General features: G+C 56.2%; 206 protein-coding genes, 1 tRNA gene and 1 pseudogene (1 of these 208 cut by a window edge). 91 read left to right on the top strand and 117 right to left on the bottom strand.

The features are described from left to right. The 4 genes in view from ACXKZG_RS01040 to ACXKZG_RS01025 are tightly spaced (at most 2 nt apart) and all read left to right on the top strand, a layout consistent with a single transcriptional unit that may run on beyond the window. A protein-coding gene (locus ACXKZG_RS01040; protein ID WP_013204352.1) for an ABC transporter permease crosses the window boundary here: on the top strand, positions 1–663 show its 3' portion. Its footprint begins 237 nt before the window's first position; 663 of the gene's 900 nt are visible here — the last part of the coding sequence; its start codon lies off the left edge, out of view; it ends in the stop codon at positions 661–663. Further along, positions 664–1,494, top strand: a complete 831-nt coding sequence (locus ACXKZG_RS01035) for an ABC transporter ATP-binding protein (RefSeq protein WP_013204353.1) — start codon at positions 664–666, stop codon at positions 1,492–1,494. Positions 1,495–1,496: 2 nt separating this feature from the next. Next, positions 1,497–2,237 carry an ABC transporter ATP-binding protein gene (locus tag ACXKZG_RS01030; protein ID WP_053141361.1) on the top strand — a complete coding sequence of 247 codons (741 nt, stop codon included), beginning with the start codon at positions 1,497–1,499 and terminating at the stop codon, positions 2,235–2,237. After that, positions 2,234–3,733 carry a serine hydrolase domain-containing protein gene (locus ACXKZG_RS01025; RefSeq protein ID WP_488875580.1) on the top strand — a complete coding sequence of 500 codons (1,500 nt, stop codon included), beginning with the start codon at positions 2,234–2,236 and terminating at the stop codon, positions 3,731–3,733. Before ACXKZG_RS01030 ends, ACXKZG_RS01025 begins: the two co-directional genes overlap by 4 nt. A gap of 249 nt (positions 3,734–3,982) precedes the next feature. Here the strand turns inward: ACXKZG_RS01025 and ACXKZG_RS01020 are convergent, their stop codons facing one another. The 8 genes from ACXKZG_RS01020 to dgcN form a co-directional block, all read right to left on the bottom strand. Beyond that, positions 3,983–4,804, bottom strand: a complete 822-nt coding sequence (locus tag ACXKZG_RS01020; RefSeq protein WP_488875579.1) for a M55 family metallopeptidase — start codon at positions 4,802–4,804, stop codon at positions 3,983–3,985. Positions 4,805–4,871: 67 nt separating this feature from the next. Then, positions 4,872–5,927 (bottom strand): DmpA family aminopeptidase, encoded by a 1,056-nt coding sequence (locus ACXKZG_RS01015; protein WP_488875578.1) that lies wholly within the window; start codon positions 5,925–5,927, stop codon positions 4,872–4,874. A gap of 4 nt (positions 5,928–5,931) precedes the next feature. Continuing rightward, positions 5,932–6,831: an ABC transporter permease subunit gene (locus ACXKZG_RS01010; protein ID WP_013204358.1), complete on the bottom strand. Its 900-nt coding sequence runs from the start codon at positions 6,829–6,831 to the stop codon at positions 5,932–5,934. Beyond that, a complete protein-coding gene (locus ACXKZG_RS01005) occupies positions 6,828–7,760 on the bottom strand; it encodes an ABC transporter permease (protein WP_488875577.1) in 933 nt (310 codons plus the stop codon). The genes ACXKZG_RS01010 and ACXKZG_RS01005 overlap by 4 nt, the downstream gene beginning before the upstream one ends. A 69-nt stretch (positions 7,761–7,829) precedes the next feature. Next, positions 7,830–9,371 carry a glutathione ABC transporter substrate-binding protein gene (locus ACXKZG_RS01000; protein WP_134822988.1) on the bottom strand — a complete coding sequence of 514 codons (1,542 nt, stop codon included), beginning with the start codon at positions 9,369–9,371 and terminating at the stop codon, positions 7,830–7,832. Between the two features lie 33 nt (positions 9,372–9,404). Then, complete coding sequence (locus tag ACXKZG_RS00995; protein WP_151036317.1) at positions 9,405–11,276, bottom strand: ABC transporter ATP-binding protein; 1,872 nt, start codon at positions 11,274–11,276, stop codon at positions 9,405–9,407. Positions 11,277–11,298: 22 nt separating this feature from the next. Continuing rightward, positions 11,299–12,264 (bottom strand): N-acetyl-D-Glu racemase DgcA, encoded by a 966-nt coding sequence (gene dgcA, locus ACXKZG_RS00990; protein WP_134822990.1) that lies wholly within the window; start codon positions 12,262–12,264, stop codon positions 11,299–11,301. 2 nt (positions 12,265–12,266) lie between these two features. Continuing rightward, positions 12,267–13,274, bottom strand: a complete 1,008-nt coding sequence (gene dgcN / locus ACXKZG_RS00985; protein ID WP_488875576.1) for an N-acetyltransferase DgcN — start codon at positions 13,272–13,274, stop codon at positions 12,267–12,269. 222 nt (positions 13,275–13,496) lie between these two features. Here dgcN and ACXKZG_RS00980 point away from each other — a divergent pair, with 222 nt between their 5' ends. Further along, positions 13,497–13,628: a hypothetical protein gene (locus ACXKZG_RS00980; RefSeq protein ID WP_488876306.1), complete on the top strand. Its 132-nt coding sequence runs from the start codon at positions 13,497–13,499 to the stop codon at positions 13,626–13,628. A gap of 16 nt (positions 13,629–13,644) precedes the next feature. Then, positions 13,645–14,661, top strand: coding sequence for an ABC transporter substrate-binding protein (locus ACXKZG_RS00975; protein ID WP_488876301.1), 1,017 nt, complete (start codon positions 13,645–13,647; stop codon positions 14,659–14,661). Between the two features lie 41 nt (positions 14,662–14,702). On the opposite strand, the gene ACXKZG_RS00970 is transcribed toward ACXKZG_RS00975, so the two are convergent. Then, the gene (locus tag ACXKZG_RS00970) at positions 14,703–15,326 is read right to left on the bottom strand and encodes a pyridoxamine 5'-phosphate oxidase family protein (protein ID WP_338572769.1); all 624 of its coding nucleotides are present in this window, start codon (positions 15,324–15,326) and stop codon (positions 14,703–14,705) included. Positions 15,327–15,541: 215 nt separating this feature from the next. Here ACXKZG_RS00970 and ACXKZG_RS00965 point away from each other — a divergent pair, with 215 nt between their 5' ends. Continuing rightward, positions 15,542–15,793 carry a hypothetical protein gene (locus ACXKZG_RS00965; RefSeq protein WP_041692455.1) on the top strand — a complete coding sequence of 84 codons (252 nt, stop codon included), beginning with the start codon at positions 15,542–15,544 and terminating at the stop codon, positions 15,791–15,793. On the opposite strand, the gene ACXKZG_RS00960 is transcribed toward ACXKZG_RS00965, so the two are convergent. Further along, on the bottom strand, positions 15,790–16,800 hold the full coding sequence (locus ACXKZG_RS00960; protein ID WP_488875575.1) for an alpha/beta fold hydrolase: 1,011 nt from the start codon (positions 16,798–16,800) through the stop codon (positions 15,790–15,792). The two genes, ACXKZG_RS00965 and ACXKZG_RS00960, sit on opposite strands and share 4 nt — an antisense overlap. 334 nt (positions 16,801–17,134) lie before the next feature. On the opposite strand from ACXKZG_RS00960, the gene ACXKZG_RS00955 reads away from it, so the two are divergent. The 6 genes from ACXKZG_RS00955 (at position 17,135) to ACXKZG_RS00930 (ending at position 22,819) form a co-directional block, all read left to right on the top strand. Further along, positions 17,135–18,724, top strand: a complete 1,590-nt coding sequence (locus ACXKZG_RS00955; RefSeq protein WP_488875574.1) for an MFS transporter — start codon at positions 17,135–17,137, stop codon at positions 18,722–18,724. 20 nt (positions 18,725–18,744) lie between these two features. Beyond that, a complete protein-coding gene (gene bglB / locus ACXKZG_RS00950) occupies positions 18,745–19,884 on the top strand; it encodes a beta-galactosidase BglB (RefSeq protein ID WP_105760438.1) in 1,140 nt (379 codons plus the stop codon). A 15-nt stretch (positions 19,885–19,899) separates the two neighbouring features. Continuing rightward, complete coding sequence (kduD, locus tag ACXKZG_RS00945; protein WP_151036311.1) at positions 19,900–20,661, top strand: 2-dehydro-3-deoxy-D-gluconate 5-dehydrogenase KduD; 762 nt, start codon at positions 19,900–19,902, stop codon at positions 20,659–20,661. A gap of 46 nt (positions 20,662–20,707) precedes the next feature. Further along, the gene (locus tag ACXKZG_RS00940; protein ID WP_053141328.1) at positions 20,708–21,349 is read left to right on the top strand and encodes an RpiB/LacA/LacB family sugar-phosphate isomerase; all 642 of its coding nucleotides are present in this window, start codon (positions 20,708–20,710) and stop codon (positions 21,347–21,349) included. Positions 21,350–21,648: 299 nt separating this feature from the next. Continuing rightward, on the top strand, positions 21,649–22,110 hold the full coding sequence (locus ACXKZG_RS00935; protein WP_013204373.1) for an SgcJ/EcaC family oxidoreductase: 462 nt from the start codon (positions 21,649–21,651) through the stop codon (positions 22,108–22,110). A 364-nt stretch (positions 22,111–22,474) separates the two neighbouring features. Continuing rightward, the gene (locus ACXKZG_RS00930) at positions 22,475–22,819 is read left to right on the top strand and encodes a hypothetical protein (RefSeq protein WP_041692155.1); all 345 of its coding nucleotides are present in this window, start codon (positions 22,475–22,477) and stop codon (positions 22,817–22,819) included. A 52-nt stretch (positions 22,820–22,871) separates the two neighbouring features. Here the strand turns inward: ACXKZG_RS00930 and ACXKZG_RS00925 are convergent, their stop codons facing one another. Both ACXKZG_RS00925 and cbpA read right to left on the bottom strand, forming a co-directional pair. Next, complete coding sequence (locus ACXKZG_RS00925; RefSeq protein WP_013204375.1) at positions 22,872–23,171, bottom strand: chaperone modulator CbpM; 300 nt, start codon at positions 23,169–23,171, stop codon at positions 22,872–22,874. Continuing rightward, a complete protein-coding gene (gene cbpA, locus ACXKZG_RS00920) occupies positions 23,168–24,115 on the bottom strand; it encodes a curved DNA-binding protein (RefSeq protein ID WP_346596108.1) in 948 nt (315 codons plus the stop codon). The genes ACXKZG_RS00925 and cbpA overlap by 4 nt, the downstream gene beginning before the upstream one ends. 124 nt (positions 24,116–24,239) lie before the next feature. Here cbpA and ACXKZG_RS00915 point away from each other — a divergent pair, with 124 nt between their 5' ends. Then, positions 24,240–24,608, top strand: coding sequence for a hypothetical protein (locus tag ACXKZG_RS00915; RefSeq protein ID WP_241199790.1), 369 nt, complete (start codon positions 24,240–24,242; stop codon positions 24,606–24,608). A 110-nt stretch (positions 24,609–24,718) separates the two neighbouring features. On the opposite strand, the gene mntP is transcribed toward ACXKZG_RS00915, so the two are convergent. After that, positions 24,719–25,288, bottom strand: a complete 570-nt coding sequence (gene mntP / locus ACXKZG_RS00910; RefSeq protein WP_013204378.1) for a manganese efflux pump MntP — start codon at positions 25,286–25,288, stop codon at positions 24,719–24,721. 591 nt (positions 25,289–25,879) lie between these two features. Here mntP and ACXKZG_RS00905 point away from each other — a divergent pair. After that, the gene (locus tag ACXKZG_RS00905; protein ID WP_013204380.1) at positions 25,880–26,131 is read left to right on the top strand and encodes a DUF1158 family protein; all 252 of its coding nucleotides are present in this window, start codon (positions 25,880–25,882) and stop codon (positions 26,129–26,131) included. A gap of 140 nt (positions 26,132–26,271) precedes the next feature. Here ACXKZG_RS00905 and mgtA read toward each other — a convergent pair whose 3' ends face one another. Continuing rightward, positions 26,272–28,956, bottom strand: a complete 2,685-nt coding sequence (gene mgtA / locus ACXKZG_RS00900) for a magnesium-translocating P-type ATPase (protein ID WP_488875573.1) — start codon at positions 28,954–28,956, stop codon at positions 26,272–26,274. Positions 28,957–29,639: 683 nt separating this feature from the next. Here mgtA and ACXKZG_RS00895 point away from each other — a divergent pair. Further along, positions 29,640–31,088, top strand: coding sequence for an alpha/beta hydrolase (locus ACXKZG_RS00895; protein ID WP_488875572.1), 1,449 nt, complete (start codon positions 29,640–29,642; stop codon positions 31,086–31,088). Between the two features lie 337 nt (positions 31,089–31,425). Further along, a complete protein-coding gene (locus tag ACXKZG_RS00890) occupies positions 31,426–32,754 on the top strand; it encodes an MFS transporter (protein ID WP_206404266.1) in 1,329 nt (442 codons plus the stop codon). Between the two features lie 94 nt (positions 32,755–32,848). Here the strand turns inward: ACXKZG_RS00890 and ACXKZG_RS00885 are convergent, their stop codons facing one another. Together ACXKZG_RS00885 and pdeH are read right to left on the bottom strand one after the other, a co-directional pair. Continuing rightward, a complete protein-coding gene (locus ACXKZG_RS00885) occupies positions 32,849–34,915 on the bottom strand; it encodes an AsmA family protein (RefSeq protein ID WP_488875571.1) in 2,067 nt (688 codons plus the stop codon). Positions 34,916–34,976: 61 nt separating this feature from the next. Beyond that, a complete protein-coding gene (pdeH, locus tag ACXKZG_RS00880; RefSeq protein ID WP_488875570.1) occupies positions 34,977–35,750 on the bottom strand; it encodes a cyclic-guanylate-specific phosphodiesterase in 774 nt (257 codons plus the stop codon). Between the two features lie 277 nt (positions 35,751–36,027). On the opposite strand from pdeH, the gene kdgK reads away from it, so the two are divergent. Together kdgK and ACXKZG_RS00870 are read left to right on the top strand one after the other, a co-directional pair. Beyond that, positions 36,028–36,960, top strand: a complete 933-nt coding sequence (kdgK, locus tag ACXKZG_RS00875) for a 2-dehydro-3-deoxygluconokinase (RefSeq protein WP_134823001.1) — start codon at positions 36,028–36,030, stop codon at positions 36,958–36,960. Between the two features lie 456 nt (positions 36,961–37,416). After that, positions 37,417–38,292, top strand: coding sequence for an alpha/beta hydrolase (locus tag ACXKZG_RS00870; protein ID WP_013204388.1), 876 nt, complete (start codon positions 37,417–37,419; stop codon positions 38,290–38,292). Between the two features lie 51 nt (positions 38,293–38,343). On the opposite strand, the gene ACXKZG_RS00865 is transcribed toward ACXKZG_RS00870, so the two are convergent. The 8 genes from ACXKZG_RS00865 to bcsR form a co-directional block, all read right to left on the bottom strand. Continuing rightward, the gene (locus ACXKZG_RS00865) at positions 38,344–39,837 is read right to left on the bottom strand and encodes a M16 family metallopeptidase (RefSeq protein ID WP_013204389.1); all 1,494 of its coding nucleotides are present in this window, start codon (positions 39,835–39,837) and stop codon (positions 38,344–38,346) included. A 247-nt stretch (positions 39,838–40,084) separates the two neighbouring features. Then, positions 40,085–41,371 (bottom strand): dicarboxylate/amino acid:cation symporter, encoded by a 1,287-nt coding sequence (locus tag ACXKZG_RS00860; protein WP_013204390.1) that lies wholly within the window; start codon positions 41,369–41,371, stop codon positions 40,085–40,087. 223 nt (positions 41,372–41,594) lie between these two features. Beyond that, positions 41,595–43,598 (bottom strand): biofilm formation regulator HmsP, encoded by a 2,004-nt coding sequence (hmsP, locus tag ACXKZG_RS00855; protein ID WP_488875569.1) that lies wholly within the window; start codon positions 43,596–43,598, stop codon positions 41,595–41,597. Positions 43,599–43,764: 166 nt separating this feature from the next. After that, entirely contained in the window at positions 43,765–47,073 is a 3,309-nt protein-coding gene (gene bcsC, locus ACXKZG_RS00850) for a cellulose synthase complex outer membrane protein BcsC (RefSeq protein ID WP_488875568.1), read from the bottom strand. Then, entirely contained in the window at positions 47,070–49,370 is a 2,301-nt protein-coding gene (gene bcsB / locus ACXKZG_RS00845) for a cellulose biosynthesis cyclic di-GMP-binding regulatory protein BcsB (RefSeq protein WP_488875567.1), read from the bottom strand. Before bcsB (ACXKZG_RS00845) ends, bcsC begins: the two co-directional genes overlap by 4 nt. Before the next feature lie 20 nt (positions 49,371–49,390). Then, positions 49,391–51,985 (bottom strand): UDP-forming cellulose synthase catalytic subunit, encoded by a 2,595-nt coding sequence (gene bcsA, locus ACXKZG_RS00840; protein WP_488875566.1) that lies wholly within the window; start codon positions 51,983–51,985, stop codon positions 49,391–49,393. A gap of 46 nt (positions 51,986–52,031) precedes the next feature. Continuing rightward, positions 52,032–52,763 (bottom strand): cellulose biosynthesis protein BcsQ, encoded by a 732-nt coding sequence (gene bcsQ, locus ACXKZG_RS00835; protein ID WP_488875565.1) that lies wholly within the window; start codon positions 52,761–52,763, stop codon positions 52,032–52,034. After that, positions 52,763–52,957, bottom strand: a complete 195-nt coding sequence (gene bcsR / locus ACXKZG_RS00830; RefSeq protein ID WP_488875564.1) for a cellulose biosynthesis protein BcsR — start codon at positions 52,955–52,957, stop codon at positions 52,763–52,765. Before bcsR ends, bcsQ (ACXKZG_RS00835) begins: the two co-directional genes overlap by 1 nt. A 187-nt stretch (positions 52,958–53,144) precedes the next feature. Here bcsR and bcsE point away from each other — a divergent pair, with 187 nt between their 5' ends. Genes bcsE through bcsG form a run of 3 tightly spaced genes read left to right on the top strand, consistent with a single transcriptional unit; the run spans position 53,145 to position 56,511 of the window. Further along, the gene (gene bcsE, locus ACXKZG_RS00825; protein WP_134823007.1) at positions 53,145–54,692 is read left to right on the top strand and encodes a cellulose biosynthesis protein BcsE; all 1,548 of its coding nucleotides are present in this window, start codon (positions 53,145–53,147) and stop codon (positions 54,690–54,692) included. Beyond that, positions 54,689–54,877, top strand: a complete 189-nt coding sequence (gene bcsF, locus ACXKZG_RS00820; protein WP_013204398.1) for a cellulose biosynthesis protein BcsF — start codon at positions 54,689–54,691, stop codon at positions 54,875–54,877. Before bcsE ends, bcsF begins: the two co-directional genes overlap by 4 nt. Then, entirely contained in the window at positions 54,874–56,511 is a 1,638-nt protein-coding gene (gene bcsG / locus ACXKZG_RS00815) for a cellulose biosynthesis protein BcsG (RefSeq protein ID WP_013204399.1), read from the top strand. Before bcsF ends, bcsG begins: the two co-directional genes overlap by 4 nt. A 66-nt stretch (positions 56,512–56,577) precedes the next feature. Here bcsG and ACXKZG_RS00810 read toward each other — a convergent pair whose 3' ends face one another. From ACXKZG_RS00810 to ACXKZG_RS00725, 18 genes are all read right to left on the bottom strand, one after another. Continuing rightward, positions 56,578–57,579: a glycosyl hydrolase family 8 gene (locus ACXKZG_RS00810; protein ID WP_428980708.1), complete on the bottom strand. Its 1,002-nt coding sequence runs from the start codon at positions 57,577–57,579 to the stop codon at positions 56,578–56,580. A gap of 8 nt (positions 57,580–57,587) precedes the next feature. Continuing rightward, positions 57,588–58,055, bottom strand: a complete 468-nt coding sequence (gene bcsD / locus ACXKZG_RS00805; RefSeq protein WP_346600250.1) for a cellulose biosynthesis protein BcsD — start codon at positions 58,053–58,055, stop codon at positions 57,588–57,590. Between the two features lie 2 nt (positions 58,056–58,057). Next, positions 58,058–61,867: a cellulose biosynthesis protein BcsC gene (locus ACXKZG_RS00800; protein WP_488876300.1), complete on the bottom strand. Its 3,810-nt coding sequence runs from the start codon at positions 61,865–61,867 to the stop codon at positions 58,058–58,060. A gap of 8 nt (positions 61,868–61,875) precedes the next feature. Further along, positions 61,876–64,578 carry a cellulose biosynthesis cyclic di-GMP-binding regulatory protein BcsB gene (gene bcsB, locus ACXKZG_RS00795; protein ID WP_488875563.1) on the bottom strand — a complete coding sequence of 901 codons (2,703 nt, stop codon included), beginning with the start codon at positions 64,576–64,578 and terminating at the stop codon, positions 61,876–61,878. Continuing rightward, on the bottom strand, positions 64,575–66,674 hold the full coding sequence (gene bcsA, locus ACXKZG_RS00790) for a UDP-forming cellulose synthase catalytic subunit (RefSeq protein ID WP_346568207.1): 2,100 nt from the start codon (positions 66,672–66,674) through the stop codon (positions 64,575–64,577). Before bcsA (ACXKZG_RS00790) ends, bcsB (ACXKZG_RS00795) begins: the two co-directional genes overlap by 4 nt. A 92-nt stretch (positions 66,675–66,766) precedes the next feature. Further along, on the bottom strand, positions 66,767–67,564 hold the full coding sequence (gene bcsQ, locus ACXKZG_RS00785; RefSeq protein ID WP_013204405.1) for a cellulose biosynthesis protein BcsQ: 798 nt from the start codon (positions 67,562–67,564) through the stop codon (positions 66,767–66,769). Then, positions 67,555–68,292, bottom strand: a complete 738-nt coding sequence (gene bcsO, locus ACXKZG_RS00780; RefSeq protein ID WP_488875562.1) for a cellulose biosynthesis protein BcsO — start codon at positions 68,290–68,292, stop codon at positions 67,555–67,557. Before bcsO ends, bcsQ (ACXKZG_RS00785) begins: the two co-directional genes overlap by 10 nt. A gap of 520 nt (positions 68,293–68,812) precedes the next feature. Next, a complete protein-coding gene (dppF, locus tag ACXKZG_RS00775) occupies positions 68,813–69,817 on the bottom strand; it encodes a dipeptide ABC transporter ATP-binding subunit DppF (RefSeq protein ID WP_013204407.1) in 1,005 nt (334 codons plus the stop codon). Then, positions 69,807–70,793, bottom strand: coding sequence for a dipeptide ABC transporter ATP-binding protein (gene dppD / locus ACXKZG_RS00770; RefSeq protein ID WP_013204408.1), 987 nt, complete (start codon positions 70,791–70,793; stop codon positions 69,807–69,809). The genes dppF and dppD overlap by 11 nt, the downstream gene beginning before the upstream one ends. Before the next feature lie 9 nt (positions 70,794–70,802). Continuing rightward, a complete protein-coding gene (dppC, locus tag ACXKZG_RS00765; RefSeq protein ID WP_013204409.1) occupies positions 70,803–71,705 on the bottom strand; it encodes a dipeptide ABC transporter permease DppC in 903 nt (300 codons plus the stop codon). 12 nt (positions 71,706–71,717) lie between these two features. Beyond that, complete coding sequence (gene dppB / locus ACXKZG_RS00760) at positions 71,718–72,737, bottom strand: dipeptide ABC transporter permease DppB (RefSeq protein WP_013204410.1); 1,020 nt, start codon at positions 72,735–72,737, stop codon at positions 71,718–71,720. Positions 72,738–73,013: 276 nt separating this feature from the next. Further along, positions 73,014–74,618: a dipeptide ABC transporter periplasmic-binding protein DppA gene (gene dppA / locus ACXKZG_RS00755; protein ID WP_053141283.1), complete on the bottom strand. Its 1,605-nt coding sequence runs from the start codon at positions 74,616–74,618 to the stop codon at positions 73,014–73,016. Positions 74,619–75,287: 669 nt separating this feature from the next. Beyond that, on the bottom strand, positions 75,288–76,988 hold the full coding sequence (eptB, locus tag ACXKZG_RS00750; RefSeq protein WP_346600260.1) for a kdo(2)-lipid A phosphoethanolamine 7''-transferase: 1,701 nt from the start codon (positions 76,986–76,988) through the stop codon (positions 75,288–75,290). Between the two features lie 373 nt (positions 76,989–77,361). Then, positions 77,362–78,117: a molybdopterin-dependent oxidoreductase gene (locus ACXKZG_RS00745; protein ID WP_013204414.1), complete on the bottom strand. Its 756-nt coding sequence runs from the start codon at positions 78,115–78,117 to the stop codon at positions 77,362–77,364. Beyond that, the gene (locus tag ACXKZG_RS00740; protein WP_013204415.1) at positions 78,110–78,730 is read right to left on the bottom strand and encodes a cytochrome b/b6 domain-containing protein; all 621 of its coding nucleotides are present in this window, start codon (positions 78,728–78,730) and stop codon (positions 78,110–78,112) included. The genes ACXKZG_RS00745 and ACXKZG_RS00740 overlap by 8 nt, the downstream gene beginning before the upstream one ends. A 12-nt stretch (positions 78,731–78,742) precedes the next feature. Beyond that, positions 78,743–79,354, bottom strand: coding sequence for a hypothetical protein (locus tag ACXKZG_RS00735; RefSeq protein WP_053141274.1), 612 nt, complete (start codon positions 79,352–79,354; stop codon positions 78,743–78,745). Positions 79,355–79,522: 168 nt separating this feature from the next. Beyond that, on the bottom strand, positions 79,523–79,951 hold the full coding sequence (locus tag ACXKZG_RS00730) for an organic hydroperoxide resistance protein (protein ID WP_013204417.1): 429 nt from the start codon (positions 79,949–79,951) through the stop codon (positions 79,523–79,525). A gap of 92 nt (positions 79,952–80,043) precedes the next feature. Beyond that, positions 80,044–80,502 (bottom strand): MarR family winged helix-turn-helix transcriptional regulator, encoded by a 459-nt coding sequence (locus ACXKZG_RS00725; protein WP_013204418.1) that lies wholly within the window; start codon positions 80,500–80,502, stop codon positions 80,044–80,046. 64 nt (positions 80,503–80,566) lie between these two features. On the opposite strand from ACXKZG_RS00725, the gene ACXKZG_RS00720 reads away from it, so the two are divergent. The 3 genes from ACXKZG_RS00720 (at position 80,567) to ACXKZG_RS00710 (ending at position 82,118) form a co-directional block, all read left to right on the top strand. Next, positions 80,567–81,169 carry an HD domain-containing protein gene (locus ACXKZG_RS00720; protein ID WP_346568217.1) on the top strand — a complete coding sequence of 201 codons (603 nt, stop codon included), beginning with the start codon at positions 80,567–80,569 and terminating at the stop codon, positions 81,167–81,169. Beyond that, complete coding sequence (locus ACXKZG_RS00715) at positions 81,166–81,546, top strand: DUF4440 domain-containing protein (RefSeq protein ID WP_488875561.1); 381 nt, start codon at positions 81,166–81,168, stop codon at positions 81,544–81,546. Before ACXKZG_RS00720 ends, ACXKZG_RS00715 begins: the two co-directional genes overlap by 4 nt. A 95-nt stretch (positions 81,547–81,641) precedes the next feature. Then, entirely contained in the window at positions 81,642–82,118 is a 477-nt protein-coding gene (locus ACXKZG_RS00710) for a nucleoside deaminase (RefSeq protein ID WP_225309796.1), read from the top strand. A gap of 93 nt (positions 82,119–82,211) precedes the next feature. Here the strand turns inward: ACXKZG_RS00710 and ACXKZG_RS00705 are convergent, their stop codons facing one another. The 5 genes from ACXKZG_RS00705 to ACXKZG_RS00685 all read right to left on the bottom strand — a co-directional run bounded on the left by ACXKZG_RS00705 (position 82,212) and on the right by ACXKZG_RS00685 (position 85,436). Continuing rightward, positions 82,212–82,733 (bottom strand): RcnB family protein, encoded by a 522-nt coding sequence (locus ACXKZG_RS00705; RefSeq protein ID WP_013204422.1) that lies wholly within the window; start codon positions 82,731–82,733, stop codon positions 82,212–82,214. A gap of 248 nt (positions 82,734–82,981) precedes the next feature. After that, the gene (locus ACXKZG_RS00700; protein WP_151036279.1) at positions 82,982–83,512 is read right to left on the bottom strand and encodes a hypothetical protein; all 531 of its coding nucleotides are present in this window, start codon (positions 83,510–83,512) and stop codon (positions 82,982–82,984) included. A gap of 297 nt (positions 83,513–83,809) precedes the next feature. Beyond that, complete coding sequence (locus ACXKZG_RS00695; RefSeq protein WP_488875560.1) at positions 83,810–84,217, bottom strand: YdcA family protein; 408 nt, start codon at positions 84,215–84,217, stop codon at positions 83,810–83,812. 92 nt (positions 84,218–84,309) lie between these two features. Continuing rightward, positions 84,310–84,606, bottom strand: coding sequence for a contact-dependent growth inhibition system immunity protein (locus tag ACXKZG_RS00690; RefSeq protein WP_013204426.1), 297 nt, complete (start codon positions 84,604–84,606; stop codon positions 84,310–84,312). An 8-nt stretch (positions 84,607–84,614) separates the two neighbouring features. Next, positions 84,615–85,436 carry an RNase A-like domain-containing protein gene (locus ACXKZG_RS00685; protein ID WP_488875559.1) on the bottom strand — a complete coding sequence of 274 codons (822 nt, stop codon included), beginning with the start codon at positions 85,434–85,436 and terminating at the stop codon, positions 84,615–84,617. A gap of 671 nt (positions 85,437–86,107) precedes the next feature. Here ACXKZG_RS00685 and ACXKZG_RS00680 point away from each other — a divergent pair. Further along, the gene (locus ACXKZG_RS00680; RefSeq protein WP_134824824.1) at positions 86,108–87,187 is read left to right on the top strand and encodes a type I restriction endonuclease; all 1,080 of its coding nucleotides are present in this window, start codon (positions 86,108–86,110) and stop codon (positions 87,185–87,187) included. A gap of 103 nt (positions 87,188–87,290) precedes the next feature. Here ACXKZG_RS00680 and ACXKZG_RS00675 read toward each other — a convergent pair whose 3' ends face one another. Then, the gene (locus tag ACXKZG_RS00675; RefSeq protein ID WP_134823022.1) at positions 87,291–87,686 is read right to left on the bottom strand and encodes a VOC family protein; all 396 of its coding nucleotides are present in this window, start codon (positions 87,684–87,686) and stop codon (positions 87,291–87,293) included. A 476-nt stretch (positions 87,687–88,162) separates the two neighbouring features. Between ACXKZG_RS00675 and ACXKZG_RS00670 the strand changes: the two genes are divergently transcribed. From ACXKZG_RS00670 to ACXKZG_RS00655, 4 genes are all read left to right on the top strand, one after another. Continuing rightward, on the top strand, positions 88,163–88,357 hold the full coding sequence (locus ACXKZG_RS00670) for a YgdI/YgdR family lipoprotein (protein WP_134824825.1): 195 nt from the start codon (positions 88,163–88,165) through the stop codon (positions 88,355–88,357). Further along, positions 88,358–88,663, top strand: a complete 306-nt coding sequence (locus ACXKZG_RS00665; RefSeq protein WP_134823023.1) for a hypothetical protein — start codon at positions 88,358–88,360, stop codon at positions 88,661–88,663. It begins immediately after the preceding gene. A gap of 331 nt (positions 88,664–88,994) precedes the next feature. After that, a complete protein-coding gene (locus tag ACXKZG_RS00660; RefSeq protein WP_488875558.1) occupies positions 88,995–89,603 on the top strand; it encodes a TetR/AcrR family transcriptional regulator in 609 nt (202 codons plus the stop codon). After that, entirely contained in the window at positions 89,600–89,782 is a 183-nt protein-coding gene (locus tag ACXKZG_RS00655) for a hypothetical protein (protein ID WP_071822133.1), read from the top strand. The genes ACXKZG_RS00660 and ACXKZG_RS00655 overlap by 4 nt, the downstream gene beginning before the upstream one ends. 83 nt (positions 89,783–89,865) lie before the next feature. Here ACXKZG_RS00655 and ACXKZG_RS00650 read toward each other — a convergent pair whose 3' ends face one another. Next, positions 89,866–90,243: a RidA family protein gene (locus ACXKZG_RS00650; RefSeq protein ID WP_346568225.1), complete on the bottom strand. Its 378-nt coding sequence runs from the start codon at positions 90,241–90,243 to the stop codon at positions 89,866–89,868. A gap of 90 nt (positions 90,244–90,333) precedes the next feature. Then, positions 90,334–90,972, bottom strand: a complete 639-nt coding sequence (locus tag ACXKZG_RS00645) for a glutathione S-transferase family protein (RefSeq protein WP_488875557.1) — start codon at positions 90,970–90,972, stop codon at positions 90,334–90,336. Between the two features lie 247 nt (positions 90,973–91,219). Here ACXKZG_RS00645 and ACXKZG_RS00640 point away from each other — a divergent pair, with 247 nt between their 5' ends. Together ACXKZG_RS00640 and ACXKZG_RS00635 are read left to right on the top strand one after the other, a co-directional pair. Next, the gene (locus ACXKZG_RS00640; protein WP_488875556.1) at positions 91,220–91,708 is read left to right on the top strand and encodes a DinB family protein; all 489 of its coding nucleotides are present in this window, start codon (positions 91,220–91,222) and stop codon (positions 91,706–91,708) included. A 13-nt stretch (positions 91,709–91,721) separates the two neighbouring features. Beyond that, positions 91,722–92,033, top strand: a complete 312-nt coding sequence (locus ACXKZG_RS00635) for a hypothetical protein (protein WP_488875555.1) — start codon at positions 91,722–91,724, stop codon at positions 92,031–92,033. A 65-nt stretch (positions 92,034–92,098) separates the two neighbouring features. Here the strand turns inward: ACXKZG_RS00635 and ACXKZG_RS00630 are convergent, their stop codons facing one another. The 3 genes and pseudogenes from ACXKZG_RS00630 to ACXKZG_RS00620 form a co-directional block, all read right to left on the bottom strand. After that, positions 92,099–92,311: a hypothetical protein gene (locus ACXKZG_RS00630; protein WP_488875554.1), complete on the bottom strand. Its 213-nt coding sequence runs from the start codon at positions 92,309–92,311 to the stop codon at positions 92,099–92,101. Between the two features lie 62 nt (positions 92,312–92,373). Continuing rightward, positions 92,374–92,478, bottom strand: a pseudogene (locus ACXKZG_RS00625) (VOC family protein); the annotation flags it as partial. Positions 92,479–92,608: 130 nt separating this feature from the next. Next, positions 92,609–93,628, bottom strand: coding sequence for a LacI family DNA-binding transcriptional regulator (locus tag ACXKZG_RS00620; protein WP_206404523.1), 1,020 nt, complete (start codon positions 93,626–93,628; stop codon positions 92,609–92,611). Between the two features lie 387 nt (positions 93,629–94,015). Between ACXKZG_RS00620 and ACXKZG_RS00615 the strand changes: the two genes are divergently transcribed. The 3 genes from ACXKZG_RS00615 to ACXKZG_RS00605 are packed head-to-tail and all read left to right on the top strand — an operon-like array spanning position 94,016 to position 97,854. Continuing rightward, positions 94,016–94,732 (top strand): gluconate 2-dehydrogenase subunit 3 family protein, encoded by a 717-nt coding sequence (locus ACXKZG_RS00615; protein ID WP_488875553.1) that lies wholly within the window; start codon positions 94,016–94,018, stop codon positions 94,730–94,732. Positions 94,733–94,769: 37 nt separating this feature from the next. Then, complete coding sequence (locus ACXKZG_RS00610; RefSeq protein ID WP_013204439.1) at positions 94,770–96,542, top strand: GMC family oxidoreductase; 1,773 nt, start codon at positions 94,770–94,772, stop codon at positions 96,540–96,542. A gap of 1 nt (position 96,543) precedes the next feature. Next, positions 96,544–97,854 (top strand): c-type cytochrome, encoded by a 1,311-nt coding sequence (locus ACXKZG_RS00605; protein ID WP_346568794.1) that lies wholly within the window; start codon positions 96,544–96,546, stop codon positions 97,852–97,854. Between the two features lie 84 nt (positions 97,855–97,938). On the opposite strand, the gene ACXKZG_RS00600 is transcribed toward ACXKZG_RS00605, so the two are convergent. Then, positions 97,939–99,711, bottom strand: a complete 1,773-nt coding sequence (locus tag ACXKZG_RS00600; RefSeq protein ID WP_488875552.1) for a methyl-accepting chemotaxis protein — start codon at positions 99,709–99,711, stop codon at positions 97,939–97,941. 255 nt (positions 99,712–99,966) lie between these two features. Here ACXKZG_RS00600 and ACXKZG_RS00595 point away from each other — a divergent pair, with 255 nt between their 5' ends. Beyond that, the gene (locus ACXKZG_RS00595; protein WP_488875551.1) at positions 99,967–100,314 is read left to right on the top strand and encodes a hypothetical protein; all 348 of its coding nucleotides are present in this window, start codon (positions 99,967–99,969) and stop codon (positions 100,312–100,314) included. A gap of 263 nt (positions 100,315–100,577) precedes the next feature. Here the strand turns inward: ACXKZG_RS00595 and ACXKZG_RS00590 are convergent, their stop codons facing one another. The 3 genes from ACXKZG_RS00590 to ACXKZG_RS00580 all read right to left on the bottom strand — a co-directional run bounded on the left by ACXKZG_RS00590 (position 100,578) and on the right by ACXKZG_RS00580 (position 102,908). Next, complete coding sequence (locus tag ACXKZG_RS00590; RefSeq protein ID WP_265909145.1) at positions 100,578–101,069, bottom strand: Hsp20 family protein; 492 nt, start codon at positions 101,067–101,069, stop codon at positions 100,578–100,580. Positions 101,070–101,350: 281 nt separating this feature from the next. Further along, on the bottom strand, positions 101,351–101,563 hold the full coding sequence (cspE, locus tag ACXKZG_RS00585; RefSeq protein WP_013204444.1) for a transcription antiterminator/RNA stability regulator CspE: 213 nt from the start codon (positions 101,561–101,563) through the stop codon (positions 101,351–101,353). Between the two features lie 370 nt (positions 101,564–101,933). After that, entirely contained in the window at positions 101,934–102,908 is a 975-nt protein-coding gene (locus ACXKZG_RS00580) for a quinone oxidoreductase family protein (protein WP_488875550.1), read from the bottom strand. A gap of 107 nt (positions 102,909–103,015) precedes the next feature. Here ACXKZG_RS00580 and ACXKZG_RS00575 point away from each other — a divergent pair, with 107 nt between their 5' ends. Next, positions 103,016–103,906, top strand: coding sequence for a LysR family transcriptional regulator (locus ACXKZG_RS00575; protein ID WP_488875549.1), 891 nt, complete (start codon positions 103,016–103,018; stop codon positions 103,904–103,906). 1,388 nt (positions 103,907–105,294) lie between these two features. Next, the gene (locus ACXKZG_RS00570; protein WP_488875548.1) at positions 105,295–105,987 is read left to right on the top strand and encodes a DUF421 domain-containing protein; all 693 of its coding nucleotides are present in this window, start codon (positions 105,295–105,297) and stop codon (positions 105,985–105,987) included. 186 nt (positions 105,988–106,173) lie between these two features. Here ACXKZG_RS00570 and ACXKZG_RS00565 read toward each other — a convergent pair whose 3' ends face one another. Then, on the bottom strand, positions 106,174–107,121 hold the full coding sequence (locus tag ACXKZG_RS00565) for an apurinic/apyrimidinic endonuclease family protein (protein ID WP_488875547.1): 948 nt from the start codon (positions 107,119–107,121) through the stop codon (positions 106,174–106,176). A 940-nt stretch (positions 107,122–108,061) separates the two neighbouring features. Here ACXKZG_RS00565 and ACXKZG_RS00560 point away from each other — a divergent pair. Then, positions 108,062–108,739: a hypothetical protein gene (locus ACXKZG_RS00560; protein WP_488875546.1), complete on the top strand. Its 678-nt coding sequence runs from the start codon at positions 108,062–108,064 to the stop codon at positions 108,737–108,739. Further along, positions 108,736–109,503, top strand: a complete 768-nt coding sequence (locus ACXKZG_RS00555; protein ID WP_488875545.1) for a class I SAM-dependent methyltransferase — start codon at positions 108,736–108,738, stop codon at positions 109,501–109,503. The genes ACXKZG_RS00560 and ACXKZG_RS00555 overlap by 4 nt, the downstream gene beginning before the upstream one ends. A gap of 124 nt (positions 109,504–109,627) precedes the next feature. On the opposite strand, the gene ACXKZG_RS00550 is transcribed toward ACXKZG_RS00555, so the two are convergent. Genes ACXKZG_RS00550 through ACXKZG_RS00525 form a run of 6 tightly spaced genes read right to left on the bottom strand, consistent with a single transcriptional unit; the run spans position 109,628 to position 113,557 of the window. Continuing rightward, positions 109,628–111,946 carry a primase-helicase zinc-binding domain-containing protein gene (locus ACXKZG_RS00550; RefSeq protein ID WP_488875544.1) on the bottom strand — a complete coding sequence of 773 codons (2,319 nt, stop codon included), beginning with the start codon at positions 111,944–111,946 and terminating at the stop codon, positions 109,628–109,630. Between the two features lie 9 nt (positions 111,947–111,955). After that, positions 111,956–112,291, bottom strand: coding sequence for a DUF5375 family protein (locus tag ACXKZG_RS00545; protein ID WP_488875543.1), 336 nt, complete (start codon positions 112,289–112,291; stop codon positions 111,956–111,958). Beyond that, a complete protein-coding gene (locus tag ACXKZG_RS00540) occupies positions 112,281–112,550 on the bottom strand; it encodes a hypothetical protein (protein WP_151036755.1) in 270 nt (89 codons plus the stop codon). The genes ACXKZG_RS00545 and ACXKZG_RS00540 overlap by 11 nt, the downstream gene beginning before the upstream one ends. Next, positions 112,547–113,074 (bottom strand): host cell division inhibitor Icd-like protein, encoded by a 528-nt coding sequence (locus tag ACXKZG_RS00535; RefSeq protein WP_488875542.1) that lies wholly within the window; start codon positions 113,072–113,074, stop codon positions 112,547–112,549. The genes ACXKZG_RS00540 and ACXKZG_RS00535 overlap by 4 nt, the downstream gene beginning before the upstream one ends. Before the next feature lie 13 nt (positions 113,075–113,087). After that, on the bottom strand, positions 113,088–113,336 hold the full coding sequence (locus ACXKZG_RS00530) for a hypothetical protein (RefSeq protein WP_488875541.1): 249 nt from the start codon (positions 113,334–113,336) through the stop codon (positions 113,088–113,090). Continuing rightward, a complete protein-coding gene (locus ACXKZG_RS00525; protein WP_488875540.1) occupies positions 113,333–113,557 on the bottom strand; it encodes a helix-turn-helix transcriptional regulator in 225 nt (74 codons plus the stop codon). Before ACXKZG_RS00525 ends, ACXKZG_RS00530 begins: the two co-directional genes overlap by 4 nt. Positions 113,558–114,127: 570 nt before the next feature. Here ACXKZG_RS00525 and ACXKZG_RS00520 point away from each other — a divergent pair. Further along, positions 114,128–114,838 (top strand): hypothetical protein, encoded by a 711-nt coding sequence (locus ACXKZG_RS00520; protein WP_488875539.1) that lies wholly within the window; start codon positions 114,128–114,130, stop codon positions 114,836–114,838. Continuing rightward, positions 114,835–115,086, top strand: a complete 252-nt coding sequence (locus tag ACXKZG_RS00515; protein ID WP_488875538.1) for an ogr/Delta-like zinc finger family protein — start codon at positions 114,835–114,837, stop codon at positions 115,084–115,086. The genes ACXKZG_RS00520 and ACXKZG_RS00515 overlap by 4 nt, the downstream gene beginning before the upstream one ends. Positions 115,087–115,526: 440 nt before the next feature. On the opposite strand, the gene ACXKZG_RS00510 is transcribed toward ACXKZG_RS00515, so the two are convergent. From ACXKZG_RS00510 to ACXKZG_RS00495, 4 genes are all read right to left on the bottom strand, one after another. Continuing rightward, a complete protein-coding gene (locus ACXKZG_RS00510; RefSeq protein WP_488875537.1) occupies positions 115,527–115,949 on the bottom strand; it encodes a hypothetical protein in 423 nt (140 codons plus the stop codon). Next, complete coding sequence (locus ACXKZG_RS00505; RefSeq protein ID WP_488875536.1) at positions 115,946–117,805, bottom strand: DEAD/DEAH box helicase; 1,860 nt, start codon at positions 117,803–117,805, stop codon at positions 115,946–115,948. Before ACXKZG_RS00505 ends, ACXKZG_RS00510 begins: the two co-directional genes overlap by 4 nt. Before the next feature lie 19 nt (positions 117,806–117,824). Further along, positions 117,825–119,003: a tyrosine-type recombinase/integrase gene (locus tag ACXKZG_RS00500; protein ID WP_488875535.1), complete on the bottom strand. Its 1,179-nt coding sequence runs from the start codon at positions 119,001–119,003 to the stop codon at positions 117,825–117,827. A gap of 162 nt (positions 119,004–119,165) precedes the next feature. Then, positions 119,166–119,260: transfer RNA gene (locus ACXKZG_RS00495), tRNA-Sec, on the bottom strand. 283 nt (positions 119,261–119,543) lie between these two features. Here ACXKZG_RS00495 and ACXKZG_RS00490 point away from each other — a divergent pair. Both ACXKZG_RS00490 and ACXKZG_RS00485 read left to right on the top strand, forming a co-directional pair. After that, positions 119,544–120,086, top strand: a complete 543-nt coding sequence (locus ACXKZG_RS00490; protein ID WP_053141212.1) for an isochorismatase family protein — start codon at positions 119,544–119,546, stop codon at positions 120,084–120,086. Position 120,087: 1 nt separating this feature from the next. Then, positions 120,088–121,008 carry a GlxA family transcriptional regulator gene (locus ACXKZG_RS00485; RefSeq protein ID WP_346596047.1) on the top strand — a complete coding sequence of 307 codons (921 nt, stop codon included), beginning with the start codon at positions 120,088–120,090 and terminating at the stop codon, positions 121,006–121,008. Between the two features lie 3 nt (positions 121,009–121,011). Here the strand turns inward: ACXKZG_RS00485 and ACXKZG_RS00480 are convergent, their stop codons facing one another. The 4 genes from ACXKZG_RS00480 to malK all read right to left on the bottom strand — a co-directional run bounded on the left by ACXKZG_RS00480 (position 121,012) and on the right by malK (position 125,954). Further along, complete coding sequence (locus ACXKZG_RS00480; RefSeq protein ID WP_488875534.1) at positions 121,012–122,172, bottom strand: epoxide hydrolase family protein; 1,161 nt, start codon at positions 122,170–122,172, stop codon at positions 121,012–121,014. A 146-nt stretch (positions 122,173–122,318) separates the two neighbouring features. Continuing rightward, complete coding sequence (malM, locus tag ACXKZG_RS00475) at positions 122,319–123,218, bottom strand: maltose operon protein MalM (RefSeq protein WP_338575493.1); 900 nt, start codon at positions 123,216–123,218, stop codon at positions 122,319–122,321. Positions 123,219–123,519: 301 nt separating this feature from the next. After that, entirely contained in the window at positions 123,520–124,818 is a 1,299-nt protein-coding gene (locus tag ACXKZG_RS00470; protein WP_173363020.1) for a maltoporin, read from the bottom strand. Positions 124,819–124,844: 26 nt separating this feature from the next. Then, positions 124,845–125,954 carry a maltose/maltodextrin ABC transporter ATP-binding protein MalK gene (gene malK, locus ACXKZG_RS00465; protein ID WP_013204468.1) on the bottom strand — a complete coding sequence of 370 codons (1,110 nt, stop codon included), beginning with the start codon at positions 125,952–125,954 and terminating at the stop codon, positions 124,845–124,847. Positions 125,955–126,309: 355 nt separating this feature from the next. Between malK and malE the strand changes: the two genes are divergently transcribed. The 3 genes from malE to malG are packed head-to-tail and all read left to right on the top strand — an operon-like array spanning position 126,310 to position 130,035. After that, positions 126,310–127,509 (top strand): maltose/maltodextrin ABC transporter substrate-binding protein MalE, encoded by a 1,200-nt coding sequence (gene malE, locus ACXKZG_RS00460; protein WP_013204469.1) that lies wholly within the window; start codon positions 126,310–126,312, stop codon positions 127,507–127,509. Positions 127,510–127,569: 60 nt separating this feature from the next. Continuing rightward, a complete protein-coding gene (gene malF, locus ACXKZG_RS00455; RefSeq protein ID WP_167738387.1) occupies positions 127,570–129,135 on the top strand; it encodes a maltose ABC transporter permease MalF in 1,566 nt (521 codons plus the stop codon). Positions 129,136–129,144: 9 nt separating this feature from the next. Continuing rightward, entirely contained in the window at positions 129,145–130,035 is an 891-nt protein-coding gene (gene malG, locus ACXKZG_RS00450) for a maltose ABC transporter permease MalG (RefSeq protein ID WP_013204471.1), read from the top strand. An 86-nt stretch (positions 130,036–130,121) separates the two neighbouring features. Here the strand turns inward: malG and malQ are convergent, their stop codons facing one another. Continuing rightward, the gene (gene malQ, locus ACXKZG_RS00445) at positions 130,122–132,203 is read right to left on the bottom strand and encodes a 4-alpha-glucanotransferase (RefSeq protein ID WP_488875533.1); all 2,082 of its coding nucleotides are present in this window, start codon (positions 132,201–132,203) and stop codon (positions 130,122–130,124) included. Positions 132,204–132,212: 9 nt separating this feature from the next. Continuing rightward, positions 132,213–134,615, bottom strand: a complete 2,403-nt coding sequence (gene malP / locus ACXKZG_RS00440; RefSeq protein WP_488876299.1) for a maltodextrin phosphorylase — start codon at positions 134,613–134,615, stop codon at positions 132,213–132,215. A gap of 363 nt (positions 134,616–134,978) precedes the next feature. Here malP and malT point away from each other — a divergent pair, with 363 nt between their 5' ends. Continuing rightward, the gene (gene malT, locus ACXKZG_RS00435) at positions 134,979–137,702 is read left to right on the top strand and encodes an HTH-type transcriptional regulator MalT (RefSeq protein ID WP_488875532.1); all 2,724 of its coding nucleotides are present in this window, start codon (positions 134,979–134,981) and stop codon (positions 137,700–137,702) included. On the opposite strand, the gene ACXKZG_RS00430 is transcribed toward malT, so the two are convergent. After that, on the bottom strand, positions 137,699–138,694 hold the full coding sequence (locus ACXKZG_RS00430) for an acyltransferase (RefSeq protein WP_041692463.1): 996 nt from the start codon (positions 138,692–138,694) through the stop codon (positions 137,699–137,701). The two genes, malT and ACXKZG_RS00430, sit on opposite strands and share 4 nt — an antisense overlap. Positions 138,695–138,988: 294 nt before the next feature. Further along, positions 138,989–139,837 carry a hypothetical protein gene (locus tag ACXKZG_RS00425; RefSeq protein ID WP_471720804.1) on the bottom strand — a complete coding sequence of 283 codons (849 nt, stop codon included), beginning with the start codon at positions 139,835–139,837 and terminating at the stop codon, positions 138,989–138,991. A gap of 498 nt (positions 139,838–140,335) precedes the next feature. On the opposite strand from ACXKZG_RS00425, the gene ACXKZG_RS00420 reads away from it, so the two are divergent. The 4 genes from ACXKZG_RS00420 (at position 140,336) to ACXKZG_RS00405 (ending at position 145,796) form a co-directional block, all read left to right on the top strand. Beyond that, entirely contained in the window at positions 140,336–141,133 is a 798-nt protein-coding gene (locus ACXKZG_RS00420) for a fimbrial protein (RefSeq protein ID WP_488875531.1), read from the top strand. Positions 141,134–141,310: 177 nt separating this feature from the next. Continuing rightward, positions 141,311–141,814: a CS1 type fimbrial major subunit gene (locus ACXKZG_RS00415; protein WP_013204479.1), complete on the top strand. Its 504-nt coding sequence runs from the start codon at positions 141,311–141,313 to the stop codon at positions 141,812–141,814. Positions 141,815–141,890: 76 nt separating this feature from the next. Next, positions 141,891–144,626 (top strand): TcfC E-set like domain-containing protein, encoded by a 2,736-nt coding sequence (locus ACXKZG_RS00410; protein ID WP_488875530.1) that lies wholly within the window; start codon positions 141,891–141,893, stop codon positions 144,624–144,626. A 12-nt stretch (positions 144,627–144,638) separates the two neighbouring features. Next, entirely contained in the window at positions 144,639–145,796 is a 1,158-nt protein-coding gene (locus ACXKZG_RS00405; RefSeq protein ID WP_488875529.1) for a CblD like pilus biogenesis initiator family protein, read from the top strand. Positions 145,797–145,837: 41 nt separating this feature from the next. On the opposite strand, the gene ACXKZG_RS00400 is transcribed toward ACXKZG_RS00405, so the two are convergent. Both ACXKZG_RS00400 and ACXKZG_RS00395 read right to left on the bottom strand, forming a co-directional pair. After that, positions 145,838–146,428: a LuxR family transcriptional regulator gene (locus ACXKZG_RS00400; RefSeq protein ID WP_488875528.1), complete on the bottom strand. Its 591-nt coding sequence runs from the start codon at positions 146,426–146,428 to the stop codon at positions 145,838–145,840. A gap of 167 nt (positions 146,429–146,595) precedes the next feature. Next, positions 146,596–147,036 (bottom strand): GNAT family N-acetyltransferase, encoded by a 441-nt coding sequence (locus ACXKZG_RS00395; protein WP_167738389.1) that lies wholly within the window; start codon positions 147,034–147,036, stop codon positions 146,596–146,598. A 245-nt stretch (positions 147,037–147,281) separates the two neighbouring features. On the opposite strand from ACXKZG_RS00395, the gene ACXKZG_RS00390 reads away from it, so the two are divergent. Next, positions 147,282–147,638 carry a nuclear transport factor 2 family protein gene (locus ACXKZG_RS00390; RefSeq protein WP_488875527.1) on the top strand — a complete coding sequence of 119 codons (357 nt, stop codon included), beginning with the start codon at positions 147,282–147,284 and terminating at the stop codon, positions 147,636–147,638. Positions 147,639–148,044: 406 nt separating this feature from the next. Here ACXKZG_RS00390 and ACXKZG_RS00385 read toward each other — a convergent pair whose 3' ends face one another. The 15 genes from ACXKZG_RS00385 to ACXKZG_RS00315 all read right to left on the bottom strand — a co-directional run bounded on the left by ACXKZG_RS00385 (position 148,045) and on the right by ACXKZG_RS00315 (position 160,724). Beyond that, positions 148,045–148,254 carry a hypothetical protein gene (locus ACXKZG_RS00385; RefSeq protein ID WP_488875526.1) on the bottom strand — a complete coding sequence of 70 codons (210 nt, stop codon included), beginning with the start codon at positions 148,252–148,254 and terminating at the stop codon, positions 148,045–148,047. A gap of 392 nt (positions 148,255–148,646) precedes the next feature. Then, positions 148,647–149,102, bottom strand: a complete 456-nt coding sequence (locus tag ACXKZG_RS00380; protein WP_488875525.1) for an Hcp family type VI secretion system effector — start codon at positions 149,100–149,102, stop codon at positions 148,647–148,649. Between the two features lie 20 nt (positions 149,103–149,122). Beyond that, positions 149,123–149,575: a DUF943 family protein gene (locus ACXKZG_RS00375; RefSeq protein WP_242600520.1), complete on the bottom strand. Its 453-nt coding sequence runs from the start codon at positions 149,573–149,575 to the stop codon at positions 149,123–149,125. After that, positions 149,572–149,673: a hypothetical protein gene (locus ACXKZG_RS00370; RefSeq protein WP_488876298.1), complete on the bottom strand. Its 102-nt coding sequence runs from the start codon at positions 149,671–149,673 to the stop codon at positions 149,572–149,574. Before ACXKZG_RS00370 ends, ACXKZG_RS00375 begins: the two co-directional genes overlap by 4 nt. Before the next feature lie 42 nt (positions 149,674–149,715). Then, a complete protein-coding gene (locus ACXKZG_RS00365; RefSeq protein WP_488875524.1) occupies positions 149,716–150,168 on the bottom strand; it encodes a DUF943 family protein in 453 nt (150 codons plus the stop codon). After that, positions 150,168–151,010 carry a DUF3289 family protein gene (locus ACXKZG_RS00360; protein ID WP_488875523.1) on the bottom strand — a complete coding sequence of 281 codons (843 nt, stop codon included), beginning with the start codon at positions 151,008–151,010 and terminating at the stop codon, positions 150,168–150,170. Before ACXKZG_RS00360 ends, ACXKZG_RS00365 begins: the two co-directional genes overlap by 1 nt. Before the next feature lie 408 nt (positions 151,011–151,418). Continuing rightward, the gene (locus ACXKZG_RS00355; protein ID WP_488875522.1) at positions 151,419–152,534 is read right to left on the bottom strand and encodes a mandelate racemase/muconate lactonizing enzyme family protein; all 1,116 of its coding nucleotides are present in this window, start codon (positions 152,532–152,534) and stop codon (positions 151,419–151,421) included. A gap of 43 nt (positions 152,535–152,577) precedes the next feature. Then, complete coding sequence (locus ACXKZG_RS00350) at positions 152,578–153,351, bottom strand: GntR family transcriptional regulator (protein ID WP_206404556.1); 774 nt, start codon at positions 153,349–153,351, stop codon at positions 152,578–152,580. A gap of 14 nt (positions 153,352–153,365) precedes the next feature. Beyond that, the gene (locus ACXKZG_RS00345; RefSeq protein WP_488875521.1) at positions 153,366–154,742 is read right to left on the bottom strand and encodes a dihydroorotase; all 1,377 of its coding nucleotides are present in this window, start codon (positions 154,740–154,742) and stop codon (positions 153,366–153,368) included. Between the two features lie 13 nt (positions 154,743–154,755). Further along, a complete protein-coding gene (locus ACXKZG_RS00340; protein ID WP_488875520.1) occupies positions 154,756–155,694 on the bottom strand; it encodes an ABC transporter substrate-binding protein in 939 nt (312 codons plus the stop codon). Next, positions 155,694–156,758 carry an alpha-hydroxy acid oxidase gene (locus ACXKZG_RS00335; RefSeq protein ID WP_488875519.1) on the bottom strand — a complete coding sequence of 355 codons (1,065 nt, stop codon included), beginning with the start codon at positions 156,756–156,758 and terminating at the stop codon, positions 155,694–155,696. Before ACXKZG_RS00335 ends, ACXKZG_RS00340 begins: the two co-directional genes overlap by 1 nt. Beyond that, on the bottom strand, positions 156,751–158,274 hold the full coding sequence (locus ACXKZG_RS00330; RefSeq protein ID WP_488875518.1) for an amino acid ABC transporter permease/ATP-binding protein: 1,524 nt from the start codon (positions 158,272–158,274) through the stop codon (positions 156,751–156,753). Before ACXKZG_RS00330 ends, ACXKZG_RS00335 begins: the two co-directional genes overlap by 8 nt. A gap of 87 nt (positions 158,275–158,361) precedes the next feature. Next, positions 158,362–159,246, bottom strand: a complete 885-nt coding sequence (locus ACXKZG_RS00325) for a transporter substrate-binding domain-containing protein (RefSeq protein ID WP_488875517.1) — start codon at positions 159,244–159,246, stop codon at positions 158,362–158,364. Positions 159,247–159,337: 91 nt separating this feature from the next. Further along, positions 159,338–160,315, bottom strand: a complete 978-nt coding sequence (locus ACXKZG_RS00320; RefSeq protein WP_013204504.1) for an NAD(P)-dependent oxidoreductase — start codon at positions 160,313–160,315, stop codon at positions 159,338–159,340. Positions 160,316–160,331: 16 nt separating this feature from the next. After that, positions 160,332–160,724 (bottom strand): Rid family detoxifying hydrolase, encoded by a 393-nt coding sequence (locus ACXKZG_RS00315; RefSeq protein WP_346568328.1) that lies wholly within the window; start codon positions 160,722–160,724, stop codon positions 160,332–160,334. Positions 160,725–161,117: 393 nt separating this feature from the next. Between ACXKZG_RS00315 and glyQ the strand changes: the two genes are divergently transcribed. Both glyQ and glyS read left to right on the top strand, forming a co-directional pair. Next, a complete protein-coding gene (gene glyQ, locus ACXKZG_RS00310; protein ID WP_013204507.1) occupies positions 161,118–162,032 on the top strand; it encodes a glycine--tRNA ligase subunit alpha in 915 nt (304 codons plus the stop codon). Between the two features lie 9 nt (positions 162,033–162,041). Continuing rightward, positions 162,042–164,111 (top strand): glycine--tRNA ligase subunit beta, encoded by a 2,070-nt coding sequence (gene glyS, locus ACXKZG_RS00305; RefSeq protein WP_013204508.1) that lies wholly within the window; start codon positions 162,042–162,044, stop codon positions 164,109–164,111. Positions 164,112–164,213: 102 nt separating this feature from the next. On the opposite strand, the gene ACXKZG_RS00300 is transcribed toward glyS, so the two are convergent. Further along, positions 164,214–165,266 (bottom strand): NAD(P)-dependent alcohol dehydrogenase, encoded by a 1,053-nt coding sequence (locus tag ACXKZG_RS00300; RefSeq protein ID WP_134823082.1) that lies wholly within the window; start codon positions 165,264–165,266, stop codon positions 164,214–164,216. A gap of 266 nt (positions 165,267–165,532) precedes the next feature. Between ACXKZG_RS00300 and ACXKZG_RS00295 the strand changes: the two genes are divergently transcribed. Both ACXKZG_RS00295 and ACXKZG_RS00290 read left to right on the top strand, forming a co-directional pair. Next, a complete protein-coding gene (locus ACXKZG_RS00295) occupies positions 165,533–165,715 on the top strand; it encodes a helix-turn-helix domain-containing protein (RefSeq protein WP_488875516.1) in 183 nt (60 codons plus the stop codon). Further along, entirely contained in the window at positions 165,715–167,022 is a 1,308-nt protein-coding gene (locus ACXKZG_RS00290; RefSeq protein ID WP_488875515.1) for a type II toxin-antitoxin system HipA family toxin, read from the top strand. Before ACXKZG_RS00295 ends, ACXKZG_RS00290 begins: the two co-directional genes overlap by 1 nt. A 55-nt stretch (positions 167,023–167,077) precedes the next feature. Here the strand turns inward: ACXKZG_RS00290 and ACXKZG_RS00285 are convergent, their stop codons facing one another. Beyond that, entirely contained in the window at positions 167,078–167,371 is a 294-nt protein-coding gene (locus ACXKZG_RS00285; protein ID WP_013204512.1) for an HTH-type transcriptional regulator, read from the bottom strand. 512 nt (positions 167,372–167,883) lie between these two features. Between ACXKZG_RS00285 and ACXKZG_RS00280 the strand changes: the two genes are divergently transcribed. The 15 genes from ACXKZG_RS00280 (at position 167,884) to ACXKZG_RS00210 (ending at position 182,717) form a co-directional block, all read left to right on the top strand. After that, a complete protein-coding gene (locus ACXKZG_RS00280) occupies positions 167,884–168,603 on the top strand; it encodes a FadR/GntR family transcriptional regulator (protein ID WP_013204513.1) in 720 nt (239 codons plus the stop codon). Next, positions 168,600–169,604: an ABC transporter ATP-binding protein gene (locus ACXKZG_RS00275; RefSeq protein WP_013204514.1), complete on the top strand. Its 1,005-nt coding sequence runs from the start codon at positions 168,600–168,602 to the stop codon at positions 169,602–169,604. The genes ACXKZG_RS00280 and ACXKZG_RS00275 overlap by 4 nt, the downstream gene beginning before the upstream one ends. Next, entirely contained in the window at positions 169,601–170,689 is a 1,089-nt protein-coding gene (locus tag ACXKZG_RS00270; RefSeq protein WP_013204515.1) for an ABC transporter ATP-binding protein, read from the top strand. The genes ACXKZG_RS00275 and ACXKZG_RS00270 overlap by 4 nt, the downstream gene beginning before the upstream one ends. Beyond that, complete coding sequence (locus ACXKZG_RS00265) at positions 170,686–172,200, top strand: ABC transporter substrate-binding protein (protein WP_471720788.1); 1,515 nt, start codon at positions 170,686–170,688, stop codon at positions 172,198–172,200. The genes ACXKZG_RS00270 and ACXKZG_RS00265 overlap by 4 nt, the downstream gene beginning before the upstream one ends. A 14-nt stretch (positions 172,201–172,214) precedes the next feature. Further along, positions 172,215–173,156 (top strand): ABC transporter permease, encoded by a 942-nt coding sequence (locus ACXKZG_RS00260; RefSeq protein ID WP_013204517.1) that lies wholly within the window; start codon positions 172,215–172,217, stop codon positions 173,154–173,156. A gap of 2 nt (positions 173,157–173,158) precedes the next feature. Continuing rightward, on the top strand, positions 173,159–174,034 hold the full coding sequence (locus ACXKZG_RS00255; protein ID WP_134823091.1) for an ABC transporter permease: 876 nt from the start codon (positions 173,159–173,161) through the stop codon (positions 174,032–174,034). 16 nt (positions 174,035–174,050) lie between these two features. Continuing rightward, a complete protein-coding gene (locus ACXKZG_RS00250; RefSeq protein ID WP_488875514.1) occupies positions 174,051–175,652 on the top strand; it encodes a gamma-glutamyltransferase family protein in 1,602 nt (533 codons plus the stop codon). Between the two features lie 140 nt (positions 175,653–175,792). Continuing rightward, on the top strand, positions 175,793–176,509 hold the full coding sequence (locus tag ACXKZG_RS00245; RefSeq protein ID WP_013204520.1) for a DUF3053 domain-containing protein: 717 nt from the start codon (positions 175,793–175,795) through the stop codon (positions 176,507–176,509). Between the two features lie 242 nt (positions 176,510–176,751). After that, positions 176,752–177,237 carry an Hcp family type VI secretion system effector gene (locus tag ACXKZG_RS00240; protein ID WP_488875513.1) on the top strand — a complete coding sequence of 162 codons (486 nt, stop codon included), beginning with the start codon at positions 176,752–176,754 and terminating at the stop codon, positions 177,235–177,237. Between the two features lies 1 nt (position 177,238). After that, a complete protein-coding gene (locus ACXKZG_RS00235) occupies positions 177,239–177,655 on the top strand; it encodes a polymorphic toxin type 44 domain-containing protein (protein WP_346596007.1) in 417 nt (138 codons plus the stop codon). Between the two features lie 16 nt (positions 177,656–177,671). Beyond that, a complete protein-coding gene (locus ACXKZG_RS00230; RefSeq protein WP_488875512.1) occupies positions 177,672–178,058 on the top strand; it encodes a hypothetical protein in 387 nt (128 codons plus the stop codon). Between the two features lie 432 nt (positions 178,059–178,490). Continuing rightward, complete coding sequence (locus ACXKZG_RS00225; RefSeq protein WP_134823094.1) at positions 178,491–180,422, top strand: PTS mannitol transporter subunit IICBA; 1,932 nt, start codon at positions 178,491–178,493, stop codon at positions 180,420–180,422. Between the two features lie 101 nt (positions 180,423–180,523). Continuing rightward, a complete protein-coding gene (gene mtlD / locus ACXKZG_RS00220; RefSeq protein ID WP_013204523.1) occupies positions 180,524–181,672 on the top strand; it encodes a mannitol-1-phosphate 5-dehydrogenase in 1,149 nt (382 codons plus the stop codon). A 65-nt stretch (positions 181,673–181,737) separates the two neighbouring features. Then, positions 181,738–182,283, top strand: coding sequence for a mannitol operon repressor MtlR (gene mtlR, locus ACXKZG_RS00215; protein WP_041692167.1), 546 nt, complete (start codon positions 181,738–181,740; stop codon positions 182,281–182,283). A gap of 71 nt (positions 182,284–182,354) precedes the next feature. After that, positions 182,355–182,717 carry a YibL family ribosome-associated protein gene (locus ACXKZG_RS00210; protein ID WP_053141129.1) on the top strand — a complete coding sequence of 121 codons (363 nt, stop codon included), beginning with the start codon at positions 182,355–182,357 and terminating at the stop codon, positions 182,715–182,717. A gap of 60 nt (positions 182,718–182,777) precedes the next feature. Here ACXKZG_RS00210 and ACXKZG_RS00205 read toward each other — a convergent pair whose 3' ends face one another. From ACXKZG_RS00205 to ACXKZG_RS00180, 6 genes are all read right to left on the bottom strand, one after another. Then, complete coding sequence (locus ACXKZG_RS00205) at positions 182,778–183,845, bottom strand: sugar ABC transporter substrate-binding protein (RefSeq protein ID WP_013204526.1); 1,068 nt, start codon at positions 183,843–183,845, stop codon at positions 182,778–182,780. A gap of 33 nt (positions 183,846–183,878) precedes the next feature. Further along, on the bottom strand, positions 183,879–184,877 hold the full coding sequence (locus ACXKZG_RS00200) for an ABC transporter permease (protein WP_471720785.1): 999 nt from the start codon (positions 184,875–184,877) through the stop codon (positions 183,879–183,881). Then, the gene (locus ACXKZG_RS00195) at positions 184,874–186,379 is read right to left on the bottom strand and encodes a sugar ABC transporter ATP-binding protein (protein WP_013204528.1); all 1,506 of its coding nucleotides are present in this window, start codon (positions 186,377–186,379) and stop codon (positions 184,874–184,876) included. The genes ACXKZG_RS00200 and ACXKZG_RS00195 overlap by 4 nt, the downstream gene beginning before the upstream one ends. A 312-nt stretch (positions 186,380–186,691) precedes the next feature. After that, positions 186,692–188,650 (bottom strand): methyl-accepting chemotaxis protein, encoded by a 1,959-nt coding sequence (locus ACXKZG_RS00190; protein ID WP_346568306.1) that lies wholly within the window; start codon positions 188,648–188,650, stop codon positions 186,692–186,694. Positions 188,651–188,916: 266 nt separating this feature from the next. After that, positions 188,917–189,534 carry a superoxide dismutase [Mn] gene (gene sodA, locus ACXKZG_RS00185; protein ID WP_041692466.1) on the bottom strand — a complete coding sequence of 206 codons (618 nt, stop codon included), beginning with the start codon at positions 189,532–189,534 and terminating at the stop codon, positions 188,917–188,919. Positions 189,535–189,730: 196 nt separating this feature from the next. Beyond that, entirely contained in the window at positions 189,731–191,071 is a 1,341-nt protein-coding gene (locus ACXKZG_RS00180) for an aspartate aminotransferase family protein (RefSeq protein WP_013204531.1), read from the bottom strand. Between the two features lie 173 nt (positions 191,072–191,244). Here ACXKZG_RS00180 and ACXKZG_RS00175 point away from each other — a divergent pair, with 173 nt between their 5' ends. Further along, positions 191,245–192,021, top strand: a complete 777-nt coding sequence (locus ACXKZG_RS00175) for a DeoR/GlpR family DNA-binding transcription regulator (protein WP_013204532.1) — start codon at positions 191,245–191,247, stop codon at positions 192,019–192,021. Positions 192,022–192,029: 8 nt separating this feature from the next. Here the strand turns inward: ACXKZG_RS00175 and fdhD are convergent, their stop codons facing one another. After that, positions 192,030–192,848, bottom strand: coding sequence for a formate dehydrogenase accessory sulfurtransferase FdhD (fdhD, locus tag ACXKZG_RS00170; protein WP_488875511.1), 819 nt, complete (start codon positions 192,846–192,848; stop codon positions 192,030–192,032). A 151-nt stretch (positions 192,849–192,999) separates the two neighbouring features. Between fdhD and fdnG the strand changes: the two genes are divergently transcribed. From fdnG to ACXKZG_RS00130, 8 genes are all read left to right on the top strand, one after another. After that, positions 193,000–196,047: a formate dehydrogenase-N subunit alpha gene (gene fdnG / locus ACXKZG_RS00165; protein WP_488875510.1), complete on the top strand. Its 3,048-nt coding sequence runs from the start codon at positions 193,000–193,002 to the stop codon at positions 196,045–196,047. Between the two features lie 28 nt (positions 196,048–196,075). After that, positions 196,076–196,972 carry a formate dehydrogenase subunit beta gene (gene fdxH, locus ACXKZG_RS00160; protein ID WP_488875509.1) on the top strand — a complete coding sequence of 299 codons (897 nt, stop codon included), beginning with the start codon at positions 196,076–196,078 and terminating at the stop codon, positions 196,970–196,972. Further along, on the top strand, positions 196,969–197,592 hold the full coding sequence (gene fdoI, locus ACXKZG_RS00155; RefSeq protein ID WP_488875508.1) for a formate dehydrogenase cytochrome b556 subunit: 624 nt from the start codon (positions 196,969–196,971) through the stop codon (positions 197,590–197,592). Before fdxH ends, fdoI begins: the two co-directional genes overlap by 4 nt. Before the next feature lie 165 nt (positions 197,593–197,757). Then, the gene (gene fdhE, locus ACXKZG_RS00150; RefSeq protein WP_488875507.1) at positions 197,758–198,681 is read left to right on the top strand and encodes a formate dehydrogenase accessory protein FdhE; all 924 of its coding nucleotides are present in this window, start codon (positions 197,758–197,760) and stop codon (positions 198,679–198,681) included. A gap of 84 nt (positions 198,682–198,765) precedes the next feature. Beyond that, positions 198,766–199,377, top strand: a complete 612-nt coding sequence (locus ACXKZG_RS00145; RefSeq protein WP_013204539.1) for a glutathione S-transferase — start codon at positions 198,766–198,768, stop codon at positions 199,375–199,377. Between the two features lie 17 nt (positions 199,378–199,394). After that, a complete protein-coding gene (gene selA / locus ACXKZG_RS00140) occupies positions 199,395–200,774 on the top strand; it encodes an L-seryl-tRNA(Sec) selenium transferase (protein ID WP_488875506.1) in 1,380 nt (459 codons plus the stop codon). After that, a complete protein-coding gene (selB, locus tag ACXKZG_RS00135; RefSeq protein WP_488875505.1) occupies positions 200,771–202,606 on the top strand; it encodes a selenocysteine-specific translation elongation factor in 1,836 nt (611 codons plus the stop codon). Before selA ends, selB begins: the two co-directional genes overlap by 4 nt. Continuing rightward, on the top strand, positions 202,606–203,271 hold the full coding sequence (locus tag ACXKZG_RS00130) for a DUF1345 domain-containing protein (protein WP_488875504.1): 666 nt from the start codon (positions 202,606–202,608) through the stop codon (positions 203,269–203,271). Before selB ends, ACXKZG_RS00130 begins: the two co-directional genes overlap by 1 nt. A gap of 10 nt (positions 203,272–203,281) precedes the next feature. On the opposite strand, the gene ACXKZG_RS00125 is transcribed toward ACXKZG_RS00130, so the two are convergent. Beyond that, entirely contained in the window at positions 203,282–205,225 is a 1,944-nt protein-coding gene (locus ACXKZG_RS00125; protein ID WP_231853726.1) for an autotransporter outer membrane beta-barrel domain-containing protein, read from the bottom strand. 204 nt (positions 205,226–205,429) lie between these two features. Between ACXKZG_RS00125 and ACXKZG_RS00120 the strand changes: the two genes are divergently transcribed. The 7 genes from ACXKZG_RS00120 to ghrB all read left to right on the top strand — a co-directional run bounded on the left by ACXKZG_RS00120 (position 205,430) and on the right by ghrB (position 212,291). Then, positions 205,430–205,993, top strand: a complete 564-nt coding sequence (locus ACXKZG_RS00120; RefSeq protein WP_488875503.1) for a DNA-3-methyladenine glycosylase I — start codon at positions 205,430–205,432, stop codon at positions 205,991–205,993. A 110-nt stretch (positions 205,994–206,103) separates the two neighbouring features. Then, a complete protein-coding gene (locus ACXKZG_RS00115) occupies positions 206,104–206,766 on the top strand; it encodes an OmpA family lipoprotein (RefSeq protein ID WP_013204545.1) in 663 nt (220 codons plus the stop codon). A gap of 230 nt (positions 206,767–206,996) precedes the next feature. After that, positions 206,997–208,031, top strand: coding sequence for a LacI family DNA-binding transcriptional regulator (locus tag ACXKZG_RS00110; protein WP_013204546.1), 1,035 nt, complete (start codon positions 206,997–206,999; stop codon positions 208,029–208,031). Positions 208,032–208,179: 148 nt separating this feature from the next. Continuing rightward, positions 208,180–208,929 carry a sugar phosphate isomerase/epimerase family protein gene (locus ACXKZG_RS00105; RefSeq protein ID WP_488875502.1) on the top strand — a complete coding sequence of 250 codons (750 nt, stop codon included), beginning with the start codon at positions 208,180–208,182 and terminating at the stop codon, positions 208,927–208,929. Positions 208,930–208,932: 3 nt separating this feature from the next. Next, a complete protein-coding gene (locus ACXKZG_RS00100; RefSeq protein ID WP_488875501.1) occupies positions 208,933–209,886 on the top strand; it encodes a sugar kinase in 954 nt (317 codons plus the stop codon). Between the two features lie 92 nt (positions 209,887–209,978). After that, entirely contained in the window at positions 209,979–211,265 is a 1,287-nt protein-coding gene (locus tag ACXKZG_RS00095; RefSeq protein WP_053141095.1) for an MFS transporter, read from the top strand. A gap of 51 nt (positions 211,266–211,316) precedes the next feature. Then, on the top strand, positions 211,317–212,291 hold the full coding sequence (gene ghrB / locus ACXKZG_RS00090; RefSeq protein WP_151036178.1) for a glyoxylate/hydroxypyruvate reductase GhrB: 975 nt from the start codon (positions 211,317–211,319) through the stop codon (positions 212,289–212,291). A gap of 64 nt (positions 212,292–212,355) precedes the next feature. Here ghrB and kduD (ACXKZG_RS00085) read toward each other — a convergent pair whose 3' ends face one another. Both kduD (ACXKZG_RS00085) and ACXKZG_RS00080 read right to left on the bottom strand, forming a co-directional pair. Further along, positions 212,356–213,117, bottom strand: a complete 762-nt coding sequence (gene kduD / locus ACXKZG_RS00085) for a 2-dehydro-3-deoxy-D-gluconate 5-dehydrogenase KduD (protein ID WP_346600372.1) — start codon at positions 213,115–213,117, stop codon at positions 212,356–212,358. Between the two features lie 303 nt (positions 213,118–213,420). Then, entirely contained in the window at positions 213,421–213,618 is a 198-nt protein-coding gene (locus ACXKZG_RS00080; protein WP_162096470.1) for a hypothetical protein, read from the bottom strand. On the opposite strand from ACXKZG_RS00080, the gene ACXKZG_RS00075 reads away from it, so the two are divergent. Both ACXKZG_RS00075 and ACXKZG_RS00070 read left to right on the top strand, forming a co-directional pair. Beyond that, positions 213,580–214,830, top strand: coding sequence for a valine--pyruvate transaminase (locus ACXKZG_RS00075; protein WP_105760536.1), 1,251 nt, complete (start codon positions 213,580–213,582; stop codon positions 214,828–214,830). The genes ACXKZG_RS00080 and ACXKZG_RS00075 overlap by 39 nt on opposite strands. A gap of 253 nt (positions 214,831–215,083) precedes the next feature. Next, positions 215,084–215,452 carry a YceK/YidQ family lipoprotein gene (locus ACXKZG_RS00070; RefSeq protein ID WP_488876297.1) on the top strand — a complete coding sequence of 123 codons (369 nt, stop codon included), beginning with the start codon at positions 215,084–215,086 and terminating at the stop codon, positions 215,450–215,452. Between the two features lie 14 nt (positions 215,453–215,466). Here ACXKZG_RS00070 and ACXKZG_RS00065 read toward each other — a convergent pair whose 3' ends face one another. The 8 genes from ACXKZG_RS00065 to yidA form a co-directional block, all read right to left on the bottom strand. Then, on the bottom strand, positions 215,467–216,735 hold the full coding sequence (locus ACXKZG_RS00065) for a YidR family protein (protein WP_134824835.1): 1,269 nt from the start codon (positions 216,733–216,735) through the stop codon (positions 215,467–215,469). Positions 216,736–216,777: 42 nt separating this feature from the next. Then, entirely contained in the window at positions 216,778–217,719 is a 942-nt protein-coding gene (locus ACXKZG_RS00060) for a 2-hydroxyacid dehydrogenase (RefSeq protein WP_346568287.1), read from the bottom strand. A gap of 1 nt (position 217,720) precedes the next feature. Then, positions 217,721–219,034: an MFS transporter gene (locus ACXKZG_RS00055; RefSeq protein WP_013204556.1), complete on the bottom strand. Its 1,314-nt coding sequence runs from the start codon at positions 219,032–219,034 to the stop codon at positions 217,721–217,723. A 294-nt stretch (positions 219,035–219,328) separates the two neighbouring features. Continuing rightward, the gene (gene dgoD / locus ACXKZG_RS00050; RefSeq protein ID WP_013204557.1) at positions 219,329–220,477 is read right to left on the bottom strand and encodes a galactonate dehydratase; all 1,149 of its coding nucleotides are present in this window, start codon (positions 220,475–220,477) and stop codon (positions 219,329–219,331) included. Then, entirely contained in the window at positions 220,474–221,091 is a 618-nt protein-coding gene (locus ACXKZG_RS00045; protein ID WP_471720775.1) for a 2-dehydro-3-deoxy-6-phosphogalactonate aldolase, read from the bottom strand. The genes dgoD and ACXKZG_RS00045 overlap by 4 nt, the downstream gene beginning before the upstream one ends. Then, the gene (locus ACXKZG_RS00040) at positions 221,075–221,956 is read right to left on the bottom strand and encodes a 2-dehydro-3-deoxygalactonokinase (protein WP_488875500.1); all 882 of its coding nucleotides are present in this window, start codon (positions 221,954–221,956) and stop codon (positions 221,075–221,077) included. The genes ACXKZG_RS00045 and ACXKZG_RS00040 overlap by 17 nt, the downstream gene beginning before the upstream one ends. After that, positions 221,953–222,648, bottom strand: a complete 696-nt coding sequence (locus ACXKZG_RS00035) for a FadR/GntR family transcriptional regulator (protein ID WP_053141078.1) — start codon at positions 222,646–222,648, stop codon at positions 221,953–221,955. The genes ACXKZG_RS00040 and ACXKZG_RS00035 overlap by 4 nt, the downstream gene beginning before the upstream one ends. 177 nt (positions 222,649–222,825) lie before the next feature. After that, positions 222,826–223,635, bottom strand: coding sequence for a sugar-phosphatase (gene yidA / locus ACXKZG_RS00030; RefSeq protein ID WP_013204561.1), 810 nt, complete (start codon positions 223,633–223,635; stop codon positions 222,826–222,828). A 184-nt stretch (positions 223,636–223,819) separates the two neighbouring features. Here yidA and ACXKZG_RS00025 point away from each other — a divergent pair, with 184 nt between their 5' ends. After that, positions 223,820–224,428: a helix-turn-helix domain-containing protein gene (locus ACXKZG_RS00025; RefSeq protein WP_488875499.1), complete on the top strand. Its 609-nt coding sequence runs from the start codon at positions 223,820–223,822 to the stop codon at positions 224,426–224,428. 61 nt (positions 224,429–224,489) lie between these two features. On the opposite strand, the gene gyrB is transcribed toward ACXKZG_RS00025, so the two are convergent. The 4 genes from gyrB to dnaA all read right to left on the bottom strand — a co-directional run bounded on the left by gyrB (position 224,490) and on the right by dnaA (position 230,686). Further along, a complete protein-coding gene (gene gyrB, locus ACXKZG_RS00020) occupies positions 224,490–226,898 on the bottom strand; it encodes a DNA topoisomerase (ATP-hydrolyzing) subunit B (RefSeq protein WP_013204563.1) in 2,409 nt (802 codons plus the stop codon). Positions 226,899–226,915: 17 nt separating this feature from the next. Continuing rightward, complete coding sequence (gene recF, locus ACXKZG_RS00015; RefSeq protein ID WP_013204564.1) at positions 226,916–228,001, bottom strand: DNA replication/repair protein RecF; 1,086 nt, start codon at positions 227,999–228,001, stop codon at positions 226,916–226,918. A gap of 188 nt (positions 228,002–228,189) precedes the next feature. After that, positions 228,190–229,290: a DNA polymerase III subunit beta gene (gene dnaN / locus ACXKZG_RS00010; RefSeq protein ID WP_013204565.1), complete on the bottom strand. Its 1,101-nt coding sequence runs from the start codon at positions 229,288–229,290 to the stop codon at positions 228,190–228,192. Between the two features lie 4 nt (positions 229,291–229,294). Continuing rightward, positions 229,295–230,686: a chromosomal replication initiator protein DnaA gene (dnaA, locus tag ACXKZG_RS00005; protein WP_013204566.1), complete on the bottom strand. Its 1,392-nt coding sequence runs from the start codon at positions 230,684–230,686 to the stop codon at positions 229,295–229,297.

Genomic DNA, 230,686 nt, shown 5'->3' with positions numbered 1-230,686 from the left:
TGGCTGGGTACCGATGAGCTGGGACGCGACATTTTCACCCGCATCCTGTTTGGCGGCAGAACCACCTTAGGCATGGTGATTGCGGTGGTGTTGATCACCGCGCCCATCGGCCTGTTTATCGGCTGTATCGCCGGTTATGCCGGTGGCCTGCTGGATAAAACGCTGATGCGCATCACCGATATCTTTCTGGCCTTTCCCCGGCTGATTCTGGCGCTGGCGTTTGTCGCTGCCTTAACGCCTGGCGTCGAGAGCGCCATTCTGGCGATTGCCCTCACCGCCTGGCCGCCTTACGCACGCCTTGCCCGCGCCGAAACGCTGCAGTTCCGTCACAGTGATTTTATCGCTGCCAGCCGGATTAGCGGCGCGTCGCCGCTGCGCATCGTGTTGCGCCATATCATGCCGCTGTGCGTGCCCAGCCTGATTGTGCGGGTGACGCTGGATATGAGCTCAATCATTATCACCGCGGCCAGCCTTGGCTTTCTCGGCATGGGCGCGCAGCCGCCGTCGCCTGAATGGGGAACGATGATCGCCACCGCGCGCCGCTTCCTGTTCAGCGAATGGTGGGTGCCGCTGATGCCCTGCATCGCCATCTTTTTAACCTCGCTGGCCTTCAACTTCCTCGGCGATGGCCTGCGCGACGTGCTGGATCCTAAGGAGCAGTAAATGCTGGTTGAAATTGAAAACTTACGAATTGGCTTCACCAGCGGCACGGAGACCTTTGAAGCGGTGCGCGGCGTCTCATTCAGCGTCGGCAAAGAGAAGTTTGCCATCGTCGGTGAGAGTGGCTCAGGCAAGTCGCTGACCGCGCGTTGCCTGATGCAGCTGCTGCCCGGCAACGCGAAGGTCACGGCGGATAAGCTGAGCTTCGACGGTATCGATCTGCGTGGCGCCAGTGAAAAAGTCATGCGTCAGGTGCGCGGCAAACGCGTGGGCTTTATTTTGCAGGACCCGAAATACTCGCTGAATCCGGTAATGACCATTGGTCAGCAGATTGCCGAGGCCTGGCGTGAGCATAAAGGCGGCAGCAAGCGCGACGCGCTGAAGGCCGCCGTCGATCTGCTTTCGCAGGTGAAAATCCGCGACCCGGAATTAGTGGCGAAACGCTATCCGCATGAGGTTTCGGGCGGCATGGGCCAGCGGGTGATGATTGCGATGATGCTGGCACCGGATCCTGAACTGCTGATCGCCGATGAACCGACCAGCGCGCTGGATGCCACCGTGCAGGCGGAGATCTTACGGCTGATTGACGATCTGGTTTCGCAGCGCGGCATGGGATTGATCCTGATCAGTCACGATCTGCCGCTGGTTTCGCATTTTTGCGATCGCGTGGCGGTGATGTACAGCGGACGCATTGTCGAGATGCTGGCGGCGGGCGATTTGCAGCAGGCCCAGCATCCCTACACCAAAGGTCTGCTGGCGTGCCTGCCTTCGCTGCGCCATCCACGCGCCCGTCTGCCCGTGATGCAGCGTGAAGCCGCGTGGCGGGAGGAGTAACCATGATTGAAATTAAAGACTTACGCATTGCTTTTGGTTCGCTTGACGTCGTAAAGGGCGTGTCATTCAACGTCGCCAACGGTGCCAGCTTCGGTATCGTCGGTGAAAGCGGCTCAGGCAAATCGACCATCCTGCGCGCGCTGGCCGGGCTGAACAATGACTGGCGCGGCGAAATGACCTTCGGCGGCATGGCGCTGTCTGCCAACCGTGGACGCAACTTTTTCCGCCAGGTGCAGATGGTATTTCAGGATCCGTACGGATCGCTGCATCCGCGCCAGACAATCGATCGCATTCTGCATGAGCCGCTGCTGATCCACCGGATCGATCGCGCTGAGCAACGTATCGCTCAGGTATTGTCAGACGTTGGCCTGCCAGCCAGCGTGCGCTTCCGTTTTCCGCATCAGCTGTCTGGTGGTCAACGCCAGCGCGTGGCGATTGCCCGTGCCCTGATAGCCGAGCCGGAAGTGCTGCTGCTGGATGAACCGACCTCGGCACTGGACGTGTCGGTGCAGGCGGAAATTCTGAATCTGCTCAGTGATTTGCGGGAAGAACGCAAACTCACCTACATTATGGTGACGCACAATCTGGCGGTGGTGACCCACCTGTGTGCGCATATTGGGGTGATGCAACAGGGTGAAATGGTTGAGATGTTAAGCGCCGACGACCTGCGCGCGCGACGCATTCAACACCCGCATACCCTGCAACTGTTTGATTTAAGTATGACGCTGGAGGAACCGGCATGACCCTTAACTGGCAGCAGGCGAAACAGGTTGCGGATGAGATTACCGCCGGCTGGGGACAACCCGGCGCACCGGGCGGTGCTATCGCGCTGTTCGACAGTGAGAAAATGCACAGCATCAGCGCCGGTGGCCTGGCGGATCTGGCGCAGGGCCGCGCGTTCGATGGTGATACCGTGGTGCGCTATGCCTCGGTGACCAAGCATATTTTCGCGTCGTTAGTGACCGGCGCCGCCAGCCAGCATCTGGGTCTGGACGACCAGCTGGTGCAGCATCTGCCGCAGCTGACCGGGGAAAATGGACAGGTGACCGTCGGTCGCGCGCTGGATATGACCTCCGGCCTGCCGGACGTGCGCGAAACCCTCTCGCTGCTGGGCCTGTCGGTTTACAACGCCACCAGCGCCGCGGCCTTACTGGCTTTGCTGGCCGAGATGGGTGACCTGAGTTATCCGCCGGGCAGCGAAGTGTCCTATTCCAATACCGGTTATCGCCTGGTGGAGGAAGCGCTGAAGGCCAAAGGCGTGCTGTTCTCTGAGCTTATCGCCGGGCAGATTAACCGGCCGCTGGGCATCCAGTTTAGCGCACCGGAAACCTGGTTCGATGTCGTGCCGGGCCTGGTGCCAGGTTACTGGCAGCACAACCAGCAATGGCTGCTCGCCAGCGCCGGACTGCACCTTTCGGCGTCCGGCTGTATTACCGGCAGCGTGACCGACCTTAGCCGCTGGCTTCAGCACCTGTTGCGTGAGGAGCAGACGCTGAACAGGCTGGCTGCCCCGCGTCAGCTGGCTGATGGCCGGGTGACCGGCTACGGTCTGGGGATCGCCCACTCGTCGGCAGGCAAGGTGAAACTGCTCGGTCATGGCGGTTCGCATGCCGGTTATAAAAGCTATTTCCTGCTCGATCCGCAGCAAAAAGTGGGTCTGGCATTGGTCGCCAACCGCGAAGATGTCGCCAGCTTCGATTCGGCGCTGGCGATCATGGCGGCGCTGCAAGGGGAATCACTGCCACAACGGGGTCACAGCCTGACGCCCGGTCTGTATGTGGCGGAGGAAGGCAGTGACTGGCTGGAAGTGAATGCCGACAGCATCAACTGGCTGGGCAATGCCGAGAATCTCTATCACAGCGACGTGCCGGGTGAAGCAGTGTCGCTGTCCAGCACCTTCCCGGTCCGTTTGCGCCAGCAGGGCATCACCATCAGCGGTGAGATTGGTCTCGCCGCGCGTCAGTTTGTGCCGGTGGAAGCAGACAGCAGCACCCTGTCGGCGGTGCAGGGACGCTGGCACATTCCGGCCGTGCGCAGTGAACTGGTCATCAACGGTGACAAGATGGTGATGGGCATCGGCCCGGCGGCCATTCACGCCACGCTGGTGCCGCTCGGCAAAGGCCGCCTGCTGGCCACCGCGCAGGATGGTCTGTGGCAGAAGCGCTTTGCCGTGCAGGTCGATGGCGACGGCCTGACGCTGGTGCTTAATCGCAGCCGGATGGTGAAGTACCGGCGTTAACCACAGGCGGTGATAGCGATATAACGGGCGCAGTGTTTGATGATGTTGCCATCATTGGTGATCAGATTCATCTTGCGCATAGATCCCCCGCAAACAGGTCAGCACAAGCCACAAAGTTGACCTGTTTGACCTATTTGACCTGTTTGACCTGTTTGACCTGTTTGACCTGACTACTCGCACAATTTTGGTCGGTCAATAATTAACCGCAACGACAATGCGCTGCTGGAAACACGTTTGCACAGGTCAGGTTCAGTTCTGCGTCGAGGCCAGATAGGAGAACGCGCTCAGCAGGCTGACGAGGGTCGCCATATTTTGGGCGCTGTATCCGACGGTGACCGCATCCAGCCGCGTGACGCCGGGGACCAGGCAGAACAGATCGCCGAGCACCGGTTTAGTGACCATCAGTTCCAGCTGGTAAGGCGCGTTAACGCGGGTGGTGCTGACTTTTCTGCCGCGCCTGACGGCTTTTTCAGCGGCCTGACGAATGGCGGTGCGGGCGGCGTCCGGGCTGAGTGATTCGGCGCAGGTGTGTGAAATCGCCCGTTTTACGCAGACGTAATCGGCCGACGGATAGTAATCCGCCATCCACTGTTGCAGCCTGTCGTCTCCGGTCACCAGCCACAATGGCGCATTCTGCTCCGCGCCGGCGGCGGCATAGATATCGCTTTCGCCCATCACTTCGCCGTTGATTTTGACCCGGTAAAACGCCCGACCGTTGATGGTATGCGCCAGCACGCCAAACTCGCCTGCGGCGCTGTGAAAACCGACGAACATCATGCCGTCGTAAGGCTGATGCTCCAGCCCTTCCACCATCGATAATCCGCGCGGTTTGCCCTGCACCAGACGCGCGCGCGGGTCGATATTTTCCGCCCGCAGATTGGTCATCTGCGCATGACTGTCGGCGACCACCACTTCCGTCGCGCCACCGGCAAAGGCGCCGTCGATGGCAGCATTCACTTCCTGCTCCATTAGACCACGTGCCAGCTGATACTCGGCGTGACCCGGACTGCACTGTTCCGGGCGCATCACGCCTGCGATGCCTTCAATATCGGCGGAGATAAAAATTTTCATCGGGGAAGACCTTCAGCAGAAACCAGCGAGTTGCAGCGCGGCCAGCTTGCGCCGCGCCAGGGATACGTCAGGCGTCAGGGCCTGCAGCCAGTCGATCTAATAGTTCGCTTAATGCCGGGCGATGATGCCCACGGAATCCGGTGACCGCTTCGGCGCTCAGCAGCGCATCCAGCACCGCATGCTCCGTGGCATCGGCCGCGGCAGATAACAGCGGTTCCAGCGCCGACTCCTCCGGCGGCTGCGGCACCGGGTGGGTGGAGAAGGCCACCGCGATATCGCCGGAGCCGTGGCCCCAGTAGCTGCCAAGCCTGCCCAGACCGGCACCGGCGCGCTTCGCAATCCGCTTTAACTGCCGGGCATCCAGCGGCGCATCGGTGGCCATAATGATGATAATCGAACCCGCATCGCGCTGCGGCGTCAGCTCGGGCAGCAGCGGTTCTATCGCCTCACCCACTCTGACCCCGTCCAGCGTCAGCGCGGTTAAGGCGCCAAAGTTGGCCAGCACCAGCACACCCAGCGTGGCATTCAGTGTCGGGAGGTTGCGTGAGGCGGTGCCAATTCCCCCCTTCATGCTAAAGCAGCTCATGCCGCGCCCGGCTCCGACGCTGCCTCGGGAAAACGCAGCGGAGGCAGACTGCAGCGCCTGCTGCGCCATCTGCTCGGTCACCGCCAGCGCCTGAATGTCATTCAGCCAGCCATCGTTGCACTCCAGCGCCAGCGGATTCACCGTCGGCAGCGAGCGGCCCAGCTCCGGATTATGGCTAACCGCCTCGCGCACCAGGGTGGTAAACAGCGTGCCGACCGCCAGCGTGTTGCTCAGCAGGATCGGCGTTTGCAGCACGCCCAACTCTTCAATCTGCACCAGCCCGACCGGCTTGGCGAAGCCGTTTAACACCGCCGCACCGCAGGGTAACGGCTGGGTAAACAGGTTGTCGCCCGGCGGCACAATCGCCGTCACTCCGGTCTGGCGTTCGCCCTCGTCCAGCGTGGCGTGCCCGACCCGAACGCCCGGCACATCGCTCAGGCTGTTGGTGGCACCACAAATGCCGCGAGGATTGCCTAACCGGCGCGTCTCTCGCCAGCGCTGCAATAACAGGTCGAGCGCGGCCTGACGATAGTCCATCTGCTTACCCTTTCAATTTCGGATCTAAGGTGTCGCGCAGCGCATCACCCAACAGGTTAAACGCCAGCACGGTAATAAAAATCGCCAGCCCGGGGAACACGCTGACGTGCCACTCTCCGGCCATCATCATATTGCGGCTCATCGCCAGAATATTGCCCCACTCCGGCACATCCGGCTCCGGGCCAAGACCGATAAAGCTCAGGCCGGCTGCGGTCAGAATACTGGTGCCGATACGCATGGTGAAATAGACAATCACGTTCGACAGCGTGCCCGGCAGAATATGGCGGATCAAAATCACCCGATCCGGCGCACCGGCACAGCGCACCGCTTCAACGTAGGCCGCCTGCTTTAACGACAGCGTCGAGGCACGCACGATGCGGGCGAATACCGGCACGCTGAACACCGCGACGGCGATAATGACGTTATTTAAGCCTGGACCTAAAATCGCCACCACCGCAATCGCCAGCAGCATGCCTGGGAAGGCAAACAGCACGTCAGAGCCGCGCATAATCAGCATATCCACCCAGCGGCCGTAATAGCCCGCCAGCAGTCCCAGCACGATGCCGACCATCATCCCAAGGGTGACCGACAGCACGCCGACATACAGCGAGATGCGCGCGCCGTAGATAATGCGGCTGAGCACATCGCGACCCAGATCGTCGGTGCCCATCCAGTGCGCGGCAGAAGGTGGTGCCGACAGCGCCATCCAGTCGGGAGCCATTGGATCCCAGGGCGCTATCCACGGCGCAAACACCGCCACAATCACCAGCAGCAGGATAAAGCCACCGGACACCAGCGCCAGCGGGTTGCGTATCAGGTTCTGAATAAAATCGTGCCACGGCGAGCGCAGCGTACTGTTCTCGAGCACGGTTTGCGCGATGGCCGCTTCGGTTGTTGGCTTCATGCAGGCTCCTGACGCAGACGGATGGCCGGATTCACCACTGCGTAAAGCAGGTCCACCAGCAGGTTGATGACAATAAATTCAAAGACAAACAGCATCACCAGCGCCTGAATCACCGGCTGATCCTGGGTTTTGATCGACTCGATCAGCAGCCAGCCCAGACCCGGCCAGCTGAAGACGCTTTCCACCACGATCGATCCGCCGAGCAGAAAACCAAACTGTAAGCCGAGCATGGTGATCACCGGGATCAGCGCATTGCGCATGATATGTTTCCAGGTCACCAGCCGGTTACGCAGCCCTTTCGCCCTGGCGGTGCGGACGTAATCTTCCTGCGCCACTTCCAGAAAGGCCGAACGGGTGAAGCGCGCCATCACCGCCGCCACCGAGGATCCCAGCGTAATGGCCGGCAGGATAATGTCGCAGGGTTGGTTGAAGCCGCTGACGGAAAACAGGCCAAACGGCATCGCCACAAACTGGATCAGCAGCAGCCCCAGCCAGAACGGCGGCATCGATATGCCGCCCACCGCCAGACTCATCAGCGTCCAGTCCTGCCATTTCCCGCGTTTCAGCGCCGAGATCACGCCGATAATCAGCCCCAACAATACCGACCAGGCAAATCCGGCCAGCGCCAGCCACATCGTCGGCATAAAGCCCTGGGCAATCACCTCGGTGACCGGCTGTTGCGTGCGGTAGGTGACGCCAAGGTCACCTTTCACCAGCCCGCCCAGCCAGTGCAGATACTGCTGTGGCAGCGGATCGTTGAGGCCTAAATGCTGTCGTGCCGCCTCGACCGCCTCAATTGGCGCATCGGGACCGGCATAAATTCGTGCCGGATCGCCCGGCAGCAGTTTAATAAAAGCAAATACCAACAGGGAGACCACCAGCAACACCGGGATCATTTCCAGTAAACGTCGGACAAGATAGGCAAACATAGGCGATTTCCTGGTTAATTCGGGTGTACCAGCAGCAAAGGCGGGATCGCTCCCGCCACAGACTCAGGATTAATGGAACTCCGCCTGATCGAACAGGAATGAGCCGTCGGCCAGCATCGACACGCCGGTCAGGTTCTTTTTCTTGCCAACCAGGTTATCTGGCGAGCCGAGGAAGGCGATGGGCGCATCTTTCCAGATGATGGTCTGTGCCTGGGCATAAGCCGCCGCACGCTTCGCCGGATCGGCCGTTTGCAGCGCTGCCGCAATGGCTTTGTCCGCTTCCGGGTTGCTGTAGTAAGAGACGTTATACGACACCGGCACCCAGGATTCGGTGGCGAACAGCGGACGTAAGGCCCAGTCCGCATCACCGGTGGAGGTCGACCAGCCGCCGTAATAGAGGTCGAATTCGGCCTGTTTCGGATCCTTCACGCCCCACAGTTTCGCGTTACGCGCGCCGGAATCCATTGGCGTCACCGAGACGCGAATGCCGACCGCGCCCAGCTGCTGCTTAAGGAACTGCGCAGCACGCACGCTGGCGGTGGCGTTGGTCACCCACAGCTTGAGGTCCAGACCGTTGGCGAAGCCGGCCTCTTTCAGCAAGGCTTTGGCTTTTTCCGGGTTGTAGCGGTAATCCGGATCGCTCTGTTTGGCGTAGAACTGCACCGCCGGCGGGATCGCCGAGGTGGCCGGTTTGCCCATGCCCGCATAGGCCACTTTCAGCCAGATATCGCGGTTGATGGCGTAGTTGATGGCCTGACGCACGCGCACATCGGCCAGCGATTTATGCTGGGTGTTCATCGCCATGTAGTAGAGGTAGATACTTTCATCGCGCTGAACCGCCAGCTTGCTGTCGCTCTGCACGGTGTTGATCAGGTCGGAAGGCAGTGGATAGATCGCATCCACCTGGCCGGACTTCAGCGCCGCTACGCGGGTGGAGTCTTCCGGGCTTGGCGTGATGTAAACGTTATCGACCTTCGGCCAGCCTTTCTGCCAGTAACCGTCAAACTTGCTCAGCTTGACCTCTTTTCCCGGCTGCCAGCTGACAAATTTGAACGGGCCGGTGCCGGTTGGATGCAGGCGCAGCTGCGCTTCGTCCGGGTACTGCTTCAGCACGGTCGGGCTCCACATCACCGCCGACGGGTGTGCGAGGGTGTTGATAAAGGCACCAAACGACTGGTTCAGATCGATTTTGACCTGGGTTGGCGAAACGACGGTGACGGTTTTAATCATCTTATACAGGCTGTTACGCTTCAGACCTTTGGTCTGGTCGGCCAGCCTGTCGAGGTTGGCTTTTACCGCCGCGGCATCAAACGGCGTGCCGTCCTGGAAGATGACGTCTTTACGCAGATTGAGCGTGAATTCGGTGGCGTCCGCGTTGCTGGTGTAATCGGTCGCCAGCCACGGAACCAGCTTCATTTTGCTGTCGAACTGGAACAGGCGTTCAAAGATCCCCGCCTGCACCGAATAGCTGGCGTTGTCGGAGGTATCGTGCGGATCAAGACCGGTGATATCGACATAGGCGGAAATCCGCAGGTCCTGCGCCTGGGCGATGCCCGCCAGACACAGTGACAGCCCAAGGGCGACGGCAGAACGACGTAAAAACGGCTTCATGGTGTCTCTCCAGAATGGTAAATGAAATAAGCGCTAACGGTGCATGTCCCCTTCGGCAACCCAGTGATGCAGGTCCACCTGGCGGTAACGAAGTTTTGCCACTTCTTCCCCGGCTTTACGCAGCGGCGAGGGGATTTCGCCGTCGTCCAGTTCACGCACGGTACGGCGGGCAGGATCGGCCACCGGAACGGAGGCCAACAGACGACGGGTATAAGGATGCTGAGGATTGCTGAATACCGCATGGCGCGGGCCGATTTCCACAATCTGGCCGAGGTACATCACCGCTACGCGGTTGGCGATACGCTCGACGACGGCCATATCGTGCGAAATAAAGATCCACGCCACGCCGGTCTCTTTTTGCAGGTCCATCATCAGGTTAACCACCTGCGCCTGGATGGAAACATCCAGCGCCGACACCGCTTCATCCGCGATAATCACCTGCGGCTGCAGCGCCATGGCGCGGGCGATGGCGATACGCTGACGCTGGCCACCGGAAAACTCATGCGGATAGCGGCGGGCATGCTCCGGCAATAATCCGACGCTTTTCAGTAATGACTGGACCTGCGGCGTCGCCTCTTCCAGGGATTTCACCAGCCCATGCAGCAGCAGCGGTTCGGCAATGGTGAAGCCCACCGTCAGGCGCGGATTTAATGAGGCATAGGGATCCTGGAACACCATCTGAATTTCCCGACGCAGCGCATGAAACGCCGGCTCTTTCAGCATGCTGATCTCTTCGCCGCGAAAGTGAATGCTCTCCGACTCGCTGGAAACCAGCCGCAGCAGCGCGCGTCCGGTGGTGGATTTGCCGCAGCCGCTTTCGCCGACAATCGCCAGCGTTTCCCCGGGCCAGACGCAAAAATCGATCTGCTCAACGGCGTGGACGCGATGGGTTAGCGCGGAAAACATCCCGCTGCGGATGGGGTAATACACCTTCAGCCCCCGCACATCCAGCAGCGGTTTCTGCTCATAACGCGCGGTGATCTGCACGCCGGCCTCCTCATCCTGCTCTTCACCCAGCAGCGGAAAACGTTGTGGCCAGCGGCTGGCTTTCATATCGCCAAGACGCGGAACGGCGGCCAGCAACGCCTTGGTATAAGGGTGTTCGGGTGCGGCAAAAATCTGCTCCACGCGGCCCTGTTCCACCACTTCGCCGCGATACATCACCACAACCCGATCGGCAATTTCCGCCACCACGCCCATATCGTGGGTGATAAACAGCACCGCCATATCGCTTTGCTGTTGCAGGTCGCGGAGGATTTGCAGGATGCGGGCCTGAACGGTGACGTCCAGCGCGGTGGTCGGTTCATCGGCGATCAGCAGCTGCGGATCGCAGGCCAGCGCCTGGGCAATCATCACCCGCTGGCGCATGCCGCCGGACAGGGAATGCGGATGGCTTTTCATCACCCGATCGATATCCGCAATACGCACTTTGCGCAGCAGCTCGCGGGCCTTGGCGTTGGCAGTTTTGCTGTCGCACAGTTGGTGATCGCGCAGGGCTTCCGTCAGCTGATCGCCAACCCGCAGGACCGGGTTTAGCGAGGTCATCGGCTCCTGAAAAATCATTGCCATGTCGCGACCGCGCAGCTTGCGCCGCTCCTCGGTGCTCATGGTCAGCAACGGGTGCTTCACGCCGCTGCGCGGGCTGAAGTGGATCGCACCGCGCTCAATGGTGGCAGACGATGCCAGCAGGCCCATTACCGCCAGCGAGGTGACCGATTTACCCGAGCCACTTTCGCCAACCACGGCAACAATTTCGCCTTTATTGATGGTGAAGGAGACGCCTTTCAGCGCAAGGTTTTTCCCGGAGCGTCCGCTAAAGCTGACGCTCAAATCCTCAACCTGCAGTACAGGCGAGGCATTGCCGGATCCGGTGGCGGTGGGTTCTGAGTGAATACGTTCCGTCATCGTGACTCCGGTGGTCGCTGGATTAAAGCCAGATACGACCCTGGTTGTAGGAAAGATAAGGGGCGCTGTCCGCCGCGAGCCAGATCGGCCCGTCGAGATCAACATGTTCCGCCGAGACGGCCACCGGCAGCGCGGCTTCCATCGCCAGTGAGGAGCCGAGCATGCAGCCCACCATCAGCCGTAATTTGTGGATCCGCGCGGCGTCCACCATCGCCAGCGCTTCGGTCAGGCCGCCACATTTATCGAGCTTGATGTTGATCATCTCGTAGCGGTTGCGCAGCCCGGCGATGTCGCCGACGTGATGGCAGCTTTCATCCGCACAGACCGGGATCGGGTGATCGAAGCGTTGCAGATCGGCGTCGTTACCCGCAGGCAACGGCTGTTCGATCATCGCGATGTTGTAGTGGGTCAGCGCCGAGAACAGGCTGCTGAGATCCAGCCCGCTCCAGGCTTCGTTGGCATCAATAATCAGCGTGGCGTCCGGCGCGGCGGCGCGTATCGCCGCCACTTTTTCCAGAATCAGGTCGCGGTTGAGTTTGATTTTCAGCAGGATCGCCCCGCGCGAAACGGCATCCGCCGCCGCGGCCGCCATCATCTCCACGCTGTCGAGGCTCAGCGTTTCGGCGGTGATCACGCTGGCAGGTGGCCGCGCATTCAGACGCTGCCACAGCGTTTGTCGGTTGAGCGCCGCATCCAGCCGCCATAGCGCGCAGTCCAGCGCGTTGCGGGCCGATCCCGGCAGCAGACGGTTTTGCAGCTCGCTTAACGTCAGACCGTTTTCCACCTCTTCCTGCACCGCCGCCAGCTGCGCGGTAACGCTTTCGGCACTTTCGTGGTAATGGGCGGTGGGCGTGCATTCGCCACGCCCGATAAAGCCCTGTTCTTCCAGCGTGACCCGCACCACCGTCACCGCCGTGCGGGTACCGCGCGCGATGGCGAACGGACGCGCCAACGGCAGCTCGACAACTTCAACCTGCATCCGGCGCATAATCAGCCCCGCTCTTTCAGCAGCGCAGCAATCTCCGCGATGCCAAAACGCACCGGATCGGTGGCCGGCACGCCAAATTCCGCACTGATTTGCTGGCAGTAATCACGGGCTTCCTGCTCGCTGTAGTTAGAGGTATTGATGGCGAAACCGGCCAGCTGAACGCTGTCGCTGGTGACATGGGCGGCACGCACGTTGGCTTCCACGCAGTCTGCCAGGCTGACCATCGGCTGATGCGGCAGGTGACGCATATGCGGACGGTGCATCTCGTGGCACATCACCAGCCAGTGCGGCTGCGCGCCATGGATCAGGCCCATGCTGACGCCGGCATAAGAGGGATGGAACAGTGAACCCTGGCCTTCCACGATATCCCAGTGATCGGCCTCGTTGGCCGGAGACAGCGCTTCTGCCGCGCCAGCGATAAAGTCCGCAATCACCGCATCGATGGCGATCCCCTCGCCCGCCACCAGAATGCCGGTCTGCCCGGTCGCGCGGAAATCAGCCTTCAGGCCAATCTCACGCATGGCGGATTCCAGCGCCAGCGAGGTGTACATTTTGCCGACCGAGCAGTCGGTGCCGACCGTCAGCACGCGTTTGCCGCTGCGTTTCTTACCGCTGCCCACGTCCAGTTTTGGCCGCATATGGCGGATGTCGAACAGCGCAACGCCCTGCGCTTTCGCCAGCGCCACCAGCTCTTCGTTATCCACCAGGCGATAATGCAGGCCGCTGGCCACGTTCAGTCCGGCATTGATCGCGCCACGCACGGTGTCCATCCAGTGTTCCGGCAGATAGCCACCGGCATTGGCGGTACCGAGCACCAGCGTTTTCGCCCCGGCCGCGACGGCGGCTTCAATAGTCAGATCGTCGAGGCCCAGAGAGACGGTGCAGCCCGGCAGACGGATCTGCCCAACGCACTGCTCAGGACGCCAGACGTGGATGCCGCGTGCCGTTTTCGCCGCCAGCGGATCGGTAACGTCGCCAAGGAATAACAAATAGGGTTGAGGGATCAGCATCAGGGTTTTCTCTTATCAGGTTGCAGGGTTTGCCTGAGAAGACTATTTCACTGTTATGACAGCCGGGATAATGCTTGTTTATCGGCAGGGTATAGCCTGGGGTTATGGTGAGTCGCTATATACTAATTGATATAGCGATATGCTAACCTCTGCGCTCTTTTTACAGCATCCCCGCACAGGTGGCCGCCCGAGCCGCTCAGCATCGTAAGGCAAATTAAAACAATGGCAGTGGTAAACCCCTACTGGACCAACATCGTGCCCGGCGGCCTGAACGGCTACAGCGGTGCCGGTTATGCCAGCGCCCAGATTGGCGAACCGCGAATGGTGCAGCTTTCCATGCAGCTTAATTTCTGATGAGGTCCTGATGAACATGCGCCCGATCCTGCTGCCGCTGCTGGCGGCACTGAGCCTGACCACTTTTAGCCAGTCGCTATTCGCCCGCACGGTAACCGATGACGCGGGGAATCGCGTCACCGTTGCCGTTCAGGCAACGCGCATTGCCGATGGCTGGTATGCGCACCATTCGCTGCTGATGACGCTGGGTGCGGGCGATCGGATCGTGGCGACGGTAAATCACGCCAAAGACCGGCCGTGGATGTTTAAAATCCAGCCGTCGTTAAATCAGGCGCTGTCGGTGCATGGCCGCAGTTTTGAGAGCGAAGCGCTGCTGACGCGAAAAGTGGATGCCGTGTTTGTCGCGGCGGAAGATGGCGATGCCGCCGCCTATCGTCAGGCTGGCCTGCCAACGCTGGTGATGGGTTTTGACGACTTCCCGTCCATGAAGCGCTCCCTGCTGACCACGGCTGAGGTGGTCGGGACGGATAAAGCGCGTCAGCGGGCGCAGGCGTACAACGCCTACCTGGACCAGCATATTGCCGCGATTCAGGCCAAAACGGCGGCGCTGCCGGCCGACCAGCGCCCGCGCGTGCTGCATATTGAGTCGCTGCATCCGTTAAAAGTGGATGGTAGCCATACGCTGATTGATACCTGGATCAAACTGGCCGGCGGGCGCAATGCGGCGGCGGAAGTGAGCGGCAATATGAAGGAAACCTCGCCGGAGAACGTGCTGTTCTGGCAGCCGGATATCATCATTATTGGTGCCGGTGCAGGTTCTATTGCTGACTCCGATTACGCGACGTTATTCAACAGCCTGAAGGCGGTGAAAAACCATCAGGTGTGGCAAAACCCGGCCGGGGTTTTCCCCTGGGACCGCTACGGTACCGAAGCCGCGCTGCAAATCCAGTGGGCAGCAAAACTGCTGCATCCGGCGTTATTCCCGGATCTCGATATGGTGAAAACCACCCAGGATTTCTATCAGCGCTTCTTTGATTACCCGCTAACGGCGGATCAGGCCGGTAGGATCTTGCGGGCGTTGGGGCCGGAATGAGGCTGTAATCTGTGAGCACGCAAGCCACGCTGATAAGCCACTCAGTAAAGCGTGTCCTTAATCCGCCCCGGCAAAGCCCGATCGTAAGCCTCGCCGTCGATAGCTGACTGGGAAAGGGCTTTCAGGATGCTGCCGGTGCTGGGCAGCTGAGCGCGTTCAAGCTGGGTGGCGGGATCCCACAGTCGGGCGCGGATTATCGCCCGGCTACATTGGAAGAACACGCTATTTACCGTAATACGTAACACCGATCTCGGCCTGTTTCCCTCGACCGCAAAGCGTTCCAGCAGCTCGGGATTGATGCTGATCTCAGCAACGCCATTTACCCGCAGCGTTTCACCAATACCCGGGATCAAAAACAGCAGCGCCACACGGGGATCGCTGACGATATTTTTCAAACTGTCGATGCGGTTATTGCCTCGCCGATCCGGCAGCAGCAGGGTTTTCTCATTTTCGATATGCAGGAATCCGGCCGGGTCGCCTCTGGGCGAAACGTCCAGACCTGACGGGCCTGATGTCGCCAGTGCCACAAAGGGAGAAGAGTCAATAAACGGGCGGTAGGCCGGGTGAATATGGTCGGTTACTTTCATCAACGACGGCGCTGCAACCTCGCCATACAGCTGCTCAAGCGCGGCCAGCGTTGTAATGCAATCCTGCTCGTCTGACATGTTATCCCCGCAAATTTGATCGAAATCGTGCTTTGCTCGACGCCGACAAAGCACCTTGCCGATAATCATAGTACAGCGCCAGGATGGCAGAAGGGTTACCGGCAACGGTTTCATCCGGCCTTCGTCGCATATCAGCCCGGTAATCTTCGCGTTTTTGACCAGGCTATCTATGCTGTCAGTATCGCTTTTGCATGCTTTTTTCTGGGGAAATAACGATGAAGATGACTGGCATTCTGGCCCTGCTGGCGCTGGCGTTCTCAGGTACCGCCTGTTCGCAAATGTCTCAACTGCCGTTGGTGCCGCCAAAGCAGGATATTATCGCCACGCCGGTGGCGGCAAAGTGTGATGTCAGCCTGTGCCAGCAAAATTGCTATGTGCAAAACAGCCAGTGTCAGCGCAACAATGACAGTGGCTGTGGTGCCAAGATGCAGTCCTGCCTGCAGGCCTGCACCTCTCAGTGCCGTTAAGGTTGATCCAGATTTTTAATCAGCGCCTGATTAAACTTCGCCGGCTCTTCCATCTGCGGCGCGTGCCCCATTCCGGGGAATTCAATCAGCGTGGAATGCGGAATTAACGCGGCAACCTGTTTGCCCAGCTGGTTGTAATGGCCGATTTTTGCCTTCACCTCCGGCGGAGCAATATCGCTGCCGATCGCCGTGGTGTCTGAGGTGCCAATCATCAGCGTGGTCGGCATGTTCAGATCCTTAAACTCGTAGTACACCGGCTGAGTGAAAATCATGTCGTACAGCAGCGCCGAATTCCAGGCGACAATCTGGTGGCCCGGTCCGTTATTCAATCCGGCCAGCATGGTGACCCAACGGTCATATTCTGGCTTCCAGCGACCAACATAATAGGTGTTCAGCTCATACTTTTTGATGCTGGCCGCCGAGGTTTTCAGCTCGCGCTGATACCAGTCATCGACGCTGCGCCACGGCACGCCCTTCGCTTTCCAGTCTTCCAGACCAATCGGATTCACCAGCACCAGCTTCTGTACTTCCTGCGGATACATCAGCGCAAAGCGCGTTGCCAGCATGCCGCCGGTTGAATGGCCCACCAGCGTGACCTTGTCGATATGCAGCTTGTTCAGCAGGTTATGCGTATTCAACGCCAGTTGCTGGAAGCTGTACTGGTAATGAGCCGGTTTGCTGGAGGTACAAAAACCGATCTGATCCGCGGCGATCACCCGGTAACCGGCGTGGCTCAACGCATCGATCGAGTCCTGCCAGGTCACGCCACAAAAGTTTTTGCCGTGCATCAGCACCGCCGTGCGGCCGTTGGCCTGGCCTTTCGGCTGCACATCGATATAACCCATGCTGAGCGGCTGGCCCTGCGAGGTAAAATCGAATTTCTGAATAGGGTAAGGGAAATCAAAACCTTGCAGTTCCGGCCCGTAGGTCGGCGTGGTCTCCGCCGCCGAGGCAGAGAAACCGGTTATCAGGCTGGCAATGACCAGGCCACGAAGGATGTTCGACACAGGTTAATCCTTATCAAATTAGGAAAGGGAGAGGAAAAATCAGCATAAACAAGGCTTAACCATAGTGGATAAAAAAGTCTGTCTGCGGATGTGACAGGTAAAGAAGCGCAAAGAAGAAAAACCGTACTAAAATCGGCAATCAAGACGGCACTTCAATAAAAATGAAACGGCATTTTATTAAATTGGTGAGATCGGTGTCCGGTTTCTTCTTTTTAATGTCACCCACCCCCTAAACCTGGCAAAATCGCAAAGGTTTTCTGTTCGTGCTGGTTCTAACTTAGCTCATCCCCGACATAAGGCCGGGTCTGACAGTTGTCTAACCAGGATGGGCACTATGATGATACGTAAACCAGGAACGCTAACTTATTTAGCCTACGGATCAGGTGATTTTCTCGGCGCTGGCACCATGGCGCTAACCTCTGCGTGGCTTCTCTATTTTTACACCACCTTCTGCGGGCTCAGCCCGATTGAAGCCACGTCCATCTTTGCCATGGCCCGTGTGCTGGACGCCGTGGTCAGCCCGCTGATGGGCTATCTGACCGACCACTTCGGTTCGACCTGGCTGGGCAAGCGCTTTGGTCGCCGCAAATTCTTCATTCTGACCGGTATCCCGCTGGTCTTCACTTACAGCCTGATGTGGGTCGGCGATATGACTTACGTCTATTACCTGCTGACCTATCTGGTGTTCGAAGTGGTCTACACCTCAATTCTGGTGCCATACGAAACGCTGGTGCCGGAAATGACCGATGATTTCAAAGAGAAAACCAAGTTCTCTGGCGCACGCATCGCGCTGGCGCAGCTTTCGGCCATTCTGGCGGCTTTCCTGCCGGGCGTGCTGCTCAGCTACTTCGGCAAAGATAATGTGATCTCCTTCTTCTATTCCAGCCTGGTGTTCTCGGTGATTTGCGCCATCGTGCTGACGCTGGTGTGGTTTAACACCTGGGAACGGCCGGCCGAGAAAAAATCCGCTGCCGCACTGGAAGCCGAGCAGCAGAAACTGACGCTCGGGCAAAGCCTTTCCCGACTGAAGATTGAGCTGACGTCCACGCTGCGCGTGCGCATCTTCCGCCAGCATCTCGGCATGTATCTTGGCGGCTATATCGCCCAGGACGTGTTCAATGCGGTGTTCACCTATTACGTGGTGTTCGTGCTGATGCAAAGCGCCAGCCTGGCCTCTAATCTGATGGGCACCATGGCAATCATGCAGTTTATCGCCGTGATGGGCATGATCCCGCTGTGCATCCGCTTCGGGCCTGCGCCTTCTTACCGCATCGTGGTGGTGCTGTTCGGTCTGAGCACCCTCTCTTACGGCGTGCTGTATTACACCGGCCTGAGCGATGTGTTCTCGCTGCTGCTGCTGGTATCGGGCCTTGCCGGACTGGGTCGCGGCGGTATCAACTATGTGCCGTGGAATATCTACACCTACATTTCTGACGTTGACGAGGTGATCACCGGACAGCGCCGTGAAGGGATTTTTGCCGGGATCATGACCCTGACCCGCAAAGCCTCCCAGGCGGGCGCGGTGATGCTGGTCGGCATCCTGATGCAGCTCTCCGGTTTTGTGGCCGGCAGCAGCGTGCAATCCCCGACGGTCAGCCACGCCATTCTCGGCATCCTGTGTGGCGGCACGCTGGTGATGCTGTGCATCGGCTTCTTTATCTCCCTGCGCTTCAAGCTGAATCTGGCAACGCATCAGACGCTGCGTGAAGAGACCGAAAAAATGCGAGCAGCCGGCAATGTGGTGCCCGGCAATATCACCCCTCAGGCCCGGGCAACCGTCGAGATGCTGGCCGGACTGCCGTACGAAGCACTGTGGGGCAACAACAATATTGGCTACCTCAACCGCAACAAGCCTGCTGTGACGCCATTGCCCGTCGCGCCGCTGGTTGAACCTGTCGCCAGTCAGTTAACCCGTCATCCCTGAATATTCGAGGACAAAAAAATATGTTGGTCTATCCCGTAAAACACAGCGAACTGCTCCGCCAGCCGGACCGCTTTATCTCCAGTAAAGAATTACATCAGCTGATCAATAAGTTGGTGGATAACCTGGTGAACATTACCGATGAGTCCGGCGAGTTCCTGTTAAGACTGGATGACGGACGGGTAATTGATACCAAGGGTTGGGCAGGCTGGGAGTGGACGCACGGCATCGGGCTGTACGGTATTCATCAGTACTACCGCCAGACCGGTGACGATCGTCTGCGGGCCATCGTTGATGACTGGTTTCGCGACCGCTTTGCGGAGGGTTCCACCACCCGCAACGTCAACACCGTCTGCCCGTTCCTGACGCTGGCCTACCGCTATGAAGAGAGTAAAGACCCGCGCTGGTTGCCCTATCTGGAAAGCTGGGCCGACTGGATAGTGCACAAGATGCCGCGTACCGATTGCGGCGGTCTGCAACACATCACGCTGGCAGAGGAAAACCATCAGCAGCTGTGGGACGACACGCTGATGATGACCGTGCTGCCGCTGGCGAAGATTGGCAAGTTGCTGAACCGCCCGGACTACATCGAAGAGGCGAAATATCAGTTCCTGCTGCATACCCAGCATCTGATGGATCGCCAGAGCGGCTTGTGGTTCCACGGCTGGACGTTTGAAGGCCACCACAACTTTGCCAATGCCCGTTGGGCACGCGGCAACAGCTGGCTGACGATTGTTATCCCGGAATTCCTTGAGCTGCTGGATCTGCCGGAGAAAGACGCCACCCGGCGTTATCTTCAGCAGGTGCTTGCCAGCCAGCTGGCGGCGTTAGAGAGCTGCCAGCATGAGAGCGGCCTGTGGCACACGCTGCTGGACGATCCGACCTCCTATCTGGAAGCCTCGGCCACCGCAGGCTTTGCCTTCGGCATGCTGAAAGCCGCCCGTTGCCACTATGCCGACGACCGCTACATCGCTGTAGCTGAAAAGGCGCTGAAAGGACTGATTAAGCATATCAATGCCGAGGGTGAACTGACTCAGGTTTCCTTCGGCACCGCGATGGGCAAAAACCTCGATTACTACCGCCAGGTCCCGCTGACGTCGATGCCGTATGGCCAGGCGATGGCGATTTTATGCCTGGTGGAATACCTGCACGTTTATCTGTAAAAAAAGGAAAACCGCATGATCCTTAACGATTTTTCTCTCCACGGCAAGGTCGCCGTGGTCACCGGATGTAATACCGGGCTGGGGAAGAGTATGGCCGTCGGCCTGGCGCAAGCCGGGTGCGACATCGTGGCCATAAACCGCAGTGAACCCACAGAAACCGCTAAGGAAGTCACGGCGACAGGTCGACGTTTTTTGAGTCTGAAGGCCGATTTGGGCAAACAGGATCAACTGGCGTCGCTGCTTGAACGCGCGGTCGGCGAAATGGGGAAGATCGATATTCTGGTCAACAACGCCGGGATCATCCGCCGCGATGAGGCCCTGGACTTTAGCGAGCAGGACTGGGACGACGTGATGAATGTGAACATCAAGACGCTGTTCTTTTTATCCCAGCTGGTCGCCCGTCAGTTCGTTAAGCAGGGCCACGGCGGAAAAATTATCAACATCGCGTCCCTGCTCTCTTTCCAGGGCGGGGTTCGCGTGCCGTCGTATACCGCCTCGAAGAGCGCGGTGATGGGGCTGACCCGCGAGCTGGCCAACGAATGGGCGAAGCATGGCATCAACGTCAACGCGCTGGCACCCGGCTATATCACGACCAATAACACCGAGCAGTTACGCGACGACCCAACGCGCAACAAAGACATTCTTAATCGCATTCCGGCCGGACGCTGGGGAGCCCCGGAGGACCTGATGGGCCCGGTGGTATTCCTCGCCTCCAGCGCGTCTGACTACGTTAACGGATACACCCTTGCGGTGGATGGCGGCTGGCTTGCACGCTAGCCCTTTCTGCCCTTTTTGAACGAATAAGCCTTAAACGGGAGTAAATATGAATATTGCACTGATGATGGAAAACAGCCAGGCGGGAAAAAATGCGCTGGTATTAGCCCAACTGGAAGCGGTCGCTAAAGACAACAAGGATGCGGTGTTTAACGTCGGTATGCAGGACGATCAGGACCACCATCTGACCTATATTCACTTAGGTATCATGGCCAGCATCCTGTTGAATGCTAAAGCGGTGGATTTTGTCGTCACCGGCTGCGGCACCGGCCAGGGCGCGCTGATGTCGCTGAACATCCATCCAGGCGTGGTGTGCGGCTACTGTATCGATCCGGCGGACGCCTTCCTGTTTGCGCAGATCAATAACGGCAACGCCTTGTCGTTACCTTTTGCTAAAGGCTTCGGCTGGGGCGCGGAGCTGAACGTCCGCTATATCTTTGAGAAAGCCTTCACCGGTCGCAAAGGCGAAGGCTATCCGCTTGACCGTAAAGAGCCTCAGGTCCGTAACGCAGGCATTCTGAACCAGGTGAAAAGCGCGGTGATCAAGGAGAACTACCTCGATACGCTGCGGGCCATCGACCCGGAACTGGTGAAAACCGCCGTGGGCGGCAAACGCTTCCAGCATTGCCTGTTTGAACACGGTAAAGATGCCGAGATTATTGCCTGGGTCAGAAAATTGATTCAGCAATAATCATTTCATCATTACCGGCAGCCACTATCCGGTGGCTGCCGGTATTTTTTTACCCTGTAAAAACACGATTATGTAAACTGCCATTTCACCATCATGGTTTTAATAATGTTGCGTATAATTACTGCGGAAAGTATTATTCCCTGCCAGTTAGATTAAATAACACCCCTAAAATTGATCTACATCAGAGGTCAAGCTTCCCCTCTTTCCCCGCGCCCACAGGTTTATGCCTCGTTTAATTAACGGTTGCTACCTTTCATTTTTAAAAATCGCATTCAGTTAAACATCATGGGAAAAAACAAATGAAATCTGGAATAACCGTCCTTATTATTGCTGCCGTACTGACGTCTTCTGCGGCCTTTGCCAAGGAAAATAACGCCTGTGTTAAAACGACCGAGAAACAAGTGGCGTCAATGTTCGATCGCTGGAACGCCTCGCTGCAGACCGGCGATGCGAAAACCGTTTCAGAAAATTACCTGTCGGACGCGGTATTGCTGCCAACGCTCTCTAATCAGGTCCGTTTAAGCGACGAAGAGCGCATTCATTATTTTGAAGAGTTTTTAGCGAAAAAACCGGTTGGCCATATTGATAGCCGCAATATTCGTCTGGGCTGTAATAAAGCGATTGATACCGGAACCTATACCTTTACCTTTAAAGACGGCAGTAAAGCGGCAGCCCGTTATACCTTTACCTATGCCTGGAATGGCGAGAAATGGTTGATTTCAACTCACCACTCTTCTGCCATGCCAGAACAGGTTAAATAACCCCTTTATCTGATTATTCCCGTCCAGCCATAAAGGCCAATGTATATATATCGACAATGGCAATTGGTGCGCGGGGAACATAAGGCGCGCGCTGGGCGAAAGCAATGAATACGCTCCAGCGTTTCGTCGCGTGCTTCAGGCTTTATGCTGCACCGATACCCACCGTGGCCCGGGCCAGGCCAATGCTGAAGCACGGTACCAGAGCGGCAAAACCCACCATCGTGCGATCCTGAATCTTTAAAAGAGCCTGAATGAAATTCTGTCATCAATCCGATCAACACTGGCGAGCAGGCTGAAACAGTTGCAATTTAAAGGCTGCCTGATGGAAGATGCGTTAACTTCACCCTTTTTACCAGGAGCAGGTATGAAAAAAGCACTAATGCTGCTCGCCATTCTGGCAGCAACCGGCGCGGCGCAGGCCGCAGATGACTCTGAAGATCCGGCTCAGGGCTATATCGCCAATCTGTGTACGTTAGTGACCCAGGAAAAAACCAGCGGGTCCGTGGACAGCTACATTGCTAAGTTGAAGGCACTGGATGCACGCGGTCAGTCGCCTTCCGCGCAGGAAAAGCCTGAGTTTGATGAAGATGAAGCCAGAACGGTGATTGCCGCCTGGATGAACCTGAATGAAAACCAGAAAAAAGAAGCGCGGCAGAGCCCCGAAGCTTGTCAGAACGCCACGCTGGACGAATATCAGAGCCAGGATTAAAGCGCATCAGGGTCGGGCGAACCGACCCTGAACACTTCGCCACGCCGGTAAATTAGTGGGTGTGCAGCAGCCGCTCAAGTTGGCGCTTCAGATGGGCGTTCTCTTTCTCCAGATGCTCCACCTTCTCCATCAGCGTCAGCGCCATCGCAATACCCGCCCACTCCAGCTCAAGCTCAACCTGCAGTTGTCGTGCTTTGCGCAGGCTACGCAGCGCGTGATAATCGAAAATCCAGCCGGGCGTCACTTCCAGAGGGGTAATCACCCCAAGCCCCACCACTTCCGTCAGCTCTTCGGGGGAAATATCCACCGAACGGCAAATCTCAATCACGGTATAGCGGACATGTTCACTCATGATGCGTTCTCCCATGCTGAGCGCGGCTCGAAGGCGGCCTTCTCCGCTATCTCACGCCACAGGGCGGCCGTTTGCTCATCGGCTTTGCCCGGCATCACCACTTTCAGAATGGCAAACAGATCGCCGCTGCCTTTTTTACTGACCAGGCCTTTGCCTTTGACCCGCATTCGCTGGCCGTTCTGACTGCCCGCCGGGATGGTCAGCGCAATTTTTCCGGTCAAGGTTGGCACCTGAATCGTCGCGCCCAGCGCGGCTTCCCACGGAGCCAGTGGCACCACAATCTGCAAATTCTGCCCATCGACTTCAAACAGCGGATGCGGCGCCACGCGGATCACCAGATACAAATCGCCGTTCGCCGCACCGTGGCTGCCCGCCACGCCCTGGCCTTTCAGGCGAATACGCTCGCCATCGACCACGCCGGCGGGGATTTTCACCTTCAGGGTTTTTGCTATTTCATCCGTCTGGCGACCAAACTCATCCAGCACTGGCAGGGTGAAGGAGACGTTGCGGCTGTCGCCGGTCAGCGTCTCTTCAAGGAACATCGGCACTTCCATTTCCAAATCCTGACCTCGTCTTGGTGGATGACGTCGCGTCTGCCCCTGGAATCCCCCGCCCTGACGGCCAAAGATGGATTCGAAGAAGTCAGAATAGTCACCGGTATTACCCTGAGAATGTTGACCAAATCCGCCACCGAAGTCCGGTGCGGATTGTGAGAAGCGGGGATCGTCGCGGTGTAAGCGCAGATTGTCGTATTCAGCGCGCTTGTCGCTGTCCTTCAGAACCTCGTAAGCTTCGGCCATCTCTTTAAATTTCGTTTCGGCATTGGCTTCGGTGCTGACATCGGGATGGTATTTTCGCGCCAGCCGACGGTACGACGTTTTAATGGTTTTCAAATCTGCCGTCGGTTCAACCTCCAGCAGGGCGTAATAATCTTTAAATTCCATCTATTAACACCTTCTTTTCACACAACTATTTTGAGACAAGTCGGGTTCAATCCGTCGAAAACAAGTGAGGCCATAAGGCCCCACGGTGACCCTTAACGCGGTACTTAATGAGTGTAAGGCGTAAATGCGCGATGGGGGAAATAAATCAGACCATCCCGTTACAGGGTGTGGAGAGTTTAATGCGGCGATCGACAGGCACAGCAAATCGCCCGATGGCTGGACGGGTTCAGAAGGCGTAAGAAGATTTTTAGGGAGAGTAGAAGGCAGTGAAGAACAGAAGAAAGTGATAACCACCGGTCGGTCCCTGACCGAGGCTATCGAGGGTGTCTGGCCGGAACCATTAAGACATGGCGCCTGGCGGCACGTGTTTGAACGCTTCAACATAGCTGTGCAACACGCGTTTAAAGAATTTTTTCATTTCGGCTACCTGATTAAACTTTTGTTAGTAAAACGCAAAAAAAGTATACAAGAAGCGCGTTTTTCAGGCAAATAAATTTGAACCAGATCACAAAATTGGCGGGTAGTATGCAAAGGTGAACTTAAACGAAGGTTAAACAAGCGGGCCGCAGCCCGCCAACAGCAAGGGGAGAAAGAGGAGGGAAATCAGGCAAAAAGGCCTAAATGTTCAACCAGAATGCTGCTGCCGATACCGATCAGCACGACACCACCAAATATCTCTGCCCATTTGCCCATCACCGGGCCCAGGAAACGCCCCAGCAAAATACCTGCTGATGCCATCACCATGGTGGAAGCGCCGATAGCCAGCGCGGTGGTGACAATGTTCACCTGCAGGAAGGCCAGGCCAACGCCCACAGCCATAGCATCGAGGCTGGTTGCCACCGCAGTGGTGGCCAGCAACATGAAGCTGTGGCTCTGGGGCGCGTCTTCGACCGATTCTTTTTTGCGGAACCCTTCCCAAATCATACGGGCACCGAGTACAAACAGCAGCGTGAAGGCCACCCAGTGATCCCACTGCATAACGTAACGGCTGGCCGCAATGCCCACTGCCCAGCCAATCAGCGGGGTCAGCGCTTCAATAACGCCAAAAATCAGGCCGGTGCGCAGCGCCTCTTTCAGTGAGGGACGATGCAGGCTGGCACCTTTACCGATGGCCGCCGCAAACGCGTCCATCGACATGCCAAAGGCCAAAATCATTGTTGCGTACATGTTCATTGTAGTTATACCGGTTTGAGGGCCCTGGACGCCTTCAGGCATCAAAAACAGAGGTCCCGGCGAAAAAATAAGCGCGGGTGCTCAACAAGAAGCGCATCCTATCACGGGGTTTCGCAAAAAAAAAGACAACAAAATCAGGGATTTGAGTATAGCCTTGGCTATACTTTTTAACGAATGCTAATTTCGCGGTAAATTTTTAATCAAAAAGGCTAAAAGAATTACTGTGTTAACGGTCACATCCCTGAAGCCGTTGGGGGAATAGCCAGCAGAAATGAGGGATAAGGCGGGCAGGAAATGGAGAAATCTTTTGTTTAGAAAAGGGGCGGAGATCGGCAAATCCGCCCCCTGAGCGTTACCAGACCCGGTAAACCTTGCCGGTTTCAAACTGGGTGATGGTCATCTCGCTCAGCGGGTCAAAATGGACGCCGCCCGATTCACCTGCTCTGGCGGCAGGATCTGCACCCTTCGCAGAAGCGCAGCAGCTTTATTCAGTGGATGCGGGAAGAGGTGAAACGCGCGCTGGCGGTGTAAGCATTGAACCTGAAGCGAGTTTGCTGGAAAATGGCCGCTGATGACCCGACTGGAAGCCCCATGAATAACCCGTTTCTGACCTTTTTGATGCCGATGAGCACCCTGATGCTGGGCATGCTCTCCGCCCTGCTGTTGCCCGCGCCATGGTTTGGTCTGAGCCTGACGTACCGCCTGATGGCGATGTTCCATCTCAGTGATATCGGCCAGCTGTATACGCTGGTGTTTTGCCTGTGGTTTTTGCTGCTGGGGGCGATTGAGTATTTTGTGATCCGCTTTATTTACCTGCGGTTTGTGAAGGTCTCACGGGATTAAAAAATTCAGGGCGGATCGGCGATCCGCCCTGACTGCATTACATGCTGAGGATCATCAGCAGTCCGCTGGAGAAAATCAGCAGCCCGACGAAGAACAGCACGATGGTGGTGACCACGTTAGCGTATTTCATGCGTTTCTCCTCAGAACCACTGGCCGAAGCGGCGGATATAGACACGTTTCATCGCCTGCGCGACCACGCAGTACCCGAAGAGCGTGGCGACCAGCCATGGGAAGTACGACCATGGCAACGGCACCAGACCGACCGCATGCCCCAGCGGTGAGAACGGAATATAGATCCCCAACGCCATCACCAGCCCGGTCGCTATCATCACCGGCAGCGCCGCACGGCTTTGAATAAACGGGATTTTCTGGGTGCGCAGCATATGCACCACCAGCGTTTGCGACAGCAGCCCTTCAATAAACCAACCCGACTGGAACAGGGCCTGATGCTCGACGCTGTTGGCAGCGAACACGTGCCACATAATCACAAAGGTGGTGATATCAAACAGCGACGAGGTTGGCCCCATCCACAGCATAAAACGACCAATGTTTTTCGCGTCCCATTTGCGCGGTTTGCGTAAAAACTCCTTGTCCATTTTGTCCCACGGCAGCGCCAGCTGAGACAGGTCATACATCAGGTTCTGGATCAGCAGATGAATAGCCAGCATCGGCAAAAACGGAATAAAGGCACTGGCGATCAACACTGAAAACACGTTGCCAAAGTTGGAGCTGGCGGTCATGTTCAGGTACTTAATGATATTGCCGAAGGTTTCCCGGCCTTTAATCACGCCCTGCTCCAGCACCATCAGATTTTTTTCCAGCAGAATAATATCGGCGGACTCTTTGGCGATGTCCGTGGCGGTGTCCACCGAAATGCCGATGTCCGCATCCCGCAGCGCCGGCGCATCGTTGATGCCATCGCCGAGGAAGCCGACGGTGTGGCCGTTGTACTGCAACGCCTGCAGCACGCGTGATTTCTGCTGCGGCGTCAGGCGGCAAAACACCGTCCGTGCTTCCACCAGCGGGTAAAGCTCATCGTCGCTGAGGCGGGCAATCTCGGTCCCACACAGCGGCACGCCCGGGTTCAGGCCGACTTCATGGCAAATTTTGCTGGTAATAATCGCGTTATCGCCGGTCAATACCTTCACCGCCACGCCACTTTCCTGCAGCGCTGCAATCGCTTCGCCGGCACTCTCTTTCGGCGGATCGAGGAAGGTAAGCAGCCCGCAAATGGTCAGCTCACGCTCGTCCGCTTTGCTCAACGGCAGCGTCAGCGGATTGTCTCCCAGCTCACGTTCGCCCAGCATCAACACGCGGAAGCCCTGCTGATTCCACTCTTCTGCCTGCTGACGCCACTGTTGCCGGGCGGCTTCATCCAGCGGACGCTTTTCGCCGCCGTCCAGCCACCAGCTGGCCACCGCCAGCATCTCATCCACCGCGCCTTTGCAGATCAGCTGCTGCTGATTGTGTTCATTGGCGACCACCACCGACAGGCGGCGACGCTCAAAGTCGAACGGCAGCTCGTCAATTTTACGGTAGCGCCACAGTCCGGCGACCGCCTGGTTTCCCTGGCTGAAGCTGAGGATGGCCTTATCCATCAGGTTCTTGATGCCGCTTTGATGGCGACTGTTCAGCCAGGCCAGCTGCAGCACCTTGTCGTTATTGCGGCCATGGGCATCCAGATGCTGTTCCAGAATGATGCGATCTTGCGTCAGCGTGCCGGTTTTGTCGGTGCACAGCACGTCCATCGCGCCGAAGTTTTGAATGGCATTCAGCCGTTTCACCACCACTTTGCGACGGGACATAGCAATCGCCCCTTTCGCCAGGTTGGAGCTGACGATCATCGGCAGCATTTCCGGGGTCAGACCCACCGCCACCGCCAGCGCGAACATCAGCGCATCGGACCAGTCACCTTTGGTAAAGCCGTTGATAAACAACACAATCGGCACCATCACCAGCATAAAGCGGATCAGCAGCCAGCTGACGCTGTTGACGCCACGGTCGAACGCCGTTTGCGGACGGCTACCCACCACTGATTTCGCCAGCGAGCCAAACCAGGTTTCGCCACCGGTCGCCACCACCACGGCGGTTGCGGTGCCGCTGGCGACGTTGGTGCCCATCAGGCAGATGCCGGGCATCGACAGCAGGTCGGCATCATCGCTACTGCCGGCCGCGGTTTTCTCGGCGATGTTGGCCATCGCGTCATATTTCTCAATCGGAATGGCCTCCCCGCTGAGCGCCGCCTGGCTGACAAACAGGTCGCGGGAGGAGAGCAGCCGCACGTCAGCCGGGATCATGTCGCCCGCCGACAGGAAGATAATGTCGCCTGGCACCACATCATGCAGGGCAATTTCACTTCTGACCGGCTGCGCCGAGGCGCTGCTGCGGCGGATCACCGTCGCGGTGGTACGCACCATTGACTTCAACGCTTCGGCGGCTTTATTGGTGCGGTATTCCTGCCAGAAACGCAGCAGCCCGCTCAGCATCACCATCATCAGCATGATCAGCACGCCGGTCAGATCGGTTTCCTCACCTTTGCGCTGCGGCAAAATGTAATCGGTGACAAAGCTGATGCCGGCCAGCACCATCAGCACCCAGATAAAGGGATTGTTAAACGCCTGAAAAAGCTGGCGAAGGGCATGGGGTGCCTTCTCGTTCGCCACCTGGTTTTTGCCGTAATGGGCGAGGCGCTCGGCGGCCTCTTCCTGGGTCAGGCCCTGACGCTGGGTATGCATTCTGGCCAGCGTGCTGTCCAGGCTCTGTTTTGCGGCGCTGGCGATGGCCAGATCGCGGGCAAGGTTTAAGTTGGCATTGTTCATTTTCATCTGCCAGATCCTTTCTTTTTTTTGTTCAGGCGCGGGGAATCTCTCCTGCGCATGAGGATTAATCAGAATGTGTACGGATCGGGACGAGGGCAGGACAGCGTGAAGAAGGGACGATCAGTGCGTGTTTATCCCCCTTCTGCCGTGCAGCCGCCTTCGCCCATCGCTGGTCGGAGGTTCTTTCATCAGAAAATCCTTTATCAGAAAAAGTGTGTTTAGCGGCACTGCAGAAGATCGGGGATCAAACGCATAGCCTTCCGCGCCCAGTATTCACTGGACCTGATTACGATAAGTCAGGGGGGATGCGACGACCTTGAAAGGAGGTGAAACATTGCCCGCCGTTTTTCGGCAAGCAAACAAAGGAGTTGGCTTACCAGATTAAGATGTTACTTAAGGGGTGACTGTCCAATTTTGGGCTCCGTTGTGTGAATCGCCGTCACTATAGGCCGGGTCAGGACCGAAGTAAACCGCAAAATTTAGCACCATTTTGCGATCGAAAAATAAAAATACCAAATAAAATCATAAAGATAAATGGTAACTTACGGTGATTAATCGCTGTTTTTTTCTTAAACCATTAATCAACAGCGGCGAAATTCCCATTAAGACATTGCTTAAACCCAGTCTCATTCCCAGGCCGATCCGCTCTATACTTGCAGCGGAGACTCGGGCAGAAGGACAGGATGACAATGCTTCAACGGACTAAAATCTGGTTTAAACGCGTGGCGACACTGGTGGTCATTGTATCGATCGTGCTGCTGGGGCTGCGCGTGGCGCTAACGGAACGCGGGCCAGATTTGCAGCTGTGGCACACCTGGGTACCGCAGGAGCTGAGCGACAGTCAGATGGATAACAGCGACTGGGCGGGCTATCTGAAGAATGAGCAGAACCTGTTCGACGGCATCAAAATTAACGTCAGCGACAGGCTGCAGGACGACAATCCGGAAACCTATAACCGCTATGCGGAGCGCAGCCCGGTCAATCCGGAACACTTTTCCACCGACTGGAACCGCTCCTACATCATGATGCCGACCGGCACGCCGCGTGGCGCAGTGGTGTTGCTGCATGGCCTGACCGACTCACCCTACAGCCTGCGCCATATCGCTCAGGACTATCAGCAGCATAGCTATATCGCGTTGGGGATCCGCTTACCCGGCCACGGCACGGTGCCGGCGGCGCTGACCAGCGTGGTGTGGCAGGACTGGATGGCGGCAACCCGGCTGGCCGTGCGGGAAGCGAAAAAACGCATTCCCCCCGGTGCGCCGCTGCATATCGTCGGCTTCTCCAACGGCGGCGCGCTGGCAATGAAATATGCGCTGGATGCGCTGGACGATCCGACCCTGCCGGCACCCGACCGGCTGATCCTGATCTCGCCGATGATTGGCGTCAGCAGCTACGCCCGTTATGCCGGGCTGGCGGGGATCCCGTCGATCTTCCCGGCATTTGCCCGATCGGCGTGGCTGAGCATCCTGCCGGAGTTTAACCCGTTCAAATACAACTCATTCCCGGTAAAAGCGGCACGCCAGTCCTGGCTGCTTACCAGCGCCCTGCAGAGCCAGCTGCATCGTGAACAGGCCAGCCAGCGGTTGGCTAAACTGCCGCCGGTGCTGACCTTCCAGTCGGTGGCGGATGCCACGGTCAGCACGCCTGCGGTGGTCAGAGCCTTATACAATCTGCTGCCGGCCAACGGCAGCGAGCTGGTGCTGTTTGATATCAATCAGTCGGTGCCGCTCTCCCCGCTGATGCGCAGCAGCGCCCGCCATGCGGCAGAACATCTGTTACCTCCCGCGCCACGGGCCTACACCGCGACCCTGGTCACCAACGCTTCTGCCGGAAGCGATACGGAAGTGGCAAAAACCACCCCTGCCGGCAGCACCGCGACCCTGGTCACGCCGCTGGGGTTGCGTTACCCGGCAGACGTTTATTCGCTGTCCCATGTGGCGCTGCCCTTCCCGTTAACCGATTCCCTGTACGGGCGCACGCCGATACCGCCCAATGAATTCGGCGTCAGCTTCGGCTCGATGACGCCGCGCGGGGAACGCTCGGTGCTAATCGTCAGCCTGGATTCGCTGATGCGCCAGTCATCGAATCCGTTTTATCCCTGGATGCTTGAGCAGGTAAACGCGACGATCAAATAAGACTCTCGCCATGCGCTTCGACACGTTCTGTAACACGCCGTGTCGGGGTTAACGTCGTCCGTCGCAGGGGGTAAAGTCAGTCATAAATCTGGTTTGCTGGGCAAAAGTTGCGCAAAAGCCAGCATTTAACGCTAACCCACCACTTTTTATTGGCCGTTTGCTGGTGTTTATTGCCAGCAAACCGGCGTTTGGCGTTGCCATCGCCCGGCAATTATCCTCTGACACGCATAATCCTCTTTTCCCCGCCGCAAGCCCGTCGTGGCGCGGTTTTCGCCATTGAATGCCGTCTCCGCTGTGCGTAAGATTCTTTAACATGTTTTACAAATAAGAAACTGCTATGCAAGCCTCCATCGCCCCAACGCTCGACGCCGAAAACGACATCACGCCCGTAAATTCCCGCGGTAAAGTGATGGTCGCTTCGCTGGTCGGCACCGCTATCGAATTTTTCGATTTCTATATTTATGCTACCGCTGCGGTCATCGTTTTCCCGCATATCTTCTTCCCACAGGGTGATGCCACGGTCGCCACGCTACAGTCGCTGGCCACCTTCGCCATCGCCTTTGTCGCGCGCCCGATTGGCTCGGCGGTGTTTGGCCACTTCGGTGACCGCGTTGGCCGTAAAGCCACGCTGGTCGCATCGCTGCTGACCATGGGGATTTCAACCGTGGTGATCGGCCTGCTGCCAGGCTATGAAACCATCGGCGTCTTTGCGCCACTGCTGCTGGCGCTGGCGCGCTTCGGTCAGGGTCTGGGCCTCGGTGGGGAATGGGGTGGCGCGGCGCTGTTGGCAACGGAAAATGCCCCGGCGAAGAAGCGTGCCCTGTACGGCTCCTTCCCGCAGCTCGGCGCGCCGATTGGCTTCTTCTTTGCCAACGGCACCTTCCTGCTGCTCTCCTGGCTGCTGACCGACGATCAGTTTATGCAGTGGGGCTGGCGCGTGCCGTTTGTCCTCTCTGCGGTGCTGGTGCTGGTTGGGCTGTACGTGCGCCTGTCGCTGCACGAATCGCCGGTCTTTGCCAAGGTGAAGAAAGAGAAGAAGCAGGTCAAAATCCCGATTGGCACGCTGCTGTCTAAGCACCTGAAGGCGACGATTATCGGCACCTTTATCATGCTGGCGACCTACACGCTGTTCTATATCATGACCGTGTATTCAATGACCTACGGCACCACGCCGGCACCGGGCGGTCTTGGCTTCCCACGCAATACCATGCTGTGGATGCTGATGCTGGCGGTCATTGGTTTTGGTGTGATGGTGCCGATTGCCGGCCTGCTGGCAGACCGCTTCGGTCGCCGCAAAACCATGATCGTCATTACCCTGATGATTATCGCCTTCTCGCTGATTTTCCCGAGCATGTTAGGGTCAGGGAATCAGCTAATGGTGATGGCCTTCCTGCTGTGCGGCCTGAGCATCATGGGGCTGACCTTCGGCCCGATGGGTGCCCTGCTGCCGGAGCTGTTCCCGACGGAAGTGCGTTATACCGGTGCCTCGTTCTCCTATAACCTGTCGTCGATCCTTGGGGCGTCTGTCGCACCCTACATCGCCACCTGGTTAGCGCACACCTACGGTCTGTTCTACGTCGGCATCTATCTGGCCTCGATGGCCTGCCTGACGCTGATTGCGCTGTTGGCCAGCAAAGAAACCCGCCACGAATCGCTGTACGACTAAGCCTTGTTCAGGCAATAAAAAACCGGCCCTGGCCGGTTTTTTTCGTGCTGAAATCCGCTGCGGGAACGGGCGCTGCGCCCATCCCCGCCGGGGATTATTTCTTGCTCTTCATCTGTTGCAGCACGTTGGTACACTGATTCTGCTCGTTGTCGCTGGGTGAAATCAGTGCCAGCAGCGCGGCGGCGGGCGCCACGACCGCACCGAGAGCCACCGCTGCCGCACCCCGCGCAATCAGCGGACCGGCTTTCACGCCCGCATTCGGATTCTTGAAGGTGCCCTTCACATACAGCGGCGAGCGTAGGGTGATGATACGGATGCCCTTGCTCTCAGGATCGATCGACAAATCCATCCGCTCGTTGGCGAAGTTGGTGGTGCCGGAGATGTTAATCACCGCGTTCTCGGTATCGAAGACGAACAGTCGGGTTGAGGCTAAGCCGTTAGTGACGTTGAGGTCGGCTGCGGCACAGTTGATCCGCACTTCATCGTCGCCAAACAGCTTGCCGACCACGTAGTTACCGACGTTCAGACCGACAATCTCCATCAGGCTGCGGCTGATCACCCCGTCATTCATCAGCATCTTCAGCTCGCCGTTGCTGGTCGCCAGAATATCGGCCACCGAGTTACCGTTTCCGCTCAGCGTGGCGTCGCCGTTCATCTGCCCCATACTGCTTTGCATGGCGGAGACGTTCGGGAACAGCTGCTTCAGCTTCAGGTTACGGGCATGCAGATCGGCCCGCGCGCGCATCGGCGTGCGGTCACCTTCAAGATGAATGGTGGAGTTGAGATTGCCGCCGGCCATGCCAAAGCGCAGCGGATCCAGCAGGATATCGCCGTTTTTCAGCACCAGATGGGTGTACAGATCGCTGAGCGGCAGCGAGTTACTGTGCTCAATTTTCTTGCCGCTGAACTTCACGTCAGCGTCCATCGCGCCCCAGCTTTTGGTATCGAACTTATCGTGTGGCAACACGCGATCCGCCGGCTGAGTGGTGGCATCGCCCCGTTTGGCTTTCGCCTGCTCGGTTTTCTCGCTGCCTTTACCCGAATTCACGCCAATCAGCGGCCCTAAATCGGCCATTCTCAGCTGTTTCGATTCCAGCGAACCTTCCAGTTTTGGACGCGGTTTGCCCTGGGTGTAGGTCATGGAGCCGTGAATATCGCTGTCGCCAATATGGCCGTTGAAATTTTCATAACGGAATACCGGGCCACCCTTCTGCTGGAAGCGGGCGATCAGATGTCCATCGGTTTCATATGGCGGCGTATCCGGCAGCAGAATGCCGGTCAGGCCGTAGAGATTGGCCAGCGTGTCACCGGCGAAGCGCAGCCGGATATCCAGCCCGCCAAGGTTAAGCGGATCCTGCAGCGTCCCGGCCACCTGCACGCGCGTGGTGCCGTTGCGCACGTCGGCCTGCAGTGGGAAAGGATTGGTTTTACTGCGCAGCGACAGCATGCCGCCGATTTTACCGTCGCCGGTCAGCTTCTCGTTGTTGTAAGTACCGGAAGCCTTCCAGCCAAACACGTAATCAGACGCGCCCTTCTGGCTCTTATCATCCTTGCTGCCCGCCACCTGAACGTAAGGCACCGGCTTGCCGAGCGGATCAACGGTGACCTGCACATCGGCTTTGTTGATGGCATCCCGGTAGGCGATCTGTCCGCGGTCAAACATGATGTTGTCGAGGCGGAAGGTCCACGCAGACGGCGGCTGATTCGGGTCCGGGTTGTCACTGCCGGCCAGATTGAAGGTCCAGTTATTCTTTTTATCCGCGGTCTGGATCAGCCTGGCATCCGGCTGCGTCAGCTTTATCCACGGGATATAAACTTCTTTGCCCAACAGCGCCAGCGGGGCCAGCGTGGCATCCACGCGTTGCAGATGCACCATGGTGACATCAGGAATTTCGGGCGGATTGCCCAGCAGAATATCGTCGGCATGAACGTGCGGCCATGGCACCCAATTGCGCCAGCCAGGTTCATCCCGGTTGCGTTCCCACGCCACGCCCAGGTCACCGCGAATGGCGAACGGACGATTCAATTCAGTCGACACTTTTTGATTGATGGTCGGTTTGAGTCGGTTCCAGTCAAAGGTCGCAATGATGATCACCACCACGATCACCAGCAACAAAAAAATCCCGACAATCCAGCTAATTATTTTTCCCGTACGCGACATACCCGGTCTCCTTGCTCGCTTCGGCCTTCTGTAAAGATAGTCGAGAGCGCAGGAAACGGGATCAGATCAGCTGGTGCGGCAGCGATCCCAGCTGGTCAAAAGGCATCGGACGGGCAAAAAAGTAGCCCTGAGCAGCATAAGCCGGTGAATTTTTCACCTGCATCCATTCATCAAGGGTTTCAACGCCTTCGACAACCACCCCTTTGCAGTAGCGATTAATCAGGGCCAGCAGCATGTTGAAGAGATTGCGGCCCTCTTCTGACTTTCTCAGCATGATAAACAGCTCGCGGGCCATTTTGATGTAGTCATACTTCAGCTCGGTCAGCGCGGAAAAGTTGGCCATGCCGCAGCCGAAATCATCCAGCCACAGCGGGCCGAGTTCCGGCATCTGCGCGACGATCTCTTCCTGCGGCAGCATATGGTGTTCCACCAGCTCAAAGCGCACCCACGGGCAGCGGGCGACCAGCTGACGGATGGCAGCATGATGCTGCAGTTCCAACAGGGTTGGGCCATCAATATTGACCGAGGCAACGGTGCCACTGGAGGTGAACAGCGTTTCCCATTCCGCCAGCAGCTCAAGCTGCTCGGTAACAATGTGCAGGCGCTGTGGGATCTCAAGCGCTGCAAAATAGGACTCCGGTGATACCCTCTTGCCCGGTTCGGCGGGATGGAATACCGCCGTGAGCAACTCAATTGCCATCAGACTGCCGGTCACCCGGTAGATAGGCTGAAACGTATAGATGCGCTGGCACTCCTGCCAGTACAGACGCTCATCTTGTTGCTTTGTCACAACATTTGAGAGAGGAAACCGGTGACTGAGGTCGTTCAGCACCATGTAATTGATCCTTGATAATGATGAGACCGTTCGGGGAACGGATCTCCCGCAAGAGAGATATCGGCACCGGATCGCAGAACTTTATCGCGCCTGGCGCTAAAAACGCCCGGTAATTGCCCATTATTGCTGGCCGCAGCTGGCCGAAAATGCAGGCCGTTGCTGCTGTTTTCTCAGCGATTCACTGCGTGAGGAAAAAAGTAAAACGCCGTTTTAAAATATTGACTACGTGCGTCTGCGCAGCGAAACTGGTGCAAATTTGAGGGATGAGCTGACTACCATGACGCAGAAAAAAATTGCCGTTATCGGCGAGTGCATGATTGAGCTTTCACAGAAAGCCACCGACCTGAGCCGCGGTTTTGGCGGCGATACGCTGAACACCGCGGTGTATATCGCCCGTCAGGTTGACCCACAGCAGCTCAGCGTGGATTACGTGACCGCGCTGGGCACCGACAGCTTCAGCGGTGAGATGCTCGCCGCCTGGCAGCAGGAGCAGGTGCAGACCGGCCTCATCCAGCAGATGGATAACAAGTTGCCGGGCCTGTACGTGATTGAAACCGATGCGCAGGGCGAGCGAACCTTTTACTACTGGCGCAACGATGCCGCCGCGCGCTTCTGGCTGGAAGGCGAGCGCGCAGAGGACATTTGCCAGCAGCTGGCCCAGTTTGATTACCTTTACCTGAGCGGCATCAGCCTGGCGATCCTCAGCCCGCAGAGCCGGGAAAAGCTGATGGCGTTGCTGACCGCCTGTCGCCGCAACGGTGGGAAAATCATCTTTGATAACAACTATCGACCACGCCTGTGGCCGTCCGCTGAGGTCACCCAGGCGGCTTATCAGGTGATGCTGGCCTGTACCGACATCGCCTTCCTGACGCTGGACGATGAAACCCTGCTGTGGGGCGAAGCGCCTGTTGACGAGGTGATTGCCCGCACCCGTGCCGCCGGCGTCAGCGAGATTGTGATCAAGCGCGGTGCCGAATCCTGCCTGGTGTCGCTGGCCGATCGGCCACTGCTGGAGGTTCCGGCAGTGAAGCTGCCGGCCAGCAGCGTGGTCGATACCACGGCGGCAGGAGACTCCTTCAGCGCCGGCTATCTTGCGGTACGTTTAAGCGGTGGCAGTGCGGAAGAGGCGGCGATACGTGGCCATCTGACCGCCAGCACGGTGATCCAACATCGCGGGGCGATCATTCCCCGCTCGGCAATGCCGGCTTAAGCGCGTTCGCCGATTTTCAGCCCTGGCAGCAAACAGCCCCGCAATAGCGGGGCTTTTTATTATTCCCCGCCCGCCGATCCGCCCTTAAATTAACATCCGCAATTTAAGTCAAATTAATTACGCGGCTTATCCGTAAGCAGTCTGAATGAGTCAATTCCTAATTCAGGTCCAGCCGCAGATCGGCAAACGGATAATAAACTGAATATTATGATAATTACCTTAAACCCGCTTAATGGCGATCCGTGATGCAAACCGACTCGTTTTAAAACAATCAGATAGCAGCAGATAAATAACCCCAGACCGGCGCTTCTGGGCATAGTCTGAAACTGCGCTAAAAGCGTGAGCAAGGCTGGACGCTGTATAAATAAATGGGCAATGATTGTTTTATTACAGCCGATCCCCCCTATTCTCGCGCCGGGCTCGCCTATACTTAAATAATGAAATTCAGGAGCGCCTATGAAAACCGAAATTATTAATATCTGGCCTCACGGCGAGGCTCCCGGTGCCAGCGATTCCAGGGTCAGCCCACAAATTGTCGATTTAGCGAAAGAGTACGAACCTTACGACCGTGCCGCCAGCGGCGTGCGCAATCCTGAGCTGGCCTTCTGGTATCCGGAAGAATCCAACGGCGTGACCCTGCTGGTCGCACCCGGTGGCGGCTTCGAAAAAATCATGATCGATAAAGAAGGCAGCGCGCTGGCGATGTTCTTTACCGCGATGGGCTATACGCTGGCGGTGATGACCTACCGTTTCCCGCAGGATGGTCACCATGAAGCGGCTGACGCGCCCTTATCGGATGCGCAGCGTGCGGTGCGCGTGCTGCGGCACCGTGCCGCCCGTGGGCTGAACGGCAAGCGTATTGTGATGATGGGCTTCTCGGCCGGTGGCTATGTGGCCGCCAGCGTCGGTACGCGCTTCACTGAGAAACTCTATCCGGTGCAGGATATTGCCGACTCGCTGACCGCCCGTCCGGATGCGCTGGTGCTGATGTACCCGGTGATCAGTATGCGTGAAGGGCTGGCGCATCAGGGCTGTCGCCAGCATCTGCTGGGTGAGCATCCGACGCAGCGGGAAATTGACGCGTACTCGATGGAAACGCGCGTGACTGAGCAGACGCCACAAACCTTGCTGATCCACGCGGTGAATGATGAGTCGGTGCCGATCAATAACAGCATGGTGATGTTCAGCGCGCTGCGGGAACACAAGGTCTCCAGCGAGCTGCACTTCTACGAGAAAGGCGGGCACGGCTTTGGCATCCGCAACGTCGCCGATCTGCCGCTGGCCAGCTGGCCGATGCTGGTCAATGAATGGCTGCGCGCGCGGATCTGGTAGCACGCAAAAAAAACCGGCCGCGTTAGGCGACCGGGTTGTGGTCAGAACAGATCAGTTCTGCGAAGACGGGATATCAGAGACTTCCGGCTTGGTTTCATCCACCGCTGCGGCCGCCGCTTCCGGGGCCGGTGCCATGATTTTCTTCCAGCTCTCTTCCAGCTGCTGAACGTTGGTTTCCGGCTCGCCCTGCGGCTGCATCAGCATCATGGTCAGATCCTGTGACAGCTGCTGGCGCAGCTCCTGGTTCATCATCTGCAAGGTCAGGCCCGACAGGAAGCTCTGGCGCAGTTTCTGATACTGTTCCGGCGCGATATCCACTACCGCATTCTGCTGCGAGCGCAAACGCTGGCTCATCAGCACATCGGTATCAGTGCGGGCGTAGGTGGCAAACAGCTTGTTCAGCTCGGCGGTTTTCTGCGCCATCAACGCGTCAAACTCTTCCTGCGGCAGGCCGTTATCGCGGATGTTTACCATCTCCCGCGCAACCAGATTCAGGTTACTTTGCAGGGTGGCGTTATCCGCATCCAGATTGATGGCGCACTGCGCGCGCTGGTACAGCACGCGGCAGTCAAAGCCCACCTGCACCTTCTGCGCCTTGCTGTCGCTCAGGACATGCTGCACGTGCCAGAACAACGCTTCACGGGCCAGATCGCTCTGCCAGTAATGCTGCAAATTCTGCGAATCCCTGATCGGCTGCCACGGCGAATCCCACACCAGCGACAGACGATCCTGGGTCAGATTATTGTTAACCAGGTTAATCGGCTGCGGCGGCAGTGGCGACAGCGTTGGCATCGGCGACGGCGTATCACGCTTGCCCTTCAGCGGCGAGAAGGTTTTGTTGATCTGCTCGGCCAGGCTGCGGCTGTCGACGTTGCCCACCACCATCAGCGTCATCGCATCCGGCGTGTACCACTGCTTGTAGAAGTCGTTCAGCTTGACCGGGTCGATCGGCGCATTAGCGGGCGTGCCCGGATCGTGGCCCAGCAACGTGGAGCCCTTCAGCCGGTAACGCCACCAGACATCCTGCGGATTGGCAGGCCAGGTGGCGATCGGATCGTCAGCAGCCAGCGCGGTGTTCACCGTCTGTTCATTGATGGTCATATCGCCGACGGTCGCCGCCAGCCAGTTCATCGCTTCTTTCACCACTTCCGGCCGGTTGTTCGGCAGACTGAGGGTGTAGAGCGTGAAGTCATAAGAGGTGATCGCAGGCGGTTGCGGGCGATCGGGATCGATACTTTGCTGCCACAGCGAGCGCTGCTGCGCAGGGTCGAGCTTCGCGTTATGCACTAAGGCCAGGCGCGGTAAGAGGTGGCTGTAACCGGCCTGCTGGGTATTCTCCACCAGAGAGCCGGTATTAACCAGTAAGCGGACTTCAACGCGGTCGCTGGGACGCTGCGGAGTCGTTAAAACCTGCCAGGTGAACCCGTTATCGAGTTTTCCCTGCTGCCAGGCGGGATCGGGTTGGAGTGTTTCAGCCTGCACAGTGCTGCTGACCGCGGCCAGCAATATTCCACCAACCAAAAGACGAATTCTGGTGCCCTGCATGTGAACCCCTACTCAATCACAAACCAAAAAAAATCACTGGCGATCTACGGCCTGCTGCTATCTACGGGAGGGATAACTCAGGGAAGCCGCTGTTTTTTCTCAGAACAGCTTCTTAGACCACGCATTGGCGGGGATGTCCCACCACGGAGTGAAAAATGATAAAAATCTCTGGGGGTTATTATGCAAATGCCCGCCGCGAGGGCAAGTCGCGACGGGCATTTGAGGGGATATTTAACAAATTAACGGCTTATGCGGCGTTTTCGGGCAGTTTTTTTGCCTTATTTTTGCCATCCAGCGTGTCTTTCAACTGTTGCTCGTCCAGCTGATCGACCCATTTTGCCACCACCACGGTCGCCACGCCGTTGCCGACCAGGTTAGTCAACGCACGGGCTTCAGACATAAAGCGGTCAATACCGAGGATCAGCGCCAGACCGGCCACCGGCAGATGGCCGACCGCCGAGAGCGTGGCCGCCAGCACGATAAATCCGCTGCCGGTAACGCCCGCCGCCCCTTTCGAGGAGAGCAGCAGCACCACCAGCAGCGTGATTTGATGCCAGATATCCATATGCGCATTGGTGGCCTGAGCGATAAACACCGCCGCCATGGTCAGGTAAATCGAGGTGCCGTCGAGGTTAAACGAGTAGCCGGTTGGGATCACCAGCCCGACCACCGACTTCTTACAGCCCAGCTTTTCCATCTTATCGAGCATGCGCGGCAGCGCGGATTCTGAGGACGAGGTCCCCAGCACGATCAGCAGCTCTTCTTTGATGTAGGCGATAAATTTGAAGATGTTGAAGCCGACCACGCGGGCAATGGTACCCAGCACCACCACCACAAACAGCAGGCAGGTAATATAGAAGCAGATAATCAACTGACCTAACTGCACCAGCGAACCGACGCCGTATTTACCAATGGTAAAGGCCATCGCCCCGAACGCGCCAATCGGTGCCAGACGCATGATCATATTGATGATGCCGAAAATCACGCGGGAGAAACTTTCGATAAAGTTGAATACCAGCGTGCCTTTGTCGCCCATGCGGTGCAGGGCAAAACCGAACATGATGGCGAAAAGCAGTACCTGCAGAATGTTGCCGCTGGCAAAGGCGCCAATCACGCTGTTAGGAATGATATCTAACAGGAACGCCACCACGCCCTGCTGCTCGGCCTGCTGGGCATACATCGCCACCGCTTTGGCATCCAGCGTGGCCGGATCGATATTCATGCCAACGCCAGGCTGCAACACGTTAACCACCACCAGGCCAATAATCAGGGCGATGGTGCTGACCACTTCAAAATAGAGCAGCGCGACGGCACCGGTACGGCCGACCGCTTTCATGCTTTCCATCCCGGCGATCCCGGTGACCACGGTACAGAAAATAACCGGTGCGATGATCATCTTGATCAGCTTCACAAAGGCATCACCGAGCGGCTTCATCTGGGCACCCAACTCGGGGTAGAAATGCCCTAACAGCACGCCGATGACGATGGCGGTAATCACCTGGAAATAGAGGCTTTTAAACAGGGAAGTTTTCATAGAATGTCCATTAACGGCTTGGATGGCAGGCGCTTTCGCTGAGGTTATCGTCAGTCTTCAGCGCGAAAGTAACACTACGTTAACGGGATTGATATAACTTGAAACACTCAGCCGCCGGGCAACGCGCCGTTTTATGAGCTGAATCACTTCAGCACCGGTAATGACGCGTTGTGGTTTGCGTTAAGGATTGATACACGTGGAAATTATCCCTTACGGGACCGTATTACGGCGTGATTAATTCCAGATATTTGCGGTTAAAGACCGCCAGCGGTAGCGCCTCAGAATAGAGGTAGCCCTGCCCGATATTAATGCCGCGCGCCAGTAGCCAGTCGCGCTGCTGGCTGGTTTCGACGCCTTCGGCAATCACGTCCAGCTTGATGATTTCGGCAATCGCCGCAACGATTCGCACCATGGTGTCATCATTCGGCAGCACACAGACAAAACTGCGGTCCATCTTCAGCTTACTGATGGGTAACGACTTAAACTGGCTCAGCCAGTTCAGGTTGGCGTAGCCCATACCAAAATCATCCAGCGCCACCGAGATGCCGACTTTCTGCAGCTCGCTTAACAGCTGCAGTGCCTGTTCCGGCTCGCCCACCTGGGCGGTCTCGGTGATCTCCAGCATCAGGCTGCCCGGACTGATTTGGTGGCGATGGATCAGGTCCTGTAAGTGGGTGACCATATCCGCTTCACGCAGCTGCACGGCGGAGAGATTGACGCTGAGCGGCAGATTAATGCCCTGCTTCTGCCAGCCCGCCAGCACCCGGCAGGACTCTTCGAACACCCAGCGGCCCAGCGCGCTGATCACGCCAATCTCTTCGGCGTTCACAATCAGATCTTCCGGCAAGGCCCAGCTGCCGTCCGGCTGGCGCATTCTCAGCAGGGCTTCCGCGCCGACCAGCTTGCCGTTACGCATATCAATCTGCGGCTGCAGGAACAATGAGAACTGCTCTTCTTCCAGCCCCTGCAAAATGTCGTGTTCCTGGGTCAGCCGCTTGTGCGCCCGTTCCATCATCATCGGGTCATAAAACAGGATCTGATTTTTGCCCTGATGACGGGCCGACATCATCGCCGACGCCGCACGGCTTAAAAAGTCCTGCGCGGTGAGATCGCGCGCTTCACGCTGCGCCAGGCCGATGCTCAGGTTGGGCCGCAGCTGCATGTCCTGCAAAGTGACCGGCTGATTCAGCCGCAGCAGCAGCAGGCGTGCCAGGCGCATGGCGCGGAAAGGTTTATTGGCGCGCTTCACCAGCAGCACAAAATCGCTGCCTGACAGCTGGCCCACTAACGTATGGCTGTCGATACTGTTGCGAATTTTTTCCAGCAGCGTCAGCAACAGCGCATCACGCTGTTCGTCCTTCACCACGCCGTTGGCGTCCTGCAAGGTCTCGATGCGCAGCACCATCAGGGTGAAATTGTCGTCGTCAGAGACGGAATTAAGATGCTGCTCCAGCAGCGCCAGAAACAGGGTTTTGTTCGGCAGATTGGTCAGGGCAAAACGGGTGGTCAGCCTGCTCATCTCATCATGCACCGCTTCGCCCACCTGCTGATTGCGGTTGTAGCTGCGGATTAACATGCCCAACTCATCGTCACGGTGGCGCTCAGGCAGCGTCAGCTGATGGGAAATCGCCTCCTGCGGCGGCAGATCCTGCAGCTCCATGGCGATCCGCCGCAGCGGGCGAACGATCAGCTTATTGATGCACCAGCTGATGGCGATCGACAGGATCAATGCCAGCAGCAGGTAAGTGGTCACCATCGTCGACAGGGCGCTAAGAATAAACTGATACACCCGCCAGGAATCGGCCTGCAACACCAGCAGCGCCAGCGGCTTGGGATTGGCTGGCTCCACCGAGTAGAGCGGCACGGTGATCCTCACCGGCAGCTCAAACAGCGTGGCGATAAATTCCGGCACCGGTTTTTCGGGCTCAAAGTCGGTATGCAGCGCCTGCAGGCCATTCGGCAACACCACTTCGGCCCTGGCCAGGATCCCGGCCGGTTTCAGGGAGTTGAGGATCAGTTCGGCCTGCGGAATATCGGCTTTCAGCACCGCCTGGGACAGCGGCTGGCGCACGGTATGGGCGACGTTTTCCATCTGCTGGGCGTAGTCAATCCTGCGCTGCTGCACAAAATGGAAAAGCTGAATGACAATAAAAATACAGATGGTCACGGCGGCCACGCAGGATACCGTCGCCATCTGTTTTATTGTTAATGAACGACTGACGCGCAAACCCACTCTCCGAATTACTGAATGCCACCACCGGGGGCAGCAAAAAACTGCCCTGAGTATATCTTAAGGCGGCCGCTTGTTAAGCACTCTGTCCGGGCCAGGGGTTGATTAGGTGTTTTCTGAAGGCGATTATCTTAATTTTCTCACTAAATGCAGCCTGATAACCCTATTTAAAGTCCGCGTATGGCGTTAACGGCTCTGGCGGCAGATCCAGATCGCCCTGCCAGCCGGCCATCGAATAGCGCGCATAGATCAGCCCGTGGCTGGGCGTATAGTCTTTTGCCTGCTGAATATCGACGCCGACGCCCATCGTCCAGTGCGCGGTTAACCGGCGTTCCAACACCGCGCGCAGGGTATAGCCGAATCCGTTGCTGCTGCTGTCGCTGCTTTGCGGGTTATCCGTGGTCAGCGCGCCGAAATCGCGCGGATAGCGTGACTGGCCGTCGGTTTCCGAATGGGACCAGGAAACCGAACCGCCGAGATCGTAAGACCAGTTTTCCGTGCGCTGCCGCCAGCTGACCGGCACCGAGAGCGAGCTGTAACGCTGCGGGCTGTAATAGCCGCCCTGTCCAAGTGAGTAATCACTCAGATCCTTCGCGTAGTGCCACAGCATGCCGTTCAGGCCGATGGTGGCCCGCCGGTTGTTTTCGTTGATCAGCTTGTAGTAATAGCCCGCCATCAGGCGTTCGCGGCTGTTATCCGCCACGTTTTCGCCGGTGATCTGGTGCGCGCTGAGATCGGCCCAGACGCCGTTGGCGTTGCCCTGGTCATAGCTCAGGCCAATCGCGCCGCCGGTTGCCACCACGCCGCCCCAGGTTTTGCCGCTGGCGGTGTTGGGATCCTGCGCGCCGGCATAGGCGAGCAGCGAGCTGGAAATCGGCCGCCGCGACGCGGTCAGCGACACGCCGATATCCTGCCAATCGGTGTTCCAGGTGACGCCACCCACCCAGTTGGTGACCGCAAAGCCCAGCGGCGTGGTGCCAATATCCGCGCGCCATTTATCGCTACGGTAGCCGACGCCAAGGCTGGTGCCGTTCTGATGCTGGCGGAAATCGCGGTTGCAGGTGGCATCGTCGTTGGTACAGGTGCCGAACGTCTCATCAATATTTCCATCGACGTTGCGCGAGAAGGTGCCGGCCGACACATCAACATTATCCAGCCGCAGGAAGCTTTTGCCGTCGGCAAACGGCGTTTCGGCTTCCATCATGGTGGTGTGCGCGGTGAAGTCGGATACGCCGCCGGTGCCCTTATTGCGCGAATAGTCTTCTTCCAGCGTCAGCGTGCTGTCCTGCTGACGGTAAAGATCGGCGGCATCGCTGCGGATACCGCGTTTCAGCCAGTCATCCTGTGGGTCGTTGCGGGTCAGCCGGGTAAACGTCGGGTTATCCGGCGGCACCACCGGGCTGATGCCGCTGGCGACCATCGCCTGGCGGTAATCCTCCTGCGCGAAGTGAGGTTGCCCCTGTAGCGCTTCCAGACGGGCAGCATCGCGATAGATCAGCGCGCTGCTTTGCGATGGTCCGGCTTTTGCGGCCTGGGTTTTCAGCCCGGCATACAGCGAGGTGGCTTTCTGCGGCTCGCCCACCGCCAGCCAGGCATTGGCCACGCGGCGTCCGCTGTAGACGTTCGCCGTGGACGCCTCGGGCGGCAACGCGCTCAGCTGCTTACGCGCGGCGGCCAGCTGATGGCGGGCGATCAGGGCCTCAATGTTATCCAGGCTGGCTTCCGCGCGGGCGATTAGCAGGCCGGTTTCCAGCCGGGTATTGAGGTCGGTGATATTGTGATCCCACTTTGCCTGCGGCAGCGTGTGGATCTGCGCCAGCGCGGCCTGTGGCCGGTCGCTGCCTGACAAATAGAGCGCGTTGGCATAGACCTGTGCCGGCACGCCGGGCTGCTGGCGCGCCATCGCCTGCATCTGCCGATCGGCGGCCTGCGTCTGCCCACTCTGACGCAGTGCGCCCGCCAGTCGGGTGTTCAGCCAGACGTCGTCCGGCGACAGCTGGAGTGCCTGACGGTATACGTCTGCCGCCTGCCGCACGTTTCCGCCAGCGGCCAGCCTGTCCGCCTCGGCGCTGAGCGCACTGCTGCGCAGGCTGGCGAGGGTATCACCCAGCGCCTTTTTCTGTGAGGCCGGTAGCCCGTTGATAAACGCCATCGCCTTTTGCGGTGACTGCTGTTGATAGAGTGCGGCCAGCCGTCGGGCGGCGGTGGTATTGCCTGCATCCAGCCGTAACGCGCGGCTGTACTGCACTTCCGCCGTGGCCGGATTTTTCTGTGCCAGCGCCACGTCGCCCAGCCCAATCAGCGCATAGCTGTCGCGGTTATCCAGCGAGCGCGCCCGCTGATACTGACTGGCGGCCTGGGGAAGGTTGCCCGCCGCCAGTTCTTTGTCACCCTCGGCAATCGCCAGCCAGTACTGGTTGGAAGTCAGCAGGCTGCGCCATTTGCCGATATCGGTGCCCTGCGCATCGGCGACAATCGCCCGCTGAAAATAGCCGTTTGCCTCGGCGCGCTGGTTGGCCCGCGCCAGCGCCTGGCCCATGGCACCCAGTAAATCGGCATCGTCTGGCGTCGCCTTTAGCGCAGCACGCAGGGCGGGAATGGCAGCGCTGCTTTGACCGCGATCGATCATCGCCAGGCCGCGCAGCCGCTGCTGGTAAGCCGGATCGGCCAGCATTTTTTGCTGCCGCGCCAGCTCGGTCAGGCCGTCGGACTGCGGCTTGTCACTGGTAAAGGTGGCGAGATAGGTTTTCAGCTGGGCGACGCTTTGCGGCGTGACCGGCTGCGATTTGATATGGCTCAGCCACAGTTCGGCGGCCTGCACCCGGCCCGCCGGATCCATTGCCACCACTTGCAGTTGTTTAACGGCGGCGGTCGGGTTATTGCGGCTCAGCTCCATTTGCGCAATCGCCATGCGCACGTTGATGCTGCCCGGCGCATCGCGATCCAGCGCGGAGAGTTCGGCCAGCGCGCGGTTTTCCTGTCCCGGCAGCCGCGACACTAACCGCCAGTATTCCAGCGCGATATCCGGCGAGGGAAAGACGCCGTTAAACTGTTTATCGTAAGCCGCTTTGGCCTCTTCCAGCCGGCCAGAGGTGGCGAGAAGCCGCGCCAGCTGCAGCTGTTTCCTGCCCTCGTCAGATAGTAAGCGAATACTAACTTCAGCCTGCCGCGTCGCCAGCGAATCGGGCGAAACCTGCTTCAGCGTCACCATCAGCTGACGCGCTTTGTCCTGTTCACCCTGGTGCAGCGCCAGGCGGATCTGTGCCGCCAGCACCTGCGGATTATCCGGCGCAATTTTTTCCAGCCGGTACAGCGACTGGCTGACCAGATCGTATTTCTGGGTCGCTTCGCCAATCCTGACCTGTTGCAGCAGCCAGTCGACCGGCTCAACGTGATCGGGTGCCGCCGGCACGGCGCGGCTTAACGGCCACAGCAGCAGCGGCAACAACAGGCTGAGTCGCGAACGTTTCACTCCTCGTCGTCCTCGTCACCGAGGCGATGACGGCTGACGCGGCGCATCAGTCGCCACACCAGCAGCGCAAACAGGATCACCACCAGCGTGGCAAACGCCGCCAGCATCACCGGATGGGTGGCCAGCGCATTCCACACCCGCTCCCACCACGGCAAATGGCCCACCCAGTAGGTGTCGCCTACGCGCAGGCTGCGCACGCCGGATTCACGGATCACCGATGCCGAGCCAAAAATCGCCGCGCGTTTACCGCTGTCGATCAGCGCGCCATTCAGCAGTTCCCAGGCGCGCGGGCTGTCTGCCAGCAGCGCGACCACGCTGCGTTGCGCATCAAACGGCGACTGGAAGCCAATCACTGCCGCCATCGGCCCAGCGGAGCTGATGGTGGTCTGGCTTTCGGCGCGCAGATCGTCCGGGGCTGAGGAGCCGCTGGAGAACGCCGTCTGCCGGTTAGGCTTGTTGATCCAGCTTTTCGCCGCGTCCAGCAGCAGATTGACCTTGTCGTCATCCTTCATCTGTTCAGGCAACCGGCCGATCATCAGCAGATCGGCATCGCTGGTTTTCGCCTTGCTCCAGTCATCGGCGATCTGCATTTTCAGCGCCGGATAGCCGGTCTGCGCCGAGATATTGCCCAATGCGTTCAGCAGCGCGCTGACTTCGCCCGGCTGCGGACGGTTGTTGACCAGCACCAGCGTTTGCGCCAGGTCAGCATTACGGCTGAACGGGAAGCCGGCGTTGGCAAACGCGCCCAGCGACGGCATTTCCATATAGTGGCGATAGCCGGAGAAATCGACCGTCGAATTGCCGTCGATCACCACATGGTTGGATACCGGGGTGATGGTTTCGCAGCGCCCTTCGTTGGTGCCGTTATTAAACGAGCCGCCAATAAAGGTGCTGGCATAATCAAAATCGAAGCGCAGCTGATTGACCACGCCCAGCTGCAGCGCCGGAATGGTCAGCTGCGTGCCGCCATCCAGCAGCCCCTGCACCAGCGGAATATGCAGCAGCTGCTTGCCTTCCTCGCGCTTGTTGACCAGCGGGTAATCCTGCACAAACTGGTTGTTGAGGTTCACCGCCAGCCGCGATCCGTCATCCTGCACCGGGGAGGTATAGCGGTACTTGATATCCATATCGATACCGCGTGCGCGCACCAGGAACAGATCCGGCGGTAATTTCAGGGTTAACGAGATGGGCGCAGGCTGCATGCCGTCGGCCTGAAGCTGGCCCTGGAACTGTTGCAGCTCGGCGAAGGTGGTGGCGCGGTCGGTCCGTACCCAGTTTGGCGCATCGTAAGGCTTGCGTGCCGCCAGCTCCTTCACGCTGTCGATGCTCGAGGCCTGTCCACGCAGCAGCAGTTCGCCCTGCGCAATTCCCTGCACCGCTTTCAGCAGATCCTCGTCGTTGCGCCCCAATACCAACAGTAATTTTTGGTACTTATTGTCCGGCTGATCGATGATTTCCACCGTCGGTTTATCTACCGGCGGCAAATCCTTCAGAAAGTCCGGGCGCCGATCGTTGGTGGCAAACACGACGGCGTGCTGACGATCCGGCAGCTGGTTATACAGCACCGGGAAGGTCTGTCCACGCCAGTCCGCCTGAGTGCCGAACCACGATGCCAGCACCGCAGCCGCACGCTGTTGGCCGAGATCCGGCGCGCGGGCAAAAATCATCGGCAGGGTTAACGGGCGGCTGTCGCGCGCGTCGAAAAACGGCTCCGGGAAGTGCGATAAATCGTCCTTCAGCGGCAGCTTTTGCAGCGACAGATCCAGCGTACTGTCCTTGCCGATATCCAGCCAGATGGCGCTGCTGGCCGGGTTTTCGCAGATGTTGGCGTAATGCCCCACCAGCTCAAAGCGGATGCGGTTGAAGTCGCCAATAAAGCGCGGGTCAATCGGCACCTGCACCTGATTATTTTTACCGGCCTGTTCGGCGACTACCGGTACCAGACCGACCAGCTCGTCGTTCAGATAGACCTTCAGATGCGACATGCCCGGGATCAGCGACGGCGATGGGCGGAAGCTCAGGTTGAGCAACGCGTTGGTCACCACTTCATCGCTGCGCACGCCAAACTCAATCTGCCCCTGAGTGCGGGTGCCGGTCAGGTTGAAGTTGCCTGGCGGCGGGGCGATCTGGGTAAACGGCCGCAGATAATCACGCACCGGCGCGGCGGGATCGATAGCCGGAGGCGCCAGGCTGTCCGCCGTGGTGTTGACCGGCCGGGTGTAGCCGTCTGCTGCTGCCTGAACCCCTGGCAGCACGCCAAGCCATAATGCGGTGAACCAAGCTAATTTTTTCGTCATGGTGTCTTCATCAAGGTCAATCAGGAAACCGCGGAGCCTGTTCTGCTCACGCTGCGGGGGAAGAAGGAGGCCAGCCAGCCTGCCAGCTGCGTCAGCAGCGCAAACAGCCGGCGCAGCGGTGCGGGGCCATACTCTGCCAGCCGCAAATAGCCTTTAAAGCCCAGTACCACAATATCGGCCAGGCTTTGCACCGGTTTATCTTCCGGGAAACTGTCCTGCCACAGGGCCCAGGTATCGGCGCGGGCAAAGGTGCATTGAATAAATTCGACGTGCTGTTCGGTGGTCAGCTGATGCAGGCGGATGCCGGCGCGGCGGCCAAAGGTGCGCTGCACCTGGCACGGGAAGCTGAATTCCTGCTGGCCCCGGCGCAGCAGCAGCCAGACCTGTTCGCCTTCGCTGAGCAGATTGTCTTCGCGCAGCTCCAGGCCAACGCCGCCGTCGGAGTAGTCGCGCAACGTGCAGGGCAGCATATGGCCATCGGCCCGCGCCAGCGCCGCCGGCATGGCAATTTCCACCCGGTGCGCTTCACGGATCTGCCGGGCTTCCACCGACACCGCCACCGCGCCGCCGAGAATAATCATGTTGTAGAGCACCCACACCAGGCTGACGATCACCGTCAATACCTCGTGCGGCGGGCCATAGTGCAGTCGCCAGAAGGCGGCGAACACGCCCGCCAGGTTGATCAGCACCAGGCACATATACGGCTTGGTGATCACCCAGTCGAGATGCTGCTCTTCCACCAGCCCGCCTTTGGCGGTGACGTTGAACTTGCCTTTGTGCGGATTAAACAGCGCCACCGTGGTTGGACGGGCAATATACCAGGCCAGCACGGTTTCATAGACTTCGCTCCAGAACGAGTGACGCCAGCGGCCCTGAATACGCGAGTTGGTCATGCTGGTGTGCACCATATGCGGCAGCACAAAGATGGCGATCACCAGCGCCGGGGCAAAAATGATAAAGGCATGGAACAGCAGGAAGGCCAGCGGTGCCAGCAGGAAGATCAGCCGGGGAATACCGGCGAGGAAGTGCAGCATGGCGTTGGCATAACAGAGCCGCTGCACCAGCTTCAGCCCCTTGCCCATCAACGGGTTATCCAGACGGAAGATCTGCACCATGCCGCGCGCCCAGCGAATACGCTGGCCGATATGGGCGGACAGGCTTTCGGTCGCCAGGCCCGCCGCCTGGGGAATACGGATATAGGCCGAGGTGTAGCCTTTGCGGTGCAGCCGCAGCGAGGTGTGCGCATCTTCGGTGACGGTCTCCACCGCGATGCCGCCAATTTCATCCAGCGCGCTGCGGCGGATCACCGCACAGGAGCCGCAGAAGAACGCCGCATCCCAGACATCGTTGCCATCCTGCACCAGGCCGTAAAACAGGGTGCCTTCATTCGGCGTGCGGCGGAAGCGGCCCAGGTTACGTTCGAACGGATCGGGCGAGAAGAAGTGGTGCGGCGTCTGCAGCATCGCCAGCTTCGGATCTTTCAGGAACCAGCCCAGCGACACCTGCAGGAAAGAGCGGGTTGGCACGTGGTCACAGTCAAAAATCGCCACGTATTCGCTGCGGCATTCGGACTTCAGCGCATGGTTGATGTTGCCGGCCTTGGCATGGGCATTCCCGGACCGGGCAATGTACTTTATGCCGATCTCTGCGGCGAACTGGCGGAACTCTTCGCGGTTGCCATCATCCAGCAGGTAAATGGTCAGTTTGTCCTTCGGCCAGTCGATGCCGAGTGCCGCATACAGCGTCGGTTTCACCACGCTCAGCGCTTCATTGTAAGTGGGTACTAACAAATCTATCGAAGGCCAGCTGGCGGTATCTGCGGGCATCGGCACCGGCTGACGCTGCAGTGGCCACAGGGTCTGGAAATAGCCCAGCACCAGCACCACCCACGAATAGGTTTCCGCCGCGATCAGCAGCACGCCAAAGGTCAGGCTGACCGGGTCATCCCAGTTCAGCGTGGAGGTGTAGCGCCACCAGAGATAGCGGCAGGAGATGGTCAGCGACAGCACGATCAGCATCATGGTCGGCAAGCGCCCCGGAATGCGCCGCACCACCATCGCCACGCTCCACAGCAGCACCACAAACACCGCCTGGGTAAAGAAGTCGAACGGCTGAGAGATACACAGCAGCGCCAGCGCGGTCGCCAACAGGATCGCCAAACCAAACAGCCCTTTGCGCAGCGCAGCAGGCATCTGCTTTATGCGTCGGTCGGCCTTGCGCGCCAGCTGCCGGTCTTCCGCGCGCTGCGGCAGTCTGCCCAGCCAGATCAAGGCGCGCTGCCGCCAGCGTTGCAGCGGAATAATACGTGAGCGCTCACTACGGCTAACAGCACCGACCGGCAAGACCAGCATCAGCCACAGGCTCTGAAAAAGATAACGCAGCAGGTCTGCCGGACGCGGTTTTTCCGGCGAGATTTGCGGGTACAGGCGACGGCGATCGGCCTGCACCTTTTGCCAGGCCGGCGACTCAAAACGCAGCAGCGACCAGCCCAACACCAGCCAGAAGCAGTGCAAGGCGGAGGTGAGGGATGACGCACCGTGATGGCGGAAGCCGCTGTATCGTTGATGCAGCGCCTGCCAGACCGGCGGATTCAGCAGCCAGCGTAACGGCGTCACAACGTCGACCCAGGGCGGGCAATTGACGCCGGGGCGATAAACGGCTTCATGACGCCTGCTCAGCCAGATGGATCAGCGCCCAGCTGGCAAAGGTCATCATCTCTTCTGCCGCCAGGCTCTGCGGGCGATATTCGCTAAACGGCTGCTTGCTCAGCAGCGCTTCCGCCACCGCCTCATCGCGATGGAGTGTCAGCGGGATCAGGTTCTGCAACGTCGCCAGCCACAGCTGATGCAGATCCTGCTGCGAACGGCTGACCGGGAAGAACTGATTCAGTAAGAACAGGTTATTGGCGGTAAAACGCTGCTGATGCAGGCGGATATGGCAGTTGGCATCGGGCACCATCACGCTGATGGTGCGGTCAGCCAGCGCCAGCAACCCCCGCGTCCACGGCGTGGTGCCGGCAGGAACATCCAGCAGGATCCAGCGGTAGGTTTGCCTGAGTGTGGCAAGCTGCGCGGTCCAGCCATCCAGACCGGCCTGCGGCTGGCTGACAAAGGCCATCAGCTCGTCGTCATTCAGCTGGCCGAAGGGGATAAAATCCAGCTCGGGCGCATAGCGCAGCGCACTTTGCTGCCAGGGTTGGCGATCGAGCGCGGTGCGCAGCCAGCCACGGGGATGATCCGACGCGGTATTGAAGTGCATCCGCAGCTGGTTATCAGGCGACATATCGATGGCGATGACCGACTCACCCAGCGTATGCAGCGCCCAGCTCAACCCGGCCACCAGCGAAGTGGTGCCCGCGCCGCCGCGAAGCCCCTGAAAGGCAATCACCGGCATTACGCCGCCTGCTTACGGACGTCCGTGGCCCGTTCCGCCAGTAACGGCCAGCGGGCAACGATCGCCGCCAGTCGCTCTTCGCGGGCGATATCAATATAGCGCCAGTTTTGTAAAGAGAAGGCGTCGGCTAACGCGCGAATGTCATCCTGTGATTCATTGCTTACTGATAACAGCGGATGTCGCGGCTCACTCATTATCAAACCCTTTTTTACGCAGCGGAAGGTGCCAAAAGTGGCGGGGTGTTCTAAGAATTAACTTAGGGACAGTTTAAATGGGTTTGGCAGAACTTGTAATGTATATTTACAGCAAGATAAGTCAGGCAATCTATTTTCATCTGCTCACCACTCACTGTTTTTAATAGGACGTGTTGCGATAAAACTTATGGCCACATCATTTTCTTTAGGTTTCGAACAGGTCAGGGATGAATTAATCCTGATGCAGCCGTCCGGCTGTTATTGGGTGACCGCAAATCGGCAAGAAGATGCCCGCGTTCTGGCACGTCAGTGCATCAGCGCGCAGCGCTCGGTGGCCTTGATAACCTCCGGCAGTCAGCCGCAGGCGTTGCTGACCCCGGCACCGCCCGGCGGCCCTGATGCGATCCCGATGTTCTCCCTGCCGGAGACGCGTAAAGCATTGCTCAACCTGACCGACGATCTGGACCGGGTGCTGTCGGAAAAACCGCGTCTGGTTATATTGTTTACCGCTTCGTTGTTATGGGAAAAAATAGCGGCGGACGAGGTGAATATTTGGCTTAAGCAATTACAGCAGTGGTTGAGCGGTAAAAAGATTACGCTTCTGATTATTACGGCGGGTAGCGGAATTAATAACCTGCGCAATCATTTGCAAACCTGTTATCGCCACCTTGAAGGGCTTTCCCATCTCGACTGGCAGCAGGACAGCTGGAATTACCGCATTAACTGGTGGGCGAATGGCGGCGGCATGCTGGCCGACCGCGCCATGCGACTCAGCGCCTCGGAAACGGGCTTCGCGTTGTTGGATCAGGATGAGCAAAATACGCCGCTGACCCTCAACGATGAGCAGCGGTATCTCGCGGAACAAACGGTGCTGGAAGGCGCGCCGCCGCTGTCAACGCAGTGGACGCTGTTCGCCACCAATGAAGAGGTCTATGACCGCGCGTTGCAGGCCAATGCCGCCACGGTGATTTTCACCCTGAAAAACAGCGATCGTATTCCGCATCTGGCGGGCCGCATCCACAGCCTGCGCCGCACGCGCGGCAGCGGGCTGAAAATTGTGGTGCGCGAGATGGAAACCGCCCTGCGCTACAGCGATGAACGCCTGCTGCTGGCCTGCGGCGTCAACGCCATCGTGCCGTTTAATGCGCCGATGTCGCGCTTCCTGACCCTGCTGGAAGGCATTCAGGGGCAATCCTACAATCGCCACGTGCCCGCCGATCTTGATGCGTTGCTGAAATCGATGCAGCCGCTGCAGGAAAGAGGCTATCTGCCGCTGGAGGCGTTCTGCCAGTCGGTGACGCTGCTGGTGAACAACGCCCTGCTGCCCGAGAATGGCAAAGGGCTGTTGGTGGCGCTGCGGCCGGTGCCGGAGCTGAAACCGGAACAGGTGCTGACGCTGTGCAAACCCCGGCGCTTTGGCGATCTGGTGACGCTGGTCGATGACCGGATTTACCTGTTCCTCTCCTCCTGCCGCTTCAACGATTTGGATACGGCGGTGAAGTATATCTTCCGCCTGCCGCACGATGAGATTTTCACTAACCGGCTGGTGTGGCAGGAAGATCTACAGATTTTATCGGAGATCCGCCAGATCCCCGGCAAGGTGAAAACCGCCTGGCGCGCCGCGCCGGTGCAGCCCGCTGCCGATCCGAAGGCGTCGACGCCGGCCACGGAAGCGCCGCGCCGCCAGCCGCAGGACATCACCCTCGGCAAACAGCCGCCGGAAGCGTCAGAATGAATCTGTCGGACATTGTGCAGATCCTGATCCTTGTGGTGCTGCTGCTGTTATTACTGAAACCTGTTTATGCCCGCTGGCTGCCAAAAAAATGGCACCGGCTGATGCTACGCCTGACCCCGCCGCGCGCCCTGAAGTACGAAGGCACCTGGCGACGTAATGCGGCAACACCACCGGATAAGAAATGACTCAACGACCTGTTATGCCCGCGACGCGCTTTGTATGGCGCGGTCTGGGTGGCTGGAACTTCTACTTCCTGATCAAATTCGCGCTGCTGTGGTTTGGTTACCTCAATTTTCATCCGTTGAGCAACCTGGTGTTGCTGGCCGGCTTGTTGCTGCCGATCCGCTCCGATCGGCTGCACCGCCTGCGTAACTGGATCGCCATCCCGGTCGGCATCGGTTTGTTCTGGCACGATACCTGGCTGCCCGGCCCGGAAAGCATTGCCAGTCAGGGCAGCCAGCTGACCGGCTTTTCCGCGTCGTATCTGCTGGAGCTGGCCAACCGCTTTATCAACTGGGAGATGGTGGGTACCGCCTTTGTGATGCTGGTGCTGTACCTGTTTATTTCGCAGTGGGTGCGGATTACCGTGCTGGTTTCGCTGGCGCTGCTGTGGCTGAACGTGGTGACGATTGCCGGTCCGTCGGTGAACCTGCTTCCCGGCAGCAGCACGCCGGTCGCGGCGTCTACGTCTGCGCCAGCCGCGAAGGTCGCCGCCGACGGGTTGGATCAGTCTGCGCCGCCCACCAGCGCCAATCTGACCGCGTACCTCAATAAGTTTTACGACAGCGAAAAGCAGAAAGTGACCGCGTTCCCCGCCACCTTACCGGCGGAAGCGGCGCCGTTCGATATTCTGGTGATTAACATCTGTTCGCTAGCGTGGTCCGATCTGGATGCGGCGCAGCTGCGCGATCACCCGCTGTGGAAGCACTTCGATATTATGCTGAGCAACTACAATTCGGCGACCGGTTACAGCGGTCCGGCGGGCATCCGCCTGTTGCGCGCCAGCTGCGGCCAGAGCTCGCACAGCGATCTGTATAAACCGACCGATGGACGCTGCTATCTGTTCGACAATCTGGCCAGCCTCGGCTTTAAGCAGCAGCTGATGATGGACCATACCGGCGTGTTCGGTAACTATCTGCAGGAACTGCGTGAAGAGGGCAATCTGAAGGCACCGCTGATGTCGCAGGCCGGGATCAGACCGGAGCTCAGCTCCTTCGACAGCTCGCCGGTATTAAACGATGGCGAGGTGATGCAGCGCTGGCTGGATGAGCGGCAGAAAAGTGCCGATCCGCGCAGCGCCACCTTCTATAACCTGATCCCATTGCATGACGGCACTCGCGAACTGGGCAGCAGCAAAACCGCTGCCTGGCAGCCGCGCGCGAAAATGCTCTTCGATCAGCTGGATACTTTCCTGACCAATCTGGATAAATCCGGCCGTCGGGTGATGGTGATCGTGGTGCCGGAGCACGGCGCGGCGCTGGAAGGCGATAAAATGCAGATGTCCGGCCTGCGGGATATTCCCAGCCCGTCGATTACTCATGTGCCGGTCGGCATTAAGTTTGTCGGCATGAAAGCGCCTCATCCGGCCCAGGCCGTGGACGTCTCTACGCCAACCAGCCTGCAGGCCATTTCCGAACTGGTTTCCCGTGCGGTGGATGGTCAGGTGTTCAGCAACCCTCAGCTGAATCTGGCGACGCTTACCGCCAACCTGCCGCAGACGCCGGTGGTGTCGGAGAACGATAACGCGGTGGTGATGATCTATCAGGGCAAGCCGTGGATCCGGCTGAACGGCGGGGATTGGGTGGCGTACCCGAACTGATTGTTAAAAAAAACCCGCCTGCTCAACCGTTTGAGCAGGCGGGTTTTTTATTGCCTGCGGAGCAGACTAGTGGTCTTTCAGCGCCAGCCAGGCCAGCAGATGCAGGCTGGAGGAGAAGTAATCCTCTTTGGCATCCAGCTGGTCGGTGAGATAACCGCTCTGGTTCAGCGTCAAATCGCGCACCGCCAGCAGGCCACCGGCCATATTGTAGGGCGCTTTGTTATTGCTCATCACGTCGATCCACGCCGGGGTTTGCAGCCGGGAGAAGCTCATCCAGTAACGCTGGAAAGGCACCAGCTGCAGACTTTGCGCGTCATACCAGTAGACATACAGCGGCACGCGGATCGCGTCATAGCTAAAGCGCGGTGGCCAGGCGGTGGCCGGTGCCACCGTGCCGTCGGCATTCAGCGCCACCCAGTCAACCGGCAGGCCGGCATCGCCAAAGCGCATCTTGCCCAGCAGATCCATCCCGCTGTCGATCAGGTTGGTCCAGACCTTCAGATGACTGCGCGCGGCAAAATCACGCCACGCCGGGAACAGGAAGTAAGACGGGTTCAGCACCACATAGCTGGTTTTGTTGAAGCCCTGCACGCCAGGCAGCATCACGGTATGGCCACCAAAGGTGATCACTTCGCGGTCAACAATCGCCTTCTGAATGCGGTCGGACGCCTGCAAATACGCCTGATCCTGCCACTTCTGTCCGGCCTTCAGCAGCGCCCAGGCGATCAGCACATCGCCATCGGAGGCATTGTTCTTGTCCATCACCGGATCGGCGGCGGCTGGATTGTATTTCCAGTAGAACAGGCCATTTTGCGGGTTTTTCAGGTGCTGCTGAGTCCAGCGCCACAGGCTGTCGAAGCTGCCGCGATCGTTGTACCAGACCGCCATCAGCATCGCGTAGCCCTGCCCTTCGGTATGGCTGACGTTGTTGTTGCCGGTATCCTGAATGCGGCCGTCTTCGGTCATAAAGCGCCCTTTAAAGGTGCTCCAACCGTCTGACGCGGTGGCCTGCGCGCAGCCCACCATCATCGCAATGATCATCAGGCTCGCCCTGAGCAGAGACATCATTATCTTCCTCACCTCTGATAACGGAAATTCAGCGTGGCTTCGCTGTCGGTTTCTTCGCACACCAGCGGAACGGCCTGGTTGCCGCCCTGATCGCGTAGCCAGCGGGCGTATAAGCCCAGCAGCACCGCGCCCAGCGCCTGACGCCACTGACGGGCTTCAATCTGCCCGTCGCCCGGCGGCAGCGCCATATGCGAGATCACCATCGAATTCTCGCGCGGCTGCACATCAACAAAGCCCCAGTTAAACTGCGCCAGCACCGCGTTGATCTGGCTTTCCAGATCCGCCACGGTATTTGCCGCGCCCAGCGGATAGCGCCCTGCCAGCGTGTCACCCATTTGCTGCAGGAAGGCGTGACTCTCACGCTCTCCGGCATTGCGCAGCATGCCGTTGATCATCACGCTCAGTAAGTCGAACCAGCCTGGCTGATACTGCTGCTGACGATAGTAGTGCAGCGTACGGTCCTGAAGGTCAGTCATTCTTATTTGTCCCCGAGCATATAGCGGAAATAGAGTTTCGCGCTGCTTTCGTTGTAATCACCGAAGGTGTCGTAGCCCAGCTGGCCGCCAATGGTGACGTCTTTATTCACCTTGTAATCCGCACCGGCGTGCAGATTATAGCCAATACCGTTTTTGCTGCCGCCTTCGTAATAGGCCTCGGTGGCGTAGCCCGCATTGTAATAGCTTTCCAGCTGCGCCTGTTTATCCGGATCCGTTGGGAAGTAGGCGCTGCGATCCTGCGAGTAGGACTGATAACCCACCGAACCGCCGACCTTCACCTTCAGATCGTCGTAGTTCTTGCTCCAGTCAACCGGGAACGACACTGCGACAAAGTTCTGCGGGCTGAAGTAACCGCCCTGGCCGTACGTGTAGTAGCTGAGGTTTTTCGAGAAATCCATCCAGCTCATGCTGATACCGGTTTTCAGCTCGCTGCTGTCGTCATGGAACGGACGCACGTAGGCGCCCGCCTGGCCCATGATGCTCTGGTTGCTTTCCACGTTCTCACCGAGATAGCTGTAACCGCCCGCGCCGAAGTAGAAACCGGCGTCGCCGTTGTCGTAGCTTAACAGCGCATCGCCGCCGTTTTTGGTCACGCGGCCCCAGCGCTTGCCACTCAGCTTGTCTTCAACGCCGACATAAGAGAGCAGGCTGTCGGTGACCGAACGGCGTTCACCGGTCAGGATCAGCGTCAGGTAATCGGTCAGCTTCGGTGACCACTGAATGCCGCCCACCAGCGTGCTGAGATCCTGGCCCAATGGCGTCGAGCCCAGGTCAATTTTGAAGTTGTCGTTGGTCAGGCCGAGGTTCACTTCAACCCCGGAGGCGTTCTGCGATCCCGGTGAATCCAGCTTCACTTCCGACGGCAGCACGTTGTTGGCCTGCGCGCTGCGGCCCTGCTCCAGCGCCTGGGTACCAAAGCGCGGCGTGGCCGAACTGTTGGCACTGCCCGCGCTGAGGGTCACCGGCGTTAAGGTGAAGTCGAAACGGGTGTCGCCATACGGCACCGTTGACCAGGTCAGCGGCGCTTTGGCTTCGGTCAGCTTACTGAGGCCGGATTCGCCATCACGCCCTCTGACCTGCACGCCGCCCTGTGCCCAGGTGCCGGTGCGCTCCTGCAAATCGTCCATCATGGTATCGATCTGATGCAGCGTCTGGCTCTGCTGCGACGGCACGTCCACACTGGCGGTTTGCATCGCTGCATCGCTGCTGCCCGCCGGGGCGTTCTGCCACGGCATCACCGCGCCATACGCCGAAGGGGAACGACGCTGCGATGGCGTGGTGCGGTTGATAAACGGATTGTCTGCCAGCGCCAGGCCGCCGATTGCCGGGTTGGAGCCGCTTGAGGCGCCTTCCAGGCCGATCATCTTGCCGCGCGCGGTGCGCAGATACGCCAGCGCCTGCTGATGGTCGCCATCGGCTTCCGCCACGCGCGCCATAAGCAGCAGGCGCTCCGGGGTTTGCTCGCCACGCAGTCCGGCCACCAGGCCTTTTGCCTTTGGCAGATCGTGACTGGCCAGCGCCACGTCAATCGCGCCAACGCGGGCATCCTGGGTTGGCGTGTCGCGGGTCATCAGGTAGTCATACACCACGCCCGCTTCTTTGTTCATTTTGCCGGACTGATAGAGACGGCCCATGGCAAACATCAAATCGGTGTTCTGCGGATCGCGCTGCAACGCGCCGATTAGCTTGTCGTAGGCTGCGGCATACTGCTTCTGATTCCGCAGACGGTCGGCTTCGTTGATCACGTAGCCATTCTGAATGCCTGCCAGCTGGGTTTGCGTGCTGCGCGACTGCAGTTCCGGGTTGCTGAGGAAGCGCTGCGCTTCGCCGCTCAGCCCGGCCTGGTTCAGCACCGCCACCTGCGCAGCATAATCGCCGGCATTGCCCTGCACGCCGCGCTGCATATTGTTGCGTACCACGGTTACCGCCGTCGACAGATCGCCGGCATCGGCCAGCCCTTTCGCCAGGTTACCCGCATCGGCCGGGTTCTCCGGTGGGTTCACTGCCAGCGCTTTCAGGGTGTTCGCCGCCGCGGCATTTGAGCCCTGCGCCAGATACTGCTGCGCCACCGCCATCTGCAGATTGAAGTTGGCCCTGCGCGACAGCTCGCGCATTTCGCTGCTCTGACTGCGGGCAGGAATACGGGCGATCAGCGTCTGCGCCTGCTGCCAGGCCCCGCTTTCGCTGGCAAACAGTGCGCCGGCATAAATTTCGTTATTGCTTGCGCCGTTACGGAACGCCGGCTGCATGATGCCCGCCGCCAGGCTGGTGTTGCCCTGCTGCTGGTAAATGCGCGCCAGATCGAGGCGAAGCCAGGGATCGGTTGGGAAGCGCTGAGTGCCCTGTTGCAGAATGGCAATCGCCTGCTGGGTATTGCCTGCCGCCAGCGCCTGCTTCGCCTGACGGCGCACCGGATCGCTGGTCACCGCCGGTTTCGGCGTCACGCTTTCGCGCACGCTTTCCGGCAGAGACGACAGCAGCGTATTGGCTTCTGCGCCACGGTTCTGCTGACGCAGCACGTAGAACAGCCCTTCTTTCGCCGGACGGTTGTCCGGGTCGCTCTGGATCACCGAGCGGTAGGTCTGCTCTGCGGCGTCGAACTGGTTGCTGCGGCGCTGCACATCGGCGCGGAACAGCTTCGCCGACACGCCTTTTTCGCCGTCGGCCTGGGTCAGGGGTTCACTGAGGCTGAGCGCCTGCGCGGTATTCCCGGCCTTCATCGCCTGCTGCGCGGTGGCAAGCTGGGCATAGAAACGGGCGTCGGCGGCCTGGGTCATACGCTGCTGGCTGTTTTCACCGCCCTGCTTCGCGGCACGATCGAGATAGTCCGCCGCCGCGGCATAGTTGCCGTTACGCTGAGCGACATAGCCGAGACCGGCCAGCGCATCGGCATCTTCCGGGTTGGCCTGCAGCACCTGATTAAAGGCAGACTGTGCGCCGGAGACGTCACCGCTGTTCAGCGCGGTAAAGCCCTGGCCTTTTTCGGCGCCACCGGCGTTCTTACGGTAATAGTCCATTACCGCGCGATCCTGCGGGTGACGCTGCTGATAGTTCTGGTACAGCGGCGCATCGGCCGGCTGCGGACCGAGCCATAACAGGCCCTGACGCAGCGAGCGGTCCGCATCCTGGTTGCCATCCGCCATGCCGGCCAGCGTTTGCAGACCTTCGCGGCGGGTGGATTCCTGGTAGGTCAGCGCCTTGCCCAGCGCCAGCTTCGCGCCGTTATCCTGCGGATTTTGCGCCGAGAACTGGCGCAGGTTATCAATCGCCTGCGGCAGCAGCGAACGGTCGCCCGCCATGGTCAGGTAATATTCTGCCGCCACGCTGGCCGGCGGCTCGTTGCCGCTGAAGGTGTTGCGCCAGGTTTGCAGTGACGCCGAGATATTGCCGCTACGCGCCTGCTGACGGGCCAGCGACAGCTGGGCCGCCGGGATCGACTGCAGCTGACGGGCCTGGTCCAGCTCCACCAGATGTGCATCATCCGGCGAGACCTGGCTCAGACGCGTGCGCCATTTGCTGGCCGTCGCGCTGTCGCCGCTCTGCTGTGCCCACAGCGCCATCAGGTAAATGGCCTGAGTGTTGCTGCTGTCGACCATCAGCACTTTGTTCAGCGCATCGCGGGCCAGCTCGTCATGGGCCTTCTGGTGCCAGTAATTGGCCTGATCGAACAGCGCCTGGATGGCCGGGTTGTTCTCCGCTGCCAGCGCCGGGAAAACCAGCGCGGAGGCAGCCAGCGTCATGCCGGGAACCCAATGCTGACGAAGTCTGGCGGTCAGTGTTTTTATTTTCATCATGTCGGTTACTTCTTCTCGCCAGAGGAATCGGAATCATGTTGCGGGTTCAGTCGCTTCCAGGCGTGGCGCTTCAGCAGCACAACCGTGCTCAGGCCCACCAGCACAGAGAACAACAGCGCCAGCAGGGCTAACACCACCGCATGCTGGTTGGCATACCAGATCACCATCATGTACCACGGCATCTGGCCGCTCGGGAACTGCGCGCCGACGCGGAAGCTGCGGATACCGTTCTCATCGGTGATGATCGCCGTATCGCCGCGGATGCCGGCGTTAATGCGCGGCGACGTCAGGTCGTGATGCAGGCGGGAAAGCTGGGCATCGTCGGTGGCGACGGTCATCACCACCACCCGTGAACTGTTCCACGGCGAGCTGTAGCTGATAAAGCCGCGCCAGTCTTCGTTCGACGAGAAGTAGCGATCCGCATTCACCGCCTGACGGTACCAGTCACCGGTCAGCCAGCCGCGCAGGTTATCCAGCAGCGTGGGCTCTTTAACGCCGAGGGTGTGGCCGTTCACATCGTACGGCGTGCCCTGCAACATCGACTGGTTGAAGGCCGTCTGCGACAGGGTAGAAACCGCCAGCACATCGCTGTTCTTCAGGCGTCCCAGCGAGGTTCCGCCCGCCGGAATACCAAACATCACGCTGTTGTGGCTTAGCGCCACGCCGGTGGCATTGCCCGAGCGTCCGGCCATATCCAGCAGGGTGCTGATTTCAGCATTGCTTGGCGAGGACGGCAGCATCAACACGGTCTGCGAGTAGTCGGCAAAACGGGTGAACGGGAAGGCCGCACCGACGAAATACGACAGGTTCGGCAGCAGCGTAAAGTGACGCGTGTGGCTCAGGTCAATATAGGAGTCGTCTTCGATCCTGCTCTTGATATTGTTGTTGCTTAGCACGCTGCACGGCGCATCGGCCTTTGGCTTGATGTTGAAGTACAGCTGCAGCTGGTTGTCACCGTAAATCAGGTACGGGTCGAGCTTCAGGGTGTAGTTTTCCTGACGCGCATCGCCGCCCAGACGGTGCCAGACGCTTTCCAGCAGGCCGACCTTGTTGACGGTCAGGTTACGCAGGAAGGTGCCGTTCAGCCCGACGTTTAAGAACGATTTGTCCTCATCAATCCAGCTTTCCGACGGGAAACGGTAGTTCAGCTTCACCGGCAGGGTGTCGCCATCCCACAGGAACAGGTCCGGCGCGGCGCGGAAGTTCACCCGCAGCGCGTCATGCCAGATCCCGGTGGTGGTCATGCTTTGATCTTTACGCAGCAGATCGCTGAGGCGAACCGGACGATCGGTGTTGATCCAACGCGGCGCGTCGTACGGCTTGCTGACCGGGATATTCTGCGCAGCCACCGCCAGCGACGGCACGTCGACGCTCAGCGGCTGCGTCAGACGCCAGGCCGCCTGACGCAGCGCGTCATCGTCCTTACCGATCACCAGCATCAGCTTGTAAACCGGGTTCACCGGGTTATCGATCACCTGCAGGCTCGGGCCGGTCACGCGTGGGATCGCCACGCCCGCCACCATTTCGCCCGGATGAGCAAACAGGATGCCGTTTTTCTCTGGCAGCTCGTTACGCAGCACCGGGAAGCTGATGCCACGGTAATCGGTCTGGATACCCATCCACGAGGAGACAATTGCCGCCGCGCTGACTTCACCCGGCGACACCGCATCGCCAAACACCATCGGCACCACCGAAGGGGTCATGCGCAGCGGATCGATAAACGGGCGCGGGAAGTTGCGCAGCGTGTTACCGATATTCAGCTGCTGGCCTTCCAGCGACAGCGTGGTTTTCGGCAGGATGGTGACCTGATACTGACTGGCGCTGTCGCGCTCGCACAGCAGCTGATCGGCATCGTTAATCTTGAAGCTCAGGTTGTTGCTTGAGACCACCATCGCGGCGGGAATATCCAGCTGATAATCTTCGCTGGCGCTGTCTGAGGCGCTTAACGGCAGCGTGCCCAGCGGCTGACCGTTGAGCATCAGCTGCAGTGAGGTGTTACGGGCGGCCAGCGCCTGAGAGACCTTCAGTGACAGGTTCAGACGGGCGTTGGTGATCACTTCATCCGTTGGCAACGTGAAGACGATACCGGACTGCAGCTGACCGCCGGTCAACAGAATGCCGTTGGTCTGGCCCATCTGGCCGACCGACACGGTGCTGGTCAGCGGCTGATTCAGCAATACGGGCTGCGCCGGGGCGGAAACCACCGGAGCCGGCAGTGGCGGCAGGCCCGCCGGCAGACCGGTGGCCGGATCCGGCTGGCTGGTCGCTGCGCTGTCCGTGTTGGCCGGTTGGCTGGTCGCCATGCTGTCCGCGGCGGCCGGTTGGCTGGTCGCCATGCTGTCCGCGGCGGCCGGTTGACTGGTCGCCGTGTTGTCCGTGGTCGCAGGTTGGCTGGTCGCTGCGCTGTCCGCCGTGCCCGGTGCAGGCTGGGTAACATCAGTCGAGGTTTGCGCGTCCTGCGGCTGGGCAGCATCGGGCTGCGCGGCCGGATCGGCGGTAGGCTGGCTCATCTGAGAGGCCGCGCCAGTTGCCTGGTTCATCTGTGCCGAATAGCCCGGAGTGTTGCCGGTCTGCTGGCCCACATCGGCCGGCGGTGGGATCTGGGACAACGCATTGCTGTCCTGGGTCACGCTTTCCGGCGCGGCCCAGACGCTGCTCAGGGTCAGGACCCCGGTAAAACAGAGCGCAGGTAATATCAGTCGCTTCATGCCACGCCATCCTCTTCCTTCACGGCCTGACGATGACGCTTCGCACGACGATCTTTCCAGGTCAGCCAGAACAATTCAAATACGGTACGGATAATGGTAATCAGCGAGCGGAACGGTTTGTCCTTCTCGCCTTCTGGCTTGATCCAGGCGTCGGCGCGCGAGAGCACCACGCGCACCAGTTCGCGGCGGCGTGATAACGGGATCTCATCAAACATCAGGCGGATCACGCCGTTGTCCGAGCCCATAATGCTCACCGGAATCGAGATAGTGCCGGACTGCAACATCAGGTCGATGGCTTCGATTTCATCATTTTCATGACGGTCATCCGGCGCGTTAACCTGTGCGCCACCCATCGACAGATCCACCGTGGTGGTGCGTGAAGAGATGCCGCTGGCGTAGTGCAGCACCACCGGAATATTCACCTCGATACGGATGGTTTTACGGGTCTGCTTGGTTTCACGCGCCACGGCGATCGCCGCCATCAGGATGATCAGGCTGAACAGCGCCCAGCCGACGTTGAGGGCGATGACGTAAGGATCCACGCCGAAGTAGTCATGCGCCACGGCACGGACAATGCCGCTCACCACGCCAATCGTCAGCAGCGCGGCACAGATTACGTGTGGACGCACGATGTTGAAGTCGAAGAAGCCCACGTCCAGCAGTCCGCCCTTATCCGTCACGTTGAACTTGCCGTGCTTCGGCGAAATCATCGTCAGGAGGGTCGGGATAACCAGGTGGAAGGCCATTACCGTTTCGTAGATTTCTCCCCAGAAGGTGGCGCGGAAGCGGCCGTTCATGCGGGAGTTGACGTACAGCGACATCACCAGATGCGGCAATACGTAGGCGAAAATCAGGCTGGCAGAAGAGTGAATGATGTTCAGGTTGAACAGCAGATACGCCAGCGGTGCGGTCAGGAAGATCACGCGCGGCAGACCAAACTGGAAGTGCAGCATGGCGTTCAGGTAGCACAGGCGTTGCTGCCACTTCAGGCCACGGCCCAGCAGCGGGTTATCCACGCGGAAAATCTGCGTCATGCCACGCGCCCAGCGGGTACGCTGAATGATGTGCAGACCCAGACGTTCGGTGGCCAGGCCCGCCGCCAGCGGCAGCGCCAGGAAGGCGGACTTCCAGCCCAGACGCTGCATTTTCAGTGCGGTGTGCGCATCTTCGGTCACGGTTTCGGTGGCAAAGCCGCCGATCTCTTCCAGCGCAGACCGGCGGATCACCGCACAGGAGCCGCAGAAGAAGGTGGCGTTCCAGTTGTCGTTACCCTGCTGTACCGGGCCATAGAACAGCGCACCTTCGTTCGGGATATCGCGCGCGGCTTTCAGATTGCGCTCAAATGGGTCCGGCGAATAGAAGTAGTGCGGCGTCTGTAACAGGGCCAGTTTCGGGTCTTTCAGGAACGGTGCCACGGTGGCCTGCAGGAAGGCGCGGGTGGCGACGTGGTCGCAGTCAAAGACGGTAATCAGCTCGCCTTTGGTAATGCGCATCGCGTGGTTCAGGTTACCGGCTTTGGCGTGGCGGTTATCGTCACGGGTGATGTAGCCCACGCCCGCATCGGCGGCAAACACCGCAAATTCGCTACGCTTGCCGTCATCCAGCAGGTAGATTTTGATTTTGTCGCGTGGGTAGTCGATGCACTGGGCAGCGAGCACGGTATCGCGCACCACATCGAGGCTTTCGTTATAGCTCGGCACGTAGATGTCGACGGTCGGCCATAAGCTGACGTCTTCCGGCATCGGCTCGATGGTTCTCTTAAGCGGCCATGATGTTTGCAGGTAGCCGAGGATCAGGATCAGCCAGACATACACTTCGGCAATAAATAAGCCGATGCCTAAGATCGCTTCCACTTCGGAATTGAATGAGAGGGTTTCCGTCGCACGCCAGTATATATAGCGCGTCGACATTAATGCCGACAGGAACACCATTACCATAGAAATTTTGCGGCTTTTACTGAAGCCCATAACAAAAAGAATGGCAATAGAAATCAGACCAAAAATATACTGCTTCTGGCTGTCCATTGGGGTGATCACAATCACTGCGGCGAGCGGGAATAATACCAGCAGCAACAGGTAATACAGGACTTTTTTCATAAGTCATCCTGAAAACGAGACTATTATTTTTTACCGCAGCGCGGGCGCACTGCGGTGTTTCAGGCATCCATACCCGACGGCTGCGCCGTCGATTAGCGCGATCTCAGCGGCGCCTGCATTTCACCGTCGCCGACCTTGATATCCAGCAGCGCAGCAATACGCTTGCTGACGATCTCAATATCAAAGGCCGCCGCCGAAACAGGGCTGAAATCAAAGATGGACTGCTGCGAGGCATTGGCTTCCGCCACGCTCTCATCGCGATTCACCACACCCAACAACCGGTCGCCCAGTCGCTGTTGCATAAAGGCCGTTACGTCACGACTGATGTTGCGGCGGCTGTCACTCTGGTTCAGCACAAAGAAGTGTCCTGAACGCTGATTCAGCGCAGCGCCAATCATTTTTTCGTTTTCGATTTGCGGCAGCAGTGACAGCGAAGCGGTATCCGCCAGCATCACCACAAGGTGTAAATCGGCAAGATCGGTCATTGCCTTTAGGGCTGGACCCGGTCCTGGCGGAAAATCAGCGACAATCACCAGGCCTGGGTAGTTGAGGACGGTATGTAAACCCCGTGCGAGGAAGTTCGGGTCGCGGGATAAATTATCTTCAAATTCAACACGCTGCTGTTCAGTCACGTCACCATACGGCATCACAAAGATGTTGCCGCCGGTGGTTAAAATAGACTGGCTCCAGTCGGGTGATTCGGACGATTTCGCCACGTAACCCCGCCCGTCTGACAACGGCACGCCAAAATGCAGACGCAGGGCGTTCTGCACATCAAAGTCGATGGCCAGCACTTTGCTGCCGCCACGGGCGAGGGAATAGGCGAGGTTGGCCGCCAGCGTGGTTTTACCCACGCCCCCTTTGGGAGAACAAACACAAACTAACGGCATGAGGCAATTCTCTCCAGCAGAGGTTGCAGCAAAGTATCTTTCGATAAAGAGGTCACTGACGGCTCCGGCGCGGTGCTGAACAGCTGCTTAAAGCGCGGCAGATCGGCAGCCGGTTGCACCGGCGCTGCGGGCTGACGCACCGGGGCAGTCTGCGCGGGCGCTGCGGTGGGCAGCGAGGACAAAGATGCCATCAACGGTGACGCGGCTGGGGCAACGGCGGCCGGCGCTGGCTGCGCGGCAGCTTGCGCGGCAAAGTCCGGCTGTGCCGACGCCAGCGGATGCTGCGCCTCATTCACCGGGTTAACGGCCTGAGGCTCAGGTGCAGGTTCCGCCACCGGCGCGGGCTTCAGCGACGCGGAAATGCTGTCCAGCAAGGAGCCACCAATCTGCGCTGCCGCCGGTTTCGCCACGAGCGGCGCCACGCTGTGCGACGGCGCGTGTGTAGGCGGCTGATGCGGTGGTTTTGGCTGCTGAACAGGCGGCTGCACTGGCTGCGCGGCGTGTCCCAACAGGGCATCCAGGCTGTCTTCGGCTATCGGTTGGGGCGCAGGCACATCGATACGCTGACCGTTGCCTAAAGTCGACTCTGCGCCATCATTCATTAACTGTTTGATGATCGCCCAATTGGCACTGTCTGAATTCTTCGTCTGTTCAGACATGTCCTTGAATTCGATATGGTTTGTTTGCGTTTTTTCTTTAAAACGCTGCAGGTCATCATAACTTTTCATGGGAATGATCGCGGAGAGTGGGGGGATTTCGCGGCAATATACCATACAATGTTTATATGCATCAGATTATTCTTATCGCCAGTCAGGGTGCAGAAGAATGATTAATTAACTCTTCAGGATAAATAAAATAAATGATTGCGCAGGCTATCAATCAACTTTGTTATTATTTGCCTTAATTAAATAATTTCGTCAGGTTAATTAAATAGAATGACGATTAAAAGACAATGAATGATAAGAGGAAATAGCCAACTTCTTTGAGTTTAGCAATACGTTAGGGGAAGTAATCAAAGTTTATGCTGGCAAGCGGTGAAATTTGACATAAGTCACCTTTGACTGGCCCTGAACCCCTACTTTATCCGGTGGTCCTGTTCCTCCCACCCTTTTGAACTGACCATTGGTCCTAAGCGCAATCGCCTGAGCACGCGCCACTAACGCCTTATTTCTCTTATAAATTCGTCTGCTACGCACAGATAAAAAAAGGGCGAATCGATGATTCGCCCTTCTCGCTTATGGCCGGACCTCAGTTACCGACCGGCTGACCTTCATCCTGATCGACGGCGAAGCAGGCTATCTGCTGGTCGCCATACTGCTTGAGCTGCGGTTGCAGCTGGGTGCAGGGACCAAAGCGACGGCGGCAACGGGCGTTAAACGCGCAGCCCGGCGGCGGATTCAGCGGGCTTGGCAGCTCGCCGGTCAGCTTGATGCGTTCGCGGCGCTCGTCCGGGTTCAGACGTGGCGTGGCAGACAGCAGCGCCTGGGTGTACGGATGGCGTGGGTTCGCAAAGATCGCTTCTTTACTGCCCCGCTCCACACAGCGTCCCAGATACATCACCATCACTTCATCCGCGATATGCTCTACCACCGACAGGTCGTGGGAAATAAACACGTATGACAGCCCCAGCTCCTGTTGCAGATCCATCATCAGGTTCAGCACCTGCGCGCGCACCGACACGTCCAGCGCCGATACGGGTTCATCGGCAATCAGCACGTCCGGATCCAGCATCAGGCCACGGGCGATGGCAATACGCTGACGCTGACCGCCGGAGAACATATGCGGATAGCGATCGTAATGCTCGGTTTTCAGGCCAACCTTGGCCATCATCGCCAGGGTTTTCTCGCGGCGCTCGGCTTTGCTCAGGCTGGTGTTAATCAGCAGCGGCTCTTCAAGGATCTGGCTGACCTTTTTACGCGGGTTCAGCGAGCCGTAGGGGTTCTGAAAGACGATCTGAATTTTTTGGCGGCGCAGCTTCTGGGCCGCCGGATCGTGCTTCAGCAAATCCTGTCCCTGATAGAACAGCTGGCCTTCGGTCGGCGTTTCAATCATGGTCAGTAAACGGCCCAGCGTGGATTTACCACAGCCTGACTCGCCTACCACCGCCAGCGTTTTGCCGCGCTCCAGATTAAAGGAGACGCCGTCCAGCGCCTTCACCAGACGCTCCTGACCAAACAGCCCTTTCTTCACCGGGTAATGCTTTTTCAGATCGATCGCCTGCATCAGCAGCGCAGAGTTATGTTCAGGCTTCATAAGTTGGTCTCCCGGCATCATCCAGAGGGTAATGACATTTGGACTGACGCCCCGGAATATCACGTAATTCAGGTTCTTCAACCCGGCAGCGGTCGTTGGCATACGGGCAACGCGGGTTCAGCAGACAGCCCTGCGGACGGTCATATTTGCCCGGCACCACGCCCGGCAGTGACGCCAGACGCGCCTTGTCAGCAGCAAACTCCGGCAGCGCACGCAGCAGCGCCTGAGTGTACGGATGGCGTGGCGATTTGAAGATATCAACGGCCTTACCGGTTTCCACCACCTGCCCGGCATACATCACGATGATGTGGTGCGCGGCTTCGGCCACCAGCGCCAGATCGTGAGTGATCAGGATCAGCGCCATGTTCTCCTGCTGTTGCAGCTCAAGCAGCAGCTCGATGATCTGCGCCTGAATGGTCACATCCAGCGCGGTGGTGGGCTCATCGGCAATCAGCAGTTTTGGCCGACAGGCGATGGCCATCGCAATCATCACGCGCTGGCTCATCCCGCCCGAAAGCTGGTGCGGATAGACATCCAGACGCGACGACGGATCGGGGATGCCGACCTGGTTCAGCAGGTCAATCGCGCGCTGGCGACGGGTTTTCTTGTTGCCGCCCTGATGCACCTTAATCGCTTCCATAATCTGGAAGCCCACGGTGTAACACGGATTCAGGCTGGTCATTGGATCCTGGAATATCATCGCCACTTCGGAGCCCACCAGCTGGCGGCGCTCTTTCTCGGAGATGCGTTTCAGGTCGCGCTGGTTAAACTCCAGCTTTTCCGCCATCACTTTGCCGGGATAATCGATCAGCCCCATGATCGCCAGCGAGCTGACGGATTTACCGGAGCCGGATTCGCCGACGATGCCGACCACCTGGCCCTGCTCGACCTGATAGCTGATGCGATCGACCGCTTTAAACGGTGCCTTCTCGTCGCCGAAATGCACCGACAGTTTGTCTACAGTGAATAGTGCCATCTGGTGCCTCTACTGCTTGAGTTTCGGGTCGAGGGCGTCACGCAATCCGTCGCCCATCAGGTTAAATGCCAGTACGGTCAGCAGGATCGCGACACCAGGGAAGGTGACCACCCACCAGGCACTTTGCGCATACTGCAACACGTCGGAGAGCATGGTGCCCCACTCCGGTGTTGGTGGCTGCGCACCCATACCCAGGAAGCCCAGCGCGGCCATATCGAGGATCGCGTTGGAGAAGCCCAGAGACGCCTGCACGATCAGCGGTGCCAGGCAGTTTGGTAAAATGTTGATAAACATCTGGCGGATCGGGCCAGCGCCGGCCACGTTGGAAGCGGTGACATAATCGCGGTTCACTTCCACCAGCACCGCGGCGCGGGTCAGACGAATATAGTGCGGCAGGGCCACGAAGGTCAGCGCGATGGAGGCATTGACGATCGACGGCCCGAAGATTGCCACCAGCACCAACGCCAGCAGCAGGCTTGGCAGCGCCAGCATGATATCGACCAGACGCATAATCACGTTGTCGGTGACACCGCCGACGTAACCGGCGATCAGACCGAAAATCACCCCCAGGATCAGCGACAGCACTACCACCAGACAGCCGACCAGCAGCGACAGGCGGGCACCGTACATCAGACGGGAAAGCACATCGCGGCCCACGTCATCGGTACCGAGAATAAACTTCCAGCTGCCGCCATCCTGCCAGGCCGGCGGATGCAGCAACGCATCGCGGAACTGTTCAGACGGCGCATGCGGCGCCAGCACGTTGGCAAAGATCGCAATCAGGAACATCAGAACCACGTAGACCAGGCCTATCACCGCGCCTTTGTTACGCTTAAAATAGTGCCAGAACTCCTGTAACGGGGTCATGGGCTTTGGGGCAGCGCTCACGCTGCCTGGATCGAGTGCAGACATATCCTCGTCCCCTTATTTCTTGTGGCGAATGCGCGGGTTAACCACGCCATAGAGCACATCAACCAGCAGGTTGACCGCGATAATCAGGATGGCCACCATCAGCACGCCGCCCTGCACCACCGGATAGTCACGACGCTGAAGCGCATCGATCAGCCAGCGGCCCAGACCCGGCCAGGAGAAGATGGTTTCGGTCAGGATGGCGCCCGCCAGCAGCGTGCCCACCTGCAACCCGATCACGGTCACCACCGGCAGCATCGCATTGCGCAGCGCATGGACCACAATCACCCGCATCCGCGTCAGCCCTTTGGCGCGCGCGGTACGGATGTAGTCTTCACCTAACACTTCCAGCATCGCCGAACGCGTCATACGGACGATCACCGCCAGCGGAATGGTCCCCAGCACGATGGCCGGCAGGATCATATGCATTACGGCGTCTTTGAAGTCGCCCGGTTCGCCCCAGATCAGGGTATCAATCAGCATAAAACCGGTTAGCGGCTGACTGTCGTCGAGGAACACCGTATCGCCTATTCGCCCCGCGACCGGGGTCAGGTTCCAGTGCACCGACACCAGCATGATCATCATCATTCCCCACCAGAAAATCGGCATGGAGTAACCGGTCAGCGAGATGCCGACCACGGTATGATCGAAGATGGAACCGCGTTTAACCGCAGCCAGTACCCCGGCAGGGATGCCGACAGCCACGGCAAAAATCATCGCGCAGATGCCCAGTTCCAGCGTCGCTTTAAAGCGCGGAACGAATTCCTGCCAGACCGGGATGCGGCTTTTCAGTGAAATGCCTAAATCGCCATGGAGCACGCCATAGACGTAGGAGACATATTGTTGCCACAGCGGCTTATCCAGACCCATCTGGGCCAGAAGCTGCGCGTGACGTTCAGGAGACATTCCGCGTTCGCCGGCCATAATCAGCACCGGATCGCCCGGGATCATATGGACAAACGCGAAGGTTAACAGGGTGATACCAATAAACGTTGGGATGACAAGTCCCAAACGTCGGAGTATGAACTGCAGCATATTCCGGATTCTCTTTTGGTTCCCGCAGGCTCGTAGCCCGAGAGATTATATTTGCTCACATCTTGCCGCGGATATTCTCCGCCGCGACGCTTTTCAGGGCGCCGTACCTGGCATTGATTGAATGAATTCAATTAATGATGACTTCAGATGGTGATAACCGTCGGGCGCAGAGTGAAGAACAAGGCGCGCGGCGCACAGCAACCCAGACATGGCATCGTGCCAGTCGAAGGTGGCGAGCGCCGCGCAACGCAGTTATTCAACCGCGCATCAGGTTTCTTATTCCTGAATATCAACGTTCTCGAAGTGATGTTTACCCAATGGGTCAACCACGTAGCCGGTCACTTTCTTGCTCACCGGCTCGTACACCGTAGAGTGCGCGATAATCAGCGCAGGCGCCTGGTCGTGCATCACAACCTGAGCCTGTTTGTAGTATTCAATACGTTTGTTGTGATCGGGCTCAGCACGGGCTGGCTGGATCTGGTCTTCAAACGGCTTGTAACACCAGCGGGAGTAGTTGGAACCGTCTTTTGCCGCTGCACAGCTGAACAGGGTGGCGAAGAAGTTATCCGGATCCCCATTATCACCGGTCCAGCCCATCATCACGGTCTGGTGTTCACCGGCTTTAGCACGCTTCAGGTACTCGCCCCACTCGTAGGTGACGATCTTGGCTTTCACGCCAATTTTCGCCCAGTCGGACTGGATCATTTCAGCCATACGACGCGCGTTCGGGTTGTACGGACGCTGAACCGGCATTGCCCACAGGTCGATGGAGAAACCGTCTGGCATACCGGCTTCTTTCAGCAGCTCTTTCGCTTTCGCCGGGTCGTAGGTGTAATCCTTGACCGCGTCGTTGTAGCCCCACATGGTTGGTGGGATCAGGTTTTTGGCCGCCTGGCCAGCACCCTGATACACCGCGTCGATGATCGCCTGCTTATTAACGGCCGTGATCAGCGCCTGGCGCACTTTCAGGTTATCCAGCGGTTTTTTCTCAGTGTTGAACGACAGGTAACCGACGTTCAGGCCTGGCATCTGCATCAGGTTGATATTTTTATCTTCCTTCATGCGGGCGATGTCAGCCGGGTTCGGGTACGGCATCACCTGGCATTCGCCTTTCTGCAGCTTGGCGTAACGCACGGACGCATCCGGGGTGATGGAGAACACCAGACGGTCGATTTTTGGCTTGGTGCCCCAGTACTGGTCAAAGGCTTTGTACAGGATGCGGGAGTCTTTCTGGTACTGCACCAGCTGGAACGGACCGGTACCGACCGGGTTCAGGTCGATTTTTTCCGGGGTGCCGGCTTTCAGCATGTTGTCAGCGTATTCAGCCGACAGCACGGAGGCGAAGTCCATGCCGAGGTCAGCCAGGAACGGAGACTCAGGACGGGTCAGCACGAAGCGCACGGTATTGTCGTCCACTTTCTCGATTTTGCTGATCAGCTTCGGCATGTCCATGCCTTCGAAGTATTCGTAGCTGCCGCCAGAGACGCCATGATACTTGTTGTTTTTATCGAGCTGACGCTCGAAGGAGAACACCACGTCATCGGCGTTAAAATCGCGGGTTGGCTTGAAGTCTTTGGTGGTCTGCCACTTCACACCCTTACGCAGGTGGAAGGTGTAGGTTTTACCGTCTTCGCTCACTTCCCACTTCTCTGCCAGGCCCGGCTGGATTTCAGTGGTGCCGATTTTGAATTCAACCAGACGGTTGTAGATCGGTACTGAGCTGGCATCGTAAGTGGTGCCGGAGGTGAACAGCTGTGGGTTAAAGCCTTCAGGCGACCCTTCTGAACAATAAACAAGGGTTTTAGCCTGGACGCCAGCGGCAACGGTGAGAGCAATCAGGCTCAGACCTACCTTCAGCATCCCTGTTTTAGAAATACGCATGCTTCTGCTCCAATTGTGATGTGGTGTTGTGTGCACGTGCGCAAGACCCTGTATTTTTTTAGTGCGGTCTTTGCGTTGCCTTAGGGCATTGGAGAAGGAGAGATTGGTCAGGGGAGAAACCATCAGACTAATCTGCATCCTGTCTCGCTGAGGCATCAATTTGTCAACAGTTGCAAGGAACGTCAATACAACTGTCAGGTATTTACACAGAGTGTGAGAAACAGCAAGCAAACATAAAAAAAACCAATTGCGGGGTTTTTCAGAGGAAACGATTGATTGCAGCCCGTTTCACCGCACAAAGATAATGCCCACAACTTTAATCATGGCAATTTGCTCTAAAAAAAAACGATTAATTTAGTCGGCTAACTGGGTTATTTATGAACGATACGCTTTGCTTATATCAACTTAGCCAGCTAAATATGCTGCAACTGACGCATAAGAAATCAGCAACAACCCGGGATCGGTCATAAGCGGAACGCGGCGCGAAATAAGGGGATGAAACCAGACGGCAGAAGGGTTTCAGCGACTTTTTTTCCATTTAAAATGGACAAATTTTTGTAACAGTCATTTTTTGCCAACAGGATTTTATGCTGCGGTTTTGCGGTGGGGAATTTCAGGCATAAAAAAGCCCGGAACGATCCGGGCTAATTGCAGGGGTTTTGCAGCCGATCAGGCTTTGTCGTCTGTCGTCGCCGTGGCCTGTTTCGGATCGGCACACCAGTTGTTTTTCTGATTGATGCCGCCGTCTGGCGAGGTATAGCCCAGGCAACCGAGCAGGGTATCAAACAGCTCAACGTGGCGATGGGTCTTGCCGACGCGCTGCTGGGCTTTCAGCCGTTCAAAGGCGCTCTGGTTGTTCGGATCGGCCAGATACTTATCGGACGCCCAGACAATCATCGGCACGCGGAACTGCTCCGGTGGCGCCATATGACGCGGCGTGCCGTGCAGGTGCATGTTCTCGCTGATCGATTCGCCGTGGTCCGCCGCATAGAAGACGATGGCTTTCTTATCACGCAGCTGGTCGAACACGCTGTCGAGCACCGTATCGGTGTACAGCACCGAGTTATCAAAGGCATTGACCAACATCGCCTTGCTACAGGTGTCATCGACGCCCATGCATTCAGGCTGATAGCGGGCGAACTCACGCGGATAGCGCTGGGAATAGAGGTAGTGCGAGCCTTTGGTATGCAGCACCACCAGATGCTTGCCGTCAGGATGGCGATCCAGCGACTTTTTCAGCTCCGGCACCAGCAGCATATCGTCGACCGATTTGCCCTGATTCTCTTTCTCCGAGCCAATCTGCTCGCGGAAGGCGAAGTTATCCGCATTGGTGTTGTTGTAGAACCACACTTCGCTCTGCATGGCGAACAGCTCCGAGCTGAAGCCCAGTTCTTTCAGTACCGAGAAGACGTTCTGCTCTTTCAGGGTGCGGGCCGGGCCTTCATCGGTTCCGCCCTCACGCACAAACATACAGCGCAGCGACAGCTTGGTGGCGGTATCGCAGGACTCGCCCCGGAATGCCACCAGGTTCTTCTCTTTCGACAGTTTCGGCGTGGTATCGCGGTCATAGCCGAGGATGCCCATATGATCCCAGCGGGTGGTTTCACCGATAACAAACACCACATAGGTGTCGTCCAACCCGGCTGGCGCGGTGTAGGTAAACTGCTTCGCCGGATCCAGCAGGTCCTTGCTGTCCATCTTCTCGTCGTAGCTGGTATAGGCAAACAGCCCCAGCGCCGAAAGCCAGTTCGACGGCAGATAGGAGTGCGCCACCACGCCGCCATAGCTTGGCAGATCGACGTTGGTCAGCTTTTCATTGATGTTCTGCTGCTTATCGAGGAAGCGGATCGGCAACCAGACCAGCGCGACGGCCAGCAGCAGGATCAGCAGCGGTTTAATGCGGTGTCCCGGGGTTTTCAGCTGCTCAAGCAGGGTCAGGCGCAGCGCGTTGCACCAGATCAGCACTAACGGCACGATGCTGACGGACAGCATCCACAGGACGAAGTGGTAACCAATCACCTCTTTCGACAGGTCGGTATCGGTGGTCATCACCGAGGCGACGATGCCGTAGCCAATAACGACGTTAAAGAAGCTCATATAGTAGCTGGCGGCGACCGAAATCAGCACCAGCGCGGTGGCGGTAATGCGCCAGAACACCTTGCCGCCGAGCGACAACAGACGCATCAGGAAGAAGGTCAGCAGGACGATTGCCACCACTTCCACCGCAGCAGAAAACCACTGCATGGCGTTAAATTGGGCCAGAAAGGGATCAAAACGACGGTAAAACACCGGTATATTCAAAAAGATACCGATGTAAAATGCCAGCATCAGCGAGAGCTTCTGCTGTGTTAGAGATTTAATAAAATTCATTCAACCTATTTCCCGGTGTAACAAAAACGGATCTTAAACGCTAATCAGACCGTACCGTTACGCCAGAGTTCGGAAAGCAGGTCGATTATCCCCAGGTAAAATCATCACCCAGGAACGTCAAAGCGAAGGAGCCCCTCCGCACAAGCCGCGTAGTTAACCACAATACGCGCCCGTTTTCCCAAAAATCGTTCAGAAAAAGCTCAAAACCAGAAAAAATCGGCGTCAGTGACGATGAATATAAATGCCCAGACCCAAGTCATTGGCGTTGTGGCAAGGCAGCAAAAGACGTCATCCCGATGAGCTTACATGAGTAAGTGATTCGGGTGGCTTCTTGCAGCTAACGCCGCCACAGCGTCAAGGACGCAGAGTATGCTCAGATCCCGCTGAACCAGTTGTATCCTTGATCCTCCCAATACCCGCCTGGATTCTCATTGGTGACAAAAATGGCCCCAATATGCTTGGCATTCTTAAATCCGAGCTTGGTCGGCGCGCGCAGACGCAGCGGATAACCGAAATCCGGCGGCAGCGGCTTTTTGTCAAAATCTAATGCGAGGATGGTTTGCGGATGCAGCGCGGTGGGCATATCCAGGCTGGAGTAGTAGCGATCGTCACACTTAAAGCCGACGTATTTGGCCGTCAGATCGGCTCCCACATGCTGTAAGAAGGTTTTCAGCGGCACGCCACTCCACTGGCCGATGGCACTCCAGCCTTCAATGCAGATCAGCCGGGTGATCTGCGCACTCTGCGGCAGCTGCTTTAGCTGATCCAGCGTCCAGGGCGCTTTCTTCTCCACCTTGCCGGACACTTCCAGCCGGTAGTCGCTGATATCGATATCCGGCACGTTGTACTCAGGGTAAAAGGCGTTGAAGCGGAATGGCCGGGTGATCTGCGCTTCGCTGTAGGTTTGCGCCAGCTTATCGCCGCTGAACAGCCAGGCCTGTACCCGATCGTTCCAGCGCGACATCGCCCACAGCGCTTTATCCACCTGATCGCCGTCCTGCAGGTTGCAACCGGTCAGCATCGACACCGCACCCAGCGTCAGGCCCGATCGCAGGATCAACCGACGCTGCAGATTCACCAGCTGTTTGCGCTGATCCGGCTCAAGGATAATTTTGGGTTTGTCACTCATCGGTGGGTGTCTCCCTGCGGCCACCGGTGATCATCGCCGGCAGCGTTTTCGGCACCAGCAACACCATCACCACATGCACCACCACAAACAGCATCACGCCGCTCATGGCAAAGAAATGGACGTAGCGGGCAATATCAAAGCCACCGAACAGGGCGACCAGCTGGCTGAACTGCACCGGTTTCCAGATCGATAACCCGGACAGCACCAGCAGCGCGCCCAATATCAGCACGCCCACATACAGCAGCTTTTGCACCGCATTGTAGTGCCCCTGCTGGTGCGGCAGCTTAAAGCGCAGCGCCTGGCCGATATCACGCAGCACCGACGCGGGCGTAAAGGGGAAGAAGCGACGACGAAAATGCCCGCTGAACAGCCCCCACAGCACGTAAATCGCCGCGTTGACGAACAGCAGCCACATCACCGCCAGATGCCAGGCGATATTACCGCCCAGCCAGCCACCAAGGGTGAGGAACGCCGGGAAGGTAAACGAAAACAGCGGCGAGGCGTTATAAATGCCCCAGCCGCTCATCACCATGCCAACCATCACCAGCACGTTCAGCCAGTGACACAGGCGGACGGGCCACGGATGGACCCGTTTTTTTGCAGAAGCCGGCATGGTTTCTCCGGGTTACATTGGCGGCGTCAGGCCGTCTTTACCGGCAGAAATGCCGCGTGCCACGATGTTGCCCTGCGCATCTTTCATGCCGAACAGCACCACTTTGGTTCCGGCTTTCAGCAGGCTCTTGTTGCCCGGCTCAATCAGCACCACCGGCACGTCGTCAGGCACGATCACGGTTTTTTCCATGTCATGCACTTTGACCGTCAGGGTGCGGCCGTTGCTGTTAACCAGCTTGCCGACGGTGCCGTTGGTCATGGTGTTGATTTTGCCGTCCGGCGATTCAAACGGGTTGAAGCCTTCACCGCTGCCACGCAGGCTTGGCGCAAACACGTGCACTTCCAGCGCTTTCAGCTCGCCATTGGCCATCGGAACCGCGGCGGTGCCGATAAAGCTGTCCGGTTTGATATCGCTCATTTTGGCTTTGCTGACGCTGTTGACCTTGGTCTGGTCGGTGATTTTTACATCCAGCTTATCGCCCTGACGGGTGGTGATCTGCACCGCCGAGTCGCTGACCGAATCGATTGTTCCGCGGGTAGGTTTGATAGTGGTATCTGCAGCGAAAGAGGTGCCGCTGACCAGCAGCGTGCCGAGCAGCAGGGCTGCAATACGGGACTTGATCATGTGTCTCTCCTGAGAAGGATGCTGTGTGTCGACTAGTTAGGGTGCTAAGTAAGCGTAAGCGGAGAACAGGAAACTACCAGGAAGAATACGGTTTTTTTGTATTTTAAAACGTTACGGGGCGCGCATCCCCGGCCTCAGAGCGGGCCGGGGGGCGTTTATACCATCAAATTAGTTGATGATATTCAGGGTCACGTCGATGTTGCCACGGGTTGCATTAGAGTACGGGCAAACGATGTGCGCAGCGTCGACCAGTTTTTTGGCTTCCGCTTCGTCCATGCCTTCCAGATGAATATTCAGTTTGGCTTCGATACCGAAACCGGTCGGGATCGCGCCGATGCCCACTTCGCCTTCAATAAAGGCGTCTTTCGGGATAGCGATTTTGTCGCGACCGGCCACAAATTTCATCGCACCAAGGAAGCATGCAGAGTAACCGGCAGCAAACAGCTGCTCTGGGTTAGTCGCTTCGCCGCCTGCGCCGCCCATTTCTTTCGGCACGCCCAGCTTAACGTCCAGCACGCCGTCGGAAGAGGTCGCACGGCCGTCACGGCCACCGGTGGCTTTAGCTTTTGCGGTATAAACTACTTTTTCGATAGACATGGTGAAACTCCTGTTGAGTGCTTTATACGCGATTAAATCGCGCGCTATTTATATAACAAAAAGAATCGATACTGATTTTAGTGCATCCGCGCTTACCCGTTAAGGTTGTCGCGCAGCGTTTCCAGTCCGGTTTTCAGCGAGGTCAGCGTATCGCCGTCACACGCCGTGGCGCAGAACACCGACTCAGGGATGTTCTCGGCCTTACGGCGCAATTCAGCGCCCTGCTCCGTTAAGGTCACCACCACCTGGCGCTCATCTTTGCGTGAACGCTGGCGATTAAGCAGTCCGGCGGCTTCCAGTCGTTTCAGCAGCGGCGTTAAGGTCGCGGAATCAAGGAAAAGACGCTCGCCAATCTCGGAGACGGTGACGTCATCCTTCTCCCACAGCACCAGCAGCACCAGATATTGCGGATAGGTGACATCGAGCTGGGTCAGCAGCTGCCGGTAAAGCTTGTGGAGCGCCAGATTGGCGGAATAAAGCGCAAAGCACAGCTGTTGATCAAGCAACAGTGGCGAGTCTTTGGCTTTTTTGTCATCTTTATCTTTCGTCATGACCAAAAATATAAATAGTGCACGATATATTTGCAAGCTAATTTCTATCTATGGGGGAAAACGGATGGATTCACTGGAAGAACAGGCACGGCGATATGCCACCAAAGCCCACGCGGAAGCGGGCCAGCGCCGCAAATATACCGATGAACCCTATATCGTTCATCCGGCGGCCGTGGTCGAACTGGTCAGAAGCGTGACCGACAACGAAGTGATGCTGGCGGCCGCGTGGCTGCACGACACGGTTGAGGACACGCCATCCACCTTAAATGACATCAGCAACTTTTTTGGTCCGCAAGTCGCGGAGCTGGTCGAGATGCTGACCGACTGCCCGCCGGCGGACGCCAAAAACCGTGCCGCGCGCAAAGTCGCCCATTTCCGCCACACGGCCAAAGCCTCGGCGGATGCGCAGACCATCAAGCTGGCGGACATCATTGATAACACTCGCTCGATAATCCATTTCGATCCGCATTTTGCCCGCGTCTATCTGGTCGAAAAACGCGTGCAGATTTCGCTGCTGACCGACGGCAATGCCGACCTGTGGAAGCAGGCATCGATCATCATCGAACAGGGCATTGAGCAGCTGACGCAGGCACCGCATCATGTACCGGCTGACTGGTTTGCCCGCCAGCAGCAAAAATATCCCGTTAACAGTGAGAAAACGTCATGAATACCTGGTTTACCGAAGTGCTGGACGCACATGTCGCCATTGAAAACTGGCTGAGTGAAGGCAGCGGCGACGTCGGGGCGTTACTGGCTCGCTTCCCGGCGGCGTTTTCCATGATCGGGCTGAGCGGCGCGGTGCTGGATCACTCCAAACTGAGCCAGTTTTTCCGCGCCAGCCAGGCGGCAAAGCCAGGGCTGAAAATCGCGATCGACGGGATGACGCTGGTCAGCGAATGGAGCGACGGTGCCGTGGTCAGTTACCGCGAAATCCAGTCGCTGCCGGGTTCAGCGCCTACCCAGCGGCGTTCAACCGTGGTGTTCAGCCTGTCTTCTGCCGGTATCGGCTGGCGGCATCTGCATGAAACACCTATAAGCGGTTAATTATCAATGGCATAAGCTCACATCCATCATTGCTAGCTTGATTGCTAGCAATATTAAGCCTACGCTTACGCCTGTCTTAACGCGTGAGAGAGGTCATGATGGATTTTGTAAAAAGAACGATTGAGCTGGCAATGCAGAACGTTGAAGAAGGTGGCAGACCGTTTGCCACGGTGATTGTGCGCAATGGCGAGATCGTGGCCGAAAGCGCCAATAAAGCCGCGCAGAGCCACGATCCGACCGCTCATGCTGAGATCCTGGCGATCCGCGAAGCCTGTAAAAAGCTGCAAACGGAAAATCTCTCCGACTGTGAGATCTACATTCTGGCCAGCCCGTGCCCGATGTGCCTGGGTTCGCTGTACTATTGCAGTCCGAAGCAGGTGATTTACATCACCACCCGCGAAGAGTACGTGCCGTTTTACCGCGACGATCGTCAGTACTTTGAGCTGGAGAACTTCTATCAGGAATTTGCCAAGCCGATCGCGCAGCGTCGCCTGCCGATGAAGCATCAGCCGGACGTTCAGGCACTGGACGTGTATAAGCGCTGGAAAGAGCTGAACCGCCCTGCCGAATAAGGCGTGGAGACGTCAGAAGAAACGGATCCTGCGGTGATAAGGTGGGAACCAACCAAGAACGGAAACCGACGCGTGCGGTTTCCGTTTTTTTTATTACTGGTGGTAGAAGATGTCGCCGGATTCAGCCTGCACGATTTTGCCATCGACTTTGGTGAACAGCACATAGTTGCCGCCCATATAGGTCCAGGCCGTGCCGTCTGCCGGTTTTGGCAGGTTACGGGTTTTCCAGTCCACGACTTCATACTTCTTGGTGCGGTAACGGTCGGGGATCACGCTACCGATATTGAAGCGCTGGAAGTCCGCGAAGAACGTTTTGATCGCATACGGGTGCGCCGGATCGGGCTTCTCAACGGCATCCTGATTGTGTTCCGCAGGCGTTTGCACGTCCGGGGTCTGACCTGGTGTGGTCACGCCCTGATTATCCTGAGAGGACGGCGTGCCGGTGTCCGCATCTGACGGGTCAGCGGCGGTGGCCGGATCCTGCGTGGCCGGTGCCTGAGCCGCCGGGTCGGTCTGAACTTGCTGAGCCTGCTCGCCTTCTGCATACGCAGTGGACATCACCGGCAGGGCTCCCATCAATACAGCGGATAACAACACGATCTTCGACTTACTCATAATTTCTCCAGATTGAACACCGTCAGCCCTGAGGCGTACTGATCAAATTCTACAAAATAATCGGTTCTGTTTTTACTCTTTTTGCACGTAAGGGCCGTGGAAACGCGCACGCTCGCAAATTTGCTGTAGAAGATAAAGCGTTCGCGGCTGGAAGGCACAGAAATTTTGTAAAGAAGGGTTCTTTTATTGTGAAGCCTTTGTTTCAAAGGCTCAGAACAGCCCGATTGCTCGGGCTGAATGACAGTGACTTAATGAACCGGCAGCAGCGTTTCGCCTTCAATCATGGCTAACCCCTCGCTGGTGCGGATAAAGCGCGGTGCTTTCAGGTCTTCAGTCAGAACGTAGAGCATATCGAAAAGCAATTCGGTGATCTGTTCTGCCTGCTCCTGCGGTTGCCGCTGGCTGAGCAACACCAGCGCCAGCGCAGAACAATAACCACAGAGCGTTTCCGAGTCGTTGGTCAGCGGACTGATATAGCCGCCAGACTGCACCTCATCGACCGTGAGCTGTTCAATCAGATAGTCAGGTAAAGGATAGGTTAATACCACCTTTAGCACTTCCAGTCCGGCGAACAGGCGGCCACAAAGCGCCATGCGCTGTTCCTCAAAGTCATTCTCAATTAATGCATCGCCATAACAACGACAAATATCCAGTATCTGGAATAAGTCCAGAGAGGTATTTACCGGTAATTTCAACAGCGCTGGAATACTCAAATCAAAAATTGAAGATTCAGATGTGAAATCATCGTAGCTGTTTGTGTTACTGTATGCCGTAGCCATATTCGTTAGCTCCTTTAACGTTTGTGGTCAGACGCCTCGATTGTGTGATAGCACTTTCGGGGCGTTGCTATTTGTTACGCGGGGTAATGCGTAACGGTGATAGTCTCCTGTATGCATATATAGTGAGTCAAATGAAAACTGAGTGAAAAATACTCAAATTTGAAGGGTTAGAAGTGGCTCGCAAAAAAATGTATTGAGGGTGGGTGTTGCAGGCTTTTTGTAAATACTCCTGAGTTAAAGACAGTTTAATATGTTAATAATTTCTCAGGAGTAATAGAAATTATTGGAATATATCCGTTAATACTGGTTTCCAGAACAAATCGGGAGATGGGTATATCCAGCCTTATCTGCCATATAAATCGGCGCACAGGTCGGCTTTCTCGGTTCCAGCTTTGAAGCGTCATCATTTTGAGCAGGTTGGGAATCTACTTTCTCGCTGTGTATCGGTTTTTTCACACTGGTTTTCTTAGGAGGTGACGGTTTAATGCGTGATTCTGGAATCGGTTGTTGGATACTTCGAGTGCCATAGCCTGAACAGAACCGCTTAGACTGGCTCAAGCTGCCATCGTTACAGATGAAACCCCCTTCAGCAGTACAGTAAGAGATACCGCCCTTTGAGCCTGAGCAAGGTTGCCGCCCACGCGCAGCTTCAGCTTGCATGGTGACCAACATCATCAGGGCGAGGAGAGAGAGTATTTTTTTCATTCATTATCCTTAACGTAAAAAACAACAAACCTGTAGAACACTGTACGCATAAATGATTGTGCTACATGAGCCTGAGCGGGAACTATCGGGCTTTACTTCTCTGATGCTATACGGCGTACCGTCATCAAAAACTCAAGGGCCGTTGTCTCCCACAGCTCTGGTGAAAAATCATGCCCGTACCTCTTCTCGAACTCATCCTCTACGCCATCACCATAAGCGGTAATGAAATCATCGACTTCATCAATAAGATCTTTCAACATCCAGTCCATAAATCTATTTTTATAGAGTTTTATGATCCCTTCCATAGATTCTTCACCGTCATTGATGAGGTCGTAATCTTGATTGAAATAACCGAATATCAGTTGATCAAGCAAATTGAATTTTTGCATTGTGTTCCTTATGCATCCGGGAAGGCGGTGAGAATATAATATGGCTTACCGTTGTACTTTTGAAACTCGATAACGACCCTGACATTTTTCAAAATCATTCTTTGACTGCTTCCACGCCTGAAACCATAACCCAGGACTTCATTTGTCGGGTAACGAATGGTGAGCCTGGCCTCGGGCCGTCCTCCAGCCAATACGGACTTTATCGATGATTTATTGATAAAAATCGCTCTTGAGATGGCATCCTCAGCTATGCGCACATCTGAAAATGTAGAGGAGAACTGCAATCGTTTATTTGTTTGAAATCTGGCCAAAAGGTCACTGTCACTCTTGCCGATATGCATGGAAAGGGTATGTCCGCCTAGCTTGAGATTAGTCGCTGACTCATGCTCTCTCAATCTGATGCGGCCAGCCCTCACCGCTGCAACGCGGGTAGCTCCAATCGCCAATGCGAATCCTAATGGCACGGCGATATCCACGGTAAGCCCGATCTTCAACGCAGTATCGTCGTCAGCACCGAAAGCTTTTGCCATCGCAGTAGCAGCTTTATAGGTGGCTGAGCGAGTATTATTTCCCGTAATAATCTGATTTGCAGCGGTATTAATACCATCAAGGCTGTGCGCTCCAACCACAATACATCCGGCTTTGGTTAATCCTGTCGGCTCAGGAGCGACACACAGAGCCGTCGCCCCCACAAGCTCCAGAGTGCCCATGACGAGTCCAAGGCCGCCAAATAAACGATTACTGAGAGTTTCACCTTCTGTAACGGACCTGTCTGAGAGTGCAGCTGCGAGCTGCACCGGGGACATCACGATTTTGACATCATTTTCCATAACTTCATCCCTGTTGGTTAAAATACATCCTGCTGCGTAGTATCCCTAGGATGACTGAATAAGATCCAGTTTAAATTCTAAAAAACATGATAATGCACTCAAATTAGGGTGCATTTTCAGGTTACTTTCTTAAGTGTCTTTCCAGGATTCCGAATGAAGACTGCAAGAATTTCACTCAATATTAAAATCGTCAAACGCTGATAAAAGAAGGTTAAACATTGATTAATCGCTGGCACTGCCTGCGATCGGCATAAATCATGAGAAATAAGCTTTTTCAGCACTCAGAGTGTAAGAATTTTCTGTCCAGCTTAACTTTATTAAAAAATAGGGCAGATGAATGTTGTTTAAAAAAAAGGCGATATTTAGTTAAAAGTTAACTAAAATTCATGGATCATTTCATTTAAAACCATTTAATTCAGATAGTTATGGATGTGTTGAAATATTTCATCGGGGTATTGATTAGAAATCCTTGATCGGATACTGTTAGTGTCAATGAGATAATCCCTAAAGGATATTGATGCTTCATAACGACGTCGTTATTAATGAAGGTTTAAGATTTCCTTCATCTCAATGAGCTTTTAAAGAAAGATATAGAATTTTAAGTGTTAAAACAGGGTGTTAGAAGATGGTGCTGGTCTTTTTAATCGATGAAACCAAAAACTGGTGAAAAAATGGAAATTTTGGACACGCTTAACGATCTCTCTGCAAAAATTAAACAACAGGCATCATTGATTAAAACTGAAGAGGCAACAAAAAGTGCCTTCGTAATGCCATTTATTAACAAAGTTCTTGGTTATGATGTTTTTGATCCAACAGAAGTCATACCTGAATACATTTGTGATGTTGGCACCAAGAAAGGCGAAAAAATAGACTTCGCAATAATAAAAAATGGTGAAATACAGATCCTTATTGAATGCAAAAAAATTGGCGAACCATTAAACATTAACCATGCATCTCAACTTTTCAGGTATTTCCATGTAACTACAGCACGCATATCTATATTAACCAATGGACAGGTTTATAAGTTTTTCACAGATCTAGACTCCCCTAACAAAATGGATGAGAAACCATTTTTAGAGCTTGATTTAGATTATATTGATGAGAACGTCGTCCCTGAGATTTTCAAGCTGACTAAAAGTGCATTTGATGTTGATTCAATTGTAAACGCTGCTGGTGAACTAAAGTATGTCAGTCAAATTAAGAAAATAATCTCATCGCAATTTATAAATCCTGATGATGATTTTGTACGGCTAATTGCATCGCGAGTATATGAGGGTGTGCAAACCCAGAAAGTCAGGGAGCTTTTTTCAGCACTTACCAAAAAATCGCTGACACAATGGATGACTGACCAAGTTAATGAAAGACTGAAATCAGCCCTCAACAGTACAAAAATTGTCGAGACAAAAACTGATGTTGAGAAAACTACCAATGATGATATCTCAACTGCAGAAGAGAATAATGATATTGTCACAACCGCAGAAGAGATTGAAGGTTTCCATATCGTTAAGTCAATAATCAGAACGACTCTCTCACCGGAGAGAATTGGGTTCAGAGATACTAAAAGTTATTTCGGCATACTCATTGATGATAACAACAGAAAACCAATATGCCGGCTTCATTTAAATAGAAGCCAGATGTATATTGGATTGTTTGATGATAACAAGAAAGAAATTAGACACCCTTTGAGTAATATTGATGATATATTCAATTTCTCAGAGGAATTGATTACAGCCGCTAAGTTATACTTATAAATATCCGGCCAGGCGCGGATATAAGATGAGTCATGTGAACTCAGAGTTAGGCGAAATCCTTAAGGCTACTCTCTAAAGGTGTAGCCTCCAGAGAGCGTTGACTTTACTTATTCTGGTAAAGATCCCAGCGGTTGCCATACAGGTCTTCAAATACAACAACTGTACCGTACTCCTCTTCGCGAGGTTCCTGGCAGAATTCCACCCCCTTAGCTTTCATGGCGGTGTAGTCGCGCCAGAAGTCATCAGTCTGAAGAAAAAGGAAAACACGTCCGCCACACTGGTTGCCGATAAAGTTTTCCTGCTTCTCGTTTGATGCGCGAGCCAATAGAAGATTACAGTCGCTGTCCGGGTTTGGTGTAACGACTACCCAGCGTTTTCCTGGCTGCGGTGTATCCTCAACGAGCGTAAAGCCCAGTTTTTCCGTGTAATACGCTATTGCCCGATCGTAGTCATCAACAACTATGGCCACATATCCCATGCATCGCTTCTGAGTTCTCATTTCTGCTCCACCAGGTTTCAGGCATACATGCCCGGAGAGTTCTTTTTATCATAAACAAACCTCATTCTGCGTTTAGATTGTTCAGAGTCTCTTCACCCGTCCCAGAGATGAAGGTTGCTGAAGGAAAACTCTCCTGCCCAGCAATGAGACTACTCTTATCACCCTTAAAGAAACACGGACAGCCAATTTGATCCTATGGACTTTCTTAACACTGCGCTGTGAGGGGCTTTGCAGGCAGATGTCCATTTCCCCTGCTTAACCGAATTGGAAAAAAATTTCCCATGCAAGCGCATTATAAAAAATGATTAAGATCATGGAAAAATATACCCGCGCGTTTCTTTACCCGGCCATTGACTATCTGTTTACAGAGTGCGCGTGATAATCAGCAACCTCTTTATCATTCATTTCGAAAATACCAAACCAGAGAGCTTAAAATGAAAGTATCTGCATCTTCAAAACGACTTATCCTGGCTTGTATGGTTGCGTCCGCTGCGTTGAGTCTCACCGCATGCTCAAGCAGTTATGTGATTTCAACCGATGACGGGCACATGATCACCACGCACGGTAAACCGGTTAAAGATAACGACACCGGACTTATCTCATATAAAGATGCTGACGGGGTCACCCACCAAATGAACCAGAAAGACGTTAAAGAAATCATTGAAAAATAAATGAAAAGACTACTAATGCTACTGCTTATTCCCCTCTGTCTGACAGGCTGCGTGGAATATAAATGGGTTAAGGCTGATGCGAATGAGCAGCAGGAGGCGATGGCAGAAACGGCCTGCCAGGCTCAGGCGCTACGTGATTTACCGCCCGATAACGTGGTGAGCGATAAATATACGTCTAAAAATAAGAAAGATAAGTCCACTGACACCAGTTATTCAACAAGTGACGTCAATGAAACTCAGCGCACTATCCTTGTTAAGGACTGCATGTTCAAGAAAGGATGGCAACAGATTGAAATTAAAAAATAATCGTTAAAAATGAGTTTTTTATTTGCAAACAAATGGCAGTCATTGTTCTCAGGGGGCCGCCTTTTCAGCAACTCAGTACTGCCCCCCCTTTCCATACTCAACCCAAATTCTCACAAGTCACAATCTTCAAATTAACCTTCATGTCCTTATACCAAGGGGGTTGATATCCCGCACCTCGGTACTGCCCACGTCAGTGTTGTAGCCCCCCCGCCACTCTTGTCACCCTTAAAGAAAAACGGACAGCCAGGATGCGTCAATGAAGAATTTCACAGAAGCTTCCAATTGTAGATTGATCGATCTACAATCATTGCTCCCCCCACAGGAGAACCTTATGAAAGCATCGGTTGGTAGGCCCAGAGAATTTGATCCAAAGGACTTTCTTAACACTGCGCTGGAGTGCTTCTGGCAGAAAGGATACCGGGCAACCTCGATGTCTGACCTTATGAAGGCGTCAGGCCTGGCAAGCGCCAGCATCTATAAACTTTATCCGGATAAACGGGCTATCTACCTTGCTGCACTTCAGCAATATATGGATGAAGGAACATCCAGAGGCATGAAGCGTGATACGGACTTGTCGCCAGAAGATGCATTGCGTGAAACGCTCGAATTTGTCGCCCTGTTCTCATCTGCTCCTGAAGGAGATAAAGGCTGCTTTACCATAGCCGCCGCCAGTGAACTCCTGCCGGGTGATGAAGAGGTCAAAAACAAGGTGTCTGATAAATTCAATAAGATAATTAATCAATTAGAGACCATATTGACCAAAGGCCAGGCACAGCAGGTCTTTCGGCAGGATGAAGATGCAAGAGTAATGGCCGTAAGTATTTTCATGCTGCTGGAAGGGATGCGTGTGTACGCAAAAATTCAGCCTGCAATTGAAGACCTCAGAAGGAGCAACGATTTTATCGTCAGGTCGGTGCTATCAAACAAGGTATCAACATGACAGAAGTGGGCACCATTGTTCAGCGCCATAAACGAAAACACACAATGGTGGTTCTTGAATACGAGAACGGCATCGCCCTGTGCGGCTGGATCGATAAAGGCCGGTTTTATAAAAGACGCTTTCCTGTGACTCATTTAAAGGTGTGTGCGCCGTGGTCAAATTTTTGGCCTTTTACATGAAAGCGCTCAGTTGTATTCTAAAGCTGATTTTTATAATCATGCTTGAGCCGAACAGGAATCACCGCGCGGCTTTTAGCAATGAATCAAAGAGCAAAAATAGCCTCAATTTCGATTGAAAGGTCAGGTGAGAAAAGGCGGCTGACTTCAACGAGCGAACTGGCAGGCAAATGATCGCCATAATGCCGGTAAAGCACTTTACGCAGATCATGGATCTCTTCAAAAGAGGTGATGAAAATAGTCACTTTGATCAGCGCTGAAAAATCTGTTCCTTCTGCGCTAATGATTTTCCTGATTTGGCCGAATATTTCTTCAGCCTGCCCTGCAATGCCCGAATGTTGAGCAGCAGTACCAAATGCAGTCAGTCCTGAAATATAGAGTGTGTCATTGTGCCGAACAGAGTGGACGTAGGGAGCCTTTACCTCGCCCAGTTCAGGATAATTCTTCCGTACCACCTTACTCATGCAGATTTCCTTTTGAGAGTGAACAGGTGCCAATCGTATCATCTCAACGTCCGTTTATAGCTCATAACTTGCTAGGTCAAACGAGTAACGTTAAGCGCGCAACTCTTCATATGAGACCATGACATGCTCCTGAAAAGCAGGCCTCACGGCGATATTTTCATAATACGCACGTAATCTGGGTAAAGACTTACGGACGACATCTATATCGTAATAACGGTATAGCACGTGACCAAACTGGATGTCGGCCAGAGAAAAAGCATCTCCCGCCAGAAAGCGGTGTTTTTCGCACTGCGCTTCTGCAACTGAGAGGTAGTTTTCTAACTTCACCATCGCTTCAGCTATAGCTTGTTCGTCTCGGTTTTCCTGCGGTGTACGTACAACACGCCAAAACACAGGGAGATTAAATGCTGTCGCAACATTAATTTTTGACCATTCAGCCCATTTATCTATATTCGCTTTTTGTATGTCATCCGAAGGCCAGAAGCTTTCAGCACCATAGCGATTAGCGAGATAGCGAAGAATGGCTCCCGTCTCCCATAAGGGTGGAGCGGTACCATCCTGCAGAACCGGAACAGTCCTGTTTGGATTAAGTGAATAGTAAAAATCAGTCTCAGTCCCTTTATACTTATCCCCTATGTCGTGCCTGACGTACGGCAATTCCATTTCTCCAATGCACCACATCAAAGCCTGAACATTCGAAGACGTCTTGCGACCCCATACTGTTAGCATCTGGACTCCTTTTGGCATGACATTCAAGCCAGGTTACCACAAGGGTCCTTGAGCCTATTGAACAATTATTAATATAGGACTTTGGTATTGTTGGGGCTTAGAGCAGAACAAGCCCAATTTCATATGCATTAGTTTTAGCGACTCAATGATTACGATATATAGGCAGGACCGTGTTGGTTTAGTTATGTTGCACTGCAAGACGCAATGAAGGCATGATATCGCTTCACAGGAAATGAAGGGCAAGGTAATGGATAAGGACACGTTAATTACGCTACTAAAATATAAACTGTGGGCGGATACAGCTACCCTCCAGTCGATACAGGAAACCGATGATTCAATCCATCCCGAGAAGCATCACCTGATGCTGAGGTTGATGAATCACATCTACGTAGTAGACAGAATTTTCCAGGCTAACATGACCAGCCAACAACACGGATATACCGCCCTCAACACGCCAGAAACGCCATCAGTTGAAGAATTGCGAGTGAATATGCGCGAATGTACCGAGTGGTATATCGAGCGCGTGAGCGCCGTGCAAGGTGCCGATTTGGCTGAAGTTATCAGATTCCAGTTTGTCGATGGCGGTGAAGGTGAAATGAAGTCACTCGACATGATCAACCACGTGCTTTTCCATGGGACCTATCATCGCGGCGCTGTCGGATGGCTCATTTCCGAGTGCGGAGGCATTCCCCCCAAAGACGTGGTAACGGTTTTTCTTCGGGATCATAATCACTAAAAGGAGAAAGTTAATGATTGTCCGGACATGGCACGGTTGCGTTCCACTTAAACATACAGAGGGCTTTGCTAAGCATCTCGATAAAACAGGCGTGGAGCATTCAAGGAGTGTCGAGGGAAATAAGGGCGCATTCGTGCGAAGAGAAACGCAGACCGGTTGGGAGCATTTTTTCCTTGCCACCTACTGGCAGGACCTTAGCTCGGTGAAAGCCTTTGCGGGTGAAAATTATCATGTGGCAGTGACATACCCAGATGACGAGGTGTTCGAATTGCTTTCCGATCCCTATGTATTCCAGCATGAAGTTGAGGCTATCTCACCGCTTTAGGGGCAAATTTGGGTGACGTTATTTGGCATGATTCAGGTTATGACAGGAGGGAAATAATAACTATTTTATCTTTTTGACTTTGTTAACTTTCGTTTAGGGCTCATCAAATTTTCTAACATTCCACCACCAAACCATCCAATAAAAACAAGAGTAATGAGTACCAACTTCCCCCAATGTTCAGGGATAAAAATGAAATAAATGGTTGAAAGAAATAAAAATACAGCCAATAAAATCCAGTCAAAAAACATAACAGCAATTAACTTCATAATGGTTTTCATTCAACACCCTCAATAATGCTAATAATTTCATTGTAGTCAGGGGATGACATTGATTTTATGTGCTTAACGAGGGTAAAGCCCAGCTCTTTCGGATAAAACTCAATTGCCCGATCATAGTCATCAACCACTATCTCCACCTCTCCCGTGCAGAGCTTCAACGTTCTCATTTCTGCTCCGCCGGGCATAACCACTTTTAATCCCTATTGACAGTCTGGATGGGTCCAAAATTTGATGCCCACTTATGACACATTGCAGATTGTACTCCCTCACTAAAACCCGGAAATGATCACCCCACCTTCAACCCAAATTCTCACACGTCACAATCTTCAAATCGACCTTCCCGTCCTCATACAGCGCAGGCTGATACCCGGTTTCCAGATGACTCAACAGCAGCTCGATCGAAAGGCGCGCATGCTGATGGGCATTCTGGTCGAGGGTGAAATCCACCGCATCCTCCTGCAGCATGGCTTTGGTGATGCTGTACAGCTCATGGGTGATAAAGGCGCATACGCCCAGCCGCTGGTGCTTTTGCAGGATATCCCGCACTTCGGTATTGCCCACGCCGGTGTTGTAAACCCCGGCCACGTCATTTGACAGTGAGAGCGTCGAATCCAGCAGCGAGCGGATGGTGTCTCGCTGATCCTGTCCGGCCAGCGCTTCCCGCAGTTTCACCTGCGGCGCGTGGGCAGCCATCGCATCGCGAAACCCTTCAATGCGCTGGCGGTGGGCGCGATAGTCGATGCGCCCGCTGACCATAATCACATCGCCAGTGGTATTGATCGTTTTGCTCATCAGCAGTCCTGCGGTGCGGCCTGCCTGATACTGATTAATGCCGACGTGGCAAAGGCGTTGCGCATCCGGAATATCCGTCACGAAGGTCACCACCGGAATGCCGTTGGCATGACAGTGCGCCAGCGCGTCGTGGATCATGGGATAGTCATGACCAAACACGATCAGGCCGTCGCGTTTCTCACTGCTGGCGATAATGCGTTGCGCCAGAATTTCTGGCTGCGATTCCGGGATAAAGGTGCGATGCAGCGTTAAGCGCTGATAACCCAAATGGTTGGCGACGGCACTCAGATCGTTATTCAGCCGCTGAAAAAACGACGAGGGATTGCTGCTGAGAAACGCTTCGATTTGCCACGGCTGCTTATGCTCTTCCGGCAGATAGCGCTTCAGCCCCGCTTCTCGCGCGGCGTGCAGCACTTTTCGCACCGTCTCGGGAGAAACGCCGCCGCGATCGTTGAGTACCCGGTCTACCGTGGCCACGCCCACACCAGCCATTTTCGCCAGCATTTGCAGGGTTAACTTTTTCATTTTTACTCCCGGAAACCCGGTAAAAATCCTGACGAAAACATGCCGCGTTCACTTTCTGCATCACAGCGAAAAACAGGGCGATAGGTTGGATGAAATTCTTTGCCGACGCGTCACAATTCGAGCGATTGCAGGCAGGACACCTTTTTGTCCGGCGCAAAAAAGCAGCAGGCCGGAGGCAATGATGTAAAACCATCAACGAAAATCTTGGTCGCGATCACACTACGAATTATTATCCCCCAAGTTTGTTAATGCTTTATTAAACACTTTATTTACATGTGAAGTAAATATCTCTGATTTGATATTTAAAATTATCTAAATATCACGAATTTCTATTCCAAAATTAAAATAATAATTCCGCAATGTGATCAATTAACCGGCAGGGAATCTATGAAACGCAGAGAGTTTCTCACCTCAATGGCAGCATTGGGTGTGGCGACGTCATTGCCTGGCGCTCAGGCTGAAGTCGTCACCGGTGGCCAGCCCTGGCAACCAGGAAAAGTAAATACCCCTCCCACTCCGCCACGCACCGGCGGCTTACAGTTTCTGACCCAACATGAGTCTGACACCGTGGGCATCATTGCTGAGCACTTTATCCCGGCGGATGAATCCAGCCTCAGTGGCAAAGACGCGGGCTGTGCCACCTTTATCGACCGTCAGCTGGCGGGCGATTATGGCAAGGCCGTTGCCGTCTACCGCCTCGGACGCTTTGTGAAAGGCACACCTGAGCAGGGCCAGCAGTCGTTGCTGACGCCTGCGGAGCGTTACCGCCAGGGCCTGACCGCGCTGGATCAGGCTACCCGCAAAGCCTACGGCAAAACGTTTATCGAACTGGATGAGCCTCGCCGTGAGCAGATCCTGCATGCGATGGAAGCCGGTAAATTCGATTTAGGTGCCGACGTGGATACCAAAGTCTTTTTCGAGCTGCTGCTGCAAAACGTCCGTGAAGGTTTTCTCTCCGACCCGATATACGGTGGAAATAAAGAGATGACCAGCTGGAAAATGCTGGGCTTCCCTGGAGCACGTTATGACTTCCGCGATCTGCTGAGTAAAAAAGGGCAGAAGCTGAATATCATCCCCACCAGTCTGATTGATAACACCCTGTAAATACTGGCTGTTATATTTATGTAGAGAGCAAAGTCTTATGAATAACGTGCGTCCAAAAGCTGATGTCGTCATCGTCGGCCTGGGATGGTGTGGCTCTTTGATTGCCGAAGAGTTAACCCGTGCCGGCCTGAATGTTGTTGCCGTTGAGCGCGGTCCGTGGTTTGAAACCGCCACGGATTTTCCACCGTCGATAGATACCGATGAACTGCGCTGGGATACCCGCCGCAGTATGCTGCTGCCGCCCGCAGTGGAAACCACCACCTTCCGCAATAACATCACCCAACAGGCGCTACCCAGCCGCGACTGGAACCTGAATGAGCTGGGTTATAACGTCGGCGGATCCGGTACCCACTGGGCCGGCATGGCGTGGCGTTTCACCCCGTTCGATTTGCAGCCGTACACCCAGACCGTTGAGCGCTACGGCAAAAAGCAGATCGCCAAAGGGCTGATCCTGCAGGACTGGGGCGTGACCTATGACGAACTGGAACCGTTTTACGATCGCTTCGAAAAAATCGCCGGCGTATCGGGCAAAGCGGGCAAACTGAATGGCGAAGTGATCCCGGACGGCAACCCGTTTGAAGGCAACCGCAGCAGTGAATATCCGCTGCCGCCGCTGGAAGGCATGCGTCTGACCGATCTGTTCCGCGATGCGGCAAAATCCCTCGGTCAGCACCCGTTTATGGTCCCGGCGGGCCAGGCGTCCCGCGCCTACGTCAACCCGCTTGGCGTGCGTATGGGGCCGTGTACCTACTGCGGTTACTGCCTGTATTACGGCTGCGGTAACTTCTCCAAATCCAGCCCGAACGCCTGCGTGATCCCGGCGCTGATGCAGCGTGAGAACTTCACGGTGTTGACCGATTCCGCCGTGGTGAAGGTCAATAAAGCCGACGACGGCAAGACCGCCACCGGCGTGACCTATCTGGATCGCAATAAAAAAGCGTGGTTCCAGCCTGCGGATATCGTGATCCTTTCGGCATTCCAGATGCAGAACGTGCGTCTGCTGCTGCTTTCCAAAATCGGCGTGCCTTACGATCCGGTCAGCAAAAAAGGCGTGGTCGGCCGCGCCTACAGCTTCCAGACCGTGGCCGGTGCCACCCTGTTCTTTGAAGACGAAAACCTCAACCAGTTTATCGGTGCCGGCGCGCTTTCGCAGCAGGTGGACGACTTCAACGGCGATAACTTCGATCACACCAACCTCGGCTTTATCGGCGGAGCCGGCATTCTGGTGGTGGCGCGCGGTGCGCGTCCGATTGGCAATGCCGATGCGCTGCCGCCAGGCACGCCGCGCTGGGGCAAAGAGTGGAAAAAAGCCTATACCCATGCGTTCCAGAACGGCACCTTTATCTTCGGCCAGGGCACCAGCTATTCCCATGAGGATTACTACCTCGACCTGGACCCGGAATACAAAGATGACAACGGCAATCCGCTGCTGCGCGTAACCTTCGATTACAACGAAAACGACCGTCTTGCGGCGAAGTTTATCGAAGAGAAAAGCGTGGAAATCGGCAAGGCAATGGGCGCCAAAATCGTCAACGGCACCAACTCCGCCTCGGGCCACTATTCGCCGTATAACTTTGCCAGTGACCACACCATCGGCGGCGCCGTGATGGGGACCGACCCACAGACCAGCGTGCTCAACCGCTATCAGCAAAGCTGGGACATGCATAACCTGTTTGTCCTTGGCGCTTCATCGTTCCCCAATAATGCCGGCTACAACCCAACCGGCACCATCGGCGCACTCAGCCTGTGGACGGCAAAAGCCATTATTGAGCAATACGTGAAAAACCCCGGCCCACTGGTGAAGGTGTGACATGAAAAAGACCAAAATTTTGGGCGGCGTGGCGCTGATTGCCGTCGCCGTGGCCGCGGGGTTGCTGTGGCAAAATGGCACTACCCGCGCGGATGACGTTGCGGATAACACCCTCCTCACCAGCCAGCCGCCGGGAGCGGAGGATGCTGCCGCCGTGGCGCGCGGGAAGTACATTGCCATCGCCGGCGACTGTGTGGCCTGCCATACCGCGCCGGAGAGCAAAGATGCCTTTGCCGGCGGCTATTCGATCAGCACGCCGTTTGGCGGCATCGTTGCCAGCAATATTACGCCTGATACGGAAACCGGAATTGGCAGCTGGACCGAGCGTGATTTCTATCGCGCGGTGCGTCACGGCAAGGGCAAAGACGGCGAAAACCTCTATCCGGCGATGCCGTATAACGCCTACGTGAAAACCAGCGACAAGGACATGCACGACCTGTGGATGTATATGCGCTCGGTGAAGCCGGTGAATTATCACGCTCCGGAGACCCACCTCGGCTTCCCGTACAATATCCGTCTGGCGATGATGGGCTGGAACCTGTTGTTCTTTAAAAACAGCGGATACGAGCCGGACACATCCAAATCCACCGAATGGAATCGCGGTGCCTATCTGGTGGAAGGTCTGGAGCACTGTAGCGCCTGCCATACGCCGAAAAATCTGCTGGGTGGCGATACCGGAGCCTATCTGCAGGGCAGTAACCTGGCGGAATGGCATGCGCCGGATATCACCCCGAACCGCTATACCGGCGTCGGCAGCTGGAGCGACCAGCAACTCGTCGACTACCTGAAAACCGGCAGTAACCATGTGGCGGTGGCGTCCGGGCCGATGGCGGAAGCGGTGACCAACTCGACCCAGCATCTGACCGATGCGGATCTACGCGCGATTGCGGTCTACCTGAAATCGCAGCCGGACTCGGGGACCAAAGCCCCACAACCGCTGGCGGCCGATTCGGCGCAGATGAAAATGGGAGCCAACGTCTATTCCGCCAACTGCAGCGCCTGTCATAACAGTGATGGCAAGGGTATCCCGCAGCTTGCGGCCGGCCTTGCGAACAATCCGGGGCTGATGGCGGACGATGCGTCGTCGATTATTACCACTATCCTGCAGGGTGGCAGGGGTGCGGTGACGCAGTCCAACCCAACCAGCGGTGCGATGCCGTCGTTTGCCTGGAAACTGTCTGATGAACAGGTCGCGGCTGCCGCAACCTATCTGCGGAACAGCTGGGGCAATGCCGCGCCGGCCGTAACGGCCGATGATGTGGCGAAAAACCGGGCGTTGATAAACATGCCCGCGCAGATGCCAGAAAAGTAGTGGGTTTTGTTGCGATGAAGGCCGGCTTGCCGGCCTTTTTTACTGACACGTTAATGCGCTGAGCATCCTGCCCGCGCAGCCGCCTTACTGCACCACAAACCGTGCAATCGACGCTTCCAGCATCGATGCCTGGTCGCGCATCGCGCTGGCAGCCGCCGACGACTCCTGAACCAGCGCCGCATTCTGCTGGGTGACGCTGTCCATCTGCACGATAGCCACGCCAACCTGAGAAATTCCGCGGTTCTGCTCGTCGGACGCCTGAGCAATCTCGACCAGTATGCTGGTGACATTGCCGACAGAGTTCACAATCTCATTCATCGTTTCGCCCGCCTTGCCGACCAGTTGCGAGCCGCTGCCAATGCGCGCGACGGATTCAGCAATCAAGGTTTCAATCTCCTTTGCCGCCTGCGCACTGCGCTGGGCAAGGTTCCGCACCTCGCTGGCGACCACCGCAAAGCCGCGGCCCTGTTCGCCCGCGCGGGCAGCTTCCACCGCCGCGTTCAACGCCAGGATGTTGGTCTGGAAGGCAATACTGTTGATCACGGTGGTGATATCGGCAATTTTACTGGAACTGGCGCTGATCTGATTCATGGTGTCCACCACGCTTTTAACCAACACGCCACCTTTGTTTGCCGTCTCGGAAGTGGCGCGTGCCAGCTCGCTTGAGTGGTGAATATTCTCCACATTCTGCTTCACGGTGGCCGTCAGCTGCTCCATGCTGGCCGCCGTTTGCTCCAGCGCGGCCGCCTGCTCTTCCGTTCGGGCCGAAAGATCGTTGTTCCCTGTCGCAATCTCTGCGGACGCCTGGCTGACCTGGATAACACCGCTGCGAATATCGCCAATGATGCTGCGCAGATCGTTGCTGATGCCGCCAACCGCTTTCATCAGCTCGCCCAGTTCATCCCGACGCGAGGTCTCCAGACGCACGCTCAAATCACCCTGCGCAATCTGTCGTGCGATCTGCAGCGTGGCGGCGAGCGGACGGGTGATCTGCCGGGAAATAATCACCGCAATGACAATGCTGGCGATGACCGCAGCGGTAAGGATCATCAACATCCACAGAATAGCACTGGCGATATCTTCATGGGTGGCACTCAGTTGCTGGCTGAACAGCTGATTACTGGTGGTGGTCAGTTGCGCCCCCGCCGCGCCAAGCTGCCGGGTCGCCTCCTCTTCCGCCAGCGCCGACGTGTTATATTCCTGCACGCTGTCGCGTCTGGCGGCCAGCAGCACCGCCAGTTTTTCTATGGCATTGCCGTCCTCAGGGCTGAGGCGGGGCCTGGCCTGCTCAATAAGTTGAATCGTTTCAGCTAAAAAGCCAGTTAATGCCTGACGATTCTCAGCGCTGTTATCCAGCTCCATCAGCCGAACACGGACGCTGACACCGGCAAGGTGTTTAGCAACGTCGTTCAATGCGGCGGCCGTACCGTCCGGCGAGGCGCTGTATTTTTGCGCCATCGCCTCAGCGTCGGCGGTTTCACCGGTAAGCCTCAGTGCCTGCAGGATAATTTGACGGGAATGCACTTCGCTTACCGTCTCTGCACGATGCTCACGGTAGACGCTCATGGCGCCCGGAAGTGACGCAATCAACTGACTCTGTTCGGCATTCCAGTGCCGGGTTTTGAGTTGGTCAATGTTGGTTTCTACCGCCCGCAACCGCTCTTCATTCGCCGCGATAAATTTTTCATCATGGGTTTTTACGTACTGCTGGCGGGCATCTTTGGCCTGAGAGAACTGGTCATTAATGTTCTTCAGCTGGCTGAGTTTGTCCGCACGCTCCGCAATATCCCGCAGGTTTTTAATACCACAGGCCGCTACAGCAATGCTGAGGATCAGCACCAGCCCAAATCCCAACATGAGCTTCCTGCCGACTCTGATATTTTCCAAAAAAACACGTGATTTTTTCATAAAACTCGAATTCCCCTGTCGTGTTGTCCATGTGATTGCCAGTGAGGCCACAGGGTTATCGGCAGGGAGAGTGTTAATTTCACTATTTATAGTTACAAAATCAACAATTACTCAAGTTTACTAGTGTCGGGTGGTGAGGGGGTGTCGCTTGCGAGAATCGCAGGGGGAAATGACGGATTCTTATTCTTTTAGTTGGTACTGATTTTGAAAAATGTAACGCAGAGGAGTGTTGACGCTGACTGCGTGTTTGTCAAAGCCGGAGCGGGAATTTTTTTAACAGCATCCCGCCCGGCGTTTATGACAAAACATCTGACCTCTTGGCTTGCAACATATGAACGTAGAAACGGTAGTGGGTATTCCCCGGTGTTGGCATTACAAATAAGAAACTCTTGCATCCAGATACATCGCGCACTTTATAATAGCGTGCTACTTATGTCTCTAATTCATTCTGGCACTTATCTGGAAAAAGTAAAACAATTGCGCGATGAAATTAATGCATCGCTGCAGAAGAAAGCATTCGTTAAAGAAAATGACCGGGGCGTTAAGGGCTAAAAACACCCTCATTTATGAATATTGCGCATCAGCTCGAACGCCATTACCAGTACGGTGGCAATGAAAGATGTGTTCACTATGATCATGTTGATCATATGGTCCTCCTGTCCGTGCTGAAGCGCCGGATGCTTTCGCTGGATGTGGTTGGCTCATTGGTGGGTTCTGAGGGATTGGTGAACATATTCACGATAAACCTCCCGCAGCAAATTCCAGTTGCACGTTATCCTGGGGCAGAACACCCCAGGATAACGTGGTTAACGGAATTACGCCTGATGGGACAGAAGTTGCGTATCGCCCTGTTCAATCGGGATACGGCGGGGTTTTGCACTTTCCGGTACTTCCTGCTCAAGCGCCACCCGCAACAGGCCATTTTCAAGCCTTGCCCCGGTCACCTTCACATGCTCAGGAACGGTAAAGCTCAGACGGAAGTCAGCCTGATGTATTCCCCGGTGAAGCCAGGATGGGCCAGCCTCTTTTTCAGCATCAGCGTCAGCCTTGTTGTTACCGGCTTTGCGTCCGGCGACCGTCAGCTGGCCTCCTGTCACTTCAATCTCGAGTTCAGATTGCGTCCAGCCCGGTACGCTGACGGTCAGGGCATAGTGCTCGCCGTCGAGCTGCTGCAAATCATAGGCGGGAATAGACGCTGCGCTGGCATCGCCGGTCAGCTGGCTGAACAGTCTGTCCATACGGTTAAAGCGGTCAGACAGTATCGCGTCACTGAAGAAAGGAGAAACGGGAAAATTGCGTAGATTCATAATGATAATCCTCTGAATAAGGGTTCATCCAAAAGTTCATCGAAGCGGGGCGAGCCCCGGTCATGACTATTTATATAATCTGCTGTCGGATTTTCAAGACTCTCAAAAAAAAATTTTTTGGGCTCTGTCGTTACGTCATTCCCTCCCCCTCAAGACGAGCGGGACCGGCGTGAAACGGGCATAAAAAAACCCGCACAAGGCGGGTTTTTCTACGTTAACTGAAGCTTAACTGCTCAGGCTGTTGCCGTCATCGCTGTTTTAAACTCCGGTCACGGACCGAATTACATCGGTATGACATTTACCGCTGACGGGCCTTTGGCACCATTCTCCACGGAGAATTGCACTGTCTGACCTTCATCCAGGGTTTTGAAATCATTGCTCTGAATGGCGGAGAAGTGTACGAACACATCCTTGCTGCCATCCTGTGGAGAAATAAAGCCAAAACCTTTATCAGCGTTAAACCATTTTACTAAACCAGTCATTGAATCAGACATAGATACTTCCTTTATTTTTTTTGGCCACATGAGTGGCGAACGTGGTCTGTTTTGCAGAGATGAACTTATGGTGCATTTAGGAGGAGACTCACGAGGAAGGGTATCTTGGGATAACGCCTGAACTGAGGACTGCTTTACTAAAACTGCTTTCATAAGGTCTGTATAACAAACCGATAGATGCATACTACGCTTCACCGGGTGCTAAACGCAAGCGGTAATGAAATAAAAATTCCAGTTACCATGCTGACGGGAATTTTTTTCCAGTTCAGTGCCGGACAAGGAGTAAAAGCCCAGACAGTGACAATCCAGGCTTTTATATTCATAATATTCAATAGCTTATTTACATTATGGCTCTGTAGATAAAAGGGGGCTAAACCGTCAGTATCACGCTTCCCGTTGTACGTCCGGCCTCGAGGTCAGCGTGGGCTTGTGCCGCCTCCATCAGGCTGTATTCCGCTCCGATTGGATTTTCCAGCCCATTCTGAAGAGCCGCCATCAGGTCGCTGGCCCCCTGCCTGTAAAGTTCCGCGTCGTCAGCATAGGCCATTGAACTTGGCCGCATCAGAGCGATAGAGCGGGCAAAGCCAAGTTCCTCTACACGCACCGGTGGTACAGGTCCTGCGGCCTGCCCCAGACTTGCCACTGTGCCAAAAGGGCGAACCACGCCGAGCGTTGCAGCGAGCATGGCGCCTCCAATGCCATCAATGGCAAGATGCACCCCGCGCCCATCCGCAATCTCGCGTACGCTTTCAGCCCATGCCGGATCGGTGTGAAGAAGCACTTCAGCGGCACCTGCTGCTTGTGCAATTTTCATTTTTTCCATTGACCCCGTGGTACCAATCACCCGGGCACCTTTCAGGGTTGCCCAGCGGGTGACAATCTGCCCCAGGCCGCCCGCAGCGGAATGCACCAGCAGCCAGTCTCCTGCTTTAACGTTGCGTACCTTATGAAGCAACATGTGGGCGGTGAGACCTCTCAGCATCGTGCTTCCGGCGGTGCGAATAGTTATCCCCTCGGGTATTTTTATCAGCCGGCTGGCGGGAATATTTCTGAGCTCGGTATAAGCCCCCATCGGATTCCCGGTATAGGCAACCCGATCGCCTCGGGTAAATGCGCGAACGTTCTCCCCGACGGCGATCACTCTCCCGCCGCCCTCAAACCCGGGCACGGCCGGAGAGGATGACTGAGGGTACAGCCCTGAACGAAAGTAAATATCCACAAAGTTGACGCCTATTACCTCATGTTGGATCTGAACTTCATCGGGGCCCGGTTCACTCAGGGTGATTTCAATTGCTTTCAGGACCTCGGGACCGCCCGGCTGACTGATTACGATGGCTACTGACATAGTCTGTCCTCACTGTTTAAGTGAGAAAATTATAAAGTCGTTTATCTCAGGAAAAATACGGGTATAAAAGACCCATATATGTGTAAAAACGCACAAGGAGAAGGTGAATGGACTGGCAGGATTTACATTACTTTCTTGCGCTCGCTCGCAGGGGTTCTATGTCCGCTGCGGCAAAAGAGCTTCACGTCGATCATGCCACCGTCAGCCGCCGCATCGCCGCCCTCGAAAGGTCGCTCGGACTTCGTCTGACGGAACGTTTGCCCAGGCGTACCGCGCTGACAGAACAGGGCAAAGTCATTGCCTCTGTCGCTGAAGAAATGAACCGGGTGGCCGACCGGGTTAAAATACAGGCTACGTCGCTATCTGCCGCGCCTGCTGCTGTTATCAGGGTTAGCGCATCCCCGGCTGTCGCTGCACTGCTGATTGCGCCGGCCGTGGCCGACTTTACGCAAACTCATCCGACTATTTCGCTCTCCTTATCAGGAGCATCCCATCATGTTCAACTGAACAAAGGCGAGGCGGATATCGCGGTACGTCTGACAAGACCGGAAGACCCCGACCTGTTAACACGCCGGATCGGGACGATGCGTTTCGGCCTGTATGCTTCGCCTTCCTGGCAGGACAGGCCCCCCGCAAGTTGGTTATTCATTGGCTATGAAACGTCGCTGGATTATGTGACGCAGCAGAAATGGCTGGAGTCCCTGCTGAACGGACGGCGGATTATATTCAGGGCCAGCGACCTGATGGCCCAGCAGCAGGCCGCCAGGAGTGGGCTTGGCGTGGTGACGTTACCCTGTTTCATGGGGGACAATGACAGCTCTCTGATAAAACTGGCTGTAGATTCTCCTCCCCCAGGCAGAAGTATGTGGCTGGTTGCCTATCCCGAGTACCGACGCGATCCCTCCGCTGTTAGGGTGATGGAGTTTCTGGCTGACGTTGTTGGAAAGGCATGTCCGACTGACGATGCCCCTGAAACAGGAAGAGTAAGCGCATCATGACAGTTCATGCGATTCTCGGATTCATTACAGCCCCTGTTAACATCTCCCCCGTCCGGACCTCATAGCCCTCATGGGTTCAGGGCGAGCCCAGCTCATTACAGGAAATTGTGCTGCCGGTAAGACAATCCAACAAAAAAAATTGAACAGTGACGAAGAATAAACCCTATTCGCTTACTGAAATTTTTTTCCAGAGATTAATCAAACTCAAAAATACCATGCCTCAGAAACCTCCGAACTTATGACCTCTAAGAATATCCCTGGAGCCATAGCCACCCGTGCGCTGTAGGCTAAATAATCTACATATGTGATGGTTATGCGTATGTATTATGAGTGTAGATATGTGATGGTTATGCGTATGTATTATGAGTGTAGATATGTTCTTTTCCCGGCCCTGGCGGCCGGGATTTTTTATTGTACATCGTTAGCCTTATTGGATTCTCCCTCCTGTTTAAAACACGTTACCTCCCAATGAAGTCTTTTATCCCTCAGTTAGCGAAGCCCCTGCTCACTTCGGTTTAAACCGACCGCTTTAAACCAGATGCCGTCAGGACTGGAAATTAACGTCATATTTTTGCAAAAAAAATACCTATGCTTTTTATGCGTTTGCAACCCGGTGAATTCCTAATCGTGAAAATAGTTGCGTTTTCATTGATATATATCAAGAAACCTTAATTTTTATTGTGTGATTATTGATCACTTACTGAATGAGGTTTTAATGAATACAGCCAGATATTACTACTTAGTAAGTAGTTTAAACGCTTGGGTTTTACATAAAAAAGGTTGTGAACAGGTTACTGCAGCAAAATTCAGAGTATTTCTTGGCAGTATATATACGGATTTTCAGGCCAGCGGAATTGCACAGCAGCGGGTGCCAGAATTTAGTCTGTGTGAGGACTGCATGAATAGTTAATGAGTGAGTGTTAACAGTTTACCAGCATGATAAAAAACCTCTTCCGGTATGGAAGAGGTTTTTTTCGTTCACATAAAACTACTATCTTTCTGTGGGCGATTTTTTATTTTGAGATTAATTTAATTTTGCGCTCACTTCCTTACAAATCTGAGCAGCTGAAAAATATAATAGTGACTGGCATCAAATAATTTTGTCTGTTCCCGCCTGGCCAGTTTTTCGTTAAGCCCCCGCTCATGGCCACGGAAACCGACGCTCACCTTATAGTGAAAAAAACAGCTCGCAGACGGTCTGCTGTACCACCGATGGTGTTCACGCCCGGATGCCTCTTCGGACGTCAGGCTCCGTGCGGCGGCAAAGAGTGCCATGGCCGGCCGGCATGCTCAGACGCAGGGGTGAAATCACAGGTCTTGTCACTCAGAACCTTAATAATGATTTGGGTATTATAATATTCAGATCCTGATATTCCCGAGAAAATAGAATGAATCACACTGACTGGCAGAAATTTTTACTGAACGATCTTCCCCTGACGTTCCTGGGTGAAGTGGCGTTACGCGTATGTATTGCTTATGTGGTGGTTTTTATCTTTCTGAAAATATCTGGCCGGCGTGGCGTCCAGCAGCTCTCCCTTTTTGAAGTGGTCATTATTCTTACGCTGGGATCGGCTTCAGGTGACGTGACCTTCTATGATGATGTGCCCGTGCTGCCTGTGATTATGGTCTTCATTGTACTTCTCATCCTTTACCGTGCCACTACATGGTCCATGTCCCGCTTCACTGCTGTGGCCCGCCTGGTTGAAGGCGAGGTAATCACGCTGGTGTCTGACGGGCGCTACGTGGTGGAAAATCTGGACCGGCTCAATATTTCTCCGAACGAATTTTTGATGGAACTGCGTCTGAAAAACATAGAGCATTTGGGCCAGATACGTCTGGCCCTTGTGGAGGTTGACGGGCAGCTCAGCATCTATTGTTTTGATAATGAATTTGTCAGACCCGGCCTGTCGGTCCTGCCACCTGAGCATCGCCCGAGTTTCCCGGAAATTCAGGCTGCCGGCACCTATGCCTGCAATCATTGCGGCAGTGTTGAAGAACTTGATGTGAAGGGTATTCACCTCTGCTCCCGGTGCGGCAAGGATTTATGGTCTGTGGCGCTGAATACCCTGCGCACTGGCTGAAAGCAATGTGCAAGGGTGCGTGTATGAATCTTATTATCTGGCCAGGAATGAGGGGATACCGACCTCATCGGGCCGCCAGATCAGGGAATGCAGGATTAAAAGTGAGGCTTCTGAACCTTCCCGTGGCCGCCGGCTCAGCTTATCCGGTACTGTTATGCAGGTGCGGGAGGTTGCTGCTCCACATCCCTACTGATATTTAAAGAGGCTTTCCCGCGCAATGTTTTTCATTTTTACTTCACATATAATATCGAAATCCTTAAATGACAGAGCCCACTCGTTTAGATCCTCATTAAAATAATAGTTTGAATGTGCCCGCAGTTTCATTTTGGACAATTGCAGCGATTCCTGATCGGGAAATCCGCGCTCAGGAATTAATCCCTCCTGTGACACTGAGTAATGTAAAATGGGTCTCACTCCCCGCCAGGATTCTTTAATTAAAGCAATACGCTCATCATCTGGTTTTATGAACTGGTTTTCTTTTACCCAGTGATGGTGAATATCCAGTACAATCGGACACAACTTTCTGGCCTGCAACACATCATCCAATGAGCAAGAGACTTCATCGTTTTCAACGGTAAGCATCAGCTTAGCTTCAGGGCTCAGTCGCTGAAAAGCGGATCTGAATCCTTCAAATCCTCCCCGTCCGTTCATATGTATATTAATTTTAAAATCCTGAAAATTTTTCCCGTAACCGAGTAGCCTGGCGCATAAAACATGGTATTCGATGTCTGCCAGCGAGCGGTCAACTACCTCCGGTGTTTCGGATGCAAGCACAGTGTATTGCCCGGGATGAAATGAAAGACGTATGCCGCTGGTGCGCGCGCGTTCACCGCACGCCGAGAAAAGCGGTTTAAGTTGGAGTAACAGACGCTGATAATGGATGCCGGCTTCAGGAACGGTAAACAGGGGGAGCAAATCGCTACCTATTCTCATCATTCTTAATGCCTCGGGCAGTTGCGCCAGCTCATCAAAAATGTGCGACAGCTGGGCAAGGTTGTGTGTGGCACACTCAAACAGCAATTGCCCCTGCTTTGTCTCATCAAGGTTGAGAAATCGCTTTCGGGTTGGCGACTTAAAGGGCCATGGCTGCTTTAAATCCGCGTTAAGGTACTTGCAGGCAAACCCTAATTTCATCACTGTTCCTTTTCATAATTTCAGGTAATTGTATCAACTAACCTGAATTTTGCACGGTCAGAAATGTTTTTATTAATTGAATAGTCATTCACTTTTTTTCAAATATTTGCTCATGGATTTATTTCTGATTTTCATTAAATTCATCTGACTCTTTAAGCAGAACGCTGAACGCAATAACGATATATTCCCATTCAAAACGCATATTCAGGCAGGCCTTAAAAGACAAGGACAATCGCATTAACCCTGTAAATAAAGGTTTTATGGATGTTATCGGATGAGCAGGGAACAAGTTTGGAAGATGCTGGTTGGCGGAAGATCACAGGAGTGATAAAAACAGCTTAACCTCATGTTTTTATTGTGATTATTATAAAGAAAAAATTACTCCTATACACATTCTTATACACAAGTAATCTAGGTGAGATCATTCTTCTGAGTAAAAGATTGAACTGATACAAAAGAAAAATGATTTTATAGAAAAGTGTTCACCCTGTTCACTTTTGTTATTTATGATATAAATATCAATATGTTAACTGGTGATCAGTTAGCCTGTGACTCTTCACTACTCATCACCCTCAGGTGAACACCGTTAATCATCATGAGAAAAATCAATCTAATCACTTTCTTTTTTCGGGCAGCTGTATTCGTAAATGCAGCGAATGTCCTACCTTACGGTTTGGCCTAAGGCGGCCAGCTCTACGACTGGACACACAGCCCAATGCATATCTTGAAGACGCTATAAGCAAGGAGAAAAAGTTCGTAATTGATTTCACCGCTTGTTCCTAGTTTATAAAGTTCGGGTTGTATTATTCAGGGTCGCATAGATCATTACAGTAAATTTTTTATGATAAGAATTCACAGTTTACTGTAGACTCATTGAACAGGGGGCAGTAAAGTTGAACATGTCAAATCTCAAAAACGAACAAACACTTTAAGGATGAAAATGTCAGATAAAGAGTTATGGCCCCGCCCGAAATTTTCTAGGGATGTTAAGGCGCTTACTGCAAAGCTAATTCTTATTCTTTTGAGTGTGATAGCATTGGTAGCCACACTTTATCCCCTAGTGGATCAAAATAATATAACACCTTCCACGGCATCAATTATATCTATAGTGGGACTCATCATATTTTTGCTATATGCCTTTCTGGTATTCTATGAGATTTCCACTTTGGATGGCAAACGTATATTTAAACAATCAGACTCTACTTCAATAAAAAAATACATGCTTAACTGGATAGCATATGGCGGACGAGTAGCAATCTGGACTCGCGATATGAGTTGGGCCAATGATGACAGTTCAAAAGATCTTCTTTTAAAAAAAGCACAAAGTGGTGAACTAATTATCTGTCTGCCGACTCATACCTCTTTCTCAAAGGAGTTAGAAGAAAAAGGCGGGGAAATCTATGTGTACGGTATGGAATTGCTCAGTGACCCAAGTGCACGCTTCACCATTGCCTTCTACGGCAGAGATGGAAGCAAAGTCGCTATCGGTAGAGCCAGAGCAGACAAGCATATAATTGAGGAGTTTGACACAGGTTCTCATCCGGCATTTAATTTGGCTAATGAACTTGTTCAGATTGCTAAAAATGCCTCCCAAAAAAAGAATGGAAACCAGATATGATTTCGAACTTCTCCCATATTAAGAATATATCTTCTCAAGAATTGGCTAGTGAGTGGGACAGCTTGGCTTATGAAAGGCATCGTCAGATAAGTGCGGGGTTAGATATTACATTTAGTTATGTGATGGTACCATTAGTTGAGTCACTGGTTGGCAAAGATACCAAGGCTACTTTGATAGATATTGGTTCGGGTACCGGAGAGCTTACCTTACAACTTGCTACACGCTTCAAGAGGATTCTATGCATTGAGCCTTCAATCCGAAGTTTGGAAGTTGCAAAATCAATATTATCAACATTCTCGAATATTTTTTTTATTCACTCAGACTTTGAAGATTGTGAGGAAAATTTTTTCAAAGATTCAGAAGAGAAAAAAATATTTTTGGCGGCCATGATGCTTTCTGCAGATCCTCAACTTGACAAGTTCGCTCAAAAATTATCAAGACTTGCAAAGACAGGTGACGAGTTTGTTGCCACTATTCCTCATCCATGCTTCTGGCCAAGGTACTGGGGATATGACAAAGAACATTGGTTTTCATATAAAAAAGAAATAATGGTCAAAGCTCCTTTCAGGATATCTTTATCAGGTTCTGACTTTAAAACCACACACATCCACCGGCCGTTAGAGAAATACATTTCGGCCTTTTCTAAAAATGGTTTCCAATTACTTAATTTATCGGAACCTATTCCCGAAAAGAAAATTCAATCCCTATATCCTAATAATTGGGATTTCCCTCGCTTTTTAGCATTTAAATGGGTTAAAAACTAATCTAGCTTCTTTGAAAATGCCAGCCACGTTTTACTTATCCCAGACTGATCAACGTAAATCGAAGTTAGTAAAGACTGTTTCTGACACAAACCGGCCGGAGCCGGTTTGACCTTATGGAGTGTGATTAGCCATCGCAGCGCGGGAGCCAGTCAGATTCGCAGTCTTCACTCAGCTCCAGGCTGGTCTGAATGCCGCTTTTTGTCTTGCGCTTTAGCAGCTCTATCTCGTACTCCTTCAGCGTCTGCGGGATAGCCTGCCCGAACGCCGTCAGGCTCATCGGATGCTGATGCCCCCTGGCCTCCATAAACGACAGGTAGGCGTGATAGAGGTAGCGTCGCGGATTCATGGGCCGGATATTCGCATTCCCTATAAACAGCCCGGTTGGCGTGCTGAGCGGGGTCAGGTAGCCGCAGAAGTCAACCAGCGGGTCGGCACTGCGCTTGATTTCCAGCGCCTCTTCCGACGACTGCTGCGCCTGTAAAAGCTCGCGGGCGTCGTCAGGACGGGTGAAGCGCTGCATCAGGTGGCGCACGATAACCGCCAGCTCACCGGCAATCTTGTCCAGCAGCTGCGGGTCGCGCTCGCTGGCCGGTATCGCGTCCGGGAACGGCAGGATTACCCGCCGACGTGACACGCCGCCGCTGCGGTCGCTGAAACGCATCGGGTTATTGTTCACCGCCAGTATCACCGCAGGGATATGGGTTGAGTAGGCGTCCCGGTACTTCGGGTCAATCGCCACGGCGTCGCCGCCGGTGATCGCCTTGATGCCCGCGCCGTCGCCGCTCCACTTCTCCTGGTCCGGCAGGATAATTAAGGAGTAGCCCACCACGGCGGCGCGCTCGCGGGACGACTCCAGCGTGTCAATGGTGGCGGCCGTGGTGTTGTCCTCTCCTGCCAGCAGGCGGGCAATGGACGCCATCACGCTTTTACCGCTCCCGCCGGGGCCGGTCACTTCAAGGAACAGTTGCCAGTCATAGCGGTTTGCCAGCACCATAAATAACGCCGCGAGGATACGCTCCTGCTTCGCCTCATTGCGTCCGGCCGCCCGCGTCAGCCACTGCCAGAAGTTTGGCGCATCGGCCGCCAGATTCTCGCCCGCCTTGGGCGTGGTGTAGTCCACGCTGTTAACGGTGCGGAGCCAGTTCTCTTTTTTATGCGGGCCGAAGGTGCCGGTCGCGGTATCAAACACGCCGTTACGAAAGCCAATCAGCCGGCGGGCCGGTGCGCCCATCTGCGGCACCATCAGCTTGAGCGTGTCCACGATGCCGCCGATACCGGTTGCCGAGAACGGCGCGCGCACCTTCTGAAACAGCGCGGCAATCTCGCGGCTGAGCACGCGGTAAGGCAGCACCTGCCACGCGCCGCCCTCATACCGGCACAGGTCTTCCCCCACGACCGGCACGGCCAGCGTGTTGAGGTAGTGCGCGGCCAGCAGCTCTGCCTTCTGGCTGGCGCTCATGGCCTTCAGGTCGGCCTCGCTTACCGACTCAAACGGGCTGAGCGCTTTCGGCTGCGTGAACGCGGTCAGCATTGCATGAGTGGTCATTTCCCCTTCAGACTGAAACACGTCGTTCCAGTCGCCGGTGACGGGCGGTAATGCGGGCCTGCCGTTGCAGCGTTTTGCGGCGGCTTCAGCGCGCAACTGGCCGGTGCCGTTCTCGTCGTGGTCGGCGGCAATCAGTATCATTGCCTCCGGGTATTCGGCATGCAGGCATTCTGCCAGCGCGGGCAGGTTGTTGGCGCTCAGGGCGACGTAAACGGCCTGGCCGGTGAGCCGGTGCACCGTCAGCCCGGTGGCGTATCCTTCGGTCAGCCAGAGGATGTCGCCCGGTTCGCCCAGGCGGTGGAACGCCTCTTTTACCTGACCGCCCGCCAGCGTGCGTTTGGTGCCGTCAGCGTTAATCAGCTGGGCGTTGACCGTTTCGCCGGAAATACCGGTCAGCGGCACCAGCAGGTCGCCGGGCTGATAGGTGGTGTCGCTGATGCGCTTTGCGGTGGTCAGCGTCAGGGCGCTGACGTCAGCCAGCCCCTTGCCGGTCAGGTAGGCGTTCCCGGCCTGCGCTTTCGCACCGGCAATAAGTCGTATGGCCTCTTTTGCGGCGTTAAGGCGCGCATGCGCCATCTCTTCGCTGGTTTTCTCTGTGGAGGTCTGAACCAGCTTAACCGGCAGCGTACCCATCAGCCCGGCCACCCGGCAGGCGGCCTCCTTTGTGTTGACGTCCAGCGCCTTTTCAACCAGCGCCAGCCCGTCGCCAGCGCCGCACTGGTTGCAGACCCACGTCCCGCGACCGGCCTTGTTGTCAAAGCGGAAGCGGTCTTTGCCGCCGCAGACGGGGCAAGGCGTGTGCTGACCGGCGGCGTTAATGCTGATGCCCAGCGCGGGCAGCAGCTGGGGCCAGTGACCGGCGGCGGCGCTTACGGTGTCGGTGACGATATGTTTCATGCGGCCTCCTTAATGCAGCGTGGTTTTGGACGCAGCCAGGCGGCCACACAGCAGTTCATCCATCATGGTTTCACCCATGCGCGTGAGTCGCGGCGCCGCGACCAGCACGTCGGGCTGTACCATCTCGCTGAGCATGGTGCAGGCCATGTCCATACCGTTTTCCGGGCCGTACTTGCGCACGTAATAGCCTTCCAGCTCCAGCGCGATGGTCATCTGCACCTCGTCAAGCGAGGCGGAAACGTTGAGGCCGTAGTGCTCACAGGCGCTCAGGTAGCCCTGGGCAACGGCGCGGCGGTAAACGGCGGTGCGAACCTCAACGGGCAGGCAGGAATGATTAGTTGTCACGGGCGGAGACCTCCATATCGGTGAGCATGACGGATTCACAGGTGTTGACCACTTTACCCAGCTGGTCGGTAAGCAGCGCCACCACGGACGCCAGCGCATTGCCATCGGGGCCGCCGTGGCGGTTGCCGGAGCATTCGATAATTTCGAGCATGTCGAGCACGGTCACGCCGACGCTGTGGGCATGCTGAAGGCGCAGGAAATCGGCGTGGGGGATGGGATAAATGGCGTGTTGGTTATGTCGGGCTGACAGGGTATTCATGCGGCCACCCCATACAGCGGCAGGCGACCGGCAAAGGACAGCACGTAATCGCGGGCCAGCAGACGGCGGGCGGCGGATTCGGTTTCGGCGGTGGTGCGCAGCATGCAGGGACGGGCGGCGGTATCGGCACGGCGAACGGCGGCAAAAAGAAAGGTAAACTGCATGCGTGCAGAAATGAGGGTTGCGGCCATAGTGGCAGACTCCAGGGTTAGCTTATAAAAGCTACCACCAGAGTTCCTACACTCAGGGGTGGTAGCCCAGACGGGGGTAGGAATACCGGCAACCTTGGAAACCGGCCAGCCCGAAGGCTGCCCCGCCTGAGCCACCATTATTTTACAGACGCAACGGTATAAGAACCGCTGCGCAAAAAAATGGCGCACTGAGGCGACGACGTAAAAAAACACGCGTGGCGCGTGCTGTGTCGCCAAGGTTAAGCTCGGGTTCCTACGCCCGGCTGCCGATTTTGCGGCAGCGGGGAAACTGTATACCGGCGGCTCGCCAGAAAAAAGCCTTTTTTTATACATCGGCCCTTTTTCCTCAGCAATCGGTCAGGACGTGATCGGATTGCGGCGGATTTGATCGGAAGTTTTCGCTTTGCGCACTTTCACTTCCCTTTGCAGGCTCCGGCTTTTCGGCGAACACGGAAATATGGCCGTGACGGCCGCTGTTAAACGCGGGCAGCGTGGCGGTTTTGCCACCGGCGGCGGAAAGCAGGCTTTCGGCCACGTACACGGCCTCTTCCTGGCTGAGCGGGTAGCTGCGGGTGCCAACATTGAGCTTAATCATGCCGCACCTCCGGCACGCTGCGCGATGCGGGACTGCATCCAGTCGTCAATCTCTGACGCCAGCCAGGCAACGTTCTTGCCGCCGAGGGAAATCTGTGACGGAAACTGCTCACGGCAAATCAGGTCGTATATGGTCGAGCGGGACAGGCCGCAGATGCTGATAACTTCCGGCAGGCGCATAAAGCGGTCGCGGGGGTAGTACAGGTTGTTCAGGGGGGGCATTGCCGGGACTGAAGTTGAAGCGGTGGAAAGCATGGTGTTACCTCATTCTGTATCCGGGCGGCGCTGGCCGGTTCCGGTCGTGGTGTGCTGGTAACCCCCTATTGTGAGAATATTTTTGCCCGTGTAAACAAGCCCCTGCCCGCTGAAACGCGAGCAAAAACTGTCTAAAAAACAACCTAGTGTTGAATGTGGGTCAATATAGGTGAATATGGGGGAGCAGAGTAACAAAATGTTAATATCCAAAAGCTTCGCCTATTGATACGGGAGAATTAACTGGAAATAACATTCAAAAAGGCTGGCCAGAAAAAGGCTGTTAAAAAAACGGGTGAACAGTGGTGAATACCCGGTGAACAGTTAAATCTGAAGTGTTCACCCTCTTAATTACTGTTTTTATTATCTTTTTTATTAAGGTGAAGAGTAGTGAATAGTTTTATATAAAACTAAAAGCTCGGTGGGGGTATCAGTCCAGTACGTAGCCGTGTTTGCTGAGCGACAGGCAGGCAGCAATGAAATGATTTGTCCGGTGGTGAACGACAGAATAGCAACACCCTTTACAAAGAGAGAAAAGCTATGAGCACCCCGGAAAAGAGCGGCACCCTGGCAGCCTTTGAGCTGGCCCGAACGGCACACCTTGAGAAGATGAAAGAGTACAACGCCATCTGCGCCGACATTACCCGCTGCACCAAAGAGCGTGAAGCGGCCATTGAGGCAGGAAAGGAAGCCGAAACCAACTGGCGCATGCGCTTTCGCACCCTGCGCGGCAACCTGACCGACGAGCTGAAGGCGAAACACAGCCAGCGCATTGCCAGCCGTGAACTGGCCGACGAGTTTACCGGGCTGATTGAAGAGCTGGAGATTGATAAGCAGCTGACGATGATTGGCGGTTGTCATACCGGCCTGTCGTACATCAATTCTCACCAGGCAGCCTTTAATGAGTTTGCAGATGCGGCCTGGCAGTCGGCGCTGCGCAATATCAGCCCTTCACTTCTTTGGGCCATCCGCCTGCGCCTTCAGCGGGAGAAGGTTAATCCCCGTGACGACGACACGCGCAGCGATATGCAGGTTGTGGCGGAGCTGATTGGTAATGCGCTGACCCGTGCGGCTGCCGCGCTGCCTGAGAAGGCGCTGACGGAAGCCCCCGTACTGGAAAATATCGGCCTGTGGCGTCCGGCGCTGACAGGCTTGGATATGAAGCTGTACCAGAGTCCGGCGAGCAGGCAAAAACTGACGGAAACGCTGAAGGAAAAACGCGAACGCCTGAAAGAGGGCAATGCCAAATGATGCATTGTCCGCACTGCAAAAGCCCGGCACATGTTAAATCAAGCCGCTATATGTCCGAACAGGTTAAGGAACGCTATCACCAGTGCACTAATCTCGACTGCTCATGCTCATTTAAAACCAGCGAGAGCATCACGAAGGTGATCACCTCGCCGCCGCAGCCCGCACCGGCCCCCGCAGTCACCCCGTTGCCTGCTAAAGAACGCCAGACTATCGGGCGCTACGGTTCATCCTTCCGCACCCTGCATTAACCACCACGGCCGCTGAAAACAGCGGCTTAATTGTTTCCGCATTTCGCCCTTTCAACGCCTTTTTTCTGGCAAGCCGGTTTGTAAACAGCGATGCATGCATAAGGTGCATGGATTTGCATGCAGAATGCGGGGCTACAGGCATCCTCTCAGCCCACGCCCGGCGCGGCTTTACATGGTTCATGCAACTGCATAAAAAATGATGCACAAAGCGGGCAGGCGAGGCGGGGGTAGCATTGCGCGCTGGCCCCTGTAGAGGCACAGCACAGGCGAAGAAGGGCGCACGCATGCGGCCACGTGGCGTCAGGATGAATCATGTTGGATCGTGGTTGATGTTGGTTCGTAAGTGGTTGGGTGCAATCGCGCGTGTGTTGAGTCTGAGGTGGGTGACGAGGTATGAAAAAGCCGCCTGCTGGCGGCTTTGGTATGAAGGAAATGGACTATCAGGCAACTTTTAAAACTGGATAAAAAATAGTTTTAAAATCATCAGGAATAGCCTCTTTAAGTTGACTAATAATCGAACTGTTCTTAGGCAACTGCGATGCCAAGTCACTGAGCAGCGCATCAAGCTTTTCACTGCGATCCCATTGGATCTTATAGCTTGAGGAATCAATTTTTTGAGCAATCGATAGTAATTGTTGTCTATCGTTATAGACATATTTCATTTTAATTAAATTGACACCATCATCATGAATGTCTGAATAAGTTAAAATGAAATGAACCAACTCACCTTTCTTATAAGTTTCGATGTGTTGATATTCACGCTCAAAAATAGATGTAACTAACTCATGAGGCTGCACCCCTTTTACCATGCAAAAAGAAATTATTTTATTAATCTCTTTCATGATTTGAATATAGTTTGTCATTTAATCATCCTCTCAGCTTCTGCGAGAACCTTATCTAAATCATTAATCGACTGGAGAAGGGCCTTGTTATCTCGCTTATCAACCGGACCATACGCTTTGGCCAGTTTTATAAATACGTATCTTACTAAGATACCATCATTAGCGTCAGTTGTCTTTAAATAAGGCACGTAACGATTGAAAATAGCATAAAGCCCTGAACTTTTCTCACTAATACCATTATCAATCAGTAAATTAGAAACAGCATCTTGAGTGCGGGTTTTCAGAATTTCCCTCATTAATTTTCTTGCTTGATGAGGTCTTTTCTCAATTAACTCTGGATCAATAATTTCAGCAGCTTTCTGAACTTCTTTTTCTGCTAATTTCTGGCGTAATTCTTCCAATGCATCCTCGGGTAGATCTACACCTGCTTGCCTGATTTTTTCTATTTGTTGATTTACTGAGTCGCTTATCTCATGTCTTTTTTGTTCGAACAATGCATTAAAATCAATATCATTTAAGTAAGAATCCTTATCGCTGACATATACGTTTTCGCTTTCGACCCCTGCCAATTCGTTTCCTCTTTCGATATAATCTTTATCGGTGAACGTATATTCGCGAACAGTTGCCCTGCGAGCTTTCTCCACCTCCTTTTGGAAACTTTCCCACATGACGTTTAGGCCAATTTCCTCATGAAAGATTACTAAGCCATTATTATCAATTTCGAAATGTGTGATTTCAGATGCAGGTATAGCTCTCAATATCCTCCCGACAACTTGGGCGAAGGCATTCAGACTTCGATAAGGACGAAATATTGCTAGAATAGTTAGATATTTATGGTCATAACCTTCCATTAGCATATTTACGGAAATGACCACATCACATTGATGATGATCGACTTTCATCAAAGCATCAGAAAGATCACTTGGATCCATTTCACTGTGTACTATGACAGAAGTCATCCCCTTATCTTTGTACCAATTAAATAAATCCACTGCGTGCGCGATACTACAACCCACGGCTAAAATTTTATGAGGAACTTTTTTCGAAGTATTTTTTAGTTCTTTAAGTTTTTCAATGCTATGATCAATAACATCTAAAGAGCATTCTTTGGAAAGAGCAATGCTTTTTTCAATCCACTCTTTATCTTTGAGCATTAATATTTGTTCTTTAGATAGTTTTACTCCCGGTTGTTCCGGTGTTGTAAAAAATAGCTCATGCGCATTAACAGTTTCTTTTCTTAGCCACTTAACATATTTATCTCTCATAACCTCAGATAAAGGTGTTTCGTGAATTATTACACCTGGAATTTCCTGATTATCACCTCTGTAGGGCGTTCCAGTAACATGAAGTACTTTTGCATTTGAAAAATAATGAAGAGTATCACGCCAACTTTGTGCGGGTGCGTGATGGGCTTCATCAATAATAATGAAATCAAAGAAATCTGGAGGCACTCGGTTAATTAATCCATTACCCCTTGCAGAGGTGATTTTTTGGATGTTAGAGTAAACAATATGGCTACTTAGCAGATGTTCAGCGGATAATTCAGCTAGATACTCATTGACTATAGGAATATCTTTACTGCTAAATACAATATCAAAATTAACCCAAAAGTTATCAGCAAGAACCTCTTGTGTTTTTCTTATGCTGTCTTTTGTAATAAGTCCAGGAGTAATAATCAGGACTCTTTTACGAGCGACACCAAATGGAGCTATTGAAATCAAACCACTTTTACCGGTACCTGTTGGCAAAACTACTAACGCTTCTTTGTTTTCTTCATCACTGAAAAATTCTTTTATTTTTATATAAGCTTCAATTTGTGGCGTTCTAAGCTTTGTATTACCTTCAATGTTTACCGCTGTGTTTAAAAAGTAAGACATATCAATTGTCCTTAATTAGTTAGTAACCTTTACGTGGATAAAGCTGGTCTGCATAGAATTGAAGCATCCGATTTCTACCATCCATATACTGAGCATGGTTATAGACGCCACGAATGCTGTTCTTATCCACATGGGCAAGTTGAGTCTCGATCCATGCGCTATCGAAACCTTCTTCATGCAGTATCGTTGACATTGTGTGCCTGAAACCATGCCCCGTGGACCTCCCTTTATAACCCAACAACTCAATCACTTGGTTAAGGCTTTCCTTACTTATAGGCTTTTTACGGTTATTGCGTCCAATAAAAATGTAGGGATAGTGACCAGTGATTGGTTTTAGTTGTTGGAAAAAATCTATCACCTGTGCTGAAAGCGGTACTAAATGAGATCGGCGCATCTTCATCCGTTCTGCTGGTATCTCCCAGATACCTTTCTCAAGATCCACCTCATCCCACGTAGCAAAGCGCATTTCCTGTGTTCTGACACCAGTCAGCATAACAATCTTAGTCGCATTTTTTGTAATAATGCTGCCGGTATACGCTTCCAGATCACGAATAAAATGAGGCAGTTCTTCAGCCGATAAAAATGGATGATGTTTCTGCTTTGGCACTGCCAGAGCACTGGCCAAATCTGGCGCAGGATTATACTCAGCTCTGCCTGTGATAATCGCATAGCGGAAAACCTCGCCACAGCGCTGCCGCACCTTTCTCGTTTTCTCTAAAGCTCCCCGCTTTTCAATACGCCTGAGAACCTCAAGCAGCTCCAGTGGTTTAATCTCGGAGATAGGACGGTAGCCAATCTGCGGGAAAACATCTTGCTCAAATGTCTTAATGATTTCTTCGCGATATGCCAGGGTCCAGCGATCGGCTTTATTTGCGTGCCACTCCCGGCTTATGGCTTCAAAAGAGTTCTCGTTCGAGAGCTGCTGCGCCAGTTTCTGCGCTTTGCGCTCCTCAACGGGATCTATCCCGTTGGCGACCTGTTTACGCGCTTTATCGCGTTTATCCCGCGCTTCTGCAAGTGATACGAGGCTGTAGGAACCAAAGGACATCAGGCGAGCTTTACCTGCGAACCGGTAACGAAATCTCCAGCCCTTACTTCCATCGGGATTGATGAGTAGGGATAAGCCCTGTCCATCGCTCAGGGTGAAAGGCTTGTCTTGCGCTTTTGCGCGTCGGATTTGTATGTCTGTAAGTGGCATATGTATAAGTGAATTATGCGTATAAGAAATCTATACATACCACTATACATATTTTTCGCGGATTTAGGGAGATGGCCTAGGACTAGCACGGACAACAATCCATTATAACTTTATGATTTTAAGCAAATTAAAGGATTGATTAGGAATAACGCGGACGTTCTTTGGCGGAAGATCACAGGAGTCGAACCTGCCCGGGACCGCTGGCGGCCCCAACTGGATTTGAAATCCAGCCGCCTCACCGGAGACGACGATCTTCCTCTTTGAAGAGGCGCAGAGTATAACATTGTGTAAAGCCGAAATTCAGCCCTAACCTCGTCGCAATCTGGCTTTCGTTAAGCGCATCCCACAATCACAAAACACAGCCGCCCTCCGCCCGTGAAAACGATCGCCTAAAGCCATTGCAACGCCCATTTCCCTGCTTCGCTGCCCAAAGAAATGTCGATCGTCTCACCCGGACAGGATCATGTCCGTTTTTGGCCTTCTTTGACCTGCCCTTTCCCGCCATCATTGGGCTATACCCTCTTCCACTGGAGTCCGTAAATGTCCAATACCGTCCTTTTAGTGATTGACGCGCAGCAGTCCTTCTATCATCGTGGTTACCAGGATACGGTCGAGATGCCGGCGTTTGAACGCAGTATCAGCGCGCTGATTGGCGGCTGCCATGTTCGTGGCATTCCGATTGTTGATGTGTTCCATGTGGAAGATCATGGCCCGTTTTCGCTGGCCTCCGGCCTGGTTGAGCGTCTGCCGTTCCTCAACCATAAGGTGGCGAAAACCGTTCAGAAACGGGTGCATAACGCGCTGACCGAATCCGGGCTGGAGCCGTGGCTGCGCGAGCAGAAAATCGATCATGTGATTATTTGTGGTCTGCGCACCGAACAGTGCTGCGAAACCACCGCCCGCGTGGCGTCCGATCTGGGGTATAAGGTGACGTTCGTGACCGAAGCGACGCTGACCTTCCCGATTAGCCATAACCGCATCACGCTGAGTATCGCTGACCTGCGTCATCATACTGAAGCCGTGCTGATCAACCGATTCGCCTCCATCCGTACCGTGGAGGAGTGTCTGCAGGAGTTGCCATAAGATGACTATCCCGGTGTGGTTTTTGATGGTGCCAGGCATTGTTTCGCTGGATGTGACCGGCCCGGCGGAAACGCTGAAGCTGGCAGCGGGCGCGTTCTCGCTGCGCTATATCGGCCCGGAGGAGAGCATCATGACCTCCACCGAGATGACCGTCAGCCGCATCGAGCCGTTGCCCGATCGCCTGCCCGCCGGGAGCCTGCTTATCGTGCCCGGCGTGGAGGACTCGAGTCGCGGGTTTGATACGCCGCAAGGCGTGGCCGCGCGCAACTGGCTGATGCGCCAGCAGCCGGATATCCATGACCGCAAGATTTCACTGGTGTGCGTCTGTTCCGGCACCATCCTGGCGGCAAAAGCCGGCCTGCTGAGCGGCGTGCAGTGCACCAGCCATCATGAAGTGATCGCCCGCCTGAAAAAGGCCGATCCGACGGCGATCGTGAAGGAAAACCGCATCTTTGTCGAAGATCGCGGCATCTGGACCAGCGCCGGCATTACCGCCGGCATCGACCTGTCGCTGCACCTGATCCACCAGCTGTGCGGCTCGCAGACTGCGCTTAACGTCGCGCGTGAAATGGTGGTCTACTTCCGCCGTTCGGGTGAGGATCCGCAGCTGTCGCCCTGGCTGCGCTATCGCAATCATATGCATCCGGCCATTCACCGCACCCAGGATTTGCTGGTTGTCCAACCTGAACGGGAGTGGCAGCTGGAGGAGATTGCCGGCAAGGTGCATATCAGCCCGCGCCACCTGACGCGGCTGTTCAGGCAACATCTGGGCATCAGCGTGCGCGATTATCACGAACAGCTGCGCATCGCCATTGCCCGCCAGCGTCTGCAACAGGGTGAAGGGGCCGAAAAAGCCGCGTTGTCCGCCGGGTTCTCGTCATCGCGCCAGCTGCGTCGGGCATTGCAGCGCTGGGAGGCGTAAGCCTTACACCTTCCCGCGCAGTGGCCGGAAAAAGGCCCTGATTTCCTCAGCCAGCGCCTGAGGTTTTTCCATCGCCGCGAAGTGCCCACCTTCCGCCATGGTCTGCCAACGCTGCACGTTATAGCAGCGGGCAACCCAGGACATCGGCGGCATCGGCAGTTCCGCCGGGAATAGCGCCACGCCAAGCGGCGGCAGGATACGCTCTCCGGCAGCAAAGGCCGCAGGGCGCTTGCTGCCCTCAACATACAGCCGGAATGACGAACCGATGGTTTGCGTAAACCAGTACAGCGAAATGTTGGTCAGCAGGGCATCGTAGGTTACCGCCTGTTCCAGCGGGCCGTTATGGTCAGTCCAGGCCTGAAATTTTTCCGCAATCCACGCCGCCAGTCCCGCCGGAGAGTCGTTTAAGCCCACCGCCAGGCTCTGTGGTCGGGTGCTTTGCACGCGACCATAGGCAGCATGTTGCTGGCTCCAGGCCTGCACATGATCGAGATACTGCTGCTCTTCCGCCGTCACCGCCGGCTGCCCTTCTCCCAGCGGCGGCGAATAGGAACCGGGGATGTAATTCAGATGCAGGCCGGTGAGCCGTTCAGGGAAACGCCAGGCCAGCCAGGTCGAAACGCCCGCGCCCAAATCCCCGCCCTGCGCGCCAAATTTGTCATATCCCAACCCGCTCATCAGCGCCGCCCACAGTGCGGCGATCTCATAGGTTCCGGTCCCGGTTTGCTCAGGCGCGGCGGAAAAGCCGTAGCCGGGCAGTGAAGGCACCACCACATCGAAGGCATCGCGCGCATCGCCACCGTGCGCGGCGGGATCGGTTAACAACGGAATGATATCGAGCATTTCAACAAACGAGCCAGGCCAGCCGTGGGTGAGGATCAGCGGCATCGGCGCAGGTCCGCTGCCGCGCTGGTGAATATAGTGGATACGCTGGTCGCCCAGCTGCGCGTGGAAGTGATCGAAGCGGTTAATTCGCGCTTCCTGCGCCCGCCAGTCAAACTCGTCCAGCCAGTACTCCACCAGTGTTTCCAGAAAGTGCAGATCGATGCCTTCGCTGTCGCCAACGCCCGCAGTTTCTTTCAGCCAGCGCGTCTGGCGCAGTCTCCGCCGCAAGTCGGCGAGTTCCGCCTCAGCGATATTCAGATGAAAAGGGGTGGATTCCATAACGTCTCCCGTAATGCGCACATTGGCTGAAGTAACCCTCTGCAGGAGTCTACTCTCAGCCCATCCTGCGGTCAGCCGCTTTCATCCGCATCAAAAAAGGGCGGCCAGATTTCTCTGTCCGCCCTTCTGTTACTCAGCCTTGAAATTTACTTCTTCACGCTCTCAATAAAGGTTTTACGGGCGGTTTTCGAGCCCAGACGCTCCGCTTCATCCAGCAGTTTCAGCGCTTTATCCACGTCTCCGGCTTTGACGGCCTTCTTAATCGACTCATTAAACCAGGCATCCGAATCGTCCAGCATCGGCTCTGACGGTTTGGCCGGTGCGGCTGGCGCTGGCGCAGGTGCCTGCGTGCTGCCAACCACCACCGGTGCCGCTTCGGCCGGTGCGGATGACGGGAAGATCTGACCAATCATCACGTTACCGGCTTTCTGCTCGGCGGTGACCTTCAGGCTCAAGGTGCCGGTTGGCGTATGGCGCGCCACAGGATCCGGGATATCCGGCACCGCGTTGCCCACGCCAGCGGCATAGGCTTTGGCCGGGTTAACCATCTGCGTGGTGGCATCCAGATCGTTGCGGGTGGTGTACACCAGCAGGTAAATTTGTTTCTGCCCCAGCGCCGGGGTCAGCTTCAGCGTCCCTTCCAGCCGGTCGCTGGACACAATGCCCGGCTTCTCGTAAGGGAAGTAGCTGGAAGGATAAAAGGCCGCCGGACGCATCTGCTCATCCAGCACCAGAACATTTGGCGCATACACGGTTTTGCCGGTGGCGATACTGGTCAGGGTAATCTCCAGCGAACCCCGGTCGGCAGGCAAGGCGAATGCCGCCACCGCGCCCTGAATTTGCCCCTGATTAATCTGTGCGCTGGACATCCCGAGCGTCACATCCTGCGTCACTGGCGGCACCAGCGGCGTCCACGACAGGTTGCGTAAGGTCTGGCTTGCAATCGCCGGAGCGGTATTCGCATCATTCTGCGCCGCATTCACCACCGCAGGTGCAGCAGCCAGCAGGCTCAACGACAGACACAGTGACAGCAGATTCTTTTTCATCATTGTTTCCTTTGAAATCACCCTGAAGGCTGGCGGTTTATACGGATAACCCACCAGCCAGCACATCATGTTTTTTCTACTCTTCCCCTGCCACAAAACCTCAAAGTCATTGAGTGGCTCAGGTGCCCGTCAGTGCAAACTCAGAAGGCGGTAAATTTTTTAATAACCCTGCCACAAAACCTCAAAGTCATTTGAGTTGCAGGAAGGCGGCAACCGAGCTCATCCCCGGGAGCATACATAAGTATGTGACCGGGGTGAGCGAGGGCAGCCAACGCATCTGCGGCTCAAAAGACGAAGAGGTTTACCACCAGACTTCCATCTGGGCGCCAAACGTCACCTCATCGTCGTTCCCCCGGCTGAACGTCCGCGCGCTGGTGTCGTTCATCGCCAGGCCGTTATCCACGCCCGCATCGGTGTCGTAACCCCACTTCTCATCCCACTTGGCATAGGTCGCAAACAGGCGGATCGCCGGACGGGACCAGATGCTGTCACCCGCCTGCCACTGCTGCGCCAGGGTCAATTTATACTGACCGTTGCGGTCGCCGGTACGCTGCGACTTCACGTTGTCGTAACCCGCTTCCAGCAAGGTGCTCATGATCGGCGTCCATTTGTACATCGGGCGCACGCCGACGGTGTACCAGGTGGTGCCGTTGTTGTTGTCACGGTCGGTATCCTGATACATCGCCACGTACATCAGGCCCCAGGTATCGTTAAAGTCGATGGCACCGTGGTCCAGCACGCGCAGCATGTTGCCGTTATTGTTGATTGCGCCGCCGTTAGAGTGGCCGTTGGATGAGCCGGTGTTCGGATCGGTCATCGAGTCCGCCGCGTACTGCACGACGAATTTGTTGTAGCCGTTATAAATGCTCTGCGTGTGTTCTGCGGTCAGTAACCAGCCATCTTTGGTGGCATTGTCATCCAGCGTATAGCCGTCACGTGCGTTGGCGCGGCCGTAGTCCACACCCAGCTCCAGCACGCCGCCCGGGTTGGTTTCAATCCCGGCCAGACGGACGTCGAACACGTCGTTAGAGGTCGGCAGTTCGTTACGCTGGTCGGCGATATAGCCAAAGGAGCCGCCGCTTTCGGTGTTACGCGTGGCGGCGATAGAAAGCTTACCAAAGCCGACATCCACATCTTCCAGACCGGCACCGGGACCGGAAATGTCCCAGTAGTAGAAGTCGATCATATGCACGTCATGACGCTGGTAGAAGCGCTTACCTGCCCAGAGGGTGGAGCCTGGTAACCATTCGATCAGGTTCTTACCTAACACGTTGGCTTCACGGAAAGCCGGATCGGTTGCTTCCCAGTCATTCTGCTGTGAAACGGAGTACGCCACGTTACTGTTGAAATAGAAGCTCTTATCGCCCTGTTTCCAGATTTCCTGGCCCAGGCGTAATTCGGCATAGGTTTCGCACTCGTTACCCAGACGGTATTTACTCTCCGCCCCGGTCGCCTTGAAACATTGCTGCTCGCCGCCGCTGCCAGACCAGCCAATACCGGAACGCGCATAACCGGTGAAATCCACCGCCATTGCCTGTGTGGAAAGGACGCCTGCAGCCACTGCCAGCGCCAGAGAGGAATTACGTATTGTTATCATCATCTTCTCCTGTAGGGGGACATGTGCATTTAAACGCCCGGCTCCGGGTGTAACCGGCGACAGGCCGTCCCGTCTTCACGGAACAGATGACAGCGGTGTGGCGGCAGGCCGATAGCGAATGTTGCACCTTCTTCTACCAGCACCACGTCGTTCTGGCGGTAAACCAGGTTTTGACGAATTGCCGGAATCTGGATGTGGATCTGTGTTTCGTTGCCGAGCTGCTCGACCACCTGCACTTCGCCGGACAGCGCAATTTCCGCGCGGTCACCGGGCAGCAGGTGTTCAGGGCGAATACCCAGCGAAAGGTTGCTGCCGACAATGACGTCACTGCCGGATACCGACAGCCAGACCCACTGGCGATCGGGCAGCTCGACCTGCACGCGGTCAGGCTCGACGGCCACCACTTTTACCGGCAGGAAGTTCATTTTCGGCGAGCCAATAAAGCCGGCGACAAAGCGGTTGGCGGGATAGTGGTAAAGCGCCAGCGGCTTGCCAATCTGGGCGATCTTGCCGGCGTTCAGCACCACGATTTTGTCGGCCAGCGTCATCGCTTCAACCTGATCGTGGGTGACGTAAATCATCGTGCGCTTCAGGCGCTTATGCAGTCGGGAGATCTCAATGCGCATCTGCACCCGCAGCGCCGCATCGAGGTTAGAGAGCGGTTCATCGAGCAAAAACACCGTCGGCTCTGCCACCAGCGTGCGGCCAATCGCCACGCGCTGACGTTGCCCGCCGGACAGCGCTTTCGGGCGGCGGTCGAGCAGGTGCGCCAGCTGCAACACTTCGGAGACCTGGTTCACCCGCCGGTCAATCTCGGCTTTTTTGGTGCGCGACAGCTTGAGGCCAAACGACATGTTTTCGGCCACCGACAGGTGCGGATAGAGGGCATAGGACTGAAACACCATGCCGATCCCGCGGCCGGCAGGCGGCACCTCATTCATGCGCTGATTGCCAATCTTCAGCTCACCGGCGGTGATCTCCTCCAGCCCGGCGATCATCCGCAGCAGGGTGGATTTTCCGCAGCCCGATGGCCCGACGAAGACCACGAACTCGCCTTCTTCTATCTCCAGATTGATGTCGCTGGAAATCACGGTCTCACCGAAGGCTTTATATACGCCGCTGAGGGAAACGCTCGCCATCTGGACTCCTGTGAATGTGGACGACTGAATGCCACGCAGCATGACGACATCCCCGGCGGGCGTAATCCTCCGGCGGCCGGATTTTTGTGGGGGAGGAGCAGGGAGGATGAGAAGTCGCGGTGCGGGCCGGAACGGGCCGGGCAAAAGCGCGTTTCGTGATCTGCGCTGCAAAAAACGATGGCGAATAACGGCGCGCAGGCGGGATTACTGAAGGCATTGCTAGCGGCGTCACAATCTGAGAGGTGGGGGCGTAGGCGGGGGGATGATGAAGCCCCAGGGGGTTAACGCCACACTGGCATCGTACCCTCGCTTCTCCGTCTGGGGCCAAGCCCCACAGCAATGAAAGGACTGGATTATGGCCCTCAGCATCAAGAACGTTATCAAACACACTGTCGCAGTTTCCGCGCTGGCTACGCTGGTGCTCTCGTCGTCCGCCTTCGCCAAAATCGAAGAAGGCAAGCTGGTGATCTGGATCAACGGCGATAAAGGCTATAACGGCCTCGCCGAAGTCGGTAAGCAGTTTGAAAAGGACACCGGCATTAAGGTCACGGTCGAACACCCTGACAAGCTGGAAGAGAAGTATCCGCAGGTGGCCGCCACCGGCGACGGCCCGGACATCATCTTCTGGGCCCATGACCGTTTTGGTGGCTATGCCCAGTCGGGCCTGGTGGCCGAAGTCAGCCCGGACAAAGCCTTTAAGGACAAGCTGTTCCCGTTCACCTGGGATGCGGTCACCTTTAACGGCAAGCTGATCGGTTACCCGGTGGCGGTAGAGTCGCTGTCGCTGATTTACAACAAAGACCTGGTGAAAACCCCGCCGAAAACCTGGGAAGAGATCCCGGCGCTGGATAAGACGCTGAAGGCGCAGGGCAAAAGCGCCATCATGTGGAACCTGCAGGAACCCTACTTCACCTGGCCGATTATCGCGGCCGATGGCGGCTATGCCTTCAAGTATGTTGACGGCAAATACGACATCAAAAACACCGGCGTCAACAATGAAGGCTCGAAAGCTGGATTACAGTTCATCGTCGATCTGGTGAAGAACAAGCATATCAGCGCCGACACCGACTACTCGATTTCCGAAGCCGCCTTTAACAAAGGGCAAACCGCGCTGACCATCGACGGTCCGTGGGCCTGGTCAAACCTCGATAAGAGCAAGATCAACTACGGCGTCGCGCTGCTGCCAACCTTCCACGGCAAGCCGTCGAAACCGTTTGTTGGCGTGTTGACCGCCGGCATCAACGCCGCCAGCCCGAATAAGGAACTGGCGAAGGAGTTTATCGAAAACTACCTGATCACCGATGCGGGCCTGGCCGCCGTCAACAAGGATAAGCCGCTGGGTGCGGTGGCGCTGAAGTCGTACCAGCAGAAACTGGAAAGCGATCCGCGTATTGCCGCCACCATGGCCAACTCCAAAAATGGCGAAATCATGCCGAACATCCCGCAAATGAGTGCCTTCTGGTACGCCGAACGCAGCGCGATCATCAACGCGGTCAATGGCCGTCAGACCGTGCCGCAGGCGTTGAAAGATGTTGAAACCCGCGTCACGAAATAACCTTAGCGTTAGCTGAAATAAAGGGCTGCTTGCAGCCCTGATTCCACAAGGATTGCTGCTATGCCTTTCGCTCAGACCAGCCTGACAACGCCTGCCAAACGACCGCTGAAAACCGCGATCGCCAGGGCGTTGATCGTGCTTTTTGCCCTGCTGGCCGGTTATTTGATTGTGCTGATGTATGCGCAGGGAGAGTACCTGTTCGCCATTCTGACGCTCCTTCTCTCAAGCCTCGGCCTGTTTATTTATGGCAACCGCCGCGCGTACGCCTGGCGCTACGTTTATCCCGGCCTGGCGGGCATGGCCCTGTTCGTGCTGTTCCCGCTGGTGTGCACCATCGCCATCGCCTTTACCAACTACAGCAGCGTCCACCAGCTGACCTTCGAGCGGGCGCAGAGCGTGCTGATGGACCGCCAGTTCAGCGCCGATAACGCCTGGAACTTCGCGCTCTATCCGGATGGCGACAAGTGGCAGCTGGCCCTGACCTCGCCGGAAAACGGCGCGGTGATGGTCTCCAAACCGTTCGCCTTTAACGCTACCACGCCACAAACGCTGGAGATGGCGGCGCAAACCCTGCCGGAGACGGAGAAAGCCGGCCTGCGGGTGATCACCCAGAATCGTCAGGCGTTAAGCCAGCTGTCGGCCAGACTGGCTGACGGAACCCAGCTGCGCATGAGCTCGCTGCGCCAGTTTTCCGGCACCCAGCCGCTGTATCAGCTCAGTAAAGACGGCAACCTGCTGACCGACAGCCAGAGCGGCAAGGTGTATCGTCCCAATATGGACAGCGGTTTTTATCAGGCGATTGATGCCAAAGGCGGCTGGGAAACCGAGGTGCTGAGCCCCGGTTTTACCGTCGGTATCGGCTGGAAAAACTTCCTGCGCGTGGTGCAGGATGACGGCATCCAGAAGCCATTCCTGTCGATTTTTGTCTGGACGGTGGTGTTCTCGCTGCTGACGGTTGTCCTGACCACCGCGGTCGGCATGGTGCTGGCCTGCGTGGTGCAGTGGGATGAGCTGAAAGGCAAGGCGGCCTATCGCCTGCTGCTGATCCTGCCATATGCGGTACCGGCGTTTATTTCCATCCTGATTTTTAAAGGGTTATTCAACCAGAGCTTCGGCGAGATCAACCTGGTGCTCAGCACCCTGTTTGGCATCAAACCGGCGTGGTTTAGCGACCCGCTGACCGCCAAAACCATGCTGATTATCGTCAACACCTGGCTCGGTTATCCCTACATGATGATTTTGTGTATGGGCCTGCTGAAAGCCATTCCCGACGACCTGTATGAAGCCTCGGCAATGGATGGCGCCACGCCGGTGCAGAACTTCTTCCGCATCACGCTGCCGCTGCTGATTAAGCCGCTGACGCCGCTGATGATTGCCAGCTTTGCCTTTAACTTTAATAACTTTGTGCTGATCCAGCTGCTGACCAACGGCGGCCCGGACCGGCTGGGCACCACCACACCGGCCGGGCATACCGACCTGCTGGTCAGCTACACCTGGCGCATCGCCTTTGAAGGCGGCGGCGGTCAGGACTTTGGTCTGGCGGCGGCAATCGCCACGCTGATTTTCCTGCTGGTTGGCGGCCTGGCGGCCATCAATCTGAAAGCGTCACGAATGAAATTCGATTAAGGAGGCGTTATGGCCATGGTTAAACCGAAGTCTCAGCGGCTCAGGCTGCTGGTGACGCACCTGTTATTACTGAGCTTTGTCGCGCTGATCCTGTTTCCGCTGCTGATGGTGTTTGCCATCTCGCTGCGGCCGGGCAACTTTGCCACCGGCAGCCTGATCCCGGAGACGGTTTCCTGGGATCACTGGAAGCTGGCGCTGGGGATCGCCGTCACCAACAGCGACGGCAGCGTCACGCCGCCACCGTTCCCGGTGATGCTGTGGTTATGGAACTCGATCAAGATTGCGGTGATCACCGCCGCCGGCATCGTCACGCTGTCCACCACCTGCGCCTACGCCTTTGCTCGCATGAAGTTTCGCGGCAAAAGTTCGCTGCTGAAAGGGATGCTGATTTTCCAGATGTTCCCGGCGGTGCTGTCGCTGGTCGCCCTGTACGCATTGTTTGACCGCTTAGGCGTGTACGTGCCCTTCCTCGGGCTGAACACCCACGGCGGGGTGATTTTTGCCTATATGGGCGGCATCGCGCTGCACGTCTGGACCATCAAAGGCTACTTCGAAACCATCGATAACTCGCTGGAAGAAGCGGCGTCGCTGGACGGCGCCTCGCCGTGGCAGGCGTTCCGCCTGGTGCTGCTGCCGCTGTCGGTGCCGATCCTGGCGGTGGTGTTTATTCTGTCGTTTATTGCCGCCATTACCGAAGTGCCGGTGGCGTCGCTGTTATTGCGTGACGTCAACAGCTACACGCTGGCGGTGGGCATGCAACAGTACCTGAACCCGCAAAATTACCTGTGGGGCGACTTCGCGGCCGCGGCCATCTTATCGGCCATCCCGATCACTGCAGTGTTCCTGATCGCGCAACGTTGGTTAGTGGGTGGGCTGACGGCGGGAGGGGTGAAGGGTTAAGATTTTTTACCTGTAATACGGTTATTACAGCTAGTCCTGTGTCCTGGGTGGCCTTCAAGGCCACCCTTTTTTATGCCTGCGTCCGGTCAGATGACCGACACTTTCCTGCGGCGCTTATCCAGATCCTGAATCAGGCTGTTTACTTCGGCATCGGCAAACATCGCCTCCAGCGTCTGCGACAGCTTACGTCGCCAGTTCGGATACTGATCGCTGGTGCCCGGCACGTTAACCGGCGCGGCCATATCCAGCCAGTCTTCCGGTTGCAGCCCCAGCAGCGCGCTGGCGCTGTCCGCCACATAGCGTTGCAGGCCACGACGGATCGCCGGCGTCAGCTGGCCGGCCCGGTGCGCGGTTTTCACCGGCACGCAGCCATAGTGATGCAGGCCATCCAGCAAGCCCTGACGGGCCTTCGCCCGGTCGGCGTACAGCGTCTCCAGCACCGCGTCATCGGTGTACAACCCCAGCGTTTTGCCCAGCGTTAAGTCGTCCGCCTGCCAGTAGCTGCGCAGCGTCGGTAAATCGTGGGTGGTCAGCGTCGCCATCGCCTGCACCGGATAGGACTGCGGCGCACGGAAACTGTTCTCCGCATCACGCTCAAAGTAGAGCACTTTGTAAGAGTAAACGCCGCCTTCACGCAGCTTGCTGACAATCTCCACCGGCACCGTGCCCAGGTCTTCGCCAATCACCATGCAGCGGTGACGCTGGCTTTCCAGTGCCAGAATGGCCAGCAGATCGTCAACCGGGTACTGCACGTAGGCACCCTTATCGGCGGTTTCACCCGCCGGGATCCACCACAGACGCAGCAGCGCCATCACATGATCAATCCGCAGCGCGCCGCAGTGGATCATATTGGATCGCAGCAGATCGATAAAAGGCTGATAGCCCCGGTTGACCATCGCCCAGGGATCCATCGGCCGCAAATCCCAGTTTTGCCCCTGCGGACCGAGGATATCCGGCGGCGCGCCGACCGAGGCTTTCAGGCAGTACAGCTCGCCATCACCCCAGGTTTCCGCGCCGCCTTCCACCACGCCCACCGCCAGGTCGCGGTATAAGCCAATCGGCATCGCGGCCTGCTGGCTGAGCTGATAACAGCGTTCAATCTGCGTTTCGGCCAGCCACTGCAGCCACAGGTAAAACTCCACCTCCGGCGCCTGCTGCTCGCAAAACGCCCGCACCACCGGACCGCGCGCGTTGCGGTAAGCGTCCGGCCAGGCGTTCCAGCCCTGTGCCCTGCCGGTTTCTTTCTCCAGATGGACATACAGCGCGTCATAGGCCGCCTGTAACCACAGGCTTTCGCCACCTTGCTTCACAAAGCGGGCAAACGCCTGGCGCTGCGCATCATCCGCCTTGCGCGCCATAAATTGCGGGTAGGCCAGACGCAGCCCCTTCAGCTTGAGTGCCATCACCGCGCTGTAATCCACCCAGTCGGTGGCGCGCACCGCCTGCAGAGCATGCTGCGTGTCCGCCGCCTGCCACCACTGCTGCGCGGCCTCGCTATGCTGGAAATCGGGCACCGCGGCGACGTCGATATAAATAATATTCAGCCAGCGGCGGGATGAAGGACTGTACGGGCTGGCCGCTTCCGGATCGCCGGGACAGAGCGCGTGGATCGGGTTGAGGCCGACAAACGCGCCGCCGCGTGAGGCGACCTGACTTAATAGCGTGCCGAGATCGCCAAAATCGCCGATGCCCCAGTTGCTCTCCGAGCGCAGGGTATACAGCTGCACGCAGGCGCCCCACAGCTTTTTCCCCGCCAGCAGCGGCTCCGGTTCGAAGCAGCGTTTCGGGGCGACAATCACCCGACATTCCCAGCTCTGCGTGCCCTGGGTGAGCGTCAGGCGGTGATAGCCCGCCGCGATCGGCTCCGGCAGCGCCAGCGTCATGCGGCCGTTAACCCTGCCCTGCTGCTCGCTGCCGCTCTCCTGGCGAAACTGCCAGCTAAAATCGCCGTCGCCGTTAACCGGCAGGGCAAACCGCTCACCGCCGGTAAACACCCTGACGGTGGGCACCGGCCTGGCCGGCGGCCGGCGATCGTTGTTCCAGCCCATCGCCTGCAGCAGATCGCGTTTGGTTTCAGCCGCAATCGCCTGAGGCTTGCCGTGGGCGTTAATAAAGCCGGAGGCAATGCCCGCCTCTCTGGCCGCCTGCTCAAGTGCATTATTTTCCATCGGGGCTCCTCAGCGCTTCGCCTGCCAGATCCGCTGCTGATAGTCGCGGATCGATCGGTCGGAACTGAACATCCCGACGCGGGCGGTGTTCAGAATGGCACTGCGCGTCCACTGCGTGGCGTCGCGGTACAGCACGTCCACCCGTTGCTGGGCCGCACAGTAATCGGCAAAGTCCGCCAGCACCAGATACGGGTCGCCGCCCGACAGCAGGCTGTCCAGCAACGGTTTGAACGCGGTTTTATCACCGCCGCTAAAGAAGCCGTTTTCCAGCTCTTTTAGCAGGCTGTTCAGGTGCTTATCCTGCTTACGCAGCTTGAGCGGATCGTAGCCCGCGCTCAGCAGGGCTTTGACCTCATCAACCGTCTTGCCGAAGATAAAGATATGTTCATCGCCGACCTGTTCAGCAATCTCCACGTTGGCTCCGTCGAGGGTGCCGACGGTCAGCGCGCCGTTCAGCGCCAGCTTCATATTGCCGGTGCCGGAGGCTTCTTTGCCCGCCGTTGAAATTTGTTCTGAGACGTCCGCCGCCGGGATCATCAATTCCGCCACCGACACCTTGTAGTCCGGGATAAACACCACCTTCAGGCGATCGCCGACCAGCGGATCGTTATTGATTTTTTCCGCCACCTTATTGATGGCGTGAATGATATTTTTCGCCAGGTAATAGCCCGGCGCGGCCTTGGCGCCAAACAGGAACACGCGCGGCACGCAGTCTCTTTCCGGGTTATCGCGCAGCTGGCGATACAGCGAAAGAATATGCAGCAGGTTAAGGTGCTGACGTTTGTACTCATGCAGACGCTTGATCTGCACATCGAAAATCGCCTCAGGATTGAGGGTGATGCCCATCGTTTGCTGAACATAGTGGGTCAGACGGCGTTTATTTTCCTGCTTGATGTTCTGGTAAGCCTGCTGGAACGCGCGGTCATCGGCAAAGGCTTCCAGCCCCTTCAGCGCATCGAGATCGGTCAGCCATTCGACGTTCAGCTTGCTGTCGATCAGCGCGGCCAGCGCCGGATTACACTGCTTCAGCCAGCGGCGCGGCGTGATGCCGTTGGTGACGTTATGGAATTTCTGCGGCCACAGCTGGTGATATTCCGGGAACAGATCCTTGACCACCAAATCGGAATGCAGCGCGGCGACGCCGTTGACCGCAAAGCCGCTGACCACACACAGATTCGCCATGCGCACCTGCTTGTTCTGGTGAATAGAGAGCTTTTCCCACACGCGTTTGTCGCCAGGCCAGCGCTGCTCCACCACCTTTTTAAAGCGGGCATTGATCTGCTTAATCAGCGAGAAATGGCGCGGCAGCAGGCTGCGGACCAGCTTTTCATCCCAGCACTCCAGCGCTTCCGGCATCAGCGTGTGGTTGGTATACGCAAACGTCTGGCTGACAATGGCCCACGCGGCGTCCCACTCAAGCTGGTGCTCGTCCAGCAAAATGCGCAGCAGCTCCGGGATGGCGATGGTCGGATGGGTGTCGTTAAGCTGGATCACCTCATAGCGCGGTAATTCTTCAATTTTGCGGCCAAGGAAATGGTGGCGGCGCAGAATATCGGCCACCGAACAGGCGCACTGGAAATATTGCTGCATCAGGCGCAGACGTTTACCGGCCTGATGGTGATCGTTGGGATACAGCACTTTGGTCAGCTTTTCCGCCTCAACGCCCTGTTTTTCTGCCTTGAGGAATTCCCCGTCGTTAAACCGGCCCAGATCAAAAGGCTGCACCGCACCCGCTTTCCACAGGCGCAACGGCTGGGTGACGCCATTCTGATAACCCACCACCGGCAGGTCCCAGGCTTCCCCGCGCAGGGAGAATTCCGGCATCCAGTGTTCGCGTCCGTCATCCTGTTTCAGCAGCATGCCGCCAAAGCCAACATCCACCGACAGCGCGCTGTTGTGGCAGAACCACGGATAGCTTTCGCGGTGCCAGTTATCCGGCGCTTCCTGCTGCTCGCCGTCGCGGAACGACTGGCGGAACAGACCGTACTGGTAGTTCAGCCCATAACCGGTAGCCGGCTGGCCCACGGTGGCCATCGAGTCGAGGAAACAGGCCGCCAGCCGGCCTAACCCGCCGTTGCCCAACGCCGGATCGACCTCCTGCTCCAGCACGTCCGCCAGCTCAACGCCCTGTTCTTTCAGCACTTCCTGCACCGGCGCCATCCAGCCGAGGTTAATCAGGTTGTTGGCGGTCAGGCGGCCAATCAGAAACTCCATCGAGATATAGTTCACGTGCCGCTGCGGCTGTTTCGCGGCGGGCGGCAGCGGGCTGGCATTCAGCTGTTCCGACAGCGCCGCGCTGGTTGCCTGCCACCACTGGTGCGGCGTCATCTCCTGCGCCTGATGTAAACCAAAGCGCTGCCACTGACGTGTTAACGCCGCCTGAAACACCGATTTATCAAACTGAACCTGCATCACCTTTCCTCGCATCGGGTAAATTTTTCCCATGCTGAAGCTTCACCCATCGCGCGGCATCCTCCCGACAGGGATTAGCGAGGGAGGAGAAAAGGGGGCGTAGTCAGCCGCAGGTCAGCCCAGGGCCCAGGCATGGAAAATCTGATTTTTAAAAATGTGACGAAGTGCGACTAAACGAAACAAAAATCAGTAACGTTCTTGCAATCAATACGTTCCAGGCAGACCTTAAGGAAAACTGATTAATTACGCACACTAAAATAATTAAATCCCCCCACAAAACTTACGCTGAAGCCCCCAAACACGGCTTTGTCGCAGTTAGAGAAGGGGAAACTGTCCTCTGACCTCCGGCAAAAGATACTCATTATGCTTATCCCTTCGAAACTGAGCCGCCCGGTGCGGTTGCAAAATACGGTGGTGCGCGAGCGTTTGTTGACGAGACTTTCCGCTGCACAAAATTACCGCCTGACGCTGGTGACCAGCCCGGCGGGTTACGGCAAAACTACGCTGATGGCGCACTGGGCGTCCGGCAAAAATACCCTCGGCTGGTACTCGCTGGATGAAAGCGATAATCAGCCTGAGCGCTTTGTCAGTTACCTGATCGCCGCCATTCAACACGCGACGAGCGGCCACTGCGCCAAAAGCGAAGCCTTAAGCCAGAAGCATCAGTACGCCAGCCTGCCGGCGCTGTTTGCGCAGCTGTTTGTCGAGCTTTCCGACTGGGATCAGCCGCTGATGCTGGTGATTGATGACTACCATTTGATTTCCAACGCGGCGATCCACGAAGGCATGCGCTTTTTCCTGCGCCATCAGCCGGAAAATGTCTCGCTGCTGATCCTCTCGCGCACCCTGCCACCGTTAGGCATTGCCAACCTGCGCGTGCGCGACCAGCTGCTGGAGCTGAACTCCAGCCAGCTGGCGTTTACCCATCCTGAAACGCAGCAGTTTTTCGACTGCCGCCTGAAGGAACCCATTGAGCAGGCCGACAGTAATCGCCTGTGTGATGAGGTCGCCGGTTGGGCCACGGCGTTACAGCTGATCGCCCTGTCCGCCCGCCAGTCGACCACGCCAGCACAGCAGTCGACGCAGCAATCCGCGCGGAAACTGGCCGGGGTTAACGCCAGCCACCTGTCGCACTATCTGGTGGAAGAAGTGCTGGATCGCGTCGATGCGCCGACCCGCGATTTTCTGCTGCGCTGCTCGTTGCTGCGGTCGATGAACGATGCGCTGATCGTCCGTCTGATGGGCGGCGACAACGGTCAGCAGCGTCTGGAAGCGCTGGAAAGCCAGGGGCTGTTTATTCACCGCATGGATGACACCGGCGAGTGGTTTAACTTCCATCCGCTATTCGCCACCTTCCTGCGTCAGCGCTGCCAGTGGGAGCTGGCGTCGGCGATCCCGGCCATTCACCGTGCCGCCGCCGAAGGCTGGCTGGCGCTGGGTTTCCCGGCCGAGGCGATCCACCACGCGCTGGGTGCGCAGGACACCACCATGCTGCGCGATATCATGCTGCAACATGCCTGGGCGCTGTTCAATCAAAGCGAGCTGGCGTTGCTGGAAGAGTGTCTGAACGCGCTGCCGTATGACCAGATGATCCTCAATCCGAAGCTGGTGCTGCTACAGGCCTGGCTGGCCCAGAGCCTGCACCGTTACGAGGAAGTGGACGCGCTGCTGTCCCGCGCCGAAGGGGAAATGCAGTTGCGCAATATCGCGATGGCGCCCGATTTAACTGCCGAATTCGATGCGCTGCGGGCGCAGGTGGCGATTAACGATGGTCGTCAGGAAGAGGCCGGTCAGCTGGCGACCGAAGCCCTGCGCTTTTTACCGCACGACAGTTATTACAGCCGCATTGTCGCGACCTCGGTCACCGGCGAAATCCAGCACTGCAAAGGCGATCTGGCCCGTGCGCTGCCGCTGATGCAGCAGACCGAGCAGATTGCCCGACGTTATCAGGTCTACCATTACGCGCTGTGGGCGCAGCTGCAACAGAGTGAAATCCTGATTGCGCAGGGCTTTTTGCAGGCCGCTTTTGAGATGCAGGACCGCGCATTTGAGCTGGTGCGCGAGCAGCACCTTGAGCAGCTGCCGTTACATGAATTCCTGCTGCGGTTGCGTTCCCAGGTGCTGTGGTCCTGGTCGCGGCTGGATGATGCCGAAGCCGCCGCCCGTCAGGGCCTGATGGTACTGACTAACTTCCAGCCGCAGCAGCAGTTGCAGTGCCTGGCGATGTTAGCAAAATGCGCGCTGGCACGGGGTCAGCTGGATAATGCCCACCACTATCTGCAACGCTGCGAAACCCTGCTGAAACACGGCAAATACCATATCGACTGGCTGACCAACACCGATAAAATCCGCGTAATTTACTGGCAGATCACCGCCAATAAACCGGCGGCGCGGCAGTGGTTGCAACAGACGCGTAAACCCGGCGTGGCGGATAACCATTTCCAGCAGGGCCAGTGGCGCACCATCGCCCGCGTGCAGATCATGCTGGAACAGTTTAACGAGGCCGAAGTGGTGCTGGACGAGCTGAACAGCAATGCCCGCCAGCTGCGCCTGCTCAGCGATCTGAACCGCAACCTGCTGTTAAGTAACCTGCTGTACTGGCACACCGGGCGTAAAAGCGAAGCGCAGCGGGTGCTGATTGAAGCACTGGGGCTGGCGAACCGCACCGGCTTTATCAGCCACTTTGTGATTGAAGGCGAGATGATGGCGCAGCAGTTAAGGCAGCTGCTGCAGCTGAACCTATTGCCGGAACTGGAACAGCGGCGTGCGCAGCAGATCCTGCGCGAGCTGAATCAGCACCATCGCCACAAGTTCGCCCACTTCGATGAAAGCTTCGTCAACAAGCTGCTGACCCATCCGCAGGTGCCGGAATTGATCCGCACCAGCCCGTTAACCCAACGCGAATGGCAGGTGCTGGGGCTGATTTATTCCGGCTACAGCAACGAGCAGATCGCCGGAGAGCTGGCGGTGGCGGCCACCACCATCAAAACCCACATCCGCAATCTGTATCAGAAGATGGGCATTGCGCACCGTCAGGATGCGGTGCAACAGGCGCAGCATCTGCTGTCGGTGATGGGTTACCACTAACTCACCAGATGGGTCTTATCGATACGTCGCAGGCCCATCGCCAGCAGCAAACTGCCCGCCAGCGTCAGGGAAAACACCAGCGGGATATCGATAAACGGATGGTCGGTGTGATCCAGATGATGGGTACGCATAAAGTGGATAAACAGCGCGTGGAAGCCATAAATCGGCAGTGAATGGCGCGAGATCAGCGCCAGAAACGGCAGCGGTCGCTGATTGAGGCAGTTTTTAAACAGCACCAGCAGGCTGACCGCGGCAATAAACACCACTGGCCCGCAGTAGAGATACCAGGTGTCGGCAAAGGCACCGTTGATCGCCATCTGCTTTTTGGTCCCCATCGCAATCCCCGCCACGCTGGCAATAAACACCACGCCCGCCAGCCAGCTGACGCCGCGTCGGTTAGTGTCCATCATGCCAATTGCCCGGCCAAACAGCGCGTACAGCACGTAGTAAAAACTGTCCCCGCTGAGATACAGATTGAGCGGCAGCCAGTGGAACGGCCCGACCGATTGATCGAGGGTATTCGGGTTGGCCAGCACCGCCAGCACCAGCGTCACAATGGCCAGATAGCCGGCGCGCACGGCTTTCACCTGGATCAGCGGAGAAAGCAGGTAGATCGGGATAATCGCGAAGAAGAACCACAGATGGTAGAACACCGGCTTTTGCAGCAGGTGCTTGATGGAAATCCCCTGATTGATTGGCGTCAGCCAGGTGATATACGCCAGCGCCACCAGGCTGTAAAAGGCCAGACAGAGCACGATGCGCAGGAAATGCCGCCCCTGCGCGCTGCGTTCACCAAAGAACAGATAACCCGAAATCATAAAGAAAAGCGGCACGCACACGCGCGAGGCGGAATTCAGCAGGTTGGAAACATCCCAGGTGTGCTCGCCGATGGCCGTACTGTTGGTCACATACCAGGTGGTGGTATGGATCATGATCACCATCAGACAGGCCACCGCGCGCAAATTATCTATCCAGCCAATCTTTTCCTTCATGTCCGTCATGCCGTCCTCAGTTCCAGCGTTAGTGCGTACCAGAGGGTAGCCGGACGGCGATTGTTCAACAACCTTTGCGGTAAGAAATCGGAGGACGCTGACCGTACAGAGTCAGCTTGTCGGTTGGGAAAGCCTGAGTGAAGGAGCGATGGGGCACCGCCATCATAATGCGATGATTCACCGACGGAATAACCGCGTTCAGTTATTTGACGGACGGCTTCTTCCTTACATTCAGCTTTAAATCCTGGTATGCCCAGACGCGCCTGCTGTACTCAAACTATCGGGCAGGATCCTTTACCGGCGCGGGGGCAAACCACTCAATCCATACTCGACCATCGCCATGTAAACCGCAAAGTAGTTCAGCGCCATTTGCATAAAGGTCGGGTGCAGGATGATGGTGTTGTTCGCTGTATCGAGCGTCAGTAAACCGCCAACCTCTGCGGCTTGCAGGCATCGTCTGATGTGCGAACGTGACACACCACACTTGAGTGAGGCTTTCAGGTAGTTGTACTCGATCACCACCGTCTGCTGTTTGATGCTCTCGATATAGAGATCCATCAACAGCATGTGCCCGGCATCTCTGAAAACGAACGCCTTACAATCCGGTACCATCTCGAAGAGATATACCTGATTGAGGGTGATTTCGGAATATTTTTGGAAATAACTGGCGGTGAAATTTTCCATTTTCAAACATCCGGATACATCGAACTCCGGATAAAGCATCCCATAGGGGATCATCATGGTATTAATTAACGCACGGGTTTCATCAAGCGCTTTTGACGTTACCTGATAGTTTAACTTTCGTTTATCCAGCGGATCCTTTTTGACGTCCATACGACCGCCTACCCGGATAAAAAGCAGAAAAGAATCAATCGTGTTGTCACTGATTAACCCCGTTTTCTTACAAAAATTTTTCACCTGGCGAAGCGTCGGCTTTTCTGTCGTGTAGAAATACGCAATGAGGGCAGAACCGATAATAAAACGGTTTGCTTTAAAAATAACCTTAAAATAGAGTGGCTTAGTCAGATAAAGTCTAAACAGTAGTTTGCAGTGCTTCTGCATGACTGCCTCAATGTTTTTGTGGGACTTAATTACTTCTGCACGGAGAAAAATTAATTCGGTGAGTTTTTGTTTTCTTTTCATATTGCTGCTTACTTTACCTGGTTCCATAATGCAAATAAAAAAATACCGCCACTCTTTCTTTAGATTTTATTTATAACCCGTTGAGAAATGGTCCATCTTGCTATATAGAGGCGGTTAGTTTTTAACGATTCTTGTTAAAATCAGCAAGGGTCTTTATTGCCCTTCTGAGGATAATCCTAACACTAAAGCGGCCGTATAGCATAATACCTGATTTTATTTTGACCGGTTAAAATATTTTCAAAAGCCAATGACTTGCTTTTGGCTTGGATGTTTTAGTTAGCTACTTCAATGATTTATATGGTTTTTTCTGCAATAAGAATCCTTTTCCCTTTCTCTTAAAAAATTAACCACAAAAATGGACAGTGACATAACAAAGCCTGTGTGAGAATTTTCTTATCGCCAAGTTAAACCCGTGAGTTCAGATGTCCAGGTTAACAGGATTTCTCTCAGGAGGGGGAATTACCGGCACGTTTTTAATGGATTTCATAAGGATTTATCATGGAAGAGTCACGTCATCAGCCCCTGCGTTATGGCAATTCTTTTGCGTTGTTTTGTAAAAAGAAGTTCGCCAGGCTACTGTTTTTATCACTGATATTAATGACTTTTTTTTCCGTGCCTGCTTCATTGGCAAATATGAGCGTTTATCCCATGGAGGTTACGCTTAATAGTCAGGGAGCAGCGCAGGTTCAAACCCTGTCGCAAAGCGGTGAGCCGCAGTTTATTAAAGTCAGCATTAAGCGAATTGATCGCCCTGCTACACAATTTGAAAAAGAAATATTGATTGAAGATGCGGTTTCACGCTCGCTGATTGCGACCCCGGATAAATTCGCGCTGGCATCGGGTTCGCAACGCATCATTCGTCTTATTTCTTTACAACCTCCGGAGAAAGAGACCGCCTGGCGTGTTTACTTCGAGGCCGTCGGTGCGCCGGAGGAATTGAAAGATAACACCGGTCAGGAGAATAAAATCAGTAACCAGCTGGGCATCAATTTAGTCTGGGGCGTGCTGGTTCATATACCGCCGCAACACGCGGTATTATCACTGATCCCATTATCGTCGGGCGAGGTTAAAAACAATGGCACGGTGCGCATAGCGATCCGCGAAGTCGCTTTCTGCTTGCAAAAAAATAGCAGCAGCAGCTGCCAGTGGAAACAGGAACACGCCACGATATATCCGGATGAGACATTGCGGTTCAAAGCATGGACGCCAGATGAAATAAAAGCTGCACAGGAAATCAGAATTAAATATGTTGATCAGAAAACGAGAAGTATGAACGAATACGTTCTCGGGAAATAATCAATTTATTCTAAAAGAATAACAATCCGTTTGTTATGAAGCAGTTCATTGTCAATAAAACGGTCATGGATGCGCGTCATTCTTCAAGCCGCAGGCGCGTTGATTGTATTGAGTCACCTTCCTGCAGCTCGAATTATTTAGCGTTATGACCATTACATGGATTTTCATGGAGCTAAAATGCAAAAATTAATCAAACCACTTTTCATCGCTGCTGCGTTAACGGCTGCATTTAATGCACAGGCTGTGCAGAAAGATATCACTGTTAATGCCAACGTTGATTCGACGGTAGATATGACTCAGGCAGACGGCACTGCGCTGCCGGCAACCATTAATATGCAATATATTCCTGGCCGTGGTTTATCTACTTATTCACTGGATACCAAAATCTGGTCGAATTCTTCTACCGCTAATATCAACGTGGCGCTGGTGAGTACTGCCCAGTTAAACGAAACCGTAACCGGTACCGCCGTTCCGTTGAAAGTCACGTTGGGTGCAGATCTGAAACCGATCACCACCACGGCGACCTCCCTGACTTACGCATCCCTGTTTCCGGCGGGCACTGAGAACGGTTCTTCCGTTCTGCCATTGAAAATCGCCCCGGCAACCGTAGCGCCTCTGGCGACCGGCAGCTATTCCGGCGTGGTTAGCCTGTTGATTACCCAGGCAACGACGTCGAGCTGATTTGCCGGAGTTGATTGATAGATTATTTCGGGGGGCAGTTCGCCCCCTTGTTATTCTTTTTCAGCAGGACGCTGTAATGAAGGTCATTTTCCGGATCGTTACAATCGCCTCTTTCATTACCCTGATCCCCTTTCTTTCAGCCCGTGCCGCCACCCAGGTTCCACCTGGTTTTGAATCGCTGGTCACCGGCCAGACGCTGTGGGTCAATCTGTCTATCTACGGGCAATCGCTCGGACTTTTTGAAGCCTCCGTTAACCTCGATACCGTCACTTTCCTCAAACCGGAAGCCGTCGCGCAGGCGGTGATGGCGCATTATCAAAAGAGTCCTCAGCAGCAAGCGCTGCTGGATCATCTGATCGGCAAGCCTATGGCACGTAACGGGAATCTGGCGTGCAGCAGTAACGGCGGCGTGAGCGGGTGTGACTATCTGGAAACAGATTCGGTTGCGCTTATCTATGATGAAAATAATGGCAAAGTCGCGCTGTTCCTCGGCCCTGAGTTTGTGCCGCTTGCCGCAACCAGGAACTCGCCGTACTACGAACAGACGGCAGAAACGGAAGCGGCGTTTATACATCAGCAGAATATCAACTTCGTGACTAATAACGATGACCAGACGTTATCCGTACAGGGCGCAGGCGCGATCGGATTGACGGAAAATAGTTATGCCGGTATTGACTGGGACTATCTGGCGCAGAAATATCGCCAGCAAAATCATCAAGATGTGCATTTTAACAATGTTTTCCTGCGCCGCGACGTTGGCAAACGCTATTACGTTCAGGCGGGGCGCATGGACTCCCGGGATATTTTCAGCAACGCAGGCGGAAATATTACCCTCAGCCAGTTGCCGCTCAGCACCATCGAAGGTATGCGTGTCGGTTCCACGCTCGCCTGGATGAACAACTCACAGGCCGCGCAGGGCACGCCGGTGACGGTGTTTATCACCCGCCCCTCGCGTATTGATGCCTATCGCGATCGGCAGTTACTCGGCACCTTTTACCTGAATGCGGGGACACAGAACCTCGATACCACCGCGTTCCCTAACGGCAGCTACACCGTGACGTTGCGTGTTTACGAAGATAATCAGCTATCGCGCACCGAGCAGGTGCCTTTTAGCCGTACGGGCAATGTCACCAGCCAGAACATCGAATGGTTTGTGCAGGGCGGTGCCGTTCCTGACCACGAGGTACAGGGCAACGGTGCAGAATCAAAAAACGGTGCCGATCGCCGCGTGATGCAGGCGGGGATCAAAGTGCCGCTCACCCGTGAAGCCGCGTTCACAGGCGGTGTGGCCGCGACCAACCGCCACCATTTTGTCGAAAGCGCACTCGACTGGAGTCACGGATTCGATAACCCGCTGCTCGACGGCATTCTCACCACCCGCTTCAGTTACCTGAAGGGCAGCGAAGGCTCTCGCGGCAACATTCAGCAAGCCACTTATAACGACGGTTTTTCCCTCAGCTTTTACCGCAGCGCACTGTATGCGCAGGATTGTTACAGCAACAACGGTGGCCAATACGGTTTCAGCGGCTGCTATCAGAGCAGCAGCCTGATGTTCAGCGTGCCGGTGAAAAGCTGGTACGTGAACGCCGGTTACAGCGCCAGTAAAAATGAAGGCCGCAACGTGATCCCAGCCCAGCTCGATGATAACGATGTGGTGCCGGTGTGGACACGCCGCAGCAGCTATAACAAAACGCAGACTACCACCTGGCAGGCCGGGCTGGGGCGCGGTTTCAGCGTCGGCGGCATCAACATCAATACCAGCGCCAACCTTTTTACGCGTACCAGCAGCACCGGCATGAAGCGCGATAACGGCGGATTTCTTTCCGTTTCACTTTCGCGGGTCAGCACGCCGACGATTAATGCGCGCTCGAATTACAGCTCGGTGGGCATGACTTATCAGACTGACCGCAGCAGTAAAGATCAGGTTGGCTATAACGTCGCGCAAAACTGGTATTTCGATGCGCAGAATCAGCAGGAAATCGGCGTGAATCTCAACGGGAATCAGGACAATACGCTGAATGCGTCGGTTTACGGAAAAACCAGCGGCGAGTACGGCAGCGGCAGTCTGGCGTTCAGTTCAGCCTCTTCGGGTGCGTCGGGCCAGCATCTAAGCAGTAGCGGAAGCTATAACTCCTCATTGGCGGTGGCGAAATCCGGTCTGTACTGGGGAAAATGGGGCAACGGCCTGCCTGGTGCTGCCATCGGGCTGAACGTCGCGAGCACCGATGAAAGCCGGGATACCCGAGTGGATGTCTCCGTTGACGGCGCGGGCAGCGCAAGTCTGCGCGGTACCGGCCGTACGTTGTTCAGCGTGCCGGCGTATACGCAAAGTCATATCAGCATCAATGATTCCATCGAATCCACCGCCGGTATGCGCAGTGAAATCACGCAGGGTGCCGGACGCCGCACGCTTTTTATCGCACCGGGACGGATGCTGGTCAGCAAGGTGAATATCGTCTCGCGCTACACCTATCTCGGCAGACTGATGGTCAATCAGCAAACGCCGCTGGAAGGCGCGACGCCGATAAATGTCACCAGCTGGTCGGGATTAGGACAGGGCGGATTCACGGCGGAAACCGATCACCGCATGAAGAATTTATATATGGCGCGTGGGAGGCAGATGTACCGCTGCGAACTGAAGGTGAAAAGCACGCATGACGTCGTGCGTTATGTTGGCGACAGCGAATGTAAAACGGTTGAACTTGCGTCGGTGCCGCAGGACGTTCAGCAGCGAGCAAAAATGCTGATCGCTACCCGCCGCACGGATGAAGGTCCTCTTGCGCGGGCAGCGTTTTCTTCGCAGAAACAATAATAGGGATTTTGTATGAAAAGTAGACTTCTTGCCAGTCTGGCGCTGATATGCCTGATGGCCGGCGCACAGGCGGCTTCACTCACGCCGACAGGACGCAATACCAGCGTCGCCGTGTCCTTCGACCGGATGTCCGTACCGGCGCAGTTGCCCATCTGGACCAACGAAAACGGCGGTTATGACACCAACGACGCACCAAAATGGGGGAGGAACACGCTGGTGTGCCAGTCACGAACCAGCAATCAGTACGGTGCCTGCCTGACGTTTCCGGTCTGGCTGGAAGCCTCCCCCGCGCCGTATCCCGTGCCGGTCTTGTTTACAGAAAGCACCACTAAACAGACGCTGGTGCTCAATGTCTATATGACCAAACGTAGATCGCTAAATAATGTGGTCGTGGCAACCAATCTGGTTCCGCTGAATGCCTTTGGTGGAGAAGTTACGCCGAGGGGCGACGGTACGGATTATTCGGCGTATGTACCTTCTTCGGAGCTGAGTAAATTTCCCGCCGCCGGAACCTGGAGCGGAACGCTGAAAATGTCGCTGATGCAATGGCCCGTAACCTGTACCGGGAATTCGCAGAACGTGAATGTGGGCTGTACCAACGTGATCAAGCTGGGTGACTGGATCGCCAGCATGACCTTTAAGGTGACGGATTACGGTAATCAGCAGATCTATCTGCCGGAGTTTGGCAATGCGGCGGCGAATGTGGATCTCGGGCTGAAAATCTTCCCCGGCGCACGCGCAACCACCACGGTAAGCGGCAGCCGTTCGCTGGATATGTGCCTTTATGATGGCAATAATTCGGACAGCAACCGCGTAAGCCTGATATTTCAGGACGAAGGTTCTGCCGCGCCCTCCAGAGCCACGGGGTTGTTTTCGTTATATCTCATTGGCGGCAATAAAAATCTGGCACAAGATCGTCTGGATTATTCGATAGAGGTGATTAATCCGCTGACCAAAGCACGGCAGGCAGTGCAAAACGGCACCGAGGTCATCTGGAGCGGTACCAATAAAGGCGTATTACGGCGCGTCGTTTTACCGGGACAGCGAAATTCAGTGCTGTGCGTTCCCGCACCGATGGAGTTGATGACGCCATCTTTCACTTTGTCGTCAAAAACGGCGGGGCGATATCGCGGTACTCTAAGGATTATTTATACCCCGACCACGCAATAATTCCCTGAAAGACTTATTTTCTGATAAATAAAACTGTTGGATTAAAAATTATAGGTAAGACGCTTATACAGATGAAGACTGTTTTTGAGGTTAAGTTTTTTAACCACATTGGCCTGATGACTGTAGAGCGTTTTTTTGTTTTCACCGGTTATTTTCGCCACACCATCAATCGAACCTTGGGTGAATAAAGAACACAGGAAACTGAATTCGCATTTTGTTAAATCATTACTCATCACGGATGAGGAAAATGACAGGCCGTTTTTGTGAAGTATCAGCATCTCCGCAAGTTTAATAGAAATTATGTCTGTGGAGGATTTTTTATCGATAAAAAAGTCGGCTTTGATGCCGTGCTCGCTATAGTTAAAAATATTTTTCTCGAAATCTGAGAAGAAAATCAGCGTTGTGTTTCGGTTGGTTTTGAGTCGTGTCAGATAATCGATGTAAGTCAGCGCTGTGCGGAAATTTGCAGGTAAATCAAAAATAATCAACGGCGAAAAAATGGGTTTACTTTTCTGATCAAGCCTGTTTTTTACTTCACCAATATCGCTACAACAGCATAACAGTGATTCACCGATCAACGCAGTCATGCCCTGCTGGTGATAGTAGGACTGATCCAAATAAATAGCATCCATTTTTAATTTCCGATGAGATTCCCCTTATCCTCCGAATAATATCGGTTTAACGTTAAAAGTTAACTGTCCATTTTTGGTGTTAAGTTTGTCTGCTACGTCGAAGAGACCTGCTACCGGTCTCGGTCCGCTCTGTGCCAGGAGCGGACCTTGATAGAAGTTGAATTGGTTTACATACCGCGACGTTTTTCTAATTTGATATCAGTGCCGTTAATAGTTGTTTCATTGCCCCAGCCCAGTTGCATGTAGAATTTCGCCGCGCGACTATTTTTATCGGTTTCCAGCCAGGCAATCTCATGATGTTTGAATAATTCCTGCTCAGCTAGCACAACAAGCCTGCGACCTACGCCTCTGCCTTCATATTCCGGGAGAATAAAGGCCGCAAAAAGACAACCTTCATCCGGCAAAATCATTGTAAAACCAATGATTTTGTCGTTTTCAGTCGCAACCCATGCGCAATGATTCTTCTCAATCATATCGGCCACGACGCTTTCGGTAATCCCCATCTGACGCATTTCTTCACGACTAAGATGATTTTCGGTTACCGATGTTCTCACGTCGAACATACCATCAATATCAGAAAGTTGAGCTGTTCTTACATTGATACTCATGAGTCTTACTCCCTGTTTTATAATAAATTTTGCTAATGATATCCACCATTATCTTTTGAGAACCATAGGGATTTGAGCTGCAAGGGTGCTAATAATATCCGCTGTTCGCTCATAGATGCCCTTTGGTATTGTCGTGGGTAGTCCTGTGCCAAAAGCGTAGGTTACCCCTCGGGGCCATTAAAGATTAGCCTTGGGATGTTATGATAAATTCATTCAACTGTCAGGGTTCAATTAGGGTGAGCAAAATGCTCCTGGAAAAGCTAAAAGCACTTGAATGCAGTCTTCACGGTGCCCGGAGGAATGATCGAAAATGGCTTGAACAGATTTTGCATCCGGAATTTCGGGAAATTACACGCTCAGGCGTAATAGTTGACCGCGCGGAGACGATAGCATCTCTGACTGGCGAATTAAGTCCAACGATCATTCTTAGCAGTGATTTCCGGCTGATCAGCATCGGAGAGTACTGCGCCATTCTGCACTACAAGACGTTTAATTCGGACGGCAGCCGAGCATCCCTGCGTTCTTCCTGCTGGATGTATTATGACAGGGAGCGATGGGAGCTGGCATTCCATCAGGGAACACCAGAGGCGGGTGCGGTATAAGTTTGGCAAGGACACGGTAAAAACCGCCCCACCCGGTGGGTATCTCTTATAGGCACGAAAAGCCAATGTCCGTTCCTCGTTCATAGCGGAACCAGAGAATGTAAATAAACTCTAAATGAAATAATCATAAAATATTTTTTGATTTTTATGATTGCGAGAACGTCATACACTCCTCCGCTAGAATATTTATATGAAATAGCTAACCCATTATAAAAAACAAGGGATTTATATTATAATAAATACACAGTGACTTAAAATTTCACCTAAAAATTTTTATTAACATCATTGTAATTACAAACCGAAGGGCTTGTTTCACTAAAGAAAGTGAAATGAGCGTACAAGCCAATGCTAGTCCATTTTGTGCGGTACCATCTTCCATGGTTTTTTATTAAAAATTCAGCGTGGATCAGTTATTAAGATAATCTTCCCTAACGTTACGAATGAAACCTTGCATCTTCAACCGACTACTCTCATCCTCTTCTTTTTCTACTTTTTTGACCACGTTCTGGAACACCTTTCCTGCATCCACCACACCAAGTCTATTCATGATTTCCGCCAGAAAAATTACCGTCATTTTATCCCGGCATTGTTGTTCAAAATCCACTTGTAAAGCCATGTATACCTCTCTCAACACACTTATTAAAGGACTTAATTATACAGGAGAGACCTAACTAAGTTGAGCCTATTATGTGTTTCAACCCATAAACAGACCGGATAGATGAAAATTCGAGCGCATCAAGGGTACTCGCGGGGATTAATGAGGTAATCATATTAATTGGACAGATGTAATCCAGATTGATTAGGACAAATGCTTAATGTTCATTTTCTAAAAAAACGTTCGTTTTACGCTCTAAGCGGACCTTCATCGCTGAAAGCCTCTGCGCATCAATAAACACCTCTTAGTAGCCATCAAACACAACTGCCCACCCCACCGCCTGGGAACAGATCGAAGAGTGGAGAACTGGCCATGGCCTCCATCACGTCTGCCTGGAAGGTTTCTCCTTCTGGTCAAAAAGCCGAGGTATTATTTTTGATATCCCAGCCCGACCTGGCTTCGGCGCCTTTACCGCCGGAGGCACTCTGTTCCCAGTACTGCACTTTTACCGTCTCGGCCTGAAAAGCATATTGCATCCGGGCTTTGTCACCGCCGTCACTGAAAGAAACTCCGGCAATAAAAACGTTCTCCAGCGTGATGCGATAATATTCCAGTGCGGTACCGCCAGCCTTGCAGGCCGAGAGCTGTACTTTGCTAATTTTATGGCCATTCGATGCGTGCAGAAACATCGCCGGGGTGGATTTATCCATTGACGCCTGGGCAATCAGATTGAGATGGTTGGCGCCTCCCTTACCGGCCTGAACCCGGTTTACGCCCCAGCTGTAAGAGTGGATATCGGTCCAGCCCTTGTGGTCAGCGTCCTGAGACTCGCCATTGATGTTGTCGACCTTGATAAACAAATTACTCATTCCCTGAACCCTCTTCTGAGCTAATCCTTGCTGACTTCGGTGATTTTTCCATCTTGCGTCATAAGATACGCATTCCCGTGGCGTCTGAACTGCGTGTCGCCATTGCGGGTGCGATAAATCAGCATGAGGATATCTTTATCGATGCAGTTTTTAGGTGGTTTCATGTCAGCGAAGCATAACCTGTCCTCCCGGCCTAATTCCTGATACCCCTCACCAAAACCAAAGATCGTTATGTATCTTGGTCCCCCGGCATCGCTGGGGAGTATTTTATACTTTGAGTAAATAGCGGATTTATTTTTCATCCACCAGTCAATACTGGCGGAGGTTGAAACCGGAAGACGATCAACAAGGATTTCTGCATGAGTGGTATTTTGATGTGCATCGATCACTTTTACGCTTCGGAAATCTAGATAGATATATACGCCTGTGGCAGTCAGCACTAACAACAATATACTTATCATTAACTTTTTCACTTAACGGCTCCATCAATATCTGTTGTCGCTTCTATATGGGTGATAAAGAGACGAAATCTAAATGGGCTAGAACGTTGCAGGACAAACCCGATCCTCAAAAACTGCAACTGATGAAATTTAGGCTTACTGATGTCCAAAAGCTAATCCTTGCTGACTTCGGTGATTTTTCCATCTTGCGTCATAAGATAAGTATTCCCGTGGCGTCTGAACTGCGTGTCGCCATCTCGGGTGCGACTGACCTGCATGAGAATGCCTTTATCGATGCAGTTTTGAGGTGGTTTCATATCAGCGAAACATAGCCGGTCCTCTTGGCCTAATTCCTGATACCCCTCACCAAAAGCAAAGAATGTTATAGATTCTGGCCAACCGGCATTGCTGGGGAGTATTTTATACTTTGAGTAAATAGCGGATTTATTTTTCAACCACCAATCAATACTGGTCGAAGTGGAAAGAGGCAGATGATTAACAATTATTACTACCGAATACGGTGTAAGATGCACATCTATAACCTTAACTTCCCGGCCATTTAAATAAAAATAGACACCTGATGCCATAAACACCAATATGGCCAATGTGATAAACAGTTTTTTCACTACCTGCTTCCTTGTATATCGATAGTTGCTTCCATATTTGTCATAAATGGACTGAATCCAAACCGGTTAAATCTCTGTAAAACGAACCAGATCCTAAAAAAGTGAAACTGATGGAATCTTTGCTTACTGATGTCATTTACGTCCAGGCCAAAGTGATCCTGCCCGGTATACTTAACTTTTGCTCTCCAGCGATTTCCCCGGATATCCAGACTGATAATCTCGATATGCGTAGCATAGACATCATGAACAGTGATTCCCAATCCATTAATTTTATCAAAAACTAATGAGTCGAACTTCGGTAATACCTTATCACTGACACTATCGGTGATAGTGATGATTTCCTTCTGTGGAAAACCTTCTTTATCAAAATTGACGTTATCGTTAATGACCTGTTGGATTCCCAATCGAGTGCTTTTTTCAGAATCATCATTAAGGATCTGTTCACGATATCCCCTGTCCAGCTGCAAATCTCGGAACGGTGCGCCGTTCGCCGTTTGCATATGGCTGAACATTTGATTGATCAGATTTCTAAAGGGGCCATATATGGAAAAAGGCAGCGATGTGACCTGAAGTTCATCAAACAGCAGTCTCGCACACTCCTCGACACTGACTTTCCCCGCCCTTTTATCGCCATAGACGCCGGCAAAGCGCGATTGCGGGTTATTGAAGGCCGTCAGTCGTGTCAGCGTGTAAGGGTCAACGACGTTAGAGAGGGTGCTGAGGGCAAACTCGTCTTTCAGCCGTGATTCGGTAATGTCGCCGCAACGCATATCATCGGTGCCGTAATCGTCGAATGATCGCTGCGTGGAGAAGATAGTCTGCGGGAAACGGGCCATCGTCATCTGCGTTACTCCTTGTAACGGGAAATCCCTATTTTATTCAGACAGGCTTTTTATCAGGGGCGAATAACGAAACTTTACGTCAGATTAATCATGCAGAAAAGTGATAAACCTACAAAACAGCAAGTTTATTTTTAGGCTGTTGGCAGAAGGCGTTAATAGATTTGCTAATCTTAACTTATATCCCCCCCTTCATCATTAAGCAAATCCGTATTTCCGTGGCATCCCTGTTACCATTCTAAATTACTGCTTCGATTAACCGGCATCGGGATAGTCTTTATTATTCAATTCTCAGATTGGTTTTTATTTAAATTAAAAAGCCGCGATTAAGCGGCTTTAAGGTAACAAAGGTCGTGCGCGATTGCCTGCAAGTAAACCCGCCCGGCGACGCCAGGCCAGGTCAGTCCGCCGTTAATCTCGCACCAAAAACTTCTCGATAATGTCTTCGCGCGGCTCGACGCCCAGGCCAGGCTCTGACGGCAGCCAGGCGTAACCGTCTTCAATGCGCACCGGGTTCTTCGCCAGCGAGCGGCTGATTTCACCCGGCTCAACGCAATATTCCATTACCAGCGCATTCTCGATGGCGCAGAGGAAGTGCAGCGAGGCGGCGGTGTTGATGTCGGTGGTGAAGTTATGGTTACACACCTTACGGCCCCGGCTGTGGGCATAGTTGGCGATTTCAATCGCCTGGGTAAAGCCGGTGCGGGTCAGGTCGATCTGCACGATATCAATGCCGCCTTCATCAATCAGACGCTGGAAGCCGCTGACCGAACACTCCTGCTCGCCGGCCGCAATATGCTGCGTACAGGCGGCGGAAACCTGGCCGTAACCGGCAAAGTTATCCGGGTGCAGCGGCTCTTCAATCCAGAACAGGTTGAACGGATCGAAACGTTCGGCACGGCGAATGGTGGTTTTGGCATCCCACGCGTGGCCGACGTCGAGCATCAGGTCGACATCGTCGCCAATTGCGTGGCGAAGTGCGTCGAGATAGCGCATATCCAACGCCTCATTTTCACCAAACGGTTCCCAGCCAAACTTCACGCCGGTGTGGCCGGTATCGACCGCATGACGGGCGCGGGCCACAGTGTCATCAATGCTGTACTGGAACATATTGGAAGAGTAGACGCGCATTTTGTCGCGCATCGCGCCGCCCAGCAAATCGACAATCGGTTTATCCAGCGCCTTGCCTTTGATATCCCACAGCGCGATATCAATACCGGCCATCGCCTGGATCACCGCGCCGTTGCGGCCGTAATAGATGGTCGCTTTGTGCATTTTGGTCCACAGGCGCTTGGTGTCCAGCGGGTTCTCGCCAATCAGCAGCGATTTCAGGCCGGTGACCATGGTGTGGGAATACGGCGCGTCAATGATCGCTTTGGTCGCGTACGGGCTGCCGTCCACTTCGCCCCAGCCGACATAACCGGCATCGGTGGAGATTTTAATCAGCAGCGCATCCTGCGAGCTGTCGGTGCGCTTTTCAATGTTCGGCAGCCGTAAGTAAAAGGCTTCTACGTCGGTAATTTTCATCAAGTCGGTTTCCTGGTGGCAAAATAGTGAAGCAAAGGCGGCGTTACTCTGCCTGAGAAAGCAATTTGCGGCGTTCCGCGATTATTTTTTCGTAATCCACGTCCAGCGACTGCACGCGGATATGTTGTTCAATTTCGTCCGCCATTTTGCGGATATCGCCTTCGGCAAACACATCCACCAGACGCTGATGCTCCTCGATAATCGCCGCCATCGATTTGCCCATGGTCGAGAGGCCGAATATCACCGTCAGCTGGCGGGCGATGGACTCCCACAGATTGCTCAGCACCGGGTTCATTGCAAAGCTGCACAGCGTGCGGTGAAAAGCGGTATCGGCGGAGGCAAAACCGTACACGTCCTCGCGCTGCTGCATCAGTACCAGCTCTTCCACGCTCTGATTAAGAATGCGGATCTCGCGGGGGCCGTTGCGCCCCGCTTCAATCGCCCGGCGGCAGGCCAGCGTTTCCAGCGGAATGCGCACGTCGATAATCTGCTCCAGCCGCTGATGCGAAATCTCCATCAGGCGGATGCCTTTATACGGCTCGCTGGAGACAATCCCCTGGCTTTCCAGAATGCGCAGCGCCTCGCGGATCGGCACCCGGCTCATACCCAGGCGGGTCACCAGGTCCGGCTCGGACACCCGGTCGCCCGGCAGTAATAATCCCCGCGAGGCGGCCGAAAGAATGGCATCCACCGCGTGATCCACTAAGGTACGTGGCCTGGCGGGTGCCCAGCTGTCGTCAATATTCTCTTCGTCGAGCAAAGGCGCGTTAACCTGTTTTCCCGTTTTACGCGCGGGGGTCGCGGATTTTGCGGCCATAGCACTGTCCTGAATTAATGGGTACGGGTCTGGAACTGGCCGAAACCGGGTTCCACCTGCATTTCGCCCTCGCTGAAGACCGTCACGCCACGGATTATCGTGCGGACCACCTTGCCCTGGCAGGTCATGCCTTCAAAGGCGCTCCACTTGCCGAGGCCCTGGAAGTTCGCCCCTTCCACCGTCCAGCTGGAAGCCGGATCGTAAAAGGCCAGGTCAGCGTCAAAGCCCAGCGCGATAGCGCCCTTCTGTGGATAAAGATGGAAGGCTTTTGCCGGGCCAGTGGCGGTCATGCGCGCGATATCCTGCAACGACACGCCGCGTTTGAGGTGTCCTTCACTAAAGAACATCGGGCCCAGCGTTTCCACGCCGGTCAGGCCCATGCCGGCATCCCAGATGGTTTCCAGACCGGCCTGCTTCTGTTCCGGGGTATACGGACAGTGATCGGACGCCAGCACGTCAATTTCGCCACTTTGCAGCACCTGCCACAGCGCATCCACCACCGGACGCGGGCGGATGGGCGGCCCGCAGCGGGCGTTGGGACCGATGCGCACCAGATCTTCTTCATCCAGCATCAGGTAGTGCGGGCAGGTTTCGAAGGTCGCGCGGACGGCCGGGCGGGAATCGGCAATCAGCTGCGCGGCTTTGGCCGAACTGACGTGGACGATATGTGCCCGTGCGCCGGTGGCTTTGGCAATCTGCAACACGCGTCCAACCGCTTCAATCTCGGCGATTTCCGGACCGGCCAGCGCGTGGGCGCGGGTATCTTTGCGTCCGGCCTGGCGCAGTTCGCTGCCTGCGCCGATCAGAATGTCGTGGTTCTCGGCATGGACGCCAATCAGGCCATCAAAGGTTTTCAGTTCGCGCATCGCGCGCAGCAGGCCGTCGTCGTTCAGACGCGGCAGCCCCTTCTCATCGGTCGCCTCACCGTTCACCGCGCCGCTGCACAGAAAGGCCTTAAAGGCCACGGCACCGAGCGCATCCAGCTCCGCCAGCTGGCTGACGTTGTTGCCGTCCAGCCCGGCCCACATGGCGAAATCCACCGAGCAGCTACGGGCCAGCATCTCGCGTTTGGAAATGAAGTTTTTGGTTGTGGTCGCCGGCGGCAGCGAGTGCGGCATTTCGACAATGGTGGTCACGCCGTGCGCGGCGGCACCGCGCGTCCCTTCCCGCAGTTCCTGCTCGGGGAAGTCGTGCGAACCGGTGAAATGGGTGTGCACATCAATCGCGCCCGGCAGGATCACCAGCCCGGCGGCATCAATAATCTCGTCGGCCTGCGGCAGCGTGGTGCCGCGCGCGAGGATCCCGGCGATTTTGCCCTGGTCGATCAGCAGATCGGCCTGCACTTCGCCGCTTTCCAGTACCACCAGGCCATTAATAATCAACGTCTTCATGCCGTTTCTCCTGTTAAGGTTTCACGCTGGCGGCGAGGGACACGTCCACCAGCGCGGCAAAAGGAACCGGGATTGCCGGGCTCAGCCAGCCGGCGTCGGTCAGCAGCCGCGCAAAGCGGTCGAAATCGTCCTGCATCATCAGCGGAGACGCCGCAAAGACCTTCGCCTGCAGATAGGCATCCAGTCCGGTGACCAGCGCCGCTTCAGGGTAATCGGCATACCAGGGCTGAATCTGCGCTGCCAGCGCCTGCGCGCTGTGCTGCTGCAACCACTGCTGCGCGGCGTTCATCGCCGCCGTAAAGGCGAGGAACGCCGCATGTTTGGCGGCCAGCACGTCACGCCGCGCAATATAGGCACTCCACGGAATATCGCCGCACAGCGGTGCCAGGCTGGCGATGCTGTGCAGCTCGCCACGCGCAATATAAGGTGCCAGCGCGTGCATCGAATGCAAGGCGTAATCGGCTTCGCCACGGCTGACGGCAGCCATATCGGCCGCTTCGTCGCCGCTGCCGGCAATCAGCTCAACCTCGTTTTCAAGCTGGTGCTGACGCAGCAGCCAGGTGAAGCTCAGGGTCGCCGTGCCGACGTTGCCGACATCAATCACCCGCTTGCCGCGCAGGCTTTGCAGGCTAAACCCGCCGTCCGCAGTGCCGGCCGCGAGGAACCACGGGTTGGCAGACACCGCAGCAGCAAAGCACAGCAGTTCCGGGCCGTTTTCCTGATGATTTTTCATCATCACCATCGGGCCGCCAATGGTCAGATCGGCCTCGCCCGCAATCACCGCCGGTACCTGGCCACCCTGCACGGTGTGACCGCCGGATTCTGCGGTGGTGAAGTTGACGCGAAGGCCGTGCTTCGCAAACAGGCCGAGGCTGTCGGCCAGATACTGCGCGCAGTAATAAATGCGGGATTCGCTGCGGTCGCCCTGGTTAAGCGTTAAAAGCATCGTCATCAGACGGGTTCTCCGGCAGAGGTAAGAAACGACGGGTTCAGCTCGCGGATTTCGCTGACGCCGCACCAGTGGCTGAGGGCGGTGATTTCATTCACCCAGCCCGACAGCAGGCCAAATACCGCCTCTTCGCCACCGGCCACCAGCGCGCTTATCACCGGACGGACCACCAGCGATAATGACGCGCCCAGGCAGGCGGCGACCACCGCATCGGTGCCGCTGCGCACGCCGCCATCCAGTACCAGATCGCCGTGATACTGCTGACGCAATGCGGCCAGCTGTTGCACCGGCGTGGCCCAGCGCGAACTCTGGCGCAGGCCGATATTGGAGGCAATGATGCCCTGACAGCCGACGTTCTGCGCCGCAACCGCATCGTCAGGATGCAGAATGCCTTTTACCAGCAGCGGCAGCTGATGCCTGGCCGCCATTTCGCACGCCTGGCGCAGTTCGTCCCAGCCCCAGCACGGGAAAGCCGGTAACGCCTGCACGCCAGGCCCGGTGGAACCGATGGTTTTCATGCCGCGCTGCCGCAGCGCCTCACCAATCGAAAATCCGCCGGGCTGCAGGCCGGCAACCGGATGAACCGGCGCCAGCACCGTCAGAATAATGCCCTTTGCGCCGCATTCGGCGGCATGGGCGATCAAACCTGCAATGCGGGAGAGATCGCCCGCCGCGCGTAGCTGCAGCCAGCAGCCGTCATACACCGCACAAATCTCCTTCAGCGGCGTGACCGTCTCCTCAGAGATGGCCAGCGGCAGCTTCAGACGCTTGCAGGCGCGGGCAATTGGCAGCAGCCCTTCGGGATGGAAAATCGCGTCACCGGCAAACGCGCCGACGCCAAGCGGTGCCGCCCAACGCTGTCCGGCAAATTCAACCTGGGTGTTAATGCCTGTGTTGGCGCGCATCACGCGGGGCAGCAGGCGATAGCGTTGCAGGTCCTGACTGTTGACGTCGCAAGCGTCCAGCAGCGCATCCGCCGGCTGGCCCATCATATAGCGGTACAGCGGCTCGCCCAGACGCTGGCGGCTCTCCAGCTGGAAGGGCAGCCCGTTGGCTGACTCAGGCATGGTGACTCTCCTGATGGTCCTGTTCGTGTTTCAGGAAGGTGGCAAACGCGTCGGTTTCCGGCTGTTTCAGAATCGATGGCGGGCCCTGCTCAATCAGCTGGCCGCCCTGCAGGAACACCACGCGATCCGCCACGCTGGCGGCGAAGGCCACGTCATGGGTACTGATAATCATGGTGATGCCGGTTTGTGCCAGATTACGGATGGTCTGGTTAACTTCACGCACCAGCTCCGGATCCAGTGCCGAGGTCGGCTCATCAAACAGCAGAATACGCGGCTCGGCGGCGAGTGCGCGGGCGATGCCAACGCGCTGCTGCTGGCCACCGGACAGTTCGTGCGGCAGGTTGGCAACGAAATCACCCAGACCCACCGCCCGCAGCGCACGTAAGCCTTTCGCGCGCGCCAGCTCTTCCTGCACGCCCTGCACCCGCAGCGGAATGCTCATGGCGTTATCCAGCGCGGTCAGATGGTCAAACAGGGCAAAATGCTGGAAGACAATGCCGATGCCGGAACGGGCGCGGTTCATCGGCAGCAGGCGTTCCGGCAGCGCGCGGCCGCTTTCGTCGTAGCCCATGATGTGGCCTTCGGTGGCAATTTTGCCGCTGGAGCGTGGCGTCAGCGCCAGAATCGATTTCAGCAGCGTACTTTTACCGGAACCGGAGCGGCCCAGCAGCACCACCACTTCGCCACGGCGAATATGCAGCGACAGATCCTTCAGCACCGGCTTGCTGCCGTACTCCACGCAAAGGTTGTCGATTTCCAGCACCGTGGCGGCTTTGTTGGTGTCCCAGCGCTGTTTCGGCAGCGCGACCCCTTCGGCCTCCACCGGCATCGGCAATCTCTCCAGCCGCAGACGGGCGCGGCGGGCGCGGTCTTCAAGGTTGTAGTGACGCTCAAGCCACCACTGGCCGCCGGCCAGCAGCGAGGAGAGGATCATATAGATGCCGCCTGACGCCACCAGCACCGGAATAAACAGGAAGTTCTGTGAAACGATGGTCTGCCCACGCATGGTCAGTTCGTTCACGCCGACCACCGAGGCCAGCGAGGTGGATTTCAACAGGCCTACCGCTTCGTTGCCCATGGTTGGCAGAATGGCACGCAGCGCCTGCGGGATAACCACATGGATCATCTCTTTGGTCCGTGAATAGCCAAAAGCCTGCGCGGCGGTGCGCTGATTGCGATCGGTAGCGAGAATGCCGCCACGGATAATTTCCGCGCAGAAGGCGGTTTCGTTGATCATCAATGCCAGCAAGGCACTGAGAAAAGGACTGAAGCGCAGGCCAAACTGCGGTAATACGTTGTACAGCAGGATCAGCTGTAACAGGACCGGCGTGCCACGCAGAATATAGATATAGACCTGCACAGGAAAACGGATAATCCAGTGGCGGGAGGTGCTGGCCAGCGCCAGAAAGAACCCAATAATCACCCCACCTGCCAGCGCACCCACCAGCAATTCCAGCGCGATAACGGCACCCTGCCACAGATACGGCAGGGTTAAATACTTCAGAAAATCATCCACGCGCTTTCTCCCGCTGTCGGACGCTTACCTTACCCCGGCCCTGCAGCAGCGTTCGCCGCAGGGCCGGTCGTTCACTGACCTTACGGCTTACCCTTTATCGACGGCGATACGCTGTGCGCTGGCGCCCTGCCCCCAGTAATCCAGCAGTTTTTTCTGCGCGCCGCTCTCCTGGATCACTTTCATCGCATCCAGCACCGCATGACGCATCACGGTGTTGTCTTTGGCGATTGGGAAACCGACCATGATTGGCAGGTCGACGGTGAAGGCGGTGTCGAAGCCTGGGTCGGCCTTGGCAATTTCACGCGCGGAGCCCGCTTCGGTCAGGTAGATATCCGCACGGCCGCTTTTGATCGCCTGAATGCTGTTATCGGTGTTTTGCACCATCAGCATGCCCACTTCCGGCTTACCGGCCGCTTTGCATTTTGCCGTCTGCTCCGGCACCAGCTTGGTGGCTTCGTAAGTGCCGGCCGCCGCCGCGACGGTTTTGCCGCACAGGTCATCGGCAGAGAGGATTTTCTTCGGGTTGCCCTTGGCGACGATCGAACCGTCCTGCACCTGCACCGACGCCACAAACGCAATCTGCTTCAGACGTTCAGGGGTGACGTACAGCATCGGGCCGATATCGGCACGGCCGCTGGAGATCGAGGTCAGCAGCACGTTGAACGAACCGTTCTGATAGGTGTGCTTGAAGCCCAGGCAGCCGCCGATGCGATCGAACAGCGACGGGTCCAGACCTTCAATCACCGTTGGATCGGCCGCAGATGGCGCTTCGAAGCCTTTGGTGTAGCCGCCCAGACCCACCACCACGTCCTTGCCAACCAGCGAAGGATATTTGGTTTGCAGCGTTTTACACTGCGCCATCGCACCGAACGCGTCGGCGGAAGGTGTAACCGGGTCCGCAGCCTGCGCGGAGAGAGAGACCAGTGCGCCGGTCAGACCGGATACGAACAAAGCGATGCGTGCTAATTTCATGAAAAGATTCCCCTGGTGCTGGTATGTGTGGAAGCGATGACCTGCAAGAAATGAATCACGTTCGACTGCGTTTGTTGGTGTTGGCGTAAGATCAATAACCGTTCTCTTTACTCACCCGGTTTATCAGCGGCTCTTTGGCCAGGTACCGTTCGAGGTTCTGCTCGAACAACGTCAGGCAACCGTCGAGATAGGCGCCGTGGTCGTCCAGACTGCAATGCGGCGTGATGATCAGCCGCGGGCACTGCCAGAGCGCGTCGCCTTGCGGCAGCGGCTCCTCGTTAAACACATCCAGTACGGCACCGGCCAGTTGCCCGGCGGTCAGCATGTCGCTGAGGGCGTCGTAGTCAAAAACCCTGGCCCGACCGACGACGATCACCCCGGCACGCGCCGGTAATGTCGCCAGGCGTTGACGGCTGAACAGCCCGTCGGTGGCAGGCGTCAGCGGCAGCGTGGAGACCAGCACATCGGTATCGGCCAGTTCGGCATCCACGTCGGCGATGCGGATACAGCGCGCAACGTCAGCGGTGGTCTCTCCGCTGCGGGTCACGCCCGTTACCTGATAGCCCTGACGGGTCAGTAACGCTGCGGCGGCTGAGCCGATGCCGCCCAGCCCAAGCAGCAGCACTTTTTTACCGCGCGCGCAGCCGCCGAAAGTCGGACGCCACTGCTGACCGGCCTGATCCTGCAGAAAGCCGGGAATGCCGTAGTTGAACATCAGCGCCGACATCAGAATAAACTCCGCACCTTTGTCGCCATGCACCCCGGAAGCGTTGGTGAGCTGCACCGCGTCTGGCCACTTCTCCAGCCAGCTCTCCACGCCCGCCGACATCACCTGCACCCAGCCGAGCGTTGAGGCGGATGACAGATGCTGATACAGCGGGAATTTGCGGCCGGCCCAGACGATATCGGCCGCCGTTAAAAAGTCGGCGATCCGCTGCGGATCGCTGTTTTCACTCAGCGTAAAGCGTCCGCGCAACGCCGGGTTGGCTTCCAGACGTTGCATCAGCACGGCCTGCGGCAGTTGCAGCGCGTCAGGGCCGGCCGGGTCGTTTTCAATGTGAATATGCATGCTGTTCTCCCGCGCCTCAGCGCATTGCCGTCACTTCCATCTCAACCAGTAAATCCGGGTGGTTGAGCTGGATGCCGACCGTGGCACGGGCCGGGTACGGGAAGGCGAAATATTCGGCGTAGACGTCATTCAGCTGCGAGAACAGCGACAGATCGGTGAGGAAAATGGTGACGCGAACCACGTTGTCGAAGGTCATGTCAGCCTGGCTCAGCAGGTCACCGACGTTTTTCAGCACCTGGTGGGTCTGTTCCTGAATGGTGTTGCCGACGATGGTCGCGGTGTAGGGGTCAATCGCCACCTGGCCGGAAATAAACAGCATCGGTTCATGCAGTACCGCAGCCGACAGCGGCGCAGGGCCCATCGGACGGTCTTCCGGATTCATACCTGGGTAGCAAATAGCCTTTTTCATATGCGTCTCATCGTGCGGTTGATGCAGCCAAATTCGTATACGATTAGACGAAAGTCAACGCGCGAATTTTCACCAAACGGTCAGATTTGCCGCACTGGTATGGTGATCGCGGTCGATAAAGTGCGTGGGATTTCGAATTAAAGGGGTGTTAAATCATTTGCTTAGGCATCATCGCCCGTTCTCTGTCGTCGGCGAAAAAAGCGGCTGGACAGAACGTATACGATTTTCTGATGATAGCGCCTGGCAGGGTAATCAGCAGCAGAATGCGCCGATCTGCCAGGCTGTTGAGGCGCTGTCTGGCTATTGCCCGTTACAGCGGGCTGACACTCTGGCGGTCAAAGGGTATACTGACGCCCACTTTTTATAACCTCTCGTATCGCGTGCGGATCCAACATGCAAAAGTTTGATACTAAAACCTTTCAGGGACTGATCCTGACCTTACAGGATTACTGGGCTCGCCAGGGCTGCACCATTGTTCAACCACTGGACATGGAAGTCGGCGCCGGCACCTCTCACCCCATGACCTGCCTGCGTGCGTTAGGCCCTGAGCCGATTGCGGCCGCCTACGTTCAGCCGTCACGCCGTCCAACCGATGGACGCTACGGCGAGAACCCGAACCGTCTGCAGCACTACTACCAGTTCCAGGTGATCATCAAGCCTTCACCGGACAACATTCAGGAGCTGTACCTGGGCTCGCTGAAAGAGTTGGGCATGGACCCGACCATTCACGATATCCGTTTCGTGGAAGATAACTGGGAGAACCCAACGCTGGGCGCATGGGGCCTGGGCTGGGAAGTGTGGCTGAACGGCATGGAAGTGACGCAGTTCACCTACTTCCAGCAGGTTGGCGGCATGGAGTGCAAGCCGGTCACCGGTGAGATCACCTACGGTCTGGAGCGTCTGGCAATGTATATCCAGGGGGTGGACAGCGTTTACGATCTGGTCTGGAGCGACGGCCCGCTGGGCACCACCACGTACGGCGACGTGTTCCATCAGAACGAAGTGGAGCAGTCCACCTACAACTTCGAATACGCCGACGTCGACTTCCTGTTTACCTGCTTCGAGCAGTACGAGAAAGAGGCACAAAGCCTGCTGGCGCTGGAGAAACCTCTGCCGCTGCCGGCCTACGAACGCATTCTGAAAGCGGGCCACACCTTCAACCTGCTTGATGCGCGTAAAGCCATTTCCGTCACCGAGCGTCAGCGCTACATTCTGCGCATTCGCACCCTGACCAAAGCCGTGGCTGAAGCCTACTATGCGTCTCGCGAGGCGCTTGGCTTCCCGATGTGCAATAACAAGAAAAAATAAGAGGCCGCCATGACTGAGAAAACTTTTCTGGTGGAGATCGGCACCGAAGAGCTGCCACCAAAGGCACTGCGTAATCTTGCTGAATCCTTTGCTGCCCACTTCACCGCCGAGCTGGACACCGCGGGCCTGACCCACGGCGCAGTGAGCTGGTATGCCGCGCCGCGCCGCCTGGCGCTGAAAGTCGCCAATCTGAGCGCCGCACAGCCCGATCGTGAAGTTGAAAAACGCGGCCCGGCGATTGCCGCTGCGTTTGACGCCAACGGCGTGGCCACCAAGGCCGCCGAAGGCTGGGCACGGGGTTGCGGCATCACCGTCGACCAGGCCGAGCGTCTGAGCACCGACAAAGGCGAATGGCTGCTGTATCGCGCCCAGGTGACCGGCGAAAGCGCCCAGTCGCTGCTGCCGGCGATGGTCAGCACCTCACTGGCAAAACTGCCGATCCCGAAACTGATGCGCTGGGGCGATTCCGACGTGCAGTTTGTCCGTCCGGTTCACACCGTGACGCTGCTGTTGGGCGACGAAAGTCTGCCGGCGACCATTCTTGGCGTGGCGTCTGGCCGCACCATCCGTGGTCACCGCTTTATGGGCGAGCCTGAATTCACCATCGATAATGCTGACCAGTACCCGCAGATCTTGCTGGAGCGCGGCAAGGTGCAGGCGGACTATGAAGTGCGTAAAGCGCAGATTAAAGCCGATGCTGAAGCGGCCGCCCGCGAAATCGGCGGCGTGGCAGATTTAAGCGACAGCCTGCTGGAAGAAGTCACCTCGCTGGTCGAATGGCCGGTGGTGCTGACCGCGAAGTTCGAAGAGAAATTCCTCGCGGTGCCGGCCGAAGCGCTGGTCTACACCATGAAGGGCGATCAGAAGTACTTCCCGGTCTACGATACCGCGGGCAAACTGCTGCCAAACTTTATCTTCGTCACCAATATCGTGTCGAAAGATCCGCAGCAGATTATCTCCGGAAACGAGAAGGTGGTGCGTCCGCGTCTGGCCGATGCCGAGTTCTTCTTCAACTCAGACCGTAAAAAGCGTCTGGAAGATAACCTGCCGCGTCTGGAAACCGTGCTGTTCCAGAAAGAGCTGGGTACGCTGCGTGACAAAACCGACCGTATTCAGGCGCTGGCAGGCTGGATTGCCGGACAGATCGGTGCGGATGTTAACCATGCGACCCGTGCTGGCCTGCTGTCCAAGTGTGATCTGATGACCAACATGGTCTTCGAGTTCACCGACACCCAGGGCGTGATGGGCATGCACTATGCGCGTCACGATGGCGAAGCAGAAGACGTGGCGGTGGCGCTGAACGAGCAGTATCAGCCGCGTTTTGCCGGTGACGATCTGCCGTCCAACCCGGTTGCCTGCGCGCTGGCTATCGCCGACAAAATGGATACGCTGGCCGGTATTTTCGGCATCGGCCAACATCCGAAAGGCGATAAAGACCCGTTCGCACTGCGCCGTGCCGCGCTGGGCGTGCTGCGTATTATCGTCGAGAAGAACCTGCCGCTGGATCTGCAAACGCTGACCGAAGAAGCCGTGCGTCTGTACGGCAGCAAGCTGAGCAACGGCAAGGTGGTCGACGAAGTGATCGACTTTATGCTGGGTCGTTTCCGCACCTGGTATCAGGAAGAAGGCCACAGCGTGGACACCATCCAGGCCGTGCTAGCGCGTCGCCCAACCCGTCCGGCAGACTTCAACGCCCGTATGAAGGCGGTGTCGCACTTCCGTACGCTGGAAGAGGCTGCCACGCTGGCGGCGGCGAACAAGCGCGTCTCCAACATTCTCGCCAAGGCTACCGAGCCGCTGAATGACAGCGTGTCGGCGTCCCTGCTGAAAGAGAACGAAGAGATCCAGCTGGCGACCTACGTCTCCGCGCTGACCAGCAAACTGCAGCCTTACTTTGCAGAAGGCCGTTATCAGGATGCGTTAATTGAGCTGGCTCAGCTGCGCACCGCTGTCGACAACTTCTTCGAGAAAGTGATGGTGAATGCCGAAGAGCGTGAAGTGCGGATTAACCGCCTGACGCTGCTGGCTAAACTGCGTGAGCTGTTCCTGCAGGTTGCGGACATTTCGCTGCTGCAGTAAGCATGAAATCAGCGGGTGGCGTGTTTCCATCCGCTGGTACCTATAAAAAGGGCGGGATAATTCCCGCCCTTTTTGATCGCTTTAGTCGCGATATCGCCGACGTTAGCCGCGTTTAGAGGCTTTCATATCGATCACGAAGCGGTACTTCACATCCCCTTTCAGCATCCGCTCAAACGCCATTTCCACCTGATCCAGAGTAATCACTTCCACATCGGAGACGATGTTGTGCTCACCACAGAAATCCAGCATCTGCTGCGTTTCCTGAATGCTGCCGATTGAGGTGCCGGAAATGCTCAGGCGCTTAAAGACAATCGGCGTGACGTTTGGCGACGGGTGCGGCGCGTCCGGAATGCCCACCAGCACCAGATGACCGTTGGTCTTCAGCGTATGCAGATACATATCCAGATCGTGCGGCGCGGCAACGCAATCCAGAATCATATCGAGGCTGTTGGCTTCGGCCGCCATCTGCGCGGCGTCTTTCGACACCACCACTTTACTGGCACCCAGACGCAGCGCATCGGCACCTTTGGCGGGTGAGGTGGTAAACAGCACCACTTCCGCGCCCAGCGCGCTCGCCAGTTTCACCGCCATATGGCCCAGGCCACCCAGACCGATCACGCCAACGCGCTGGCCAGGCTGCACGTTCCAGTGTTTCAGCGGTGACCAGGTGGTGACGCCCGCGCACAGCAGCGGCGCAACCGCATTCAGCGGCAGATTTTCCGGAACGTTAACCACAAATTTGCCGTCGACCACGATGCTTTCGGAGTAGCCACCGAAGGTTTTGCCGCCGATGGTTTTCTCGTCCGCGTTATAGGTTGCGGTGAAGCCGGCTTCGCAGTACTGCTCTTCGCCCTGATGGCACTGTGAGCAATGTCCGCAGGAATCGACCATCACGCCGACACCCACCAGATCGCCGGCCTTAAACGCGGTGACGTCCTTGCCGGTGCCGATCACGCGACCCACGATTTCATGACCCGGCACTAACGGGAACTGGCTGACGCCCCACTCATTGCGCGCCATATGCAGGTCAGAGTGGCACACGCCACAGTAGTGGATATCGATATGCACATCGCCAGCCTGCAGCTCACGGCGTTGAAATTCAAAAGGTTCGAGGGGAGTTGTCGCAGACGTTGCTGCCAGACCATATACCTGCATGGGGGATGCGCCTTGTTTTGCAAAGCGGCGTAGAGTAGTGAAATGCGGCGGTGAGGGCAAGGCGGAAGTGTAATGAACCGATACTTATAGCAGAAGTGCTATAATTTCGAAATATAGCGAAATTGATATATTTTGCCGGTATAGCAAATTTGCTATATCTCGACTAGTATAGCGAAAGTGCTATAAATAATTGGCAGGTCTCTATGAATGTTCGTCGTCCGATAGATTTTAGTGCAGTAATCAAGTCTGCCCGCAGCCGGAAAGGAATGAACCAGGCTCAACTGGCAACGTTATGTAGTACGACACAATCGGCCATATCACGGGTTGAAAAAACCGGTGCCTGCCAGCTGGATACCCTGCTGCGTATCTGCGCGGTACTTGATCTGAAAGTGGATATCTTGCCACTGAATGAATCACGCCTGGAAACATCCAACCAGGAGATTTGGTAATGGCTGCCGAAAATCTCTGGTGTTATATGAACGATAAGTATGTGGGTGTTCTGTCTCGCAACAAAGGGCAACAGAGCTTTACCTACAGCGCTGAGTGGCTGGAGGATGAGCAAAAACGCCCTATATCGTTAAGTATGCCGTTACGCGCTGAATCTTGGAAAGGCGACGTTGTTGAAGCCTGGTTTGATAATCTGCTGCCGGACAACGACCGTATCCGTCAGGCGATTGTCGATCGCCTTGGTGCGCACAGCCGGAAAACGTTCGACCTGTTGGCTCTCCTGGGAAAAGATTGCGTAGGTGCAATGACGCTGCTGACAGAACAAACCGGGTCCCCACTGGAGAACGTTCAGGTACAGACGTTGAGCGAAGCAGAAATCGCCAGCATCATCCAGAATACCCGTACTGACAACGTTCTTGGCATGCAGCCCAAAGAAACATTTCGTATCTCCATAGCAGGAGCCCAAGAAAAAACCGCGCTGACCTGGTGGGACAATAGCTGGTGCAAGCCGTTGGGGAAAACAGCCACTACCCACATCATTAAGCCACAGATTTCGTCACGCAAAGGAGATCCTCTGGATCTCAGCAACAGCGTTGATAACGAATGGTTTTGCTTAAAGTTCCTGGCCGCACTGGGCATGGAAACGAATCGTTCTCAGATTGGCGTCTTCGGTAAACAGAAAGTACTGATGGTGGAGCGTTTTGATCGCCGCGTTGTGGGAGATAAAATTTACCGCTTGCCTCAGGAAGACTTATGCCAGGCATTGGGTAAAGCGGGGCAAAGTAAGTATGAAGAGCATGGAGGGCCCGATGCCAAATCCATTTCAGACCTGCTTAAATATGCCCTTCGTCCGGCTGAAAATCTGGAAACCTTTTTTAGGGCGCAGTTCTGCTTCTGGCTACTGGCAGCGATTGATGGTCATGCAAAGAATTTTAGCGTGTTTCTGCGGCCAGATGGCTACCAGTTAACGCCGCTATACGACGTGATGTCAGCTTATCCAATGTTTGGTAAAGGCCTGGAACCACGCAAAGCAGAAATGTCGATGTCAGTCCGGGGGAAACGCAATAAACACTATCGTTGGTGCGATATTTTACCACGCCACTGGATGAGCCATGCGCGTTATCTGGGTATCAATGCTGAACGTGCACAGGGATGGATAGATGAGATCATTGCCCGTACGCCGGCTGCGCTGGAAGAAGTGATGATGAATTTACCACGGCATTTTGATCAACATGTTGGCGAATGTATCAAGGCGGGAACGCTAAAAACAGTGCAGCGCTATCAGCGAAAACACCTGCTCCAGCAGTAAAGTCAAAACCCAACCCCCAGAAACACAAAACCCGCCAGATGGCGGGTTTTTCGGATTACCCCAGCAGTTCTCTGCTGAGACAGGGATTAAATTGTATCAACTGCATCAACTTTTGAGCGCTGCGCGACGGTTTCGTCCGCTTGGCTTCCCAACTCTTAACCGATGAAACGCTCACGCCCAATGCCAGGGCAAATTCGTCAATTTCCATGCCGGTGATTTCCCTGATGCGTTTTGGTTCGGGTATCGATACTTCACCCTTTAATGCGGGAGCGGCCTGGATAACTTCACGCGTTAAGACAATATGTTCGAGGCTTGATAACAACTCTCCCATTGGGTCTTTCAATTCCATAATTCTCTCCTCATAAAAATCACAAATGTGAACGGCCAGAGGGTAAAGAACCTGATTCTCAGGTTCAGAATGCTGGCTACAACAGCCGCTGGGGTGGCTCAGAGAGGTTGCTCAGAGAGACAGCGCAGGGAAACGCCAGGATCATAAGTATTAGATCAAATCCTGGGATTTACGTCATATTTTTAGACTATATTTCACTCTTGCTTTTGACTGCGCCGAAACGGAACAGTGCTGCACCATCGCAGCGCAGATGGCCGCATCAGTGGTCGGTAAATGTTAACGGCTTTGCCTCTGCCCGGCCTTTCGCCGCCGGAACAAAAATCTGCGTAAGGTTTAAATCTCCACAATTTCAATCAATTAGCGCGACATGGCTCACAAATTGATGAACCAATAAAAAATTGGTTCGGTTCTTGCCTACTTTAAAGAAAGAGAGACTGCGCAAACTATCACCAATTGTGATGGTAAGCGCCGATAACCGCCCTTTTTCTGATGAGTAAACAAGCGAACCAATTATGGGTGACACGCCAGAAACCGCCGTTAACTCCAGCTCCGCGCTGGAAAAGCTTCGTCAGCTGCTGCAACAGCACGAGGCGCAACCTGACCTGCCGCTGCCCACCGAACGCGAGCTGGCAGAACGCTTTGTCGTCGGCCGCCGGGAAATTCGCCGGGCGCTGGATGTGCTGGAAGAAGAAGGCCGGATCTGGCGCAAACAGGGTAAAGGCACCTTTGTTGGCCCGGCCGCGCCGGTGCAGCCGCTGGTGCTTCAGGATCTGCCGCAGCAGTCCAATCTGCTGGAGGTGATGGAGGCGCGCGTGCAGCTGGAGCCGGGCCTGGCGCGGATGGCGGCGCTGCGGGCGACCCATGAACAGATTGCGCTGCTGAAACGCCTGCTGGAAAGAATGCAGAGCATCACGCTCGGCGACGGCGATCAGCATGAACTGTGGGACAGCGCCTTTCACCGCGCCATCGCGGAAGCGGCGGGGAACCGGCTGATGCTCGGCCTGTTTGATGCCATTGATGCGGTGCGCCGCGAGCCCAGCTGGCAGCATCTGCGCGAGCTGGCCCGCACTCAGGATCGCCTCAACAACTATGACGACCATCATCAACGCCTGGTGCAGCACATTGCCGCCCGTCAGCCGCGTGAAGCGGCAGCGGCGATGCGCGAGCACCTGCTGGCCCTGCAACAGGCGCTGATTGAAGCCATCAGCAGCGGCGACGAGGAGCAACCATGAGCCCTGAACAACCTTCCCCGGTACTGGCCGTCTCCCAGCTCAACGTGCAGTTCACCGGCTCGCCGGTCAGCGTGCTGGACAATATTTCGCTTGAGGTCCATGCCGGTGAAACCCTGGCGCTGGTCGGCGAATCCGGCTGCGGCAAAAGCATCACCTCGCTGGCGTTAATGGGGCTGTTACCCGCCAGCGCCCAAGTGAAGCACGGCAGCCTGTCCTTCCTCGAGCAGAACCTGCTGACCCTAAGCCCGCGAGAGTACGCCGACATTCGCGGCAACCAGCTCGCGATGATTTTTCAGGAGCCGATGACCTCGCTGAACCCGGCGTTCACCCTGGGCGATCAGCTGAGTGAAGCGGTGATGCGCCACCGCAACGTCAACCGGCGTGAGGCGATGAAGGTGGCGTTACAGATCCTGGAAAAGGTGCAGATCCCCGCGCCGGAAATGCGGCTGAAAGCCTGGCCTCATCAGCTTTCCGGCGGCATGCGCCAGCGCGTGATGATCGCCATGGCGCTGATTAACCACCCGAAGCTGCTGATTGCCGATGAACCAACCACCGCGCTGGATGTGACCATTCAGGCGCAAATCCTCGCGCTGCTGAACACGCTGAAAGCCGACACCGGCACCGCGGTCCTGATGATCACCCACGACCTCGGCGTGGTGGCGGAAGTGGCGCAGCGCGTGGCGGTGATGTACGCCGGGCAGGTGGTGGAAACCGGCGACGTGGAGGAAATTTTCAACGATCCGCAGCATCCGTACACCATCGGGCTGATGGGCTCGATCCCCAGCCTCGGCGCGCGCAGTGCCGCGCTGGCGACCATTCCGGGCACCGTGCCGCTGCCTGAACAGATGCCGGCCGGCTGCCGCTTTGCCACCCGCTGTCCCTTTGCCGAAACCCGCTGCCATCAGCATAAACCCAGCCTGAAAGCCTTCGGTCCCCGTCATCAGGTGGCCTGCTTCCGTGCGCCGCTGGAACAGCACATTACGCTGGGAGAAATTGCATGAGTACGCCGATTCTGGAATGCAGCGACCTGAGCAAAACCTTTGCCGGTCCATCCCGCCTGTTTAAGCGCAATCCGCAGGTCACCGCCGTCGATCGTATTTCGCTAAAGGTGATGCCAGGCGAGACGCTGGCAGTGGTGGGCGAGTCCGGCTCTGGCAAGTCCACGCTGGGCCGGCTGCTGCTGCGCCTGCTGTCACCGACCCAGGGCAAGGTGTTTTATCAGGGCGAAGACATTACCCAGGCCAGCGGCGCGCGCCTGAATCAGCTGCGCCGCGAGCTGCAGATTATCTTCCAGGACCCGTTTGCCTCGCTCAATCCGCGCATGAACGTCGAAAGTATTGTCGGCGAGCCGCTGTGGCTGCATGAATCGCTCTCCAGCAGCCAACGTCAGGAAAAAGTGGCCGATCTGCTGCAAACGGTCGGCCTGCCGGCGGCCTGGTCCCGCCGCTATCCACACGAATTCTCCGGCGGCCAGCGTCAGCGTATCGGCATCGCCCGCGCGCTGGCTTCCGGTCCCAAACTGCTGCTGGGCGATGAGCCGGTTTCCGCGCTGGACGTGTCGGTGCAGGCGCAGGTGGTCAATCTGCTGGAGAACCTGAAGCAGCAGTTCGGCCTGACGATGATTATCGTGGCGCACGGCCTGGCGGTGATCCGCCATATGAGCGACCGCGTGGCGGTGATGTACCTCGGGCAGATTGTGGAGCTGGCAACGGTGGACGAGATTTTTGATGCGCCGCTGCATCCCTATACCCAGGCGCTGATCGCCTCCGCACCGCAGCTTCAGCCGGGCGTCAGTCGCCCGATCCCGATGTTGCAGGGCGATCTCCCAAATCCGGCCGATCCGCCCTCCGGCTGCCGTTTTCACACCCGTTGCCCGCACGTTAGCGACGAATGTCGGCTGGTTGAGCCGATTCACCAGGTTTTACCGGGCGGCCGCCAGATCGCCTGCCATCGCTGGCAGGAGATCAACCGCGACCGCAGCGTAATCACGATTGCTCCACCTTCTTCCGCCTTTTTACGGCGTCGTGCGCTGTTTGAACAAGCGGTTAAACACCATTCAATCCCCTCTGGAGAAGTGACGCGATGAAAGTACGCCACACGTTGTTAACCGCTTTTGGCGGCCTGATGCTGCTGGGCAGCCTGCAGGCTCAGGCAGAAAGCACCCTGCGCATTGGCCTGGGCGCCGATCCGGATATGCTCGATCCGCATCTGGCCCGCACCTACTACGGCCGTTTTGTCTTTGCGGCGATGTGCGACCGTCTGGTGGACGTCGATGAAAATCTGAAGGTGGTGCCAGGCCTGGCGACCGACTGGAAATGGAGCGAAGACGGCAAAACGCTGACCATGAATCTGCGTCAGGGCGTGACGTTCCAGGACGGCGAGACGTTTGATGCAGACGCGGTGAAATTCAATATCGACCGCGCGCTGACGCTGCCGGGATCGCTGCGTAAGAGCGAAATCTCTTCGATTGAGTCGGTAGAAGTGGCGTCGCCGTCCCAGGTGATTTTCCACCTGAAAACCGCCGATGCCGCCCTGCTCAGCCAGCTGACCGACCGCGCCGGCGCGATGCTGGCCCCGAAAGCCGCCGCCAAACCGGACTTCGCCACCCATCCGGTCTGTTCCGGCCCGTATCAGTTTGTCAGCCGCGTGCAGCAGGACCGTATCGTGCTGAAGCGTTTTGAAAATTACTGGAATAAAGCCGCTTACCACTTCGATAAGGTGGTGTTCCTGCCGATCCCGGATGCCTCGGTGCGCCTGGCTAACCTGCGCTCTGGCGACCTCGATCTGACCGAAGGCATCGCCGCCAGCGATGTGAAGACCGTTGAAGCCGACAGCAAGCTGGCCCTCGCCAAAACCACCGGCCTCGGCTATCAGGGCATTACTTTTAACATCGCCAACGGCAAGGTCGATCCGGCCAACCCGTTCGCCAAAGATGCCCGCGTGCGGGAAGCCTTCTCACTGGCTATCGATCGCGATGCGCTGAATCAGGTGGCGTTTGAAGGCGTATATACCCCGGCCAATCAGGCGTTTTCCCCGGTCAGTCCGTATCACGTCAAACTGCCCATCGCCCCGCGCGATGTGGAAAAAGCCAAGGCCCTGCTGGCCGCCGCAGGCGTGAAAACGCCGGTTAACGTTACGCTGCTGGTTACCAATAACCCAACCTCTCAGCAGGTCGGTCAGGTGATCCAGGCGATGGTTAGCGAAGCGGGCTTTAACGTCAATCTGCAAATGAGCGAGTTCGCTTCCCTGCTGGATCGTCAGCAGCGTGGGGACTATCAGCTCAGCCTGTCTGGCTGGTCGGGTCGTCCCGATCCGGACGGCAGCATCTTCTCGTTTATCAACAGCAAAGGCACCCTGAACGACGGTCGTTACAGCAATCCGCAGGTGGACAGCTGGCTGACCGAAGCCCGCCAGACCAACGACCAGGCCACCCGCCAGGCGTTGTATGACAAGGTGGTGAAGCAGCTGCAAACCGATGTGCCGATTGCCTATCTCTACTTTGAGCCGCGCATTTTTGGCATGAACAAGAAACTGCAGGGCTTTAAGGCCTGGCCGGACGGGCTGGTACGCCTGGCTGGCGTGAAGATGGCCCCGTAAGCCGGAGAGCGACAATGCTGGAATTGATCTGTAAACGCCTGCTGCTGGCGATCCCGACGCTGTTCCTGGTGAGCATTATGGTGTTCTCGTTGCAGAAACTGCTGCCGGGCGACCCGGTGCTGGCGATGGCGGGCGAAGAGCGCGATCCGGCGGTGATTGCCCAACTGCGCGAGCAGTATCACCTGAACGATCCGCTGCCCACGCAGTACCTCTACTGGCTGGGCAATGCGCTGCGCGGTGATCTCGGCACCTCGTTACGTACCCAGGAGCCGGTCACCGCACTGATTGCCAGCAAGCTGCCGGTGACGCTGGAGCTGTCGCTGCTGGCGATGATTGTGGCGCTGGTGGTCGGCATCAGCATGGGGATTATTGCCGCGGTGCGCAAAAACAGCTGGGTTGATCACACCACCAACTTTGTCGCGCTTTCGGGCATCTCGGTGCCGCACTTCTGGCTGGGCATCCTGCTGATTTTGCTGTTTTCGGTGCATCTTCAGTGGCTGCCCGCCTCGGGGTATGTCTCGCTCAGCGAGAGCCTGTCGCAGAACCTGAAAACCCTGCTGCTGCCGGCGCTGGTGCTGGGCACCGGGCTGGCGGCGACGCTGATGCGCCACACCCGCGCCTCGATGATTGCGGTGCTGAAGGCGGATTATATCCGCACTGCGCGAGCGAAAGGCCTGCTGCCCAACAAAGTGATCCTCAAGCACGCCTTCCGCAATGCGCTGGTGCCGGTGATCACCCTGACCACCCTGCTGTTTGGCGAACTGCTGGGCGGCGCGGTGCTGACCGAGCAGGTATTCACCCTGCCGGGCTTCGGCAAAATGATCGTTGATGCGGTGTTCAACCGGGATTACGCCGTGGTTCAGGGCGTGGTGCTGGTGGTGGCGATAGGCTTTCTGCTGCTCAACCTGCTGGCGGACGTGCTCTACGTGCTGATTAACCCGAAAATGCGAGGCTGACGATGAGTGAAGTTCTGGCTGCCGGCAGCGCCGCTGCGCTGCGTAAACCGACCAACCGCGTGCTGAAGAAATTCCTCGGCAATAATAGCGCGGTGATTGGCGCGGTGATTGTGATTTTCTTTGTGCTGATCGCCCTGCTTGCGCCCTGGCTGGCGCCCTTTGACCCGATCAAAGCCGATTTTATGGCGGTGCGCAAAGCCCCGTCGGCCCTGCACTGGTTAGGCACTGACGAGCTGGGACGCGATCTGCTCTCCCGCCTGATTTGGGGCGCGCGGACCTCGCTGCTGGCGGGCTGTATCTCGGTGATGATCGCCATTCTGATTGGCGTGCCGCTGGGACTGATTGCCGGTTACTGGCAGGGGATCTGGGATGGGGTGATTTCGCGCTTTATTGAAGCGCTGCTGGCCTGTCCGTTCCTGATCCTCGCCATCGCGCTGGGCGCATTTCTCGGCCCCAGCCTCGGCAATGCGATGATCGCGATTGGCCTGTCGGCGATGCCGATTTTTGCCCGCCTGACCCGTGGCCAGGTGATTGCGATCCGCAATGAAGAGTATATCGACGGCGCCCGCGCCATCGGGCTCCCGGACCGCTGGATCGTGCTGCGGTATGTGTTGCCCAACGTGATGTCGCCGATTCTGGTGCAGGCGACGCTGGCGATTGCCTCGGCCATTATTACCGAAGCCAGCCTGTCGTTCCTTGGCCTCGGTCAGCAGCCGCCTAACCCGTCCTGGGGCGCGATGCTGAACACCGCCAAAGGCTTCCTGGAGCAGGCTCCGTGGATGTCGATTTTCCCTGGTCTTGCCATTTTTCTTATCGTGCAGGGCTTCAATCTGCTTGGCGACGGACTGCGCGATGCGCTCGATCCGCGTAACGATTAATCATTAAGGAACTGCTATGAGTGGAATCAGTGATTTTAACGTCGGCTACCCGTCCTACCGCGCGCCGATGATGGGCCGCAATGCGGTGGCCGCCTCACAGCCGCTGGCGGCACAGGCGGGGATCAGGATGCTGCAACTGGGTGGCAACGCGGTGGATGCGGCGATTGCCACCGCCATGGCGCTGACGGTGGTGGAGCCGACCGGCAACGGCATTGGCAGCGATGCCTTTGCCATTATCTGGGACGGGAAAAAACTGCATGCGCTGAATGCCTCTGGCCGCGCGCCCGCCGCCTGGTCGCGGGAGACCTTCGCCCATCTTGCGGCGATGCCGGAAATTGGCTGGGATGCGGTTACCGTGCCGGGCGCGGTGTCCGCCTGGGTTGAGCTGGCGGAGAAATTTGGCACCCTGCCGCTGACCACGCTGGCCCAGCCGGCGATTGAGTATGCGCGCAACGGTTTCCCGGTGTCGCCGCTGATCGGTCATCTTTGGGAACGCGGCTATAACAAGCTGCGCGATCAGCCGGGCTTCAGCGCCTGTTTTGCGCCGGAAGGTCGTCCGCCGAAAGTCGGTGAGCTGTTCCGCAACCCGGATCAGGCGGACACGCTGGAGAAAATCGCCGCCACCAACGGCGAGTCGTTCTATCGCGGTGAACTGGCCGAGAAAATTGTCGCCTTTGCCAAAGAACACGGCGCGGCGTTGACGCTGGATGACCTGAAGAACCACAAGGCGGACTGGGTTGAGATGCTCTCCCGTCCGTTTGCCGGCGGCTCGGTGCAGGAGTTGCCGCCCAACGGCCAGGGCATCGCCACGCTGATGGCGCTGGGCATTCTCGAGCAGTGGGATATTGGCCGTTATGAGCCGGATTCGGTGCAGTGGCTGCATCTGTCGATTGAAGCGATGAAGCTGGCGCTGGTCGATCTGGAGCGCTATATCGCCGATGAGGATCATATGGAGTTTCCGGCGGACCTGCTGCTAAGCGACGAGTACCTGAAAACCCGTGCGGCGCTGATCGACCCGACCCAGGCCGGCGATTTCACCTTCGGCGCGCCGAAGCAGAGCGGAACGGTGTATCTGTCCACCGCCGATGCCAGCGGCATGATGGTCTCCTTTATTCAGTCGAACTTTATGGGCTTCGGCTCAGGCGTGGTGGTGCCGGGCACCGGTATCAGCCTGCAAAACCGCGGCGCGGGCTTTGTGCTGGACGAGGCGCACCCGAACGTGGTGGCCGCCAGCAAACGCGCCTTCCACACCATCATTCCGGCCTTCGCGCTGGATGCGGAAGGTCAGCCGCTGATGTCGTTTGGCGTGATGGGCGGCCCGATGCAGGCCCAGGGCCATTTGCAGATGGCATTGCGCATCATGCTGGCGAAACAGAATCCGCAGGCGGCGATTGACGCGCCGCGCTGGCGGGTGGTGGAAGGCCGTGAGGTCAGCGTGGAGCCTGCCATGCAGTTGAATACCCTTGCCGCACTGCGGGCGATGGGCCACAAGATTGTGGTGGAAGATCCGCTGCAGACCTATAACTTCGGCGGCGCGCAGGCCATCGTCCGCGACCCGCAAGGTTTCTATATTGCCGCCACCGAAAGCCGCAAAGACGGCCAGGCGCTGGTTTACTGAGTCCCCTGCCGGAAGTCAGCATTTATTCGCCCTTCCGGCGTTTTTTTCCCTGTCCTCCCCGTCCCTTACGGACTATTCTTAGGTGCGGCGCCTGCCGCCCCGATAGCTTGCCAGCCCTACAATTACAGGAGTTACTTCCCATGACGACAGGAATCTTTCGCGTCTGCTCGCGTCTGTTAGTGCCTTTTATGGCACTGGTTCTGGTCTTTCAACTGACTGGTTGCGGCGATAAAGAAGCCGACCAGCGTAAAGCCTTCATCGATTTCCTGCAGAACACCGTGATGCGCAGCGGCGAACATTTGCCGAGCCTGAGCGAAGATCAGAAGCAGAAATTCGGCAATTACGTCAGCGATTACGCCATCATTTATGGTTTCTCACAGCAGGTTAACCGCGCGGTGGATTCCGGTATGAAGCCGGTGGTGGATGAGCTTTCCGCCATTCGCACGCCACAGGATTACCTGACGCGCCGTGATTCGCTGCGCCAGGCCAGTGGTTCTCTGGGCGTGCTGACTCAGCAAATTCAGGCGGCCAAAACCCAGGCCGACAGCAGCAAGGCCGCGCTGAAGCAGCCTGAAGAGCTGAAAACGGTGTATGACAACGTCTACAACAAAGTGGTGACCCAGCCGGCCAACGCATTGCAGCCGCTGTTACCGGCCTTGCAGACGCTGAGCCAGGATGCGGTACAGACCGGTGACTTCCTGCAGCAGCAGGGCAGCAAAGTGACCTTTAACGGTCCGGCTATCCAGTTCCCGACGCAGCAGCAAGCCGAGCAGTACAACACGCTGATGCAAAACCTGTCTTCGAACGCTCAGGTGCTCGGTCAGGCGCAAAGTGCCATGCAGGGCGGTTTCCAGTAAGCCGCCCGGCTTAACGGCGATCGCTTTCCTTAACGGGCGGACGTGCTCCGCCCGTTAAAATTTCTGCTTACCTCTATCGGTTTTTCCCTTCAATCACTGTCCTGATGTTGAAATTAATCAAAAAAAACAGATACTTCCGACTTTATTCGGACGCAAAAATTATGATTCTGCGATGTGAGTCAATTATTTGATCTTAAAACCTGGATAGTCTTTATTTTTGATTAATGAAAAGGAATTTCATCATGGCTATCCCAGCGTACCTATTTATCACCGATGACGGTGGTGCACTGATAAAAGGCTCTGTTGATATTAAAGGCAGAGAATACAGTATAGAGGTTAACGGTTTTTCCCATAATCTGAGCTTGCCTACCGATATGATGACCGGAAAAATAACGGGAACCAGAAAACACGCCTCCATGCTTATTCAGAAAGATTTCGATACCTCCTCCCCCTATTTGTACAAAGCTGTCGCAACCGGCCAGACACTCAAAAGCGCAGAAATCAAATGGTACAACATTAACGATGCAGGCCAGGAAGTAGAGTATTTCAATATGCTTATGGAAGGCGTCAAAATCGTCGGCGTATCACCCTTGATGCACGATACGAAAGATCCCGTCCATGAAAAGCACAATCATCTTGAATGCGTAGAAATGCGCTACGATAAAATCACATGGAAGCATTGTGACGGTAATCTGATGTTCTCAGACTCATGGAACGAGAGGTCGTGAAATGCGATACCCCACAGTTGCAGCATCACCACACCCAATTTATGACGTTTCATCCTTTTCACCACCCGGTGTTGATCTCATCAAAAACCTTATGCTCGCGAGGATGCATAAAGGTCCATCTGCATTAACCTATAGCTGGTTTTATTCTCAGGTTCGTAATCGTGGTCCCTGGGATTACAAATTCCAGAGCGGTCGGCAATATGAGAACTTTGGCAACTTCCATTTTGGAGCAACTGGCACTGCTGCAGGAATAAAGCCAGAGGTTTTATTAAGAGCGGCTGGATGGGCTCAAGACCGGGCTGGTACGCGAGAAGAGAGCAACGGGATCTGGTATGGTCCTGCGCCTTATGGTGATGATCCAACGGATCAGGTGTGGATAAGGGCAGGGATTGATTTTGCAAAACGCTCGGGGTTTTAAGAAACGTTATTTGTTAATGCCGCTAGCCATATTGCTGGCTGGCGGCATTTTTTGGTTTTCCCACTTAACGCCTTTTTCGGAAAGCATTATTAAAAAAATCCCTCTCAGCAATCTGGCGGTGCTTTATGTCACGGAAGGTGATGCCGGTGCCACAACCGCCTGGTCCTATCGCTTCTATCTGTACGATGCGGCGAAAAGCGAGGGGGATTTTGCCGCCAGCATCAAGAAAGGAACGAAGCCCTTTCTGATCACCTCGGACAAAGACACGGTGATTAACGTCGATAACGGCAACCTCACCCTTTCTGTCCATGGGACGGTTTATTCTTATTACAGTAATGCCAGTTATCGACTCTCTTCAGGGGTCTATTCCGTTCCCGTTTATCTGCAGGCGTCGCCGTATTAATTCGCCCTGAAGGGGGGCAAGTGAACGTAATTTTATTACATCCCGCTAAGCCGTTGATTTCGAGCCGGGCGTAACTGTGATCGCACGCATTTTGCGCGGTAGATTTATTGTGATATGCATCACACATCGCGCACAAAGGCTCATCACATATTCGTGACAAAAATCACACAATTCAGCCTGTGTTGCTTATTTATTGTTCGGCGTCTTTTTTTTACACTGCATAAGTGTGATGCTCATCACTAAAACACCCCCTCTACCCCACCCAACATAGTGATATACATCACACTTTTCCTGCTTGCTACGCAGCGTCATATTCGCGTGTTAGAGTCCGCCTGCATACAGTGATAGAGACGGCTCCCCGCCGTAATCTCATAAACAAAAATCAACGCGCTCTCTTATTTGTCAGCGCGTACCAATAAGGGGTGTTTTTTTATGTCCTCATCAGATATCAAGATCAAGGTCCAGAACTTTGGTCGCTTTCTGAGCAACATGGTGATGCCAAACATCGGGGCGTTTATCGCCTGGGGTATCATCACCGCGCTGTTTATTCCTACCGGCTGGCTGCCAAATGAAACCATGGCCAAGCTGGTCGGCCCGATGATCACCTATCTGCTGCCGTTACTGATCGGCTACACCGGTGGTCGTCTGGTCGGTGGCGATCGTGGCGGCGTGGTGGGTGCTATCACCACCATGGGCGTGATCGTCGGTGCGGACATGCCAATGTTCCTCGGATCGATGATTGCTGGCCCGCTCGGCGGCTGGGCAATCAAGAAATTCGATGCGTTAGTCGACGGCAAAATCAAAAGCGGCTTCGAAATGCTGGTCAACAACTTCTCTGCCGGTATCATCGGCATGCTGTTGGCGATCCTCGCGTTCCTGGCTATCGGCCCGTTGGTTGAAGGTTTGTCCCATATTCTCGCCGCTGGCGTGAACCTGATGGTGCAGAACAACCTGCTGCCATTAACCTCCATCTTTGTGGAACCGGCGAAAATCCTGTTCCTGAATAACGCCATTAACCACGGTATCTTCTCGCCACTGGGTATCCAGCAGGCCAGCGAAGCCGGTAAGTCGATCTTCTTCCTGATCGAAGCTAACCCAGGTCCGGGTATGGGCGTGCTGATGGCGTACATGTTCTTTGGTCGTGGCAATGCTAAGCAGTCTGCGGGCGGCGCGGCAATCATCCACTTCCTCGGCGGTATCCACGAAATTTACTTCCCGTACGTGCTGATGAACCCGCGCCTGATTCTGGCGGTTATCCTCGGTGGTATGACCGGCGTGTTCACTCTGACCCTGCTGCACGGCGGTCTGGTGTCACCTGCCTCTCCGGGTTCCATCCTGGCGGTGCTGGCCATGACGCCAAAAGGGGCTTACTTCGCGAACATCGCCGCGATTGTTGCCGCCTTTGCCGTCTCCTTCGTGGTCTCCGCTATCCTGCTGAAAACCAGCAAGGTGAAAGAAGAAGACGATATCGAAGCTGCAACCCGTCGTGTTAGCGAAATGAAAGCGCAGTCTAAAGGCCTGTCTGGCACCGCAACCACCTCGGCTGACGGCATGAACAGCGACCTGACCCACGTGCGCAAAATCATTGTTGCCTGTGACGCCGGGATGGGTTCAAGTGCGATGGGTGCGGGTGTATTGCGTAAGAAGGTGAACGATGCCGGACTGACCAATATCTCCGTGACCAACACCGCCATCAACAACCTGCCGGGCGATGTGGATCTGGTGATCACCCACCGCGATCTGACCGAACGCGCCATGCGCCAGGCGCCACACGCGCAGCATATTTCGCTGACCAACTTCCTCGACAGCGGCCTGTATACCGACCTGACCAGCCGTCTGGTGGATGCCAACCGCACCGCTGGTCACCGTGAGAAAGTCACCGCCACGCTGAGCGACAGCTATGACGAGAGCCAGGAACACCTGTTCAAACTGAGCGCCCGCAATATCTTCCTCGGCAACCACGCCACCAATAAAGAGCAGGCCATCCGGTTTGCCGGTGAGCAGCTGGTGAGAGGCGGTTATGTTGAGCCAGAATATGTTCAGGCGATGCTGGATCGTGAGAAACTGACCCCAACTTACCTGGGTGAGTCCATCGCCGTGCCACACGGCACCATCGAAGCAAAAGACCGCGTGCTGCAAACCGGCATTGTGTTCTGCCAGTACCCGGAAGGCGTACGCTTTGGTGAAGATGAGGACGATATTGCCCGTCTGGTTATCGGCATCGCGGCCCGTAACAACGAGCATATCCAGGTGATCACCAGCCTGACCAACGCGCTGGATGATGAGTCGGTGATCCAACGACTGATCAACACCACCGACGTGCAGGAAGTGCTGGACCTGCTGTCAGGTAAACAGCCCGCTTAAACCGGGTTGCAGACAAGCATTACCTCCCAGGGCCGGGCATGCCCGGCTCTTTTTTTAGGGTCGGGTTTGTCCGGCCCCTGATCATTGATACGGGAAAAATTATGAAAGCATTACATTTTGGCGCCGGAAATATTGGTCGCGGTTTTATTGGAAAATTACTGGCTGATGCCGGGATTCAGCTGACGTTTGCCGACGTTAACCAGGTGGTTCTGGATGCGCTGAATGCCCGTCATGAGTACCCGGTTCATGTGGTTGGCGAGCAGGCTCAGGTCGAGATCGTCAAAGGCGTGAATGCGGTTAACAGCACCAGCGATGACATCATCCCGCTGATCGCTGAGGTTGATATCGTTACCACGGCGGTTGGCCCGCAGATCCTCGAACGCATCGCCGGTGGCATTGCGAAAGGTCTGGCAAAACGCAGTGATAACGGTAATACCCGCCCGTTAAACATTATCGCCTGTGAGAACATGGTGCGCGGCACTACCCAGCTGAAAGGCCACGTGATGAAGGCGCTGCCAGAGCAGTATCACGCCTTTGTTGACGCGCACGTGGGCTTCGTCGATTCCGCCGTGGACCGCATCGTGCCACCGTCTGAAGCCGGCACCACCGATCCGCTGGAAGTGACCGTTGAGACCTTTAGCGAATGGATTGTGGATAAAACCCAGTTCAAAGGCGATCTGCCCGCCATTCCGGGCATGGAGCTGACCGATAATCTGATGGCGTTTGTGGAGCGCAAGCTGTTCACGCTGAATACCGGACATGCCATCACTGCATATCTTGGCCAGCTGGCCGGGCACCAGACCATCCGCGATGCGATCCTCGATGAGAAGGTGCGTGCCGTGGTGAAAGGTGCGATGGAAGAGAGCGGCGCGGTGCTGATCAAGCGTTATGATTTCGATGCTGAAAAGCATGCTGCCTATATCCAGAAAATTCTCGGCCGCTTTGAAAACCCGTACCTGAAAGATGACGTCGAACGCGTTGGACGCCAGCCGCTGCGTAAGCTTAGCGCGGGCGATCGCCTGATCAAACCCACGCTGGGCACGCTGGAATACGGCCTGCCGCACGCCAACCTGGTGACCGGCATTGCCGCCGCGATGCATTATCGCAGCGATCAGGATCCGCAGGCTCAGGAGCTGGTCGGGCTGCTGAACAGCAAAGGCGTCAAGGCGACGCTGGCACAGGTATCAGGCCTTGAGGAAAACAGCGACGTGGTTGCTGATGTGGTGAAGGCCTTTGATGCCATGGCGTAACGCCCACTTCAACGGATGAACGGACAGGGCACACGCGTGCCCTTAAAGGCGGCCCTCGCCTGGTGATGAACGATATGCAGGCTCTCATGGAAAAACCACAGGCTTTTGAGAATCGGGTGCTTGAACGCCTGAACACCGGACGAACGGTCAGAAGCTTTCTGATCGCGGCGGTTGAGCTGCTGGCGGAGGCGGTGAACCTGTTGGTGATCCAGGTGTTTCGCAAGGATGACTACGCGGTGAAGTATGCGGTAGAACCGCTGTTACTGGGTGATGGCCCGCTGGGCGAACTGTCCGTGCGGCTGAAACTGATTTACGGCCTCGGCGTGATCAGCCGGAGCGAGTATGAAGATGCCGAACTGCTGATGGCGCTGCGTGAAGCGCTGAACGATGATGGCACCGAGTACCGTTTTACCGATGATGAGCTGTTAGGCCCGTTTGGCGAACTGCATTGCGTGACGGCATTTCCGCCGCGCCCTGACCTCTCCAGCGATGATGCCGAGCTGCGCGCCATGCTGCAGCAACGCTATCAGCAGGTGGTCAGATCGACGATGGTGCTTTCTCTGACCGAACTGATTTCGCGCATCAGCCTGAAGCAAGCGTTCAAAAAGTAACGCGTCACCTTTCCCTCTTGCCGTCGCATTGTGTATCCTTGCGGCAATGAATCACTTCACGGTTAATGACAATGAAAGAAGAAGTCCAGGCAGAAATCAGGATCCTCAGCGATAAGCTGGATGCCCTGAACTACAAAGAGCAGCCACTGCTGGCGTCCGGCGACACGGAAAAGCTCGGCGAACTGCTGAAAGAGAAAGATAAGCTGATCGAAGAGCTGGAGCGTCTGCGTGGGGTTCGCGAGCAGAAGCTGAGTGCGGAAGCGCAGAAGCTGAAAGAGTTGCCGTTCAGCCGTGCCATCACCAAGAAAGAGCAGGCCAATATGGGCGCGTTCAAAAAGAGCGTTCGTGGCCTGGTTGTGGTGCATCCGATGACCGCATTAGGTCGTGAGATGGGCCTGCAGGAGATGACCGGCTTCGCGAAAACCGCTTTCTAATCGCGCTTTCGCCGATAAAAATGCCCGCATATGCGGGCATTTTTCATTTGGGGATCCGGCTTATTTTTTGGCGTATTTCGCCTGCAGCGTGGCGAACCACGGCGCAACGAAGTCAGTCGATTCGCCCCAGCCTGGAATGATTTTGTTCAGCGTCGACACGTTGACCGCGCCAGACTGTGCCGCCAGCTGCGCCTGAGAGATCGCCGCCGCCTTAAACTGGTAGGTCGCTGGCGTGGTTTCGCCGCCAATTTTGTTGGCCACCAGACGCATATTTGTCGCACCAATCAGCTTGCTGTCGACCGCCACCGTTTGCTTCCACGGGCTGTCTTTCTGGTGCATCAACTGCAGATCCTGGTTGGAGACATCGATGCTGTATAGTTTGATCTCGGTACGGCCATTCTCCTGCAAGGCTTTATAGGCGCCCTGCGCGAACGCATCCCATGAACCCCAAATCGCATCGATTTTGCCTTTCGGGTATTTCGCCAGAATGGCGCCAATTTTGTTGGCGGTATCGCCCTGCACGTCGGAAGAAACCGCACCGATTGATTCCAGCTGATGCAGACCTGGATTGGCCTTCAGCACTTTCTCATACACCACCTGACGACGTTCCATCGCCGGGAAGCCCGCCACCCACAGCTTGACGATATTGGCCTTGCCGTTGGTGTCTTTGATCAGCTGGTCCAGCGACAGCTGCGCCAGCGACGCATCGTCCTGCGCGGTGACCGTCACGCCTGCAATCGGCTGGTTCACCGGCGTATCAAATACCGAGACCTTGATGCCGGCATCGGTAATGCGCTTCACCAGCGCCGTGGAGTACGGGTCTTTACCGTGCGACAGGATGATGCCGTCATACTTCTGGCTGATCGCCTGATTAACGAAGTCCTGGAAACGTGCGTCGTCGCCGTTGCTGAGGAAGGTGCTGACCTTAAAGCCCAGCTTGCGGCCTTCCTGAATGGCACCCGCAACGAACTGCGTGGTGTTGTCATCCGAACCGAGGTTACGGATCACCGCGATACGGATCGGGCCGTCGTGATTAGCGATAGCGGCAGGCACCGCAGCCGTGTCAGCAAAGGCAGGTACGGCGATCAGCAGGCTCAACGCCAGCAACGATGTAGTCAGTTTTTTCATTATTATGTTTACCCTGTCTGAAGAAGTAAGCGCCTAGCGGCGCTGGATGTAGGTAATGGCCAGTGCGATAGCCAGCACCAGGCCTTTGATGATATCCATCGCGTAATACGGCACCGAGAGCATCACCAGTCCGTTCTGTAACACGCCAAGGATGATGGCACCCACCAGCGTTCCCAGCGCGTTTGGCTTGCCGGAGCCCGCCAGAGAAAAACCGATCCAGGCCGCCGCCACGGCGTCCATCAGATAGCCGCCACCGGCATTGACCTGCGAAGAACCAATACGGGACGCCAGCAAAATCCCGCCCAGTCCCGCCAGCAGTGAAGCCATGACGTAGGCCAGCACCCGGTAGCGGTTGGTGCGGATCCCGGACAGACGCGCCGCCTCTGGATTGCCGCCAATCGCATACATACGGCGACCGTGTTTGGTCAGCGAAAGGCCCAGCTGCGCAACGACCGTCACCACCAGCATGATGATCACGATGGTCGGCACCTGCCCCAGCAGCGAGAAGTTGGCCGGGATGGTCCCTTCCGCCATATCGCCGCTCGGCATCACCATATTTTCGGTAATCGAGCCGCCGAAGCTGTAGGTCATCGCCACGCCCTGCACCACAAACAGGCTGGCTAATGTCGCCAACATGTCGGGAATGCGCAGGATCACGATGAGAAAGGCGTTGAACAGCCCGACCAGCGTGCACAGCAGCAGGGTGATGACGATGGCTTCCGTCGAGCCGTAGCCGTACCAGACGAACAGCGAGATCACCAGCGAGTTGGCCAGCGAGGCGGTCGAGCCCACCGAGAGGTCGAATCCGCCGATGGTCAGGGAAATCGACACCCCAATCGCAATCACCGTGACGATGGCGATAGAGCGCAGGATATTGATGATGTTAGTGGGTTCAAGGAAGCTGTCTGACGCCAGGCCAAAGGCGGCGATCAGCGCGACGACCGTCAGCAACATTCCCCATTTATAGAGAAATTCAAACAGTTGGTGGCGCACAGAGGGCGCAGCCTTCAGGGAAATATCTTTGCTGCTCACGCAGGCGTTCCTCCGGTGGAATAAAGTAAAAGCGTTTCTTCATCAACGTCACTGGCATCCATTTCTGCCACGATACGCCCGTCCCAGAGCACGCAAATGCGATCGCATAAGCCCACCAGTTCGGCGAATTCGCCGGAGGCATAAATCACCCCTTTTCCCTGGCGGGCCAGACCATCAATCAGTTCGAACAGGTCGGTTTTGGCTTTGATATCGACGCCTTTGGTCGGCTCATCAAAAATCAGCACGTCTGCGTCGTTGCGCAGCCATTTGCCGATCGCCACTTTCTGCTGGTTGCCGCCCGACAGGCGACGCAGCGTTTGTTGTGGGCCGGTGGTGCGCACGCCCAGCTTGTTGATCACCTCTTCGGCCCATTGCCAGGCCTGACGGTGACCAAACAGACTCCAGCGTGAGAAGCTGTTATCTGCGGTGACGCTGAGGTTCATCGCCACCGACTCATCAATAAAAATGCCTTCTTTGCGGCGCTCTTCCGGGATCAGCGCCATACGGTTGTCGACCGCGGCGTGCGGGGAAGAGGGTTTCCACGGCTTGCCGTGCAGCTCACCCTTCTCCACGCGGCTATTACTGGCACCAAACAGCGCTTTGCACAGTTCGGTTTTCCCCGCGCCGGCCAGTCCGGCAAGGCCGAGGATTTCGCCTTTGCGCAGCGTCAGCGAGATGTCCTGCAGCAGCGCATCGTCGTGCAGGCCGTCAACCTTCAGCAGGATCTCATTACTGAACGGCGGTCGGCGCGGCGGGTAAATGTCGTCCAGCTGATGCCCGAGCATCTTCTCGACAATCTGCTCGCCATCCAGCTGGGCCATCGGGCAGGTTTCAATCAAGCGGCCATCGCGCAGCACGGTCAGTTGATCGCAAATGGCGCGCAGCTCGTGGATGCGGTGGGAGATAAACACCACGCCGATGCCGTTGCTTTTCAGCCGGCGTACGACGGCGAATAAGCGCTCGCTTTCGTTTTGATCCAGCGGCGCCGTGGGCTCATCGAGGATCAGAAAACGGCAGTGGTGGGAAAGCGCGCGGGCCAGCAGAATTTGCTGCTTCTCGGCCAGCGTGCATTGATCGATGCGGCGACGGACGTCCAGCGAGACGTCAAGCTGCGCCAGCAATGCGCGCGCCTGTTTGCGCACTTCGCCCCAGTGGTAGACCTGTCCGCCTTCGGCCAGGCGATCCAGCATGATGTTTTCCGCCACGCTGAGCGTCGGCACCAGCGCCACATCCACTTCCTGCTGCACCAGATGAATACCCAGCTGCTTGGCATCACGCGGGGAACGGATGCTGACCGGCTGGCCATCGAGCAGGATGTCACCGCTGTAGTGATCGTAAGCGCCGGACAGTACTGCCATCAGCGTCGACTTCCCGGCCCCGTTTGCCCCGGTCAGCGCATGCACCGAGTGGCCTTCAAGGCTGAAATCAACGCCATTCAGGGCTGTAAAACCGCCAAAAGCGATGGAGATTTGACGCATTTCAAGGCGATTTACCACAGTCATGAACAATAACTCTCTGGCAGGTGAACAAAACAGGTTGCCGCATTTTTTATTGGATTGTTACGGCTGGCAACGAACGAAAGCGCATAAGCTAACACAAAACGTTATTAGCCATCCAGACATCCAGCCATATAAGCGGTTAAAACCAGTGAGACAGCGGTATCCAGCATAATCCGGGGGGATAATGACAACAGGCAGCATTTCACTCGGCGTGGAACCCACCGACCGCGAAGATCAAGGGGCATAAAAAAACCGTCATTACTGACGGCTTATTTTGCGGGCCACTTACCGCCCCCAAAGGGGCGGCCATCGTTGTCAGAACGTTTCCCAATTCGCTTCGCTGAGCTGGGTTGGGGTGATGGCTTTCGGGGCCGTTAGCGTTGAGCGCAGCGGTGCTGGCATCGCCGGGCCAGGCACCTTGCGGCCCGCAACACCTTCATCGGCGGACAGGCGGAACACCGCTACCGCCTGGCTTAACAACATCGCCTGCTCTTCCAGCGAATTCGCGGCGGCGGCGGATTCTTCCACCAGCGCGGCGTTTTGCTGGGTGGTGTTGTCCATCTCCACCACTGCCGTCGACACCTGGCTGATACCGCGGCTCTGCTCGTCAGAGGCGGAGGCAATTTCACCCATAATGTCACGCACGTTGGAGACCGACTGCACGATATCCTGCATCGTCATTCCGGTATTTTCGACCAGCTGCGCACCGCTGTTAACGCGATCCACCGACTCTTTAATCAGCCCTTCAATCTCTTTTGCCGCCTGTGCCGAACGCTGGGCCAGGTTGCGCACCTCGCTGGCGACGACTGCAAAACCACGGCCCTGTTCACCGGCACGCGCGGCTTCCACCGCCGCATTCAGCGCCAGAATATTGGTCTGGAACGCGATGCTGTTGATGGTGGTGGTGATATCGGCGATGCGCTTCGAGCTTTGCGAAATTTGCTGCATGGTTTCCACCACGTCTTTCACCTGTCGGCCACCGGTCTGAGCGGTGGTTGAGGCCTCAGACGCCAGCTTGCTGGCGTGGTGCGCGTTATCGGCGTTCTGTTTTACCGTGGAGCTTAACTGCTCCATGCTGGCGGCGGTTTGCTCAACGGCGGCAGCCTGCTGCTCGGTGCGGGAAGAGAGGTCGGTATTGCCGGCGCTGATTTCCGCCGCCGCATGGGCCACCTGACTGACGCCCGAGCGGATTTCGCCAATGATCTGACGCAGATTATCGCTCATGATGCCCACCGCGCTCATCAGTTGCCCCAGCTCATCGCGGCGCTCGGTGTTCACCCTGACGCTCAGATCGCCGTTGGCGATACGCTCGGTGGTTTCCAGCGTGTCACGCAGCGGACGGGTGATCTGGCGGGTAATGACCATGGCGATAATAATGCCCAGCACCAGCGCGGCGAAGGTGACCGCAGACATGGTGGTAATGGCGGTGGCGACGTTCTCGCGGGTCATTCTCAACTGTTTTTGTACCAGCGCTTCCACCAGCTTATTCATCTCCGCAGCCTGCTTAATCATCACCGCGGCCGCGGCTTTCTGTTCCTGATACGCCGGAACGTAGGACAGCACGCTGGCCTTATAGCTAATCAGGCGGTTTTTCAGCGGCTGCAGCGTGGCTTCCTGCGCGGGCGTCACCAGGCTGGCAAAAGTATCCAGCGTCACCGCCGCATTATCTGCCGAGGCGCTCAATATCGCCGCCGTTTGCTCGGAAGGCCCGGCAATCAGGCCGCGCACGGCGTAATGCACGTCCAGCAAGGCATAGTCCAGCTTGCCCATCAGCACCTGCAACTGCAGATCGGCGGTCGGCCCCAGCTCTTGCTTCAGGTCGAGGAAGGCCGCTTCACTGGCCGAGAGGTTCCAGCTGTTTTTGATGCCATCGCGGGTGTTCACCGCGTTGACATAGTTGGACTGCGCCTGCTGGTAGGCTTTGACCAGCCCAGGGAAGGTGTTCAGCCACGCGCGGCTTTCGGCATCAAATACCGAGGTGCTCATCATCTTGTCGAACAGCCCCAGCGCGTCGGCGATTTTTTTCTGGCTGAGGGCAATCTCTTTCTCGTCAAAGAACAGCTGATACTGCTTCTGGCTGTCCAGCGCAGCGCTGATATCGCTGCTGATGGCGTGGCTGAAGTCGACCTTGTCGGTCCGCTCTTTCACGTTGTTGAATTTCTGGATGCCGACGGCCGCAATCAGCGCAGCCAGCAGCAAAACCAGGGCGAAACCGGAACCGAGCTTCCTGCCGACGTTGAGGTTCTCGATGCGACGTTTAATGCTGTTAATCATTTTTATTATTTTCCCGTGACCCGATAGCGTATGGCGGCGAGCAGATGGACTGCGCGTTCGCCAGGTATGGTGATCCACTTAACAGTTTTACCTATCGGTACGGCAGGGCGAGGACTTTAACGGCCAGGCAGGCCAGCGGCAGGCGAATCTTCTGTTCGCCGGGGGAATGCGCAGAATGAACAGGAACTCTAATTAATTAGCAGGCAATAAAAAACCGACGAAGCGGACTCCGTCGGTTTATCGTCACGAATTAACGTGGCGGGGAATTATTTTGCTGCTGAGAAAAGCGCTGCCGCCTGATCCCAGTTAGCCACATCCCAGAACGCCTTGATGTAATCAGGACGTTTGTTCTGATACTTCAGATAGTAGGCGTGTTCCCACACGTCCAGACCCAGAATTGGGGTACCGGATGCGCCAGAGATCGCTTCGCCCATCAGCGGGCTGTCCTGGTTTGCTGTGGAAACAACGGCCAGCTTGTCGCCTTTCTTAACCAGCCACGCCCAGCCAGAACCGAAACGGGTGGTTGCCGCTTTTTCGAATTCTGCTTTGAACGCGTCAACGCTGCCGAAATCTTTTTCGATAGCCGCTTTCAGGTCGCCGCTCAGGGTTGTGCCGGTTTTCAGGCCTTTCCAGAAGAAGCTGTGGTTTGAGTGGCCGCCTGCGTTGTTACGCAGTGCTGCTTTCTTATCGGCAGGAACCTGATCCAGTTTAGCGATCAGCTCATCAACAGGCAGATCGGCAAACTCAGTCCCTTCCAGCGCCGCGTTGGCGTTGTTGACATAAGCCTGGTGGTGTTTGCTGTGATGGATTTCCATCGTCTGCTTGTCGAAATGCGGTTCCAGTGCGTCGTATGCGTAAGGCAAGGATGGCAGTGAATAACTCATGTTCATCATCTCCATTTAATGGTGGGCGGCGCTGTTTCTGTTAGCACCGCGTAAGCAGTCGGATCATTATAGTTAAATAAACGATCCGGAAAAGGGTTATCAATGCCCCGACGTTTATAAGGGTTTACCGCGCAGCAGGCGCAGCGGCGCTTTTATGCCCAAAGCCCGCGCGGATAAAACCAAACGGTCTAAGGCTTTATTTCCCTAATGCTGCCAACGATTTATCCAACGCGCCAACCAGCCAGTCGATATCGCTCTCCTGGAACGCCAACGGCGGACGCAGTTTCAGCACATTGCCATACGGCCCCGCCACCGAGGTCAGCACGCGGTTTTCACGCAGCTTCTCGGTGACATCCAGCGCCAGCTGTTTGTCCGGCGTTTTGCTGGTTTTATCGGTCACCAGCTCGAAGCCGATAAACAGACCGGCACCGCGCACATCGCCGACGCATTCGTATTTGTCTTTCAGCGTCAGCAGTTCACGCAGCAGCTTCTCGCCAACCACGCGGCTGTGTTCCTGCAACCCTTCTTCCTTAATCACTTTCAACACCGCCTGCGCCGCCGCCATCGCCACCGGGTTACCGCCGAAGGTGTTGAAGTACGGAATATCGTCGCTGAAGGAGGCCAGCACATCGCTTTTGGCCAGCAGTGCCGACACCGGAATGCCGTTACCCATCGGCTTGCCGGTGGTGACGATATCCGGCACCACGCCATGGCGGGCAAAGCCCCAGAACGCATCGCCGGTACGGGCGAAACCTGGCTGCACTTCATCGGCAATAAAGATCCCGCCGTTTTTATGCACCACGTCCACCGCTTTCTTCAGAAAGCCTTTTGGCCCCGGCAGCACGCCGTCAGAGGAGAAAATGGAGTCGGCGAGGAAGCCGGCAAACTTGATGCCGTTGGCTGCCATATCATCAATCTGCTTCTGAATTTCAGCCGCGAACCAGTCACCCAGATCGGGCGCGGTGACGCGATAACGATCGGGCGGGGACACCAGCCGGGTAGTGGTCGCCAGCGGCTGACCGGTGCCCAGCGCGGGCGAGACGCCAGACGTTAAGTCACTGGTGCCGTGATAGGCTTCCTGGCTGACGATAATGCCGGTGCCGCCGCTGTGCGCACGGGCAACACGGATCGCCAGGTCATTGGCTTCTGAACCGGTACACATGTACATCGCGCGGTCGATTTCAGATGGCATGGTCGCCAGCAGTTCTTCGGAGTAATCAAGGATACGTTCGTGAAGGTAGCGGGTATGGGTGTTCAGCTGCTGCATCTGCTGGTAAACCGCGTCGATCACCGCCGGATGGCAGTGACCAATACTGGCGACGTTGTTATAGGCGTCGAGGTATTTATCGCCGTTAGCATCCCAGAGATACTGGCCCGCACCTTTCACCAGATGGACCGGCTTACGGTAGAACAGACGGTAAGATTCACCCAGCACCTTGCTGCGTTTATCGGTCAGTTTACGTACATCAGCGTCCAGGCCGTCGGCATGCTCGGCGCGAAAGCTGTTGGTGTCCATGATGGTCGAACGTGTAGCCATGATAACTCCCGTTGCGAAGTGAGAATGAACGGGCAACCCGTGCGCCCGGATACCTTCATCATGGCAAGTTTTTGCCAAAATGCAACCAAATACACAAATACAATAAAATACACATGCAGCGACCCGCGATGTCGGTTAGGCTATGCCCATCCCCACTGGAAAAGGACACCACTATGCTGCAGGAAACCCGCTTACATCGCATTCGCGCGCTGCTGACCACATTAAATCACGTCAGTACCGAGCGGATCATTCGGGAGCTGGGGATTTCCAGGGAAACCGCCCGCAGAGACATTATCGAGCTGGAAGCCCTCGGGCTGGCGCGGCGGGTGCACGGTGGGCTGATTGCGCTGGATGCCGAGCCCGAGCCGCCGCTGACCGTCCGCAGCGAGGTCCGCGCGCGGGAAAAGCGTGCCATCGCCCGCGCCGCCGCGCAGCGGTTGAAGCCGGGGCAAACCCTGTTTCTCGATGCAGGCAGTACTACCACCATGCTGGCGGAAGAGCTGCGCACCATGTCCGGCCTGACCATCATCACCAACAGCCTGAATGCGGCGCTGAAGCTGTCGGCGGCCGAAGAGCATGAGACGCTGAATAATTCGGTGATTTTGCTGGGTGGCAGCATGCTGGCTGGCGCGCAGGAAACACGCGGTGAGCTGACCGTCGGCGAAATCTTCCGGTATCGCGCAGATGTGGCACTGATGTCGCCGGTGGGTATCGAGGCGAAAAATGGCGCCAGCAGTTTTCACCCGCACGAAGCGGCAATTGCGCGGGCGATGGCGCAGCAGGCCACGCAGCTGATATTGCTGGCCGATCACAGCAAACTGGGGCTGACCAGCCGCATGAATTATGCGGCGATCAAGGACATTACTGCGCTGATTACCGACAGCGGCGCGGCCAGCCTTCCGGCGTTTGCGGCGCTGGAAAAAGCGCTGCCGGAGGTGGTGCTGGCCTGAGCCGGAAGTCAGATCAGTCTTTGCGGGTGGGTGTAGACGGTGGCGCGGCCCGGTTTGCTGAAGCCGACCAGCGTCAGGTTGCTGCGTTCGGCGACCTCAACCGCCAGTTTGGTGGCCGCAGAGACCGCAAACAGGATCTCAATGCCGCACATCGCGGATTTTTGCACCATCTCATAGCTTGCCCGGCTCGATACTAACGCCGCGCCCTGTTGCCAGCCCGGCTGCTGGCATCGCAACCCCAGCAGCTTATCCAGCGCCACATGGCGACCCACATCCTCGCAGCCGCCTGCCAGATTGCCGTCGGGCATGATCCAGGCCGCAGCATGCGTACAGCCGGTCAGCTGCCCCACCGGTTGGAAACTTTTTAGCTGAGATAAGGCCTCATCCAGACGGGCGATTTCAAAGGTCTGGCTGAACGGCAGCGGTTGCAGCGGTTTGCCGATTTCCGCCAGCTGCTCCACGCCACACACGCCGCAGCCTGTGCGTCCCGCCATCGCCCGGCGTTGCTCTTTCAGCCCCATAAACCGGCGGCTGGACAGCTCAACCTGCACCTCAATGCCGCTGCACGACGGCTGGATCTCAATGCCGTAAATATCCGCCGGCGAGGCGATAATCCCTTCCGACAGCGAGAAGCCAATGGCGAAGGCTTCAAGGTCTTTTGGCGTCGCCATCATCACCACATGCGAGATGCCGTTATACACCAGCGCCACCGGGACCTCATCCGCCAGCCAGTCTGGCTCCGGGGTGTCCAGCGATCGACGCTGCCGCACCTCGACCTGGCTCAGCCCTGCGATCTCACTCACAATCTCGTCACATTTACTGCTCATATTCACCTGAAACCCATCCCACGGACTACGACCACATAGTTACTGTGGTAATGTTTTAACCACAAGCGTTCAGAAAAGATTCTAAAGATTCTGAACCTGTGATCGCCTTATCGCAAAACTTATTGAGCACTGTCGAAACAGGAATGACACCATGAATGTCAGCAGAAGAAGCTTCTTCAAAATCTGCGCGGGTGGGATGGCAGGAACCACGGCGGCGATGCTCGGCTTTATGCCCGAGGTCGCGCTGGCGGAAACGCGCCAGTACAAGCTGCTCCGCGCCCGTGAAACGCGTAACACCTGCACCTACTGTTCCGTTGGCTGCGGGCTGTTGATGTACAGCCTGGGTGACGGCGCAAAAAACGCCAAAGAGTCGATTTTCCACATTGAGGGCGACCCGGATCACCCGGTCAGCCGTGGCGCGCTCTGCCCGAAAGGCGCTGGCCTGCTGGACTTTATCCACAGTGAAAGCCGCCTGAAAACCCCTTCCTACCGCGCGCCGGGTTCCGATAAGTGGCAACCCATCAGCTGGGATGAGGCGTTAGATCGCATCGCCAGATTGATGAAAACCGACCGCGACGCCAACTTTATCGAGAAGAACGCCGCCGGCACCACGGTCAACCGCTGGCTGAGCACCGGCATGCTCTGTGCGTCCGCCTCCAGCAACGAAACCGGCTATTTAACGCAGAAATTAACCCGCTCGCTCGGCATGCTTGCCGTCGATAACCAGGCACGCGTCTGACACGGACCTACGGTAGCAAGTCTTGCTCCAACGTTCGGTCGCGGTGCGATGACCAACCACTGGGTTGATATTCGAAATGCGAATGTGGTGATTGTGATGGGTGGCAACGCCGCTGAAGCGCATCCGGTTGGATTCCGCTGGGCGATGGAAGCCAAAATCCATAACAAGGCCAAACTGATTGTGATCGATCCGCGCTTCACCCGAACCGCGTCGGTTGCCGATTTCTATACCCCGATCCGCTCCGGTACTGACATCGCTTTCCTGTCAGGCGTATTGCTGTACCTGATCAGCAACAACAGGATCCAGCGCGAATACGTTGAGGCTTACACCAACGCCAGCCTGATTGTGCGTGAGGATTACCACTTCGACGACGGGCTGTTCAGCGGCTACGACGAAGCCAACCGCAAGTACGATAAAACCAGCTGGAACTACGAGCTGGACGAGAGCGGCTTTGCCAAACGTGACCCGACGCTGACCCATCCGCGCTGCGTGTGGAACCTGCTGAAAGAACATGTCAGCCGCTACACGCCGGAGGTGGTGGAATCGCTGTGCGGCACGCCGAAAGCCGATTTCCTCTACGTCTGTCAGGTGCTGGCGGAAACCAGCGCCAAAGATCGCACCGCCACCTTCCTCTATGCCCTCGGCTGGACGCAGCACTCGGTCGGCGCGCAGAACATTCGCACCATGGCGATGGTTCAGCTGCTGCTGGGCAATATGGGAATGGCCGGCGGCGGGATTAATGCCCTGCGCGGCCACTCCAATATCCAGGGGCTGACCGATCTGGGGCTGCTGTCGCAGAGCCTGCCGGGTTACATGACGCTGCCGTCAGAAAAACAGGCCGATCTGCAAACCTATCTGACCGCCAATACGCCGAAGCCAACGCTGCCGGGCCAGGTGAACTACTGGAGTAACTATCCAAAGTTCTTCGTCAGCATGATGAAGGCCTTCTACGGCGATAAGGCGCAGAAGGAGAATAACTGGGGATTCGACTGGCTGCCGAAGTGGGACAAAGGCTACGACGTGCTGCAGTACTTCGAGATGATGTCGAAGGGCCAGGTCAACGGCTACCTGTGCCAGGGCTTCAACCCGCTGGCGTCATTCCCCAATAAAAACAAGGTAGTGCAGTCGCTGGCGAAGCTGAAGTTCCTGGTGACCATCGATCCGCTGAACACCGAAACCTCCAACTTCTGGCAGAACCACGGCGAGTTTAACGACGTTGACCCGTCGCAGATCCAGACCGAAGTGTTCCGCCTGCCGTCCACCTGTTTTGCGGAAGAGAACGGCTCGATCGTCAACTCCGCCCGCTGGCTGCAATGGCACTGGAAAGGGGCGGATGGCCCTGGCGAATCGCGCAATGACGGTGAAATCCTCTCCGGGATTTATCAGCGCCTGCGCGAGATGTATGCCAAAGAGGGCGGCGCGCTGCCGGAGCAGGTGCTGAACATGAGCTGGAACTATCTCACGCCGGACAATCCGGCGTCAGAAGAAGTGGCGATGGAAAGCAACGGCAAGGCGCTGGCGGATCTGATGGACGACAAGGGCACGCTGCTGGCGAAAAAGGGCCAGCAGCTGGGCAGTTTTGCCCTGCTGCGCGATGACGGTTCCACCTCCAGCGGCTGCTGGATCTTTGCCGGCAGCTGGACCGCAGACGGCAACCAGATGGCGCGGCGCGACAACACCGATCCGTCCGGGCTGGGCAACACCCTGAACTGGTCGTGGGCGTGGCCGCTAAACCGCCGCATCCTGTATAACCGCGCTTCTGCGGACCCACAGGGCCAGCCCTGGGATCCGAAACGGGCGCTGCTGCACTGGGATGGCGCGAAGTGGGTCGGGCAGGATATCCCGGACTACAGCACCGCCGCACCGGGCAGCGATGTCGGGCCGTTTATCATGCAGCCGGAAGGGATGGGACGCCTGTTCGCGCTGGATAAAATGGCGGAAGGGCCGTTCCCGGAACATTACGAGCCGTTCGAAACGCCGCTGGGCACCAACCCGCTACATCCCAAGGTGGTGTCCAATCCGGCCGCGCGCGTGTTTAAGGACGATCTGGCGGCGATGGGCAAAGCGGACAAATTCCCGTACGTCGGCACCACCTACCGTCTGACCGAGCATTTCCACTTCTGGACCAAGCATTCGCTGCTCAACGCCATTGCGCAGCCGGAACAGTTTGTGGAAATCGGTGAGGGGCTGGCGGGCAGGCTGGGGATTGTGGCGGGCGACACGGTGAAGGTGAGTTCAAACCGCGGCTATATCAAAGCCAAGGCGGTAGTCACCAAGCGCATTCGAACGCTGACCGTGGACGGGAAACCGGTCGATACTATCGGCATTCCTATCCACTGGGGCTTTGAGGGCGTGGCGAAAAAAGGCTTCCTCGCCAACACCCTGACGCCGGTCGTCGGCGATGCCAACACGCAAACGCCGGAGTTCAAGGCGTTCCTGGTTAACGTAGAAAAGGCTTAGCCACATTAGCTGGCTAAGGGGAACGATTATGGCTTATCAATCACAGGATATTATTCGTCGTTCCGCCACCAACGGCTTCACGCCTGCCCCGCAGGCGCGCGATCATCAGCTGGAAGTGGCGAAACTGATCGACGTGACCACCTGCATCGGCTGCAAGGCCTGTCAGGTTGCCTGTTCGGAGTGGAACGACCTGCGCGATGAGGTCGGGCATAACGTCGGGGTGTACGACAACCCGGCCGATTTGACCGCCAAATCCTGGACCGTGATGCGCTTTTCCGAGGTGGAGGAGAACGGCAGGCTGGAGTGGCTGATCCGCAAAGATGGCTGCATGCACTGCGCCGATCCCGGCTGCCTGAAGGCCTGCCCGTCCGAAGGCGCGATTATTCAGTACGCCAACGGCATCGTCGATTTTGAGTCCGAGCAGTGCATTGGCTGCGGCTACTGCATTGCCGGCTGTCCGTTCGATGTGCCACGGCTGAATAAAGAGGACAACCGCGTCTATAAATGCACGCTGTGCGTCGATCGTGTCACCGTCGGTCAGGAACCGGCCTGCGTGAAAACCTGCCCCACCGGTGCCATCCACTTTGGCAGCAAAGAGGAGATGAAGCAGGTTGCCGCAGAGCGCGTGACCGAACTGAACAGCCGCGGCTACGATCATGCCGGGCTGTACGATCCGGAGGGCGTCGGCGGCACCCACGTGATGTATGTCCTGCATCACGCCAACAAACCTCAGCTGTACTACGGCCTGGCGGAAAACCCGTCGATCAGCCCGGCGGTCACCTTCTGGAAGGGGATCTGGAAACCGCTGGCGGCGATTGGCTTTGCCGCCACCTTCGCGGCCAGCGTGTTCCACTACGTCGGCATCGGGCCGAATCGGGTGGAAGATGACGACGATAACCTGCACGACAGGGAGGAAGACCAATGAGAAAGCGCGACCGCATTCAGCGTTACAGCGCGCCGGAACGCATTAACCACTGGATCGTGGCGTTTTGTTTTGTGTTTGCCGCACTCAGTGGGCTCGGCTTCTTCTTCCCGTCCTTTAACTGGCTGATGCATGTTCTCGGCACGCCGCAGCTGGCGCGCATTCTTCACCCGTTTATCGGCGTGATTATGTTTGCCGCCTTCTTGCTGATGTTCCTGCGCTACTGGCGGGATAACCTGATTGAGCGCGACGATCTGGAGTGGGCAAAGAACATCCGTAAAGTGGCGCAAAATGAAGAGGTCGGGGATACCGGCCGCTATAACTTCGGCCAGAAATGCGTGTTCTGGGCGGCGATCGTCAGCCTGCTGTTGTTGTTAGCCAGCGGCATCGTCATCTGGCGGCCTTATTTCGCCGACGCATTCTCCATCCCAATCATCCGCCTGGCGTTGGTGGTCCATTCCGTCTCGGCAGTGGTGTTGATTATGGTCATCATGGTGCATATCTACGCGGCGCTGTGGGTGAAAGGCACCATCACCGCGATGGTTGAGGGCTGGGTAACGCCGGCCTGGGCAAAAAAACATCACCCGCGCTGGTATCGCCAAATCAGAAAGAATAAACCCTAAAATCAGCCCGTTGCTGGCAGAACCGGGGTGCCGGTGCACCCCGGACGCGGGCAGAAAAATGGCTTAAAATTTCCCAAAACAAGGATCGGGGTGATACCGGGCGCTATAATTCCGAACAGAAATGCGTATTCTGGGCAGATATCCTCACCACAGGAAAAGAGACTGATGACTATTCGCATAATCCCGCAGGAGCAGCTGGAGAAAAGCGACAAAAATGCGGCGGATTTTATTCCGCCGTTACTTTTCCCCAGGTTGAAAAATTTATACAGCCGACGCGCGGCCCGGCTGAGAGAACTGGCGGAGAAAAATCCGCTGGGTGACTACTTACGCTTTGCGGCGGTGGTGGCCAGTGCGCAGGAAATCGTGCTGTACGATCATCCTTTGCAGATGGATCTTCATGCCCGACTGCTGGCGACGGCAGCCAGCGGAAAGCCGCCGCTGGATATCCACACCCTGCCCCGCGATCACCACTGGCAGCGGCTGCTGCACTCGCTGATTGCCGAAATGAAGCCCGAGATGACCGGTCAGGCGCTGGCCTCGCTGGAGAATCTGGAAAAAGCCTCGGCGACCGAGCTGGAAACCATGGCCAGCGCACTGTTCTCTAACGAATTTGCCCAGGTCAGCAGCGATAAATCACCGTTTATCTGGGCGGCGCTGTCGCTGTACTGGGCGCAGATGGCGGCGCTTATTCCTGGCAAAGCCCACGCAGAATACGGCGAACAGCGGCAGTTCTGCCCGGTGTGTGCCAGCGTGCCGGTGGCCAGCGTGGTGCATATGGGCACCCAGGGCGGCCTGCGCTATCTGCACTGCAACCTGTGCGAAAGCGAATGGTATGTGGTGCGATCAAAATGCAGCAACTGCGAACAGACCCGTGACCTGCACTACTGGTCACTGGACTCCGAAGTGGCACCGGTTAAAGCGGAAAGCTGCGGCGATTGCGGCACTTACGTGAAAATGCTCTATCAGGAAAAAGATCCGGCCGTTGAGCCGGTGGCGGACGATTTGGCCACCCTGATCCTCGACGCCCGTATGGAGCAGGAAGGTTTTTCACGTAGCAGTTTGAATCCCTTCCTTTTTCCGGGAGAATAACGGCAGCCGCTGGGGCCACCTGCGCCAGCGATGCTATCTGTCCACTCCGGCCGACACCTGTCGGCGCCACAGGGGAAATGCGTAATGAAATTGATTGGCACCTATACCAGCCCTTTTGTCCGTAAGATTTCCGTCATCATGCTGGAAAAGGGCATCACGTTTGAATTCATTAACGAAAATCCCTGGACTGATGAAAGCCACGTGCCCGGCTACAATCCGCTGGGAAAAATCCCGGCGCTGGTGACCAGCCCCGGTGAAACCTGGTACGATTCGCATATCATTGCCGCCTATCTGGAACAGATGGACATTGCGCCTGCGCTGGTGCCGCGCGATAAGCTGGCGGCGTTAAAGGTGCTTCAGCTGGAGGCGCTGGCTGACGGCATTGGCGATGCGGCGGTGATTTTGCTGCGCGAACAGATGCGTCCGCCCGAGTTTCAGATGGAAGCGCAGCTGCTGCGCCAGCGTGAGAAGATCCAGCGCGGGCTCGATGCACTGGAAATCGAGGCGGCAAAAGGCACGGTGCTCAACAGCGACACGCTGAATCTGGCCGATATCGCCACCGCCTGCCTGATCGGCTTCCTCAACTTCCGCCGGATTGTGCCGGGCTGGTGCGTTGAGCGACCGGCGCTGATCAAACTCGCTGAGAAGATGTTTGCCCGTGACAGCTTTGCCCGTACCGTTCCTCCAACCGCCTGATCCATTATACGGACGTAATGAAGACACTATTCAGTCAGCTTCCCGCCATCGATAGCCTGCTTCGGGAGCCTGCCATGCAGGCTCTGCGCGTTAAGTATGGCCATCAGCAAACCACCGACACCCTGCGCGCCCTGCAACAGGAAGCCCGCGAGCAGATTCTGGCGCAGCAACAGCTTCCCGTCTGGTGCAGCGACTGGTCGCAGGCTGCCGCGGCTCGCCTGCAACGGCAACAGAGCACGGCGCTCAAGCCGGTGCTGAATCTCACCGGCACGGTGCTGCACACCAATCTGGGACGCGCATTGCTGTGTGAGGAGGCCGTTGCGGCGGTGACTCAGGTGATGCGCTCGGCGGTGACGCTGGAGTATGCGCTGGAAGAAGGCGAGCGTGGGCATCGCGACCGCGCGCTGGCTGAGCTGCTGTGCCAGCTGACCGGGGCAGAAGACGCCTGCATCGTCAATAACAATGCCGCCGCCGTGCTGCTGATGCTGGCCGCGCTGGCTCCCGGTAAAGAGGTGGTGGTCTCCCGCGGCGAACTGGTCGAAATCGGCGGCGCGTTCCGCATTCCCGACGTGATGAAGCAGGCGGGCTGCACGCTGACCGAAGTGGGCACCACCAACCGCACGCACCTGAAGGATTACCGCCAGGCGCTGACGGAAAACACCGCGCTGCTGATGAAGGTCCACACCAGTAATTATCAGATTGCCGGCTTTACCTGCTCGGTCGCCGAAAGCGAGCTGGCGACGCTGGGCGAAGAGTGCGGCGTGCCGGTGATCGTCGACCTCGGCAGCGGCTCGCTGATTGACCTCAGCCAGTACGGCCTGCCGGCGGAACCGATGCCGCAGCAGCTGATTGCCGATGGCGCCAGCCTGGTGAGTTTTTCTGGCGACAAGCTGCTTGGCGGCCCGCAGGCCGGCATTATCGTCGGCAAGAAAGCGCTGATCGCCCGTCTTCAGCAACATCCGCTGAAGCGGGCGCTGCGGGTCGACAAAATGACGCTGGCTGCCCTTGAGGCCACGCTGCAGCGCTATCTGCAGCCGGAAACGCTGGCCGTTCAGCTCCCCACGCTGCGCCTGTTAACCCGCACGCCACACTCGATTGCCGAACAGGCCGGGCGCCTGTTGCCGGTGCTGCGCCAGGCCTGTGGCGCGCATTTTTTGGTGGAGATCGCGCCCTGTTTATCGCAGATCGGCAGCGGATCGCTTCCCGTCGATCGCCTGCCCAGCTTTGCGCTGACCCTGACGCCGCACGACGGCTCCGGCAGCCGCCTGCAGCAGCTGGCCGCCAACTGGCGAAAACGCGAGGTGCCGATCACCGGACGTCTCTCCGCCGGAAAACTCTGGCTGGATCTGCGTTGCCTGGAAGATGAAGAACTGTTTATCAGGATGATTTCGTTATGATTATCGCCACTGCTGGTCACGTCGACCACGGTAAAACGGCGCTGCTGGAAGCGATCACCGGCGTGAATGCCGATCGCCTGCCGGAAGAGAAAAGCCGGGGAATGACCATTGACCTGGGCTACGCCTACTGGCCGCAGCCGGACGGTCGGGTAATCGGCTTTATCGATGTTCCCGGCCATGAAAAATTCCTCGCCAATATGCTGAGCGGCATCGGCGGACTGGATCGCGCGTTGCTGGTGGTGGCCGCCGACGACGGCATCATGCCGCAAACCCTGGAACACCTGGCGATCCTCCAGCTCAGCGCGGTGCCGGCCCTGACCGTCGCCCTCACCAAGGCGGATACGGTTGACGAAGCCCGCCTGCAAAGCCTCAGTGGCGACATCACCGCCCTGACGCACGACATGGGCTGGACGATCGATCTGTTTATCACCAGCACCCTGTCCGGGATGGGCGTTCCGGCACTGGCTGCGCACCTCAGCCAGCTTCCCGACAGGGAAAGAGCCGCAGGCAAAACCTTCCGTCTGGCCACCGACCGGGCGTTTAACGTCAAGGGCGCGGGTACCGTGGTGACCGGCACCGCGCTCAGCGGCACGGTGAAGGTCGGCGATAAGCTGTGGCTGACCGGCCTGAACAAAGCGGTGCGGGTTCGTGGCTTGCATGCGCAGAATCAACCGGTTGAACAGGCGTATGCCGGCCAGCGCATCGCCCTCAATCTGAGCGGCGGCGTGGAGAAAAACGATATCTCACGCGGTGACTGGCTGCTGGAGTCCCCGCCTGAAGCGGCTTTCGATCGCGTTATCGTCGAATTGAGCAGCCACCAGCCGTTGCGCCAGGGACAGCCGCTGCATCTTCATCATGCCGCCAGCCATATCACCGGCCGGATTTCACTGCTGGAAGGCGCGCTGGCGGAGCTGGTGCTGGATAAACCCCTTTGGCTGGCCGATAACGACCGGCTAATCCTGCGGGATATCAGCGCGCAACAGACGCTGGCGGGCGCCCGCGTGGTGCAGCTTACGCCGAGGCGGCGTGGCAAGCGTCAGCCGGACTATCTGCGCTGGTTACATCAGCTGGCACAGTCTGCTGAGGATCCGCAGGCGATTGCGCTGTACCTGAAAGCCCAGCCGTGCCGCAGAGAAGCGCTAAGCTGGGCCCGGCAGTTAACGCCGGCGGCGCTGGCCGCCTGTGTGGCAAGGATTGCACCGGTTGAGGCCGGTGACACTCTGCTGCTGAGCGACACGGCAGAAATGTGGCAGGAGCAGGTATTACTGACGCTGGCGGAGTACCATCAGAATAACGGCGATCGGGCCGGTCTTGGCCGTGACCGGTTGCGCCGCATGGCGCTGCCCAACTTGCCTGACACCGTTGGCCTGGCGTTAATCGATCGCCTGTCGGCCAGCGGTAAACTCAGCAATAACCGGGGCTGGTTGCATCTTGACGGCTTCAGTATTCAGTTTGAGCCGGACGAAGCCGCGCTCTGGCAGCAGTGCGAGCCGCTGTTTGCCCATAACGCCTGGTGGGTCAGGGATCTGGCGACCACCCTTGCCGTAGACGAAGAACGCATGCGGCAGGTGCTGCGCAAGGCGGCCCAGGCCGGATACATCACCGCGATTGTGAAAGACCGCTATTTCCTCAGCGAACAGATGACGGCGCTGGCCGATATGATCCGCCAGCGTGATGCAGAAGGACTCTCCACCAGCGCGGCGGATTTCCGCGACAGCCTTGGCGTGGGTCGCAAGCTTGCCGTACAGATTTTGGAGTTTTTCGACCGCAGCGGCTTTACCCGTCGCAAGGGCAACGACCATTTACTCAGGGATGCCGGGATGTTCCTTTAATGAAAACACTGCACGTTCTGAAGCACTACTATCACGCCCGTCCCCGCCTGCTGGTGGCCTTAGTGCTGGCCGTGGTGTGCTTTTTCTTTTTACCGGGGCAGCAGCCGCTGGTGCAGAGGCTGTTGGTCAGCTGGAACGTGCTCGCCTGGCTGTACCTGCTGTTCCTTTGGTGGCTGCTGTTAAGAACGCCAACCGATCGGATTGCCCATATCGCCCGCGAACAGGATGAAAGCGCCGGCACCGTGCTGGCCCTGGTGTGCCTGACCTGTATGGTCAGCCTGCTGACCATTCTATTTGAGCTGACCGCCGTCAAACATCTGCCGCAGGCGCAGCAGGCCGGCCATATTGCCCTGACCGCCGCCACGCTGGTGGTTTCCTGGTCGCTGTTGCCGACCGCCTTTGCCATGCACTATGCCCACCTGTATTACCAGCAAGAGGGGCAAGGCGAAAAAACGCTGCTGTTCCCCGAAAAACCCGAGCAGCCAGGCTACTGGGATTTTATTTACTACGCCTTCACCATCGCGGTGGCCGCGCAGACGGCGGATGTCTCCACCGGCAATACCCGGGTTCGCCGCATTACCACCCTGCAGGCGGTGTTATCGTTCTTGTTTAATCTGGCCATCCTGGGCCTGTCGATCAACGTCGCAGCAGGCTTGCTCAGCTGACCATTTGAACTCAGAAGCGCGCGCTGACCCCGAGGTTATACATAAACTGTTCCCCGGAACTCAGCCCGCCGGTCTGGGAAACGGAGGCAAAGGCCGCCACCGAATCCCCCAGCGGCATATGGGCACCGACGGTGACATCCACCCAGTTGCTGTCCTGCTCTGCCGTATCACGGGTGAACGAGGTTTGGGTGGATTTCAGTCCGCCGCCCGCCCGCCAGACGTTATCGCCAAACTGGTGGTTATAACTGACCTCCGCCCACGGGTTCAGCCAGCCCAGCTGGGAATCGACCCGCCAGCCCAGCGCACCAATCTGTGAGTGATAGTTCTGATCATCAAAGCGCATGGCGGTGCTGCTGTTGCCCTGCTCCTGGTAGCCGTCCACCGAACTGTAATCCAGCGCGTATTGCGCTACCGGGCCGGTGGTCAGCAGCGTGCCGACCGGGAAGTCCCAGCCGGTGGTGACTCTCGCGCCGATCTGGGTGCCGTTGGTTTCACCGCTTTCGGTTCGCGTGGCGGGCCCCAGCGTCAGGCGACGCTTGATGCTGTCGTAACTGGCCGAGGCATAGTGCGCGTCGGTATTCACCCAGCCGTTATCGAAGAACGACAGCTCGCTGTAGGCCGAAATCAGCCAGCCGCGCATCTTATACTCATAATCTGGCGTCGGTTGCTGCGAGTCGTTAGAGCCGGAGACCAGCGCGCCCACCAGCAGCGTGTCGGTCAGCTTGTAGTCCACGCCCAGCGTCAGATTATGCGTGGTGGCATCGCCATCGCCGGCGGCGAGGTTGCCGGAATAGTCATTGTGTTGGCCAGCATAGCCGCCATACAGGCTGAACGCGCCCTGCGGATACTCGCCGTGGCGCTGCTGTTGCAGATGGCTGTCGAGGGTGGCGCGCGCATCGCGGGACATCGCCAGCGTCGCCTGATTCAGCGCCACCACCTGCGCAGGCGCGTCCAGCACCGACTGGATGTAATCGGCAATCAGCAAATGGGTGGCAGGACTGGGATGCAGACGGTCAGCAAACAGAAACGCCTGCTGGCTGGAGAAGCCCGGCGTTGAGGAGCTGCACAGCGCCGCAGACACGCCCGGCGGACAGGCCATGCCGGCGGTGTTACTCAGGCCATAATGCGCCGGATCGGCCAGCACTTCGTTAAACAGCCCGTTGATATCAACCCGGACAATGTTGCCACCCTGACGGGCCAGCTGCGCGTCTTCCTGTTGGTTATAGCTGTCGGTTAACGCACTGGCCTGCGCGCTGAGCGCTTGCCAGGCATCAAACAGCTGGTCGGCGATCGCATCCTGCAACACGCTGACCGTGGTGAGCTGTCCGGCCGCGGCGGTCAACGCCTGCTTGATCGCCTGGTTGCGGGCATCGGGATTAAGGGTAGTCTGACTGTTCAGCGAGGCAAACGCGGCGGTCAGCGCTGAATTAGCGACGGGTGCGAGGCCGGCCTGGATCACCGCCTCCAGCAGCGCCGGCGTGGCGCCAATATTGGGCACGGTGGGCACAATGACCGTGTTGGCGCCGGCGGTTAGCAGCGCATGAACCTGATTAGCCGCCGCGAACGCGCTGGTACTGACAATACCGTTCGCCGCCACGGGATTAAGCGCCGCGGCCGCCAGATCGTTACCGCCAACCCAGTGGACATACAGGCCATCCGCATCGGCCCGGCCCCCGTTGGCAGCGAGGTAAGTCTGCACCTGGTCGGCGGTATTATCGACCGGATTAAGCGCCGCCACCGCCACCGCATCACCGGCGGCGTAGTTGGTCCCGCCGCGATCGGAAGGGCGCAGAGATTGATTAATTTTGGCCGCCAGCACATCGTCGTACAGCGGATGCTGGCTGCCATCCCAGGTGTAACGGCCATTGTTGCCGCTGTCACTCAGGCTGTCGCCAAAGACATAAATCTGATCCCAGCCGAGGGCCGGGCTGCTTGCACAGAGATAACACGCCATCGACACTGCCCCAAAGGCCAGATAGCGTGTGCCATACCGTTTCTTTGACATGAAATGACTCCAGAAAAGAGCCTAAAATCGATAAGAGTGCGCGTATTATTGAATTTATTTACTGGTCAACCTGTCACTAACTATTGCCTGGAACGCGATAACGTCAAGGCAGCGGTGATTATTTTTCGGTCAACTTCATAAGGAAATTTAACCATGCAGCGATGCGGCTGGGTTTCACAGGATCCGATCTATCTTGCCTACCACGATACCGAGTGGGGCGTACCGATCACCGACGGCCAGGCGCTGTTCGAAATGCTCTGTCTGGAAGGGCAAATGGCCGGGTTATCGTGGCTGACGGTGTTGAAAAAGCGCGAAAATTACCGCAACGCCTTCCATCAGTTCGATCCGCAGGCGGTGGCGCTGATGAATGAGGACGACATTGAACGCCTGATGCAGGACAGCGGCATTATTCGTCATCGCGGCAAAATCGCGGCAATTATTGCCAATGCCCGCGCGCTGCTGGCAATGGAAGCCCGGGGCGAACCCTTTAACACCTTTATCTGGGATTTTGTCGATAACGCGCCGCAAATTCACCGACATGCCGATTATCGCACCGCACCGACCTTTAGCCCGGTCTCTGATGCGCTTTCAAAGACCCTTAAAAAGAAAGGTTTTAAATTTGTTGGTACCACCACCTGTTATTCATTTATGCAGGCCTGCGGGCTGATTAACGATCATGCTACCGGCTGTTTTTGTCACCCGGATAACCTGAAGTAGCGTCTCTTTACACTTTAAGACCAAAGCACCGTTATTTTTTGCAAATTCCTCGGCATAATCGGCGTTTTACGGGCAAATTTGCCCGCCGTTGCAATTGAAAAGGAATCCCGATGAAGACGCGTTTTACGACTCTTGCTCTGGTTTTGAGCGGTACGATCGCCCTGTCAGCCTGTACGACAAATCCGTACACCGGCGAGCGCGAAGCAGGTAAGTCTGGTATTGGTGCTGGCCTTGGGGCGGCCGTGGGCGCGGGTGTCGGCATGCTGTCATCCTCGAAAAAGGACCGTGGTAAAGGCGCGCTGATTGGCGCAGCGGCCGGTGCGGCGCTCGGCGGTGGTGCGGGCTATTATATGGATGTGCAGGAAGCCAAGCTGCGTGACAAAATGAAGGGTACCGGCGTCAGCGTTACCCGTCAGGGCGACAATATCGTGCTGAATATGCCGAATAACGTCACCTTCGACAGCAGCAGCAGTACGCTGAAACCGGCGGGCGCCAACACCCTGACCGGCGTGGCGATGGTACTGAAAGAGTATCCAAAAACCGCGGTTAACGTGGCGGGCTACACCGACAGCACCGGCTCCCGTCAGCTGAACATGACCCTGTCGCAGCAGCGTGCGGACAGCGTCGGCAGCGCGCTGATCACCCAGGGCGTGGCCGCGAATCGCGTGCGCACCAGCGGGATGGGCCCGGATAATCCGGTCGCCTCTAACAGCACCGCTGAAGGCAAAGCGCAGAACCGTCGCGTGGAAATCACCCTCAGCCCGCTGCAGTAAGTTTGTCCGTGCCGGGCGGCGCGTTTAGCCCGGCAATTCCCCCTATTCCGTCAAGCCACTTCCCTTTCACAACCGCATTCCACGGGCCGAAGCGCAAAGATGGGCGCGCCGGCGCTTATGCTTTATGATGGCCCGATCCGCTTTCGGCAATTCCGGGCTATCTTAGGGTAACAAGGCCAGTACTGGCTGAAAGGTCGTTTTTCTTCACTGTGACAGTTTTAAGGATCGCTATGAACCGCAAGGCGGCACGAGCCACCATCAGCGACGTCGCTAAAGCGGCAAAGACCGGGAAAACCAGCGTCTCGCGTTATCTGAACGGCGAGCAGAACGTCCTGTCGGCGGATTTAAAGCAGCGGATTGAAACCGCCATTGCCGAGCTCAACTATCGCCCAAGCCAGATGGCGCGCGGGCTCAAACGCGGCCGCACCCGCTTAATCGGCCTGATTATTGCCGATATCACCAATCCCTATTCGGTCGATGTGATGTGTGGCATTGAAGCTGCCTGCCGCGCGCAGGGCTTTACCTTGCTGATGTGTAACACCAACAACGAGGTCGATCAGGAGCAGCATTATCTCAACCTGCTGAGCAGTTATCAGGTCGAGGGGATTGTGGTGAATGCGGTGGGGATGCGCGAAGAAGCGCTGAACCAGCTTCAGCAATCCTTTTTGCCGATGGTGCTTATTGACCGAAAAATTCCTGATTTCCCCTGTGATGTGGTCGGTCTGAACAACGCTGAAGCGGCGACCGAGGTCACCACTCACCTGATCGGACAGGATTATCAGGCCATTCTGTTTGTGACCGAGCCGCTGGGCATGGTCAACACCCGCCACGAACGCCTGCGCGCCTTTCAACACACCATGGCACAGCACCCCGACCGCCTTGCCGAAAAAGCGGAAGTCGCCCTCACCGACAGCGCCGGCATGGATCGGGTTCTGCACGCCTTCTGGCAGCAGCACGGGGAAAAACGTTGCGCGGTGATGGTGGTTAACGGCGCATTGACGCTGCAGGTTGCCCGTTCGCTGAAGCGCCTTGGCCTCAACTGGGGTGAGCACATTGGCCTGCTGGGCTTTGATGAGCTGGAGTGGTCAGAGCTGGCCGGCGTCGGCATCACCACCTTTAAGCAGCCGACCTGGCAGATCGGCTATTCCGCGCTGGAACAGGTGATCCGCCGCATTGATGGCGACACCTCGCCACCGAATGACTGCGTGTTCTCCGGCGAGCTGATTGTTCGCGGATCGACGACCTTACTGCACAACAAAGCCTGATCCCCTCAGGCTTTTTCAGACCATTCCCGCCAAAATCCTGTTCACATCGTGAGCGCGATCATAAAACGACACTCTGCCCCTTTGCTTTGGAACCGGTTCCATTTAACGTTTTTATAACGCCAAGGCCATCCCGTGCCTGGAGGACCCGATGGAAAGAGAAGTGATAGTCGTCACCGCGGCCTATGGTCGCGAAAAAATTGCCGCACTCGGCGGCCAGCAGGCGGTCGTGCCGATCGTCGCCGCAGCGGGTGCAGATGGCGTGGAGATCCGCCGTGAATTGTTCAGCGATAAAGAGCTGCAATCGCTGCCGGCACTCGGCAAAGCCATTGCCGATGCGCGCCTGACCGCCTTTTATTCGGTGCCGGAAGCGCTGTTTACCGAACAGGGTGAGCTTAATCCGCACCTCGATCGTCACCTGGTCGAAGCTGAGCAATTAAACGCCCAGCGACTAAAATATTCGCTGGGGCACTATCAATGTGGTTTTGACGCATCCGCACTGCGCGAAAAGCTGGCAAGTCAGCCTGTCCAGCTGGTGGTTGAGAACGATCAGACCGATTGCGGCACGCTGGCTGCGCTTGAGGGCTATGCCCGGGACGGTGGCGAAGCACGCGCCGACAGCGGGTTGACCTTCGATATGGGCAACTGGCTGTGGGTGGGCGATGAGCCCATCGCCGCGGCCCAGCGCCTCAGCCCTTACGTCACGTATATCCACGTTAAAGCCGCCGCGCGCAAAGGTCACGCCTGGCAGGCTGTGGCGTTGGATGATGCCGATAACCTGTGGCGCGAAACGCTGGCGCTGTTACCGCGCGAGGTGCCGCGCGGCATTGAATTCCCACTGGAAGGCGACGATCTGGTTGCCGTCACCCGCCACTACGTTGACCTGTTGAAAGAGGATTAAGCGATGAGTCTGCATAACAACGGCACGCTGGATGCGGTGACAATTGGTGAAGCGATGGCGATGTTTGTGGCCACCGAAGCCGGAGATTTGGCGGCGGCCGAACGCTTTGTGAAGCGTATTGCCGGTGCTGAGCTGAACGTGGCGATTGGCCTCGCCAGGCTCGGACTGAAGGTGGGCTGGGTCAGCCGCGTCGGTGACGACTCGTTTGGCCGCTTCACCTTGCAACAGCTGGAAAAAGAGGGCGTGGATCATCGCCAGGTGACCACCGATGCCCGTTACGCCACCGGTTTTCAGCTGAAATCAAAAGTGGATGACGGCTCAGATCCGCTGGTGGAATATTTCCGCAAGGGCTCCGCCGCCAGCCATCTGTCCGTCGATGACTTCAACCGCGACTATTTTGGCTCGGCGCGCCACCTGCATTTAAGCGGCGTGTCGGCGGCAATTTCGACCTCCTCGCTGGCGCTGTCTAAACACGCCGCGCAGGAGATGAAGCAGATGGGCAAAACCATCTCTTTCGATCCGAATCTGCGCCCGGTGCTGTGGCCGAGCGAGCGCGAAATGGCCAAACAGCTGAACACGCTGGCCGGTTTTGCCGACTGGGTGCTGCCCGGTATCAGCGAAGGCAAAATACTCACCGGCTACGATCAACCGGAAGCCATTGCCGATTTTTACCTCGATATGGGCGTCAAAGCGGTGATTGTGAAAACCGGCTGCGACGGCGCCTGGTATAAAACCTCAGCGGGCGAAAAAGGCCAGGTCGAGGCAATCAAAACGGAGAAGGTCGTGGACACCGTCGGCGCAGGCGATGGCTTTGCCGTCGGGGTGATCAGCGCGTTACTGGAAGGAAAACCGTTGCCCGCAGCGATTCGTCGCGGCAACAAAATCGGCTCACTGGCGATTCAGGTGATCGGCGACAGCGAAGGGTTACCGACGCGCGCTGAACTGGGCGATTTCTAGCCCTTAACCACTGCCAGAGCCGGCAACATAATGAAACCGCATCGTTTCCCTACAGGACAGAATGCGGTAAACCTCAAACAGAGGATCCACCTATGAACAAACAGAAAACAATCGCGCCTAAACGCTGGTGGTACATCATGCCCATCGTGTTTATCACCTACAGCCTGGCGTATCTGGACAGGGCAAACTTCAGCTTTGCCTCCGCTGCAGGGATAAACGACGATCTGGGGATCACCAAAGGCATGTCATCGCTGCTGGGCGCCCTGTTCTTCCTCGGCTACTTCTTCTTCCAGATCCCTGGCGCTATCTATGCCGAACGCCGCAGCGTGAAGAAGCTGGTGTTCGTCTGTTTGATTCTGTGGGGCGTCTGCGCGTCATTAACCGGCATGGTGAGCAACATTCCGATGCTGGCGGCGATTCGCTTTGTGCTCGGCGTGGTGGAAGCGGCGGTAATGCCCGCGATGCTGATTTATATCAGTAACTGGTTCACCAAATCCGAACGTTCACGCGCCAATACCTTCCTGATCCTCGGTAACCCGGTCACCGTGCTGTGGATGTCGGTGGTGTCTGGCTATCTGATTGAAGCCTTCGGCTGGCGTGAGATGTTTATTTTCGAAGGGATCCCGGCGGTGATTTGGGCGGTTGCCTGGTGGTTTATGGTGCAGGATAAGCCTGCGCAGGCCAAATGGCTGAGCGACGATGAAAAAGCCGCGCTGCAGGCGCAGCTGCAAAAAGAGCAGGAAAATATCAAAGCGGTGCGCAATTACAGCGAAGCCTTTAAATCCCGCAACGTGATTATCCTGTGCGTTCAGTACTTTACCTGGAGCATTGGCGTGTACGGCTTCGTGCTGTGGTTACCGTCGATTCTGCGTAACGGCAACCAGATGGGCATGGTGGAAGCCGGCTGGCTGTCCGCCGTTCCTTACCTCGCCGCAACCATTGCGATGATTGTGGTCTCCTGGGCGTCGGATAAGTTACAAAACCGCAAATTGTTTGTCTGGCCGTTGCTGTTGATTGGCGCGCTGGCGTTTTTAGGGTCATATCTTGTAGGAGCCAATAATTTCTGGCTGTCGTTCACCCTGTTGGTGATTGCCGGTGCCGCGATGTATGCCCCTTACGGACCGTTCTTCGCCATTATTCCGGAGATGCTGCCGCGTAACGTGGCCGGTGGCGCCATGGCGCTGATCAATGCGATGGGTGCGCTGGGCTCATTCCTCGGTTCGTGGGTGGTCGGTTACCTGAACGGTGCCACCGGCAGCCCTTCAGCGTCGTATATCTTTATGGGAGGATCGCTGTTGATTTCAGTCTGGCTGACGTTGATTGTGAAGCCGGCGGAGAATAATCAGCCCCCGATGCCCCGCGGCGCTAAACACGCTTAAAAATGCAAAACGGGCCAGCTGGCCCGTTCCTCAATTTAAAAGGGAGACGAAATGAAACCTTCTGTGGTGCTGTATAAAAAATTACCGGACGATCTGCGCGCAAAGCTCGACGCCCATTTTACCGTCACCGAGATTAACGGCCTGACCCCAGAAAACCTGAGTCAGCACGCGGCGGCTTTTCAGCAGGCTGAAGGCATTCTGGGATCCGGAGGCAAGGTTGACGCCGACTTCCTGAGCAAAGCACCAAAGCTGCGTGCCGCCTCCAGCGTCTCGGTTGGCGTGGATAATTTCGATATCGCCGCCCTTAACGATCGCGGTGTGGTGCTGATGCACACGCCTACCGTGCTGACCGAAACCGTGGCCGATACCATGATGGCGCTGGTGCTGGCATCGGCCCGTCGCGTGACCGAAGTCGCCGAGCGGGTGAAAGCCGGTGAGTGGAAAAGCAATATTGGCGCGGACTGGTTCGGTATCGACGTTCACCACAAAAAGCTGGGTATTTTGGGCATGGGCCGCATCGGCCTGGCGCTGGCACAGCGCGCACACCTCGGCTTCAGCATGCCGATCCTCTATAACGCGCGTAAGCATCATGAAGAAGCCGAACAGCGTTTTGATGCCACCTATTGTGACCTTGATACGCTGCTGAAAGAGTCTGATTTCCTGTGCATCAGCCTGCCGCTGACTGACGAAACCCATCACCTGATTGGCCGTGAACAGCTGGCAAAAATGAAGTCCAGCGCGGTGCTGATCAATGCGGGCCGCGGTCCGGTGGTCGATGAGCAGGCGCTGATTGCCGCCCTGAAAGACGGCACCATCCACGCCGCAGGTCTGGATGTCTTTGAGCAGGAGCCGTTACCGGCAGACTCTCCGCTGCTGACGCTGCCAAACGTGGTGGCGCTGCCGCATATCGGTTCGGCGACCCATGAAACGCGTTATGGTATGGCCAGCGATGCGGTGGATAACCTGATTGCGGCGTTGACCGGCAAGGTAGAGAAAAACTGCGTGAACCCGCAGGTGATCAAATAAGCCGAGACGGGCTTAAAAGGAAGAACCAGGCCACCCATCCTGCCGGTGGCCTGGCGTTTACCCCTTAGCGTGCCAGCCAACCGCCATCGACCGCCAGCGTGTAGCCATGCACATAGTCTGAAGCGGGCGAGGCCAGAAACACTACTGGCCCTTTCATATCTTCAGGACGTCCCCAGCGGCTGGCCGGAATGCGGTCAACGATTTCACCGTTGCGCTTTTCATCCGCCCGCAGCTGCTGCGTATTGTTGGTCGCCATATAGCCCGGCGCAATCGCATTGACGTTGATGCCGTGCTTCGCCCACTCATTCGCCAACAGACGCGTCACGCCCATAACCGCGCTTTTCGACGCGGTGTAAGAAGGCACCCTGATCCCGCCCTGATAAGAGAGCATTGAGGCAATATTGACGATTTTGCCGCCGAGACCCTGCTTAATAAACTGTTTCGCCACCGTCTGGGACATAAAGAACACCGATTTAATGTTCAGGTTCATCACGTCGTCCCAGTCTTTTTCGCTGAAGTTGATCGCATCTTCGCGACGGATGATGCCGGCGTTATTGACCAAAATATCGACCCTGCCGAATTCGGCGACCGCAGTTTCTACCAGACCGGCAAGGCACTCAATCTGTCCCAGATCGGCGGTCAGGCTCAGAAAGCGACGACCCAGTCCTGCCACCATGCCGTGGGTTTCAGTAGGCTCGACAATATTAATACCGACAATATCGCAGCCCGCCTCGGCCAGCCCGACGGCCATTCCCTGCCCCAGCCCGGTATCGCAGCCGGTGACGATGGCCACACGGCCCTGCAAGCTAAACGTATTCAAACTCATGGTGATCTTCCTTTTCAGTGGCTAATTTAATTTTCACCCTTTTCTCTCAGGCGCGAATAAATCCCGCCGTAATAATCGGATTAGCCTGGAATAAAATTAAGAGAGGTCTAACAGCGCGTGCAAAGCATCCCTGATGATTTATCGAGGGCACACTATAGCCAAAGATAAACCCCGATAACCGTGATCGACGTCGAAATTAACGGGGATTGATACGTTATTTTCATAAAAACAAAACGCTGTTTCATTTATTATTAATGCGGCATGTTAATTACCGGTTAATTATTTCAAGGTAATGTTAAGGTATTATTTAATGGCAGCGACGACCAGCACAGGATGCCCCGGCCGCGCAAGGAAACCTGCTTTAACAAATGCTTTACCGTTTTCACGGAGGTGCGATTGCATCCCGCCTGGGCTGGCGTTAAGGTAAACCTCCACACGATCAGACAAAGTAGTTAACACGTTATGAGCTTTTCCGCCTTCGGTGACAAATTTACGCAACATTCAGGCATTACGCGCCTGATGGAAGATATGGGTGAAGGATTACGCACACCGGGAGCAGTGATGCTGGGCGGCGGCAATCCCGCACAGATCCCCGCAATGAATGACTATTTCCAGCAGCTGCTGCAACAGATGCACGATGAAGGCAAGCTTGCCGAGGCGTTGTGCAACTATGATGGCCCGCGCGGAAAAACCACGCTGCTGGAGTCGCTTTCTACTCTGCTGCGCGAACAGCTTGGCTGGGAAATCAGCCCGAAAAATATCGCCCTCACCAACGGCAGCCAGAGCGCGTTCTTCTATCTGTTTAACCTGTACGCCGGCCGTCGCGCCGATGGCAGCAAAAAGCGGGTGCTGTTCCCGCTGGCACCGGAATACCTCGGCTATGCCGATGCCGGGCTGGATGAGGATCTGTTTGTCTCCACCCGTCCAAATATCGAGATGCTGCCGGAAGGCCAGTTTAAATATCACGTTGATTTTGAGCATCTCAACATCACCGATGACACCGGGCTAATCTGCGTCTCACGCCCGACCAATCCCACCGGCAACGTGATCACCGACGAAGAGCTGATGAAGCTCGATGTGCTGGCGCAACAGCATCAGATCCCGCTGCTGATTGATAATGCCTATGGCGTGCCTTTCCCCGGCATTATCTTTAGCGAAGCGCGACCGCTGTGGAACCCGAATATTATTCTGTGCATGAGCCTGTCGAAGCTCGGCCTGCCGGGCGCCCGCTGCGGCATTATCATTGCCGATGAGAAAGTGATCTCGGCCATCAGCAATATGAACGGCATTATCAGCCTGGCGCCCGGCAGTATTGGCCCGGCCATCGCCAATGAGATGATCCAGCGTGGCGATTTGCTGCGCTTGTCGGAAGAGGTGATCAAGCCGTTCTATCAGCAGCGGGTGACCGAAACGATTGCCGTCATTCGCCGCTATTTGTCGGAAGATCGCTGCCTGATCCATAAGCCTGAAGGGGCGATTTTCCTCTGGCTGTGGTTTAAAGATCTGCCCGTTTCAACCGAAGTGCTGTATCAGCGGCTGAAAAAGCGCGGCGTGTTGATGGTGCCCGGCCACTTCTTCTTCCCCGGTCTGGAGCAGGAATGGCCACATACGCATCAATGTATGCGCATGAACTATGTGCCGGACAACGACACTATCGAACGGGGAATTGCGATCCTCGCCGAAGAGATCGCGCGGGCGCATCAGGAAGGATAAAAAAGGGCCGCTGCTGCGGCCCTTGCTTTTGGCGGGCCGAAAACCTCAGCATCCTGCACAACCGCATTTGTGACGCCGACGGGGCTTTCAGGGCATCGAAACGCAAATTTTTTAACCATCTGCCGATGAATGTCATACACTCAGGGAAGAATTCGTCGCACCAGTGCATGAGTCGCCACAGAGCGGCCGGGAACTCCCTGCACATGACGATAACAATCAGGCCGGCGTTGCCGTGACTGAAGGGATGATGATGATGAAAGTGTTAAATAAATGCCGCTGTGCCAGTCTGCTGGCCTGCCTTTCTCTGGTCAGCACCACGGGATGTTCCAGCATAATGAGCCATGCCGGCCCGGATCAGGGGTACTATTCCGGCACACGTGCTGGCGCTGCGACCGTTGCAGACAGCAATAACGGCTGGGTGATGCGTCCGCTTGCTGCCCTCGACCTGCCGTTTTCAGCCGTAGTGGATACGATTTTGCTGCCATGGGATTACTATCGTAGCGGCAAAGACCAGACGGCAAGCTCCCCGCGTGAACGCGTGCTGCAAAGCGAGCGGCTAAACCACACTAACGAAAGCCTCGCCACGGCGGCCCCAATGCCGAGCACTACGCCTCCTCAGTAACGGCGTCAGGCAAATTATTCCCCCACGCTGACCACAAACACCTGTTGCCAGCCGTTGACGTTGCGCAGGTAGGCCACATGCAATCCATCCGGCGAACAGACCACCGCATCCGCCAGTGGCGCGTCGTCCGTTCTTGCCGTCAGACGCTGCAGCTTGCCGCTCGCCACATGACATAGCATCACGCTGTTATCGTTGATCAGCGCCACTGTGCGCCCATTCGGATGCCAGCTGAAGGCGGACTGAATATCACTCTTCGCCTGGGTGACCTGCCGTGGCTCGCCGCCCGTTGGCGCAACCGTCCACAGCTGAACCACCCCCGCGTCATCTTTCATCAAAAAGGCAATGGCGCGCCCGTCAGGCGAACTGCGTAACCAGTGACGCGGCGCGGTTGCCAGGCCAGGATAAGCCCGTTGATGGGTGAAGGTCAGGCGGCGCTGGAAGACGTTTTCCGGCGGCGCAGGCAGGCTGGTTGGGGTTCCGGCCAGCGGCGCATCGCCCTCCAGCGCGTAATCGGCCATTTTCGCCGGCAGATCGACCAGAAACACCTCCGGCACCTTGTCGCCGTTTGCTGCCAGCGTGTCGCCAATAAAGGCCAGCGCCCAGCGCTGACGGTGACCATCATGTTTCAGATAGCCCTCTTCACCGACCCAGCCCTCTTCATATGCCCGGTTGATATCGTCACTGCCGGCCACCGGTGTTGAGGTGGTTTTGCTCACCAGTACGCAATAATGGCTGCCATCGTATTCGCGGGGATGCTGCTTCGGCGGGCACACCGCATGCAGCGGCACGGCAACGCCGACGTTACGTAAATCTTCGCCGTTGTGCAGCTCATGCATCAGATGATCGTTATAGGTAAAGCTGAGGCGCGAGCCGTCAGGGCTGAAGACATGCACGTGCGTGCCGCCCCGCAACGCGCCGGCGGTGAAAGGTGGCGTGATATCGCAGGCGTCCAGATTCTCCAGATGGCCGTGTTGAATAATGACGCCACGGCGATGGTGAAAATCATACTTCCACTGGCTGTCCGGGTGTTCCGGGCCGTGGATGCACACATAGCGCGGCGGTAAATCGGGGCTGGCGGTGACCACGCCGACATGCGCGCCGTCTTTGGCCTGATACAGCACTTCCGTCTGGCCGCTGAGGTTAACCCGCTCAACGGTCAGGCTGGTAAAGGTGGCGCCATTTGGCCGCACGTCATACACCAACCACTGGCTGTCTGCCGTCCAGATGTTGATGTTGGTGAGTTGGTGATTGCGTGGATCAAACGTCAGCTGTGTCTCTGTCATCATGCTTACCCTTAGCCGTCTATGCAGCTAAGGGTAATGCATTCAGCGGCTTTCGGGTACTGGCGAGACCAACGGTGAACCGTTAAAAAATGCGGCCACGTTATCCAGCACCAGCTGAGACATCGCCTGGCGCGTGGCCCAGGTGGCGCTGGCCATATGCGGCGTCAGCACCACATTTGGCCGGTGTTGTAATGCTGCCGGCACCCGCGGTTCGTCGCTGAATACGTCCAGGCCGGCGCCGCCCAGCGTGCCGGCATCCAGTGCCGCGATCAGCGCCTGTTCATCCACCACGCTGCCGCGCCCAACGTTGACCAGAATGCCGTCGCGGCCCAGCGCATCCAGCACGTCGCGGTTAATCAGATGGCGATTGCTGGCGGTACCGGGTGCGCAGACCAACAGGAAGTCGCACTCTTTTGCCAGCGCCACCACATCAGGCTGATAGCGATAGGCCACGTCTTGCAGCGGCGAACGGTTGCAGTAGGCGATCGACATATCAAATGCCTGCGCGCGTTGGGCTACCGCCTGGCCAATACGTCCCAGCCCGACAATCCCTAACGCCGCGCCGGAGACCTTGCGGGTCCATGGAAAGCTCCCCTGCGACCATTTTCCCTGCTCGATAAAGGTCTGTGCCGCCGGGATCTGACGGGACGTGGCCAGCATCAGACCGATAGCGAGGTCAGCGACGTCTTCCGTCAGCACATCCGGCGTGTGGCTCACCTTAACCTGATGATCACGCGCGGCCTGCACATCAACGCCGTCATAGCCGACACCAAATACCGCAATCAGCTTGAGGGCCGGTAAAGCGGCGATCTGCTGGCGGGTCACCACCCCTTCGCCGTTGGTCAGCACCACTTCAAACTCCCCCGCCATGCCGGAAAAATCGCGGTCGCTGAGGGTGCTGTATTCCACCACCTCATACGCTTCCTGCAGGGCGGACATCAGGGGCGCGGGCAAGCCGGCCAGCTGCAATACTTTCTTCTTCATTTCAATTACCTGACTGAGGGTGAGGAACGGATTTCAGCGCATCACGCGAAGGGCGTGACACGATAATGCCGATCACCCCACCGAGGATGAGCGCCACGGCCACAATCAGCAAACCGTAATGGTAGCTGTTGGTCATGTCTTTGATTTTGCCAAGGATCGGCGGTAAACCGAGGCCGACGAAGTTCGCCACGGTATTGATAAAGGCGATGGAGGCAGCCGCCGCCACACCGGCCAGTTTTTCGGTGGTGACCGCCCAGAAAATCGGGGTCAGCGCAAAGTTAAAGCCGACGGTCAGCACCAGCAACAGATAGGACACCACCAGATTGCCGGAATAAATCGCCACCGCCAGGGCCAGCCCGGAGAAGATCAGCGGCAGCCCCATATGCCAGGAGCGTTCGTTGGTTTTGTCAGAATGGCGACCGTTCAGGTACATAAACAGGCAGGCCATCACAAACGGCACGGCTGAAAGCAGGCTGATAACGAAGTTGCTCTGTTCGGCGGCCATACTTTTGATGATCAGCGGCATAAACAGCGTAATGCCGATGGAGCCAAAGGCCTGCAGGAACCACACCAGGCTCAGCAGCAACACCGTTTTGTCTTTCAAGGCGCTCCACCAGGCGTGATTTTTACCGATCTCTACGCCGACATTGTCCTGCTGCAAACGCTGCTTCAGCCAGGATTTCTGCTCCGGGTTTAACCAGGGCGCATGGTCGGGTGTATCCGGCAGGCGCCACAGTACCAATACGCCCAACACCAGGGCCGGAATACCTTCCAGCGCGAACAGCCAGCGCCATCCGGCAATTTCCGCAATGCCGTGCATATTCAGGATCGCACCCGATACCGGCAGCCCAATAATGGAGGCGGCAACCGAGCCCATATAGAAGAAGGACATCGCACGGGCGCGGTTACTTTTCGGGAACCAGCAGGAGATGTAATAGATGATGCCTGGGGCAAACCCGGCTTCTGCCATGCCCAGTAAAAAGCGCATCACGTACAGCTGATTGGCGCTGTGTACAAAGGCCATCCCGGTACTGACAATGCCCCAGGTAATCATGATGCGGGCGATCCAGCGGCGCGCACCGACTTTGGTCATAATCACATTGCTCGGGATCTCAAACAGAATATAAGAGATATAAAACATGCCGACACCCAGGCCATACATACTGGCAGACAACCCCAGATCCGCATTCATTTGCAGCGCGGCAATCGAGATATTGGTCTTATCCAGATTCGCCACAAAATAGCAGATGACGATAAACGGAATTATTTTCGCGTTCAGTTGTTTCAGCGTAGAGGTATACAGATCGGTGGTCATAATAATAACCTCGGTGGGCGTTATCGCCATATTCGGGCAGCAGAAACACCGCCCGCAGCGCACGCGGAGTTTTTAGGGTATGTCATTATTATTATTGCTATAACACTATCTAACTAAGACCCAGCTTTTACTCTTTTGCCTTGGCCTTTAATTAACTCTCTCCCATGTTAATCTCCAGGCCCCTGGTTTTCTGGCAAGGCAGCCAGGAAACCGATCCCGATGAGCTGACCATAGTCAGTGATTCGGGTCAGTTTCCGCAGCGAACGCCGCCAGAAGGCCAGGGGAGCAGGAGATTTACCATTCGGCGACGGAGCCGTCCGGGAACCGCCACAAAGGATTCCGCCAGTCCTGCACCTGCTGACTGCGTTCAATCACCAGCTGTTCGTTAATTTCCACGCCCAGCCCCGGTTTATTCAGCGGTGCAAAGTGGCCGCCCTTCATATTGAAGTCTTCTTTATTCACCACATAATCCAGCAATTCCGCGCCTTTATTGTAGTGAATGCCCATGCTCTGCTCCTGGAATACCGCATTGCGGGAAACAAAATCCACGTGCAGGCAGGATGCCAGCGCAATCGGTCCCAACGGACAGTGCGGTGCCAGCGCGACATCATAGGCTTCCGCCATCGCGGCAATCTTAAAGCACTCGGTAATCCCACCGGCGTGGGAGAGATCCGGCTGCAGAATCGCCAGCCCGCCCGCTTCCAGCACCCGTTTAAATTCAAAGCGGGAATACATCCTTTCTCCCGCCGCAATCGGCAGATGGGTCTGGGCCGCCAGCCGCGGGTAATATTCCGCCTGCTCCGCCAGCACCGGCTCTTCAATAAACAGCGGACGGTAAGGCTCCAGCTCTTTGATCAGGATTTTGGCCATCGGCGCACTGACGCGTCCGTGGAAATCCAGACCAAACTCGATCTCGTTACCAAAGGCTTCGCGGATCTGCGCTACGGTGTTGACTGCCGCATCCACTTTGCGCGAGCTGTCGATAATCCCCATCTCTTCGCAGCCGTTCAGCTTGAAGGTATCAAAGCCGATTTCGCGCAGTTTCTTAATGCCATCAATCACTTCGGCCGGACGATCGCCGCCCACCCAGCTGTAGGCTTTGATACTGTCACGCACCAGGCCACCGAGCAGCTGCCAGACCGGCACGCCCAGCACCTTGCCTTTGATATCCCACAACGCCTGGTCGATACCGGCGATGGCGCTCATCAGGATCGGGCCACCACGGTAGAAACCGCCGCGATACATCACCTGCCACAAATCATTAATGCGCGCCGGATCCTGGCCAATCAGATACTCAGACAGCTCATGTACCGCCGCTTCGACGCTTTTTGCCCGCCCTTCAATCACCGGCTCGCCCCAGCCAACCACGCCTTCGTCGGTTTCAATTTTCAGGAACATCCAGCGCGGCGGCAGGCGATAGGTGGTTAATTTGGTGATTTTCATTGTACGGCTTCCTTATAGGCGGCAACGAACGCGCGTGCCTGCGCTGCGGTGCGGGTTACCGGCTGTCCGGCGCGATAGAGATCGCTGCCCAGCCCAGCGCCCACGCAACCGGCAGCCAGAAACGCATGAAGATTTTCAGGGGTGACGCCGCCTACGGCGAACACCGGCACATCCGCAGGCAGCACCGCTTTCAGCGCCTTGATGTAATCCGGGCCAAAGGCGGAAGAAGGGAAGATTTTCAGCGCCTGCGCACCGGCCTTCAGCGCGGCGAAGGCTTCCGACGCCGTGGCGCAGCCTGCGGCCACCGTCATGCCACGCTCCACGGCGCGGCGGATCACGGCGGGATCGGTATTGGGCGTCACCACCAGCTTACTGTTAATGGCGGCCAGGCGATCGACCTGCTCAGGCTCCAGCACCGTACCCGCCCCGATCAGCGCCTGATGGCCAAAAGTCGTCACCATGTTGGCAATGCTCATTTCCCAGTCTGGCGAATTCAGTGGGATTTCAATGGCATCGAAACCGGCATCAATCAGCGCGGCGACATGCTCCTCAGCCTCTTCCGGGCGAATGCCGCGCAGAATAGCGATTAGCGGCAGCTTAGTTGACCAGTTCATCGGCGATACTCCTGATTCCGTATTGGAAGGCGGTGTCGCCTTCCAGCAAATGGGCCGATAGTCCACTTAAGGTCATCGCCTGCTGATAGCGATCGGCCAGTGAACTGCCGGCGATAAGGGTGATCGGCGCCGTTTCACCCGGCATAAAGGTCTCTTTCATCAGCGCAACTTCATGACCAATCAACAGGCCGGAAAGAAACTCGCTGACCGATTCCCGCGGACGCGTGCCCAGCACATGGGCCGCGCGCACCTCAAACAGTCTGCTGAGAATGCTGCGGTCGTTAGCGCCGGTTTCCAGCCCCTGACGGAACGCTTCGGCATCCGGCTGTTGTGCGGGTAAACCGGCACCCACCAGCGAATGATTGAGCAGAATATGGTGCAGTTCGCCGGTGATCACCGTACGAAAATCAACAATCTTGCCGCCATCTGCCCTTACCCATTTTGAGTGCGTGCCCGGCATCACGTAATGTGACGCGGGATGCCGTTGCGCGGCACCGAGCAACTGCGTTTCTTCGCCGCGCATCACATTGACGTTATCGCGGCGGTCGATGCTCAGCCCCGGCACAATCCAGGCGAGGCCATCCACCCTGGTCAGGCGCGACGCGATATCCGCCAGCGCGACCGGACAAGGCAGATAGGGCACGCTTAACCAGCCGGCGTTACTGCCCACCATGCCGGCCATCACCACCGGCACGTCGTCCACCGGCCAGCCTTCGGTCACGCGGGCAAAGACCTCTGCCGGCGTGCGGCCGTTCAGCCGGGTGATGCCGGATTCAGAACGACGTTCCTCCTGGCAGATGCCTTCACGGTAATACCAGGCACGCAGGTTGGTGGAACCCCAGTCGATAGCGATATAGCGGGTCACGTGATGTCCTTTAGTCGTCGGGTTGAACTGGCGATCATCGTCAGTGCCGCCTGTTCAGCCTCATCCGGCTTCTGATGGCGAATGGCGTCAAACAGCGCTTTATGCTCCTGCAATGTATTGGGCATATTGCCGCTATCAGGCATGTAAGTGCGTTCAAACACCGCTAACTGCAGCGAACTGATGGCCACGCTAAGCTGCTGAAGCACCGGGTTATGCACCGATTCCAGCACCGCTTCGTGATAGCGAATATCGGCCTGATTAAAAGCTTCGCGGTCGCGGTGGTGCGTGACCATATCGTTCAGCGCCGCTTCGATGTTGGCTAAATCCCGCGAGGTGGCCCGCTCGGCAGACCAGCGCGCAATTTGCGGTTCCACCAGGTTGCGCACTTCGCTCATCGCGGCAATCAGGCGCGGATCCTGATCGTGCTTCAGCGACCATTGCAGCACGTCGCTGTCGAGGAAGTTCCACTGGCTGCGCGGGGTCACAAAGGCGCCGCGATAGCGTTTCATCTCTATCAGCCGCTTGGCCATCAGCGATCGGTACACTTCGCGAATGATATTGCGCGAGGTGCTGAACTGCTCGCAAAGCTCAGCTTCTGCCGGCAATGAGGCACCGGGCGCATATTTGCCCGCTACCACCTCTTCGCCGAGGGTCAGAATGATACGGTCCGTTTTGCTGAGGTCGTCTTTCATGATGTTCCATGGAGAATAGCGAAGGGGCCATTGTAGTACCCATAACTCAGGTTGTACTACAATCCAGATCACAAAAAAGACAATCCACCCGAGGCAGATCGGGGGAAGCAGGAGAAATCAGGGAGGGATGCGAAGGAAGAGAAACGTCCCGGAATGGCCGGGACGCTGGGTCAGGCATTACAGCACAAACTTCTCGATGGCATAGGCCACGCCGTCTTCCAGGTTGGTTTTGGTGACAAACTGGGCGATAGCTTTGACCGATTCAATGCCATTTCCCATCGCCACGCCGGTGCCGGCAAATTCCAGCATCGCCATGTCGTTTTCCTGATCGCCGATGGCCATCACTTCATCACGGGACAGGCCGAGACGGTCGGCAAGCGCCTTAACGCCCGCGCCTTTATTCACCTTTTTATTCAGGATTTCAAGGTAGTAAGGCGAGCTTTTCATGATCGTGGCGCGCTCACGCGCTTCCTCCGGCAGGCGGGCAATGGCCTTGTCGAGGATTTCAGGCGGATCGATCATCATAACTTTCGGGAAGGTCATGCTGCTGTCCATCTCTTCAACCGCACGATAGTGCAGCGGAATGCCGGTCAGGAATGACTCATGCACGGTGAACGCGCTGATGTCTTTATTGGCGGTATACAGCTCGGATTTGGTCAGCGCCTGGAAGTGAACGCCCAGCTCACGCGCCAGCTTTTCAAAATAGAGGTAGTCATCGTGGGTTAACGTCGCTTCCGCCACGCACTCACCGGTAGCCGCCTGCTGAACCAGCGCGCCGTTATTGGTGATGCAGTATTGCCCTTCGTGCTGTAAATCCAGCTCCATCAGGTAACGCTGCACGCCGATAAACGGCCGGCCGGTGGCCAGTACCACAGAAACACCTTTCTCACGGGCGGCCTGAATCGCCTTTTTTACCCCGGGAGTCACTTCATGCTGTGGGTTTAGCAGGGTGCCATCCATATCAATCGCAATCAATTTTATTGCCATAACGTCCTCGTCAGCTAACGGTTTGCTTCATGCTAGCGCGATTCAGCTCGCATTGACCAGCCCGAACAAACGGCATATCGCTAAAACCCGTCGGGAACGGCACCTAAAGGCAAATTTATTCGATGTGTGGTTTTTGAACAAATGTGAGATGATAACCGAGCGTGACATTCAAGGAGGAAACAGAATGAATATTGTCATCGTCAGTAAAGATAGTTTTTTTATCTCGGGTGCAATCGGTCTTATCCAGGAAGCCTGGCTCCCGCAATATGAGGGAAATCCGGTGTTTTTGGTGGCGGATGCTAACAGAGAGTTACTCACAGCAAATATCATCCTCACCGATGAATTTAAGTTAATACCAGGTAAAAAATCTCGGGCAAAATCGCTTCAGGAATCAGAGGATCCGTCCAGGGAGCGTTGCCTGTCGATCTGGCTGGCCGCAGCGTGCCATGCAGAGAACCGTTCCTGCCAGCAACATAAATATCAGGTGACCCAACGTGATTCGAGGCAACGGCTGGTTGAACTGTTCAGCTATAAAAATGCCCGCGGTTCGGCTTCATCACCCTTTTACGATCCCCGCTATTGTGGCACCCAGGATCCGATTACCCTTAGCAAACAACAAGCTATGGTAGTCAAATATACGCGTCTGGGTCTGTCACTTACTGATATTTCGCGTCTGACCAGTCTGAGTGTCAAAACCATCAGCACCCATAAACGTGCGGTAATGCGTAAGCTCGGCATGAAAAATAACAGTGAGTTTTACCGTTATGCGTTAGTGGGGGGGAATCCGCCCTAGAGACAACGGCCATAAAAAAAGGCAGATCCTGGGATCTGCCTTTCTTGTGACTCAGTACGCGTTAAATATCGATGTTCGCTGCACGCAGCGCATTCTCTTCGATAAAGGCACGACGCGGTTCAACCGCATCGCCCATCAGCGTGGTAAACAGCTGGTCAGCGGCAATCGCATCTTTCACCGTCACACGCAGCATACGGCGGCTGTCTGGATCCATGGTGGTTTCCCACAGCTGCTCCGGGTTCATCTCACCCAGACCTTTGTAGCGCTGAACCGTCAGGCCACGACGTGACTCTTTCACCAGCCAGTCCATCGCCTGCTCGAAGCTCTCGATCGGCTGACGGCGCTCGCCACGTTCGATGAAGGCATCTTCTTCGATCAGGCCACGCAGTTTTTCACCCAGCGCGCAGATCTTACGGTATTCACCGCCGGAGACGAATTCGTTATCCAGAGGATAATCGGTGTCCACGCCGTGGGTACGGATGCGAACAATCGGCTCGAAGATATGCTGTTCCAGATTCTCACGCACCAGACCGCTGTAAGAGCTACCGTGCTGCTCTTTCTCGTTCAGCATCACAATCAGCCCGTCAATCCAGCTCTGTACCGTCGCCTGTTCAGACAGGTCGCTCAGCGTTGAGTGGTAGATCAGCGAGTTCAGCAGGGCTACCGGATAACGGCGCTCCATACGTTTGATCATTTTACGGGTGCTGTTGAATTCTGACACCAGCGTTTCCAGCGGCGCGCCGCCCAGTGCCGGTGCTTCGGCATTGGTGTGCAGGGTTGCGCCATCCAGCGCGATCGCGATTTGGTACTGATCCATCGCGTCATCATCCTTGATGTACTGCTCCTGCTTGCCTTTCTTCACTTTGTACAGCGGTGGCTGGGCAATATAGACATGGCCACGCTCGATGATTTCCGGCATCTGGCGGTAGAAGAAGGTCAGCAGCAGCGTACGGATGTGCGAACCATCCACGTCGGCATCGGTCATGATAATGATGCTGTGATAACGCAGTTTGTCCGGGTTGTATTCGTCACGGCCGATGCCGCAGCCCAGCGCGGTGATCAGCGTGGCAACTTCCTGCGAGGCGAGCATCTTATCGAAGCGCGCTTTCTCAACGTTGAGGATTTTACCTTTCAACGGCAGGATCGCCTGGTTTTTACGGTTACGTCCCTGCTTGGCGGATCCGCCTGCAGAGTCACCCTCCACCAGGTAGATTTCGCACAGCGCCGGGTCACGCTCCTGACAGTCAGCCAGTTTGCCTGGCAGACCTGCCAGATCCAGCGCGCCTTTACGGCGGGTCATTTCACGCGCACGACGGGCCGCTTCACGGGCACGGGCCGCATCGATAATTTTACCGACCACGATTTTCGCATCGGTCGGGTTTTCCAGCAGGTATTCCGCCAGCAGTTCGTTCATCTGCTGCTCAACCGCTGTTTTCACCTCAGAAGAGACCAGCTTGTCTTTGGTCTGTGAGGAGAATTTCGGGTCCGGCACTTTCACCGATACCACCGCAATCAGGCCTTCACGGGCATCGTCACCGGTGGCGCTGACTTTCGCTTTCTTGCTGTAGCCTTCTTTATCCATGTAGGCGTTCAGCGTACGGGTCATCGCGGTACGGAAACCAACGAGGTGCGTGCCGCCATCGCGCTGTGGGATGTTGTTGGTGAAGCAGTAGATGTTTTCCTGGAAACCGTCGTTCCACTGCAGCGCCACTTCCACGCCAATGCCGTCTTTTTCCGTCGAGAAATAGAAGACATTCGGGTGAATCGGGGTTTTGTTCTTGTTCAGGTACTCAACGAACGCCTTGATGCCGCCTTCGTAGTGATAGTGATCCTGACGAGCATCACGCTTGTCTTCCAGCTTGATCGACACGCCGGAGTTCAGGAACGACAGCTCACGCAGACGCTTGGCGAGGATTTCATATTCGAAATCGGTCACGTTGGTGAAGGTCTGATGGCTTGGCCAGAAACGTACGCGGGTACCGGTCAGATCGGTTTCACCAGTCACGTGCAGTGGCGCCTGTGGCACGCCATGAACGTAAATCTGATTGTGAACCTTGCCTTCGCGGCGAATGGTCAGCTCCAGCTTTTCAGACAGGGCGTTAACCACTGACACGCCGACGCCGTGCAGACCACCGGAAACTTTATAGGAGTTGTCATCAAATTTACCGCCTGCGTGCAGCACGGTCATGATCACTTCTGCCGCAGAAATGCCTTCTTCTTCATGGATGCCGGTAGGAATACCACGGCCATCATCCTGAACGGATACGGAGTTATCCGCATGAATAGTCACCAGAATATCTTTACAGTGACCGGCGAGTGCTTCGTCGATAGCGTTATCCACGACCTCGAATACCATGTGATGCAGACCGGTGCCGTCATCCGTATCGCCGATATACATACCCGGGCGCTTGCGTACTGCATCAAGCCCTTTAAGAACTTTGATACTTGAGGAGTCATAAGAATTCGACATCAACGTTTCTCGCTCGTTTAATCTTCAGGTTGAACCGCTATTTTACCTTGTTCCACGTGGAACATCTTGCCCTTTTCGTCAGTCATGTCGAACACGTGTTCGGCACTGATTGCACTAACAAAAACCTGGGCATGCGTGGCTTTCAGACGGGAGGCTAACAGCTGTCGCCGCGTCTCATCCAGCTCGGAGGCAAAATCATCTATCAGATACAGGCAGCGTCGCCCATTCTGTCGGGTGAGAAACTCACCCTGCGCCAGTCTCAGGGCGCACATCAGCAGCTTTAACTGGCCGCGTGACAGTAAATCTTCCACCGGCGTCCCGTCGGCACGGATTCGGAAATCCGCTTTGTGCGGGCCGCTGGCGGTGTAAGTCAGTGCCCGATCGCGTTCAAACTGGCGTTCGAGCAGTTCGCCGTACTCCGTCTCTTTGTCCCAGCCGCGCTGGAAAGAGAAGGTCAGCTTAAATTCAGGTAAAAACTGCGCGCAGGTGGCGTTGATATCTTCGGCAATGGCGTCGCTGTAGGCGGCTCGCCAGCGGCTGATCTGCTCAGCAAGGGGAACCAGCTCCTGATCCCAGGCGCGGATTTGCTGATAGCGTGACACCTGACGCAAGGCGGCATTGCGCTGTTTCATCAGCCTGCGCAGGTTGCTCCAGGCGGTAAAGAAGCCGGGTTCATTATGAAAACAGCCCCAGTCGATGTAGGCGCGGCGGTATTTCGGCCCGCCGTTAAGCAGCGTAAAACCTTCCGGCGTGATCAGCTGCATCGGCAGCATCTGCGCCAGCTCGGCGACTTTATGGCCGTCGCTGCCGTCGATGCGCACCTTGCTGTCTCCGGCGCGATTCTTGGTCAGACCGACCGAGATTTCGCGCTCGGCGCCTTCAATACGCCCGTGCAGGACAAACGCATCCTGTTCGTGGCGGATAACCCGTCCTGCCTGCAGGCTGCGAAACGCGCGACCGTGGCCGAGCGTATAGATCGCTTCCAGCACGCTGGTTTTGCCACTGCCGTTCGCGCCCACCAGAAAGTTAAAGCCGGGCGCCAGCGCCAGATCCGCATTTTCGATATTACGAAAGTCTTTGATAAGCAGGCGGGTTAAAGCCATACAGACGGAATTCCAAAACAGGCGATGATAATGCCGCATCCTGCCCTTTTTTTACGACAGGCCAGAGCGTCAACGGCGCAGTCAGTTTGCACCCGACCAGCGCGGAGCCGCCGCAGCGTACTAAAGTACGTGAGGACGGCGAGCACTGCCCGGGCGCAAAATGACAAGTAAGTTAGCCCGATAGTCTACTACAACCTCATTGGCATGACGACGTAGGCCGCGCTCTGGCTGGCTGCATCTTCAATCTGTACGCTGGAAACGGAGTCGGTCAGCAGCAGGCGCACATTTTCACACTTCAGCGCATTGAGCACGTCCAGTACGTAGCTGACGTTAAAACCAATTTCCATATCGGTGCCGCCGTAGGTGACATCCAGCATCTCTTCCGCTTCTTCCTGCTCCGGGTTGTTCGCGGTAATTTTCAGCTGATTTTCGCTGACATACAGACGAACGCCGCGGAACTTCTCGTTTGAGAGGATCGCCGCACGGGCAAAAGCTTGCTTAAGAATGTCGCAACCGGCATCCAGCGTTTTGTCCGGGTTCTTCGGCAATACGCGGCGATAATCCGGGAAACGGCCATCAACCAGCTTGGAGGTGAAGATAAAGTCGCCGACATGCGCACGAATATTGTTGCTGCCGATCTGCACCTGCAGTGGCGTATCGCCACCATCCAGCAGACGCACCAGCTCAATCACGCCTTTACGCGGCACGATCACCGAATGGCTCGGCAGTTGCTGACCGACCGGCATCGAACAGACCGCCAGACGGTGACCATCGGTGGCCACGGTACGCAGCTCTTCACCTTCGGTTTCAAACAGCATGCCGTTCAGGTAGTAACGCACATCCTGATGCGCCATCGAGAACTGGGTCGCTTCGATCAGGCGCTTCAGCGTGGCCTGCGGCAGCGTAAATTCCACTTCGCTGGTCCAGTCATCCAGATTCGGGAAGTCGCTGGCCGGCAGCGTGGAAAGCGAGAAACGGCTGCGGCCGGAGCGCACCAGCATTCTTTCGCCGTCCAGCATCACGGTAATCTCCGCGCCTTCAGGCAGGCCACGGCAGATATCGAAAAACTTACGGGCTGGCACCGTCGTGGCGCCAGGTTCGTGTTCCTGTGTCAGCGCGACACGGGCCACCATTTCCATCTCCAGATCCGTGCCGGTCAGCAACAGGCTGCCTTCATTGACCTGTAACAGCAGGTTGCCGAGGATAGGTAAGGTCGGCCGTCCGCCCAGTGGGCTGCTGACCTGCTGTAATGGCTTGAGTAAATGCTCGCGTTCTACAATAAATTTCATAGCGTCAGGAAGATAATGTTCTGATTAGATTTGAGAAATCTTCTTTAATATCGTGACTTTCTTCACGCAGCTGCTCGATTTTACGACAGGCATGCAGCACCGTGGTATGGTCACGACCCCCGAAAGCATCACCGATTTCCGGTAAACTGTGGTTGGTCAATTCTTTCGCCATTGCCATCGCCATCTGGCGTGGGCGGGCCACCGAGCGGGAACGCCGCTTGGAGAGCAAATCAGCCACTTTGATTTTGTAATACTCTGCCACTGTCTTCTGGATGTTGTCGATGGTGACCAACTTCTCCTGAAGCGCCAGCAGATCGCGCAGAGCTTCCCGCACAAAATCAATGGTAATCGCCCGGCCGGTAAAGTTGGCGTTGGCAATCACGCGGTTCAACGCGCCTTCTAACTCACGCACGTTGGATCGTAAACGCTTGGCAATAAAGAAAGCCACTTCACCCGGCAGGCGGATGTCGTTTTCATCGGCTTTTTTCATCAGGATCGCCACGCGCGTTTCCAGTTCTGGCGGCTCGATCGCCACGGTCAGTCCCCAGCCAAAGCGCGACTTCAGACGATCTTCCACACCGTTGATCTCTTTCGGATAGCGATCCGAGGTCAGAATGATCTGTTGGTTGCCTTCCAGCAACGCATTAAAGGTGTGGAAAAACTCTTCCTGAGATCGTTCTTTATTGGCAAAGAACTGAATGTCATCGATCAGCAACGCATCGACCGAACGGTAGTAGCGTTTGAACTCTTCAATGGCGTTGTTCTGCAGCGCCTTGACCATGTCCTGTACAAAGCGCTCGGAGTGCATGTAAACCACTTTGGCATTGGGTTTACGCGCCATGATGCCATTACCTACCGCGTGCAACAGGTGGGTTTTACCCAGACCGGTGCCGCCATAGAGGAATAAAGGGTTATAAGCGCCGCCAGGATTGTCCGCCACCTGACGCGCAGCCGCACGGGCTAACTGGTTTGATTTACCTTCAACGAAGTTATCAAAGTTGTGCTTGGTGTTGACGTTCGAGCGATAAGAGAGCTCCGCCGGTGCCGGCATGCTGTCCCAGCTTGGGCGGGTATGCACGGGGCGCGAACCCTGCACCGGTGCACTGGCATGGGCGCTGGCCATCACCGGCTGGCTGATCTGACGTGTCACCGGCTTGCTGCCCACTTCAAAACGCAGCAACGGTACATCCGTGCCGCAGAAATCATTCAGCAGGCCATTAATATTATTGAGGTATTTATCCCGAACCCAATCGAGTACAAACCGGTTTGGTGCATACAAGGCCAACGTGTTGTCGTTCAATTCGGCCTGCAGTGGGCGTATCCACATGCTGAATTCGGTGGCAGGTAGTTCATCCTGCAAACGGGCAAGACACTGTTGCCATAGCGTAAGTGACAC

It is taken from the genome of Erwinia sp. 2186, assembly GCF_057812255.1.
Note: the sequence above shows the minus strand (reverse complement) of the source record. Positions and strands in the feature narration are given on the sequence as shown.

Coding starts and splice junctions, on each gene's coding strand:
- ACXKZG_RS00570 (WP_488875548.1), top strand. CDS start 105,295: ATGAATCACACTGACTGGCAGAAATTTTTACTGAACGATCTTCCCCTG.
- ACXKZG_RS00340 (WP_488875520.1), bottom strand. CDS start 155,694: ATGACGATGCTTTTAACGCTTAACCAGGGCGACCGCAGCGAATCCCGC.
- ACXKZG_RS00190 (WP_346568306.1), bottom strand. CDS start 188,650: ATGATTAACAGCATTAAACGTCGCATCGAGAACCTCAACGTCGGCAGG.
- kduD (WP_151036311.1), top strand. CDS start 19,900: ATGATCCTTAACGATTTTTCTCTCCACGGCAAGGTCGCCGTGGTCACC.
- ACXKZG_RS00870 (WP_013204388.1), top strand. CDS start 37,417: ATGAAAACCGAAATTATTAATATCTGGCCTCACGGCGAGGCTCCCGGT.
- ACXKZG_RS00420 (WP_488875531.1), top strand. CDS start 140,336: ATGGAAGAGTCACGTCATCAGCCCCTGCGTTATGGCAATTCTTTTGCG.
- ACXKZG_RS00410 (WP_488875530.1), top strand. CDS start 141,891: ATGAAGGTCATTTTCCGGATCGTTACAATCGCCTCTTTCATTACCCTG.
- ACXKZG_RS00250 (WP_488875514.1), top strand. CDS start 174,051: ATGAGTGGAATCAGTGATTTTAACGTCGGCTACCCGTCCTACCGCGCG.
- fdxH (WP_488875509.1), top strand. CDS start 196,076: ATGGCTTATCAATCACAGGATATTATTCGTCGTTCCGCCACCAACGGC.
- ACXKZG_RS00550 (WP_488875544.1), bottom strand. CDS start 111,946: ATGAAACATATCGTCACCGACACCGTAAGCGCCGCCGCCGGTCACTGG.
- ACXKZG_RS00270 (WP_013204515.1), top strand. CDS start 169,601: ATGAGTACGCCGATTCTGGAATGCAGCGACCTGAGCAAAACCTTTGCC.
- ACXKZG_RS00695 (WP_488875560.1), bottom strand. CDS start 84,217: ATGAAAAAAATACTCTCTCTCCTCGCCCTGATGATGTTGGTCACCATG.
- dppF (WP_013204407.1), bottom strand. CDS start 69,817: ATGAAGCCTGAACATAACTCTGCGCTGCTGATGCAGGCGATCGATCTG.
- mtlD (WP_013204523.1), top strand. CDS start 180,524: ATGAAAGCATTACATTTTGGCGCCGGAAATATTGGTCGCGGTTTTATT.
- ACXKZG_RS00395 (WP_167738389.1), bottom strand. CDS start 147,036: ATGAGTATCAATGTAAGAACAGCTCAACTTTCTGATATTGATGGTATG.
- ACXKZG_RS01010 (WP_013204358.1), bottom strand. CDS start 6,831: ATGAAGCCAACAACCGAAGCGGCCATCGCGCAAACCGTGCTCGAGAAC.
- ACXKZG_RS00240 (WP_488875513.1), top strand. CDS start 176,752: ATGGCTATCCCAGCGTACCTATTTATCACCGATGACGGTGGTGCACTG.
- ACXKZG_RS00710 (WP_225309796.1), top strand. CDS start 81,642: ATGATGGATTTTGTAAAAAGAACGATTGAGCTGGCAATGCAGAACGTT.
- ACXKZG_RS00235 (WP_346596007.1), top strand. CDS start 177,239: ATGCGATACCCCACAGTTGCAGCATCACCACACCCAATTTATGACGTT.
- ACXKZG_RS00615 (WP_488875553.1), top strand. CDS start 94,016: ATGAAACGCAGAGAGTTTCTCACCTCAATGGCAGCATTGGGTGTGGCG.
- ACXKZG_RS01025 (WP_488875580.1), top strand. CDS start 2,234: ATGACCCTTAACTGGCAGCAGGCGAAACAGGTTGCGGATGAGATTACC.
- bcsG (WP_013204399.1), top strand. CDS start 54,874: ATGACTCAACGACCTGTTATGCCCGCGACGCGCTTTGTATGGCGCGGT.
- ACXKZG_RS00515 (WP_488875538.1), top strand. CDS start 114,835: ATGATGCATTGTCCGCACTGCAAAAGCCCGGCACATGTTAAATCAAGC.
- ACXKZG_RS00555 (WP_488875545.1), top strand. CDS start 108,736: ATGATTTCGAACTTCTCCCATATTAAGAATATATCTTCTCAAGAATTG.
- bcsB (WP_488875563.1), bottom strand. CDS start 64,578: ATGAAGCGACTGATATTACCTGCGCTCTGTTTTACCGGGGTCCTGACC.
- dppA (WP_053141283.1), bottom strand. CDS start 74,618: ATGCGTATTTCTAAAACAGGGATGCTGAAGGTAGGTCTGAGCCTGATT.
- ACXKZG_RS00275 (WP_013204514.1), top strand. CDS start 168,600: ATGAGCCCTGAACAACCTTCCCCGGTACTGGCCGTCTCCCAGCTCAAC.
- ACXKZG_RS00725 (WP_013204418.1), bottom strand. CDS start 80,502: ATGACGAAAGATAAAGATGACAAAAAAGCCAAAGACTCGCCACTGTTG.
- ACXKZG_RS00565 (WP_488875547.1), bottom strand. CDS start 107,121: ATGAAATTAGGGTTTGCCTGCAAGTACCTTAACGCGGATTTAAAGCAG.
- bcsD (WP_346600250.1), bottom strand. CDS start 58,055: ATGACTGACCTTCAGGACCGTACGCTGCACTACTATCGTCAGCAGCAG.
- ACXKZG_RS00620 (WP_206404523.1), bottom strand. CDS start 93,628: ATGAAAAAGTTAACCCTGCAAATGCTGGCGAAAATGGCTGGTGTGGGC.
- ACXKZG_RS00320 (WP_013204504.1), bottom strand. CDS start 160,315: ATGCATATTCACATTGAAAACGACCCGGCCGGCCCTGACGCGCTGCAA.
- ACXKZG_RS00355 (WP_488875522.1), bottom strand. CDS start 152,534: ATGAAAATTACCGACGTAGAAGCCTTTTACTTACGGCTGCCGAACATT.
- malQ (WP_488875533.1), bottom strand. CDS start 132,203: ATGGAAAATAATGCACTTGAGCAGGCGGCCAGAGAGGCGGGCATTGCC.
- malK (WP_013204468.1), bottom strand. CDS start 125,954: ATGGCGAGCGTTTCCCTCAGCGGCGTATATAAAGCCTTCGGTGAGACC.
- ACXKZG_RS00115 (WP_013204545.1), top strand. CDS start 206,104: ATGAAGACGCGTTTTACGACTCTTGCTCTGGTTTTGAGCGGTACGATC.
- ACXKZG_RS00485 (WP_346596047.1), top strand. CDS start 120,088: ATGACTATCCCGGTGTGGTTTTTGATGGTGCCAGGCATTGTTTCGCTG.
- ACXKZG_RS00885 (WP_488875571.1), bottom strand. CDS start 34,915: ATGTCGCGTACGGGAAAAATAATTAGCTGGATTGTCGGGATTTTTTTG.
- ACXKZG_RS00800 (WP_488876300.1), bottom strand. CDS start 61,867: ATGAAAATAAAAACACTGACCGCCAGACTTCGTCAGCATTGGGTTCCC.
- dppD (WP_013204408.1), bottom strand. CDS start 70,793: ATGGCACTATTCACTGTAGACAAACTGTCGGTGCATTTCGGCGACGAG.
- malE (WP_013204469.1), top strand. CDS start 126,310: ATGGCCCTCAGCATCAAGAACGTTATCAAACACACTGTCGCAGTTTCC.
- ACXKZG_RS00130 (WP_488875504.1), top strand. CDS start 202,606: ATGAAAACACTGCACGTTCTGAAGCACTACTATCACGCCCGTCCCCGC.
- ACXKZG_RS00350 (WP_206404556.1), bottom strand. CDS start 153,351: ATGGCCGCAAAATCCGCGACCCCCGCGCGTAAAACGGGAAAACAGGTT.
- ACXKZG_RS01005 (WP_488875577.1), bottom strand. CDS start 7,760: ATGTTTGCCTATCTTGTCCGACGTTTACTGGAAATGATCCCGGTGTTG.
- ACXKZG_RS00300 (WP_134823082.1), bottom strand. CDS start 165,266: ATGCAGGTATATGGTCTGGCAGCAACGTCTGCGACAACTCCCCTCGAA.
- ACXKZG_RS00265 (WP_471720788.1), top strand. CDS start 170,686: ATGAAAGTACGCCACACGTTGTTAACCGCTTTTGGCGGCCTGATGCTG.
- ACXKZG_RS00360 (WP_488875523.1), bottom strand. CDS start 151,010: ATGACGATGGCCCGTTTCCCGCAGACTATCTTCTCCACGCAGCGATCA.
- ACXKZG_RS00500 (WP_488875535.1), bottom strand. CDS start 119,003: ATGCCACTTACAGACATACAAATCCGACGCGCAAAAGCGCAAGACAAG.
- ACXKZG_RS01035 (WP_013204353.1), top strand. CDS start 664: ATGCTGGTTGAAATTGAAAACTTACGAATTGGCTTCACCAGCGGCACG.
- ACXKZG_RS00260 (WP_013204517.1), top strand. CDS start 172,215: ATGCTGGAATTGATCTGTAAACGCCTGCTGCTGGCGATCCCGACGCTG.
- ACXKZG_RS00610 (WP_013204439.1), top strand. CDS start 94,770: ATGAATAACGTGCGTCCAAAAGCTGATGTCGTCATCGTCGGCCTGGGA.
- ACXKZG_RS00225 (WP_134823094.1), top strand. CDS start 178,491: ATGTCCTCATCAGATATCAAGATCAAGGTCCAGAACTTTGGTCGCTTT.
- ACXKZG_RS00490 (WP_053141212.1), top strand. CDS start 119,544: ATGTCCAATACCGTCCTTTTAGTGATTGACGCGCAGCAGTCCTTCTAT.
- mntP (WP_013204378.1), bottom strand. CDS start 25,288: ATGAACATGTACGCAACAATGATTTTGGCCTTTGGCATGTCGATGGAC.
- ACXKZG_RS00195 (WP_013204528.1), bottom strand. CDS start 186,379: ATGACTGTGGTAAATCGCCTTGAAATGCGTCAAATCTCCATCGCTTTT.
- ACXKZG_RS00895 (WP_488875572.1), top strand. CDS start 29,640: ATGCTTCAACGGACTAAAATCTGGTTTAAACGCGTGGCGACACTGGTG.
- fdhE (WP_488875507.1), top strand. CDS start 197,758: ATGACTATTCGCATAATCCCGCAGGAGCAGCTGGAGAAAAGCGACAAA.
- ACXKZG_RS00210 (WP_053141129.1), top strand. CDS start 182,355: ATGAAAGAAGAAGTCCAGGCAGAAATCAGGATCCTCAGCGATAAGCTG.
- ACXKZG_RS00935 (WP_013204373.1), top strand. CDS start 21,649: ATGAAATCTGGAATAACCGTCCTTATTATTGCTGCCGTACTGACGTCT.
- ACXKZG_RS00730 (WP_013204417.1), bottom strand. CDS start 79,951: ATGTCTATCGAAAAAGTAGTTTATACCGCAAAAGCTAAAGCCACCGGT.
- ACXKZG_RS00580 (WP_488875550.1), bottom strand. CDS start 102,908: ATGTCAGTAGCCATCGTAATCAGTCAGCCGGGCGGTCCCGAGGTCCTG.
- glyS (WP_013204508.1), top strand. CDS start 162,042: ATGACTGAGAAAACTTTTCTGGTGGAGATCGGCACCGAAGAGCTGCCA.
- ACXKZG_RS00685 (WP_488875559.1), bottom strand. CDS start 85,436: ATGGAAAATGATGTCAAAATCGTGATGTCCCCGGTGCAGCTCGCAGCT.
- ACXKZG_RS00630 (WP_488875554.1), bottom strand. CDS start 92,311: ATGAAAACCATTATGAAGTTAATTGCTGTTATGTTTTTTGACTGGATT.
- ACXKZG_RS00905 (WP_013204380.1), top strand. CDS start 25,880: ATGAATAACCCGTTTCTGACCTTTTTGATGCCGATGAGCACCCTGATG.
- ACXKZG_RS00230 (WP_488875512.1), top strand. CDS start 177,672: ATGCCGCTAGCCATATTGCTGGCTGGCGGCATTTTTTGGTTTTCCCAC.
- ACXKZG_RS00120 (WP_488875503.1), top strand. CDS start 205,430: ATGCAGCGATGCGGCTGGGTTTCACAGGATCCGATCTATCTTGCCTAC.
- recF (WP_013204564.1), bottom strand. CDS start 228,001: ATGGCTTTAACCCGCCTGCTTATCAAAGACTTTCGTAATATCGAAAAT.
- malG (WP_013204471.1), top strand. CDS start 129,145: ATGGCCATGGTTAAACCGAAGTCTCAGCGGCTCAGGCTGCTGGTGACG.
- ACXKZG_RS00290 (WP_488875515.1), top strand. CDS start 165,715: ATGGCTGCCGAAAATCTCTGGTGTTATATGAACGATAAGTATGTGGGT.
- ACXKZG_RS00930 (WP_041692155.1), top strand. CDS start 22,475: ATGAAAAAAGCACTAATGCTGCTCGCCATTCTGGCAGCAACCGGCGCG.
- bcsO (WP_488875562.1), bottom strand. CDS start 68,292: ATGAAAAGTTATGATGACCTGCAGCGTTTTAAAGAAAAAACGCAAACA.
- ACXKZG_RS00255 (WP_134823091.1), top strand. CDS start 173,159: ATGAGTGAAGTTCTGGCTGCCGGCAGCGCCGCTGCGCTGCGTAAACCG.
- ACXKZG_RS00470 (WP_173363020.1), bottom strand. CDS start 124,818: ATGATGATAACAATACGTAATTCCTCTCTGGCGCTGGCAGTGGCTGCA.
- ACXKZG_RS00670 (WP_134824825.1), top strand. CDS start 88,163: ATGGTTGCGTCCGCTGCGTTGAGTCTCACCGCATGCTCAAGCAGTTAT.
- dgoD (WP_013204557.1), bottom strand. CDS start 220,477: ATGAAAATCACCAAATTAACCACCTATCGCCTGCCGCCGCGCTGGATG.
- ACXKZG_RS00080 (WP_162096470.1), bottom strand. CDS start 213,618: ATGTTGCGTAAATTTGTCACCGAAGGCGGAAAAGCTCATAACGTGTTA.
- bcsA (WP_346568207.1), bottom strand. CDS start 66,674: ATGAAAAAAGTCCTGTATTACCTGTTGCTGCTGGTATTATTCCCGCTC.
- ACXKZG_RS00065 (WP_134824835.1), bottom strand. CDS start 216,735: ATGACAGAGACACAGCTGACGTTTGATCCACGCAATCACCAACTCACC.
- dppB (WP_013204410.1), bottom strand. CDS start 72,737: ATGCTGCAGTTCATACTCCGACGTTTGGGACTTGTCATCCCAACGTTT.
- sodA (WP_041692466.1), bottom strand. CDS start 189,534: ATGAGTTATTCACTGCCATCCTTGCCTTACGCATACGACGCACTGGAA.
- ACXKZG_RS00970 (WP_338572769.1), bottom strand. CDS start 15,326: ATGTCAGACGAGCAGGATTGCATTACAACGCTGGCCGCGCTTGAGCAG.
- ACXKZG_RS00385 (WP_488875526.1), bottom strand. CDS start 148,254: ATGGCTTTACAAGTGGATTTTGAACAACAATGCCGGGATAAAATGACG.
- ACXKZG_RS00070 (WP_488876297.1), top strand. CDS start 215,084: ATGAAAGTGTTAAATAAATGCCGCTGTGCCAGTCTGCTGGCCTGCCTT.
- ACXKZG_RS00095 (WP_053141095.1), top strand. CDS start 209,979: ATGAACAAACAGAAAACAATCGCGCCTAAACGCTGGTGGTACATCATG.
- ACXKZG_RS00745 (WP_013204414.1), bottom strand. CDS start 78,117: ATGAGTGACAAACCCAAAATTATCCTTGAGCCGGATCAGCGCAAACAG.
- ACXKZG_RS00865 (WP_013204389.1), bottom strand. CDS start 39,837: ATGCAGGGCACCAGAATTCGTCTTTTGGTTGGTGGAATATTGCTGGCC.
- malM (WP_338575493.1), bottom strand. CDS start 123,218: ATGAAAAAGAATCTGCTGTCACTGTGTCTGTCGTTGAGCCTGCTGGCT.
- ACXKZG_RS00540 (WP_151036755.1), bottom strand. CDS start 112,550: ATGAATACCCTGTCAGCCCGACATAACCAACACGCCATTTATCCCATC.
- bcsQ (WP_488875565.1), bottom strand. CDS start 52,763: ATGCCGGTGATTGCCTTTCAGGGGCTTCGCGGCGGCGCGGGCACCACT.
- ACXKZG_RS00705 (WP_013204422.1), bottom strand. CDS start 82,733: ATGAGTAAGTCGAAGATCGTGTTGTTATCCGCTGTATTGATGGGAGCC.
- dgcA (WP_134822990.1), bottom strand. CDS start 12,264: ATGCGCCGGATGCAGGTTGAAGTTGTCGAGCTGCCGTTGGCGCGTCCG.
- ACXKZG_RS00325 (WP_488875517.1), bottom strand. CDS start 159,246: ATGAAATTAGCACGCATCGCTTTGTTCGTATCCGGTCTGACCGGCGCA.
- ACXKZG_RS00295 (WP_488875516.1), top strand. CDS start 165,533: ATGAACCAGGCTCAACTGGCAACGTTATGTAGTACGACACAATCGGCC.
- ACXKZG_RS00665 (WP_134823023.1), top strand. CDS start 88,358: ATGAAAAGACTACTAATGCTACTGCTTATTCCCCTCTGTCTGACAGGC.
- ACXKZG_RS00315 (WP_346568328.1), bottom strand. CDS start 160,724: ATGAAAAAGGCTATTTGCTACCCAGGTATGAATCCGGAAGACCGTCCG.
- ACXKZG_RS00520 (WP_488875539.1), top strand. CDS start 114,128: ATGAGCACCCCGGAAAAGAGCGGCACCCTGGCAGCCTTTGAGCTGGCC.
- ACXKZG_RS00525 (WP_488875540.1), bottom strand. CDS start 113,557: ATGCCCCCCCTGAACAACCTGTACTACCCCCGCGACCGCTTTATGCGC.
- ACXKZG_RS00480 (WP_488875534.1), bottom strand. CDS start 122,172: ATGGAATCCACCCCTTTTCATCTGAATATCGCTGAGGCGGAACTCGCC.
- ACXKZG_RS00650 (WP_346568225.1), bottom strand. CDS start 90,243: ATGAGTAAGGTGGTACGGAAGAATTATCCTGAACTGGGCGAGGTAAAG.
- ACXKZG_RS00715 (WP_488875561.1), top strand. CDS start 81,166: ATGAATACCTGGTTTACCGAAGTGCTGGACGCACATGTCGCCATTGAA.
- mtlR (WP_041692167.1), top strand. CDS start 181,738: ATGAACGATATGCAGGCTCTCATGGAAAAACCACAGGCTTTTGAGAAT.
- eptB (WP_346600260.1), bottom strand. CDS start 76,988: ATGAATTTTATTAAATCTCTAACACAGCAGAAGCTCTCGCTGATGCTG.
- malT (WP_488875532.1), top strand. CDS start 134,979: ATGCTTATCCCTTCGAAACTGAGCCGCCCGGTGCGGTTGCAAAATACG.
- bglB (WP_105760438.1), top strand. CDS start 18,745: ATGTTGGTCTATCCCGTAAAACACAGCGAACTGCTCCGCCAGCCGGAC.
- ACXKZG_RS00380 (WP_488875525.1), bottom strand. CDS start 149,102: ATGAGTAATTTGTTTATCAAGGTCGACAACATCAATGGCGAGTCTCAG.
- cspE (WP_013204444.1), bottom strand. CDS start 101,563: ATGTCTGATTCAATGACTGGTTTAGTAAAATGGTTTAACGCTGATAAA.
- ACXKZG_RS00640 (WP_488875556.1), top strand. CDS start 91,220: ATGGATAAGGACACGTTAATTACGCTACTAAAATATAAACTGTGGGCG.
- ACXKZG_RS00590 (WP_265909145.1), bottom strand. CDS start 101,069: ATGAATCTACGCAATTTTCCCGTTTCTCCTTTCTTCAGTGACGCGATA.
- ACXKZG_RS00430 (WP_041692463.1), bottom strand. CDS start 138,694: ATGAAGGAAAAGATTGGCTGGATAGATAATTTGCGCGCGGTGGCCTGT.
- ACXKZG_RS00505 (WP_488875536.1), bottom strand. CDS start 117,805: ATGTCTTACTTTTTAAACACAGCGGTAAACATTGAAGGTAATACAAAG.
- ACXKZG_RS00700 (WP_151036279.1), bottom strand. CDS start 83,512: ATGGCTACGGCATACAGTAACACAAACAGCTACGATGATTTCACATCT.
- ACXKZG_RS00690 (WP_013204426.1), bottom strand. CDS start 84,606: ATGCAAAAATTCAATTTGCTTGATCAACTGATATTCGGTTATTTCAAT.
- ACXKZG_RS00400 (WP_488875528.1), bottom strand. CDS start 146,428: ATGGATGCTATTTATTTGGATCAGTCCTACTATCACCAGCAGGGCATG.
- ACXKZG_RS00675 (WP_134823022.1), bottom strand. CDS start 87,686: ATGAGAACTCAGAAGCGATGCATGGGATATGTGGCCATAGTTGTTGAT.
- kdgK (WP_134823001.1), top strand. CDS start 36,028: ATGACGCAGAAAAAAATTGCCGTTATCGGCGAGTGCATGATTGAGCTT.
- bcsF (WP_013204398.1), top strand. CDS start 54,689: ATGAATCTGTCGGACATTGTGCAGATCCTGATCCTTGTGGTGCTGCTG.
- ghrB (WP_151036178.1), top strand. CDS start 211,317: ATGAAACCTTCTGTGGTGCTGTATAAAAAATTACCGGACGATCTGCGC.
- ACXKZG_RS00915 (WP_241199790.1), top strand. CDS start 24,240: ATGCGCGATGGGGGAAATAAATCAGACCATCCCGTTACAGGGTGTGGA.
- ACXKZG_RS00345 (WP_488875521.1), bottom strand. CDS start 154,742: ATGAAGACGTTGATTATTAATGGCCTGGTGGTACTGGAAAGCGGCGAA.
- ACXKZG_RS00125 (WP_231853726.1), bottom strand. CDS start 205,225: ATGGCGTGTTATCTCTGTGCAAGCAGCCCGGCCCTCGGCTGGGATCAG.
- malP (WP_488876299.1), bottom strand. CDS start 134,615: ATGCAGGTTCAGTTTGATAAATCGGTGTTTCAGGCGGCGTTAACACGT.
- ACXKZG_RS01015 (WP_488875578.1), bottom strand. CDS start 5,927: ATGGACTATCGTCAGGCCGCGCTCGACCTGTTATTGCAGCGCTGGCGA.
- ACXKZG_RS00925 (WP_013204375.1), bottom strand. CDS start 23,171: ATGAGTGAACATGTCCGCTATACCGTGATTGAGATTTGCCGTTCGGTG.
- glyQ (WP_013204507.1), top strand. CDS start 161,118: ATGCAAAAGTTTGATACTAAAACCTTTCAGGGACTGATCCTGACCTTA.
- cbpA (WP_346596108.1), bottom strand. CDS start 24,115: ATGGAATTTAAAGATTATTACGCCCTGCTGGAGGTTGAACCGACGGCA.
- ACXKZG_RS00575 (WP_488875549.1), top strand. CDS start 103,016: ATGGACTGGCAGGATTTACATTACTTTCTTGCGCTCGCTCGCAGGGGT.
- ACXKZG_RS00965 (WP_041692455.1), top strand. CDS start 15,542: ATGAAGATGACTGGCATTCTGGCCCTGCTGGCGCTGGCGTTCTCAGGT.
- ACXKZG_RS00175 (WP_013204532.1), top strand. CDS start 191,245: ATGCTGCAGGAAACCCGCTTACATCGCATTCGCGCGCTGCTGACCACA.
- ACXKZG_RS00390 (WP_488875527.1), top strand. CDS start 147,282: ATGCTCCTGGAAAAGCTAAAAGCACTTGAATGCAGTCTTCACGGTGCC.
- ACXKZG_RS00415 (WP_013204479.1), top strand. CDS start 141,311: ATGCAAAAATTAATCAAACCACTTTTCATCGCTGCTGCGTTAACGGCT.
- ACXKZG_RS00100 (WP_488875501.1), top strand. CDS start 208,933: ATGAGTCTGCATAACAACGGCACGCTGGATGCGGTGACAATTGGTGAA.
- ACXKZG_RS00975 (WP_488876301.1), top strand. CDS start 13,645: ATGCGCCCGATCCTGCTGCCGCTGCTGGCGGCACTGAGCCTGACCACT.
- ACXKZG_RS00335 (WP_488875519.1), bottom strand. CDS start 156,758: ATGCCTGAGTCAGCCAACGGGCTGCCCTTCCAGCTGGAGAGCCGCCAG.
- ACXKZG_RS00860 (WP_013204390.1), bottom strand. CDS start 41,371: ATGAAAACTTCCCTGTTTAAAAGCCTCTATTTCCAGGTGATTACCGCC.
- bcsQ (WP_013204405.1), bottom strand. CDS start 67,564: ATGCCGTTAGTTTGTGTTTGTTCTCCCAAAGGGGGCGTGGGTAAAACC.
- ACXKZG_RS00510 (WP_488875537.1), bottom strand. CDS start 115,949: ATGACAAACTATATTCAAATCATGAAAGAGATTAATAAAATAATTTCT.
- ACXKZG_RS00180 (WP_013204531.1), bottom strand. CDS start 191,071: ATGGCTACACGTTCGACCATCATGGACACCAACAGCTTTCGCGCCGAG.
- ACXKZG_RS00995 (WP_151036317.1), bottom strand. CDS start 11,276: ATGACGGAACGTATTCACTCAGAACCCACCGCCACCGGATCCGGCAAT.
- ACXKZG_RS00280 (WP_013204513.1), top strand. CDS start 167,884: ATGGGTGACACGCCAGAAACCGCCGTTAACTCCAGCTCCGCGCTGGAA.
- ACXKZG_RS00735 (WP_053141274.1), bottom strand. CDS start 79,354: ATGATCAAGTCCCGTATTGCAGCCCTGCTGCTCGGCACGCTGCTGGTC.
- ACXKZG_RS00680 (WP_134824824.1), top strand. CDS start 86,108: ATGGAAATTTTGGACACGCTTAACGATCTCTCTGCAAAAATTAAACAA.
- bcsB (WP_488875567.1), bottom strand. CDS start 49,370: ATGACGAAAAAATTAGCTTGGTTCACCGCATTATGGCTTGGCGTGCTG.
- ACXKZG_RS00980 (WP_488876306.1), top strand. CDS start 13,497: ATGGCAGTGGTAAACCCCTACTGGACCAACATCGTGCCCGGCGGCCTG.
- malF (WP_167738387.1), top strand. CDS start 127,570: ATGCCTTTCGCTCAGACCAGCCTGACAACGCCTGCCAAACGACCGCTG.
- ACXKZG_RS00055 (WP_013204556.1), bottom strand. CDS start 219,034: ATGACCACCGATCTGTATACCTCTACGCTGAAACAACTGAACGCGAAA.
- fdhD (WP_488875511.1), bottom strand. CDS start 192,848: ATGAGCAGTAAATGTGACGAGATTGTGAGTGAGATCGCAGGGCTGAGC.
- ACXKZG_RS00740 (WP_013204415.1), bottom strand. CDS start 78,730: ATGCCGGCTTCTGCAAAAAAACGGGTCCATCCGTGGCCCGTCCGCCTG.
- gyrB (WP_013204563.1), bottom strand. CDS start 226,898: ATGTCGAATTCTTATGACTCCTCAAGTATCAAAGTTCTTAAAGGGCTT.
- ACXKZG_RS00025 (WP_488875499.1), top strand. CDS start 223,820: ATGAATATTGTCATCGTCAGTAAAGATAGTTTTTTTATCTCGGGTGCA.
- bcsE (WP_134823007.1), top strand. CDS start 53,145: ATGGCCACATCATTTTCTTTAGGTTTCGAACAGGTCAGGGATGAATTA.
- ACXKZG_RS00285 (WP_013204512.1), bottom strand. CDS start 167,371: ATGGAATTGAAAGACCCAATGGGAGAGTTGTTATCAAGCCTCGAACAT.
- ACXKZG_RS00955 (WP_488875574.1), top strand. CDS start 17,135: ATGATGATACGTAAACCAGGAACGCTAACTTATTTAGCCTACGGATCA.
- ACXKZG_RS00605 (WP_346568794.1), top strand. CDS start 96,544: ATGAAAAAGACCAAAATTTTGGGCGGCGTGGCGCTGATTGCCGTCGCC.
- ACXKZG_RS00720 (WP_346568217.1), top strand. CDS start 80,567: ATGGATTCACTGGAAGAACAGGCACGGCGATATGCCACCAAAGCCCAC.
- ACXKZG_RS01000 (WP_134822988.1), bottom strand. CDS start 9,371: ATGAAGCCGTTTTTACGTCGTTCTGCCGTCGCCCTTGGGCTGTCACTG.
- ACXKZG_RS00105 (WP_488875502.1), top strand. CDS start 208,180: ATGGAAAGAGAAGTGATAGTCGTCACCGCGGCCTATGGTCGCGAAAAA.
- ACXKZG_RS00560 (WP_488875546.1), top strand. CDS start 108,062: ATGTCAGATAAAGAGTTATGGCCCCGCCCGAAATTTTCTAGGGATGTT.
- pdeH (WP_488875570.1), bottom strand. CDS start 35,750: ATGGTGCTGAACGACCTCAGTCACCGGTTTCCTCTCTCAAATGTTGTG.
- selA (WP_488875506.1), top strand. CDS start 199,395: ATGAAGACACTATTCAGTCAGCTTCCCGCCATCGATAGCCTGCTTCGG.
- ACXKZG_RS00035 (WP_053141078.1), bottom strand. CDS start 222,648: ATGAAAGACGACCTCAGCAAAACGGACCGTATCATTCTGACCCTCGGC.
- ACXKZG_RS01030 (WP_053141361.1), top strand. CDS start 1,497: ATGATTGAAATTAAAGACTTACGCATTGCTTTTGGTTCGCTTGACGTC.
- ACXKZG_RS00060 (WP_346568287.1), bottom strand. CDS start 217,719: ATGAAGAAGAAAGTATTGCAGCTGGCCGGCTTGCCCGCGCCCCTGATG.
- dnaN (WP_013204565.1), bottom strand. CDS start 229,290: ATGAAATTTATTGTAGAACGCGAGCATTTACTCAAGCCATTACAGCAG.
- ACXKZG_RS00075 (WP_105760536.1), top strand. CDS start 213,580: ATGAGCTTTTCCGCCTTCGGTGACAAATTTACGCAACATTCAGGCATT.
- ACXKZG_RS00940 (WP_053141328.1), top strand. CDS start 20,708: ATGAATATTGCACTGATGATGGAAAACAGCCAGGCGGGAAAAAATGCG.
- ACXKZG_RS00600 (WP_488875552.1), bottom strand. CDS start 99,711: ATGTTGGGATTTGGGCTGGTGCTGATCCTCAGCATTGCTGTAGCGGCC.
- ACXKZG_RS00405 (WP_488875529.1), top strand. CDS start 144,639: ATGAAAAGTAGACTTCTTGCCAGTCTGGCGCTGATATGCCTGATGGCC.
- ACXKZG_RS00635 (WP_488875555.1), top strand. CDS start 91,722: ATGATTGTCCGGACATGGCACGGTTGCGTTCCACTTAAACATACAGAG.
- kduD (WP_346600372.1), bottom strand. CDS start 213,117: ATGAGTTTGAATACGTTTAGCTTGCAGGGCCGTGTGGCCATCGTCACC.
- ACXKZG_RS00110 (WP_013204546.1), top strand. CDS start 206,997: ATGAACCGCAAGGCGGCACGAGCCACCATCAGCGACGTCGCTAAAGCG.
- ACXKZG_RS01020 (WP_488875579.1), bottom strand. CDS start 4,804: ATGAAAATTTTTATCTCCGCCGATATTGAAGGCATCGCAGGCGTGATG.
- ACXKZG_RS00660 (WP_488875558.1), top strand. CDS start 88,995: ATGAAAGCATCGGTTGGTAGGCCCAGAGAATTTGATCCAAAGGACTTT.
- fdoI (WP_488875508.1), top strand. CDS start 196,969: ATGAGAAAGCGCGACCGCATTCAGCGTTACAGCGCGCCGGAACGCATT.
- bcsR (WP_488875564.1), bottom strand. CDS start 52,957: ATGAGTGAGCCGCGACATCCGCTGTTATCAGTAAGCAATGAATCACAG.
- ACXKZG_RS00425 (WP_471720804.1), bottom strand. CDS start 139,837: ATGAAAAGAAAACAAAAACTCACCGAATTAATTTTTCTCCGTGCAGAA.
- ACXKZG_RS00890 (WP_206404266.1), top strand. CDS start 31,426: ATGCAAGCCTCCATCGCCCCAACGCTCGACGCCGAAAACGACATCACG.
- ACXKZG_RS00145 (WP_013204539.1), top strand. CDS start 198,766: ATGAAATTGATTGGCACCTATACCAGCCCTTTTGTCCGTAAGATTTCC.
- ACXKZG_RS00535 (WP_488875542.1), bottom strand. CDS start 113,074: ATGTATAAAAAAAGGCTTTTTTCTGGCGAGCCGCCGGTATACAGTTTC.
- ACXKZG_RS00655 (WP_071822133.1), top strand. CDS start 89,600: ATGACAGAAGTGGGCACCATTGTTCAGCGCCATAAACGAAAACACACA.
- ACXKZG_RS00645 (WP_488875557.1), bottom strand. CDS start 90,972: ATGCTAACAGTATGGGGTCGCAAGACGTCTTCGAATGTTCAGGCTTTG.
- ACXKZG_RS00810 (WP_428980708.1), bottom strand. CDS start 57,579: ATGATGTCTCTGCTCAGGGCGAGCCTGATGATCATTGCGATGATGGTG.
- selB (WP_488875505.1), top strand. CDS start 200,771: ATGATTATCGCCACTGCTGGTCACGTCGACCACGGTAAAACGGCGCTG.
- ACXKZG_RS00045 (WP_471720775.1), bottom strand. CDS start 221,091: ATGAACTGGTCAACTAAGCTGCCGCTAATCGCTATTCTGCGCGGCATT.
- mgtA (WP_488875573.1), bottom strand. CDS start 28,956: ATGAAAATGAACAATGCCAACTTAAACCTTGCCCGCGATCTGGCCATC.
- ACXKZG_RS00530 (WP_488875541.1), bottom strand. CDS start 113,336: ATGATTAAGCTCAATGTTGGCACCCGCAGCTACCCGCTCAGCCAGGAA.
- dgcN (WP_488875576.1), bottom strand. CDS start 13,274: ATGCTGATCCCTCAACCCTATTTGTTATTCCTTGGCGACGTTACCGAT.
- ACXKZG_RS00205 (WP_013204526.1), bottom strand. CDS start 183,845: ATGAAAAAACTGACTACATCGTTGCTGGCGTTGAGCCTGCTGATCGCC.
- dppC (WP_013204409.1), bottom strand. CDS start 71,705: ATGTCTGCACTCGATCCAGGCAGCGTGAGCGCTGCCCCAAAGCCCATG.
- ACXKZG_RS00245 (WP_013204520.1), top strand. CDS start 175,793: ATGACGACAGGAATCTTTCGCGTCTGCTCGCGTCTGTTAGTGCCTTTT.
- yidA (WP_013204561.1), bottom strand. CDS start 223,635: ATGGCAATAAAATTGATTGCGATTGATATGGATGGCACCCTGCTAAAC.